General features: G+C 63.0%; 185 protein-coding genes and 6 pseudogenes (2 of these 191 cut by a window edge). 92 read left to right on the top strand and 99 right to left on the bottom strand.

The annotated features are described in order from the left end of the window. The 5 genes and pseudogenes from CXQ80_RS08800 to CXQ80_RS08820 form a co-directional block, all read left to right on the top strand. Positions 1 to 3610 carry the 3' portion of a non-ribosomal peptide synthetase gene (locus tag CXQ80_RS08800; RefSeq protein ID WP_101318506.1) on the top strand. The gene continues 5642 nt to the left of window position 1, outside the view, so 3610 of the gene's 9252 nt are visible here — the last part of the coding sequence; the start codon falls outside the window, past its left edge; it ends in the stop codon at positions 3608 to 3610. Between the two features lie 69 nt (positions 3611 to 3679). After that, positions 3680 to 4738, top strand: a complete 1059-nt coding sequence (locus tag CXQ80_RS08805; RefSeq protein ID WP_101318508.1) for a TauD/TfdA family dioxygenase — start codon at positions 3680 to 3682, stop codon at positions 4736 to 4738. Between the two features lie 10 nt (positions 4739 to 4748). After that, positions 4749 to 7829, top strand: a complete 3081-nt coding sequence (locus tag CXQ80_RS08810) for an amino acid adenylation domain-containing protein (protein WP_101318510.1) — start codon at positions 4749 to 4751, stop codon at positions 7827 to 7829. Beyond that, positions 7826 to 18295, top strand: a complete 10470-nt coding sequence (locus CXQ80_RS08815; protein ID WP_101318512.1) for a non-ribosomal peptide synthetase — start codon at positions 7826 to 7828, stop codon at positions 18293 to 18295. Before CXQ80_RS08810 ends, CXQ80_RS08815 begins: the two co-directional genes overlap by 4 nt. 761 nt (positions 18296 to 19056) lie before the next feature. Next, positions 19057 to 19419, top strand: a pseudogene (locus CXQ80_RS08820) (transposase); the annotation flags it as partial. Positions 19420 to 19925: 506 nt separating this feature from the next. On the opposite strand, the gene CXQ80_RS08825 reads toward CXQ80_RS08820, so the two are convergent. The 7 genes from CXQ80_RS08825 to pvdM form a co-directional block, all read right to left on the bottom strand. Next, positions 19926 to 22439, bottom strand: coding sequence for a TonB-dependent siderophore receptor (locus CXQ80_RS08825; RefSeq protein WP_101318514.1), 2514 nt, complete (start codon positions 22437 to 22439; stop codon positions 19926 to 19928). Between the two features lie 93 nt (positions 22440 to 22532). Next, positions 22533 to 24188, bottom strand: a complete 1656-nt coding sequence (locus CXQ80_RS08830) for a cyclic peptide export ABC transporter (RefSeq protein ID WP_101318516.1) — start codon at positions 24186 to 24188, stop codon at positions 22533 to 22535. Positions 24189 to 24385: 197 nt separating this feature from the next. Continuing rightward, a complete protein-coding gene (locus tag CXQ80_RS08835) occupies positions 24386 to 26134 on the bottom strand; it encodes a BCCT family transporter (RefSeq protein ID WP_101318518.1) in 1749 nt (582 codons plus the stop codon). A 330-nt stretch (positions 26135 to 26464) separates the two neighbouring features. Further along, positions 26465 to 27481 carry a GNAT family N-acetyltransferase gene (locus CXQ80_RS08840; protein ID WP_101318520.1) on the bottom strand — a complete coding sequence of 339 codons (1017 nt, stop codon included), beginning with the start codon at positions 27479 to 27481 and terminating at the stop codon, positions 26465 to 26467. Positions 27482 to 27516: 35 nt separating this feature from the next. Next, positions 27517 to 28326 carry a formylglycine-generating enzyme family protein gene (locus CXQ80_RS08845; protein ID WP_224786383.1) on the bottom strand — a complete coding sequence of 270 codons (810 nt, stop codon included), beginning with the start codon at positions 28324 to 28326 and terminating at the stop codon, positions 27517 to 27519. 96 nt (positions 28327 to 28422) lie between these two features. Next, complete coding sequence (locus CXQ80_RS08850; RefSeq protein WP_101318523.1) at positions 28423 to 29703, bottom strand: aminotransferase class V-fold PLP-dependent enzyme; 1281 nt, start codon at positions 29701 to 29703, stop codon at positions 28423 to 28425. After that, positions 29700 to 31073 (bottom strand): pyoverdine-tailoring dipeptidase-like protein PvdM, encoded by a 1374-nt coding sequence (pvdM, locus tag CXQ80_RS08855; protein WP_101318525.1) that lies wholly within the window; start codon positions 31071 to 31073, stop codon positions 29700 to 29702. The genes CXQ80_RS08850 and pvdM overlap by 4 nt, the downstream gene beginning before the upstream one ends. Before the next feature lie 286 nt (positions 31074 to 31359). Here pvdM and CXQ80_RS08860 point away from each other — a divergent pair, with 286 nt between their 5' ends. The 4 genes and pseudogenes from CXQ80_RS08860 (at position 31360) to CXQ80_RS08875 (ending at position 34045) form a co-directional block, all read left to right on the top strand. Next, positions 31360 to 31923, top strand: a complete 564-nt coding sequence (locus CXQ80_RS08860) for a DUF4174 domain-containing protein (protein ID WP_101318527.1) — start codon at positions 31360 to 31362, stop codon at positions 31921 to 31923. 215 nt (positions 31924 to 32138) lie between these two features. Continuing rightward, positions 32139 to 32393, top strand: a pseudogene (locus CXQ80_RS08865) (hypothetical protein); the annotation flags it as partial. Positions 32394 to 32498: 105 nt separating this feature from the next. Continuing rightward, complete coding sequence (locus CXQ80_RS08870; RefSeq protein WP_101318529.1) at positions 32499 to 33329, top strand: DUF692 domain-containing protein; 831 nt, start codon at positions 32499 to 32501, stop codon at positions 33327 to 33329. Further along, the gene (locus CXQ80_RS08875; RefSeq protein ID WP_101318531.1) at positions 33326 to 34045 is read left to right on the top strand and encodes a DUF2063 domain-containing protein; all 720 of its coding nucleotides are present in this window, start codon (positions 33326 to 33328) and stop codon (positions 34043 to 34045) included. Before CXQ80_RS08870 ends, CXQ80_RS08875 begins: the two co-directional genes overlap by 4 nt. Here CXQ80_RS08875 and CXQ80_RS08880 read toward each other — a convergent pair. Then, the gene (locus CXQ80_RS08880; RefSeq protein WP_101318533.1) at positions 34021 to 34977 is read right to left on the bottom strand and encodes a DMT family transporter; all 957 of its coding nucleotides are present in this window, start codon (positions 34975 to 34977) and stop codon (positions 34021 to 34023) included. The genes CXQ80_RS08875 and CXQ80_RS08880 overlap by 25 nt on opposite strands. A gap of 102 nt (positions 34978 to 35079) precedes the next feature. Between CXQ80_RS08880 and CXQ80_RS08885 the strand changes: the two genes are divergently transcribed. Together CXQ80_RS08885 and CXQ80_RS08890 are read left to right on the top strand one after the other, a co-directional pair. Further along, positions 35080 to 35964 (top strand): LysR substrate-binding domain-containing protein, encoded by an 885-nt coding sequence (locus tag CXQ80_RS08885; protein ID WP_101318535.1) that lies wholly within the window; start codon positions 35080 to 35082, stop codon positions 35962 to 35964. Positions 35965 to 36249: 285 nt separating this feature from the next. Beyond that, positions 36250 to 37419 carry a GGDEF domain-containing protein gene (locus tag CXQ80_RS08890; protein ID WP_101318537.1) on the top strand — a complete coding sequence of 390 codons (1170 nt, stop codon included), beginning with the start codon at positions 36250 to 36252 and terminating at the stop codon, positions 37417 to 37419. A gap of 62 nt (positions 37420 to 37481) precedes the next feature. Here CXQ80_RS08890 and CXQ80_RS08895 read toward each other — a convergent pair whose 3' ends face one another. From CXQ80_RS08895 to CXQ80_RS08915, 5 genes are all read right to left on the bottom strand, one after another. Beyond that, positions 37482 to 38834 (bottom strand): hypothetical protein, encoded by a 1353-nt coding sequence (locus CXQ80_RS08895; RefSeq protein WP_101318539.1) that lies wholly within the window; start codon positions 38832 to 38834, stop codon positions 37482 to 37484. A gap of 138 nt (positions 38835 to 38972) precedes the next feature. Beyond that, complete coding sequence (locus CXQ80_RS08900) at positions 38973 to 39788, bottom strand: protein phosphatase 2C domain-containing protein (RefSeq protein WP_101322985.1); 816 nt, start codon at positions 39786 to 39788, stop codon at positions 38973 to 38975. A 153-nt stretch (positions 39789 to 39941) separates the two neighbouring features. Then, positions 39942 to 42281, bottom strand: a complete 2340-nt coding sequence (locus tag CXQ80_RS08905) for a TonB-dependent siderophore receptor (RefSeq protein ID WP_101322986.1) — start codon at positions 42279 to 42281, stop codon at positions 39942 to 39944. Positions 42282 to 42418: 137 nt separating this feature from the next. Continuing rightward, on the bottom strand, positions 42419 to 43390 hold the full coding sequence (locus tag CXQ80_RS08910) for a FecR domain-containing protein (RefSeq protein ID WP_256585718.1): 972 nt from the start codon (positions 43388 to 43390) through the stop codon (positions 42419 to 42421). Next, complete coding sequence (locus tag CXQ80_RS08915; protein ID WP_101322988.1) at positions 43387 to 43908, bottom strand: sigma-70 family RNA polymerase sigma factor; 522 nt, start codon at positions 43906 to 43908, stop codon at positions 43387 to 43389. Before CXQ80_RS08915 ends, CXQ80_RS08910 begins: the two co-directional genes overlap by 4 nt. A 159-nt stretch (positions 43909 to 44067) precedes the next feature. Between CXQ80_RS08915 and CXQ80_RS08920 the strand changes: the two genes are divergently transcribed. The 4 genes from CXQ80_RS08920 to CXQ80_RS24960 all read left to right on the top strand — a co-directional run bounded on the left by CXQ80_RS08920 (position 44068) and on the right by CXQ80_RS24960 (position 48276). After that, entirely contained in the window at positions 44068 to 44589 is a 522-nt protein-coding gene (locus CXQ80_RS08920; protein WP_101318541.1) for a sigma-70 family RNA polymerase sigma factor, read from the top strand. Next, positions 44586 to 45545 (top strand): FecR domain-containing protein, encoded by a 960-nt coding sequence (locus tag CXQ80_RS08925; protein ID WP_101318543.1) that lies wholly within the window; start codon positions 44586 to 44588, stop codon positions 45543 to 45545. Before CXQ80_RS08920 ends, CXQ80_RS08925 begins: the two co-directional genes overlap by 4 nt. A 92-nt stretch (positions 45546 to 45637) precedes the next feature. Further along, the gene (locus CXQ80_RS08930) at positions 45638 to 48112 is read left to right on the top strand and encodes a TonB-dependent siderophore receptor (protein ID WP_101318545.1); all 2475 of its coding nucleotides are present in this window, start codon (positions 45638 to 45640) and stop codon (positions 48110 to 48112) included. Between the two features lie 17 nt (positions 48113 to 48129). Beyond that, on the top strand, positions 48130 to 48276 hold the full coding sequence (locus CXQ80_RS24960) for a hypothetical protein (protein ID WP_256585719.1): 147 nt from the start codon (positions 48130 to 48132) through the stop codon (positions 48274 to 48276). Positions 48277 to 48507: 231 nt separating this feature from the next. On the opposite strand, the gene CXQ80_RS08940 is transcribed toward CXQ80_RS24960, so the two are convergent. Continuing rightward, entirely contained in the window at positions 48508 to 49716 is a 1209-nt protein-coding gene (locus CXQ80_RS08940; protein WP_101318547.1) for an MFS transporter, read from the bottom strand. A 135-nt stretch (positions 49717 to 49851) separates the two neighbouring features. Here CXQ80_RS08940 and CXQ80_RS08945 point away from each other — a divergent pair, with 135 nt between their 5' ends. From CXQ80_RS08945 to CXQ80_RS08955, 3 genes are all read left to right on the top strand, one after another. Further along, entirely contained in the window at positions 49852 to 50439 is a 588-nt protein-coding gene (locus CXQ80_RS08945) for a TetR/AcrR family transcriptional regulator (RefSeq protein WP_101318549.1), read from the top strand. Between the two features lie 187 nt (positions 50440 to 50626). Then, on the top strand, positions 50627 to 51610 hold the full coding sequence (locus tag CXQ80_RS08950) for a DUF1852 domain-containing protein (RefSeq protein WP_101318551.1): 984 nt from the start codon (positions 50627 to 50629) through the stop codon (positions 51608 to 51610). 27 nt (positions 51611 to 51637) lie between these two features. Continuing rightward, on the top strand, positions 51638 to 52660 hold the full coding sequence (locus CXQ80_RS08955; RefSeq protein WP_101318553.1) for a methionine synthase: 1023 nt from the start codon (positions 51638 to 51640) through the stop codon (positions 52658 to 52660). A gap of 30 nt (positions 52661 to 52690) precedes the next feature. Here CXQ80_RS08955 and CXQ80_RS08960 read toward each other — a convergent pair whose 3' ends face one another. The 4 genes from CXQ80_RS08960 to lysA form a co-directional block, all read right to left on the bottom strand. After that, positions 52691 to 53365 carry an anti-sigma factor domain-containing protein gene (locus tag CXQ80_RS08960; protein WP_101318555.1) on the bottom strand — a complete coding sequence of 225 codons (675 nt, stop codon included), beginning with the start codon at positions 53363 to 53365 and terminating at the stop codon, positions 52691 to 52693. After that, on the bottom strand, positions 53362 to 53928 hold the full coding sequence (locus tag CXQ80_RS08965; RefSeq protein WP_256585766.1) for a sigma-70 family RNA polymerase sigma factor: 567 nt from the start codon (positions 53926 to 53928) through the stop codon (positions 53362 to 53364). Before CXQ80_RS08965 ends, CXQ80_RS08960 begins: the two co-directional genes overlap by 4 nt. 125 nt (positions 53929 to 54053) lie before the next feature. Beyond that, entirely contained in the window at positions 54054 to 54647 is a 594-nt protein-coding gene (locus CXQ80_RS08970; protein ID WP_101318560.1) for a fasciclin domain-containing protein, read from the bottom strand. A gap of 176 nt (positions 54648 to 54823) precedes the next feature. After that, a complete protein-coding gene (lysA, locus tag CXQ80_RS08975; protein ID WP_101318562.1) occupies positions 54824 to 56056 on the bottom strand; it encodes a diaminopimelate decarboxylase in 1233 nt (410 codons plus the stop codon). A gap of 119 nt (positions 56057 to 56175) precedes the next feature. On the opposite strand from lysA, the gene CXQ80_RS08980 reads away from it, so the two are divergent. Beyond that, entirely contained in the window at positions 56176 to 57090 is a 915-nt protein-coding gene (locus CXQ80_RS08980; protein ID WP_101318564.1) for a LysR family transcriptional regulator, read from the top strand. A gap of 2 nt (positions 57091 to 57092) precedes the next feature. Here the strand turns inward: CXQ80_RS08980 and CXQ80_RS08985 are convergent, their stop codons facing one another. The 6 genes from CXQ80_RS08985 to CXQ80_RS09010 form a co-directional block, all read right to left on the bottom strand. Then, positions 57093 to 58607, bottom strand: coding sequence for an MDR family MFS transporter (locus CXQ80_RS08985; RefSeq protein WP_101318566.1), 1515 nt, complete (start codon positions 58605 to 58607; stop codon positions 57093 to 57095). Further along, positions 58597 to 59742: an HlyD family secretion protein gene (locus CXQ80_RS08990; RefSeq protein WP_101318568.1), complete on the bottom strand. Its 1146-nt coding sequence runs from the start codon at positions 59740 to 59742 to the stop codon at positions 58597 to 58599. Before CXQ80_RS08990 ends, CXQ80_RS08985 begins: the two co-directional genes overlap by 11 nt. Further along, positions 59739 to 61178 carry an efflux transporter outer membrane subunit gene (locus CXQ80_RS08995; protein WP_101318570.1) on the bottom strand — a complete coding sequence of 480 codons (1440 nt, stop codon included), beginning with the start codon at positions 61176 to 61178 and terminating at the stop codon, positions 59739 to 59741. The genes CXQ80_RS08990 and CXQ80_RS08995 overlap by 4 nt, the downstream gene beginning before the upstream one ends. A 104-nt stretch (positions 61179 to 61282) precedes the next feature. Beyond that, positions 61283 to 61996, bottom strand: coding sequence for a helix-turn-helix transcriptional regulator (locus tag CXQ80_RS09000; RefSeq protein WP_101318572.1), 714 nt, complete (start codon positions 61994 to 61996; stop codon positions 61283 to 61285). Positions 61997 to 62169: 173 nt separating this feature from the next. Then, positions 62170 to 62967, bottom strand: a complete 798-nt coding sequence (locus CXQ80_RS09005; RefSeq protein ID WP_101318574.1) for a bifunctional 2-polyprenyl-6-hydroxyphenol methylase/3-demethylubiquinol 3-O-methyltransferase UbiG — start codon at positions 62965 to 62967, stop codon at positions 62170 to 62172. A gap of 120 nt (positions 62968 to 63087) precedes the next feature. Further along, positions 63088 to 64314, bottom strand: a complete 1227-nt coding sequence (locus CXQ80_RS09010; RefSeq protein WP_101322989.1) for an MFS transporter — start codon at positions 64312 to 64314, stop codon at positions 63088 to 63090. A 242-nt stretch (positions 64315 to 64556) separates the two neighbouring features. Between CXQ80_RS09010 and CXQ80_RS09015 the strand changes: the two genes are divergently transcribed. Together CXQ80_RS09015 and CXQ80_RS09020 are read left to right on the top strand one after the other, a co-directional pair. Continuing rightward, a complete protein-coding gene (locus CXQ80_RS09015; protein ID WP_101318576.1) occupies positions 64557 to 65123 on the top strand; it encodes a nucleotidyltransferase family protein in 567 nt (188 codons plus the stop codon). A gap of 66 nt (positions 65124 to 65189) precedes the next feature. Further along, the gene (locus tag CXQ80_RS09020) at positions 65190 to 65702 is read left to right on the top strand and encodes an AAA family ATPase (RefSeq protein ID WP_101318579.1); all 513 of its coding nucleotides are present in this window, start codon (positions 65190 to 65192) and stop codon (positions 65700 to 65702) included. A 40-nt stretch (positions 65703 to 65742) separates the two neighbouring features. Here the strand turns inward: CXQ80_RS09020 and CXQ80_RS09025 are convergent, their stop codons facing one another. The 5 genes from CXQ80_RS09025 to CXQ80_RS09045 all read right to left on the bottom strand — a co-directional run bounded on the left by CXQ80_RS09025 (position 65743) and on the right by CXQ80_RS09045 (position 71671). Beyond that, positions 65743 to 66195 carry a GNAT family N-acetyltransferase gene (locus tag CXQ80_RS09025; protein WP_101318582.1) on the bottom strand — a complete coding sequence of 151 codons (453 nt, stop codon included), beginning with the start codon at positions 66193 to 66195 and terminating at the stop codon, positions 65743 to 65745. Further along, the gene (locus CXQ80_RS09030; protein ID WP_101318584.1) at positions 66192 to 66590 is read right to left on the bottom strand and encodes a GFA family protein; all 399 of its coding nucleotides are present in this window, start codon (positions 66588 to 66590) and stop codon (positions 66192 to 66194) included. The genes CXQ80_RS09025 and CXQ80_RS09030 overlap by 4 nt, the downstream gene beginning before the upstream one ends. Positions 66591 to 66799: 209 nt before the next feature. Further along, on the bottom strand, positions 66800 to 69880 hold the full coding sequence (locus tag CXQ80_RS09035) for an efflux RND transporter permease subunit (RefSeq protein WP_101318586.1): 3081 nt from the start codon (positions 69878 to 69880) through the stop codon (positions 66800 to 66802). Beyond that, entirely contained in the window at positions 69877 to 70977 is a 1101-nt protein-coding gene (locus tag CXQ80_RS09040; protein ID WP_101318588.1) for an efflux RND transporter periplasmic adaptor subunit, read from the bottom strand. Before CXQ80_RS09040 ends, CXQ80_RS09035 begins: the two co-directional genes overlap by 4 nt. Before the next feature lie 79 nt (positions 70978 to 71056). Next, entirely contained in the window at positions 71057 to 71671 is a 615-nt protein-coding gene (locus CXQ80_RS09045; RefSeq protein WP_101318590.1) for a TetR/AcrR family transcriptional regulator, read from the bottom strand. 89 nt (positions 71672 to 71760) lie between these two features. Between CXQ80_RS09045 and CXQ80_RS09050 the strand changes: the two genes are divergently transcribed. Beyond that, positions 71761 to 73218: an efflux transporter outer membrane subunit gene (locus CXQ80_RS09050; protein WP_101318592.1), complete on the top strand. Its 1458-nt coding sequence runs from the start codon at positions 71761 to 71763 to the stop codon at positions 73216 to 73218. A gap of 18 nt (positions 73219 to 73236) precedes the next feature. Here the strand turns inward: CXQ80_RS09050 and CXQ80_RS09055 are convergent, their stop codons facing one another. Further along, positions 73237 to 74277 (bottom strand): zinc-dependent alcohol dehydrogenase family protein, encoded by a 1041-nt coding sequence (locus CXQ80_RS09055; RefSeq protein ID WP_101318595.1) that lies wholly within the window; start codon positions 74275 to 74277, stop codon positions 73237 to 73239. A 161-nt stretch (positions 74278 to 74438) separates the two neighbouring features. Between CXQ80_RS09055 and CXQ80_RS09060 the strand changes: the two genes are divergently transcribed. Beyond that, on the top strand, positions 74439 to 74921 hold the full coding sequence (locus CXQ80_RS09060; RefSeq protein WP_101318597.1) for an Lrp/AsnC family transcriptional regulator: 483 nt from the start codon (positions 74439 to 74441) through the stop codon (positions 74919 to 74921). A gap of 55 nt (positions 74922 to 74976) precedes the next feature. On the opposite strand, the gene CXQ80_RS09065 is transcribed toward CXQ80_RS09060, so the two are convergent. From CXQ80_RS09065 to CXQ80_RS09075, 3 genes are read right to left on the bottom strand one after another with little or no spacing between them, the layout of a single operon-like run. Further along, entirely contained in the window at positions 74977 to 76566 is a 1590-nt protein-coding gene (locus CXQ80_RS09065) for an aldehyde dehydrogenase (NADP(+)) (RefSeq protein WP_101318600.1), read from the bottom strand. 20 nt (positions 76567 to 76586) lie between these two features. Next, complete coding sequence (locus CXQ80_RS09070; protein ID WP_101318603.1) at positions 76587 to 77930, bottom strand: MFS transporter; 1344 nt, start codon at positions 77928 to 77930, stop codon at positions 76587 to 76589. Positions 77931 to 77976: 46 nt separating this feature from the next. Continuing rightward, positions 77977 to 79119: an iron-containing alcohol dehydrogenase gene (locus tag CXQ80_RS09075; protein ID WP_101318604.1), complete on the bottom strand. Its 1143-nt coding sequence runs from the start codon at positions 79117 to 79119 to the stop codon at positions 77977 to 77979. 156 nt (positions 79120 to 79275) lie between these two features. Between CXQ80_RS09075 and CXQ80_RS09080 the strand changes: the two genes are divergently transcribed. Then, a complete protein-coding gene (locus tag CXQ80_RS09080) occupies positions 79276 to 80217 on the top strand; it encodes a LysR family transcriptional regulator (RefSeq protein WP_101318606.1) in 942 nt (313 codons plus the stop codon). On the opposite strand, the gene CXQ80_RS09085 is transcribed toward CXQ80_RS09080, so the two are convergent. Beyond that, positions 80214 to 81026: a helix-turn-helix domain-containing protein gene (locus CXQ80_RS09085; RefSeq protein ID WP_101318608.1), complete on the bottom strand. Its 813-nt coding sequence runs from the start codon at positions 81024 to 81026 to the stop codon at positions 80214 to 80216. The two genes, CXQ80_RS09080 and CXQ80_RS09085, sit on opposite strands and share 4 nt — an antisense overlap. Positions 81027 to 81134: 108 nt before the next feature. Between CXQ80_RS09085 and CXQ80_RS09090 the strand changes: the two genes are divergently transcribed. Together CXQ80_RS09090 and CXQ80_RS25285 are read left to right on the top strand one after the other, a co-directional pair. Further along, positions 81135 to 81449 carry a DUF2834 domain-containing protein gene (locus tag CXQ80_RS09090; protein ID WP_101318610.1) on the top strand — a complete coding sequence of 105 codons (315 nt, stop codon included), beginning with the start codon at positions 81135 to 81137 and terminating at the stop codon, positions 81447 to 81449. Then, positions 81446 to 81541: pseudogene (locus CXQ80_RS25285) on the top strand (MAPEG family protein); the annotation flags it as partial. The gene CXQ80_RS09090 and the pseudogene CXQ80_RS25285, both read left to right, overlap by 4 nt. A gap of 78 nt (positions 81542 to 81619) precedes the next feature. Here CXQ80_RS25285 and CXQ80_RS09095 read toward each other — a convergent pair. Further along, a complete protein-coding gene (locus tag CXQ80_RS09095; RefSeq protein WP_101318612.1) occupies positions 81620 to 82927 on the bottom strand; it encodes an MFS transporter in 1308 nt (435 codons plus the stop codon). Between the two features lie 150 nt (positions 82928 to 83077). Between CXQ80_RS09095 and CXQ80_RS09100 the strand changes: the two genes are divergently transcribed. Beyond that, entirely contained in the window at positions 83078 to 83557 is a 480-nt protein-coding gene (locus CXQ80_RS09100; protein WP_371918899.1) for an isochorismatase family protein, read from the top strand. A gap of 21 nt (positions 83558 to 83578) precedes the next feature. On the opposite strand, the gene CXQ80_RS09105 is transcribed toward CXQ80_RS09100, so the two are convergent. Then, positions 83579 to 84403 carry an NAD(P)-dependent oxidoreductase gene (locus CXQ80_RS09105; RefSeq protein ID WP_101318616.1) on the bottom strand — a complete coding sequence of 275 codons (825 nt, stop codon included), beginning with the start codon at positions 84401 to 84403 and terminating at the stop codon, positions 83579 to 83581. An 83-nt stretch (positions 84404 to 84486) separates the two neighbouring features. After that, positions 84487 to 85212, bottom strand: coding sequence for an oligogalacturonate-specific porin KdgM family protein (locus tag CXQ80_RS09110; protein WP_101318618.1), 726 nt, complete (start codon positions 85210 to 85212; stop codon positions 84487 to 84489). Between the two features lie 352 nt (positions 85213 to 85564). Between CXQ80_RS09110 and CXQ80_RS09115 the strand changes: the two genes are divergently transcribed. From CXQ80_RS09115 to CXQ80_RS09150, 8 genes are all read left to right on the top strand, one after another. Then, complete coding sequence (locus tag CXQ80_RS09115; protein WP_101318620.1) at positions 85565 to 86719, top strand: mandelate racemase family protein; 1155 nt, start codon at positions 85565 to 85567, stop codon at positions 86717 to 86719. 69 nt (positions 86720 to 86788) lie between these two features. Continuing rightward, positions 86789 to 88399 carry an ABC transporter substrate-binding protein gene (locus CXQ80_RS09120; RefSeq protein ID WP_101318622.1) on the top strand — a complete coding sequence of 537 codons (1611 nt, stop codon included), beginning with the start codon at positions 86789 to 86791 and terminating at the stop codon, positions 88397 to 88399. A gap of 64 nt (positions 88400 to 88463) precedes the next feature. Continuing rightward, positions 88464 to 89501, top strand: a complete 1038-nt coding sequence (locus CXQ80_RS09125) for an ABC transporter permease (protein ID WP_101318624.1) — start codon at positions 88464 to 88466, stop codon at positions 89499 to 89501. 45 nt (positions 89502 to 89546) lie between these two features. Beyond that, entirely contained in the window at positions 89547 to 91157 is a 1611-nt protein-coding gene (locus tag CXQ80_RS09130) for an ABC transporter substrate-binding protein (protein ID WP_101318626.1), read from the top strand. 61 nt (positions 91158 to 91218) lie between these two features. Then, positions 91219 to 92136, top strand: coding sequence for an ABC transporter permease (locus CXQ80_RS09135; RefSeq protein ID WP_178080826.1), 918 nt, complete (start codon positions 91219 to 91221; stop codon positions 92134 to 92136). 11 nt (positions 92137 to 92147) lie between these two features. Continuing rightward, entirely contained in the window at positions 92148 to 92987 is an 840-nt protein-coding gene (locus CXQ80_RS09140) for an ABC transporter ATP-binding protein (RefSeq protein ID WP_101318628.1), read from the top strand. 11 nt (positions 92988 to 92998) lie between these two features. Beyond that, entirely contained in the window at positions 92999 to 93775 is a 777-nt protein-coding gene (locus tag CXQ80_RS09145; RefSeq protein WP_101318630.1) for an ABC transporter ATP-binding protein, read from the top strand. Positions 93776 to 93921: 146 nt separating this feature from the next. Next, positions 93922 to 95742 carry a glycosyl hydrolase family 28 protein gene (locus tag CXQ80_RS09150; RefSeq protein WP_101318632.1) on the top strand — a complete coding sequence of 607 codons (1821 nt, stop codon included), beginning with the start codon at positions 93922 to 93924 and terminating at the stop codon, positions 95740 to 95742. Positions 95743 to 95754: 12 nt separating this feature from the next. Here CXQ80_RS09150 and CXQ80_RS09155 read toward each other — a convergent pair whose 3' ends face one another. Further along, positions 95755 to 96498 (bottom strand): FadR/GntR family transcriptional regulator, encoded by a 744-nt coding sequence (locus CXQ80_RS09155; protein ID WP_101318634.1) that lies wholly within the window; start codon positions 96496 to 96498, stop codon positions 95755 to 95757. A 98-nt stretch (positions 96499 to 96596) separates the two neighbouring features. On the opposite strand from CXQ80_RS09155, the gene CXQ80_RS09160 reads away from it, so the two are divergent. Then, positions 96597 to 97304, top strand: coding sequence for a FadR/GntR family transcriptional regulator (locus tag CXQ80_RS09160; RefSeq protein WP_101318636.1), 708 nt, complete (start codon positions 96597 to 96599; stop codon positions 97302 to 97304). A gap of 13 nt (positions 97305 to 97317) precedes the next feature. Here the strand turns inward: CXQ80_RS09160 and CXQ80_RS24965 are convergent. Both CXQ80_RS24965 and CXQ80_RS09170 read right to left on the bottom strand, forming a co-directional pair. Continuing rightward, positions 97318 to 97404: pseudogene (locus CXQ80_RS24965) on the bottom strand (glutathione S-transferase); the annotation flags it as partial. Positions 97405 to 97417: 13 nt separating this feature from the next. Beyond that, positions 97418 to 98245 (bottom strand): sugar phosphate isomerase/epimerase, encoded by an 828-nt coding sequence (locus tag CXQ80_RS09170; protein WP_101318638.1) that lies wholly within the window; start codon positions 98243 to 98245, stop codon positions 97418 to 97420. 251 nt (positions 98246 to 98496) lie between these two features. On the opposite strand from CXQ80_RS09170, the gene CXQ80_RS09175 reads away from it, so the two are divergent. From CXQ80_RS09175 to CXQ80_RS09185, 3 genes are all read left to right on the top strand, one after another. Then, the gene (locus CXQ80_RS09175) at positions 98497 to 99351 is read left to right on the top strand and encodes an IclR family transcriptional regulator (protein ID WP_101318639.1); all 855 of its coding nucleotides are present in this window, start codon (positions 98497 to 98499) and stop codon (positions 99349 to 99351) included. Beyond that, entirely contained in the window at positions 99348 to 101048 is a 1701-nt protein-coding gene (locus CXQ80_RS09180) for an FAD-dependent oxidoreductase (RefSeq protein WP_101318641.1), read from the top strand. The genes CXQ80_RS09175 and CXQ80_RS09180 overlap by 4 nt, the downstream gene beginning before the upstream one ends. 128 nt (positions 101049 to 101176) lie before the next feature. After that, positions 101177 to 101563 carry an NUDIX hydrolase gene (locus CXQ80_RS09185; RefSeq protein ID WP_101318643.1) on the top strand — a complete coding sequence of 129 codons (387 nt, stop codon included), beginning with the start codon at positions 101177 to 101179 and terminating at the stop codon, positions 101561 to 101563. 5 nt (positions 101564 to 101568) lie between these two features. On the opposite strand, the gene CXQ80_RS09190 is transcribed toward CXQ80_RS09185, so the two are convergent. From CXQ80_RS09190 to CXQ80_RS09205, 4 genes are all read right to left on the bottom strand, one after another. Continuing rightward, complete coding sequence (locus tag CXQ80_RS09190) at positions 101569 to 101772, bottom strand: hypothetical protein (protein ID WP_101318645.1); 204 nt, start codon at positions 101770 to 101772, stop codon at positions 101569 to 101571. 392 nt (positions 101773 to 102164) lie between these two features. Next, a complete protein-coding gene (locus tag CXQ80_RS09195) occupies positions 102165 to 104486 on the bottom strand; it encodes a TonB-dependent receptor (protein WP_101318647.1) in 2322 nt (773 codons plus the stop codon). 78 nt (positions 104487 to 104564) lie between these two features. Then, positions 104565 to 105683 carry an aryl-sulfate sulfotransferase gene (locus CXQ80_RS09200; RefSeq protein ID WP_101318649.1) on the bottom strand — a complete coding sequence of 373 codons (1119 nt, stop codon included), beginning with the start codon at positions 105681 to 105683 and terminating at the stop codon, positions 104565 to 104567. Positions 105684 to 105744: 61 nt separating this feature from the next. After that, positions 105745 to 106728, bottom strand: coding sequence for an aliphatic sulfonate ABC transporter substrate-binding protein (locus CXQ80_RS09205; RefSeq protein ID WP_101318651.1), 984 nt, complete (start codon positions 106726 to 106728; stop codon positions 105745 to 105747). 85 nt (positions 106729 to 106813) lie between these two features. Between CXQ80_RS09205 and CXQ80_RS09210 the strand changes: the two genes are divergently transcribed. Continuing rightward, on the top strand, positions 106814 to 107899 hold the full coding sequence (locus CXQ80_RS09210) for a GlxA family transcriptional regulator (RefSeq protein ID WP_101318653.1): 1086 nt from the start codon (positions 106814 to 106816) through the stop codon (positions 107897 to 107899). Between the two features lie 7 nt (positions 107900 to 107906). Here the strand turns inward: CXQ80_RS09210 and CXQ80_RS09215 are convergent, their stop codons facing one another. From CXQ80_RS09215 to CXQ80_RS09235, 5 genes are all read right to left on the bottom strand, one after another. Continuing rightward, positions 107907 to 108869: an endonuclease gene (locus tag CXQ80_RS09215; RefSeq protein ID WP_101318655.1), complete on the bottom strand. Its 963-nt coding sequence runs from the start codon at positions 108867 to 108869 to the stop codon at positions 107907 to 107909. 142 nt (positions 108870 to 109011) lie between these two features. Further along, positions 109012 to 110745, bottom strand: coding sequence for an FAD-dependent oxidoreductase (locus tag CXQ80_RS09220; RefSeq protein ID WP_256585723.1), 1734 nt, complete (start codon positions 110743 to 110745; stop codon positions 109012 to 109014). A gap of 72 nt (positions 110746 to 110817) precedes the next feature. Next, the gene (locus CXQ80_RS09225) at positions 110818 to 111138 is read right to left on the bottom strand and encodes an NIPSNAP family protein (protein ID WP_101318657.1); all 321 of its coding nucleotides are present in this window, start codon (positions 111136 to 111138) and stop codon (positions 110818 to 110820) included. Beyond that, positions 111128 to 112870 (bottom strand): FAD-dependent oxidoreductase, encoded by a 1743-nt coding sequence (locus CXQ80_RS09230; protein ID WP_101318659.1) that lies wholly within the window; start codon positions 112868 to 112870, stop codon positions 111128 to 111130. Before CXQ80_RS09230 ends, CXQ80_RS09225 begins: the two co-directional genes overlap by 11 nt. A 26-nt stretch (positions 112871 to 112896) precedes the next feature. Continuing rightward, on the bottom strand, positions 112897 to 113712 hold the full coding sequence (locus CXQ80_RS09235) for a shikimate dehydrogenase (RefSeq protein WP_101318661.1): 816 nt from the start codon (positions 113710 to 113712) through the stop codon (positions 112897 to 112899). 144 nt (positions 113713 to 113856) lie between these two features. Between CXQ80_RS09235 and CXQ80_RS09240 the strand changes: the two genes are divergently transcribed. Then, on the top strand, positions 113857 to 114630 hold the full coding sequence (locus CXQ80_RS09240) for an IclR family transcriptional regulator C-terminal domain-containing protein (RefSeq protein ID WP_101318663.1): 774 nt from the start codon (positions 113857 to 113859) through the stop codon (positions 114628 to 114630). 50 nt (positions 114631 to 114680) lie between these two features. Here the strand turns inward: CXQ80_RS09240 and CXQ80_RS09245 are convergent, their stop codons facing one another. The 5 genes from CXQ80_RS09245 to CXQ80_RS09265 form a co-directional block, all read right to left on the bottom strand. Beyond that, positions 114681 to 115373 (bottom strand): type 1 glutamine amidotransferase domain-containing protein, encoded by a 693-nt coding sequence (locus CXQ80_RS09245; protein ID WP_101318665.1) that lies wholly within the window; start codon positions 115371 to 115373, stop codon positions 114681 to 114683. 121 nt (positions 115374 to 115494) lie between these two features. Beyond that, on the bottom strand, positions 115495 to 118059 hold the full coding sequence (locus CXQ80_RS09250; protein WP_101318667.1) for an EAL domain-containing protein: 2565 nt from the start codon (positions 118057 to 118059) through the stop codon (positions 115495 to 115497). Positions 118060 to 118170: 111 nt separating this feature from the next. After that, positions 118171 to 118941: an SDR family NAD(P)-dependent oxidoreductase gene (locus CXQ80_RS09255; protein ID WP_101318669.1), complete on the bottom strand. Its 771-nt coding sequence runs from the start codon at positions 118939 to 118941 to the stop codon at positions 118171 to 118173. Positions 118942 to 119010: 69 nt separating this feature from the next. Beyond that, positions 119011 to 119190, bottom strand: a complete 180-nt coding sequence (locus CXQ80_RS09260; RefSeq protein ID WP_101318671.1) for a CsbD family protein — start codon at positions 119188 to 119190, stop codon at positions 119011 to 119013. A gap of 133 nt (positions 119191 to 119323) precedes the next feature. Further along, positions 119324 to 120313: a hypothetical protein gene (locus tag CXQ80_RS09265; protein WP_101322992.1), complete on the bottom strand. Its 990-nt coding sequence runs from the start codon at positions 120311 to 120313 to the stop codon at positions 119324 to 119326. 231 nt (positions 120314 to 120544) lie between these two features. Between CXQ80_RS09265 and CXQ80_RS09270 the strand changes: the two genes are divergently transcribed. Genes CXQ80_RS09270 through CXQ80_RS09275 form a run of 3 tightly spaced genes read left to right on the top strand, consistent with a single transcriptional unit; the run spans position 120545 to position 122552 of the window. Further along, positions 120545 to 122026 carry a helix-turn-helix transcriptional regulator gene (locus CXQ80_RS09270; protein ID WP_101318674.1) on the top strand — a complete coding sequence of 494 codons (1482 nt, stop codon included), beginning with the start codon at positions 120545 to 120547 and terminating at the stop codon, positions 122024 to 122026. 59 nt (positions 122027 to 122085) lie between these two features. Then, positions 122086 to 122235, top strand: coding sequence for a hypothetical protein (locus tag CXQ80_RS24800; RefSeq protein ID WP_178080759.1), 150 nt, complete (start codon positions 122086 to 122088; stop codon positions 122233 to 122235). Continuing rightward, a complete protein-coding gene (locus CXQ80_RS09275) occupies positions 122235 to 122552 on the top strand; it encodes a hypothetical protein (protein ID WP_101318676.1) in 318 nt (105 codons plus the stop codon). Before CXQ80_RS24800 ends, CXQ80_RS09275 begins: the two co-directional genes overlap by 1 nt. A 52-nt stretch (positions 122553 to 122604) precedes the next feature. On the opposite strand, the gene CXQ80_RS09280 is transcribed toward CXQ80_RS09275, so the two are convergent. The 6 genes from CXQ80_RS09280 to CXQ80_RS09305 form a co-directional block, all read right to left on the bottom strand. Next, entirely contained in the window at positions 122605 to 123921 is a 1317-nt protein-coding gene (locus CXQ80_RS09280; RefSeq protein WP_101318678.1) for a cytochrome c, read from the bottom strand. Positions 123922 to 123932: 11 nt separating this feature from the next. Then, entirely contained in the window at positions 123933 to 125702 is a 1770-nt protein-coding gene (locus tag CXQ80_RS09285; protein ID WP_101318680.1) for a GMC family oxidoreductase, read from the bottom strand. A 36-nt stretch (positions 125703 to 125738) separates the two neighbouring features. Next, positions 125739 to 126458, bottom strand: coding sequence for a gluconate 2-dehydrogenase subunit 3 family protein (locus CXQ80_RS09290; protein WP_101318682.1), 720 nt, complete (start codon positions 126456 to 126458; stop codon positions 125739 to 125741). A gap of 385 nt (positions 126459 to 126843) precedes the next feature. Beyond that, a complete protein-coding gene (locus tag CXQ80_RS09295; protein WP_101318684.1) occupies positions 126844 to 126999 on the bottom strand; it encodes a DUF2986 domain-containing protein in 156 nt (51 codons plus the stop codon). Between the two features lie 100 nt (positions 127000 to 127099). Then, on the bottom strand, positions 127100 to 128161 hold the full coding sequence (locus CXQ80_RS09300; RefSeq protein ID WP_101318686.1) for an SDR family oxidoreductase: 1062 nt from the start codon (positions 128159 to 128161) through the stop codon (positions 127100 to 127102). Positions 128162 to 128232: 71 nt separating this feature from the next. Next, on the bottom strand, positions 128233 to 129408 hold the full coding sequence (locus CXQ80_RS09305) for an MFS transporter (RefSeq protein WP_256585767.1): 1176 nt from the start codon (positions 129406 to 129408) through the stop codon (positions 128233 to 128235). A gap of 151 nt (positions 129409 to 129559) precedes the next feature. Here CXQ80_RS09305 and CXQ80_RS09310 point away from each other — a divergent pair, with 151 nt between their 5' ends. Beyond that, a complete protein-coding gene (locus CXQ80_RS09310) occupies positions 129560 to 130453 on the top strand; it encodes a LysR family transcriptional regulator (RefSeq protein ID WP_101318688.1) in 894 nt (297 codons plus the stop codon). 1 nt (position 130454) lies between these two features. Here CXQ80_RS09310 and CXQ80_RS09315 read toward each other — a convergent pair whose 3' ends face one another. After that, positions 130455 to 131408, bottom strand: coding sequence for a LysR family transcriptional regulator (locus CXQ80_RS09315; protein ID WP_101318689.1), 954 nt, complete (start codon positions 131406 to 131408; stop codon positions 130455 to 130457). 143 nt (positions 131409 to 131551) lie between these two features. On the opposite strand from CXQ80_RS09315, the gene CXQ80_RS09320 reads away from it, so the two are divergent. The 3 genes from CXQ80_RS09320 (at position 131552) to CXQ80_RS09330 (ending at position 134138) form a co-directional block, all read left to right on the top strand. After that, the gene (locus CXQ80_RS09320; RefSeq protein ID WP_101318691.1) at positions 131552 to 132379 is read left to right on the top strand and encodes an amidohydrolase; all 828 of its coding nucleotides are present in this window, start codon (positions 131552 to 131554) and stop codon (positions 132377 to 132379) included. Positions 132380 to 132423: 44 nt separating this feature from the next. Beyond that, positions 132424 to 133164 (top strand): SDR family NAD(P)-dependent oxidoreductase, encoded by a 741-nt coding sequence (locus CXQ80_RS09325; RefSeq protein ID WP_101318693.1) that lies wholly within the window; start codon positions 132424 to 132426, stop codon positions 133162 to 133164. Positions 133165 to 133313: 149 nt separating this feature from the next. Beyond that, the gene (locus tag CXQ80_RS09330; RefSeq protein WP_101318695.1) at positions 133314 to 134138 is read left to right on the top strand and encodes an ABC transporter substrate-binding protein; all 825 of its coding nucleotides are present in this window, start codon (positions 133314 to 133316) and stop codon (positions 134136 to 134138) included. Positions 134139 to 134143: 5 nt separating this feature from the next. Here the strand turns inward: CXQ80_RS09330 and CXQ80_RS09335 are convergent, their stop codons facing one another. After that, positions 134144 to 134347 carry a hypothetical protein gene (locus CXQ80_RS09335; protein ID WP_101318697.1) on the bottom strand — a complete coding sequence of 68 codons (204 nt, stop codon included), beginning with the start codon at positions 134345 to 134347 and terminating at the stop codon, positions 134144 to 134146. 136 nt (positions 134348 to 134483) lie between these two features. Beyond that, positions 134484 to 136913, bottom strand: coding sequence for a TonB-dependent siderophore receptor (locus CXQ80_RS09340; protein WP_101318699.1), 2430 nt, complete (start codon positions 136911 to 136913; stop codon positions 134484 to 134486). Positions 136914 to 137117: 204 nt separating this feature from the next. Between CXQ80_RS09340 and CXQ80_RS09345 the strand changes: the two genes are divergently transcribed. Further along, positions 137118 to 137582 carry a hemerythrin domain-containing protein gene (locus tag CXQ80_RS09345; protein ID WP_101318702.1) on the top strand — a complete coding sequence of 155 codons (465 nt, stop codon included), beginning with the start codon at positions 137118 to 137120 and terminating at the stop codon, positions 137580 to 137582. Positions 137583 to 137639: 57 nt separating this feature from the next. Here CXQ80_RS09345 and CXQ80_RS09350 read toward each other — a convergent pair whose 3' ends face one another. The 4 genes from CXQ80_RS09350 to CXQ80_RS09365 all read right to left on the bottom strand — a co-directional run bounded on the left by CXQ80_RS09350 (position 137640) and on the right by CXQ80_RS09365 (position 143965). Next, positions 137640 to 139823 (bottom strand): TonB-dependent siderophore receptor, encoded by a 2184-nt coding sequence (locus CXQ80_RS09350; protein WP_101318704.1) that lies wholly within the window; start codon positions 139821 to 139823, stop codon positions 137640 to 137642. Between the two features lie 166 nt (positions 139824 to 139989). Continuing rightward, complete coding sequence (locus CXQ80_RS09355) at positions 139990 to 140832, bottom strand: TIGR03915 family putative DNA repair protein (RefSeq protein WP_101318706.1); 843 nt, start codon at positions 140830 to 140832, stop codon at positions 139990 to 139992. After that, positions 140823 to 142043, bottom strand: coding sequence for a putative DNA modification/repair radical SAM protein (locus tag CXQ80_RS09360; protein ID WP_101318708.1), 1221 nt, complete (start codon positions 142041 to 142043; stop codon positions 140823 to 140825). The genes CXQ80_RS09355 and CXQ80_RS09360 overlap by 10 nt, the downstream gene beginning before the upstream one ends. A gap of 137 nt (positions 142044 to 142180) precedes the next feature. Then, entirely contained in the window at positions 142181 to 143965 is a 1785-nt protein-coding gene (locus CXQ80_RS09365) for a thiamine pyrophosphate-requiring protein (RefSeq protein ID WP_101318710.1), read from the bottom strand. Positions 143966 to 144200: 235 nt separating this feature from the next. Between CXQ80_RS09365 and mqo the strand changes: the two genes are divergently transcribed. Next, the gene (mqo, locus tag CXQ80_RS09370; RefSeq protein ID WP_101318712.1) at positions 144201 to 145853 is read left to right on the top strand and encodes a malate dehydrogenase (quinone); all 1653 of its coding nucleotides are present in this window, start codon (positions 144201 to 144203) and stop codon (positions 145851 to 145853) included. A gap of 57 nt (positions 145854 to 145910) precedes the next feature. Here mqo and CXQ80_RS09375 read toward each other — a convergent pair whose 3' ends face one another. Beyond that, complete coding sequence (locus CXQ80_RS09375; RefSeq protein ID WP_101318714.1) at positions 145911 to 147155, bottom strand: saccharopine dehydrogenase family protein; 1245 nt, start codon at positions 147153 to 147155, stop codon at positions 145911 to 145913. Positions 147156 to 147186: 31 nt separating this feature from the next. Next, positions 147187 to 148284 (bottom strand): carboxynorspermidine decarboxylase, encoded by a 1098-nt coding sequence (locus tag CXQ80_RS09380; RefSeq protein ID WP_101318716.1) that lies wholly within the window; start codon positions 148282 to 148284, stop codon positions 147187 to 147189. Between the two features lie 207 nt (positions 148285 to 148491). Between CXQ80_RS09380 and CXQ80_RS09385 the strand changes: the two genes are divergently transcribed. Together CXQ80_RS09385 and CXQ80_RS09390 are read left to right on the top strand one after the other, a co-directional pair. After that, entirely contained in the window at positions 148492 to 148701 is a 210-nt protein-coding gene (locus CXQ80_RS09385) for a DUF2945 domain-containing protein (protein WP_101318718.1), read from the top strand. A gap of 58 nt (positions 148702 to 148759) precedes the next feature. Beyond that, positions 148760 to 149032 carry a PepSY domain-containing protein gene (locus tag CXQ80_RS09390; protein WP_101318720.1) on the top strand — a complete coding sequence of 91 codons (273 nt, stop codon included), beginning with the start codon at positions 148760 to 148762 and terminating at the stop codon, positions 149030 to 149032. A 78-nt stretch (positions 149033 to 149110) separates the two neighbouring features. Here CXQ80_RS09390 and CXQ80_RS09395 read toward each other — a convergent pair whose 3' ends face one another. The 3 genes from CXQ80_RS09395 to CXQ80_RS09405 form a co-directional block, all read right to left on the bottom strand. Continuing rightward, positions 149111 to 150025: a pyridoxal-phosphate dependent enzyme gene (locus tag CXQ80_RS09395; protein ID WP_101322994.1), complete on the bottom strand. Its 915-nt coding sequence runs from the start codon at positions 150023 to 150025 to the stop codon at positions 149111 to 149113. A gap of 16 nt (positions 150026 to 150041) precedes the next feature. Then, positions 150042 to 150746: a transcriptional regulator gene (locus tag CXQ80_RS09400; protein ID WP_101318723.1), complete on the bottom strand. Its 705-nt coding sequence runs from the start codon at positions 150744 to 150746 to the stop codon at positions 150042 to 150044. A 74-nt stretch (positions 150747 to 150820) separates the two neighbouring features. After that, positions 150821 to 152524, bottom strand: a complete 1704-nt coding sequence (locus CXQ80_RS09405) for an amidase (protein ID WP_101318725.1) — start codon at positions 152522 to 152524, stop codon at positions 150821 to 150823. Positions 152525 to 152755: 231 nt separating this feature from the next. Here CXQ80_RS09405 and CXQ80_RS09410 point away from each other — a divergent pair, with 231 nt between their 5' ends. Continuing rightward, the gene (locus CXQ80_RS09410; RefSeq protein WP_101318727.1) at positions 152756 to 154732 is read left to right on the top strand and encodes a choline BCCT transporter BetT; all 1977 of its coding nucleotides are present in this window, start codon (positions 152756 to 152758) and stop codon (positions 154730 to 154732) included. 243 nt (positions 154733 to 154975) lie between these two features. On the opposite strand, the gene CXQ80_RS09415 is transcribed toward CXQ80_RS09410, so the two are convergent. From CXQ80_RS09415 to mexE, 3 genes are read right to left on the bottom strand one after another with little or no spacing between them, the layout of a single operon-like run. Next, on the bottom strand, positions 154976 to 156391 hold the full coding sequence (locus CXQ80_RS09415) for an efflux transporter outer membrane subunit (protein ID WP_101318729.1): 1416 nt from the start codon (positions 156389 to 156391) through the stop codon (positions 154976 to 154978). Then, complete coding sequence (locus CXQ80_RS09420; protein ID WP_101318731.1) at positions 156388 to 159567, bottom strand: efflux RND transporter permease subunit; 3180 nt, start codon at positions 159565 to 159567, stop codon at positions 156388 to 156390. The genes CXQ80_RS09415 and CXQ80_RS09420 overlap by 4 nt, the downstream gene beginning before the upstream one ends. A gap of 12 nt (positions 159568 to 159579) precedes the next feature. Continuing rightward, on the bottom strand, positions 159580 to 160821 hold the full coding sequence (gene mexE / locus CXQ80_RS09425; protein ID WP_101318733.1) for a multidrug efflux RND transporter periplasmic adaptor subunit MexE: 1242 nt from the start codon (positions 160819 to 160821) through the stop codon (positions 159580 to 159582). A 282-nt stretch (positions 160822 to 161103) separates the two neighbouring features. Here mexE and CXQ80_RS09430 point away from each other — a divergent pair, with 282 nt between their 5' ends. Next, positions 161104 to 162009 carry a LysR family transcriptional regulator gene (locus CXQ80_RS09430; RefSeq protein ID WP_101318735.1) on the top strand — a complete coding sequence of 302 codons (906 nt, stop codon included), beginning with the start codon at positions 161104 to 161106 and terminating at the stop codon, positions 162007 to 162009. A gap of 44 nt (positions 162010 to 162053) precedes the next feature. On the opposite strand, the gene CXQ80_RS09435 is transcribed toward CXQ80_RS09430, so the two are convergent. Both CXQ80_RS09435 and CXQ80_RS09440 read right to left on the bottom strand, forming a co-directional pair. Further along, on the bottom strand, positions 162054 to 162464 hold the full coding sequence (locus tag CXQ80_RS09435) for a RidA family protein (RefSeq protein ID WP_101318737.1): 411 nt from the start codon (positions 162462 to 162464) through the stop codon (positions 162054 to 162056). Further along, positions 162464 to 163777, bottom strand: coding sequence for an NAD(P)/FAD-dependent oxidoreductase (locus CXQ80_RS09440; RefSeq protein ID WP_101318739.1), 1314 nt, complete (start codon positions 163775 to 163777; stop codon positions 162464 to 162466). The genes CXQ80_RS09435 and CXQ80_RS09440 overlap by 1 nt, the downstream gene beginning before the upstream one ends. A 322-nt stretch (positions 163778 to 164099) precedes the next feature. On the opposite strand from CXQ80_RS09440, the gene CXQ80_RS09445 reads away from it, so the two are divergent. The 4 genes from CXQ80_RS09445 (at position 164100) to CXQ80_RS09460 (ending at position 167785) form a co-directional block, all read left to right on the top strand. Then, entirely contained in the window at positions 164100 to 164774 is a 675-nt protein-coding gene (locus tag CXQ80_RS09445) for a DUF1028 domain-containing protein (protein ID WP_101318741.1), read from the top strand. After that, positions 164767 to 165918 (top strand): acetylornithine deacetylase, encoded by a 1152-nt coding sequence (argE, locus tag CXQ80_RS09450; protein ID WP_101318743.1) that lies wholly within the window; start codon positions 164767 to 164769, stop codon positions 165916 to 165918. Before CXQ80_RS09445 ends, argE begins: the two co-directional genes overlap by 8 nt. A gap of 300 nt (positions 165919 to 166218) precedes the next feature. Further along, on the top strand, positions 166219 to 167394 hold the full coding sequence (locus tag CXQ80_RS09455) for a hypothetical protein (RefSeq protein ID WP_371918925.1): 1176 nt from the start codon (positions 166219 to 166221) through the stop codon (positions 167392 to 167394). Continuing rightward, positions 167387 to 167785, top strand: a complete 399-nt coding sequence (locus CXQ80_RS09460; protein WP_101318745.1) for a hypothetical protein — start codon at positions 167387 to 167389, stop codon at positions 167783 to 167785. The genes CXQ80_RS09455 and CXQ80_RS09460 overlap by 8 nt, the downstream gene beginning before the upstream one ends. A gap of 425 nt (positions 167786 to 168210) precedes the next feature. Here CXQ80_RS09460 and CXQ80_RS09465 read toward each other — a convergent pair whose 3' ends face one another. After that, a complete protein-coding gene (locus tag CXQ80_RS09465; protein ID WP_101318747.1) occupies positions 168211 to 169491 on the bottom strand; it encodes a carbohydrate porin in 1281 nt (426 codons plus the stop codon). Positions 169492 to 169606: 115 nt separating this feature from the next. Further along, positions 169607 to 172024, bottom strand: a complete 2418-nt coding sequence (locus CXQ80_RS09470) for a glucose/quinate/shikimate family membrane-bound PQQ-dependent dehydrogenase (RefSeq protein ID WP_101318749.1) — start codon at positions 172022 to 172024, stop codon at positions 169607 to 169609. 331 nt (positions 172025 to 172355) lie between these two features. On the opposite strand from CXQ80_RS09470, the gene CXQ80_RS09475 reads away from it, so the two are divergent. Then, positions 172356 to 173255 (top strand): LysR family transcriptional regulator, encoded by a 900-nt coding sequence (locus CXQ80_RS09475; RefSeq protein WP_101318751.1) that lies wholly within the window; start codon positions 172356 to 172358, stop codon positions 173253 to 173255. 117 nt (positions 173256 to 173372) lie between these two features. Next, positions 173373 to 174572, top strand: coding sequence for an MFS transporter (locus CXQ80_RS09480; RefSeq protein WP_101318753.1), 1200 nt, complete (start codon positions 173373 to 173375; stop codon positions 174570 to 174572). Positions 174573 to 174619: 47 nt separating this feature from the next. On the opposite strand, the gene CXQ80_RS09485 is transcribed toward CXQ80_RS09480, so the two are convergent. Further along, on the bottom strand, positions 174620 to 175480 hold the full coding sequence (locus tag CXQ80_RS09485) for a CAP domain-containing protein (protein WP_101318755.1): 861 nt from the start codon (positions 175478 to 175480) through the stop codon (positions 174620 to 174622). A 393-nt stretch (positions 175481 to 175873) separates the two neighbouring features. Here CXQ80_RS09485 and CXQ80_RS09490 point away from each other — a divergent pair, with 393 nt between their 5' ends. Genes CXQ80_RS09490 through CXQ80_RS09515 form a run of 6 tightly spaced genes read left to right on the top strand, consistent with a single transcriptional unit; the run spans position 175874 to position 183619 of the window. Next, entirely contained in the window at positions 175874 to 177463 is a 1590-nt protein-coding gene (locus CXQ80_RS09490) for an ABC transporter substrate-binding protein (RefSeq protein WP_101322995.1), read from the top strand. Next, positions 177460 to 178449: an ABC transporter permease gene (locus tag CXQ80_RS09495; RefSeq protein ID WP_101318757.1), complete on the top strand. Its 990-nt coding sequence runs from the start codon at positions 177460 to 177462 to the stop codon at positions 178447 to 178449. Before CXQ80_RS09490 ends, CXQ80_RS09495 begins: the two co-directional genes overlap by 4 nt. Then, positions 178446 to 179309, top strand: coding sequence for an ABC transporter permease (locus CXQ80_RS09500; protein WP_101318759.1), 864 nt, complete (start codon positions 178446 to 178448; stop codon positions 179307 to 179309). The genes CXQ80_RS09495 and CXQ80_RS09500 overlap by 4 nt, the downstream gene beginning before the upstream one ends. Next, positions 179306 to 181018: an ABC transporter ATP-binding protein gene (locus tag CXQ80_RS09505; protein WP_101318761.1), complete on the top strand. Its 1713-nt coding sequence runs from the start codon at positions 179306 to 179308 to the stop codon at positions 181016 to 181018. Before CXQ80_RS09500 ends, CXQ80_RS09505 begins: the two co-directional genes overlap by 4 nt. A gap of 10 nt (positions 181019 to 181028) precedes the next feature. Next, positions 181029 to 182240, top strand: a complete 1212-nt coding sequence (locus tag CXQ80_RS09510; protein ID WP_101318763.1) for an acyl-CoA dehydrogenase family protein — start codon at positions 181029 to 181031, stop codon at positions 182238 to 182240. Then, positions 182237 to 183619 carry an MFS transporter gene (locus tag CXQ80_RS09515; RefSeq protein ID WP_101318765.1) on the top strand — a complete coding sequence of 461 codons (1383 nt, stop codon included), beginning with the start codon at positions 182237 to 182239 and terminating at the stop codon, positions 183617 to 183619. The genes CXQ80_RS09510 and CXQ80_RS09515 overlap by 4 nt, the downstream gene beginning before the upstream one ends. Before the next feature lie 38 nt (positions 183620 to 183657). On the opposite strand, the gene CXQ80_RS09520 is transcribed toward CXQ80_RS09515, so the two are convergent. The 5 genes from CXQ80_RS09520 to ribBA all read right to left on the bottom strand — a co-directional run bounded on the left by CXQ80_RS09520 (position 183658) and on the right by ribBA (position 188899). Continuing rightward, positions 183658 to 184806, bottom strand: a complete 1149-nt coding sequence (locus tag CXQ80_RS09520) for an ABC transporter ATP-binding protein (protein WP_101318767.1) — start codon at positions 184804 to 184806, stop codon at positions 183658 to 183660. 19 nt (positions 184807 to 184825) lie between these two features. Further along, positions 184826 to 185635 carry an ABC transporter permease gene (locus tag CXQ80_RS09525; RefSeq protein ID WP_101318769.1) on the bottom strand — a complete coding sequence of 270 codons (810 nt, stop codon included), beginning with the start codon at positions 185633 to 185635 and terminating at the stop codon, positions 184826 to 184828. 6 nt (positions 185636 to 185641) lie between these two features. Beyond that, entirely contained in the window at positions 185642 to 186559 is a 918-nt protein-coding gene (locus tag CXQ80_RS09530) for an ABC transporter permease (protein ID WP_101318771.1), read from the bottom strand. Continuing rightward, positions 186556 to 187581: an ABC transporter substrate-binding protein gene (locus CXQ80_RS09535; RefSeq protein WP_101318773.1), complete on the bottom strand. Its 1026-nt coding sequence runs from the start codon at positions 187579 to 187581 to the stop codon at positions 186556 to 186558. The genes CXQ80_RS09530 and CXQ80_RS09535 overlap by 4 nt, the downstream gene beginning before the upstream one ends. 199 nt (positions 187582 to 187780) lie before the next feature. After that, complete coding sequence (gene ribBA / locus CXQ80_RS09540; protein WP_101318775.1) at positions 187781 to 188899, bottom strand: bifunctional 3,4-dihydroxy-2-butanone-4-phosphate synthase/GTP cyclohydrolase II; 1119 nt, start codon at positions 188897 to 188899, stop codon at positions 187781 to 187783. A gap of 78 nt (positions 188900 to 188977) precedes the next feature. On the opposite strand from ribBA, the gene CXQ80_RS09545 reads away from it, so the two are divergent. After that, positions 188978 to 189271, top strand: a complete 294-nt coding sequence (locus CXQ80_RS09545; protein ID WP_101318777.1) for a DUF1330 domain-containing protein — start codon at positions 188978 to 188980, stop codon at positions 189269 to 189271. Positions 189272 to 189317: 46 nt separating this feature from the next. Here the strand turns inward: CXQ80_RS09545 and CXQ80_RS09550 are convergent, their stop codons facing one another. After that, complete coding sequence (locus CXQ80_RS09550) at positions 189318 to 190040, bottom strand: pirin family protein (RefSeq protein ID WP_101318780.1); 723 nt, start codon at positions 190038 to 190040, stop codon at positions 189318 to 189320. Positions 190041 to 190322: 282 nt separating this feature from the next. On the opposite strand from CXQ80_RS09550, the gene CXQ80_RS09555 reads away from it, so the two are divergent. After that, a complete protein-coding gene (locus CXQ80_RS09555) occupies positions 190323 to 191201 on the top strand; it encodes a LysR family transcriptional regulator (protein ID WP_101318782.1) in 879 nt (292 codons plus the stop codon). Positions 191202 to 191243: 42 nt separating this feature from the next. Here the strand turns inward: CXQ80_RS09555 and CXQ80_RS09560 are convergent, their stop codons facing one another. After that, positions 191244 to 192656 carry a cytosine permease gene (locus CXQ80_RS09560; protein ID WP_101318784.1) on the bottom strand — a complete coding sequence of 471 codons (1413 nt, stop codon included), beginning with the start codon at positions 192654 to 192656 and terminating at the stop codon, positions 191244 to 191246. Positions 192657 to 193218: 562 nt separating this feature from the next. Here CXQ80_RS09560 and CXQ80_RS09565 point away from each other — a divergent pair. Further along, positions 193219 to 195279 (top strand): ATP-binding protein, encoded by a 2061-nt coding sequence (locus CXQ80_RS09565; RefSeq protein ID WP_371918900.1) that lies wholly within the window; start codon positions 193219 to 193221, stop codon positions 195277 to 195279. Here the strand turns inward: CXQ80_RS09565 and CXQ80_RS09570 are convergent. Then, the gene (locus CXQ80_RS09570; protein WP_101318788.1) at positions 195236 to 197020 is read right to left on the bottom strand and encodes a sensor histidine kinase; all 1785 of its coding nucleotides are present in this window, start codon (positions 197018 to 197020) and stop codon (positions 195236 to 195238) included. The two genes, CXQ80_RS09565 and CXQ80_RS09570, sit on opposite strands and share 44 nt — an antisense overlap. 76 nt (positions 197021 to 197096) lie before the next feature. Beyond that, complete coding sequence (locus CXQ80_RS09575) at positions 197097 to 198143, bottom strand: LacI family DNA-binding transcriptional regulator (protein ID WP_101318790.1); 1047 nt, start codon at positions 198141 to 198143, stop codon at positions 197097 to 197099. A gap of 241 nt (positions 198144 to 198384) precedes the next feature. Between CXQ80_RS09575 and CXQ80_RS09580 the strand changes: the two genes are divergently transcribed. The 9 genes from CXQ80_RS09580 to CXQ80_RS09620 all read left to right on the top strand — a co-directional run bounded on the left by CXQ80_RS09580 (position 198385) and on the right by CXQ80_RS09620 (position 209729). Beyond that, complete coding sequence (locus CXQ80_RS09580) at positions 198385 to 200616, top strand: TonB-dependent receptor (protein ID WP_101318792.1); 2232 nt, start codon at positions 198385 to 198387, stop codon at positions 200614 to 200616. Between the two features lie 53 nt (positions 200617 to 200669). Beyond that, a complete protein-coding gene (locus CXQ80_RS09585; protein ID WP_101318794.1) occupies positions 200670 to 202013 on the top strand; it encodes an LLM class flavin-dependent oxidoreductase in 1344 nt (447 codons plus the stop codon). Continuing rightward, positions 202010 to 203053 (top strand): L-glyceraldehyde 3-phosphate reductase, encoded by a 1044-nt coding sequence (gene mgrA / locus CXQ80_RS09590; protein ID WP_101318796.1) that lies wholly within the window; start codon positions 202010 to 202012, stop codon positions 203051 to 203053. The genes CXQ80_RS09585 and mgrA overlap by 4 nt, the downstream gene beginning before the upstream one ends. Positions 203054 to 203056: 3 nt before the next feature. Further along, the gene (locus CXQ80_RS09595) at positions 203057 to 203986 is read left to right on the top strand and encodes an aliphatic sulfonate ABC transporter substrate-binding protein (protein ID WP_101318798.1); all 930 of its coding nucleotides are present in this window, start codon (positions 203057 to 203059) and stop codon (positions 203984 to 203986) included. Between the two features lie 120 nt (positions 203987 to 204106). Further along, positions 204107 to 204727 carry a LysE family translocator gene (locus tag CXQ80_RS09600; RefSeq protein WP_101318800.1) on the top strand — a complete coding sequence of 207 codons (621 nt, stop codon included), beginning with the start codon at positions 204107 to 204109 and terminating at the stop codon, positions 204725 to 204727. A gap of 21 nt (positions 204728 to 204748) precedes the next feature. Continuing rightward, on the top strand, positions 204749 to 205651 hold the full coding sequence (locus CXQ80_RS09605; RefSeq protein ID WP_101318802.1) for an alpha/beta fold hydrolase: 903 nt from the start codon (positions 204749 to 204751) through the stop codon (positions 205649 to 205651). Between the two features lie 98 nt (positions 205652 to 205749). Next, positions 205750 to 206286, top strand: coding sequence for a sigma-70 family RNA polymerase sigma factor (locus CXQ80_RS09610; RefSeq protein WP_101318804.1), 537 nt, complete (start codon positions 205750 to 205752; stop codon positions 206284 to 206286). Beyond that, positions 206283 to 207230: a FecR domain-containing protein gene (locus CXQ80_RS09615; protein ID WP_101318806.1), complete on the top strand. Its 948-nt coding sequence runs from the start codon at positions 206283 to 206285 to the stop codon at positions 207228 to 207230. The genes CXQ80_RS09610 and CXQ80_RS09615 overlap by 4 nt, the downstream gene beginning before the upstream one ends. An 81-nt stretch (positions 207231 to 207311) precedes the next feature. After that, the gene (locus tag CXQ80_RS09620; RefSeq protein ID WP_101318808.1) at positions 207312 to 209729 is read left to right on the top strand and encodes a TonB-dependent siderophore receptor; all 2418 of its coding nucleotides are present in this window, start codon (positions 207312 to 207314) and stop codon (positions 209727 to 209729) included. A gap of 45 nt (positions 209730 to 209774) precedes the next feature. On the opposite strand, the gene CXQ80_RS09625 is transcribed toward CXQ80_RS09620, so the two are convergent. Further along, entirely contained in the window at positions 209775 to 210371 is a 597-nt protein-coding gene (locus tag CXQ80_RS09625) for a DUF4157 domain-containing protein (RefSeq protein ID WP_256585729.1), read from the bottom strand. After that, complete coding sequence (locus CXQ80_RS09630) at positions 210368 to 210922, bottom strand: TetR/AcrR family transcriptional regulator (protein ID WP_101318812.1); 555 nt, start codon at positions 210920 to 210922, stop codon at positions 210368 to 210370. The genes CXQ80_RS09625 and CXQ80_RS09630 overlap by 4 nt, the downstream gene beginning before the upstream one ends. Positions 210923 to 211011: 89 nt before the next feature. Here CXQ80_RS09630 and CXQ80_RS09635 point away from each other — a divergent pair, with 89 nt between their 5' ends. Continuing rightward, on the top strand, positions 211012 to 211743 hold the full coding sequence (locus CXQ80_RS09635) for an SDR family oxidoreductase (protein ID WP_101322996.1): 732 nt from the start codon (positions 211012 to 211014) through the stop codon (positions 211741 to 211743). 24 nt (positions 211744 to 211767) lie between these two features. Continuing rightward, positions 211768 to 212358, top strand: a complete 591-nt coding sequence (locus CXQ80_RS09640) for a 2-hydroxychromene-2-carboxylate isomerase (protein ID WP_101318814.1) — start codon at positions 211768 to 211770, stop codon at positions 212356 to 212358. Here the strand turns inward: CXQ80_RS09640 and CXQ80_RS09645 are convergent. From CXQ80_RS09645 to CXQ80_RS09660, 4 genes are all read right to left on the bottom strand, one after another. Next, positions 212355 to 212651: a hypothetical protein gene (locus CXQ80_RS09645; RefSeq protein WP_178080760.1), complete on the bottom strand. Its 297-nt coding sequence runs from the start codon at positions 212649 to 212651 to the stop codon at positions 212355 to 212357. The two genes, CXQ80_RS09640 and CXQ80_RS09645, sit on opposite strands and share 4 nt — an antisense overlap. Positions 212652 to 212659: 8 nt before the next feature. Further along, entirely contained in the window at positions 212660 to 213205 is a 546-nt protein-coding gene (locus tag CXQ80_RS09650; protein WP_101318818.1) for a cupin domain-containing protein, read from the bottom strand. 138 nt (positions 213206 to 213343) lie between these two features. Beyond that, a complete protein-coding gene (locus CXQ80_RS09655; RefSeq protein WP_101318820.1) occupies positions 213344 to 213877 on the bottom strand; it encodes a cytochrome b in 534 nt (177 codons plus the stop codon). After that, positions 213874 to 214926, bottom strand: a complete 1053-nt coding sequence (locus tag CXQ80_RS09660) for a catalase family peroxidase (protein WP_101322997.1) — start codon at positions 214924 to 214926, stop codon at positions 213874 to 213876. The genes CXQ80_RS09655 and CXQ80_RS09660 overlap by 4 nt, the downstream gene beginning before the upstream one ends. A 125-nt stretch (positions 214927 to 215051) precedes the next feature. On the opposite strand from CXQ80_RS09660, the gene CXQ80_RS09665 reads away from it, so the two are divergent. Both CXQ80_RS09665 and CXQ80_RS09670 read left to right on the top strand, forming a co-directional pair. Further along, on the top strand, positions 215052 to 215573 hold the full coding sequence (locus CXQ80_RS09665; protein ID WP_101318822.1) for a sigma-70 family RNA polymerase sigma factor: 522 nt from the start codon (positions 215052 to 215054) through the stop codon (positions 215571 to 215573). Further along, positions 215570 to 216322, top strand: a complete 753-nt coding sequence (locus CXQ80_RS09670) for an anti-sigma factor (protein ID WP_101318824.1) — start codon at positions 215570 to 215572, stop codon at positions 216320 to 216322. Before CXQ80_RS09665 ends, CXQ80_RS09670 begins: the two co-directional genes overlap by 4 nt. A gap of 9 nt (positions 216323 to 216331) precedes the next feature. On the opposite strand, the gene CXQ80_RS09675 is transcribed toward CXQ80_RS09670, so the two are convergent. Continuing rightward, positions 216332 to 216991: an HAD family phosphatase gene (locus tag CXQ80_RS09675; RefSeq protein ID WP_101318825.1), complete on the bottom strand. Its 660-nt coding sequence runs from the start codon at positions 216989 to 216991 to the stop codon at positions 216332 to 216334. A gap of 91 nt (positions 216992 to 217082) precedes the next feature. On the opposite strand from CXQ80_RS09675, the gene lexA reads away from it, so the two are divergent. From lexA to CXQ80_RS09695, 4 genes are read left to right on the top strand one after another with little or no spacing between them, the layout of a single operon-like run. Then, entirely contained in the window at positions 217083 to 217700 is a 618-nt protein-coding gene (gene lexA, locus CXQ80_RS09680; RefSeq protein ID WP_178080761.1) for a transcriptional repressor LexA, read from the top strand. After that, positions 217700 to 218320: a translesion DNA synthesis-associated protein ImuA gene (imuA, locus tag CXQ80_RS09685; RefSeq protein ID WP_101318827.1), complete on the top strand. Its 621-nt coding sequence runs from the start codon at positions 217700 to 217702 to the stop codon at positions 218318 to 218320. Before lexA ends, imuA begins: the two co-directional genes overlap by 1 nt. 6 nt (positions 218321 to 218326) lie before the next feature. Then, positions 218327 to 219745, top strand: coding sequence for a DNA polymerase Y family protein (locus CXQ80_RS09690; protein ID WP_101318829.1), 1419 nt, complete (start codon positions 218327 to 218329; stop codon positions 219743 to 219745). Then, entirely contained in the window at positions 219742 to 222822 is a 3081-nt protein-coding gene (locus CXQ80_RS09695) for an error-prone DNA polymerase (protein WP_101318831.1), read from the top strand. Before CXQ80_RS09690 ends, CXQ80_RS09695 begins: the two co-directional genes overlap by 4 nt. 7 nt (positions 222823 to 222829) lie before the next feature. Here CXQ80_RS09695 and CXQ80_RS09700 read toward each other — a convergent pair whose 3' ends face one another. Together CXQ80_RS09700 and CXQ80_RS09705 are read right to left on the bottom strand one after the other, a co-directional pair. Beyond that, positions 222830 to 223651, bottom strand: coding sequence for an aldo/keto reductase (locus CXQ80_RS09700; RefSeq protein ID WP_101318833.1), 822 nt, complete (start codon positions 223649 to 223651; stop codon positions 222830 to 222832). Continuing rightward, on the bottom strand, positions 223639 to 224544 hold the full coding sequence (locus tag CXQ80_RS09705; protein ID WP_101318835.1) for a LysR family transcriptional regulator: 906 nt from the start codon (positions 224542 to 224544) through the stop codon (positions 223639 to 223641). The genes CXQ80_RS09700 and CXQ80_RS09705 overlap by 13 nt, the downstream gene beginning before the upstream one ends. Positions 224545 to 224662: 118 nt before the next feature. On the opposite strand from CXQ80_RS09705, the gene CXQ80_RS09710 reads away from it, so the two are divergent. The 4 genes from CXQ80_RS09710 (at position 224663) to CXQ80_RS09725 (ending at position 228030) form a co-directional block, all read left to right on the top strand. After that, complete coding sequence (locus CXQ80_RS09710) at positions 224663 to 225361, top strand: CoA transferase subunit A (RefSeq protein WP_101318837.1); 699 nt, start codon at positions 224663 to 224665, stop codon at positions 225359 to 225361. Positions 225362 to 225395: 34 nt separating this feature from the next. Then, positions 225396 to 226052 (top strand): CoA transferase subunit B, encoded by a 657-nt coding sequence (locus CXQ80_RS09715; protein ID WP_101318839.1) that lies wholly within the window; start codon positions 225396 to 225398, stop codon positions 226050 to 226052. A 142-nt stretch (positions 226053 to 226194) separates the two neighbouring features. Then, positions 226195 to 227613, top strand: a complete 1419-nt coding sequence (locus CXQ80_RS09720) for a short-chain fatty acid transporter (protein WP_101318841.1) — start codon at positions 226195 to 226197, stop codon at positions 227611 to 227613. Between the two features lie 66 nt (positions 227614 to 227679). Further along, positions 227680 to 228030, top strand: a complete 351-nt coding sequence (locus CXQ80_RS09725; protein WP_101318843.1) for a hypothetical protein — start codon at positions 227680 to 227682, stop codon at positions 228028 to 228030. 189 nt (positions 228031 to 228219) lie between these two features. On the opposite strand, the pseudogene CXQ80_RS09730 reads toward CXQ80_RS09725, so the two are convergent. Then, positions 228220 to 228387, bottom strand: a pseudogene (locus CXQ80_RS09730) (aldolase); the annotation flags it as partial. A 156-nt stretch (positions 228388 to 228543) separates the two neighbouring features. Here CXQ80_RS09730 and CXQ80_RS09735 point away from each other — a divergent pair. Both CXQ80_RS09735 and CXQ80_RS09740 read left to right on the top strand, forming a co-directional pair. Next, positions 228544 to 228768: pseudogene (locus tag CXQ80_RS09735) on the top strand (cupin domain-containing protein); the annotation flags it as partial. Between the two features lie 12 nt (positions 228769 to 228780). After that, on the top strand, positions 228781 to 229326 hold the 5' portion of the coding sequence (locus CXQ80_RS09740; RefSeq protein ID WP_101318845.1) for an AraC family transcriptional regulator. The gene runs 267 nt beyond the window's last position; only the first 546 of its 813 coding nucleotides appear in the window; its start codon is at positions 228781 to 228783; its stop codon lies beyond the right edge, outside the window.

Here is a 229326-nt window from a genome sequence, read left to right on the forward strand (position 1 = left end):
CAACGCGCTGTTCGACAGCCTGCTGGTATTCGAAAACTTCCCGGTGGCCGAGGCCTTGAGCCAGGCTGACAGCAGCGGGTTGCGCATGCGCAACCTGAGCAACCACGAGCAGACCAGCTATCCGCTGACCCTCGGCATCGAACTGGGGGCGACCCTGCGCCTGGACTTCAGCTACGATCTGGCGCGGTTCAGCAGCGAGCAAGTAGCCGGGTTGTGCAGCCAATTGCGCCACCTGCTTGAGCAGTTTGTGGCCGCTCCGCAAGGCGTGCTCGGCAACCTGACCCTGCTTGATCACACCGGCCAGCACAACCTGCTGCAACGCCAGGGCGGCAGCTGCATGGCGCTGCGTGATCAAGCGCTGGTGCATCAGCGTATCGCTGCTCAGGCCGCCAGCACGCCTGGAGCATTGGCGGTGTGGACCTCGGCAGCAAGCCTTGACTATGCCAGCCTCAACCAACAGGCCAACCGCCTTGCCCATTGCCTGATCGAATCCGGCGTCGGCCCCGGCCAACGCGTCGGCTTGGCACTGCGGCGTACCCCGCAGTTGATCGTCAGCCTGCTGGCAGTGCTCAAAAGTGGTGCCGCCTATGTGCCGCTCGACCCCAGCTACCCGGACGAGCGCTTGCTGTTCATGGTCGAGGACAGCCGTCTCGACCTGTTGCTCAGTGAGGGTGGGCTGCTTGCTAATCTGGCACTGCCGGCTGGCTTGACGCGGCTGCAACTCGACGCGCTGGGCGATCAGCTGGCCAACGCATCAACGCTGGACCCGGCGAACCGCGCTTGTCCTGAGGACCTCGCTTACGTCATCTACACCTCAGGCTCCACCGGCAAACCCAAGGGCGTGGCGATTGCCCATGCGGCCCTGCGCGAGTTCTGCGAAAGCGCCGCTGACTATTCCCGACTTGCCGCCAGCGACCGCGTCCTGCAGTTCGCCACGTTCAGCTTCGACGGCTTTGTCGAGCAGTGCTACCCACCCTTGAGCGTCGGCGCGGCGCTGATCATGCGCGATGACCAGCCGTGGTCGGTCGAGCAGTTGGCCGAGGTGTTGGTCGAGCAGGGCGTGACCCTGGCCGACTTGCCCGCTGCCTACTGGCATCTGTTGGCCAAGCTGTGTGCCAGCGAAGGCCGCAGCCTGGGGCGGTTGCGCCAGGTGCACGTCGGCGGCGAGGCGATGTCGGTCGAGGGCTTGCGCCTGTGGCATGCGGCCGGGCTGGGCGCGGTGCGCCTGGTCAATACCTACGGCCCGACCGAGGCGACGGTGGTGTCCAGCGTGCATGACTGCCAGTTGGCCGACGCCAGTGCCGTATATGGCGTGCCCATTGGCCAGGCGATTGCCGGGCGCAGTTTGCGCATTCTTGATGCTGGCGCCGAGCTGCTGCCGGCCGGCGCAACCGGAGAGCTGTGGATTGGCGCTGCGGCGAGCCTGGCACAGTGTTATTTCGACCGCCCGGCGCTCACCGCCGAGCGCTTCTTGCCCGACCCGTTTGCCAGCGAGCCCGGCGCGCGGCTGTACCGCAGCGGCGACCTAGTGCGCTACAACCCGTCAGGTGCTATCGAATACGTCGGCCGCATCGACCACCAGGTGAAGATCCGTGGTTTTCGCATCGAGCTTGGCGAAATCGAAGCGCACCTCGCGGCTCAGCCCGCCGTGCGCGAGGCAGTGGTCGTAGCGCTGCCAGCCCGCCATGGCCTGCAACTGGTGGCCTATGTGGTGCCAGTCGATGACCTGGAGGCGCTGGCCGTGCCAGCGCAGGATGACCTGCGCGGCGTTATTCAAGCCGCGTTGAAAGCCGATTTGCCGGACTACATGCAGCCCAACCAGCTGATCCTGCTGGCGCGCCTGCCGCTCAACCCCAACGGCAAGCTCGACCGCAAGGCGCTGCCCGCGCCGCAGGCCGTCAGCCACAGCCAGGCGCTGCCGCAGACCGATCTACAGCGCCGTGTTGCCGCCATCTGGCAGTCGGTGCTGGACGTGGCGCAGGTCGGCCTCGGCGATAACTTCTTTGCCCTCGGCGGCCACTCGCTGCTGGCCACGCAGGTGATCAGCCGGGTGCGTCAGGAGCTGGGCGTACAGCTGGCCCTGCGCAGCCTGTTCGAGGCGGCTACCCTGCAAGACTTTGTCGCCAGCATCGAACACAGCGAGCGCGCCGCGAGCATGCCGGTGCTGCGCCGGGTCGATGAGCGCCAGCCGCAGCTGCAGTCGTTTGCCCAGCAGCGGCTGTGGTTCCTCTGGCAACTCGAGCCGCACAGCTCGATGTACAACATTGCCCGCGCGCTCGAGCTGACCGGCACGCTGGACCCGCGCGCGGTGCGCCAAGCCTTTGACATGCTCGTACAGCGCCATGCAGTGCTGCGCACCACCTATTTCGAAGCCGATGGCGAGCATTGGCAGCAAGTGCATCAGCAGCTGGCGCCGGAATTTGCCTTCACTGATCTGCGTGGCTCAGCCGAAGGGCAGGCTGCGCTCGAGCAGCACCTGCAGAGCGAAGCCCGCCAGCCGTTCGACCTGGTCGACGGCTCGCCGATGCGCGTGCGCCTGCTGCGTCTGAGCGAGCAGCGCCATGTGCTGCTGATCACCCTGCACCATATCGTCGCCGATCATTGGTCGTTTGGTCTGCTGCCGGCGGAGTTCGTCAGCCTGTACCAAGCGGCCCGCAGCGGCAGCCCATCGGCGTTGCCGGAACCACGCCTGCAATACGTCGACTTCGCCGTCTGGCAGCGCGAGTGGCTGGCGGCCGGTGAACTCGAGCGGCAGCTGGCCTACTGGCGCGCCCAGTTGGGCGATGACCACCGCTTGACCAGCCTGCCGGCATCGCCTGCACGCCAGGCAGCCTCGGCCAATGCCGCCTATTGCGAGGTGCACGAGTTCCACTTCAGCCCGGCCCTGAGCGAGGCCCTGCGCGAATTCGCCACGGCGCGGGGGGTGACCTTGTACATGCTCCTGCTGGCCGGCTTCAGCGTGGTAGTGGCCCAGCGCAGCGCCAGCAGACGGGTGCGCCTGGGTACCGATGTGGCCAACCGCAACCACGCCGGGGTTGAAGATCTGGTGGGGTTCTTCGTTAACCAGTTGGTACTGCAATTGACGGTCGAGCCACAGGCCAGCGTCAGCCAGTTGCTGGAGGCGGCGCGCAGCACCGTGATTGGCGCTGCCGACCACCAGGACCTGCCGTTCGAGCGCTTGGTGGAAGCCCTGCGAGTTCCGCGCAGGGCAGGGCGTTCACCGCTGTTTGCGATCAAGTTCATCTATCAGGACAGCAGCGATGTGCCGCTGTCGATCGACGGCCTCGGGATCCAGCCATTGCCGGCCGGTAAAGCCGCCGCCGAGCTGGACCTGATCGCCGAGTTCGTCAACGCGCCCGCCGGCATATACCTGGGGCTCAAGTGCGATGCCGGGCTCTACGCCAGTGCCGACATGGCCTGCCTGTTTGGCCAGTTGCAAGGGGTGTTCGAGCACATGCTTGGCGACCCGCAGGCGGCCTTGGCGCAGTTGCTTGAAGGTGCAGCGCAGGTGCAACAGGCGGCCGAGCAACAGGCCCTGGCCGAGCGCCAGGCGCAATTGCAGCAACAGCCGATCCAGCGTCGTCGCCCAGGCCGGGTGGCGGTCGAGTAACGGCGGCAAGGACAGTCAGGCAGGTGCGCGCCAGGGGGCGCCACCTGATACACGAATGGGAGAGGTGCAATGTCGAATTTCGAGTCGCAAGTGATACCGGCGCTGGGCAAGGGGCGGCGCAAGAGCCTCAGCCTGGACCAGTCCAGCCTGGTCACCTTCAGCCCGATGTTCGCCGACCGCCCGCTGCCGCTGGTGTGCACGCCAAGCATGCCCGGGGTCAACCTGATCGAGTGGGCCGGGCAGAACCGCGCCCTGATCGAAAGCAAGCTCGACCAGCATGCGACCTTGCTGTTTCGTGGCTTCAACGTGCCGGATATCCACGCCTTCAACCAGTGCGTCGATGCGATTTCCGGCGGCGCGCTGGAGTACCTGTTCCGCGCCTCGCCGCGCACCCAGATCACCAAGAAGCTCAACGTCTACAGCTCCACCGACTACCCGTCGGCAGAGAAGATTTTCCCGCACAACGAGCACTCCTATTCGCCGGTGTTTCCGCTGCACCTGTACTTCTATTGCGACCAGCCCTCGGCCACCGGCGGCGAGACGCCGTTCGGTGATACCCGGCTGCTGCTCGAACGCATCGACCCGCAGGTGCGCGATGAATTCATCCGCAAGCGCGTGCTCTACGTGCGCAATTACGGCGACGGCATGGGCCTGCCCTGGCAAACGGTGTTCCAGACCGAAGACCGCGCCGAAGTCGAGGCTTACTGCGCCAGGATTGGTATCACACCTGAGTGGAAGCCCGGCAATCGCTTGCGCACCCGCCAACAAGGCCCCGCGGTGGTGCGCCACCCGCGTACGGGCGAAACGGTGTGGTTCAACCACGCCACCTTCTTCAACGCGCTGACCCTGCCCGAGAGCATTCGCGACAGCCTGCTGGCCGAATTCGAACCGCAGGATCTGCCGCAAAACACCTACTTCGGTGACGGCTCGCCGATCCCCGAAGACTACATCCGCCACCTGCAGCAGCTGTACCGCGAGGTGATGGTCGAGTTCCCGTGGCAGCAGGGCGACGTGGTGGTGCTGGACAACATCTTCACCATCCATGCCCGCAACGGTTACAGCGGCCCGCGCAAAATTCTCACCGCAATGGCAATCCCGCTGAAAAGCACCGACGTGGCCATTGGTTAAGGACATCAGCATGACGTACAGCACTCCAGCAGAAATCTTCCAGACCTCCGCCCAGCAAGCCGCACTGCTGCGCGCCGAACGCAATGCCGGGCGCCCGCTGCTGGCCACCCTGCAGCTGCCTGCCAGCGTTGTCGGTGACGACGCGCAGTGGCACGCCGCGCTGCTGCAACTGGCCCAGCGCCACGAAATCCTGCGCACTCGCTACACCCAGGTGCCTGGCCTGCAGTTGCCCGCCCAGGCGATCAGCGCGCAGGCCGAGGTACGCCTGATGCACGCGGCTGACCTCGAGCAAGCCCGCGAGCTGGCTCGCGCAGCGTTGGCAGAGACGCCGCTGGTGGCAGTGCGTTGGGCTGAGCAAGTGCTGCTCGCCGCCCCGCTGGCCAGCCTTGACCGGACCAGCCTGCGCCTGTTTGCTGATGAACTGGCGGCGCTTGGCCAGGGCCAGACATTGCCTGAATTCGATGCCTTGCAATATGCCGACTACGCCGCTTGGCAGGAGGAGCTTGCCGAGCAGCAACTGGGCCAAGAGGGCCTGGCCCATTGGCGCGGTCTGCTGGCGCAATTTACTCATGCCCCGCAGCTGCCATTCGAGCGTCGGGTTGGCCTGGGCGGCGAGCGGGAGTCGAGCCTTCTGGAGTTGCCATTGGCGACCGTGGCAGGCCTGGCGGCGCAGCTTGGGCTGCCGGCGCAGGCAGCGCTTGGCGGGCTATGGGCAGGTTTTCTGGGCGGCCTGCTGGGCGAGCAACGAGTTTTGCTGAGCCTGCTGGTGGACGGTCGCAACGAACAATTGCTCGCCACCTTGGGCCACTTCGCTCGGCGTCTGCCGGTTGCCGCAGAGGTGCCGGCGCAGCAGTCTGTGCGTGAGCACCTGCAGGGCTTTGCCCAGCAGTTGGCGCAGAGCCGCTCCTGGCTTGAATGCTTCAATGAAGTGGAACTGTTCGAGAGCAATCTGGACCAGCCCGGCCCGTTGCTGCTTGGCGCTGACATCGAGCTGGAGACTGAGCACGATCTGGTGCTGGTGCAAGATCCCGCTCAAGCCGAAAAACTCCACCTGCAGGCGCGCCGCTGCGGTCAGCAACTGATTCTGCAACTACTGGCCCCGATCGGCCTGCTCGCACCGGGCTTGCTGGATGCCTGGCTGGCCCAGTTTGCTGTGTTCATCGCCGCGGCTGCGGCCGCGCCTGAGCACCCCGTCAGCGACATCGCCACGCTCGATGCCGGCCAGTCGCGGCAGGTGCTGGCGTCGCTGGACCACAGTGCCAGCCTGCAGACGGCGCAGGTGCAACTGCTGCACCAACTGTTCGAACGCCGCGCCGCGCTGCATCCGCAGCACATCGCCTTGCAGGTCGAAGGCCGCCAGCTGAGCTACGCCGAACTCGACCGCCAGGCCAACCGCCTGGCGCGGCGCCTGCAAGCCGAAGGTGTCGGCCGTGATGCCCTGGTGGGCGTCTACGGCGGCCGCTCACTGGAAATCGTGGTGACCCTGCTGGCCATTCTCAAAGCTGGCGGCGCCTATCTGCCGCTGGATCCGTCCTATCCGCACGAACGGCTGAGCTTCATGCTTGAAGACGCTGGCGTCCGCTGCCTGGTGCGCTTGCAGGCGCTGCCTGAAGCACTGACGCTGCCCGCTGCAACCGTGCAGCTGGAAGTGACCGCGCAGACGTTGGAGGAGGGCGACGCCAGCCCGCTGCCGGCCAGCAATCACAGCGACGACCTGGCCTATGTGATCTACACCTCCGGCTCCACCGGCCTGCCCAAAGGCGTGATGATCAGCCATGCCAACGCCTGTGCCTCGACCCAGGCGCGCTTGCAGTTCTACCGCGAACCGATCCAACGCTTCCTGATGCTGTCGTCGTTCTCGTTCGACAGCTCGGTGGCCGGCATTTTCTGGACCCTCGCTCAAGGCGGCAGCTTGTGCCTGCCGGCCGAGCAGGCACACAAAGACCCGTTGCAGATCGCGCAGCAGGTTGCCGACCAGCAAATTTCGCACTTCCTCGCGCTGCCATCGTTCTATGCGCAGATCCTCGAAGCACTGCCAACCGACGCCGGCCTGGCCTGCGTGATCGTGGCCGGCGAGGCCTGCCCGGTCGAGCTCAGCGAACGCCACCAGCAACGCTTGCCGCAGACACTCTTGGTCAACGAGTACGGGCCATCCGAGAGCGCCGTCTGGTGCACTGCCCAGGCAGTTGCCGAGCCCGTGCTGGCCGAGCGCGTGGCGATCGGCACGGCGATTGCCGGCACCCGCTTGCAGGTGCTCGACGAGCAGGGCGAACTGGTCGGCTTCGGTCGCCCGGGTGAGCTGTATATCGCCGGCGCCGGCCTGGCCCGCGGCTACCTGGCAAGGCCAAGCCTGACCGCCAGCCGCTTCTTGCCGGACCCGCACGGAGCAGTACCCGGGGCGCGCCTGTACCGCACCGGCGACCGCGTGGCCTGCCGCCCGGACGGCGTGCTCGACTACCTTGGACGCCTCGATTTCCAGCTGAAGATTCGCGGCTTCCGTATTGAGCTGGGCGAGATCGAAGCGCGTCTCGGCGCTGATAGCCGTGTCCGCGAAGCGGCGGTGGTTGCCCGCGATACCGCAGCCGGCAAGCAGTTGGCCGCCTATGTGGTATTGCACGCCGACGCGCCTGCCGATGCCAGTGAAGCGGCGCTGCTGGAGCTGCTGCGCGAGCAATTGCCCGAGCATATGGTGCCAGCCTTCATCAACGCGCTCGAGCGCATGCCGTTGACCCCCAACGGCAAGCTAGACCGCAACGCGCTGAGTGCCCGCGAGCAACGCGGTCAGGCCTACGTCGCACCGCGCAATGAGCTGGAGCAGACGCTGGCGCGCATCTGGCAAGAGGCGCTGGAGCTGCCGCAAGTCGGTATCCACGACAACTTCTTCGCCCTCGGCGGGCATTCGTTGCTGGCCACGCGGATTCGCTCGCGGGTACACAGCGAGCTCAATATCAACCTGCCGCTGCGGGCATTTTTCGAAGGTGAAACCGTCGAGTTGCTGGCCCAGCAGGTCGAGCTGCATCGCGATAACGAAGTCAACGAAGACAAGCTCGATGCCCTCGAAGCCCTGTTCGCCGAGGCTGAGCAGCAATGAGTCAGCTACCCGATCGGATGTTGGCCCTGGCCAAACGCTTTGCCTGCTTCAGCCCAGCGGAACGCAGCGCCCTGCAAGCGAAGATGATCGCCCAGGGGCTGTCGCTGGATATTCTGCCGATTCCGCCGCGCGAGGCGGGCATCAGCGAGTTGCCGGCCTCGTATGCGCAGCAGCGGCTGTGGTTGGTATGGCAACTGGACCCGCAGTCCAGCGCCTATAACCAACCCGCGCAGCTGCGCTTGCGTGGACAGCTGAACAGCACCGCGCTGGAGCAGGCGATCGGGCAGTTGATCGAGCGGCACGAAGTGCTGCGCACCAGCTTCCGCTGGCACGAGCAGCAGGTGTTGCAGGTGATCCACCCGCAGCGTCGGTTTGCCCTGACCCGGCTCGACCTGAGTGCCGCGGGTGAGGGCGCCGAAGCGCTATTGGCCGAACAGATGACGGCGCTGGCCGAGCAGCCCTTCGATCTGGAGCGTGACTTGCTGCTGCGGGCAACGCTGATCAAGCTCGATGCCGAGCAGCATGTGCTGTTGTTCTGCAGCCACCATATTGTCTGCGATGCCTGGTCGTTGCCGATCCTGGTTGGCGAAGTCAGCGAAGGTTATCGCCAGGCCTTGCAGGGCCAGCGCGCTGCGTTGCCGCTTCTGGCCGTACACTACGCCGACTACGCCCACTGGCAGCGGCTGTGGCTGGAGGCCGGTGAGGGCGAGCGGCAGCTGGCCTACTGGCGCGAGCGACTCGGTAGCGAGCACGTGCAGCTGGCTTTGCCACTGGACCGGCCACGCACGGCCAGCCGCAGCAACCGCGGTGCGCGCCATGAAATCGAATTCGATGCAGCCCTTGGCGCGCGCCTGCGCGCTATGTCGGCGGCGACCGGCAGCACGCTGTTCATGCTGCTGCTGGCCAGCTTCCAGGCCGTACTGCACCGTTACAGTGGCGCCGCTCAAGTCCGCGTCGGCACGCCCGTGGCCAACCGTACTCGCGCTGAAGTCGAGGGGTTGATCGGCTTTTTCGTCAACACGCAGGTGTTACAGGCTGATATCACGCCCCAGCAGACTTTTGCCGCGCTGTTGGCCCAGGTCAAGAGCCGGGTCCTCGAGGCCCAGGCGCATCAGGACACGCCGTTCGAACAACTGGTCGATGCCCTGCAACCCGAGCGCAATCTGGACAGTAGCCCGCTGTTTCAAGTGCTCTACAACCATCTGGTCGACGCAGCCGACGCCGGCCGCCTGGAATTGCCGGGCCTGACCGTCGAGGTGCAGGGCAGCGGGCATGAAGCGGTGCGCTTCGACCTGACCCTGAGCACCCGCGAAGCCGATGGCCGCTTGTATGCAGCTTTGGTGTACGCCACTGATCTGTTCGACGCCAGCACCATTGCCCGCCTAGCCGAGCACTGGCGCAATCTGCTCGCTGATGCACTGCGCGATCCGCAGCAGGCGATTGGCGACCTAGCGCTGTACAGCCCTGCAGAACAACAGCAGTTAGCGCAATGGGCCGAAGGCGGCCCGTTGCAGCAGCGCGCCCTTGATGTACCAGCGCGGATCAGTGCCCATGCGCAAACCACACCTGAGGCCATCGCTGTGGTGCAAGGCGCACGGCGCCTCAGCTATGCCCAGCTCGACGCCCAGGCCGAAGCCTTGGCCGGGCGCTTGCGCGAGCAGGGCGTGGGCACCGATGTACTGGTCGGTATCGCTGCCGAGCGTTCGCTGGAGATGGTCGTCGGCCTGCTGGCGGTGCTCAAGGCCGGCGGCGCCTATGTGCCGCTGGCGCCCGAGTACCCGCAGCAACGTCTCAACCAGATGATCGCCGACAGCGCCCTCGAGCACCTGCTGGTGCAGGCGCCGCTGGCTGAGCGCTTTGCCGAGCTGACCGGCGTGCACCAGCAACTGCTGCCCGACCCGACCCAGGCGTTGTCCGGCGCAGGCTGGGCGCTGGCGCCGATCAGCGACCCGCAGCAATTGGCCTATGTCATCTTTACTTCCGGCTCCACCGGTCGCGCCAAGGGCGTCACCGTCAGCCACGGCGCGCTGGCCAACTACGTTGCAGCCATCGGCGAACGCCTGCCGATCACTCAGGCGCGGAGCATGGCGCTGGTCTCGACCATGGCCGCTGACCTTGGTCATACCGTGCTGTTTGGCGCGCTGTGCCACGGCCAGGCCTTGCACCTGATCGACAACGACATGGCGGTCGATGGCAGCGCCCTAGGCGCTTATCTGCACAATGAACAGATCGATGTGCTGAAGATCGTGCCGTCGCACCTGGCGGCGCTGCTTGGCGAAGATAACGCCGCAGTCATCCCCCGGCAGTGCCTGGTGCTGGGCGGCGAAGCCTGCCCGCCAAGCCTGTTGCAACGCATCCAGCAGCTGGCCCCGGCCTGCCGCGTGGTCAACCATTACGGCCCGACCGAGACCACGGTCGGCGCCATCACCCAAAGCCTCGATGGCGACTGGGCGCACGCTACACGCCTGCCGCTGGGGCGGCCGCTGGCCAATCTGCGCGCCTATGTGCTCGACAGTGATGCTGGCGCGTTGCCGGTGAACTGTGCCGGTGAGCTGTACCTGGGCGGTGCCGGCGTCGCCCGTGGCTATCACCTGCGTCCTGGCATGACCGCCGAGCGCTTCGTGCCCAACCCGTTCAACGCCGACGGCACACGGCTGTACCGCACCGGTGACCAGGCGCGCTACCGCGCCGATGGCCTGCTGGAGTTCATTGGCCGGGTCGATCACCAGGTCAAGATTCGCGGCTACCGGGTCGAACCTGGCGAGGTGCAGGCCTGCCTGCAGAGCCACCCACAGGTGCGTGAATGCGCCGTGGTTGCTCAGAACGGCCCGACCGGCAAACAGCTGGTGGCTTATTTGGTCGCCGCCGAGGCCGATCTGCCCGGGATCCGTCAGTGGCTGGGCGAGCAGTTGGCAGCGCATCAGGTGCCGAGCCATCTGCTGCTGTTGCCGACGCTGCCGCTGACCGCCAACGGCAAGCTGGATCACAAGGCACTGCCGCAACCCGACGTCAGCAGCCAGGCCGACTATCGCGCTGCCGCCAACGACGTCCAAGGTCAACTGGTAGAAATCTGGCAAGCGCTGCTCGGTGTCGAGCGGGTGGGCATCAGCGACAACTTCTTCGAACTTGGCGGTGACTCGATCATCGCCATCCAGATGGTCGGCAGGGCGCGTCAGGCGGGCATTCATATCGCCTCCAAAGACGTCTTCCGCTGCCAGACCATCCTTGAGCTGGCAGCCGTTGCCAGCTGTATCCAAGTGCTGCAGATCGACCAGGGCCCAGTGCGCGGCGAGATGCCGCTGACGCCGATCCAGCAGGTGTTTTTCGCCAGCGACATCCCGCAGTTGCAGCACTGGAACCAGTCCGTGCTGTTGACGCCACGCAGCCCGCTGCAAGTGGCACTGCTGGCCCAGGCACTGAGCACCCTGCAACAGCACCATGACGCTTTGCGCCTGCGCTATCAGCAGGTTGCCGGGCAATGGCAGGCCAGCCACGTCGACAGTATCGAGGCTTGCCTGTGGCACGAAGCCGTGGCCGACGAAGCCGCTGTGCGCGATCTGGGCCAGCGTGCACAAGCCAGTCTGGATCTGAGCAACGGCCCGGTGCTGCGCGCGGTGCTGATGGACCTTGCCGATGGCAGCCAGCGGCTATTGCTGGTGATCCACCACCTGGTGGTCGATGGCGTGTCCTGGCGGGTGTTGCTGGAAGACTTGCAGCAGCTGTACCGGGATCTGCAGCAGGGCACGCTGGCGCGTCTGCCGGCCAAGACCAGCGCGTTCCAGAGCTGGGCCCTGCGCCTGCGCGAGCATGCCCGCGGCGCGCTGACCGAGGCTGAACTGGCCTACTGGCAACGCTTGCGTGACGCTGATGCCAGCCTGCCACTGGACCGCCCACACGGCGCCAACCTGGCCTGCCATGGCCGCGCTATCAACACCCGCCTGCCACGCGAGGCTACCACCCGCCTGCTGCAGGACGCTGCACGCGCCTACCGCACGCAGATCAACGACCTGCTGTTGCTGGCCCTGGCCGAAGTGGTCTGCCGCTGGACCGGTCGCCCTGAGGTGCTGGTGCAGTTGGAAGGGCACGGCCGCGAAGAGCTGTTCCCTGAAATCGACCTGTCACGCACGGTTGGCTGGTTCACCAGCCTGTACCCCGTGCGTCTGGCCCCAGCCGACGATATCGCCAGTTCGATCAAGGCAATCAAGGAGCAACTGCGCCAGGTGCCGGGCAATGGTCTGGGCTTCGGTGTGCTGCGTCATCTCGGTGACGATGCCTGCCGCGCCGCGTTGGCGGCAGTGCCGAAACCGGCGATCACCTTCAACTACCTGGGCCAGTTCGACCAGAGCTTCGACGAGCATTCGCTGTTTGCGCCGGCAGCGGAAAACGCCGGGGACGAGCGCGACAGCTGTGCCCCGCTGGGCAATTGGCTGACCCTCAACAGCCAGGTCTACGGCGGCGAGTTGGCGCTGAGCTGGAGCTTCAGCAGCGAGGTGTTCGACGATGCCACGGTGCAGCGGCTGGCCGACGACTATCAGGCTACCCTGCTGGCGCTGATCGAGCACTGCTGCCAGCTGGCAAACGGCGGAGTAACGCCGTCCGACTTCCCGCTGGCGGCGCTCGAGCAAACCCAACTGGACGCCTTACCGGTAGCACCAAGGGCCATCGCCGACCTCTATCCGCTGGCGCCGATGCAGCAGGGCATGCTCTTTCACACCCTCTACCAGCAAGCCTCGGACGACTACGTCAATCAGCTGCAAGTGCCGGTGCAAGGCCTCGACGCCGAGCGTTTCGGCAAGGCGTGGGCGGATGCAATTACAGCCCACGACATCCTGCGCACGTCCTTCCACTGGCAGGGCGAGCTGAGTGAGCCGGTGCAGATTGTCCATCGTCAGGTCGAGCTGCCGTTGCAGGTGCTCGATGGCCAAGGCGTGGATCTGGAGGCATTGGCCGCTGCCGAGCGGCAGGCCTGTTCGCGCTTTGATCAGGCGCCATTGCTGCGTCTGCTCCTGCTGGAGCTGGGCGGCGACAAGCAGCACCTGATCTACACCAACCATCACATCCTGATGGACGGCTGGAGCAGTTCGCAGCTGATGAGCGAAGTGATGCAGCGCTATCACGGCCTGCAGCCGGCTCGTCAGCCTGGTCGTTATCGCGACTACATCGGCTGGCTGCAGCGCCAGGACAGCGCCGCCTGCGAAAGCTTCTGGCGCCAGCGCCTGACGGCCTTGGACGAGCCTACCCGGTTGGCCGGTAGCCTGGCCCGGGGCACGGGTGCGAGTGGTCATGGCGAGTTTCACCATGACTGGGACGAAGCCAACAGCCAGCACCTGCAGGCGTTTGCCCGGCAACAGAAAGTCACCGTCAACACCCTGGTGCAAGCGGCCTGGCTGCTGCTGTTGCAGCGCTATACCGGCCAAGCCAGCGTGGCCTTTGGCGCCACGGTGGCCGGGCGGCCGGCAGAGCTGCCGGGGATCGAGCAACAGGTCGGGCTGTTCATCAACACCTTGCCGGTCATTGCCACCCCGCAGGCAGGCCAGCGCGTCGGCGACTGGCTGCACAGCGTCCAGGCCGAAAACCTCGCCCTGCGTGAGTTCGAGCACACGCCGCTTAACGATATCCAGCGCTGGGCCGGGACTGGCGGCGAGGCACTGTTCGACAGCCTGCTGGTGTTCGACAACTATCCCGTAGCCGAGGCACTGGGCCAACAAGCCGAGAGCAGCGTGCGCTTTGGCGACGTTGCCAGCCGCGAACGGACCAACTATCCGCTGGCCGTGGCAGTTGCAGCCGAACGCCGCCTGAGTATCAGCTACGGCTACGACCGCGTAGCGTTTACCCACGCCGCCATCGAGCGTCTCAATGGCCATCTGTTGCAGCTGTTGGCCGCCTTCATGGTCGACGTCGAGCGCCCCTTGGCCAGCATCGAACTGCTGACCGAAGCGGAGCGCGCTGCGCTGTGCCACGACTGGCCACGCTTCGCCGAACCGCCGGTACACCTGGGTATCGGCGCCATGGCCGGCGCCTGGCCAGAGCGTCAGGCACTGATCTTCAATGGCCAGCGTTTCAGCTATGGCGAGCTCGACCAGCGTGCCAACTGTTTGGCCCATGAGCTGATCGCCCGCGGCGTCGGCCAGGAGCTGCGGGTGGGCGTGGCGCTGCCGCGCAGTGACGGCTTGCTGGTGGCCCTGCTCGCCGTGCTCAAGGCCGGTGGCGCCTACGTGCCGCTGGACCTCAGTTATCCGCGCGAGCGTCTGGCGTACTTGATGGAAGACTCCGCCATCAGCCTGCTGCTGACCGAGGCGCCACAGCGCGCGGAACTGCCGATCCCGCCGGGGCTGGCAGTGCTCGAGCTGAACAGCCTTGACCTGAGCCAGCACGCGAGCAGCGCACCTGCCGTCGAGGTTGCACCCGAAAGCCTGGCCTACATCATCTACACCTCAGGCTCCACCGGTCGCCCCAAAGGCGTCGCTGTCGCCCACGGCCCTCTGGCGATGCACTGTCGCAGCACCGGCGAGGCCTATCGCATGACGCCGGCCGATTGCGAGCTGCACTTCCTCTCGTTCGCCTTCGACGGCGCTCATGAACGCTGGCTGACCGGCTTGCTGCATGGCAGCAGCATACTCTTGCGCGACGACAGTCTGTGGACCCCGGAGCAGACCTGCGAGGCGCTGCGCGAGTACGGCGCGACCATGGCCGGGTTCCCGCCGGCCTATCTGCACCAGCTTGCCGAGCATGTGCAGCGGGTGGGTAATCCACCACCCATGCGCCTGTACAGCTTTGGTGGCGATGCCATGCCGCAGGCCAGCTTCGAGCTGGTGCAGCAGGTGCTCAAGCCGAAGATGATGATCAACGGCTACGGGCCGACCGAAACCGTGGTCACGCCGATGGTCTGGCGCACTGATTTGAATGACGTCTGCAGCGCGGCCTATGCACCGATTGGCAGTTGCGTGGGCGAGCGCAGCGCGTACGTGCTCGACGCCGACCTCAACCTGTTGCCGGTCGGTGTGGCGGGTGAGTTGTACATCGGCGGCACCGGGCTTGCTCGCGGCTACCTCAACCGCCCTGGACAAAGTGCCGAGCGCTTCGTGCCCGATCCTTACGGCGAAGCCGGTGCGCGGTTGTACCGCACCGGCGATGTGGTACGCCAGGACGAGGCGGGGGTATTCGAGTACCTCGGCCGCATCGACAACCAGGTCAAGATTCGCGGTTTCCGTATCGAACTAGGCGAGATCGAAGCGCGCCTGATGGGCTTTGCCGCCATCAGCGAAGCCGTGGTGCTGGCGCAGGAAACTGCACAAGGGCGCAGGCTGGTGGCTTATCTGGTGGCCGCCGCTGGCCAACGCCAGGTGCATACCGATGCAGCCTTGCTCGAGCCGATCAAGGCCGAACTCAAGGCCGCGTTGCCCGATTACATGCTGCCCGCGCATTGGCTGCTGCTCGAGCAACTGCCGCTGACACCCAATGGCAAGCTCGACCGCAAGGCCTTGCCGCTGCCGACGGTTGACCACGCTGCGCGCAGCTACGTGGCACCGCGCAATGACGTCGAAAGCACGCTGGCTGCGTTGTGGCAGGAGGTGCTCAAGGTCGAGCAGGTTGGCGTCACCGACAACTTCTTCGAACTCGGTGGCGACTCGATCATCTCGCTGCAGCTGGTTGGCCGTGCGCGGCAGGCGTCGATTCGCTTTACGCCTAAGGACCTGTTCGAGCAGCAGACCATTCGGGCCCTGGCTGCCGTCGCTGAAGTGGGTGAGGGCGAGCAGATCGACCAAGGCCCGGTAACCGGTGCGCAGGTACTGCTGCCGGTGCAGCAGTGGTTCTTCGAGGAGCCAATCCCGAGCCGGCATCACTGGAACCAGTCGGTACTGCTCAAAGGCCGTGAGCCATTGCAGGCCGCCACGCTGGAGCAGGCGCTGCAGGCCTTGGTCGCACACCACGATGCGTTGCGCCTGGCGTTTGTCGAGCAAGCCGATGGCTGGCAGGCGCACTACCGTGACGTAGACGTTGCTCAGAGCCTGCTGTGGCAGGTCGAGGTGGCCGATACCGCTGAACTGCAAGCACGCTGCGAAGCTGCTCACCGCAGTTTTGATCTGGCTGCCGGGCCGTTGTTGCGGGCAGTGCTGGCGACCTTGGCTGATGGCAGCCAGCGCTTGTTGCTGGTGGTGCATCACCTGGTGGTCGACGGCGTGTCCTGGCGGGTGCTGTTCGAAGACCTGCAACAGGCCTATCAGCAAGCGCTGCAAAACCAGCCAGTGCAACTACCGGCAAAATCCAGCGCCTATCAACGCTGGGCCGAGCGCTTGCAGACTCATGCGCAGCGCGCCGCCGCGCCAGCCGAACTGGATTACTGGTGCAGCCAGCTCAGCGGCGCGGTTACCGGTCTGCCCGGTGTTGCAGCCAACGCGATCGCCAGCGGCCTCGATGCCACCAGCGTGCACGCCCAGCTCGACACCGAACAGACCCGTCGCCTGTTGCAGGCAGCGCCGGCAGCCTATCGGACGCAGGTCAATGACCTGCTGCTCACCGCGCTCGCCCAGGTGGTGGGCCAGTGGACCGGCGCCGGCTCGACCTTGATCCAGCTCGAAGGCCATGGCCGCGAGGCGCTGTTTGACGACATCGACCTCAGCCGCACAGTCGGCTGGTTCACCTCGGTGTTTCCGCTGAAGCTGACACCGGCTCACGATCCTGCAAGCTCTATCAAAGCCATCAAAGAACAACTGCGCGCCATCCCCGACAAAGGTTTGGGCTACGGCGTGCTGCGTTACCTCGGTTCGGCGGACACTCGTCGGCAACTGGCTGCGCTGCCGGTACCGCGCATCACCTTCAACTACCTCGGCCAGTTCGACGGCAGCTTCAGCCAGGATGATGCCTTGTTCAGCCCGGCCAGCGAAGCCCATGGCAGCGATTCCAACGCTGCGGCGCCGCTGGGCAATTGGCTGTCGATCAGTGGCAAGGTGTATGACGGCCGTCTACGCCTGGACTGGAGTTTCAGCCAGGCGATGTTCGACCCTGCGCCGATGCAGGCGTTGGCGGATGCCTATGTGCAGGCGCTGGCCGAGCTGATCGAACATTGCTGCGACGAGCGCCACGCCGGCGTCACCCCATCCGACTTCCCTGTGGCCGGGCTTGCGCAGCCCCAGCTGGACGCACTTGGCGTCGCGCCTGCGGCCATCGAAGACATCTATCCGCTGGCGCCGATGCAACAGTACCTGTTGCAACATGAGCTGCACGACGCGGTGGCGGGCGACTTCGTCAACCAGATGTGCATGGACCTCGATGGCGTCGACCCGGAGCGGCTGCGCCAGGCCTGGCAGGCGGCGATGGATCATCATCCGATCCTGCGTACTCGGTTTGCCTGGGCGGCGCCGTTGACTGCTCCGGTGCAGGTGGTGCATCGCCAGGTGCGGTTGCCGTTGCGGCAGGTGGATGGTTGCGAACTGAGCACTGCTCAGCTTGAACAGTTGGCCAATGATGAGCGCCTGCGTGGGTTTGAACTGGATGCTGAGCCGTTGTTGCGGTTGGTGTTGATTCACCGCGGTGGCTCGCGTTATCGGCTGCTGTGTACCAATCACCATATTCTGCTGGATGGCTGGAGTGGTTTTCAGTTGTTCAACGATGTCCTGGCTGCCTACACCGGGCAGGCGCTGGTGCGCAGTGGTGGTGGCTATCGCGATTACATTGCCTGGCTGCAAAGCCGTGACCGTTCTGCCGATCAGCACTTCTGGCAAGGCCAACTGGCCTCGTTGCACACGCCGACCTTGCTGCAGCGCTGCGCGATCGGTCGCACTGCGGCAGCGGGAGGAGGGCATGGCGAGTTGGCCTACCACTTTGACGCACTGCAGACCGAGCAGGTTGCCAGTTTTGCCCGCCGGCAGAAAATCACCGTCAACACGCTGATGCAGGCCGCCTGGTTGTTGCTGCTGCACCATCACACGGGTGAATCGACAGTCGCCTGCGGCGTGACCTTGTCTGGACGACCGCCGCACTTGCGCGATATCGAGCGGCAGTTGGGCCTGTATATCAACGATGTGCCACTGGTGGCCGAAATAGATCGTCTACAAGGGCTGAGCGACTGGCTGCAGGATTTGCAGGCGCGCAACCTGCAAGTGCGCGAGCATGGCTATAACGCACCGGCTGAGATCGAAGGTTGGGCGGGTCTGGGCGGTGCTCTGGCGGATACCGAGATTGTCTTCGAGAACTATCCGGTCAGCGCCGCACAAGCGAGCGGTGACAGCCGCGGTTTGCGCTTGCAGGCCATGAACAGTGTCGAACAGGTGAATACCCCGCTGACGCTGTATGTGGAGCTCAAAGGCCAATTGCAGCTGCGCTTTGCCTACCGACTCGATGCATTCGCTGAGGATGCGGTGGGTCTGCTGAACGAGCAATTGTTGCAGGTGCTGTGGCAGTTGGTGGATGGGCGAGTTGATCGCAATCTGGGGGAGGTGTTGGGCAAACGACCGTTGGCGGCGTGATGGCTTGTCGTGAAGGGTGGAAAAAGGCGCACCGAAAGGTGCCTCTTTTTTTGCGATGACTATGGGCGGCACCCGTTAGCAGTAGCTCAATTGCGCTGCCTGAAGTCGATGCGACCTAGCCGCTTGGCTTTGCGTAGAGTAGCTGAATGAGGGAGACTCACATGGGTATATGCATTTTGCATGCATCTGCGCTAAGCGGTATCATGCAGGTCAAAATTGCTCAGCTAGATAGGCCGCGAAAGAGGGGGCGCGGCCTTTTTTGAAGCACGTCAGAATAGACCAAAAATGGACAGTCAATATTATCTTCGGCAATGCAAACGTGGGCTGCTCTATAGCGGCGTGTTTTTGATTAACTGGTACTTGCGTGATGCGCATCCCTTAGGTACTAATGTCGTCTATACCTCGCTGGTAGTCGCCAGTTGCTTATTGTTTCCGTATGCTACTAAGTGTTTCGAGCAGCTTGCGCATGTTACGCGTACCTATAGCCTGTGGCATAGATGCTTTGGTGTCGAAACCCTCAGAAATAACGGATTTATTATGCTCTATCACGTTTTTTGTTTGATCGTAGCGCTGCCAGTTGGCGGGCTGTATTTTCTCTGCGCGAGCGCGAGAACAAGCTGACTCCATAAGTCAGCTTGTTCGATTAAGGTCTGAGAGACAAAACAAAATCGTTGAATTTCTTCATTTGGTTGTCATCGATTGCAGCGCTGGGGGTGTCAGAAATTTTGTGTTCGGGCATAACATGAGTAAGAGGTGCATGTATGCCAATCAAAAAGAAATCTGAGCGCCAACCGGTGCGGGAGCTGCCGAAGCTTCCAAAGGAGCTGCTGGATCAACTCCCAGAAACGCTGATGACCGCTGAGGCGATAGAAGAAGCTTCTGCGGCGTTCAAGAAGGCGCTGATCGAGCGGACACTGAACGTAGAGCTGGGCCACCACTTAGGCTATCCGCCGGGCGCGCAGCGCCCAGAGGATGAAACCAACCAGCGCAACGGTAAGAGCGGCAAGACGGTACTCACCGGCGATGGCCCGATCCGCCTGGATATTCCACGCGACCGCAACGGCAGTTTCTCGCCCATTCTGATCCCCAAGCATGAGCGCCGTTACACCGGCTTCGACGACAAGAGTCTCGGCAAACGTTTTTTCACCTCTGCTTCAATGCGGCCGATTTCCTTCCCCAGGCCTCTGTTTACATCCTGAAGTTCATGTCTTGCATGGGCCATCTGCGTAGACGCTTGGGAGCCTCCGACTTGGAAAGACTGTACATTGAACCGATACCATACGGATCATTGCCAGCGGGAGGCTGTGCGCCCACAAAGGTTGCTGGGAGATTGACTGTCGTCATTGAGTATTACTCCTCGCGGTTTTAAAGGCGGAGCATTTTTGCTCCGGATCTGCTGTCAGTGCAGGTGAAGTCACTCTATATGTATCAATGCATGCCTACAGCCATGAATGCATTTATGCATTTGCTCGCCGCTTGGATTGGGTGAGTGTTGCTAGAGGTGGCCCTTAGGCACTTGTTTGCTAGCAGAGGGTGCAAGCAAGTCGCTGCTCTGCTAAAGCGCATGGCAACAAAAAGCCCCCGTCGGATTGCTGACGGAGGCTCTGAGCTCGCGCGATTGAGGGTTAGGTCAGAAGCTGTATTTCACATTGAACATCACGTTGCGCGGCGCACCCCAGTACACAGTGTCGTAGTTACCGATCCCACTGTAGTAATGTTTGTCAAACAAATTATTGACGTTAACAGTGCCCTTGAAGTCCTCGGTGAAGTCATATCCCGCCACCAAGCCGACCAACGTGTAAGGTTTCTGCTCGAACTTGGCAGTAGGGTCGTTGGTGCTGTACCAGTTGCCCGGCTGGAAGTACGTGGAGCTCTGCCAGTAAACATTACCGCCTACTGTGACTTTGTTCCAATCGCCCGGCAGGCGGTAGTTGGTAGCCACCTTGAACATATGCTGCGGCTGGTTGGTCGCTACGCGATCCTTATCACCATCATGGGATTCGACGAAGGTATAGCCGCCCATCACATTCAGGCCCTGCGCAACCTCACCCGAGAGCTCCAACTCTACGCCGCGGGTCTTCACGCCCTGCACCGCGCGATAGGCATCACCACCCGTCAACGGGTTGGTGCCGGCAAGGATGGCGAAGTTATCCTGCTTGAGTTCGAACAACGCCAGGCTGGCGTTCAGGCGATCATTGAAGTAAGCGCCTTTGATACCCACTTCGTAGCTTTGCCCGGTGAGAGGATCAAGTGGCTTGCCCGTTGCATCCAGATTGTAGGGCTGTGGTTTGAATACATCGGTGTAGCTGAAGTAAACGGTATGGTACTGATCGATATCGTAGGTGATGCCGGCATACGGTACGACTTCGCCAGAGATGGTGTCATCGGCCGGAAGTTTGCGTCCGATGGCGTTGATGGTATCGATCTCCCAGGAGTAATCGACCACGCGCGCACCGAGAATGAGCTGCAACTCGTCAGTTGGTTTGAAAATGGTTGCAGCGAAGGCGATTCGCTGACGCGCTTCGATATCGAAGGTCGACCACCATTCAAAATTGGTTGGATAATCGCCGTAACCGTCCCATTGGAACACATCGTCGATAACGGGATTGGTCACACCATCATCACGCTTCGAGGTCGCTTTGGTGCGCGCAATGCTATAGCCCACCACGGCTTCATGGACGCGACCACCCAGGGTGAAGGGTCCTCGCGCAAACAGATCCAGACTTTCTTCCTTGCTGGTGGTGTTGAACTTGGACGCAGTACCGATCGGGTAAATGCTGCCATCGCTACCAATATTGCCACCGATGAAGCCGTGGGAGATGCTGCCATCTGCCTGGATCGGTTCGCTGCTGATACCGGACATCAGCTCACGTGAGCGATATTGCCGACCGCTCAGGACGCTTTTGAAAACCCAGTCGTTATCAAAGGTATGCGACAGCTCCGCGAACGCACGCTGGGTTTCCTGATTTCGCCAGGTCCAGCGGTCTGCAGCGTTCTCGTCGCGGGAAAACTTGACTGTGCGACCGTCCATGAAGAAGGCTGGCAGCGCGCCAGTGGTGCTGCCGTTGTCGTTGTTCTTCTGCACGTCATAGCCGACGGTGACCATGGTGCTGTCATTCAGGTCAGCTTCGAGCACACCGTAGAAGGTGTTTTGCTCACCACTCAGATAATTTACGTAGCTGTGTTGCTTCTGCGTGCCAGCGACCATTCGTCCCCTAACATTGCCGCTGTCACTCAGCGGCCCTGACAAGTCGATATCAGCCGTGTACTTGTCCCACGAGCCGGCCCCAGCGCCGATTTGCCCTTGGAACTTGTCTGTAGGGCGCTTACGCACCAGGTTGACCACACCAGAGGGATATCCAGTGCCGTTAACCAGGCCGGTGGCGCCTTTGAGCACCTCTACACGGTCGTAGATCAGGCTGTTGCCAATACTGTAGTTATCCCGCAACGAGCCACCATCAGATGACAAGCTCGGCACGCCATCGAACTGGTAGTTCTCCAGCTGAAAGCCCCGCGAGTAAAAGCTGTACGCCTCCGAACTCTCCTGGTTTACGGTAATCCCCGGCGTCTGCTTGAGCACATCGGAAACACTTTGCAGGTTCTGATCATCCATCTGCTGGCGAGTGACCACACTGACCGACTGCGGCGTCTTGCGCAGGCTCAGAGGCAAGCGCGTAGCCGCTGCGGTTTCACCGGTGGTGTACGAACCTGTTCCTTCGGTGGTGATCCCCAACGCCGCCCCGGAAATGTTCGTTGCACCCAACTGCATGGCCGAATCATCCGCCGCCCGCGGAGCGCCAAGGGTGACGACGTTGCCCTGCACGCTGTAGCTGACGCCAGTGCCCTGCAGCAGTCGCGCCAGTGCTTGCTCAGGCGACAGGCGACCGGCTACTGCTGCGCTGCGGCGGCCTTGCACGGTGTCCTGGCTGAACAGGATCTGCATGTCGGTCTGCTTGCCGAAGCTGAGCAGCGCGCTACTCAGCGGCTGCGCCGGAATGTCGAAAGCCAGGTCCTGCGCCTGAGCAACCGTTGCGTAGGGCAGGGCCAGGGCCAGGCCAAGAGCGCTCATGCTCAACGATGGGCGCAAGGCATGGCGCAGAAGCAGTGCTTTTCCTAGTGGGGTGAGGCGGTGTGGTGCTGGCATTGTGTCGGCTCTTATATATGGCGTAAGTGTTAATGCGATTGCGTCTCAACTTACAATGGAACGCATGACCCGCTGAAAACCGGAAAAGTTTTTTCAGGCCGGCTCCAGATCGCTGCGCACCTTGCCCGAATCCATCCGTACCAACTGGTCGGCCACATCGAAATAACGGTCGTCGTGGGAGATGACAATGATGGTCTTGCCCAGCCGTTTCAGGTCGGGCAGCAGCTCGGTGTAGAAGATGCGGCGGAAGGTCGGGTCCTGGTCAGCGGCCCATTCGTCGAATACCAGCACCGGCCGCTCTTCGATCCAGGCATTGACCAGCGCCAGGCGCTTGCGCTGGCCGGTGGAGAGGTCGGTGGTGGTGAACGCGCCGTCGCGGATGCTGACCTTGTGGGCGATTTCCAGGCGTTCCAGATAACGGGCAGCGTCTGCCGGCAGGTCGCCGTCGCCCTGGACCAGGTCGTCGAACAGGTAGTAGTCGGCGAAGATGGTGGTGAACAACTGGCGATAGTCATCGCGGTTTTGTGCCGTTACCGCCTGGCCGTTCAGGCGTATTTCGCCTTGCTGCGGCTCATACAGGCCCAGCAGCAGTTTGATCAGGGTGGTCTTGCCGCAGCCGTTTTCGCCAACGATGAAGACAATGTCGCCCTGGCGGATCTTCAGGTTGACCGGCCCGAGGGCAAACGGCGTAGCGCCGTCAACTACCGGGAAGGCATAGCGCACGTCGCGCAGTTCCAGCTCGTGCACCGCTTGCGCGGGCTTGGCCGGGGCGTCGAGCAGCAGATGTGGCTCCGGCGAGGAAAACGTCTCGGACAGCTCGGCAATGCGCCGGAAGGCAATTTGCGCGCGGCTGACGATCGGCAGGTTGGCAATCAACTGCTCGAGCGGGCCTTTCATGTACAGCAGCACCAACACAAAGCCACTCATCACCGCCTTGTTGCTGTCGGGCCAGTAGGCTTGCATGGCCAGCGCCAGGCCGATCACGACGAAGAACAGCATCGAGCCAAAGGTCTTGGCGACGATGAAGATGTTCACCGACTCGATCTGCTTGCGGCAGATCAGCGAAGCGCTTTCACGGATGCGCTGGGTGAACATGCGCTGGCGGCGCGGGCGGTGAATGCGCAGTTCCTTGGCGCCATCGGCAATCGCGCGGTAGTGCTTTTGCAGGTTGTCTTCTTCATCACGTGCTTCGAGAAAGCCTTTCAGGCCTTTGTTCTGGGCGACGAACTGCGCGGTGCAGCCGATGGCAATGGCCACCAGCATCATCAGGAACATCGGCCACGACAGCATGGCCAGATAGCCCAGGCAGCCGAGGGTGACGGTCAGCGAGATGGCCAGCGGGGCAAACACGAAAGCGAAGTCGCTGATGGTGTCGATGTCGTGAGTGAGCACCGGGATCAGCCGGTGACTGCGAAACCGCTCGATCTGCGCAATCGGTGCGCTGAGGACCTTTTCGCCAAGCTCCAGGCGCAGGCGGCGGATGATGTACTGGCCGACGCGGTTGCTGCTCATGTCCGACAGGATTGAGCAGCACAACGCCAGCAGGCACAGGCCGGCGAAGGCGGCGACGACGTTGCCGGTCAAGCCAGCCTCGCTGTTGAGGGCGTTGTTGATGGTGGCCAGCAACACAGTAATCGACAAGCCACCGACCATGCCCAGCACGATGGACACAGTCACGAGGGGCCAGAACGGCTTGAGCAGGCGCAGCAGGTCGGCGAAGGCGCTGCGGCTGCGTGGAGGGCTGATCATGGAAACTCCTGAGTCGAACGGCGAGAAAAAGACAGATAGCCGTGCGCGCAAGGCTGGCGTATCCCTGCAGAGAGGACGAAGCGGGAGGAGGGGGATTTAGCGAGGAGAGAGGGGAGGGTGAGCTGCTCGCGCAAATGGTGGACAGAAATGTCCACCATTCGCAGAGCCGCTCAGGTTGAAGCCAATTCAGATAGCCGTTACGACTCGGTTACGTGCTGTTTTTCACTCGCGTGCTTAGGTGCAGACTTGGTTTCCTGGACGACGATGTAAAACTCCTCGCCGTGCTTCACCGCGCCGTACAGCACTGCCTTTTCGATCAGTTCGCTGGCACGCACGTGACGCAGCATCATCGGATCCCTGCGCAGATCGCGATACAGCGCCACGCACAGCAATACCATCACGATCACAAAGGGCAGGGCCACGACGATAGTCAGGTTCTGCAGACCGGTAAGGGCCGCGCCGGGATTCGCCGGGTCGCCAATTGCGAGCATGATCGCCGCAACGGTGCCGGTCAGGCCACCCCAGAAAATCACCGTGGACCGCGACGGTGTCGTCGTCCCGCGCTCCGACAGCGTGCCCATCACCAGCGAAGCAGCGTCCGCCCCGGACACGAAGAAAATCGCCACCAGCACCATGACCAACACCGACGTCAGGCTTGCCAGCGGGTATCCGTCCAGAAGCTGGTAAAGCGCGGTATTGCTGTTGACCACGCCGTCCACCAGCAGCAGGCTGCCCTCACGCACTGCATCGATGCTTGCACCGCCGAACAAGGTGAACCAGATCAGGCTGACCAGGCTTGGCACCAGCAGCACGCCGCTGACGAACTGGCGGATGGTCCGGCCGCGACTGATGCGGGCGATGAACATGCCGACAAAAGGCGTCCAGGAAATCCACCATGCCCAGTAGAACACGGTCCAGCTGGCCAGCCAGCTGTCCATCTGCGGGCCGCCACTGGCGCTGGTACGCGCCATCATTTCCGGTAGCAACTTGATGTAGACACCGATAGAGGTCGGCAGCAGGTTCAACATCAACAAGGTAGGGCCGACCAGGAATACGAACACGGCCAAGGCAAGGGCCAGGATCATGTTGACGTTGGACAGCCACTTGATCCCTTTGCCAATCCCGGACACCGCAGAGGCAACGAAGGCGATGGTCAGCACGGTCACGATGGCGAGGTAAAAGATTTTGCCAGGGTGTTCGATCCAGCCGTTGTATTCCAGGCCGCCGGCGATCTGCAGCGCCCCAAGCCCCAGTGAAGCGGCAGAGCCAAACAAGGTGGCGAAAATGGCCATCATGTCGATTACCCGCCCCAGCGGCCCGTTGGCATGCTTGCCGATCAGGGGACGAAATGCATTCGAAACCAGCTGCGAGCGGCCACGCCGAAACGTACCGTAAGCAATCGCCAGGCCTACAATCGCATACATCGCCCACGGGTGCAGCGTCCAGTGGAACAGGGTGGTAGCCATCGCCACCTGCATCGCTTCGTTGGACTGGGGAGCCGCTGAGCCGGGAGGTGGCGTCATGTAGTGAGACAGCGGCTCAGCGACGCCGAAAAACATCAGGCCGATGCCCATGCCGGCACTGAACATCATCGCGACCCACGACACTGTGCGAAACTCGGGCACCTCGCCGTCACGCCCGAGTGGGATCCTGCCGTACCGGCTCGCCGCCAGCCAGAGCACGAAAATCACGAACAGCGTAGAGGTCAGCACGAAGAACCAGCCGAAATTGATGATGACCCAGGATTGCGCCGCTGACGCGCTGGCGGCAAGAGTCAACTGGCTGAGGAAGCCCCAGAGGATGAAGGCGATTGCGGTGATGCTGGTAATGCCGAACACGATCCAGTCGATCTTGCCTTCTAGATGCCGATCTTGCCGCGCTTCTTCTGTTTTGGAGGGGTCGGTCACGCCGAGTGCGAGGGTTTCAGCGTTGTTTTCCATTGCCATAAATTAACTACCCACCTTGAAATTTTGCAGGTCTTTGTTCTTGTTTTCTCGGTAACGCTGCAAACAGTCCGACGTCAGTGCGCACTGGAGGCCTGCCGATTATCCATTTCCTGTTCACGCCGCCTGTTCTGAGAGCGTCCATGCGCAATCCTTTTGACGACTTGCGACAACTGCGCAGGGGGAATTTGGTGCAGGGCAACGGCGGGAGAAGGACGGTCAGGCGGGCGCTTGTCCTGAGCAGAGGCGGGGGATTCAACGGGGGAGGTGGCGGGCAGCCGGTTGCTTAGCGGGTTCGGCCTGAAGGCAGGCCAAACCCTTTAACGACGCAGATCAGAGGCTGCGTTCGAAGAAGTATTCGCGCTCAAGACGCAGCAAGGCGGCCTTCTTGTGCACGAACTGGATGTCTTTCAAGTGGCCGAAGCCCTGCGACTTGAGAAATTCGATCTGGCGCGTGTGATCGATGCGCGGCTCGCCAAGAATGCGCTGAGTACGCGGGTCATCCAGGTACATGTAATGCATCAGCGAGTTGAACCAGGCCTTGAGCTTGCCCACCCCCTGGTGCTTGCTCTCACCGACCACCACATGCCAGCCGCGGTCGTAGTCGGCCACGTCATAGAACGGCGCGATGCGGTCTTCCTTGCACCAGTACACCTCGAAGTAGGCGAACGGCTCATCGTCGAAGCAGCCGATCAGCGGATGCACGCGCGGGTCGTCGAGCATCTCGCGCAGGTAGGCGGCGTGCTCTTCGAGGCTGCCGGTCTGCTCCCAGAAGTACGCCACCTGTTCCAGGTTCATCCAGCGGTTGAAGGCTTCGAGGTCGCGGTCGGGGTCGATGGTGCGCAGGCTGAAAGTGCTGTTCAGGCCCGGCAGGTGGCGCCGATAGACTTCGCCGGCAGGGATAGGGGGGCGCTGAGGGTGGCGTTTTTCGCCGCTGAAACAGTAATGCGGGGCCGTGTGCACACTGGCCGGTGCGGTCAGCCATGCCAGCGGGTTCTGCCAGAAGGTGGCGCGTCGGCATTGCAGTTCGAGGCTGCCATCTGCACTGGGCAGCTGCGTGTCGAACACGCCCTGGCGGATTGCCGCAACGGCGAATGCCTGCGGGGCTTTGAGGTTGATGCTGAGCACGGCGGATTTTTTGCGGTAGGCAAAGTGGCTGCCGATCACTGCCAGCAAGGCGGTGGCGGGGTAGTGCGCGGGCAGCGGGCTGTCGATCAGCACGCGCTCGCCGTCGAAACGGTAGCTGAGCGAGGGCAGGTCGCCGACCTGCAGCACGCCCTCGGCGGTGTCGCCGTGAGTGCTGGCGCGGCGGCCATCAGGCAAGGTCAGGCTGAACAGTGGTGCGGGCATGGCAGGGCTCCCTCGGGGCACGGGTGGGGTGGCGGTCACAGTTCGCGGGCAACGCGAAAGCTCAGCCAGTCGCCGCGGTCGGACGGGATGGTGGCGTTGCGGTTACCGGAGCGGGAGAAGATCGGCGGCTCGATCCAGTCGTTGCCGCGCATCGACAGCACCTTGCAGCCAGGCTCGGTCCAGGCGCTGCCGTCGTTGGGTGCGCCTTCATAGCTGTCGCGGTAGCAGTCAGGGGTGAATTCGGAAACGTTGCCGTGCATGTCATAGACGCCAAAGGCGTTGGGCTTGAAACTGCCGGCCGGGGCGATATTGGCAAAGCCGTCTGCTGGGCCGTAGGTGTTGGCATTGAGGGCGATGCTGTATTCCTTGTCCGGGTCCAGCGGGAACGGGAACGGGCCTTTGCTGCCGCCGCGGGCGGCGTATTCACGCAGCGCTTCGCTGGGCATGAAGTACTGCTTGCCGGTCTTTTTCGACAGCCATTGGATGTACGCCTGGGCTTCGTTGAAATCCAGGCACACCGCCGGGTTGCGCGCTTCGTACTTGTAGCGCGGGATGCCGGCGATGCACTGGCGGCCTTCGCGGTCATCACCGCTGGGCATGCGGTAGCCGCTGTCGCGCAGGTACACATCCCACTCGCCTTTGAGTACCTGGAAGCGGCTGATGGCGATAGGGCGCTTGAAGGTCACCTCATGCTGCGGGCCTTCATCGGGCTGGCGGCCGACTTCACCCTCGGGGGTGCCCATGCTGAAGCTGCCTGCGGGCAGTACCACCAGCTCTGGGCAGTCCTTGCAGTCACGGATCACCGTGCCGGGCGCTGCGGCCTGGGCGCCGCTGCTGAGCAGCATGCCGGCGGCGAGCGCCAGGGTCAGTCCGTGCAGGCGGGCGAGGGTAGGGCGCGAGGTGGGTTGGGACATGGCAATTCTCGTTGGCGAATACATGGGTTACACCGTTTTGCGCAGCAGGGCGACAAAGCGCTCGAGCTGGGCTTCGTCGTTGAGCAGGCCCGGCGCGGTGCGGATCACCGGGCCGACATCGCGGTACACCGCATCGACCATGGCTTTGTTTTTCTGCAGGTAGGCGGCGACCTCGTCGCAGTCGCGATCCTTGACCCGGAAGAAGCAGAAACCGGCGGAAAGCGTCGGGCTGCGGGGGGTTACCAGCTCGACCCCTCGCACCGTCGACAGCTGCTGCTTGAGGTAGCTGTTGAGTTGATGGATGCGCGCCTGGATGTCGGCCTTGCCCAATTGCAGGTGCAACTTGAAGGCTTCATCCAGCGCCCAGCGGTGCTCGAATGCGTGGTAGCCACCGGGGGTAAAGGTGGTGGCAAAGTCGGTGTCTTCGGAGAAGGTTGGCACCATTGGCGTCAGGTGTTCGACCTTGGCGCTGCGGGCGCAGACGATGCCGGTGCCACGTGGGCCGAACAACCATTTATGAGTGCCGGCGATGAAGAAGTCGCAGTCCATGCTCGGTACGTCGAGGTCTTCCACGCCAAGGCCATGCACGCCGTCGATCACATACAGGATGCGGTCCTGTTCGGCGCGGTCGCGGTTGGCCTCGCGCACCAGTGCGCCGATACGCGCAACCGGCAGTTTGACACCGCTGCCCGACTGCACCCAGGTCATGCCCAGCACGCGTGTCTGCGGGCGGATGGCCTGGCGGATACTGCCGAGAATTTCGTCTTCGCTGACCAGCGCCGGGTCTTTGAACAGGGTGATGCGGCGCACCTGGGTGCCTTGCTTGCGGGTGCGCAGGTCGAGGCTGGTTTCGGCTGAATAGTGCTCGTGCACGGTGGTCAGGATCTCTTGATCCGGGCGTACCTGGATGCCGCCGTAGACCATCGCCAGGCCTTCGGTGGTGCTGCCGGTGAGGGCGATCTGGGCCGGGCTCACCTTCAGGTATTCAGCGGCGGCGCGGCGGACCTGGCCCTCGCGCTTCCAGGTTTCCTGCAGGTCCCAGTCCATTGCCAGGGCCGGATTGCGGTCGATCTGTGCGCGGTAGCGGGCGATTGCCTCGCGGACTGGGCGCGGCTGCGAGGTGACCAGGAAGTTGGACAGGTGCAGGTAGCTAGGGTCCTGCTCGAACAGCTGCTGCAGGTCACGCCATTTGTCGCCGCTGGCGCTGGTCGCAGGATTTTCAGCAGCCGTGGCGAGCGCGTATTGGCCCAGCGGCAACGTGGCGGCGAGCACCCCGGCCTGCTTGAGAAAGGTCCGCCGCGGGTTCATGGCTGTGCTTCCACGACAGAGCTGGCCGATTGCAGGCTGGCGACCGGTTGCGCCGCTTTTTGCACCTGCGCCCAGACGCGCATGAAGTTGCCACCCCAGAGCTTGGCGATATCGGCCTCGGAGTAACCGCGGGCGATCAGCTCGGCTGTGACGTTGCGGACCTCGCCGACGTTGTCCCAGCCTTGCACACCGCCGCCTTCATTGAAGTCCGAGCTGATGCCGACGTGATCGATGCCGACCTTGGCTACCGTGTAGTCGATGGCCGCGACAAAATCCTGCAACGTGGCCTTGGGCTCGTCTTCGAGAATGCCGTACAGCGCGCCTGCGTACTCGCCGAAGCGTTGCTCCGGCCAGCCGGCAATAATCGGATCGCCAGGCATCAGGGCCATGGCCAGGTCTTGCAGGGGCGGCAGGTCGAAGCGCTGGCGCAGCGCGTTGAGTTTGTCGCGGGTGCCCTGGGTCAGCGGTTTGAGGTATTGCGAGAACGCTACCACCTGGACCACACCGCCACTGTCCTTGATCAGCTGCAGCTCGCGGTCGCTGAGGTTGCGCGGGATGTCCACCAACGCCCGCGGCGCTGAATGCGACGCTACCAGCGGTGCGCGGCTGAGCTGGGCGACCTGCTCCAGCGCTGGAGTCGACATCTGCGACACATCGATGATCACGCCCAGGTCATTGAGCCGTTGCACGGCCTGCTTGCCAATTGCCGACAGGCCGCCGAGGGCATTTGGGGTGTCGTTGAAAAACGGCATCGGCCGCGATGAGTCGGCCCAGGCATTGTTGCCGATATAGCTGAAGCCGAACATGCGCATGCCGCGAGCAGCCCAGGTGTCGAGCAGATCGATATCATTACCCAGTGGGTAGGCATTGAGCATGCTCAGAAAGATCACGAACTTGCCTTCGCCGTGCAGACGGCGGAAGTCGTCGGGGCTGTAGGCGATGGCGACCTGATTGGGAAAGTCGCGGACCAGGCCGGTGATGATCCGGTAGCGCACTTCCTGCTGGTGGCGCGCTTCATCGACAAAGGCGGCGGTTGGCTTGTGCGGCGCATTGTCGCCGTTCCACATCTCTGGCCAGCCAAACAGGTTCAGCGCGGCACCGGACAGCCGACCGCGGTTGAGCTTGACCAGATCGAACTGGCCCGCGCCGTCTTTATCGAACTCGTTGCCGGCGCTGGCGTAGTCCAGCGGCAGGCTGATATGGCTGTCAAAGGTGAGCATGTATTCATGCAGCGCGTCCGCCTGCTGGATCACCTCGGCGGGGTAGCCGCGGTTGCTCCAGTGGTCCCAGGCCAGGTAGCCGCCGCCACCCAGCGCCAGCAGCAGGGGCAGGCCCAGGTACAGCGCCTTGTTGCGCAATCGTATGTTCATTGCCATCTCGGATCAGGGTGGTAACCGGGCGTGGCTCAAGCCACACGCTATGAGGGGAAGGACGTGTGGCCACGGGGAAAAATTAATCGCCTGGCGGCAATCGGCTATGCTCAAACAGGGCGTAGGCATTTTCCGTAGGTGCTGTCGTCCTGATCTGCAAAGGTATTGGAAATCGGTAGTTACGCTTGAGCCAAGCGGGTGTTGGATGACTTGGTTTAGGCTCGCCGACAGGATCTTTCTCCCCGATCTGTAGTCTTTGTTTCATCGAGAGAATAAGGAGATGTGCATGCTTGTCCGGTCATTGACCCTCGCCACGTTGCTAGCCGTAGCTGGCCCTTTGCTTGCCGCCGACAGCGATGCGCCGTTGGCCAAGGAGCTGGGCAAGGCCAGGCCGTTGGTGGTGATTGCCCCCAGCCCAGCTGACCCGACCTTGCGTGGCCTTAACGAGGCACTGAATGAATCGGCGACCAAAAAGGCCTTTGAAGAGCGCCAGCTGGTGCTCTACAGCGTTGCTGGCCTAGCGGGTACGCGCGAAGGGAAAAACCTTGAGCAGCAGACCACCATGGCCCTGATTCGTGAACTGAAACTGGGTGCGAGCAAAGGGACCAAGGTCATTCTGGTGGGCAAGGATGGCGAGTTTCATGTGTTGAAGGATGACGACAGCGGCGACAAGCTTGATCCGCAGGTGATCTTCAAGGCGGTGGACGAGTTGCCTGCCAGCGAGAAGGCTGCTGCGGTTGCGGCACCGGTTGCGGCAGCTGCTCCGGAGCCCAAGGGTAAGGAGGCCAAGAACGTCAAGCCTGCCAAGCCGGCCAAGCCAGCGGCGCCACCCAAGCCGCTGGAGGATTGAGCGCAAATAAAGGGATACACGCGGTACCAAGTTGTCTCACCGGACGCCAACCGGCCGGAAAGGATTGCGTAGCGGTCCACCCGCCCGCGTGTATCACTCTGTATCCACACCTATTCCTGACCCACTCCCATACAAAAGCACCGCAGTGCCGATACATCACCGACACACCACTGCGGCTCAATGGCTCCACTACCAACCGCAAGTGGAGCACCACCATGAAACAGTCGAAAAACACCCTTGGCCTGCTTGGCGCTGCTGTCGTCGGCAGCCTGTTGCTGGGCAATAGCGCCTTTGCCGTCGAACCGATGAGCCAGGGTTATCAACTGGCCGCCGCCAAGACCGACGCGGAAGGCAAATGCGGCGAAGGCAAGTGCGGCGGCAGTGAGAAGGCTGGCAAAGCCGAAGGCAAATGCGGCGGTGAGGCCAAAGCCGGCAAGGCCGAAGGCAAGTGCGGTGAGGGCAAATGCGGTGCCAGCGAGAAACAGGCAGGCAAAGCCAAGTCCTGACCGCCAACGTCCGCAGGCCTCGATCCTCGGTATGGATCAGGCCTGCGGCACTTGCCCGGAGTACCAAGCATGAACAACCCGCATCTGCGCACCGGCCTAGGCCTCCGTCGCGGCCTGTTACCCGAATTGCTGACGATGCCCCAGGGGGCGGTAGACTTTCTCGAGTGCGCCCCGGAAAACTGGATCGGTGTCGGTGGCAGCCATGGCCGCAGCCTGGCCCAGCTGGCTGAACGCTTTGCCATCAGTTGCCATGGGCTATCGCTGTCACTCGGCGGCATCGCACCGCTGGACCGGACCCTGCTGACCAGCACCCGGCAGTTTCTGGATCGCTTTGAGGTCCGGCACTATAGCGAACACCTCAGCTATTGCAGCGATGACGGTCACCTCTACGACCTGTTACCGATACCCTTCACCGATGAAGCCGTGCGCCACGTCGCCGCGCGCATTCGTCAGGCTCAGGACCAGTTGGGCAGGCGAATCGCGGTCGAAAACATCAGCTACTACGCCGCGCCTTACCAGGCCATGAGCGAACTGGCGTTTATCCGCGCGGTACTGGACGAGGCTGACTGCGATCTGCTGCTGGATATCAACAATGTCTACGTCAATGCCTGCAATCATCGCTATGACCCCGTCGACTTTCTTCACGGTTTGCCCCGCGAGCGGGTCACTGCCATGCACGTGGCGGGTCACTATGACGAAGCCCCCGACCTCAAGGTCGACACTCACGGCGCGCCGGTGAAAGAGCACGTCTGGGACCTTTACGCAGTGGCCTGCGAGCGCTTTGGCGTGCAGCCGACGGTTCTTGAACGCGATTTCAAGTACCCGCCATTGGCCGAGCTTCTGGCCGAAACGGCGCGGATTGCAATGGCGCAACAAGCCCGCGGGAGGCGTGCAGCATGAACCTGCATCAGCAGCAATTGCAGATGGCCAACTACGTGCGCGACCCCGTGCGCAACCCGCCCCCGGCCGATATCGAGGCTCGGCGCCTGCGGGTCTATCGCGAGCTGTTCTACAACAGCATCGAAGGGCTGCTGGCAGCCAGTTTCCCGGTGATGCGAGCAACCCTGGGCGAGCTGGTCTGGCACGCGAGAGTGCGTGATTTCTATGCCGCTTACCGTAGCCAGACGCCGCTGTTTACCGAGGTCGGCGGGGCATTCATCGAGTACCTGCACGAGGCTGATCTGGACGCCCCGTGGCAACTGGAACTGGCCCATTACGAATGGATCGAAACGCAGCTTTTCCTGAGCGCTGATGAGGCCTTCACCCAGCTGGATATAGCCGATCTGCTGGAGGGCGAGCCGACACTGTCGTGCCTGGCGCGGATCCTGGCGTACCGCTGGCCGGTCGATCGGATCGGCCCCGGTTATCAGCCTTCAGCGCCACCTGCATCGCCAACCTTGTTGCTGGTTTATCGCGATCAGCACCTGCAGGTGCGTTTCGCCCGACTCACCCCAATGGCCTACCAGTTGCTGGCCGGGCTCAGCGGCAGCGGGCGGCAGCGCTTGCAGGTGCTGGGCGACGAGCAGGTTCAGGCGCAGGGCTTGGCTCTGCTCGAAGACCTGCACGCGCAGCAGCTTGTCATTGCCGCAAATTACCTGGCGGGTGCTTCGGCCTGAGCCTCGGCGGATTTCTTCGCCGGCGGCTTCAACCGGGTGACTCCCAACAGCACCAGTGCCATGCCTGCCACTTGATACAGTGAAATCTGCTCACTGAGAATCGCCCACGACGCCAGCACCGTCAGTACCGGGCCGAGGTTGCCGACAGCCGCCGTCTGGGTAGGCCCCAGGCGCTGAATCGCCAGGGCCAGCCAGTAGATCGGCAGCACCGTGGAGAATACTGCCATCAGTCCGGCATTGGCCCACACCGCAGCCGGCAACTGCGCCAGCTGGCTTGCATCCGCCACCAGCAGGTAGTGGGCCAGCACCATCAAACTTGAAGCCGTGCCGCACAACCCGGCCAGGCGCATAGAGCCCATGCGCTTGAGCAGCATGCCGGTGCCGCAGTAATACATCGCGTAAGTGACCGCGCTGGCAAACACCCACAACGAGCCGACAATGATCTGCTGGCCTGCGCTGGCACTGCTGACATCGTGCACGAATGCGATGCCCAGGCCGAGATAGCAAAGCCCCATCGCCGCCATCGTGCGCAAGGTGGGCCGTTCACGCAGGGCGACGGCCTGGATAAGCAGTACCAAGGTGGGGTAGGTGAACAGGATCAGCCGCTCAAGCCCCGCGCTGATGTACTGCAAGCCATAAAAGTCGAACCAGCTGGCCAGGTAGTACCCAAGCAGCCCCAACACTGCCACCCGCAGCCCATCGGCCACCGTCAACCTTTCGCCACCCTGGCGTTGGCTGAGCCACAGCAACCAGACAAACAGCGGCAGGGCCAACGCCATGCGCATCGCCAGCAGGGTGATTGCATCTACCGCAGCTGCGGCGTAGGCGAGTTTGACGAAGATCGCCTTGAAGCTGAAGCCCAGTGCCGCGAGCACTGCAAACAGGCTGCCGTTGTCGATCTGGCGTTTGAGCATGGCGTGTAAGCGAGACATGGCGAATCCGGAAACAATTGGTAAGGTTTATTCTGCGCATAACGCGGCGCACTGTAGAATCGCTATTTAGCGAACAAGGCTTTCGTTTTTGGAGAAGACCTGATGCACTTCGACCTTGCTGATCTGCGCCTGATCGCGGCGATCGCCAGCAGCGGAAGCCTGAGTAAAGCCGCGGCTACCTTTCCGGTAGCCGTCTCGGCTGCCAGCAACCGCCTGCGTCTGTTCGAGCAACGCAGCGGTTTGACCTTGTTCAACCGCCGCGCCGACGGTATGCAACTGACGCCCTCCGGGCGGCTGGTGCTGGAAGCTGCCCGTGGTGTGCTCGGCGAGGCAAGCAAGCTGCAGGCGACCCTGCACGAACTGGCCGGGCAACGCCGAATCACCCTGCATCTGGCCGCGTCGACGGTGACCAACAGCACCTTGCTGCCGGCGGTGCTGGGGCCGTTCCTGGCGGACTACCCGCAGGTCGATCTGCAGTTGGTCGAGCACAAAAGCATCGATGTACTGCGCGTGGTGCTGGCCGGCGAGTGCGAAATCGGCGTGTATGACGGCAACCTGGTCAATGACGGTGTCGTGTCGCTGCCGTTTCGTACCGAACGGCTTGTGCTGCTGGTGCCCGCCGAGCATGCGCTGGCCGAGCGCGGCCCGTTGCGGCTGGTCGACGCGCTGGATTTTGCTTTTGTCTGCCTGCCGGCCGAACGCGCCATGCAACGCTTTGTCGAGGAGCTGGCGATGAACCTGGCCATGCCATTGAAGGTGCGGGTCAGGGCGCCCAGCTTCGAGGCGATAGCGCAGTTGGTCGCGCAACACGCCGGCATTGCCATCGTGCCGCAGACCGCTGCCGTGCGCGCTGAGCAGGAGTTGGCCGTGCGCTGGCTGCCACTGCAGGAGCGCTGGGCCACGCTGGAGCTCAGGGTGTGCTTTCGCAGCTGGGAAGGACTCAGCTCACATGGACGGCTGTTGGTGAGCTTTCTGACCGGGCAGTGAGGCGCCGCCCAGAGCCCCGGTCGTCAGTTGCGATCACCGAGAACGTCATGCTCAACGACATCGAGGGCGCGTTGCAGACCATGACCGCTCAAGGAGCTGGATGACCAGTGCCATGAAGTACAAGGGTTTTTATTGAGCAGACCACTGGACAATTGCGTTTTGGTGCGGATGATGCATGAACAAATCGCCACGACGGAAATCGTGCGCTAGGCATACCGCGCAGGGTCGCGCAGAGCGGTTTACACCGTGCCATTTCATCACTTCTGCATACAGGCCCGTCAATCCATGGCGCTCGACCCCCCAACGATGTTGACCATCTCGATAGCCCTTGCCGCCGCTGCGGCGCTGTACCTGGCGGTCGAGTGGCGCACCGTGCGTGAATCTTCATTGCTGTATTGGAGCGCAGGCTTCGCCACCATTACCGTCGGCTGCGTACTGTCGTTGATGCGTTTGCAGGGAATGCTGTTGATCGGCATCTGGTTCGCCAATGGCCTGCTGGTTACGGCGCACTTTTTGTTCCTGCTGGGGGTGGCGCGCTTCACCGAAACTCGCCTGTCACGGGGCTGGTACTCGATTTTTGTCATCTGGACGGCACTGTTGCTGCTGCCAGACGGGCCTGAATGGTCAAAGCTGATGCTGCTGGCCAACTCGCTGCTGGTGGCGGTCACAACGCTCAAAGCCAGCTCGCTGCTGCGCCCGCACGGGCTGTCGCTGAGCGTGGGGGCGGTGCAGTTGCGCTTTGTGCTGCTGCTGCACGGGCTGTTCTACCTGGCCAAGATGATCCCGCCATTGATGCCCGGCACGTTGATTGACCTGGCGGCGTTCCGTGGCGAGATCATCCAGATTTCGCTGGTTGAAGGGGCGATGGCGATCATGCTGATCGCATTGTCGATGACCGGCACCGAGCGCTATCGCCGCGAACAGCAGATCGCCCGCCTGGCCGCGCGCGACCCGCTGACCGCAATGTACAACCGGCGTGCTCTGGAGGTGCGTGCGCCGCGCCTGCTGGGTCAGGTCAGCGCCGCGCGCCCGGGGGCGCTGTTGATCATCGATATCGACAACTTCAAGATGGTCAACGACCTGTTCGGCCACGCTGCCGGCGATCGCCTGCTGGTGGCGCTGAGCGAGATGATTCGCGGGTTGGTGCCTGCCCATGCGCTGGCTGCCCGGTTGGGCGGCGACGAGTTCATCATCTTGCTTGGCAACACCAGTCGTGAACGGGTCAACCAGCTGGGCGACAGCCTGCGCGAGCAGTTCCAGCTACTGACCTCAGGCTCTTATGCAACACCTGCGGCGGTAACCTTGAGCATTGGTGCCAGCTTGTTCGATCAGCCGCCCAGTAGTCTCACAGCGTTGATCGAGCAGGGTGACAAAGCGCTTTATGAAAGCAAGCGGGCAGGGCGCAACAGCATTAGTCTGGTTGACTTGACCCTGGGCACGCCGGTGATCGATTGAGCACAGCTGCCAACTAATTGACTGCGATGGAGCGGGTTATGGGCGGTCTCGAAGAAAAGCTGTCACTGCGCGTTGATGATTACCGTACGAGCCATGCAGTCTTTGCAGTTGACTACAGTTTCAATCTGGTTGGCTTGCGCATGCACAGCCGCTGAACCGCAGCTTACGCAGTGCAGCCTGGTGCCGGACGCGGCCGCTGCGCCGCCAGGCGTGGGCAATTGGCTGATGTAGGCAAACAAGGTCTGTTCCAGGCCATGGTCATCCAGTTTCAGTACCACGCCATGCAGGACTTGGCTGAAGCCTGACCGCGGTGCCTTCACCTCGTAGCCGGGCCAACGAAACGGCCAGCGCTCGTCGACCGCACGCTGGCCAAGCGCGAGCATCCGCCCGGGGATGGTATTGGAGGCGATGTGTTTGTTTACCTGACACTGCGCGGCAAACGCCAGCGCGCCGCGAATGGCCGTATTGGTCAGCGACCAGATACTGCGTATGGGCAGTTGTAACAGGAGCTGCGCGGCCACCTCACGGGATTTTTTCCACGCATCGAACGGCAGGCCGTGATCGGCCGCTCGGCTGAGGATGTAGGCATACACCTCTTCCACAGCCAAGCGGTGGAGTACTTCGACGATCTCGCCATGCCAGGCCGCCAGCGGCCCCTGTGACAAGTCATCGAGCAGCGCCTGCTGCAGTTGCGTCAGGCTCGCCCGCTCCGGGCCGGTCAGGTAGACATTGACGATCCAGCACACTTTGTCCAGCCGCGGTACCAGTGCCGAGCCGGTGCTGAAGGCATCCACGGCTGAACCTGGATCGATCACCAGCACTTTGCGCTCGCGCAGCGTCTGCAACAACGCGCTGTCCATGTCCTGCGTGGGTGTGAGGCGGGCATCGCCGCGCAACTCGGCCAAGGGCGCCAGGCGCTGGTTGGCCTGGTCTGCATGGGTCATGAGCAAGGCCAGCAGTTGCACTTTGCTGGTGAAGTCCAGCGAGGCGAGCGGCACGCCGGGGATATCATCCAGCGACCACTGTGTTCGAATCCGCTGACGACGCTCCAGGGTTTGTTGCTTTTGCTGGGCCATCCGTGATGCCTTGCAGGGCGCGCAGGTGCAATAACGCAGCAGGCGGGTCCGGCCAGGCGGGTAGTGACGATGATCGCAGCCCTTGCAGAAGGCTGGATCAAGATTCCAGCTGGTCGCCGTCTTGCCCTTGCGTCGCTCATACATCGGCACGGCACAGTAAGGGCAGGTCACGTCCGGCGACGCGATCGGCGGAAAGCTCTTGATCAGACAGTTGGGTGCAAGGTCGAGGTTATAGCGCTGAATCAGAGCGGCGTTTTTGGCGCCACCGAGGTATTCCTGGTAGAGCTTTTCGACCTGTTCAGCGCTCAAGTGGCGCAGCTTGTTTTGATAGTCCGACAAACCTGATTCCTCCCTCGGAAACATCGCCTTGGTGTGAGGGAGGATCATGCGGCGCATCGATTTGGCCTGGGAAGAGCTCGGAGGGCTGAACCTTCCTAAGCGTTTGTAGGGCGTTTCCCAAGCATTGCCGTTGGGGCTTCAGCTTACCCGGAGCCAGATGGCCGAGGCATCGTCACTGGCTTTGAATCGGGGGTAACGCAGGCAGGCGGCATCCTCCTTTTCGATCCGACGTAGCTGCAGTGCCAGATCCGCCAGGCCGTGGTGCAGCAGATGGGCGATGAAGTCAGCGGGAGTGAAGGCCGCGTAGCTGTCCAGCAACGCGCTGAAACCGTCGCTCATCAGGACCAGGTCGTCGCCCGCTGCCACTGGCGTGCGGGTGTAGCGCAGGGCAGCGCGGGCGGCCTGGGCATCTACGCTGAGGACTGCCTTGGGCCGCTCCCGCGCCAGCCTGCGGTCAGCGATGATGGCCGGTGTGCGTACGCCATGGGCGCCAGTGCCTGGGCCCAGGGCTGCGGCTTCGGCGCTTTCAGCCTGGCGGTCTGGCACGGGGGTGAGGAAGGCAATGCCTTGCGCACTGCGGTGCAGCACTGCGCAGTCGCCGAGAAAGCTGCAGCTCAACTGATCGCCTTCGAGCGCTACCGCCGCGAACGAGGCGCGGGGCAGTTCCCAGGTCGCGAGCGGAAGGCGCTGACGCTGGCGTTCGTAGTCACGGGCAACGTGCTCGAAAACCGATTCACACACCTGCTCCAGGTTACCTTCAGCACCCGCAAAAGCCCGCTGCGCGGCCGCCGCCAGCCATGCTGCGCCACCGCGTTGGCCGAGCAGGCCAGGCGGGCCGAGGTCGGTGGCGCCATCGATCACCCACGCGTGCAGGTCTGCGCTGCCAATGCGGTCGTCGTTGGCGACGTCTGGCTTGCCGGCCAGGCTCAGGCTCTGGATAAGGTCGAGGTGCATGGTCGATCGGTCTTCTTGGCGGGTGGCTGGGAGGGGTTGGACCGGGTATTGGCCCGCGGGTTCGTTCAGCTCGCGGGCGCGTTCCAGCATACCTGATGACCCTGGTCGCATTCGAGTAGGGCAGTAGGTGGGGGTTGAGTCCCCAGGCCAACCTCAGAAGCTGTACTTGAAACTGGTCATCAGATTGCGCGGCGCGCCGTACACGCTATACAACCCGGACTGGCTGTAATACTCGCGATCGAACACGTTATTGATGTTCAGCGCAGCACTGAGGTTGCGGCTGATGTCGTAGCGAGCCATCAGGTTGGTAACCGCATAGCTGCTCTGGCTGAAGGTGTGCAAGTCAGCGCCAACCTTGCTCTGCCAGTTCACCCCGCCGCCAATCGTCAGTTTGTTCAGCGGCCCGTGCAGCCGGTAGCTGGTGAAGGTCTTCACGCTGTTGCGCGGCAGGTTGGTATTGATGCGCTGGTCATCGGCATCGGTGGTCACCGAATAGGCATAGCCGGCGGACGCCTGCCAGCCTTCGGCCAGTTCGCCGTTCAGTTCCAGCTCGATGCCTTTGGAGGTGGTGTCCTGCTCGGCACTGTAGACGTTGTCGTGCTGCCAGATGGCAAGGTTGTCCTGCTCCAGCTTGAACAGCGCAAGGCTTGAGTTGAGCTTGCCGTCGAGGTGCGAGCCTTTGATGCCGATCTCGTAGCCGACGCCTTCCATCGGGTCGAGCGGGTTGTTGCCTTCGTCGGTCACCCACGACGCTTGCGGGTTGAAGATCTTGGTGTAGCTGGCATACAGCGACCAGGTCTGATCAAGGTCGTAGACCACCCCGGCATACGGGATGAACACGCCGCTCTCTTTGCGCTTGACCTCGGTCTCGGCGCCGCCGTAAGGGCGCTCGGAGGTGTCGCGCTGCCAGTCGATCAGGCGGCTGCCGAGGATCAGGCTGAGGTCTTCGCTGACGCTGAAGCGCGAGGTCAGGTAGGCCGCGTACTGGTCTTCATCGATCGACGACTTGCCGCTTTCAGTGAAGTTGGGCTTGGCCGAGTTGCCGTCCCAGTCGAACAGGTTGTCGATCGCGCCGGCAGGCGAGCCGGCATAGTCATAGCCCCAACCGCCCCAGCCGGGCACGCTTTCCTTGTACTGGGACAAGGTCATACCGGTGATCAGCTCGTGCTCGCGGCCGAACAGGCTGAAGGGCCCGGTGGCGTAGACATCGAGGTTGTCCTGGCGTGGCGTACCGGAGAAGCGCACGGGCAGTTGCGACAGGCCGCTGCCGTCGGTATTCAAGTCGCCCATGGCGAAGTTGAACACTTCATCGAACTTGTTTTCAGCGTGGGTCAGCTCGATCTTGCCGCTCCAGCCGTTGCCCATTTGCTGTTCGATCGAGGTGAAGAAGCTGGTTTGCTCGTGGTCGTTGTAGGACCAGTCCGGGGCGGCGTTGAGCGAGCGCTTGAGGCTGGTGCGCTGGCCGGTGCTGAAGCGCGACGGCAGGCCCGAGCGCAGCGGCGAGTCGACGTCGCTGCGCAGGTAACTGAAGCCCAGGGTCAGCAGGGTGTCTTCAGTCAGGTCGAACTCGGTGATGCCGTAGATCAGCTGCGACTGCGAAGAGTAGCGGTCGATCCAGGCCTTCTCGGTCTTGTAGTCGGCGACGAAGCGGCCGCGGATGTTGCCCGCGTCGGTCAGCGGGCCCGAGACGTCGAAGCCTGTGCCGTAGCGGTCCCAGGTGCCGGCCTCGCCGGTGATGCTGGCCTGCGCATCGGCTGTCGGGCGCTTGCGGATCAGGTTGATGGTCGCCGACGGGTTGCCCATGCCGCTGATCAAACCGGTGGCGCCGCGGACGATTTCGACGCGGTCGTACATCGCCATGCTCTGCGAGTAGTTGTCCAGACGAGTGTTGGTGGGCACGCCGTCGACCTCGTAGTTCTGGATGGCAAAGCCGCGTGACCAGTACGAGTCGCTCTCGGCGCCGAGGCCGTCGCGCACGACGATGATGCCGGGGGTGGCCTCGAGGGCATCGGTGAGGTTGGTCAGGCGCTGGTCATCGAGGCGCTGGCGGGTCATCACGGTGAGCGACTGCGGGGTTTCCTGCGGGGTCAGGTTGAGGCGGGTCGAGCTGCTTGACGAATAGGTGGTGTAGAGGCCGGTGCCTTCGGTGGTCGAGCCGGGGGCTTTGCCGGAGATGGATACCGCGCTCAGCTCCATCGCGCCGCTGCTGCTGGCTTGCAGGGTGTAGTTGCCGTTGGCACTGCGGCTGGCCTCCAGGCCACTGCCGGCAAGCAGCATGGCCAGGCCCTGGTCAACGTCGAAGTTGCCGTGCAGGCCGGCGGTGCTGCGCCCGTCGGTGAGGGTGCTGGGGTAGCTCAGCAGAATATGGGCGGCCTGGCCAAAGCGGCTCAGGGCTGGCGCGAGCGGGCCGGCCGGGATGTCGAAGTCGGCCTGGGCCTGCTCGGCGGCGCTGGCCCAGGTGGGCAGCATCAGCAGCGGTGCGGTGGCGGTCATGCAGGTGATGGCCTGGACCACGGCGCCGGCCAGTTTATGCTTGAGATTCACGCGTTGTTCCCCGATTGAATGGATTGTCTGGGGGTTAAGTCTCGCGAGAATCAAAAAGGGACCACCCTTGCGCAGATTTTTTTGCGTCAGGCGATGCGTGGCTTCAATGTCACCCAGTATCGGGTGAAATGCTCGACCTCAAGCTGCAGGGTGTTGGCCACGGCGAGGATGACCTTGTCGGTGTCGGCCAGCGGGAAGGTGCCGGATACACGTAGCCTGGCCAAAGCGGGATCACAGGCCAGATGGCCGCGGCGGTAACGGCTCAGTTCAGCGATGAATTCTGCCAGTGGCTGGTTTTGAGCGACCAGCATGCCCTGGCTCCAGGCAGGGGCGGCGAGCGGTTCAGGTTGCCGGCTGACTACGCCGGTTTCGGCAAAGCTGGCCCGCTCGCCGGCTTGCAGAGTGATCGGCGGCTGCGCCAGCAGGGCAGGGCTGAGCACCAGCGTGCCGCGGTAGACGCTGATCTGAGTAACGCCTGCGCGTTGCCTGACGCTGAACTGCCCCAGTTGCGCTTCAAGCCGGCCCTGAGCAGTGTGTACCGACAGCATGCGCCGGGCGCCGGCGTTGCTACGGGTGATCAGCAGCTCGCCGCGCAGCAGTTGTATCCGCCGCTGGTTCTGTTCGGTGGCGACGTTGACCGCCGTGTCAGTGTTCAATTGCAGCTCAGTGTCATCGGCCAGGCTGATGCGCCGTTGTTCGCCGACCCGGCTGTGATAATCGGCGCTGAAGTCTTGCACCAGCGCTGTGTCCTTCATGTACCAGGCACTGGCGCCGGCGGCCATCAACACGCTCAGTTGCTTGAGCACACTGCGTCGCGACGAGCCTGGGCGCAGCGCCGCCTGGGCCAGACGGCGCTGGCCCGGATTACGCAGGTCGCCCATGCGCTGGGCGAATGCTTCGGCGCGTTGCCAGGCATGTTCATGCATCGGCTGCGCCTGCCTCCAGGCCATCCACGCGGCGAGGGTGGCCGGGCTGACCTCAGGTTCCTGCAACTCGAAATGCCAGTGCATGGCCTGCTCGGCTATTTCCGCGGTAATCGGCGACGTGCTGCTGGTCACGGCAGGTCCAGGCTGTCATCGAGGACGATGCACCGCGCGCTGGCTTTGATGATGTAGCGCTTGATGGTAGTTACCGATAGCTTGAGCCGGTCGGCAATCTCGGCGTGGCCGAGGCCATCGACCTGCGACAGCAGAAACGCCTGGCGCACCGGCCGCTCGAGGCTTTCGAGCATGGCATCGAGGGCGATCAAGGTTTCGAGCAGGATTGCCTGGGTTTCCAGGCTTGGCGCAACCAGCTCGGGCATTGCCGCCAGCGCTTCGAGATAGGCGCGTTCGATTTTCTGCCGGCGGTAATGGTTGCACAGCACGCTCTGCGCCACCTTGGCGAGAAAGGTCCGCGGTGCGTGCAGCGCTGGCAGCTGCTCTTTGGCCAGCAGGCGCATGAAGGTGTCCTGGGCGAGATCCGCTGCGCTGTGCGAGCAACTCAGGCGTTGCCGCAGCCAGCCCGTCAACCAGCTGTGTTGCTGACGGTAGAGCACAGCCACGTTGCACAGGGCAGGTTGGGAGGATGGGAGCATGATCTGCAGGCGCCGATGGGAAGTGTCGCAAACGATAATGCTTATCATATATACGGCTCGGGGCGATGCGCAACAGGTGCGAATCGGTTGGCTATTGCAAAGCTACTGGCCACCGCACGACAATAAGAGTCATTACCACTCGCGAAACGTTCTATTGCCATGTCCGCCAATGATGCGTCCCTGCACACCGCCGTCAATGACCTGTACTGCGAGCATCACGGCTGGCTCAATCGCTGGTTGCGCCAGCGCCTGGGCAATGCTTTCGATGCCGCCGATCTGACCCAGGACACCTTCGTGCGCGTGCTCAAGGCGCGCAGCGCCCTGGAGATCCGCGAGCCGCGGCCGTACTTGTCGAGGATCGCCAACGGTTTGCTGATCGACCTGTTTCGGCGCCGTTCGCTCGAACAGTCCTACCTGCAGGCACTGGCCGCCATGCCTGAAGCGCTGCAGCCGTCTGCGGAAGAGCAGGCGATCATGCTGCAGGCGTTGGTCGAGATCGACCGCTTGCTGCAAGGCCTGGGGCCCAAGGTCAAACAGGTGCTGATCCTGTCGCAGTTCGACGGCCTGAGTTACCCGCAGATCGCCGCGCAGTTGGGTATCAGCCTGCGCAGCGTCAACAAGCATATGGCCAAGGCCATGGAGCACTGCTGCTTGATGCAGATCCAGATGCAGCTGGCATGAGCCTGACCCTCGCTGAACGGCAAGCGATCAGCGCCGCAGCGCGCTGGTACGCAGCGCTGCAATCAGGGGTCGCTACCGACGCCGAGCGGGCGGCCTGGAACGCCTGGCTGCTGGCCGATCCTGTTCACCTGCAGGCCTGGCAGCGTATGACTGCCGTTGCCGAGCAGATGGCCAGCGTGCCAGGTGCGGTGGCGGCACCGGCATTGCGTGGCCTCGAGCGCTCGCGCCGACAGGTGCTGCGCAGCGTAATGATCCTGGTGCCTGCTGCGTCACTGGGTTGGCTGAGCTGGCGCAGTGATACGCCGCAGCAGCTGTTTGCCGATTTTCGGACCACGGTTGGTGAGCGTCGCCAGTTTCAGTTGGCGGATGGCAGCAGCCTGTGGCTTAACACCGATTCGGCAGTCAACGTGAGGTACGACGGCAGCCAGCGTCTGCTTGATTTGCTGCAGGGCGAGATTTTGATCAGCACGGCCCCTGACGCTGCGCAGCGGCCGTTCAAAATCCACACCCGTCACGGCGAGGTACTGGCGCTGGGGACGCGCTTCATCGTTCGCACTCACGAGCAGAACGCCGAGGTCGCCGTAATCGAGAAGGCGGTAGAGGTCCGCACGGCCAGCGCTGGCGCAGCCATTCGGGTCGAAGCGGGGCAGCGGCTGGACTTCAATAAACGCTCGTCGGGGGCTGTGCAGCGCAGTGATGCCTCCGTGGGCGCCTGGCAGCAGGGCAGCATCATTGCCGTGGAGCGGCCGTTGGCTGAGCTGTTGGCGGATCTGTCGCGTTATCGCCGCGGCGTGCTGCGTTGCGATCCGCAGATTGCCCGGATGAAGGTCTCCGGAGCGTTCCCGGTCGATGACACCGACCTTGCCCTTACCGCACTGGAAAGTGGCCTGTCGCTGCGGGTCACGCGCTTCAGCCGCTACTGGGTGCATGTCTCGGCAGCGGCCGTGGCCCGTTGAAAAAAATTCGCAGGCATGTGCACTTTTTACCGACGCCGTTCGGCTCATCCCCCAATACGTTTTATTGAGCAATGTTCAGGGGGAGGGTAGGCATGTCTGCAATGCACAAACGGGGTCGTCTGGCGACCGCAGTCAGGGCTGGTTTGTTGGCCGCAAGCATGGCCAGTGTATGGTCGACGGCAACAGTCGCCGCTCCGGCGCAGGAGCAAGGCGCGGCGCGGGCGTTCGCGATTGGCCCGGGCAGCCTGACCGAGGTACTCGGCCGCTTCGCCAGCGCAGCGGGTGCTGCGATCTCTTTTGATGGCCGCCAGACAGCCGGGCTGCAGTCGCCAGGGCTCAATGGGCAGTTCAGCATTGGCGAAGGTTTTGCGCGGATTCTTGCCGGCAGCGGCCTGCAGGCCGAAGCGCAGGCTGACGGCACCTATGTGCTGCGTGCTGCGCCCGCTACTGGTTCGGCAATGGAGCTGGGCGCCACCACCATCAACGGCCAGGTGCTTGGCGCCACTACCGAGAACAGCGGCTCGTATACTACCGGCGCGGTCACCATCGGCAAGGGTGAGCACTCGCTCAAGGAAACACCGCAGTCGGTCACGGTGATGACCCGCAAGCTGCTCGATGACCAGAATCTCAACACCATCGACCAAGTCATGGAAAAGACTCCGGGCATCACCGTGTATGACTCGACCATGGGTGGAAAATACTTCTACTCTCGCGGTTTTCGCATGTCGGGCCAGTACCAGTACGACGGCGTGCCGCTGGACATGGGCAACCTGTACGTGCAGGCCGACAGCTTTAGCAGTGACATGGCCTATTACGACCGGGTCGAAGTCCTGCGCGGCGCCGCCGGCATGATGAAAGGCGCGGGCGGCACCGCCGGTGGCGTCAACTTTGTGCGCAAGCGTGGCCTGGCCGCTGCCCACACCGATGTCACCCTGTCGGGCGGCAGTTGGGACAATTACCGTGGACAGGTCGACACGGGCGGCCCGCTGAATGCGTCCGGCACGCTTCGCGGCAGGGCGGTGATCGCGCAGCAGAGCCGGCACTACTTCACCGATGACGCCAGCCGCAAGGATCAGGTCTATTACGGCGCACTCGATTTCGATCTCGGCCCTGACACTACCCTGGGCCTCGGTGTCGCCTATGAAGACGTCGACGCCAATCCATGCTGGGGTGGCTTGCCGCGCTATCGCGATCGCAGTGACCTAAAGCTGAGCCGCTCGACCTGCCTGGACCCTTCGTGGAATACCTGGCGCAGCCAACGCACTACCGTGTTCAGTGACCTCAAGCACCAGTTCAATGATGATTGGCAGCTCAAGGTCGCCAGCGTCCATTCAACAAACACCCAGGATATCAAATACGCTTTCGCCTCCGGCGCTGTTACCCCCGGCGTCGACACCACCGGTATGCTCGGCAGCATGTATGACTACGACCAGGTCGACTATGGTCTGGATGCCTATGTCGATGGCAAGTTCGCAGCGTTTGGCCGGCAGCACGAGTTGGTGTTCGGCGCCAATGCGAGCCGCGCCGACAAGGACGACTTCTATTCGGTCGCGTTTCTGCCGCAACGACAGAATGTATTCAACCCTGACAAGAATATCCCTGAGCCGGATGACAGCTACTTCATCGACAATGCGTCGCGCGGTGGCCCGGTCAAATCGGTTACCAAACAGAAAGGCGTGTACTCGACGCTGCGCCTGAAACTGGCCGATCCGCTGACGCTGGTGGTCGGTGGACGGGTCAGTTGGTACAGCTCAGAGACCGATTCGGAGTTCCTCAACGGCGTTGCCCCACAGCATTCGCGCAGCCGCGAGACCGGCCAGGTGACCCCGTTTGCCGGCGTACTGCTGGACCTCAATGACAACCTGACGGCCTACGCCAGCTACTCGGATATCTTCACCCCGCAAGGCAATTACCGCGATGAAGCCGGATCGGCGCTCAAACCGTTGGTAGGCCAGAGTTACGAGTTGGGGATCAAGGGCGCCTGGTTCGACGGTCGCCTCAACAGCGCGTTCAACCTGTTCCGCACCCTCCAAAAGGACCAGGCGCAGACGGATTACTTTTCGTCATGCCCGTCTTCCGACGGCTATTGCTATGTCAACGCCGGTAAGGTTCGTGCGCAGGGTTTCGAGGCTGAAATCAGCGGCGAAGTCATCGAGCGCCTGCAACTGATGGCGGGCTATACCTACACCCAGACCAAGACCCTCGACGACATCGACGCCAGCCTCAACGGCGCAGCGTTCAACAGCTATGTGCCGCGGCATGTACTGCGGATGTGGGGTGAATATGCCTTGGGCGGGGCGCTCGAGCGCTTCACGGTTGGGGCAGGGGTGAATGCACAAAGTGACAATTTCCGCCTGTCGCCTGCCAGCGGCGAGAAAATCACCCAGGCAGGTTACGTGGTCTGGAATGGACGGATCGGTTACCGCATCGATGACACCTGGTCGCTGGCACTGAACGCCAATAACCTGTTCGACAAGCGTTACTATGCAACCATCGGCACCGAGGCGTTCGGCAACTACTACGGTGAGCCGCGCAACTTCATGGCGTCGGTGAAGGCGAGCTTTTGATCAAGGAGACTGCGTTGATGGATCGGGCCTATTGGCTAACGCTAGGTGGTCGCGCGGCGCAGGATATTTATGCCTGGTCGGCGTTCGTCGCGGCCACGGAGTTTCTCTGGCAGGACGCTGCGCTGGTCAAGGACAGGCGATGCCTGGCAGGCGCTGTGGTTTGAACTTGAGATCGTCAATGCGCTGGCATTGGCCGAGTGGGATGAGCAGGGGCGACCTGGAGACTGGTCGGTGCGTTGGGGTAAGGATTATCAGCAGGATGCGGCTGAGCTGGCGGGGCGGTTGCTAGCGCTGTTGGAGTGATCCGGATTTCGACATGGGGGCTGCGCGGCAGCCCCCAACCAACCATTCAACGGTCTGTTATCAAGGCGCGCCAGTTAAGTGGCGCGAACCGTTCACTCAGTCATCAGCGCAGCCCTTTGCTGGCTGTGCAGCTTTCTCGATGCCTGCAGTGCCACCAGCAGCACTGCACAGGCGGCCCCCAAGGCCAGGGCGAATCCAGCGTGGACACCCGCGCCGTCAACGATTCGCCCGGCACCCGCAGCGCCCATAGCCACGCCAACATTCAGCCCAGCCAGCAGCCAGGTCATGCCCTCGGTCACTTGCTGTTCAGGGACCAACCGCTCGATCAGGGTCATCGCCACAATCATGGTGGGTGCGAAGCACAGGCCCGCCACCAGTACTGCGGCCGCCAGGGCAGGGATGCTGCCCGCAAGCATCAGCGGCAGGGTGGTTACGGCTGTAGCGGCTGCACCGATGAGCAGCTGTCGATGCAGCGCAACGTTCGTCTGCAAAACGCCAAACAGCAAGCCGGACGCGCAGGAGCCGAGCGCATATGCGGCCAGTACAACGCTCGCAGCTGCCGGGCGCTGAAGCTGCTCGGCGAATGCCACGCTGGCGATATCGACGGTGCCGACAATGATGCCCATGCACACCATCAACAGCGTCAGCAGACGCACGCTGCCCAGGCGGATGACCGAGCATGCTGGTGTAGCCAAATTATCGGCAGCAGCAACGCCTGGCTCGGTAGCACGTTGAAGCAGCAGCGCAGTCACGCCAAGCGCCAATACGCTTGCGCTCAGCAACAGCGCAGCTTCTGGAAACACCGCCACAGACAAGCCGACCGCAAGCGGTGGGCCGAGGATGAACGTCACTTCGTCAAAGACCGTTTCCAGCGAATACGCCGTTTGCAGGCTGGGCTGGCCGCGATACAGGGCGGTCCAGCGGGCCCGCACCATTGCCGACATGCTTGGCATGAACCCGGCGAGCAGTGCTGCGATGAACAAACACCAGACTGGCGCCTGCCACCTGGCGCTGGCGGCCAGCATCAACAGGCCGACCACGCTGATCGCGGTCGCGACCGGCAACACGCGGCGTTGCCCATGCAGATCAACCAGCCGCGACAGCTGCGGCGAGAGCAGGGCGTAGGTCAGCACAAAGGTCGCCGAGACCAGCCCTGCCAGGGCATAACTGCCGTAGAGCTGGGATAACAGGGTGATGATGCCGATACCGGTCATTGGCAGAGGTAGCCGCGCCAGCAGGCCTGCGGCGGTAAAAGCAGTGCTGCCAGGTGCGGTGAACAGTGCTCGATAGGTGGGGGCCATGGGGATCTCCTGAAATGCCGACTTGCATGTGCATTGCCCATGCAGGGAAAATACATACGCTGTGTATGAAAGCGATCGTATATTCATACGCTGCGTATGTAAATCATCATTCAGGCCGTAGCCAGGAGAACGCAGATGGTTCGTCGCACCCGTGTCGAGATGGAAGAAACCCGCGCAGCCTTGCTCGCCACCGCGCGCAAGGTGTTCACCGAGCGTGGCTATGCCGACACTTCAATGGATGACCTGACCGCCCAGGCTGGCTTTACCCGCGGCGCGCTATATCACCACTTTGGTGACAAGAAAGGGCTGCTGGCGGCGGTAGTCGAGCAGGTCGACAGCGAGGTAGACGCACGGTTGCAGGCCATTTCTGATTCCGCTGAGAACCCCTGGGAAGGCTTCAGCGGTCGCTGCCAGGCCTATCTGCAGATGGCCCTCGAGCCGGAAATCCAGCGCCTGTTGCTGCGTGATGCCCGAGCGGTGCTGGGCCCTGCCTCGGCCGAGGCGCAGCGCCACTGTGTCGAGTCGATGACGGGGTTGATCGATGAACTGATGGCGCAAGGCGTAGTAGCCGAGGCGGACTCGGAAGCTTTGGCATCCTTGATCTATGGCAGTCTGTCGGAAGCGGCGTTCTGGATCGCGGAGGGCGACCAAGCCTCCCGTCGGCTGGAGCGGGCCAGCGCGGCATTGGAGTTGCTGCTGCGCGGTTTGCTGCTTAGAGCATGATCCAAGGACCTCTGGATACCTGCATGAATATGCCTAATGATGCTGTGAAATCGTTTCATTAGTTTGCACACAGCCAGCAACCTAGACTACGTCCTACTTAGTTACGCGATAAAACTGAAGCTCGAGTTGCCCACTGCTGGAAATGTGCGTTCGGGTTTCATTTCGCTCAACAGGATGTCAGGTTGCGATGAATAACCAGTTTGCCTTTACCCTGAAAAGTCTTCGTTTCGACGAAAACTATCAACCCTGCGAAAAGACCCGCATTACCACCAACTTCGCCAATCTGGCGCGCGGCAGCAACCGCCGGGAGAACTTGCGCAATACCCTGCAGATGATCGACAACCGCTTCAATGCCTTGGCCCATTGGGACAACCCGACAGCGGATCGCTACAGCGTCGAACTGGACATCATCTCGGTTGAAATGGACCTCGGTGCACCTGACAGCGCGCGCGGCCTGCCGTTGATCGAGATATTGAAAGCGACCGTAGTCGATCGCGTCACCGGCGAGCGTACCCAGGGTATGGTGGGCAACAACTTCTCCTCCTACGTGCGCGATTACGACTTCAGTGTGCTGTTGTTGCAGCACAACAAAGGCGCGTCCAAGTTTGCCGTTCCGGAAAACTTCGGCGAGCTGCACGGCAAGCTGTTCCAGCACTTCGTCACGTCCAGCGCCTACCGCGAGCACTTCGCCAAGCCCCCGGTTATCTGCCTGAGCGTTTCCACCAGCAGGACGTATCAGCGCACCGACAATCACCACCCGGTGCTGGGTATCGAGTATCGCCAGGATGATTACTCGCTGACCGATGAATACTTCAAACAGATGGGCTTGAAGGTGCGTTACTTTATGCCGCCCAACAGCGTTGCGCCGCTGGCGTTTTATTTCTCGGGTGATCTGCTGGCCGATTACACAACGCTTGAGCTGGTCAGCACCATCAGCACGATGGACACCTTCCAGAAGATCTATCGTCCCGAGATCTACAACGCCAATTCCGCGGCGGGCAAGTCGTACCGGCCAAGCCTGCAACATGAAGATTATTCATTGACGCGCATCGTCTATGACCGCGAAGAGCGCAGCCGGCTGGCGCAAGAGCAGGGCCAGTTCGTCGCCGAACACTTCATCAAACCTCACCGCGCTGTTCTCGAACAGTGGGCCGCCAACTACGCGGTTTGAGCCGTTAACAAAGCAAGGTTATCTACCGTGAAAAAACTGCTACCCACCTCGACTGCCGGCAGCCTGCCGAAACCCTCCTGGCTGGCCCAGCCCGAAACACTCTGGTCGCCCTGGAAACTGCAAGGCGATGAACTGACTGAGGGTAAACAGGATGCTCTGCGTCTGTCGTTGCAAGCGCAGCAACAGGCGGGCATCGATATCGTCAGTGACGGTGAGCAAACCCGTCAGCACTTCGTCACCACGTTCATCGAGCATTTGAGCGGGGTTGATTTCGAAAAGCGCGAAACTGTCAGGATCCGTGACCGTTACGATGCCAGCGTGCCAACCGTCGTAGGCGCTGTTGCGCGGACAAGACCGGTGTTTGTCGAAGACGCCAGGTACCTGCGCCAGCTGACCGATCAGCCGATCAAGTGGGCACTGCCGGGCCCCATGACCATGATCGATACGCTCTACGACAGCCATTACAAAAGCCGTGAAAAGCTGGCGTGGGAATTTGCCAAGATCCTCAATCAGGAAGCCAGGGAACTGGAAGCGGCCGGCGTCGACATCATTCAGTTCGACGAACCGGCCTTCAACGTGTTCTTCGACGAAGTCAACGACTGGGGCGTTGCTGCCCTGGAGCGGGCAGTCGAAGGCCTGAAGTGCGAAACCGCGGTGCATATCTGCTACGGCTACGGCATCAAGGCCAACACCGACTGGAAGAAGACCCTCGGCTCGGAATGGCGTCAGTACGAAGAGGCGTTTCCGAAACTGCAGAAGTCCAGCATCGACATCATCTCGCTCGAATGCCACAACTCCCATGTGCCAATGGACCTGATCGAGCTGATCCGTGGCAAGAAGGTAATGGTCGGCGCGATCGATGTGGCGAACCACACCATCGAAACGCCCGAAGAGGTGGCCAACACCTTGCGCAAAGCGCTGCAGTTCGTCGATGCCGACAAGCTGTACCCGTGCACCAACTGTGGCATGGCGCCGTTGCCCCGGCAGGTTGCCCAGGGCAAGCTGAGCGCGCTGAGTGCGGGTGCAGAGATCGTTCGCCGAGAGCTCTGAAGCCCCTGCCGGGCCAGTGGCGGGTCTGGTCTACAGATCCGCCAGCGCACCTTTGTAGAGTACCGGCCCGGTCGGTTGACCGGTCGGCGAGCCGCCTTTCGGTTCAAGGCTGATCGCCAACACCACGGCCTTGCCGAGCAATCGGCTCTGGGCCTGATCAAGCTTGAGCGTGCTGCGGCCAGTCGCGGCGATCACCCCGAGCGAGACCGGCTTGCTGCCCGCGGCGATCGCCCAGAGTTGCAGGCTGTGCGCCGGGGTAATTGCAGTCAGTGCCAACGCTTCGATGTGCAACTGGTCTGCACCAGCGTCAATCCGGAACACAGCCTGCGCAGTGTCACTGCGCAGGGTGGCGCGGTAGCGGCTGTCGTCGAGGTTGTGGATCACGCCAAACACCACGGCCACCGCCAGCGCACAAGCCACCACGCCGATACGCAGCCCGTTCCACCACCCGCGTTTATCCGGTTCAGTGACCGGCTGCGGTTCGATGCGTGCCCTGATCCGCTGCCAGACATGCTCCGCAACGGGCGACTCTGGGATAGTCTCGGTCATGCTGGCCAGGCAGGTTTGCCACTGGGCAAGCTCTGCACGCAGCGCCTTGTCTTCAAGCAACAGCCGTTCAAAGCGCCGCTGCGCCAGCGCCGGCATCAAACAGACGGCGTAGTCGCCAGCCAAGGCACGGCGCAGGGCAGGGGTTTGGTAGTTCATGATTCAAGGCACCTGCGCAGGCGCTCCATACCGCGGCGGATCCACGACTTGACCGAGCCCAATGGAGCCTTGAGGTGGACGGCGAGTTCGGCACAGGACAAACCCTGGAAATACGCGACGGCGATCGACTGGCGTTGCATGCCTTCAAGCGTGTCCAGGCAGCGGTTCAGCGCGCTAGCCTCGCGGGCAGTGCTCAATTGCTCATGCGCGGAAGGACCTTGATCCTCCAGCAGCTGCGCTTCGACATCGCTCAGCGAGCGTTCACGTTGCTTGCGCAGGTGATCCACGGCCTGATTGCGAGTGATGTTGATCATCCAGGTCATTGGCGCGGAAACGTGCACCTGGTAGCGGGAGGCGTTATGCCAGATGCGCACGAAACTCTCCTGCAGCACATCTTCAGCCAGATCGCCGCGCCCCATGAAACGCAGGGCAATCCCGTGCAAGCGTGGGCTTACACTGCGATAGAGCGTTTCGAAGGCGCGTCGGTCGCCCAGCGCAGTGGATGCCAGGAGCTGCGCCAACTGGTCACTTTCGGCGATTGAGATAGCTGTTCTCCAGGCAATCGGGTTGAGTGATGCGAGGCTTCGATTGCAGTCAGAGAATAGTGTAGGAAATGGGGACGGGCCATTGACTGAGCGGCGCCTGGCCAATACCGCCGCACCCCGTCCGATGGGCGCGGCGGCAGGGCTCAGCCTTTAGGCATCAGGACCTTGTCGATTACCTGGATCACGCCGTTGGACTGGTACACGTCGTAGGTGGTGATGTCGGCCACGCCACCCTTTTCATCCTTGAGGGTGATGTTGTGCGGCCCGTTCATCATCGCCCACAACTTGCCGCCCGCCACGGTGGTCAGTTCGGCTTTGCCGCCGCCCGCCTTGATCTTGGCGGCAAGGGCAGCCATGTCGAGCTTGCCGGCAACGACGTGATAGGTGAGCAGTTTGCTCAAGCTGGTCTTGTTTTCCGGTTTCAGCAGCGTGTCGACAGTGCCCGCGGGCAATGCCGCGAAGGCTGAGTTGACCGGCGCGAATACGGTGAACGGGCCTTTGCCTTTGAGGGTGTCGACCAGCCCGGCCGCTTTCACTGCGGCGACCAACGTAGTGTGATCTGCAGAGTTCACCGCGTTGTCGATGATGTCCTTGCTCGGCAACATGCTCTGGCCGCCCACCATGACGCTGTCCTGGTTCATGCTCGCCGCTTGCGCGGTACTGATGGTGAAATTACCGGCGAAGGCGAGCGTCAGCAGGCTGGCGACCAGCTGCGTTTTCAATGCAGTGCGTTTCATGGTGGTGATCCTTGCAGGAAGTATCGGCCAGGAAGGTCTGTCCGTGCTTGATATACGCGGTGGGTGGCGGGTTGGATGCAGTGGGGCAAGTTTTATTTTCAGGGCGGGACAAGCGTGTCGCTTGGCGCTGGTGAAATGCCGCTGATCGGCTCGGACCGAGTCGATCAGCGTGGTTCTTACAGTTCCAGGTCCAATAGCGCCTGAATGGTTTGTCGGCGTCTTATCAGACGAATATCGCCATCCTCGATCAGCACTTCCGGCAACAACGGCCGACTGTTGTAGTTCGACGACATGGAGGCGCCGTAGGCCCCTGTGTCGTGGATCACCAGCAGGTCGCCGACACAGGCCTGGGGCAACAACTGCGCCGCCAGCCCGTGCTCGTCCTGGGTGAAAACATCGCCCGACTCGCACAGCGGGCCAGCCACCTGAGTCAGTTGCAATGGCCGCTCGACTGGATTGCCGTTGGCGTCAATCACTGTCATCCGGTGATAACTGCCATACAGCGCCGGGCGCAGCAAATCGTTGAAGCCTGCGTCGACCATGATGAAGCGGTTGCCGCCCATCTGCTTGACCGCACGCACCTCGGTCACCAGGTAGCCCGACTCGGCAAGCAAGAACCGCCCCGGCTCGATCTCCATGCGCACGCCATGGCCAAGCATTGTTTCGATCTGGCTTTTCGCCGCTGCCCAGGTCCGGGCATAGCGCTGGATGTCGACCGGAGTGTCGCCGTCCCGGTACGGTACCGATAACCCGCCGCCGATGGAGAACGCCTCGATATCCATGTCCAGCCGGCCGACCAACTCGACCATCGCCTGGGCGACCTGCTCCAGGTGCGCATAATCCGCACCTGAGCCGATGTGCATGTGCACGCCCACCAGGTGCAGGCCGTGAGCGCGGATGCAGTCGAGGGCCTCGCCAAGTTGCTCGTGCCAGATGCCATGCTTGCTGTTTTCGCCGCCGGTGTTGGTCTTGCGGCTGTGGCCGTGGCCGAAGCCCGGGTTGATCCGCAGCCACACCCGGTGCCCGGGGGAGCATTCGCCCAGCTGTCGGAGCATGTCGATCGAGCCCGCATTGACCTCGATGCCCGCTTCGACCACCCGCGCCAGCGTCGCGCGATCCAGCACATCGCTGGTCAGCACCAGCTCTGCTGGCTGCCGATCGAGCGTGGCGCCTGCAGCCAGGGCCCGTTCGATTTCGCCCAGTGATACCGCATCCAGGGCCAGGCCTCGCGCGCGCATCAGGCGCAGGATATGCAGATTCGGGTTGGCTTTCTGCGCATAGCGAACCAGATCGAAGCCTTGCAACTGGTCGATCCTGGCGTTGATGGTGTTTGCGTCGTAGGCCCACAACGGCGAGCCATGGCGGCGAACTGCGCTGGCCAGCAAGTGGAAGGGGGTGGATTCAGGCATGGGGTAATCCTTGTACGGGAGGGGCCCAAGGTTGCGGTAAGCGACGTATTTATAAAAATAGCTTTTTATGTGTCAGCAATTCATATCTGATATGGCAATTCTGCTGCGTCGGTGCCGCTGTGAAGCTTACATTTCGTCATATCGAGATCTTTCGGGCCATCATGTCCGCCGGCAGCGTGACCGGGGCTGCACGCCTGCTGTTCACCTCGCAACCTACCGTCAGCCGTGAACTGGCGAGGTTCGAACAACTGGTGGGATTGAGCCTGTTTGACCGCGAAGCAGGACGCTTGAAGCCGACGGCGCAGGCGTTGCTGCTGCTGGAGGAAGTGGAGCGGTCGTACATCGCTCTGGAGCGTATCGATCGCTGCGCCCAGGCCATTCGCAACTTTGAGCAGGGCAGGTTGGCGATCACTTGCCTGCCACTGTTTTCGCAGACGTTACTGCCAGAGGTGTGCCAAAGCTTTCATCAACACTACCCCGGCGTGAGCGTGCGGATCGAAGCGCAAGAGTCGCCACTGCTGGAAGAGTCTCTGATTGCACAACAGCATGACCTTGGGCTCACCGAGGTCGAGCAAACGCCACACGGGACCGTCGCTGAGTTGTTGTTCAGCGCAAGCATGGTCTGCCTATTGCCGGATCAGCACCCGTTGCTCGACAAGCGCCAGCTTGAGCTCAGTGACTTTCACCAGGTTGATTTCATCAACCTCTCCAGCCTGGATACCTATCGCCAGCAGCTGGATCAGCATTTCAGCGCGGCAGGCGTCAACCGGCGCACCGTCATCGAGACGACCAATGCCGCCTCGGTATGCGCGATGGTCAGGCAAGGGCTGGGCGTGGCAGTCATCAATCCGCTAAGTGGCCTGGACGCTGCGCGCAGTGGCCTGTCGATACGCAGGCTGAGTGTCTGCGTACCCTACAAAGTGATGTTGGTTCGCCCAGACCACCGCCCCGGCTCGGCGGCGGTCGATCGTTTCTGCCAAGCGCTGCGGGCGCAAGCGCGCAAGCTGAGTGATGCCTTGGCTACGGGGCTGTAAATTCACTTTGCCCGTTCCGAGCGCAGCAGCAGGGCCGCGACTGCGCAGGCGGTAAGCGCCAGGCACGACACATAGAATGCATCGCTGTAGGCCATCAGGTAGGCCTCGCGGCGGATCGTCCCGGCCAGCCCTTCGAGCAGCTGTTGCTGCTGCAGCAGCCAGCTCTGCATCGGTTGGCCGATACGCTCCTGCAGGGCGGGCGAGAACAGCGTGACGTGCTCATGCAAGCGCTCGCTATGCAGCCGTTCGCGGCTGGCAACGATCTGCGTCAACCCCGCCGTACCGATGGCCCCGCCGAGGTTGCGCAGCATGGAAAACACCGCCGAGGCTGAGCCGGCCTGGCGCTTGTCCAGGCCGGCGACGGCCAGCACCGACAACGCCACCATGATGAACGGCTGACCAATGCCGCGCACCACGGTCGAGGGAATGATCACGTTGTTGCCGGCATCGGCGCTCAGCCACGCGCCCAACCAGCAGCCCAGTGCCATGATCAAAAAGCCGCTGGCGACCATGAACTTGGCACTGGTCCAGCCCATCAGGCGGGGCATCAGTGGCGCCAGCAGCAGTTGCACCACGCCGTAGGCAATCAGCGCCACGCCGACCTGATGGGCGCTGAAACCCTGCAGCTGCGACAGATAGTTGGGCACCAGAAAGACCAGGCCAAAGGTAGCCGCGCCAAAGATGAACATCGCCGCGCTGGCCACGCCGAAGTTGTAGTGGCCGAGCAGGCGCAGATTGATGAAGGCACGTGAGCCAAACAGCTGGGTCGCCACGAACAGCACCAGCGCAACGGCGGCAATCAGGCTAAGGCCGGCAATCAACGGCGAGCTGAACCAGTCGAGGCGGCCGCCTTCTTCCAGCACGATCTGCAGCCCGCCCAGGCCGATGACCATGGCGGCGACGCCCAGCCAGTCGCCTTGGCGCAGGCGCGCCAGCTGCATCGGTTTGGCTTCGATCGACCAGGCGATGGCGAGCAGCAAGGCAATACCCGGCACCAGTTGCAGGTAGAAGATCCAGCGCCACGAAAAGGCGTCGGTGAGCCAGCCGCCCAGCGACGGGCCGGCGGCTTGGGCGACGCTGTTGGCCAGGCTGAACAGGGCCATGCCCATGGCCATCTTGCGCGCCGGTAGCTCGGTGATGATCAGCTGGAACGACAGCGGAATCAGCACCGCGCCAGCCGCGCCCTGAATGACCCGGATGAAAATCATCGTCTCCAGATTGGGTGCCGCCGAGCAGGCTACCGAGGCGAGCAGAAAGATAAACGAACCGGTCCACATCACTCGGCGCAGGGAGAACACTTCGACCAGCCAGGCGGTCAGCGGGATCATCACGATTTCTGCGACCAGATAGGCCGTGGATATCCAGGAGCCTTCTTCAAAGCTGGCCCCCAGTGAACCCCGGATCTCGGGCAGCGCCGCGCTGGTGACGTGTACGTTCATGCCGGCCATGAAGCAGCCGAACAGCCCCGCCAGCACTGCCACCCAGGCACGCAACGATACCGGTTGCTCAGTGCTCATCGGTGCTTGCCCCCGGGCGCGTGTCGACCCGTGTCACAACCGACATGCCGGGCAGGATCGGCAGATCCGGCAACGGTTGATCGAGCAGGATGCGTACCGGGAAGCGCTGCACGATCTTGGTGAAGTTGCCGGTAGCGTTATCGGACGGGAGCAGCGCGAAGACATTGCCGGAGGCCGGCGACAAGCTCGCTACATGCCCTTGCAGGTCGTGGTCGGAAAAGCTGTCGACCGCGATGCGTACCGGCTGGCCGGGGCGCATGTGCTCCAGCTGGGTTTCCTTGTAGTTGGCCACGACGTAGGCCTGCTGCAACGGCACCACTGCCAGCAGCGGCTGGCCTGGCACCACATATTGCCCGGCGCGAACTCGGCGTTGGCCGACCACCCCGGCGATCGGGGCGCGAATCACGGTGTCTTGTTGATCCTGCTCGGCCAGCAGTTGTTGGGCTTGCGCGCGGGAAAGGGTCGCTTGGCACTGCTGGAGTTCGGCATCGACCTGCGCGGCGCGCAGTTTGGCCATGTTCAGTTGCGCTTGCTGTTGCTGCAGTGCGGCCTGGGCGACTTGCTCGCCCGCTTGCGCCTGGCTGGCCTGGCTGGTGGCGGTTTCCAGCCGTTGCGCGGTGGCGGCGTGGTCACGCACCAGTTCGCGATAACGCTGGACATCGAGCTGGCTGCGGCGTGCTTCGGCCTTGGCGCTGCGTAGGGCGGCCTGCGCCTGGAGGATGGCCTGGCGTTGCAGGGTGATCCGCTCGGCCGCCAGTTGCTGGCTGGCAGCGGCTGCGAGCAGTGCCGCCTGCGCCTGGGCAACACCGGCTTTTGCCTGATCAAGGCGGGCGCTGTAGTCGCGATCGTGCAGGCGCACCAGCACGTCTCCGGCCTTGACCGGTTGGTCGTCTTCGACTTCAACGGCCGCCACATTGCCCGCCACGCGCGAACTCAGCGCCACCCAGTCAGCCTTGATGTAGGCGTCATCGGTGCTCTGCAGATAGCGGCCCGTGGCCCACCAATAACTGGCCAGCGCCACCAGCGCGACCACGGTCACGGCGAGCGCTAGCGTCAGCGCCAGGCGCCGCCGGGTTGTGGTTTTACTGCGCTGCTCGGCAGCGTTGGGCACGGTGGGTTGTACGGCACTGTTCATGGTTGGGTTCCGGTTTTACTGATGGGTGCCTGCCAGCGGCCGCCGAGGGCGCGGAACAGGTTGATCTGGGCCTGGGCGAGACGACCTTGGGCGTCGACCTGGCGAGCGCGCAGGCGTATCAGCTCGCGTTCGCTGTCGAGCAACGCCAGGCCGTCGAGGGCGCCGGCGCGGTAATTGAAGTCGGCCAGTGCATGCGCACGTTGACCGTGCTCCAGCGCAGCGGTGACGGCCAGCAGGCTTCGCCGCTCACCGTCGAAGCGAGCGAGGGCCTGGCGCACATCCTTCAATGCGGCCAGCGCGACGCCTCGGTAATGAGCCCGTTGGGCCTGCTGCAAGGCTTCGGCCTTGCGCACTCGGGCGCGGTTGGCGCGCACGTTGGGGAACTGCCAGGTGATCAGCGGGCCGATGCCGAACATCACCGCGCGGCTGTCGCCGAGGTGACCGAGGTGTTGGTCGGCGGCCGTCAGCGAAGCGCCAAAGCTGACCTTGGGGTAGAGGTCGGCGGTGACGATCTCGACGTCCAGCCCGGCGGCGCGCAGCTCACGCTCGGCCTGGCGCACATCCGGGCGGCGCTCGAGCAACTGCCAGCCATCGCCGAGCGGCAGCGCAGCCGCCAGCGTGGGCGGGCTGTCGCAGGTTATGGCCTCTGCCGACGCAGCCTGGCCGCTGAGCATGTTCAGCTCGTACAGGGCCATCTGCCGGTGCGCTTCGAGCAACGGTAATTCGGCGCGCAGCTGCTCTCGCAGTGCGAGTAGGCGCTCGCGGTCCAGCTCGGTGGCGATGCCCGCTTGCTGCTGGCGTTGGCTGAGTTGCACGCTGCGCTCAAGGCTGCGCAGGGATTGCCTGGCCTGCTTCAGACGGGCGCTGTAGGTGCAGTGCTGGACGTAGGCACGGCTGGTTTGAGTGACGACATTCAAGCGCACCAGGTCCAGTGCTGCGGCGCTGGCGTCGGCCTGCACCGCGGCGCGCTCGATGGCAGCGCGTACCTGCCCCCAGATATCGACCTGATAGGCCAGTTCGATTCTCGGATTGAGTTGCCACTGCGCCGATGCGTGGCTGTCGGTGGCTTTGGCCAGGGTCTGATCATCGGCAGTTTTACCGTAAGTGGCTGCCAGGCCAAGTGCAGTGGCGGGCCAGCGTTGGGCGTCGAACTCGGCAATGCCCGCCAGCATCGCCTGTACGTTGGCCTCGGCCTGGGCCAGGTCCTGATTGCGCGCCAGGGCGCGCTGTACCCAGCGGTCAAGCTGCGGATCATTGAACAGCCGCCACCAGTCCTCGGGCAGGGCCTGCCTGCTGGTACCGATGGGCACGCTGGCCAGGGCATCAATCTGCAAGGGGGGCGGCGCGGGCGCAGGTTGCCGGGCGCAGGCAGTCAGCGCACAGAGCATGGCCAAGGCAAGCCGGGTAGGGCGGGGGGAGGATTGGCGTAAAGGCATCACAAATGTCGCATCAGGGGCTGTGATGCGAGGTTACTCAGCGCGCCCGCCGCGCCGCTGCCGCAAGCGCGCCAACCATGCGTGCAAACGGGACAACCTGCTGGCTAGTCGCTGCTGCCCAGCAGGCGCAACTGCCAATCGCTCGGTGCCTGACCGAGCGTGCGCTTGAACATGGCCGCAAAGGCGCTGGCGCTTTCGTAACCGTGCTCCAGCGCCACCGTCAGGATCGGCTTGCCCTCGGCGAGCTTCTGCTGGCTGAGCATGACCCGCGCGCGAGTCCGCCATTCGCCATAGGACATGCCCACTTCCCGCTGAAACAACCGCGCCACGCTGCGGGCACTGAGGTTGAGCTGAGTGCCGCATTGCTCCAGGGTGAGGTCTTGGGCCGGGTTGTCGAGAAAGCGCTCGCACCACGCTCGCAGCCGCGCATGCTGCGGCATCGCTACGAAGGCATCGAGGTGGGCCGCGTTGGCCAGTTCGTGTTTGATCAGGGCGCGGATGTGTTCGCCGTCCTGCCGGTCGGGCAGGCGTGACGCGGCCAGAATCAATTCGCGCAGCAAGCCGGAAACGACGATCACCTGACAGCGGTCGATGTGCGCTTCAAGCAGCAGCGTGCGCATGCGCACCTGGCCTTGCATGGCGATCGCGTGGTCGACCCCGGCCGGTACCCACAGGGCATGCCCGCCGGGGATGACGTAGTTACCGCCGTCACTGCTGACACGCATGATGCCGCTGGCGGCGTAGATCAGCTGGTCTTCGCCGTGGCAGTGATGGGCAACGTGCTCGCCGTGTTGATAATCCCTTCCCAGCGTTTGCATGGATCGCTCCGTTTGACCGGATCTGATTATACCGTTGGCTGGTGGTGGTTTATTGCAACATGTTTCTTTCGGGGGATTTATTCTGCCTGAATTTTGCTTTTCTAGAGCGTTTATCGGTTGCCTATTGCTTTTTATCGCAATCAGCGTGCGCTTGTTCCTGCTTGCGGTTGCAGCTATTTCACAGCCAGCAAGGTGTAACACATCGGCACCTGCAGCTCGTTGCTCTCATAAACGTCATAGAGCTCTTCGCGGTTCGAGTGCGGGTATTCGGTGAACGCCTGCAGTTGCAGCCCCGCTTGCAGCACAGCGGTGACGATGTCGCTCATGCGGTGGATGTGCCAATACGACGTCACCCCATTCGCCTCACCCTGGCCCTCATAAACAATGGCCTTATCCTCAACCACAGGCTCGGTCTGGAAGTAGCTGCCGCTGATGCGCCAGGGGTCGTTGGACTCAGGTTCGAGCATTTCCAGGAACGGGTGAGTTTCGTAAATTGCCAGCGTCCCGCCCGGCTTCAGCGTGCTGGCGGCGTGGCGGAAGAACGCGGATAGATCGGGCATCCAGTTGAGCACGCCGATGGTGATCAGCACCACATCGAAGCGCCCGTTCATCGAGGCTGGTAGCTGGTGGATGTCGGCCTCGATGAACTCGACAGCGTGGGGCGACCTTGCGGCGAGTTCATGGGCTTGCTGCAGGAATGCGGCGGACTGATCGACGCCGACCACATGCTCGGCGCCTAGCGCATACAGCGAGAGCGCTTCGCGGCCATTGTTGCAGCCCAACTGCAGTACCTGTTTGCCGCGAAGGTCTACTTGCTTGAGCAGCGCCGTGAGTGTCGGGTCCAGGCAGGAGAACTGCGCATGGGCAACCTCCGTCAACAAGCTCTGCCAGGTGGCCCCGTTGCGATGCGCATCGGCAGAGGCGTTCCAAGCATCGCGGTTGCTTTCGATCATTTGCTCGAACGAAGGCATATTCGGTTTCACTCCATGAGAGTGCCGGTGATCAGGCCGGCTGGTTGCTCAGTGAGCACGGTAGTGAGGCGTAACGCAAGTTACAAACCCACCGAGCAGCGAGTACTTCGGCTTTCAAATCTAGCAGGGCTGTGCCGCCAGGTGGTTGCTGACCTTGCGGCCCAGCACCAGCACCGTCATGAAGCCGCAGGCGACCAAAGCAGTTGCCAGGCTGAGCAACGCTGCCGTACCCAGCTGATCGACGATCTGCCCACCAAAGAACGAGCCTAGCGCAATGATCACCTGGAACATCGCCACGAACAGCGGCATGCCGCGCTCGACGTCCTTGGGTGCAACGATGAACATCCAGATACTGGCGCAGGCCGGGAACGCACCGAAGGCGAAGCCCCACAGTGCAATCAAGGTGGCCGCGCCGGTCATGCCGGTGGCGAAGTGGGGGAACAGTGCAGTGCTGATACCGATCATTACAGCCACCAGCATCAAGGTATGACGCACGCTGCGGTTGGCGGCAAAGCCGGCGAAGATATTGCCCAGCACACCAGCCACGCCGTACAGCAACAGCAGCGAGCCAATGGTCGGCCCGTCGAAGCCGGCATTCTGTTTGAAGAACGGCGCCACGTAGGTGTATGCCGCAAAGTGCGCCAAGCCAATCAGCAACACGGCAATCAGGCCAATCCGCGCCTGCGGATTGATGAACAACGCCGGCAGGTCACTGACGCGGATGGCCTTTTCCGGATTGAGCCGCGGTAGCAAAAGCACCTGCGCCAGCAGCACCGGAATGCCCACCAGTGCGGTCACCAGGAAGGTCATGCGCCAGCCCATCAGTCCGCTCAGCCAGGTACCGACCGGCACGCCGAGCACGGTGGCCAGGGTTACGCCGACCATGATGATCGAGGTCGCCTGTGCCACGCCGACACCCTTGGGCGCGAGGCGGCCACTCAGGGCAATCGCGGTGGCCCAAAAGCCACCGATACTGATGCCCAGCAGCACGCGGCCGAACAGCAGCAGGCTGAAGTCGCTGGCGTAAGCCACCACTGCGTTGGCGATGATCATGATCAGGGTCAGGCCGATCAGCAGGTAACGGCGGTCCATAGTGCCGATGCCGACAGACAGCAGCGGGGCAGCGAGGGCCGCCATGATGCCCGGCACGGTGACCATCAGCCCGGCGTGGCCGGCGCTGATGCCCAAGTCGCGGGCGACGTCGTTGAGCACGCCCACTGGCAGAAACTCGCTGGTAACCAGGGCAAATGCGCCCACAGCGACCGAGAGGATCGCCAGCCACTGCTGTGCGACGCTTTGTTGATTGTGTTCAGGGAGGCCGCTAGGGGCCCGGCTGGCGCTTGGCATGAGGCTAGTTTCCAAGGATGAGGTCGCCTTGAGCAGGCGGGAGAGGGCGGATTGGCGGGCATTATAGAAGTCGCCTGCGGCAAGCGGGCAGGCGTGCGGTTCGATAGTAATCATCAGTGGTATCGATGAAAGGTGCTGAACAGAGCGGCTGCCGGCGTCGGGTATTCACGCTTGCCGTGGCGTGCTCTGGGAGCGGTAGAATTGAGCGAGCGCATCGACTTACGCCAACATGGACGGCGACTATGAATCAAGTGACAAACCAGCACCTGTTGACGATCATCCAGACCAATGCGATCAACCAGCAACTGTTGACGCTGCTGCCGACGTTGCAGCTCCCGGACTGCATGCTGGTGGCTGGGTGTTTGTTCCAGACCTTCTGGAATCACCAGGCAGGTCAGAACGCCGAATGGGGCATCAAGGACTACGACATTGCCTACTTCGATAGCGATCTTTCCTGGGAAGCAGAGGATCGCGTGATTCAGCGTGTGCACGAGGCCTGCGCGCACCTTGGTGTCAACGTCGAAGTGCGCAATCAAGCCCGTATTCACCTTTGGTACAAAACCAGATTCGGTGCTGACTACCCGCAGCTTCGCAAGGCTACCGACGGCATAGACCGCTACCTGGTCGCCTCGACCTGCGTCGGCGTTGATGTGTATACCGGCGAGCTGTACAGCACCTACGGGCTGGATGATTTGCAGCACAACGTCCTCAGGCTCAACCCACTCAACCCGCTGGCTGGTTTGTTCAACGATAAGGCAGCAAGTTATCGCCAGCGTTGGCCTTGGCTGAAACTGGCAGATCAGCATTGACAGTGCCGGTCACCCCCTTACAATCGCGCCCCCTCGATTCAGCACGCACAGCGAAAAGGAGCTTCGATGCAACGGGTGATGATTGTTGGGCAGCCGGGTTCGGGCAAAAGCACCCTGGCGCGGCAGCTTGGTGAGCGCACTGGTTTGCCGGTGGTGCACATCGACACCATTCACTGGCAGCCCGGCTGGGTTGAACGCAGCCGGGATGAGAAGACCCGACTGTGCGGCGAGGTCGAGGCGGGTGAGCGGTGGATCTTCGAAGGAGGGCATTCGGCGACCTGGGAAAATCGGCTGGCGCGCGCCGACCTGTTGATCTGGATTGACCGATCGACTCCGCTGCGGTTCTGGCGGGTGTTGCTAAGGACGTTGCTCAATCGTGGTCGAACCCGGCCTGACTTGCCGGCAGACTGCCCAGAGTTGCTGGGCAATCTGCCTGAGTTTTTCCGCTTCATGTGGCAAACCAGGCAGTCGGCGCGGCGCAAGATGCAGCAGTTGGTGGCGGATGCACCGCGGGGTTGCCGGGTGGTTTGCTTGCGTTCTGATCAAGAGACTCAGGCGTTTTTGGCGAGTTTCGACTAAGGATTCACGGTGCGCTCGTGGAGTTGGGCCGCTTCTGCCTCTATCGCAATGTCTTTTGCATGATGATCGTGCGCTCGGCACCGTGAAATTCGTCGCGAACCTCGCTGAAGCCCAAGCGCCGATAAAATGCCTGAGCAGTAATCGACGAGGGCACGCTCAACACGCCGAGGCCTCTGGCTTGCGCCACTGCCTCAAGTTTGCGCATCAATTGCTGCCCAACCCCGCGGCGCTGATAATCAGGACTCACAAATACACTGCGCACCACACCGCCATCCAGGCTCGCCGTAGCTACTACCTGATCTTGCAGAGTTGCGACATACACATCACGCAAGGCAATCAGTTGCTCGACCGCTGCGGGTGAAAAACTGCGTTGCACCTGTTCAATGATGTCTGCTGAGTAGTCCCTGGCGTTGGACACACGCAATGCGCCAATCACGACCGCGCTGATTGCTGCTGCGTCCGCCACGGTTGCCGGTCGAATCACAGAAGTCATCCTATGCCCCGGCTTGGGTTGGGGGTGTACCAAGGTGCTGCTGACTCGAGATGAACGTGTTTCTGTTTGGCTGGCAGCAACGGTGTGTCGAGCGTGCCCAGTGCAATCGAAACCCAGTCAGCGAACTCACCCGTTGAGCGCGACCAGAACAGCGTTGATCCGCACTCGCTGCAGAACTCACGTTTTACTGTGGCTGATGATGCATAGGCCCTGATGCTCGACTCGCCACTGAGGATGCGTAGCGCGTCGCGTGGCACGCTGGCGTACGACGCGAATGCGGCGCCGTGGCCTTTGCGGCATTGACTGCAATGACAGTGGCTGACGGCTTTTGGCGGCGTGAGTAGCTGGTAGCTGACGGCGCCGCAGAGGCAACTGCCGCGATGGGTATCGGTCATGTGCTTCTCCAAGGGAGCGAAGCAGCAGCGTAGCCAGTTGTGCTAGGTGGGTCTAGTCGCGGGTAATGGGGCCGCTGCGCGACCCTATCGCGACACAAGGCCGCTCCTACAGGGGGACCGCGCAATACCTGCTGACGCGGTCCCCTGTAGGAGCGGCCTTGTGTCGCGAAAGGGCTGCAAAGCAGCCCCAAATTCCCACGCTCACATCGTCAGGTCGTTATCTCCACACTGCGTGGCTGCACCCCAATCCTGAACCAGATCGAATACATCGCCGGGAGAAACACCAACGTCATGATGGTGCCGACCAGCGTGCCGCCGATCAGGGTATACGCCAGCGTGCCCCAGAACACTGAATGAGTTAGCGGGATAAACGCCAGGATCGCCGCCAGTGCCGTCAGCAGCACTGGCCGGGCGCGCTGCACCGTGGCCTCGACCACTGCATCGAACGGATCCAGCCCGGCGCTCTGGTTCTGATGAATCTGCCCGATCAGGATCAAGGTGTTGCGCATGAGTATTCCCGAAAGCGCAATCAGCCCGACCAGCGCGTTGATGCCAAACGGCTGCTGAAACAGCAACAGCACCGGCACCACGCCGATCAAACCCAGCGGTGAGGTGAGAAACACCATGACCATCGCCGAGATCGAGCGCACCTGCAGGATGATGATCAGCAGGGTCAGGGCAATCATGATCGGCAGCAACGGCACGATCGCCTGGCTGGCCTTGGCCGACTCTTCGATCGAACCTGCCATCTCGACCCGGTAGCCCGCCGGCAGCGTCGTGACGATCGGTTGCAGCGCCTGCCAGATCTGCGCGGACACATCCGGCGGCTGCAGGCCTTCGGCGGTATCACCGCGCACGGTGATGGTCGGGCTGCGGTCACGCCGGCGCAGCAGTGGGTCTTCCATGCGCACACTGACTTCGCCAACCTGGCCAAGGGAAATGTGCTGCCCGGCGGCGCCAACCAGGCTGAAGTTTTCGATCCTGGCCGGATCCAGCCGGGTGTCGCCAGCCGCGCGCGCCTCGACCTGCACCAGGCGGATGTCCTCGCGTACCGCCGTGACCGGCACGCCGCTGAGCAAAAACTGCAGTTGCTGGGCGACCGCTGCAGAGCTCAGGCCAACCGCCTGCAAACGGTTCTGATCCAGGGAGAAATGCAGCGTCGGCACCCGCGTGCCCCAGTCAGTGTTTACCGTCTTCAACAGCGGGCTGGCCTGCATCACGCTTTGCACGCGCGCGGCGATTTTACCCAGTTGCGCGGTATCCGGGCCGGTGACCCGGAACGCCACGGGGAACGGTGAGTATGGGCCGAACACCAGTTGCGTCACCCGCACGCGGGCTTCGGGGGCCAGGCCTTCGGCGGCCGCCTGGCGCAGACGGTGCTTGAGCGCCTCGCGCGCTTCCTGGCTGTCAGTGAGCACAACGATCTTGGCAAACGAAGGGTCAGGCAGCTCGGGCGCCATCGCCAGAAAGAACCGCGGCGGACCCTGGCCGATGTACGAGGTGACGATCTTGGCCTCTTCCTGCTTACGTAGCCACGTCTCAACCTTGATGGCTGCGGCGTTGGTCTGCTCGATCGAGGTACCGTACGGCAGCTGCAGCTCAACCAGCACTTCTGGCCGATCGGAGGTGGGGAAGAACTGCTTCTTGACCAGGCCCATACCCAGCACCGCAGCCACGAAGGCTGCGATGACCGCGCCCGCTACCAGCCACTTGTGCGCAATCACCCGCGCCAGCAGCGAGCGAAAGCGGTTGTAGTGGCGGGTGTTGTAGATCGCGGCGTGGCCGCCTGGCACCGTCTTGATGTGCGGCAGCAGTTTGACCCCAAGGTAGGGCGTGAAGGCTACCGCCACGATCCACGAGGCAATCAGCGCGATACCAACGATCCAGAACATGTTGCTGGTGTATTCACCGGCGGTGGACTGGGCGAATCCATTGGGCATGAAGCCGATGGCCGTCACCAGCGTGCCGGCCAGCATGGGCGCCGCGGTGTGGCTCCAGGCGTAGGCCGAGGCCTGGAAGCGGTCGTAGCCTTCCTCCATCTTCACCACCATCATCTCAATGGCGATGATGGCGTCATCGACCAGCAGTCCCAGCGCCAGAATCAACGACCCCAGGGTGATCCGGTCAAAGCTCTTGCCGGTCGCCGCCATCACCACAAAGACCATGGCCAGGGTCAGCGGCACGGCGGCCGCGACCACGATACCCACCCGCCAGCCCATGCTGATGAAGCACACCAGCATCACCACCAGCAGGGCGACCACGAACTTGACCATGAACTCGTCGACCGAGGCGCTGATATTGACCGCCTGATCGGTGACCTTGCTCAGCGTCATGCCCAGCGGCATGGCCTGGTTGATGCTCGTTGTTTCTGCTTGCAGCGCCTTGCCCAGCTCCAGGCCGTTCCAGCCTTCGCGCATCACCACGCCCAACAGCAGGGCCGGCTCACCGCCGTTACGCACGAGGAAGGTCGCAGGGTCCTGATAGCCGCGCTCCACCTTGGCCACATCGGCCAGGGTCAATGTGCGCCCCTGGGCTGCAACCGGCGTCTGCCGGATTTTCGCCAGTTGATCGAAGGCGCCATCGACCCGCACCACCACCTGCGGGCCCTGGGTTTCGACCGAGCCGGCCGGGGTCAGCACGTTCTGCTCGTTGAGCGCGGCAAAGATCGCTTGCGGTGTGACGCCCAGGGTCGCCAGGCGATCATGGGAGAATGATACAAAAATCCGCTCGGCCTGTTCGCCGATGATATTGACCTTCTTCACCCCCGGCACATGCAGCAGGCGCTGGCGCAGCCCCTCGGCGTCGCGCACCAGCTGGCGCTGTGGCTCGCCTTTGGCCTTGAGCGCATACAGGGCAAAGGTCACGTCGGAGAATTCGTCGTTGATCATCGGCCCGATCACGCCGGCCGGCAGCGCCTTGGCTTCATCGCCAAGCTTCTTGCGCGCCTGGTAGAACTCCTCCTGCACCTGGGAGGGTGGGGTGCGGTCCAGCAGCGAGACCATGGTGAAGGCCAGCCCGGCGCGGGTGTAGGTTTCGCTGCGGTCGTACCAGCGCAACTCCTGCATGCGCTTTTCCAGCGGTTCGGCGACGAGGTCCTGCATCTGCTGCGCTGTCGCACCGGGCCAGGCGCTGACGATGGTCATCTGCTTGACGGTGAAGGGTGGGTCCTCAGCGCGGCCGAGTTTGAAGAACGCCAGCGCGCCTGCGAAGGCGATCAGCACAATCAGAAACAGGGTGATGGCGCGCTCGCGCACCGCCAGCGCCGACAGATTGAAACGCGATGCGCTCATGGCTGGCTCCCGGCAACGTTAACTGCGGGGGCGACCAGCACCGGCTGATCATTGCGTAGCAGGTGCGCGCCGAGGGCGATGACCTGTTCGCCGGCAGCCAGATCGCCGGCTACCCGCGCCGCATCGTCGCTGATTCCGAGCACCTGAACCGGGCGCCATGCGACCTTGGCCGGTTGCCCGGCAACGACCCAGACGCCACTGCCGCTGCCAGGGTCGTACAGGGCACCAATCGGCACCTGGCGGGCATTCTCTTCGGTGATCTGGGGGGCAAGCACGAGAGTAATGGTCGCGCCCAGCGGCGCGTTTGCCAGCGGCCCAGCCAGCACATACCTGGCTTCGAAGGTGCGGGTGGTGCTGTCGGCGGCTTCGGACAGCAGGCGCAATCTGGCCGGAACGCTCTGAGCTTGATTGCCATACAGCGTGGCCTGCGCGACCGAACCAGCGGCTGGGCGCAGAGTTTCAGGGAGGTGGACCACGGCCTCGCGCTGGCCGGCTCGGGCCAGCCTGACCACCGCTTGGCCAGCGCTGACGACTTGCCCAGGCTCAGCCAGGGTATCCATCACCACGCCGTCGGCATCGGCCAGCAGTACCGCGTAGCTGGTGGCGTTGCTGGCCATGTCCGCCTGCGCCTGGGCGGCTTTGAGCTGAGCCGTGGCCGAGTCTGCAGCCGCCTTGAGCTGGTCGTAGGCCGAGGCGGACACGGCGCCTTCAGCCACCAACCCGCGATAGCGTGCTTCGTCGTCGCTGGCCTGCTTGGCCCGTGCCCGGGCAGCTGCAACCGCCTCTTGCTGCGCACGTGCCTGCAGCTTCAGGTCAACCGGGTCGAGGCGCATGAGTGGCTGCCCGCGCTGCACCGTTTGCCCGGTGTCGACCAGCCGTTCAAGGATCTTGCCCGGCACGCGAAAGCCCAGGTCGCTCTGCGTGCGGGCGACCACTACGCCGGTGAAGGCGCGGGCTGCGGCAGAGGCGTTTGCCACTGGCGCCGTTCTGACCAGCGGTGGCTGGTCGCGGGGGTCTTTACTGACAGACGAATCGCCGCACGCCACCAGGACGATGGGCAGCAGGCAACTGGCAAATGCGGCAGGGTGCAGGCGCATGGGATCCATTACTCAAAGGCATCAGGGAATCCCATTTTTGTTATAGTGACTAAATCTGTCAATGGTCACAACTTGAGTTTCAAGGCGCCAGGCTCCTCAGAATCAGCGCCGGCAGCTGCACCACGGCCGTTTCAACCGAGTCCAGGTTGTACTGCAGTTGCGCTGCGTTGACGTAGGGCTTGAGCACCAGATAGATCGCTTCGGTCGTTTCATCCAGCGGTGTCTTGCGCTCGAATTCGCCTGCCTCACGACCCTCTATCAAGACCTGTTGAATGACCTGGCGAAGGTGCGCCCCATGTGCCTGGACTGACGGCCACTGGTCGCGCGAGGCCACTGCGGCGATGTCGTACAGCTTGCGTTCGTGGAAGAACAAGTCGCTGCCTGCCTCAGCAATGGCGCGGAATAGCCGCCTGATCTGCTCTGAGGCAGTAGGCGCATCGGCGATGGCGGTGGTCACCAGTTGCCTGATCATCGTCAGCCGGTTGGCGCAGATCACTTCACCAATGGCCTGCTTGGAATCAAAGAATTTATAGATGTATGCCTTGGAAAAACCAATGGCCTTGGCCAGGTCCGAGACCGTGGTCTTTTCATAGCCGTAATGGGCGAAATGCAGCATGGCCGCCTGGATGACCTGATCGCGGACATCATGGTCGGCTGGGCCGCGAGTGGGCGCTGGGGAGGTATTTGTCGTCATGCTCAAAGCGTACTCTGCTGAGGGCCGGATTGACAGTCAGTGACCAATCTATAATATGGTCACAACCTGTAACGGTCATGGGAATCATCATGCAGCTTTATCGAAGCATCGCCCTCATCCTGAGCGCCAGCCTGCCTGCAGGGTGCATGGTGGGGCCTGATTATAAACAGCCGCAGGCACCGCTTGCCGATCACTATCAGGGCCGGGCGGGGACGCAGCCACAATCGGCAGGTGCCGTAGCCAACCTCGATCAGTGGTGGACAGGCTTTGCTGATCCGGCCCTCAGCGGGTTTGTCCGCCAGGCGCTGGCGCAGAACCTCGACCTGGCCCAGGCTCAGGCGCGGCTTGCTCAGGCTCGGGCCGCGTTGGGTTCAGCCAACGCAGCGCTTTCACCGTCTGCCGGAGTGGATGGCCAGGCGGCCCGTGCCTATCAGTCGATTCAGACACCCTTGGGTCAGGTGCTTGATTCAACGCCTGGCTATGACCGTTACGGCAACAGCTATGAGCTCAACCTGGTTGCGGGCTGGGAAATCGACATGTTCGGCGGACTGCGCCGCGACCGCCAAGCCGCACTGGCCGAGTACCAGGCTTCTGAAGCCGGGGCAGTGGCGACGCGGCTTGCCGTGGCTGCGCAGACCGCTGACCTGTATGCCAGCGTGCGCGGGCTGCAGGCGCGCTTGGCTATCGTCGAACAGCAGGTGCAGACGCAGCGTGAGCTGTTGGCCAAAGTGCAGGTGCTCAACCGCAAAGGCGTTGCCGCAGATGCCGAGCTGCGCCAGACCGAGGGTGAGCTGGCGCAGGTCGAGGCCCGTGCGCCGCTGTTGCGTACGGCGCTGGACGCGGCGCTCAACGCGTTTGATGTAACGCTCGGCAGCCCGCCGGGGACCCATCGTGCAGCGCTTGTGGCTGGGGTGGCGATTCCCCAGGCACCCCAACTCACCGACATCGGCGCACCCGCTGATCTGTTGCGGCGCCGGCCCGATCTGATCGCCGCCGAGCGCAGACTGGCCGCTGCCAATGCCTCAATTGGCAGCGCGATCAGCGAGTATTATCCGAAGTTTTCCCTGGGTGCGTTGCTGGGCAGTGCGACGACCTCGGGTGGCCAGTTGTTCAGTGGTGGGGCGAGCCAGTCAGCTGTGTTGCTGGGGCTGCGCTGGCGGCTGTTCGACTTTGGCCGGATCAACGCTGAGATTGATCGAGCCAAGGGGCGTGAGGCTGAGGCTTTGGCGATGTATCGGCAGTCGGTGCTGAGGGCGTCGGCAGATGTCGAGAATGCCTTGTCAGCGTTGCTCAACCGCCAGGCGCAAGCCGCTACGCTTGCGGCTGGCGAGTCATCGCTGCAGCAGGCACGGCGGTCGTCCTTTGCGGCCTATCAAAAGGGCGCCGCCAGCCTGATCAACGTGCTCAATGCTGATCAGCAACTGCTGCGTGCTTCGGATGCCAGGGCGGTGGCACAAACGGAAGCCGCTCGTGCGGCAATTGCGGCGTACCGAGCGTTAGGTGGGGGCTGGTCGCCCGCTGAGGCAGTTACGCAGCGGCCTCAGTAGGCAAGGTTCACCACCACCTCAAAACTGCGTGACCACCGTCACGCCTGCCGTCTCGAACCGGTCCATGTTCACCAGTGCATCAATCGACTGCTCAAGGCTGATGGTCTTGCCCACCAGCTTATCCGGGGCCAGCTTGCCGCTGTGAATCATCTCGAGCATGGCATCGTAGCGGTGTGCCTGCATGCCATGGCTGCCGCAGATTTCCAGTTCATGCGCAATCACCTTGCCCATCGGCACGGCCGGGCTGGCGTGGTCGGCGAGCATCAGGCCCACCTGTACGTGCCTGCCGCGACGGCGCAGGTTATTGATCGAGTTGAAGCAGGTAGTCGGATGGCCCAGCGCGTCCAGCGATACATGCGCACCGCCTTTGGTAATCTCCATCACCGCTTCGGCAACGTCCGCCACCTGAGTGGCGTTAATCGTGGCAACGGCGCCCAGCGTGCGTGCCAGCGCCAGTTTGTCATCGGCGATATCGACTGCCACCACATTCGCGCCCAGGGCGTGAGCGATCATCACCGCGGACAGGCCAACCCCACCGCAGCCGTGCACGGCGACCCATTGGCCCGCGCTGACCTTGCCTTGATCGACTACCGCGCGAAATGAGGTGACGAAGCGACAGCCCAGGCTAGCAGCAGTGGCATAGTCCATCGATTCGGGTAGCGTGACCAGGTTCAGATCCGCGTGGTGGATGCCTACGTATTCGGCGAACGAGCCCCAGTGGGTGAAGCCAGGTTGGAACTGGCTGTGGCAGACCTGCTGATTGCCGCTGTTGCATTCCGGGCATGCCCCGCAACCCCCCACGAACGGTACGGTAACGCGGTCACCGACTTTCCACCGGCTGACGTGGCTGCCGACCTCGGCAATGACTCCGGCTAGTTCATGCCCTGGCACGTGTGGCAACTGAATGTCGGGATCATGGCCTTTCCAGCCATGCCAGTCGCTGCGGCATACGCCGGTGCCCTTGACCTCGATGACCACGCCGTGACGCTCCGGGGTTGGGTCGGCGACGCTCATCAGGCGCGGTGGCTGGTTAAAGGCTTCGTACACTACAGCTTTCATGGCAACGACCTCCGTGTGCATGGCAGCACAATCTGGTTCAGCGCTTGGGGTGCGGCCAATTATCCGCAATCAAGCTGAAATTGCCTTTCAGAGTGCAATTGACTTTGAGGGTTGGCTGAAATTAACGTCGCTTAAAGTCATTTCTTTTGAAGAGTCCTTTCATGACCGAACGCCTGGATAAGGTAGATGTTGCGATATCAGACAGACTGCAACGCGACGGCAGGCTGTCCAACGTCAAGCTTGCCGAGCAGTTGTCCTTGAGCGAAGCCTCCTGTTGGCGAAAGCAAAAGCGCCTGGAGCAGTGTGGGGTCATCGAAGGCTACCAGGCAGTGCTCAATAGGAAGAAGCTGGGCCTTGGGGTGATGGCTTTCGTGCAGATTTCCTGCACGGACCACAGTGAGGAAGCGACTGCAAAATTCGAACGGATCATCGAATCGGCGCCGCAGGTGCTGAGCTGTCACAACACCACGGGGGAGGCCGACTTTTTGTTGCAGGTAGTGGCTAGAGATCTCGACAGCTACAGCCGGTTTGTCGAAAAAGTGCTGAGGACCCTGCCGGGCGTTTCCAGTATCAGGTCCAATATTTCCCTGCGTGAGCTGAAGACTTCCAATCGACTGCCGGTGACCGAGCTGGTGAGTATTTGACAGGCGGATGCCAGTAACCAGGGCACCGTACGCGCTGGCTACTGGCGAAGCTCATTCAGCCAAGCGGCGCTGTGGTTACCCCGTCAAGCTGGCGCCAGATCTGCAGTGGGTTGTCTTGCTTGAGCGCGTCAGGCAGCAAGGCATCCGGCAGGTTCTGATAGCACACCGGTCGCAGGAAGCGCTCGATGGCGGTCGAGCCGACCGACGTGCTGCGGCTGTCGGAGGTGGCCGGGAAGGGGCCGCCATGGACCATCGCATCGCAGACTTCGACGCCGGTAGGAAAGCCGTTGACCAGCAGCCGGCCGGCTTTCTTCTCCAGCGTCTGAACCAGGCTGCGCGCAACCTCCAGGTCCTGCTCCGTCAACTGCAGGGTTGCCGTCAGCTGACCTTCAAGCGACCTGGCGAAGGCCAGCATCTGGTCCACGCTCTGGCAGCTGATGACGATTGCCGCAGGGCCGAACACTTCTTCCAGCAGCTGCGGGTTGGCCGCGACATTGGCGAAGGTCGTGCGGTACAGATGACCCTGCGCTTGCGTCGCACCAGAAGGCGGCTGGCCAGCGGCGACCAGTGCTGTGTCGGGCTGCGCAGCGATCCGTTGCAGGCCGGTCAGGTATGCCTGGTGAATGCCCGTTGTGAGCATCGTCTGGCTGGCCTTGTCAGCCAGGCAGGCACCGGCACGGGCAACGAACGTTTCCAGCTCGGGCCCTGCAACGGCCAGCAGGATGCCTGGGTTGGTGCAGAACTGGCCGGCGCCGAGTGCCAGCGCGTCGGCAAAGCCTGCGGCTATTGTCTCGGCTCGCGCTGCCAGTGCGCCTGGCAGCAGGAACACCGGGTTGACGCTGCTCATCTCGGCGTACACCGGGATCGGCTCGGCACGCGCTGCGGCTGCCCGTAGCAAGGCCAGGCCACCGCTGCGCGAGCCGGTGAAGCCAACGGCTTTGACGGCCGGGTGGGCGACCAGTTGTTGGCCAACGTCATTGCCGTCACCCACCACCAGCGAGAAAGTGCCTTCGGGCAGCTCCAGCCGCTGTACAGCCTGTTGGATCACGCGCCCGACCAGCTCACTGGTGCCCAGGTGTGCTCGGTGCGCCTTGACGATCACCGGGCAGCCTGCGGCCAGTGCCGAGGCCGTGTCGCCGCCCGCGACCGAGAACGCCAGCGGGAAGTTGCTGGCGCCGAACACCACCACAGGTCCCAGCGCCACCTTGCACATACGCAGATCCGGGCGCGGCAGTGGCGCTCGGTCGGGCAGGGCAGAGTCGAAGGTCGCCTGCTGCCAGCGGCCTTGGCGCAGCACCGAGGCAAACAGCCGCAGTTGGCCCACGGTACGCCCGCGCTCACCTTCCAGGCGGGCCAGAGGCAGCCCGGTTTCGCTGTGGGCGCGCTCGAGCAGCGTTGCGCCCAGGCCGACGATACCGTCGGCAATCGCTTCGAGAAACTGCGCGCGCCGTTCCGGGCTGGTCGAACGCAAGCTGTCAAACGCCTGGTCGGCAAGCTCGCACGCCTGTTTGACCAAGTTGGCGCTGGCGCAGTTGAACACAGGGGCGGGGATGGCCTCTTCAGTCGCGGGGTTGATCGCCAGCAGTTCACGGCCTTGGCCACGAATCAGTTGATGCCCGATTATTTGTTCGCCGGTAAGTGGCATTGCTCTACTCCGTAAACCAGTTACTTGTCAGAAGAAATCGGCTGCTTCAACAGCAACAGGTAAGCCATGGCGGCAACCGCTGCGACGACGGCGCTGATGAGGAATGCCGAGGCGAACGAGCCCGATTGCTGAATGCTGAAGCCGGTGACGATCGGTGCCACCGATCCTGCCAGGTAGCCGCCGAAGTTCTGAATGGAGCCGAATGACGCGACCTGGCGGCTGTCGACGATGGTGTTGGCGATCATCCAGGCGGTGGAGCTGGCCATGTTGATGCTGAACAAGGCGCAGCAGAGCAGGGCCAGGCTGAGCACAATGCCGCTGCCAAAGGCCAGGGGCACGGTGAACGCCGCTGCTGCCAGCAACGCGCTGATCACCACCCGTTTGCGACTGCCCAGCACCGTGCCGCCTTTTTTCACCAGGCGGTCGCAGAGCCGGCCGGCGACGATGGTGCCCAAGGCGCCGAACACGTAAGCCAGTGACACCACCCAGGCGGTCTGATACAGGCCCAGACCGTGCTCACGCTCGAAGTAGCCGGGCAGCCAGGTCAGGTGCAGCCAAAGCATGTAGATCACGCCCATGAAGCCCAGCACTGCGCCCCAGGTGCTCTTGTGGCGGAACAGTTCAGCCCAGGCGCTGAGCTGGGATTTCAAACTTGGCTTTGGTGCCACGTTGGCCTGTTGCTGAGTCTGCGACGCCAGCAGGCGCTCGCGTTCTTCGGCAGGCAATTCAGCCAGGTAACGCTCCTTGCTCTTGTAGAAGGCGAACCAGCACAGCGCGATGACGATGCCGAACACGCCGGTAGCGATGAACATCCCGCGCCAGCCCCAGTTGATCATCAGCAGGGTCAGCAGCGGCGGGGCGATGCACGGGCCGATGCAGGTCGAGGACAGCACGATGCCGGTGGGCGTCCCGCGTTTTTCTGCCTCGAACCATTCCGCCAGGGCCTTGGCCGCCGAGGGGAACATCGGCGCTTCGCCGATGCCCAGCGCGATGCGCAGGCCGATGAATGCCGAGAAGCTGTTGATCAGGCCCGAGGCAGTCTGCGCCACCGACCAGCCCAACAAGGCGGCGCCGAGCGAGAGTTTGCTGCCCAGGCGATCGATGATCACCCCCAGCGGCAGTTGCGAGAAGGCATAAGCCAGGGAAAACGCCGACAGCAGAATGCCCATTTGCGAAGGCGTGATGGCCATGTCGCGCTGGATCGAGGTGTTGGCTATCGACAGAGCGCTGCGGTCGACATAGTTGATGATGCCGATCACCAGCAGCAGGCTGACAGTGATGAACTGGTATTTCTTGAACGGGTTTCGGCTGGCTACCGTATCCGCAGTGCGGTCAAGCTCGGCTTGCGCATATTTACTGGTCATGGCTGTTCACTTTTATTGTTATTGGGGATTAGCTGTTGGCTTGGACTTACATGGACGCCTCGAGCATCCAGCGGTAGTCCTCGGCACTGGCTTCACGGGGATTGGTGCGGTGGCTATGGTCGGCCAGGGCACCCTGGATGATGCCTGGGAACATCGCTTCGCTGACGCCCAGTTCACGCAGGCCTGTCGGCAAGCCCAGAGCACGGGTCATGTCACGCAGGGCCGATTCGATCTGGCTGTCGTCAGCCAGGCCCATGGCCTGGGCAATGCGCAGCGTCTTCTGTTCAGCGGTCATCGTCGCCGCCTGACGATTGAAGGCAATCACCGCCGGCAAGAAGATCGCGTTGAGCGTGCCGTGGTGCAGGCGCGGATTGATGCCGCCCAGCGCGTGGCTCAGGCTATGCACACAGCCCAGGCCTTTCTGGAATGCCAGGGCGCCCTGCAGTGACGCGCTCATCATGTTGGTCCGCGCTTCGAGGTTGTGCGGGTCGGCGGTGGCAGCGGTGATGAAGCGCCAGGCGCGCCATAGCCCGTCCAGGGCAATGCCGTCGGCCGGCGGGTTGAACGCAGGCGCCATGAACGTCTCGAGGCAGTGCGCAATAGCGTCCATGCCGGTGGCAGCGGTCATTGCGGCGGGCAAACCTACGGTCAGCGCAGGGTCGCAGATGGCTGACTTAGGGACTACATGCGGTGAGATCACGCCGACTTTGCGACCGTCATCGAGGATCAGGATGGCGCCGCGACCGACTTCGCTGCCCGTGCCGGCAGTGGTCGGTACCGCAATCACTGGCGCAGTGGCGGCGGTGATGTGGGCAAGGCCGCCTTCGATCACGGCAAAGCGCTTCAGTGGGCCCTCATGGCGGGCGCAGACGGCCACGCCTTTGGCCAGGTCGATGGCCGACCCGCCACCAATGGCGATGATGCCGTCGCAATTACATTCGCGGAACATGGCGACTGCTTCGCGGACTGCGCTCTCGTTTGGGTTGGGTGGCGTGGCGTCGTAGATCGGCAGGGCCATGTCAGCGCCTTCGAAGGCGTCAAGCGCGCGGTCGACCAGCCCGGCGGCGCGTACGCCGCGGTCGGTCACGATCAAAGGTCGGGTTATACCAATGCGCTGGCATTCGGCGGGCAGCAGCGTAATCGCGCCGACCTCGAACTGGATTTGAGTGATGTAGTTGATCAGGGACATGCGCTCTCCTGGAGCCTTTTGGCTTCTTTGTTTTTGGCCAATCTCAGGGCCTTGCTGGCGCACCGGGTGCGTCATCGTGCGGGGCCAGTATAGAAATCCCCTGCGGGCTGTGGTACTGAGAACAATCCATACAGCTATAACCAGGACTCATAGCCAATGACGCCATCGCTGAACTCGATCATGTCCCGGCTGCACGCCAGGCATTTGCGCCTGTTGATCGAGCTGGATGCGCACCGCTCGCTGCTCGGTGCGGCCGACAGCGTCGGGCTCACTCAACCCGGTGCGAGCAAGGCGTTGCAGGAGATCGAGACGACCTTTGGTACGCTGCTGTTCAGACGCACCAACCGTGGCCTGGAGCCGACCGCTGCCGGCCACTGTGCGATCAGATCCGCTCGGGTGATCCAGGCCGACCTGTCCAACCTGCGGCATGATCTCGATGCGATTTTGCGTGGAGTCGGCGGCAGGCTTGCGGTGGGTGCGATCATGGGCGCCGTGCCGCTGCTGATGAAGGCGGTATCAGAGCTCACGGCGATCCAGCCGGAAATGTCCTTCGAGATCGTCGAGGGCACCAGCCAGTTTCTGCTCAGCCAGATTGAGAGTGGTCGCCTGGACATGGCTGTGTGCCGAACCTCTGTCAGCAGCTCACCGCATTTGTTCGCCAGTGAGTTCGTCCAGCACGAGACACTCGCAGTGATCGCCAGCGTCGATCATCCGCTCAAGGACGCCGCGACCTTGAGCCTTGAGCAACTGGCCGAGAACCGCTGGATTGTCTACCGGGCGAACATGCCCATGCGCGTACAACTGGAACGTGAATTCCACGATGCCGGCCTGCGCTTCCCGCTGCACCTGGTGGAAACCACGTCGATTCTGGCGACCTTGTCGCTGTTGCAGAACCAGCCTGAATTCGTCGCGCTGGTGTCTATCGATGTGGCCCAGCAGTGTCTGCAGCATCACCGCATCTGCATTCTGCCGCTGGCGATCCAATCGGTGAGTGACCCGTATGAGTTGGTTACACGCCAGGCCAGTCAGGAAACGCCGGCCATGCAGCAGCTTCGCGGCTTGCTGCTCAGCGCTGCTGCTGGCGGCTCGACGCGTTAACCAGCGAGCCAGTGCTCATACGCCGCCGTCATCCGCTGCCGGGTCGGCGCATCTGCCGGAATCAGATGCTCGATCCGCATCGACTCCACGGTGATGTCCAGCGGCATGCCAAAGGTGGTGAAGGTTGACAGAAACCTCAGCTCACCCTCCGCTGTATTCACCCGCGTCAGCAACACCGGCATGGCTGCGGGCGCGTGCAGTTGAGCAGCGGGAGCCGGCAGCTCGCGTAGTAACTGCGCGAGCTCGGGACTAGCCACGGCCTCCCGCGACGCACGCTGCCAGGCGACCGCGCGAATCTCGTCGGCATTGGCTAGCCGATCACCCAACCCGCCGGGGCGCAGCAGTGTGTCGAGCAAATTCAGCCGCGCAGTCGCCTCGGGCGCGATGCCGGCCATGGCAAACAGCAAGCCGGCACTGGCATTGGCCGCGGTGACATCCCAGTTGCTGGCGATGACGATGGCCGGCGCCGGGTTGTTCGCGTGCAGAATATGTTCGATAGCTTCGTGGACCATCTTTAGCCCCGGCGCATCCAGCGGCGATGTGGCGTAGCGCGGGGCGTAGCCGGCGGCGACGAACACCTGGTTGCACTGCTCCAGCGGTGCGGCCAGCGCCGAGAGCAGGGCATGCAGAGTGCTCGGGCTGGCTTTGGCACGGCCAGTTTCGACGCAGCTTAAGTGACGCTGCGAAACCCCGGCCAGCAGCGCCAGTTCGAGCTGGCTGAGGCGCGCCTGCTGACGCAACTGGCGGACCTGCTGACCGGCCGAGGCGCTCGGGGCCGGTTGCTGGCGATGGAAAATTGGCTGGTTCATACGTCGACTCTGACCGTCCTTGGTGCCCTGTGTCCATGACCTGTCAGGTCATTGAGAGGGCGCAACACTATCACTACTCTGCCGGCGAACCCTACCTAGGAGTGGCTGATGACCCTGCGTTTGCTTGCCCTGACCTTGCTGGTGCCTTTTGCGGCGTATACCGGCTGGACTCTGCTGAATGCCGAGCAGTCGCTCGTCGCGTTTGGCCTGGAACTGATGGCGCGCCCTGATACAGCTCAGGTCGTCATCGACCTGTATCTGATGGCAGGGCTGGGCTGCTGCTGGATGGTCAGCGATAACTGTCGCCGTCGTGGAACATGGATTTCTCTGCTGCCTTACTTGCTGCTGACCGCGGTGTTCGTCTCGCTGGGGCCGCTGCTGTATTTGGCCATCCGAGGCGTTAGCAGTGAGCGTCCAGCATGAATGACGCCCTGCAGGTGTATGCGCTGTGTGTTGTGCTGCTGTTTCTCAAGATGCTTGCGATCTCTTGCTATCGATCTGCTATGCGGTTGCGCTGATATGCCTGCTAGGCTTTTGCGCGGCCATTGCCACCCAACTGACGATGGGATGACGCCGCGCCGCTACGGCGGCTATCAACGGTTGACCAGCCTGGCCGGCAGAGCGATCACCAGCAGGCAACTGAGCAGCAGGCAGACGGCAAATGCCCACAGCGCGGCATGGGCGTTGCCGGTCAGGTCGGTCATCACTCCCATCAGCGAGTTGCTGACCAGCCCGGCAATGTTCGCCAGCGAGCAGGCGAGGGCGAAGGCAGTGGCCGCCGCAGTGCCCTTGAGAAAGGTCGCCGGCAGGCTGAAGAACACCGGCACTGCACCGATGATCGCTGCTGAAGCGATGGCAAACAGCAGTACCGTCATCAGCAGGTCATGGCTGAACAAGGTGCTGCTGGCCATGGCAATCGCGCCGACAATGAAGGGCACGATGATGTGCCAGCGGCGTTCGCGATAGCGGTCGGAACTGGCGCCGATCAGCAGCATGCCGATCAGCGCTGCCAGGCTCGGAATGGCCGTGAGCAGGCCAATGTGGAAGGTATCGCTGACCCCCGCGTCGCGGATGAAGGTCGGCATCCAGAAGCCCATGGCATAGGCGCTGAGCAAAATCGAAAAGTCGATGCCGCCGAGCATCCACACCTTGAGGTTGAAGAAGCCATCGCGAAAACGCTGCTTGCTGCCTGTGTCTTCGGCATCGTCTGCCGCGAGTTCGGCAGCCAGTTGCGCCTTGTCGTCATCAGACAACCAGCGTGCCTGCTGGAAGCTGTTGGGCAGAATCCACAGGGTCGCAACGCCCAGCAGCACACTGGGGATCGCCTCCAGCAAGAACAGCCACTGCCAGCCGCGCAGGCCGTGCAACTGGTCGAAGCTGCTCATGATCCAGCCAGACAACGGCCCGCCGATCACGCTCGACAGCGGTAGGCCAATCATGAACAGGGCAATGATCCGCCCGCGCCGGTAGCTTGGGTACCACTGGGTCAGGTAGAACAGCACGCCCGGCAGAAAGCCCGCTTCGGCCACGCCGAGCAGAAACCTCACCAGGTAGAACTGAGTGGTGGTGGTTACCAGCAGCGTGCAGGCCGACAGCAGGCCCCAGGTGATCATGATGCGGGCGATCCACAGCTTGGCGCCGACCCGTTGCAGGATCAGGTTGCTGGGTACCTCGAAGAGGATATAGCCGACGAAGAACAAGCCCGCGCCCAGGCCATACGCGGCGCTGCTGAACTGCAGGTCAGTCAGCATCTGCAACTTGGCGAAGCCGACGTTGATGCGGTCCAGGTAGGCCGCCAGGTAGCACAGGCACAGAAACGGGATAAGCCGCCAGGTAACCCTGCGATAGAGCGCGTGCGGGCCCTGCGCGACTGCGCCGTGGGCGGTTATGGGGTGGTGCATTCGGGTCTCCTGACGCGCGGGCGAGCAGCGCATGCTGCAGCGCTTTGTCGGGCGCCGCAGCTAAAGAACAGAGGCAATCCCGGCGGGAAACACCCGGCATGCCGATCCGTCGATATAATGCCCGGCTTCTGCAGGTATTCGGAACAACCTATGCGTCAGGTTTTGCTTGTTGTCGATGTTCAGGCCACGTTCAGCCCGCCGGAATGGCTGGTTGATGGTGTGCGGGCGTTTTCTGCGCGCATCCCCACCATTGCCTCGGTCGAGTTGCATGACGAGCAGGTGACGCCCTTCGAGCGCCAGCTTGGCTGGCACCCTGCGGCTCAGGATGAGTGCCTGGTGGAGGTCGATCAGGTGTTTATCAAGCACGGCTACGGGCCCACTGCAGCGATGCTCGACTATCTCAAGCAGATGGACGTCGAGCGTGTGCTGGTGTGTGGTCTGCAAACTGAAACCTGCGTGCTCGCCGCAGGCTTTGCCCTGTTCGATGCCGGCCTGTCGCCGACGCTGGTCACCGACCTCACCATCGGCTCGTCGCTGGACCGTTCCGGCAAACTCGGCATCGAGCTGTGGCAGCACCACTTTCGCCAAGTCACCACGCGGGCCGAGGTACTTGCCGGGTTGCATGGCTGATCCGCTGCGACCTGACCGGCCTCAATCGAATGGGCCAGCGCTGGTAAAGGCGCCGCCTTGCAGCAGGGCACTGCGCTCGTCCGCCGCGGCTTGGGGCAGTTGCTCCAGCTTGCCCCTAAACTGCTCGGAGCTGTCCTGCGGCGCAAAGCCCAGGTGCGCGGCGTAGCGGTTGTTCCACCACAGGTCACGGTTGGCAGACACGCCATACACCACGGTGTGGCCGACGTCCTCTGCGAGCAGCGCGCGTTCGACCAGGTGGGCCAGGTCGGCGTAGCTCAGCCAGGTCGAGAGCATGCGCAGGTTACGCGGTTCCGGGAATGACGAGCCTATGCGCAAACTCACGGTCTGAATGCCGTAGCGGTGGAAATAAAACGTCGCCAGGTCTTCGCCGTAGGCTTTCGACAGCCCGTAGTAGCAGTCCGGTCGGCGCGGCGAATGAGCATCGAGCTGGACATCCTGCGGGTAAAACCCGGTGACGTGATTGGAGCTGGCGAACACCACCCGTTTGATACCGTGCAGGCGCGCCGCTTCATAGATATGAAAGGTGCCGCGAATGTTCGCGTCGAGAATATCTTCGAACCTGCGCTCTGTGGATATACCGCCCAGGTGGACGATGGCATCCACCTGATCGGCCAGCGCATGCACGCCGGCTTTGTCGGCCAGATTGCAGCTGACCACTTCTTCATGGTCGCCGGCAGCGGGCGCCATCGCACTGATATCGGATACTCGCACGACATTCGCGTGCGCCTGCAAGGCATCGCGCAGGATCTGCCCGAGGCCGCCGGCAGCGCCGGTCAGCAGTAGGCGGTTGAAGGGTTTGGTCGAGGTGGAGGAGGGTGCAGTCATGGCGGGTGCCTGTAGTTGTAGGTGCAGGTTCGGCGGTGCTCGGTAGCAGCGGGCAGGCCTTGTGGCCGCCCGCCAGCGAGGCCTTACATGAAGTTGTACTGGATGCCCAGGCGCCAGCGCGCCTGGCGGTCATCGGTGTAGGAATTGACCTTGATGTCGCCGATCTCCATGAATGGCGCCCACTGTTTGTTGAGCTTGTACTTGATGATCAGGTTCTGCTCGTAGTCGCTCTTCTTGTTGTCGTAGCGGATGTAATCGGTACTGAAGTGGATGTACTGGTACTCGAACGCCCACGGCCCTTTGGGGGTGTAGCCGAGCCAGCCTTCCAGGCGCGTGGTGTTCTGGTTGTCCTTGGCGCGGTGCTCTTTGCTGTGATCGATCTGATCACGGTCGAGGCTGCGCGCGTCGTGGCGTACGCGGCTGGCGACGTACCAGGTGTCGCTGATCTTGTAGCTGTACTTGAGGCCGAACTTGTAGGTGGTGGCGTCTTTCGAGCTGTCCATCTGGAAGGCCGGGGTCAGCGTCGATTTGGCACTGAGCTTGTGGTTGTAGTCGACGGTGAATTCATGGCCGTTGTTGACCATGTTGTCGTAGGCGACGTCTTCGCGGTCGCCGGCAGTCTTGTATTTGATCTCGGCGCCAAAACCCAGGCCACTGTCCATCCGGTAGTTCAGCTTGATCCGGTCGGAGTGAATGCTGTCGTCTTCGGTAAAGCCGTGCCGGTAGTTGATGCTGGCCGAATCTGCGTGGGCGTAGAGCGACAGGCCAAGCGTGCTGACAGCGATAAGCGTGCGGAGTGTGGTGTTCATGCGATCTTCTTTTTTTGTTTTTGTTGAGGTCGTTATGAGGTCGGGCAGTGAGGATGAGTGCGGGGTGGGGGATGCCCTCCGTGGCAAATTTTTCAAATAAGTTATCGTACAACTTTATGGTTGTCTATTTTTTATTGAAATGTTGTCTGATGACATGGATTAGGCCGTCTATATCAAGGTTTGTAGAGGTTAGTGGCGGGGTGCCAGGTTGCTAATGGCGTATAGGGAAGGGAGGTTTTGCGCGGTTTATAAAGTTTCGAAGGGGTACTTTTCAATTGTTGTATGATGACGTAGGATCATCCCCAGAGCGTGACCTTTCCGCCACAATTCCAATAAGAAGGCTCAGACGTCCATGATCATCACTGCAGTAAACGTCCAGGTATTTTCCTACCCCACCCGACGCGCCGTAGACAGCGCCGGCCATGCCCATCCGGGCGATGTCACCCAGGCTAAAATGGCCTTGCTGCGGATCAAGACCGAATGCGGCAACGAGGGTTTTGCACTGGGTGCGCCCGAACTGATTCGCCCGTACGTGCTGGATGGCTTCGTGCGCAAAGTGCTGGTCGGCGCCAACGCCTTCGACCGCGAAAAGATCTGGCACGACCTGGCACACTGGCAGCGCGGCAGTGCCAGCCAGTTGACCGACCGCGCGCTGGCGCTGGTTGAACAGGCGCTGTGGGACTGGGCCGGGCGCAAGCTGAACCTGCCGGTGCACAAGCTGATCGGTGGCTTTCGCGACAAGGTTCCGGCGTACGGTTCAACCATGTGTGGCGATGAGCTCGAAGGTGGGCTGTCGACCCCGGAAGAGTACGGCCGCTTCGCCGAAACCCTGGTCAAGCGTGGCTACAAGGCAATCAAGCTGCACACCTGGATGCCGCCGGTGTCGTTCGCGCCGAGCGTGAGCATGGATATCAAGGCCTGCGCGGCGGTGCGTGAGGCGGTTGGCCCGGACATCGCGTTGATGATCGATGGCTACCACTGGTACAGCCGGACCGAAGCGCTGACCGTTGGCCGCGCGCTGGAGAAGCTCGACTTCGCCTGGTTCGAAGAGCCAATGATGGAAGACTCGGCCGAGTCCTATGCCTGGCTGGCGGGGCAGCTGGACATCCCTATCCTTGGCCCGGAAAGCCTGGGCGGCAAGCACCTGAGCCGCGCCAGCTGGGTCAAGAACGATGTCTGTGACATTCTCCGCGCCGGGGTTGCCGGTGTCGGCGGGATCGCCCCGTGCCTGAAGGTTGCGCACATGGCCGAAGCGTTTGGCATGGACTGCGAGATCCACGGCAACGGCGCGGCCAACTTGGCGGTGGTCGGCGCCATCAAGAACTGCAGCTGGTACGAGCGCGGCCTGCTGCACCCGTTCCTCGAGTACGACGACGTCCCGGCCTACCTCAAGCGCCTGGTCGACCCGATGGACCAGGACGGCTTCGTGCACTTGTCCGACCTGCCGGGCCTGGGCGAGGAGATCGACTTCGACTACGTCGAGACCAATACGCTGCACAGCTTCTGATTCGTGCATGGCGGCACGCGCCATCGCGTGCCGCCCGAGAGTCCAATAACTATAAAAAGGCTATCTCACATGAACGTACTCCCCACATTCTGGGCAGGGCTGTTTGCCGCGTCGCTGGCACTCACCTCAGTCCCTGCAGCATTCGCCAAGACCCCGGCCGATCAGTTGATCGTCGGCATGAGCATGATCAACCTGCTCTCGCTCGACCCCGCTGCGGCGACCGGGCTGGATGTTTCCGAGGTCAATGCCAACCTGTACGACATGCTGCTGGTGCAGGATGTCAAACAACCCGACCAGCTGCTGCCGGCCCTGGCCGAAAGCTGGCAGGTCAGCGCAGACCGCAAGACCCTTACCTTCAACCTGCGCAAGGACGTCAAATTCCAGTCCGGCAACGCCCTCAGCGCCGAAGACGTAGCCTGGTCGCTGCAGCGCGTGCTCAAGCTCAACCTGGCCCTGGCGTCGACCTGGAAGGCCTATGGTTTCAATGCCGGCAACGCCGAGCAGTACCTGCGCGCCAGCGACGAGCATACCTTCGTCCTCGAACTGCCACGCCCGACCGACCCGATGCTGGTGCTCAACACCCTGGCCACTTCGCCCAGCGCCTTCATCCTCGACCGCAAAGTGGTCCAGCAGCACCAGAAAGGCAATGACATGGGCGGCGCCTGGCTGACCACTCATGCGGCCGGCAGCGGCCCGTTCATTCTCAATGACTGGCGCGCCAACGATGTGATCCTGATGACCCGCTTCGACGGTTACTGGGGTGGCCCGGCCAAGCTCAAGCGCATCGTCATGCGCAACATGACCGAATCGCAGTCGCTGCGCCTGATGGTCGAGCGCGGTGATCTGGACCTGGCCAAGGGCATGTCAGCACCGGATATCGAAGCACTGGAAAAGTCCGACAAGGTTCGCACCCAGACCGTCCAGCGCGGCACCCTTTACTACGTGGCACTGAGCGTCAAGAACAAACCCTACGACGATGCCCGTGTACGCAAGGCGGTGCGCTCGCTGATCGACTATCAGGGCATCAACCAGACGGTCATGCCGCACTACGGCCAGCTCAACCAGCGCCCGCTGCCGCTCGGCTTGCCGGCGCGGCTGGATGATCCGGGCTACACCTTGAACGTCGCCGAGGCGAAACAGCTGTTGGCTGACGCCGGTTACCCGAACGGCTTCAAGACCACCATTCGTGTCCTCACCGAGCCGCCGTTCATCAACATTGCCTCCAGCCTGCAAGCGACCCTGGCCCAGGCCGGCATCCAGGCAACCATCGTCACCGGCACCGGTAACCAGATCTACGGCGCCATGCGTGAGCGCAGCTTCGACATCCTGGTCGGGCGTGGCGGCGGCGGGGCCGAGCGCCATCCGCATTCAAGCCTGCGCACCCTGGTGTACAACCCGGACAACCGCGACGAAGCCAAACTGAGCAATTTCCAGGGCTGGCGTACGTCGTTCTACAGCCCTGAGTTGAACAGCCTGATCGAGCAAGCCGAAGTCGAACCCGACAAAGCCCGGCAACAGGCCCAGTACCAGCAGATCCAGGCCACCCTCGACGAGCAGGTGGGGGCGATCCTGCCCGTGTCGCAAATGACCGACACCGTGGTGCTTTACCACGATGTTCAGGATTACCAGGGCCATACCGCGGCCACCACCCGTTACAAGGACGTCTACAAGTCGCGTTGAGTCGAGCCGGGGCGCACTGCCCAGGCCGGCCGGTGATTGGTAAACGCTTTTTCAGGAGCCTGTTATGTTTGTTTCGACTGCCTCTGTGCTGGGCGCGCGCGCGTCCGGTACTGCCCGCCGGGCGAGTACGGTGCTGGTGACCCTGCTCGGTTTGCTGGCGCTGACCTTCTTCATTGGTCGGGTAATGCCGCTGGACCCGGTGCTGGCCGTGGTCGGTCCAGACGCCGACAGCTCCACCTATGACCAGGTCTATCGGGCGATGGGTCTGGATCAGCCGATCTGGACCCAGTTCGGCATGTACCTCAACGACCTCCTGCACGGTGATTTCGGCAACGCCCTGCTGACCGGTCACCCGGTGCTGGAAGACATCAAACGGGTATTCCCGGCGACCATCGAGTTGGCCACCCTGGCGATCCTGTTCGGCATCCTCATCGGCCTGCCGCTGGGCGTTGTCGCTGCCAGCAATCAGGGGCGTATGGGCGATCACCTGGCGCGGGTAATCACTCTGTTCGGTTACTCCACGCCGATCTTCTGGGTCGGCATGATGGGCCTGCTGGTGTTCTACGCCTGGCTCGGCTGGGCTGGCGGAGCAGGGCGGATCGATCTTGCCTACGACGGCATGGTGCCGGACGTCACCGGCCTGCTGCTGATCGACACCGCCCTGGCCCGCGACTGGGAAGCCTTCACCAGCGCGCTGCGGCATATCGTCCTGCCGGCGCTGATCCTGGGCCTCAACTCGGTGGCCTACATCAGCCGCATGACTCGCAGCTTCATGCTCGAGCAGCTGTCTCAGGAGTACATCATCACCGCCCGGGTCAAGGGCCTGTCGCGCCGTCAGGTGGTCTGGGGCCATGCCTTTCGCAACATCCTCGTGCAGTTGCTGACCGTGGTCGCACTGGCCTACGGCTCATTGCTCGAAGGCGCGGTGCTGATCGAGACGGTGTTCGCCTGGCCGGGCTTCGGCCAGTACCTGACCAGCAGCCTGATGCTCGGCGACATGAATGCGGTGATGGGCTGTGTGCTGGTGATCGGCTTGATCTTCGTTGCCCTCAACCTGATCAGCGACGCGCTGTACAAGGTGTTCGATCCAAGGACCCGCTAAGCCTGCGCGGCAAGCGCGAACCCATAACTATAAAAAGGATGCCCCATGAATATTGTATTTCCGACCCTGCGCAACAGCCTGTTCGGCGCGATCCTGGCGCTGAGCCCGATGCTGGCAGCCCAGGCGAAAACCCCCGCCGACCAGTTGATCGTCGGCATGAGCATGGTCAACCTGTTCTCCATCGACCCGGCCAACGCGCCTGGCCTGGACGCTTCCGGGATCAACGCCAACCTCTACGACACCTTGGTCAAGCGCGACAACGGCAACCCCGAGCGGCACGTGCCGCAACTGGCTGAAAGCTGGACGGTGAGTGAAGACGGCAAGCAGATCACCTTCAAGCTGCGCAGCGACGTCAAGTTCCACTCCGGTAACCCGCTGACCGCTGAAGACGTGGCCTGGTCGCTGTATCGGGTGATGAAGCTCAACTTCGGCCTGGCCACCACCTGGAAGGCCTACGGCTACAACCTCGACAACATTCAGGCGTCTATCCGTGCCACCGACGCGCACACGCTGGTGATCGATCTGCCGCAGCCGACCGATCCTTTGCTGGTGATCGACTCGCTGGCGATTTCGCCCAGCGCGGTCGTCGTAGACCGCAAGCAGGCCCTGCGACACGAGAAAAACGGCGACCTCGGTGCTGCCTGGCTGGTCACCAACGAAGCTGGCAGCGGCCCGTTCACATTGAGCAAATGGAGCGCCAATGACAGCCTGGTGATGACCCGCTTCGACGGTTACTGGGCCGGGCCGGCGAAGATGAAGCGCGTGCTGGTGCGGCACATGACCGAATCGCAGTCGCTGCGCCTGATGCTCGAGCGCGGTGACCTCGACCTGGCCTACGGCATGGCTGCGCCGGATATCAAGGCAATCGAGCGCTCGGATGCGTTGCAGGTCCAGGCGCTGCAGCGCGGCACCATGTACTACGTGGCGATGAGCATGAAACAGCCCGAGTTCGCCAAACAGCAAGTGCGCGAAGCGGTGCGCAACCTGATCGACTATCAGGGCATCGACCAGCAGGTCATGCCGCACTACGGCACCCTCAACCAGCAACCGATGCAGCTGGGCCTGGCTGCCCGCCTGCCTGACCCTGGCTACACCATGAACGTCGCCAAGGCCAAGGCGCTGCTCGCCGAAGCGGGCTACCCGAACGGCTTCAATACGACCATTCGGACCTTGTCCGAGCCGCCGTTCATCGACATTGCCGCACGTATGCAGGCGACCCTGGCCGAGGGCGGGATCAAGGCCACCATCGTCACCGGCACCGGCAACCAGGTGTACGGCGCCATGCGCGCGCGCAACTTCGAGATGATCGTCGCACGCGGTGCCGAGCGTTACCCGCACCCGTACTTCAGCCTGCGCACCTTCGTCTACAACCCCGACAACAGTGACGCCGCCGGCCTGCCTAACTTCCAGGGCTGGCGCGCATCGTTCTTCAACCAGCAGCTCAACGAGCTGATCGATCGAGCCGGGGTCGAGCGCGACGCCGACCAGCGCCTCAAGCTCTACCACCAGGCGCAGACCCTGTACGACAAGCAGGTCGGGCCGATCATGATGATCTCGCAGATGACCGACACCGCGGTCAGTGCGGCCGACGTCAAGGGCTTCACCGGCGACGACGCCGAGGCGACCCGTTACCTGGGCGTCTACAAGCAACGCTGAACCCCGCCGGGACGCCTGCGAGTGTCCTGCCGGGCCATGATTGCACCGAGAGAGCATGCCGATGATAGCCAACATCTCTACCACTGAAACCGCTGCCAAACGGCAGGCCGACAACACCCCGGCGTCCAGCCTTGACGCCTTCTACAAAAGCAGCCTGCGCGTGCTGCGCCACCTGCTGCGCAACCCGATGACCCTGGCTGGTCTGCTGGTCGCGCTGCTGCTGGTCGTAGTGGCTGCGTTCGCACCGTGGATCGCCACCCACGACCCGGTCGTGCAAAACCTTGCCAATGCCTTGCAGGCACCGGGTGCGGCGCACTGGTTCGGCACTGACGAGTACGGCCGCGACATCTTCAGCCGGCTGGTCTATGGCGCCCGGATCACCCTCTACATCATTGCCCTGGTGACCATCATCGTCGGCCCGATCGGGTTGTTCATCGGCACCGTCTCCGGTTACTTCGGCGGCATCGTCGATACGGTGTTCATGCGCATCACCGACATCTTCATCTCGTTCCCCAGCCTGGTTCTGGCGCTGGCGTTCATTGCGGCCCTCGGCCCTGGCCTGGAGCATGCGGTGGTGGCGATCGCCCTGACGTCGTGGCCGCCAATCGCGCGTCTGGCGCGGGCTGAAACCCTGTCGCTGCGCAAGGCTGACTTTGTTGTTGCCGTCGAGCTGCAGGGCGCGTCATCGACGCGGATCATCCTCCGGCACATCGTGCCGATGTGCATGTCGTCGGTGATCATCCGCCTGACCATGAACATGGCCGGGATCATCCTCACCGCCGCAGCGCTGGGCTTTCTCGGCCTCGGCGCGCAGGCGCCGCTGCCGGAGTGGGGCGCGATGATTTCGACCGGGCGCCGCTACATGCTCGAGTGCTGGTGGCTGGTAGCCGTACCGGGCGCCGCGATCATGCTGGTGAGCCTGGCGTTCAACCTTTTGGGCGATGGCCTGCGGGACATTCTCGACCCGCGTAGCGAGTAACTGGAGGCTTTATGTCGACGCTCAAACTCAATGTCGATTCGCTCAATGTGCGCTTCGTCAATGGCAAGAAAGAAATGCACGCGGTGCGCGATGTGTCGTTCACCCTGGGCCGCGAGAAGCTGGCGATTGTTGGTGAGTCCGGCTCGGGCAAGTCCACGGTTGGCCGCAGCCTGCTCAAGCTGCACCCAGGCAGCACCCAGATCACCGCCAAGGCCCTGCAGTTCGGCGATGTCGACCTGCTCAGCGCCAGTGAAAAGGCCATGCAGAAGATCCGTGGTCAGCGCATTTCGATGATCATGCAAGACCCCAAATACTCGCTCAATCCGGTGGTCAAGGTCGGCGAGCAGATCGCCGAAGCCTACCTGGCGCACCACAAGGCCAGCCGCAGCGAGGCCCGTGAGCGGGTCATGCTGATGCTCGAAAAAGTCCATATCCGTGACCCCAAGCGCGTCTACAACCTGTACCCGCACGAAGTCAGCGGCGGCATGGGCCAGCGCATCATGATCGCCATGATGGTGATCACCAACCCGGAAGTGATCATCGCCGACGAGCCGACCTCGGCGCTGGACGTCTCGGTACGCCAACAGGTGCTCAGCGTGCTTGAAGAGCTGGTGGTCGAGCAGCAGATGGGCCTGATTTTCGTCAGCCACGACCTCAACCTGGTGCGCAACTACTGCGATCGGGTGCTGGTGATGTACGCCGGGCGGGTGGTCGAGTCACTTGCCGCGTGTGACCTGCAGTACGCCGAACACCCTTATACCCGTGGCCTGCTGGCAGCCTTGCCGAGCATGGACAACCGTCGCCCGCGCTTGCCGGTCCTGCAACGCGACCCGCTCTGGCTCACCTGCTGAGGTAACTGCCCATGTCCATGATCCAAGCACACGCATTGAACCTCAGCTTTGGCGTCGGCGCTGCCGTCAACCAGGTGCTGCATGACGTCAACCTGACCGTCGAGGACGGCCAGTCGTTCGGCCTGGTCGGCGAGTCCGGCTCCGGCAAGACCACCGTGCTGCGCTGCCTGGCCGGGCAGTATCGGCACTGGAGCGGGGCGCTGAGCATTGCCGGTGTGCCCTTGCAGCAGAAGATCCCCAAGGATCACTTTCGCAAGGTCCAGATGGTGTTCCAGGATCCGTACGGTTCGCTGCACCCGCGCCACACCATCGATACCGCGCTGCGCGAACCGCTGACCATTCATGGCATCGGCGAGCGTGATGATCGCATCAACGACATCCTGCTCAAGGTCGGCCTCAACGACAGCTTTCGCTATCGCTACCCGCATCAGTTATCGGGTGGCCAGCGCCAGCGCGTGGCGATTGCCCGCGCGCTGATTCTGCAGCCGCGGGTACTGTTGCTGGATGAGCCGACCTCGGCGCTGGACGTCTCGGTACAGGCCGAGATTCTCAACTTGCTGGCCGACCTGCGCCAGCGCGAGAAACTCACCTACCTGATGGTCACCCACGACCTCGGTGTGGTCAGCCACCTGTGCGACAAGGTCGCGGTGATGCAACAAGGGCGCATCGTCGAGCGCCTCGACAGCCAGGCCCTGAGCCAGGACCTCGCCAGCCATGAGTACACCCGCATGCTGGTGCAGGCCAGCCGCGATTTCAGTGCTGAGTCAGCTCGCCCTGCAGTTGCCTGAAATCTCTGGGGCCGCCTTGCGGCCCTTCGCGGGTGAACCCGCTCCCACAAGGACTGCGGTGAACCCTGTAGGAGCGGGTTCACCCGCGAAGGGCTGCGAAGCAGCCCCAAAAATCTTGAATACGAAAAAACAAGGAAGATAAAAACATGCCGTACGTACGCATTGCCGTTGTCCGCAAACAGCCCTTGGCGCAAGCGGTCCTCGCCGCACTGAGCCTGGGCTGCAGCCTGCCGCTATGGGCGCTGGAAGCGCCGAGCAAGGTCCAGGTGCCGACTCTGGCCTACGACGACCAGCAGATCATTCTGGTCTGGGAAAAACCCGCCGGTCATGCCGACATCAGCGACTACCACGTCTACGCCAATGGTCAGTTGCTCGGCAGCAGCAACGCCAACAACGACCAGGTGTCGCCCGCCAAGCCCTACATCGACCGCTTCTACCAGCAGGACACGCGCAACTTCCACCACCGCATCGCCATCCACAGCTTTACCGCCAACGGTCTCAAACCCGATACCGAATACCGCTTCAGCGTGCGATCAGTGGGGCGCGACGGCAAGGAGTCAGGCGACAGCCCGGTGGTTGTGCAACGTACCACCGCCGTGCCGGCGTTGTTCGATGTGAAGAAACACGGTGCCAAAGGCGATGGCAGCAGCCTTGATACCGCCGCTATCCAGCGCGCCATCGATGCTTGCACGGTCGGCTGCAAGGTGCTGCTGCCCAAGGGCACCTACAAGAGCGGCGCCCTGTACCTGAAGAGCAACATGACCCTGGAGATCGCCGAAGGCGCGACCTTGCTCGGCTCCGAGCGCGCCGAAGACTACCCGCGTGAGGGTTACATCCAGTACCCGTATTCGACCACGGTGCGCCCGGCCTCGTTGATCAATGCCTTGCCACGTGATCCGCGCCAGCACCAGGCCTTTGAAAACATCCGTATCGTCGGCAAGGGCACCATCGACGGCAACGGCTGGAAGCGCAAGGCCGACGCCATCGATGAGCGCGGCCAGCCGTTACCGGTGTATCTGGCCAGCGACAATACCCGCTATATGCTCGACGGGCTGCTGGCCAAGGCTCAGGTCGAGCGCGCCGTGGCCGAAGGCATGAACGTCAAGGACGCCTACGGCCAGATGCGCTCGTCGCTGATCACCCTGCGTGATGTGAAAAACGTCTTTTATGGCGGCTTCACCGTGCTCAACCCGGCTTACCACGGCATCATGAACCTGGAAACCGAGAACGTGGTGCTGGCCAACACCACGCACAAGACCTACGACGCCAACAACGGCGACGGCATCGAGTTCGCCAACAGCCGTGGGGCGATGGTGTTCAACAACTTCTTCGATACCGGCGATGACTGCGTCAACTTCGCGGCCGGCACGGGTGCCGAAGCAGTCAAGCAGAAGGCCCAGCAGGATGCCTGGATCTTCAACAACTTCTTCCGCCAGGGCCATGGCATGGTCGTCGCCGGCAGTCACACCGGCGCCTGGATCGAGAACATCCTCGCCGAGGACAATGTCTCCGATGGCACCGACGCCGGGCTGCGCATGAAGAGCACCAACTTCATGGGCGGCGGCGCGCGCAATGTCACCTTCCGCGATTCGGCGATACGCAACACGGTCAAGCAGGCGTTCATTTTCACCCTTGATTACCACGACCCAAACGCCAAACTCGACTACCAGCGCTCGACCATCGCCGGGCAGTTCCGGGATGTGCGGGTCAGTGATGTCAGTGTCGAAAACGCGCAACTGGCGGCAATCGAGGTCAAGGGCGACAGCCAGCATGGTGCCTATCACCAGAGCTTGAGCTTCGAACGGGTCCGCTTCAGTGGTCCCGCGCTGGCCAGAATCGATGGTTTGAAGGACTCACGTTTTGACACCATCCGCTTTAGTGAAACCGGCGGCACCAACCCGTGGCAGGTCAAAGACAGCGACGGGCTGGCGTTTCAGGATGTCGAGCCCGCGCCGGCGCAGCCCTGAGCCGATATCTGCTTACTCGCTGTAGAACGCCTGAACCTGCTGCGCCTCGCGCAGGCGCATGCGGCTGTTGCTCAGGTGCAGGAACATCGCCGCGCGCGCGGCATCCACCTGGCGGCTGGCAATCGCGTCGAAGATCTGCTGATGTTCGGCGTTGATCCCGGCCAGGTAGGTGCTGCGGTTGCTCTGCCCGGTGTAAGCGGAGTTCATCCGGGTGCGCGGGATCATCTTGGTGCCCAGGTGTTTCATGATGTCGATCAGGTAATGGTTGCCTGCCGCCTTGGCGATTTTCAGGTGGAACTGAAAATCGGCATTGGTGGTGCTGCCTGACTTCTCCGGGCCCTGCAGCAACGCCTGCAACGCCTGCTGCAACTCCTCCAGCGCTTGCGCCGACGCGCGTTCGGCAGCCATGCCGGCGGCTTGCACTTCAAGGCTCAGGCGGAACTCGAGCAGATCGAGCACATCGGTCAACAAGACGATGGTGGCGGGCCCGACGTTGAAACCTTCGGGCGCCGGCATGTCGAGGACAAAAGTGCCGACACCGTGCTGGGTATCGACCAGACCGGCCGCCTGCATCCGCGACAAGGCTTCGCGCACCACCGAACGGCTGACGCCTTCGCTGGCCATGATGGAGGCTTCGGTGGGCAATTTGTCGCCACGTTTGAGGGTGCCGTCGCGCATGCGCTGAGCGAAGCGTTCGACCAGCGACTCGGCTAGGCGGCGTGGCTTTTGCGGGGCGGTTGAAGTTTGATCCGGCATTGTTCTGCTCGTGTGTGAACAATCGCCATTATAAAGGGTTTCCACGGCAAAGCAGCGGGTATAATGCTGCCATCGTCTGATTTCAATGGATCCAAGCAATGGCCCCTGCTGCCCCTGACCGACGCGTGAGCCTGGCCCAGCAACTGGTACTTGACCTTTCCCGGCAGATCCTCGCCGGCGAGCTGCCGCCGGGTAGCAAACTGCCCACCGAACAGGCGTTCACCGAACAGCGTAAAGTCAGCCGCACGGTGGTCCGCGAAGCGATGTCGCGGTTGCAGGCCGAGGGCCTGGTAGAAACTCGCCGCGGCATCGGCACTTTTGTCGTCGACAGTATGCGACCTGCCCAGTTTCACGAGAGCAAGCCACAGCAGGGCAGTGCTTACGATGTCGTAGCGATCATCGAACTGCGCTTGAGCCTTGAAGTGGAGGCTGCTGCGATCGCCGCCCAGTGCGCGAGTCCTCGTCAGTTGGCGACGATTCGCGCCGCCCTGGACGAAGCCAATGACCTGCAGCAGCTAGGTGCGCAGAGCACCCGTATCGACTTTGAATTCGACTTGCAGATCGCCCTGTGCACCGGCAACAGCTTCTTCATCGATGCCATGAACCATGTCGGCAGCACCTTGATGAGTGCTGCGCCGCCAGCGCGGGCGGTAGAGAGCGAGTTGCGCACGCTGCAAGTGCGCGAACGTGAGCAGATCTACGCTGCGATTGCCCGCAAGGACGCCGACGTAGCGCGTGCAGCCATGCGCCTGCACCTGACCAACCTGCTGCACCACGCGCGGGCTGCGGTACCATCCGCGCAGTGAGTGCAGGGCAGGATCACGGTGTGCCGTTACGCCCATGCGAGCGAAAACCTTCCCGCGTGCTCAACCGCTCGTAGTAAGCGTTGACCGCCGGCAGCCCAGGCTTGGCGTCAATTTCAGCGCAGGCTGGCGAGAACCTCGCGTGCCTTGTCCAATGCCCGTCTGGCGCGGTCATAGGGACTGACGCCTTGCTCCATCAGTTGCCGGGTGGGGATCTCCAGGCTCAGCGGGATACCGCTCGGCAGTGCCCTGAGCAAACCGTGCAGGTCACAATCGCCATCCCCTGGGAAGCGTCGTTCCTGGCGAGCTTGGCGCAGGATCTCGGCCATCTCCGCAGGCCGTGGGCCCACCACGTCGCACAGCTGGGCGTAGCGCAGGCGCTGCGGCGCAGTTGCGCTGGCGGCAGCGAGTGCTTGCAGCGACGAGCCTGAGCGATCGAAGTGGAAGGCATCGACCAACACCGCGCCGTTGCTGCGTCCAGCCTGCTCGACGATGTGCCAGGCCTCGGCCAGGTTGCGCACATCGGTCCAGGGCATGAACTCCAGATTGACATGGATACCGAAGGGTAGGGCCAGCTCGCAAAGCACGGCGAAATTGTCGGCCGTGCGCACTGGGTCCGGATCGTTGCCGGCAATCAGCAGGTCGCTTGCTTCAAATTCGGCGCCGGCCTCCAGCACGGGCAGAAACGCCTGCACCTGGGTGTCTGGCTTGAGCCGCAGGATCTCGATATCCAGCACCTTGGTCCCGGTGTCGCGCAGGCGCTGAAGGGTCTGGCGCCGTAACTGCGCATCGGCTACCAGCGGGAAGTGGCGCTCTTCAGGGGTTGCAGGCTCCAGGCGCAGGCCCACATGGCTATAGCCGGCGCGCGCTGCAACCTCGACCATATCGGGCGGGGACAGCTCAAGTACGGTCAGGGCAGCAAGGGAGAATATCTGGTCGCTCATGCTTGGCTCTCTAATTGTGTAGCGGCGCTGGTCTGGTGTGCGCCGGTTAGAATCGAGTTCCAGTTGTAATCAAATTCTTCCCTGAGGACTACCTGAAAAGCGCGCCCAGGCGGCGCTTTCGTTCGATAATCGCCCTCATTAATCCGCTTAACGCTGCCCTTTGATTGACCCTCCTGCATTGCTGGAATAGTTTTCCAGTCATAGAAAATCCATTTGGGCTGACTTATATAGCCCGGGACCAGGAGACCTTGATGAGCAACGTCGCAAGCACCGCAGAATCACCCTACGCAGGCCTCTTCGATCGCGGACTTGCGGTGCTGGAACTGCTCGCCAGCAGCGCCGAAGGCAGCTCGCTGACGGACATTTCCGAGCAACTGCAGATCCCCCGCAGCGCCACCCACAGGCTGCTGAGCACTTTGTGCGACACCGGCTATGCCCGGCAGGAGCACGAGCGCGGCACTTATGTGCTGACCTCCAAACTGCAGGCGCTGGCGTTTACTCACCTGGCCGCCGACGGCACGATCGATGCTGTGCAACCGGTGCTCAACCGGCTTGCGGCCGAGGTCGGCGAGCTGGTGCGGCTGTCGGTGGTGGACGAGCAGCGCCTGACCTGGGTTGCCCGTGCGCAAGGCGCACGTTCCGGGCTGCGCTATGACCCGGATATGGGCATGGAGGCCAGGCTGTCCTGTTCAGCCAGTGGCTATGCGTGGTTGGCGAGCATGACCGACAAGCAGGCCCTGGCCCTGATTCTCAGGCAGGGCCTGGGGCAAGTGCAGAATTATGGTCCGAACGCACCACAGACGGTGGAAGCGCTGCTGACCAATATTCAGGCCGCGCGCGAGCAAGGATACGCGCTGGCTGTACAGACCTTTGCCGACTGGATGTCGGCCATCGCAGTGGCATTGCATCATCCGGTCACCCACGAGGTGATCGGCGTGGTCAGCGTTGCCGGGCCGGTCTTTCGCCTTGGCGAGGCACGGCTGCACCAGATCGCGCCGGCGCTGATCGCCGCGGTGGCAGAGATCCGGCAGTTGATACCAGGCTCGCCAGCCTTGATGAGCCCAGGCCTGACCGCTCTAAGCCTCACTCCGGGGGGCCAGGCATGAGCATGCGACGTCTGGACTGCGACCTGCTGGTGATTGGTTCGGGAGCCTCCGGGCTGGCAGCGGCAGTCACTGCTGCGGCGCAGGGGCTGAAGGTCATTGTTGTAGAGAAACACTCATCCTTTGGCGGCGCTACGGCGTGGTCCGGTGGCTGGTTGTGGGTGCCAGGCAATCCGCTGGCCAAACGCGCCGGTATCCATGAGGACCCGCAACAACCACGCACTTACCTCAAACACCAGCTCGGCGACCGCTACAACGCCGAGCGGGTTGATGCGTTTCTCGACAATGCGCCGAAGATGGTCGCGTTTTTTGAAGAGAACACTGCGCTGCAATGGGCCGATGGCAATGGCATCCCGGATATTCACGGGCACTTGCCGGGCGCGGCGACGCAGGGACATCAGGTGATCGCCGCCCCGTATGACGCGCGCGCTATGGGTCCGCTGATCAAGCGCATGCGCACGACCATGCGCGAGACCTCGTTCATGGGCATGCCGATCATGGCCGGTGCTGACCTGTCGGCATTCCTCAGCATGACCCGCTCGTTCAAGTCACTGCTGCACGTCAGCAAGCGTATGCTCCGGCACCTGCGCGACCTGGCCGTGCATGGCCGGGCCATGCACTTGGTCAATGGCGTGGCACTGGTAGGCCGGCTGGCCAAGTCAGCTGAAGACCTGGGCGTGACGCTGATCGAGTCGGCGCCGGCGCAGCGCTTGCTGCAGGAGCAGGGCAGAGTGATCGGCGCGCTGGTCGAGACGCCTGCTGGGCCCACCGAGATTCATGCGCGGTGCGGGGTGGTGCTGGCTGCCGGTGGCTTCCCCAACGATCTGCAGCGCCGGCAAGCGCTGTTCCCGCGCACATCGGTCCCTGAAGATCACCTGGCCCTGCCGCCGGTTCAGTGCAGCGGCGATGGTATTTCGCTGGGCGAGGCGGTTGGTGGCGTGCTCGAACTCGACGTTGCTTCAGCGGCAGCCTGGGCGCCGGTGTCGCTGGTGCGCCATGCGGACGGCAGCAGCGGCCACTTCCCGCATATCATCGACCGGGCCAAGCCCGGATTGATCGGCGTGCTGTCCAACGGCAAGCGCTTCGTCAACGAGGCTGACGGTTACTACGACTACACCGCAGCCATGGTGGCTGCCGCGCCAGCAGGTGAGGAGGTTGCGTCCTGGCTGATTTGCGATCATCGCTTCCAGCGCCGCTTCGGCCTTGGCCATTCGCGGCCGTTCCCACTGCCGGTTGGGCCGTCGGTGCGCAGCGGCTATCTGCAACGCTGCGCCACCCTCGAGGGGCTGGCGAAAGCCTGCGGGATCGACCCGGCAGGCTTGCTCGAAACCGTGCGCAGCTTCAATGAACATGCCCGCAAGGGTGAGGACCCGGAGTTTGGCCGTGGGCTTAGTGCCTATAACCGCAAGCAGGGTGACCCGCTGGTGACAAAGGGCAACCCGTGCGTGGCACCGATCGAGCATGGCCCGTTCTATGCGGTCAAGGTCCGCCCTGGCAGCTTCGGCACCTTTGCCGGGTTGAAAACCAACGGCAACGCGCAGGTGCTGAACAGCGCAGGCGTGGCTATTGCAGGTCTGTATGCAGTGGGCAGCGATATGGCCAGCATCATGGGCGGCATGTATCCGTCAGGCGGGATCAACCTCGGGCCGGCCATGACCTTCGGTTATGTCGCAGGTCTGCATGCTGCGCAGAGCAGATGATGGTGCTGAGTCATACGAGGCGAACCAATTGAGCTACAACTGACTCAATAGGCCATCTACATGATGGGTTTTTGCCATGATTGATTCAGCCGCTTCATTCACCGATTTGCTCCAAGCTGGAGGGGCCTGTGCCAGGCTCCGCTAAGCTTCGCGCCCGCGCCACGGTCATTTGCCTGCGTGAAGGCAATGTGCTGTTGGTGCGCAAGTCGGGAGGCAAATGGAATTTTCCTGGCGGCGCGATCGAGCAGGGCGAGCTACCGGTTCAGGCGGCTGCAAGGGAGATGAGCGAGGAGACTGGGCTCGACTGCGAAGCACTGCTGGAGTTATGCACCCTGGAAGAGGGCAGCGTGCTCCATCATATCTTCACCACGCAACTGTTCGAGGGTGCCAAACCCGCACCCGGCAACGAGATTGTCGCCTGCAAATGGGTCAAGCGCGTTGCGCTTAAAAAGACCCAACTCAACCCCAGCGCTTCAGCCTTGATGGCTCGTGCGCTGCCTGCCCTGATGGCCTGAATGGCTCAAGCGCAGGCGGTTTCGTTGCGCCTGGCGCATTCCGCCTGGGCGTCTGCGCGCTTGGCGTAGGTGGGGGTCAAACGCAACTTGGCGACAGTGTCATACAAGTCAAAGCCGTTGCACGACGGCGCGGTACAAAATCCTACCGCTCTGCGGTAGTGATATTCCTTGATCGGTAAAGCCGAAACCACGACGAAACGTGCGCGCATGCTGGTGCCTCCGATGGCAATACCAAACTATTAGTCATATTGGGGGTACTAAGCAAGCAGACTAATACTAGGCCGACCGGTGGCAGCCGCGCTGACGCGCACGTGTAGGAGCGGCCTTGTGTCGCGAAAGGCTCGCGCAGCGGGCCCATGATTTGTGCAGCACCGTAGAATGTCGGGCCCGCTGGCGAGCCTTTCGCGACACTAGGCCGCTCCTACAGGGACCGCTACGCATCAAGATAGGCGCTGTTGGCGTCGTACCCGGTGGGTATGGTCTATTGTGATGCGATGCATCACACCAGCGTGAAATGCTCGATCACCATCGAGGTCGAGTCGACTGTGGGCAAAGGCACCACCTTCAACGTGCGTATCCCGCTGCAGGTGGCGACGGTTGCTCAGAAGTCGTAGCGGCCAGTGACGCCAAGTGTGCGGGGTGTTCCCAACACCCCGGTGTAGGCACCGTTCGGTGAGTTCCACAAGGTGCTGTAGTAGGTCTTGTTGCCGGCATTGCGCAGCCACAGTGACAGGTCCCACTGGCCGTCGCCGAGGTCGCCGCGCACGCCCGCCGAAAGATTGACCACCGCATAACTGGGCAACTGCGCAAAGCGCGAGTCATCCACCGTGCCGACCGCGTGCGAGCGGAATGCATAGCTGGCATTGACGTAAGGCCGCAACATCCCGGCCTGCCATTCATAGGCGCCGTTGGCATTGAAGATCCACTTCGAGGCGCCGACCACCGCGTGCCCGCTCAGATCACAGGAGGCCGGTGCGCCCGGTTGCAAGGCGACCTCAGCCGGGCAGGGCGCGTCGACGTAGTCGCGATAGCGCACGTCGTTCCACGAGCCGTTGAGGTTCAAGGTCAGACCGCGGGTCGGCAGCAACGTCGACTCAAGCTCCAGCCCGCGGCTGCGCACCGCTCCGGCGTTGGTCAGGTAGCTGGTGAGGTTGGCACCATCGTAGGCGTTGGTCTGGTAGCCATGCACCTCAGTCCAGAACAGGTTGGCATTGAGCAGCAGGCGCTGATCGAACAGGCTGCTCTTGAGACCAAGCTCGGCATCGTTGGCGCGTTCGCTGCCAATCAACAGCGAGTCGGCGCCGGCCACCGGCGCGCTGGCGACGCTGAGGTTGACCCCGCCGGACTTCTCGCCGTGGGACAACGACGCGTATCCCATCACCTGATCATTGAAGTGGTAGGCGAGGCTGACCAGCGCCGAGGGGCTGAAACTGTACAGGCCAAGGTCGCCCGAGTCGTAAGCACCCAGCCGCGCCGCGCGCACGTTGGCAGCAGCACCCGTCACCGATGCGCCGCCGCTGGGCGCAAAACGGCTGACCCGCGCCTGCTTGACCTCATAAGTGCCGCGCAGACCGGCGCTCAGGTCCAGGCGCGGCGTCAGGTGCCAGGTGCCCTGGGCGAACAAGGCAAAGCTGTCGGTATCGATGCGTCCCTTACCCAGGCTGGAGACATCGTTCAAGGCGCCTTGAGGCGTGCCGTTCCAGGTGTCGGCGAGCGGGCCGTAGTCGGTGAACACTTCATTGCGCATTTCCTGGCGCATGTAGTAAGCCCCGGCTACATAGTCGAACAACTCCCCGCGCGGCGAGGCCAGGCGCAGCTCCTGCGAATACTGGCGGTCGCGCGCCGACTGGCCGACATTGCGCATCACCGGTACGTTCAGCTCGTCATCGTTGCGCGGGGTGAAATCCCACCAGCGCCAGGCGGTGATCGAGGTCAGGGTGTAATCACCCGGCAGGGTCCAGTTGGCTTCCAGCGAGCTGCCGCCCTGAAATACGCGCACGTTCTGTTCGGCATCCAGATTGACCCGACGGCCCTCGGCCAACGTTGCGCCCACGGCTGCTGCGCGCTGCTGATAGCGGTTGACGCCGTTGATGGTCGGCCCGGTGCTGAACAACGAGCGCGTGCCTGCGCTGGAGTCTTCTTCGTTGTAGTCGGCGATCCAGCGCAGGTTGAAGCTGTCGTTGGGTTCTAACAGCAATTGCCCACGGAGGCCCTGGCGGGTGCCGCCACCCAGGGTTTCACCATTGAACTGGTTATCGACGTAGCCATTTTCTTCGCTGCGGTAGGCCGAAAGGCGCCCTGCCAAGGTGCTGCTCAATGGCCCGCCGAGGCTGGCGTGTGTCTGCTGATAGCCGCCTTCGCCGATCGATGTGGCGACGCTGCCCTCGGGGCTGAAGGTCGGCCGCCGAGTGCTGATATTGAGCACTCCGGCGGTGGTGTTCTTGCCAAACAAAGTGCCTTGCGGGCCGCGCAGCAGCTCCAGCTGCTCGATGTCGAGCAGGTCGAACACGGCCATGCCTGGTCGGCCGAGATAAACGTTGTCGAGGTAGATGCCGGCGCTGCCCTCGAGGCCGTCGCTCGCCGGATTGTTGCCCAGGCCGCGAATCGACAGGCTCGACTGACGGGCATGCATGAACGCGACGTTGACGCTGGGCATGGCTTGTTGCAGGTCTTGCAGCCGGTACAACCGTTGGTTCTGCAGGGTCTGCGCTGACAACACCGACATCGCTGAGGGCACGCTTTGCGCATCTTCCTCGCGGCGCCGGGCATTGACGGTAACGGTTTGCAGGCTCGTGTCGTCGGCGTGCGCCGAGGCTGCGAGCGGCTCTGCGGCATGGCTTGGGCTGCACGCCAGCGCGAACAGGCCGGGGATAACCCGGGGCCAGAGGCACGCGCGGCGCTGATGAGAAAAACGCAGGTTCATCGGTAACTCCAGTGATGAGGCACCTCTCGCTGCGCGTGGTTTGCGTAAGCGTGATCGCAAGGGTTGGGGGGTATTGGCTCAGTCGCACAGCCAGGGAATATCAGCGGCCTGATAGCGATGGGCGCGGAAGATCGCGTTGTTTTCACCGGGCAGGTACGCACGCGAGGCTGCGTCCGGGTACGCGGCAAAGTGCGGATTGATGTATTCCCATACCACTTCGCCGGCGCGGGTTACCTCGAACAGCCGGCCGAAGTTGGCTTCGGTGATCAAGGTGTTGCCGTTATGCAGGCGTTGGGCACCGCCCATGAACGGGGTGAAGAAGGCATAGCCTGGGCTGTCGGCGTATTGCCATTCAATGCGCTGGGTATGCGGGTCGACTTCGATGACCCGCGAATGCGGCATCGACACGTGTGGCCGCGAGATGCCGTTGTCGAAGATCAGGATGCGCCCGTCCTCAAGTTCACTTGGGCAGTGCTGCTGGGCTACCAGATCGTGACCCAGGCGCCAGAGCACGCGGTCGCTGGCCTTGTCCACGGCAATCACCGCCGACACGCTGCGCAGGCTGAGAATGACCTTGCCGTCGCGGCCCGGAGTAACTGCGTTGGTCATCGGCCAGTGATAGCGCTCAAAGCAGGCGTGCAGCGGGTAGTCTTCCGGCGCCAGGTGCTCCCAACTGCGCCATTGCCAGACCAGCGTGCCGCTGCGGTCGACCTCCTTGACCACATCGCCATAGATCACCCCGCCTGCGGCCTCGCTGCCGGGGATACCGCCTTGGATGCGCTGCGCAAACGCTGCCGGCAGTGGCTCGACGGTGGTGTAGAGCAGGTTGCCGTTGGCCAGCCATTGGGCATCGTGGTGGTGCGCCAGGTCGGTGTACTCCCAGACCACCTCGCCGTCCGGCGTAACCTCGCTGAAGGCACCGCCATGCCAGACCGACCAGCCGCCGAACAGCTCTGCCGAGTCTGGGTGGTTGCCGTTGTAGCCCAGGTTGCCATTGGTCAGGATCACCGCATCGCGGCCGGGCCGCTGCGGCAGTTTCCAGTGGTGTACCTGCTCACCGCGCAGGTTGATCAGGTACACGTTGCCGTCGGCGGTCTGCGGCGCAAACAGGGTGTAGCCGCCAGCCGAACGTTCGGCGTCGATGCCGATCAGGCCGGTGGCATGGCGACGCAAGGTAGTGCGGTCGAGTGCGGGCATGGCTTTTCTCCAGATGAGCGCGGCCCTGCCGACGAGTGCGGCATGCTGCGCGGGGTTCAGGTCAGGGGCGGTGGGGCAACAGCGGGTTGTAGCGGTCGTCGAAGGCCTCGGCGACCTTGATCGGGCGGGGCAGCAAGCGCGCCTCGGTGAAGCGGTCAGCCAGACGTTGCTGCAGGTCGGTCACCCGTGGGTCCAGCGCCACGTAGTGCAGCTGCTGGCTGGCGAGCATCTCCTGCAGCAAGGGCAACGGCAGGCGGGTGACTGTGGCTAGTTGCGCGGCCCAGGCGTCGGGATGCGCGGTGGCCCAGTCCTGCGCGCGCGCCAGGCGCTGGATGAAGTCGCCAAGCAGCTCGGCCTTGACCGGGTCTTGCAGCGCCGCGAGGCTGGCGACGGTGAAGTTGAGGCCGGTTTCTGGCCATTGGCTGCCGTCGAGCAGCTTGCGCGCACCGCGTGAGGTGGCCTGGCCGACAAATGGATACCACACCGCCCAGGCATCCAGCTTGCCGCTGGCGAAGGCGTTTTGCGCATCGACCGGGCTGGCGTAGATCAGCTCGACGTCGCTGCTGCGCAACCCGGCCTGGGCAAGCGCTGCCAGCAGCAGATAGTGACCGCTGGTGCCCTTGGCCACGGCAATCCGTTTGCCCTTGAGCTCGGCTACCTGGCTAATCGACGAGTTGCCCTGAACCAGCAGGGCGTTGTTGTTCTGCGCGCCTTCGGCAGCGGCTACCACCCGCACATCGAAGCCGCCGGCCTGGGCGAAGACGGGCGGAGCATTGCCGACTACGCCGACATCGACTGCCGCAGCGTTCAGGGCTTCCAGCAATGCAGTGCCGGCCGCAAAAGGATGCCAGTCGAGGCGATAAGGCAGCCCTTGATCCTCACCCGCAGCCGCCAGCAGAGCCTGGGTCAAGCCGCTCTGGTCACCCACCTCCAGTTCGGCCACCGACGCTGCCTGAGCGGGCAGGGCGGCGAACAGCAGGCTGGTCAACAACAGCTGTGCCAAGGGACGCGCAAGGTACTTGGCAGGCAACGATTTTGTCGGCATCGTCTGGGCTCTTGAATTGGAAAGTGCCCTCAGTATGTCCACGCGGCCTCGTCCCCACCATGTCAAACACCCCTCGTTTTCTGCCATGACGGCGCCGCGAACGGTACTGGTGCTGGCCTTCCCCGGCGCACTGCTGCTCAACGCCGCCGGGCCGTTGGAGGTGTTCGCCGCCGCGCCACGGGTACTTGCTGGCGAGTTGGCAAGTAACCCGCCGTATCGGGTGGTGTTGGCCTCGCCCGCAGGGGGCGAGGTCGAGACGATCTCCGGTATTGGGGTCATGACCCGCTCTTTGCAGGAGGTCGAGGCCGAGGCAGTGCTGGACACGCTGATCGTGATTGGCGGGCCGGGGGTGGCCGCGCTGGAGCGTGACGCCGAGGTGATTGCGTGGTTGCAACGGCGTGCGCCGAGTGCGCGGCGCGTCTGCTCGATTGGCAGCGGCGCGTTTGCCTTGGCCGCTGCCGGCCTGCTCGACGGGCGGCGGGTGGTCACCCACTGGCAGTTTGCCGAGCGCCTGCAGCGCAGTTACCCGGCATTGACCGTCGAGCACGACGGGCTTTACCTGCACGACGGCGCGCTGTGGACCTGTGGTGGCGCCAGTGCCGGGATCGATCTAGGGCTGGCGTTGGTCGAGGAGGACCTCGGCCCCCATGCTGCGCTGGCCCTGGCCCGCTACTTCACGCTGTTTCTGCGCCGCTCGGCCGAGCAGGCCCAGCTCAGCGCACCGCTCAAGGCGCAGAGCGATGCCCTGCGTAGCGACCGTGATCAGCGCCTGGTGCGCCTGCATGGCTGGATTGCCGAGAACCTCGACAGTGATCTGCGCGTCGAGCGCCTGGCCGAGAAGTTCGGTATGAGCCCGCGCCATTTTGCCCGCGCCTACACCGCAGCCACCGGCGGCACCCCGGCACAGACGGTCGAGACCTTGCGCCTCGAGGCTGCCTGCCGCTTGCTCGAGACCAGCCAGGAGCCGATCAAGCGGATTGCCGAAACCAGCGGCTTCGGCAATGAAGAGCGCATGCGCCGTAGCTTCCAGCGCCAGCTCGGCGTGAGCCCGTTGGCCTATCGCTCACACTCGCGGCTCACCTCAGCGACGCAGGACGCGCCAGCGGCAGGGCAGACCGGGTATCGCCATGACCCCCGGCTGGAGATTGCCATGGAGCACCTGGCGCAGTAGCCAGCGGCTATTTGCAGTTGCCTGCCTTGCGGTACCCGGCAGCCTGCGCCTGGGCTTCGGAGTCGAACGTCACCTGGTTCTTGCTGGCGACCTGGCTGTAGCTCGGGCAGCCGCTGGGCAGGTGATAGACGTGGCTGTTGCGGTTACCGATGATTGTGCCGGTGTTGGCACTGGCCAGTGACGGTTGTGGAGCAGGGCGCGCTGCTTTCGTCGGAACACTGCTGACCACGCCATCGGCCACCGGCTTGTAGCCCGGCGTCCAGCTGCGGGCGCCGGTCACGAACGGGTTGGAATGGCCCATGACGGCGCTGATGCGCCGGTCGCGTTCCTTCTCCCAGGCCGTCACCGGGTGCTGTTTGTCCCAGGCCATCAGCAGCTGTTGCTGTTGCCGCGACATGTTCAGGTTGTAGCGATCGAACATGTAGAAGGTGGTGCGTGCCACCAGGCCTTTGACCTCGTCACGCGGCTCGGCGGCGCGCTGGTTGAAGTCGACGCGGGTCTGGCACTGGCCATATTGCGGGCCGACGCTTGCGGCCATGCCGTAATTGAAGTTGCTGCGGTCGCCATTCACTTCACCCACGGCCGGGTAGAGGTTGAACAGGTCGGCTTCCATCGCCTTGAACACCGGATCGTCGTTGGCGCAGTTTTCGCGGCCGCCGTTCTTCCAGCACTGGCGCTGGTGGCCGAAGGTCCAGGCCGGGACAATGTGCTCCCATTCGGTACGCTCGGCGCGGCTTTGTTGCTTGCGGGTCTGGTAGCCGCACGACGCCGGGTCGATGCGGCCGCCGGACTTGCCGACCCAGGTCCATTTGCAGCCACAGTACAGCTCGCCCATGGCGCTGCTGGCCTGGTCCAGATAGATCTTCTGTTTGGCGACGACTTTGGCTTCGGTGAAGGTGGCAGGTGGTGTGGCGAAGGCGGGGTAAATGACCGCGAGGCTCAGCCCGAGGACATACAGCAGTTTTTTCATGGTCAGGCTTATCAGTCAGGCTTATCAGATTGGGGCGCGCATTATACGCACGAAACCTGTCTATCTTGCCTACATCAGGGCAGGCTTATGCCTACAGCCAAACACCCTTTGGCCATGCAGGGGTGCTGGCTTGCAGCCATGTTTATCCAAGGTTCTGGCCCGCCAGCATCCGCGCTGCCAGGTAGCCAAAGGTCATACCGGGGCCGAGGGTGATGCCGCCGCTGGGGTAATAGCCGCGCATGATGCTGTTCATGTCATTGCCCACCGCGAACAGCCCAGGGATCGGCGTTTGCTGTTGGTCGAGCACGCGGGCCTGGGCATCGGTGACCAGCCCGGTGAATGTGCCAAGGCTGCCCGGCACCAGCTTGACCGCGTAGAACGGGCCCTGCCGGACACTGCCCAATGACGGGTTGGGGCCGTGCAAGGGTTCACCCTGGGCTCGGTTGTAGGCTGATTCGCCACGTTGAAACAGCGGGTCGCGGCCCTGTTCTGCATGCTGGTTGAAGCGGGCCACGGTCGCTTGCAATTGCTCGCCATCGATCCCGCACTGGCCGGCCAGTGCCGCCAATGTGGGCGCCTTGTGCAGGTAGCCTTGGCGCACGTAGGGGGTGGTCGGAAACGGCCATGGCTTTGACCAGCCGAGGCCATAGCGGCGCTGCGCGCGGTGGTCGCAGATCAGCCAGGCCACCGGACTTTCATTCGACGCGGTGGCGGCAAACAGCGCGCACATGAAATCGTGGTAGGAGTCGGCCTCATTGACGAAGCGTTGGCCATTTTGCCGCACCGCGATAAAGCCCGGCTTGGCCCGTTCCATAAGGTGGGCGAAGCCGCTGAAGCCGCCATCGGCACGCGGCACCCGCGACACCGGTGCCCAGGCAGCGCCATGGGCCATGTCGGCGCTCACCTGCGCACCGACGCCTTCACCCAGGCGCAGGCCATCACCGCTGTTGCCCTTTGGCGCGGCGCTCAAGTGCTCGCTGCCGTCGGCACAGTGAGCGAGCAACTGGGCGCTGCGGTGGCGATCGTGGGGGAAGCCGCCGCATGCCAGCACTACTCCGCGCCTGGCGTGTACCTGGACACGTCGCCCGCCTTGCTCAACCGTCGCTCCGAGCACGCGCTGGCCGTCGCTGAGCAATGCGCGGACAGGGGTTTCGGCAAGTAGCTGCACATCGCGTTGGAGGGCGCTCTTCAGCAGGCGTGCGACCAGCGCATTGCCGTTGACCAGGTGCATGCCGCGGCCATGCCAAAGCATGTCTCGGGCATGGCGCAATACGCGCATGCCGGCGTAGCGCAGTGAGCGCCAGCGGTGTCTGGCATTGAGCAGATGATTCAGGTCAGCGCCGCCGGCAATGCCCATGCCGGCCGGACTGATCAGGTCGAGTGGGCGCCGCAGCTTGTTGATCCACGGCCCCAGCTCGCGGCCGTCATAGGGCTCGGCGCAGACCGAGCGGCCGCCTTTGGCATGGCCCGCGCTGGCGTGAAAATCAGGCATCGTGCTGCCGCAGAAAAATTTCACTTCGGTGTGCTGCTGGAAGAAACCGACCATCTCCGGGCCGTGGCGCAAGTACGCCTCCAGGCGCGTATCGAGCTGATCACAATGCAATTCGTTGCACAGGTAGAGCCGCGCCTGCTCGATATCGGCGGCCCCGCCATCAGCGCCCGCCAACGGATTGCCAGGGACCCACAACCAGCCCCCGGACCAGGCGCTGGTGCCGCCGAAAACCGGCGCCTTCTCGACCACGATGACCTCCAGCCCGAGCTCGGCAGCGGTGACGGCTGCAGCCAGGCCCGCGGCGCCGGAGCCGACCACCAGCACATCGCATTGCAGGGTTTGACTGGCCGACAGGGCAGCAGTGTTCGACGGCAAAGCGCTCAAGGCAGCCTCCGTTGTAATGGCTTGAACAAGCGGCTGCGCCCGAGCGGGCGCGAGCCTTAGGGACCTGCGCGGTTATTGCAGCGGCGAGAAATCGGTCGGGCGCAGCAGGCGCGACTCCAGCGTGACTACCGCATCGAGCGCTTTGTTCTGGCGGGCGAACTCCAGCCAGCGCGGGTCGGCCGCCATTGCTGCGCGGCGGGCGGTGCGCTCATCCAGGCTGGTGTAGGCCCACAGGTGTACCACCTGGTTGACCTCGCCAATTTCGGTGGTGAAAAAGCCGACCAGATGGCCCAGGTGCTCTTGCTGTACTTCCAGCGCAGCGCTTTTGTACAACGCCAGCCAGTCAGCCAGCTTGGTCGGTTTCAGGGTGTAGGTGCGTAGTTCATAGAACATGCTGCTCTCCAGAGGGCTGTGTTGAGTGGGTTGAGGTGGTTGCGGTGGCGCCATTCAGGCGCCCGGCGATGTCTTTGGCAGCCAGATAGGCAAAGGTCAGGGCAGGGCCGAGGGTGATGCCCGGCCCTGGATAGGTGCCGGCCATGATCGAGTTCATTTCGTTGCCGGCGGCATACAGCCCGGCGATCGGTTCGCCCTGTGCGTTGAGCACATTGGCCTGGCCGTTGGTGATCAGCCCGCGTGCCGAACCGAGGTCGCCGGTGTGCAGGCGAATGGCGTAGTAGGGCGGCTTGTTCAGCGGCCTCAGGCAGGGGTTGGGCGTGTGCAACGGATCGCCCATATAGCGGTTGTAGGCATTGCTGCCCTTGCCGAACTGGCGGTCGACGCCTGCCGCTGCGTCGTTGTTGAAGCGCTGTACGGTCTGCGCCAATTTGCTGGGGTCGATCGCCAGCCGCGCGGCCAACTCGGCCAGGCTATCGGCCCGCAGCAAGTAGCCGGCTGCGATCAATGCGCTGTTGTCGACCGGCCGCGGTCGCGCCAGGCCCAGGCCGTAGGTGTTCAGCGCCTCGCCGTCACAGACCAGCCAGCAGGGCGCGTTGGCTCCGCCGTTGGCAAACATCGCCTCGACAAAACTGTGATAGGAGTTGGCTTCGTTGACGAAGCGCTGGCCGTCCTGATTGACCGCAATCACCCCCGGCTTGGCGCGGTCGGTGACCAGGTGGGGAAAGCGCTCCTCGCTGCCGTCGGCCTTGCGCAGGCGCGAGACCGGCGCCCAGAAGAAGTTGGCTGCCAGTTGCTCGCCCAGCGCTGCCTGCACCGATGCCGCCAGGCGCTGGCCATCGCCGACATTGGCTGGCGGCGACATGCTCAAGTGCGGCGCAGCACTGGCCGGGCGCCACTGCCCGGCGTGTTCGCCAGCAGCAAAGCCGCCCATGGCCAGCAGCACCCCGCCCCTGGCGCGCACGGCGTGTTCCTCGCCGCGCCAGTGGATGCGCACGCCGCTGACCACACCGTCCTCGACGATCAACGCCTGCGCCGAAGCCTCGAGCCAGAGCTCGACACAATTGGCAAATGCCGTGGTGGCCAGCCGCGCGATCAGCGCATTACCGACCGTCAGGCGGGTGCCGCGCGGGTGACTGAGACGATCCAGGCCATAACGCGCAAGCAGTTTCAGGCAATGGCCGAGCGAACGCAGCGAGCGCTTGCAGCTGAGAAAATGCTGGATGTCGACCCGATTGACCATCATCCCGCCAAACAGCAGCATGCCATCCGGTGGTTGTTTCAGGTGCCTGAACTGCGCGCCCAGGCGGCGCCCGTCGTACTCGTCGATCTCCAGCGCGCGCCCGCTCTGGGTCGCGCCGGGCAGGTACGGGTAATAATCCGGCGACAACGGCCGCAGGCTGTATTTGAGTTCGCTGTTCTGTTGCAGAAAACGCAGCGCCTCACGGCCATGTTCGATAAAGGCGTCGACCAGTTCGGGCTGATAGTTGGCGCCGATGACCTGCTGCAGATACAGGCGCATTTGCTCGGCCGGCAACTGCAGCCCGGCGGCGCGCGCCTGGTCGGTGTCATGCAGCCAGACCGCACCGCCGGAAATCGCCGATGTACCGCCAAAACGGTCGGCTTTTTCCACCAGCAGCACGTTCAAGCCAAGGCTGCTGGCACTTACCGCAGCGGCGAAACCGGCAGCGCCGCTGCCGAGCACGATCAGGTCATAATTTTTGTTGTTCATGTCTGTCACCTGATTGACCCTGCGGGTCAGATATCCAGCGGAGTCACGCCCATGAAATGGCCGAGATTGCCCAACTGCGCCAGGGCCATCTCCGGGCCGGTCTGGATGGCGCAGCCCATGCCCCGGGCAAACGACAGGAACGGCGTGAGCGCCGGCGCCGTGACTACGTCGGCGACCAGGGTGCTGTCGCGCAGGGTCTGCATCAGCGCGACCGGCAGTGGCATCGGCCCGTCGCCAGTAGCGCCCATGCCCACCGGCGAGGCGTTGACCACCAGATCGAATTCGGCCAGCGAGGCGGGGCTGGCGCTGATGGCGATATGCGGGAAGGAGGTGCGCAGCAGCTCAGCCAGCGTTTCGACACGCCGGCCGTCGAGGTCGCTGATGGCCAACCGGATCAGTCCGGCCTGGCACAGCGAATAGGCGATGGCGCTGCCAACGCCACCAGTGCCGATCACCAGTGCGTTTTTATCGCGCGGATCGAAGCCCTGCTTGCGCGCGGCATTGAGAAAGCCCTCGCCATCGACGATGTCGCCGAGTAAACGGCCATCGGCTTCACGGCGAATCACATTGACCGTGCCCAGCGCCTGGGAGCGTTCGCTGAGGCCGTCCAGGCGGCTGGCCAGCTGCTGCTTGTAGGGCACGGTGACCACGCATCCGCGCAGGTTGTGCCAGCCGCGCAGCATCGTCACAAAGCCATCAAGGGCCGTGTGCTGCAGGTCGATGGCGAGCATGGCGGTGTCCTGACCTTGCTCGGCGAACCAGCGATTGAAGTTTTCCGGTGACTTCACCTGGGCAATAGGTGAGCCGACGATGGCGACCAGTTGGGTCGATCCCTTGATCATATGCAGCACTCGCTGGTTGGCTTTGTTGTGAGCCGATAGTGCGAGCTGCGGTTTGCAGCAACAATCAAGGTGAACGCCAGATCGGTTGATAATCGCGCTGTCGATGCGATAATCGCACTCATCCTTTTAATGAGTGCAGGCGCCATGAAGCAGCCCACTATCCACTCGCGCGATCTGATCGTCGGGCTGCAAAAAGGCCTGGCACTGATGCAGTTGTTTTCCCAGGACCACCCGCGCCTGAGCGTGCCCGAGGCGGCGCGGCTCGCCGACATGACCCATAGCGCCGCCCGGCGCTTCCTGCTGACCCTGGTGCATGACGACTATGCGCAAACTGATGGCCGCTATTACTGGCTGACTGCCAAAGCCCTGCGCATCGGCCAGGCTTACGTCGATTCGGCGGTTTTGCCGCGCATGCTGCGGCCGATCGTCGAGCAGGTCGCGCGAACCACTCAGGAGCATGTTTCGGTCGGGGTGCGTGATGGCGACGACATCGTGCATATCGTACGCAGCCGCTACAGCCACATCGCGTCGCTGTCGATCCGTCCCGGCTCGCGGGTGCCGATGTACTGCACCGGCAGCGGTCGGCTATGGCTGGCGAGCCTCGATGAAGAAGCGCTGGCGGGCTATTTTGCGCGTAACCCGCTGCGGGCGATTACCCCGTATACCTTGATCGACGAGACAGAGGTGCGCGCCCAGATCAACCTGGCCCGCGAGCGCGGGTATGTGTTGCTGGATCAGGAATACGAGGTGGGGATGCGTGTGCTGAGCGTGCCGCTGATCGATCGGGAAGGGCGGTTGCAGGCGGTCCTGACCATCACCACCCATGCCTCGCGAATGACCACCGAGCAGATGCGCGAACGCTATTTGTCGGCGTTGTACGAGGGCCAGGCGTTGTTGCGGCCGATCATGACCTTGTAGCTGAGGGTAGTTCGCCGCCAGCGCCTGAGCGATAGCGGCGAACGTTTGGCTCAGTCAGCCTGTTCCTGGCGCAGTCGCGCCAGCAGCGCCTCTGCCGTCGCTTCCGACGATGCCGGGTTCTGGCCAGTGATCAGGTTGCCGTCCTCGACCACGTAACTGGCCCAGTCAGCGGCTTTGGAGTAGTTGCCGCCTTTGCCCTTGAGCATGTCTTCGACCAGAAACGGCACCACCTTGGTCAGGCCGACGGCTTCTTCCTCGGAGTTGGTGAAGCCGGTTACGCGCTTGCCCTGGACGACCGGGCTGCCATCAGCTGCGTTGACGTTTTTCAGCACGCCTGGGGCATGGCACACGGCGGCTACCGGTTTGTTCGAGGCGTAGAAGGCCTCGATCAGGGTTTTCGAGTCGAGGTCTTCGGCCAGGTCCCACAGTGGGCCGTGGCCGCCTGGGTAGAACACTGCATCGAAGTCGTACGGGTCGATCTCGCCCAGCGGCAGGGTGTCGGCGAGTAGCGCTTGCGCTTTGCTGTCAGCGGCGAAGCGGCGGGTGGCTTCGGTTTGTGCGTCGGCTTCATCGCTTTTCGGGTCCAGTGGCGGCTGGCCGCCTTTGGGCGAGGCGAGGGTGACCTCGGCCTGGGCGTCGATGAAGGTGTAATAAGGGGCGGCGAACTCTTCCAGCCAGAAGCCGGTTTTCTTGCCGGTGTCGCCGAGTTGGTCGTGGGATGTCAGGACCATCAGAATCTTCATGTGAGGCTGTCCTCCAGAGCTGGATGTGTAGGTGCGTTTATTTCAGAGGCTTGGCTGGCGCAGACGTTCAACGATTCCGGCCATGAGCCCAGAAACAGCTGGGAGGCGCTGCGAGCCAACCTCAAGCATCCACCCCACCGGCAATCGCAGACAAAGCCCTGAACGCATCACTGCCCAACGGCCGACTCAAGTAATACCCTTGACCTTCATCACACGCCACCGCCTGCAGCAGTTTCAGGTGATCCGTAGTTTCCACGCCTTCAGCGGTAACCGTGAGAGACAACGCCCGGCCCAAGCCAACGATGGCCTGAATGATCGCCTGATCACTTTCGTTGTTGTCGCTCTGGTCCAACCGACTAAGAAAGCTTCGGTCGATCTTCAAGCCATCGAACGGAAACGCGCGCAGGTAGCTCAACGACGAATAACCCGTTCCAAAATCATCAAGGGCGATGCGCACGCCCAAGCGTTTAAGCGTGCGCATGATCTCTAGCGCACCCGCAGCATCGTCGAGCATGACCCCTTCGGTGATTTCCAGCTCAAGCCGAGCAGGGGCGATGTTGCTGGCGCTCAGCACATGCTGGATCCGCTCGATCAGGTTGCCGCGTTTGAATTCGGATGGCGACAGGTTTACCGATACAAACAGCTGCGCGGGCCAGTTGGCGGCATTGCGGCAAGCCTGTTCGAGCACCCAGTTGCTCAACGCCAGGATCAACCCGGACTCTTCGGCAATCGGCACGAACACATCCGGTGCGATCTGTCCGCGCAGCGGATGCTGCCAGCGCACCAGGGCTTCGGCGCCGACCATCTGGCCGTCGGCGATGCGGTAGCGGGGCTGGAAGTGCAGCTCCAGCTCGCCGTTCTTGATCGCCTGGCGCAGGTCGCTTTCCAGGCGTCTGCGCTCGATGATCCGCGCGTTCATGTCGCCGGCATAGAAGCGCCAGGTGTTGCGCCCGCCGCTCTTGGCTTCATACAGGGCGATGTCGGCATAGCGCAGCAGTGCGGTCGCCTCGCAGGCATCGTGCGGGGCCATGGCAATGCCGATGCTAGCACTGATGAACACCTCCTGGTCTTCGATCGCGATCGGCATTTCGATGGAGGCGATCAGCCGTCGGCACAGGGTTTCGACCTCTTCCTGAGAACTGACATCGGTCACGATCAGGACGAATTCGTCGCCGCCCACCCGCGCTACCAGGTCGGCATGCCGTACGCAATCGGCCAGGCGGCTGGACACTTCATTGAGTACCCGATCACCGGCGGCATGGCCGAGCAGGTCGTTCACCGGTTTGAAGCGGTCCAGGTCCAGGCAGAGCATCACCAGCGGCTGCTCGACAGTGGGCTGGGCCTTCAGTTTGCCGTCGAGGAAGGCCTGCAGGCGGGTGCGGTTGGGCAGGCCAGTCAGGGCATCGTGCTGAGACAGGAACTCGATGCGCCGGCGCGCTTCGACTTCTTCGGTGACATCGGTAGCGGTGCCGCGCACGCCGCCGTCGGGCAAGGTGCGTGCTGACAGGCGGGTGATCCGTGCTTGCCCGCGGGCATCCAGGTAGCGGCATTGCACACTGATCTCGGGGCGGCGGTTGGGAATGCTCAGCCACTGCGATAGCAGACCCATTTCGGTGGTCAGCAGATCGTCGATGTGGGCGCCCAGCCAAGTGTCGCTGGACAGTCCAGTCACGCACTGAAAGCGCTCCGACAGGTAAGTGAAGCGCAGGGCCGCGTCGACCTCCCAGATCCAGTCGGAGCTGGCTTCGGCAACATCGCGAAAGCGCGCTTCGCTGGTGGCCAAGGCAGCCTGGCTGTGTTGCAACGAGGCAAAGCTGGCGTCCAGCGCCTGGGCGGCGGCGGTGGTGCGGCGCAGGATCACCCAGGTCATCAGCGCCACCAGCAAAGCGGCTAGGCCGATCAGCGGCAGGCCACCGGCCAACAGGCGCCAACCCGGCTGAGCTGGGGTCCATTGCAGGGTGCCGCCGTCATCGGCCAGCGTTACTACGCTATCAACGGAATGCTGACCATGGCTTGCTACACGCAGCTGAGCTACACCGAAGTCGGTGCCCAGGGCAGCCAGTTTTTTTGGGTCCAACACATCGACAAAGATCAGCACCGAGTGTGCTCGGTTGTCTGGCGTGACGGTGGGATCGGTGCCTGGGGTGATGGCCGCTGCGGCAATCACTGCGGGCGCACCGCCAATATTGATATAGCGGGTAACGGAGGTTTGCGCCTCGGCACCGGCCCGGGCCGCGTCGGCGATGCCGGCAATGGGCTGACGCAGCCAGTCGCTGGCCTCTTCACTGCGCTGTTTGCCATCGATTACCGAATACACGGTGCGGTTCTGGTCATCGACCACGAACAGCCCCTGAAAGCCGAAGTCGTCGTACAGCGTCGGGCCGATATTCTGATTGATGTAGGCCCAGTCGGTGTCGACCTCGGCGTGTAAATGGCGGTACGCATCGCCCCAGAAGGCATAATCCTGAACCGTTACGGCCAAGGATTTTTCCAGCGACTGCACCGCCTTGCGCACGTAGAAGGCATTATTTTCCTGCTCAGTGCGGTCGAGATCCTGCGCCAGATAGACCAGCGAAATGGCGGCGAGCAAGAACACGCCAGCGAGTAGCGCTACGAATTTGAAAAGTGGCGCACTGGCCAACCGTACGCTGGAAGGGCTGACAGCATTGGAAGACCTGTTGGACATGGATTGCGCTGCTCGAAAGGGCTCATGGAGGTTATCGGCTGCGTGAACTCGAGGATGAGGAATGGCGGGCAGTTCCCGATGAACTGTCTATCGGTTGGCGCCGTTCATGACTTACCAACTGATCGGCTTGCCATCCCAGGCCCAGAAACTACCGCTCTGCTCGGGCCCATGCTGGGATGCCAGCTCGAGGATGCACTTGGCGGCAAACGCAATGGTGAATAGCTGCTCGGCGGGTACATTGGCCTGAAACGGCCGGGACAGCTGTGTGTCAGTGGTGCCAGGGTGCACCAGCAATACGGTGGATGCGGGGTTGACTCGGCGCAGTTCGATGCTGGCGGTGCGCAGCAATTGATTAAGGGCGGCTTTGCTGGCGCGGTAGCTGTACCAGCCGCCAAGCTGGTTGTCGTCGATCGAACCGACCCGTGCCGACAGCGCAACGAAGGTTGTCGGTTGCCTGCGCAGCAGTGGCAGCAAGTGCTTGAGCAGCAGCACTGGAGCAAAGGCATTGGTCGCGAAGGTGGCTTGCAGGCCGCTGAGGTCGAGTTGCGCCAGGCTCTTTTCGGCGCGGGCGCCGTCCTGCTGAAGAATACCCAGAGTGCTGATCACCAGGTGCAAGTGTTGGCAGCTCGCGCCAACTTCGCGCGCCAACTGCGCCAGCGCTTGCTCATCGCGGGCATCGCAGTCAAACCGCAGCAGGCGTTGGCCATGCTCCTGGGCCAATGCTTCCAGCTCAGCGCTGGTACTGGCGTGCCGCGCTACTGCGTATACCCGCTCGACGTCAGGGTGGGCGAGCAGGCTTTGACACAGAGCCAGGCCAATGCCTTGGCTGGCGCCGCAGATCAGTGCATTGGCAGGGGCAGCGAGCGCGGGAATCAGTTTCATCGACTACCTCGGAAACGCAAAAAAACGGCCGTCCGAGGACGACCGTTCTGGGTTACGTTGGCGACACTATCAGTGTTTGTCCACTGTGTTCTTCACATCGCCTACCACTTGCTGAGCTTCACCTTTCTTCTCCTGAACCTTGCCTTTGACTTCCAGTTCAGTGTTGTCGGTGGCCTTGCCAACGGCTTGTTTTACTTTACCAACAGCTTCGTTGGCCATGCCTTTGATTTTGTCAGAAGTACCGCTCATGGACGTTCTCCTAGCTCAATAGTATGTGTGTGTCGTCGACATCTTTAATGACCGCTTGCCACTTTCAACAGTTGCACCTCCTGGCGAAAATAAATTCGGTTTCATTTTCTTCGCTTTCATTGCCATCAACTAATCAGCGCAGCGTTGCGATCTGGCGGTTACGGCTGCTCAGCGCAAAGCGACCGATAGCAAAGCTCAGTGCGCCGCTGATAAGCAGGGTGATCAAGGTGCCCCAGGCTGCTTTGGACAGGTTCTTGGCGGCTACGTCAGCTGCTTCGCGGGCTTGCTGCTCAGCCTGTTGCTTGAGGGCTTCGACTTTCTCTGCAGCCTGCTGGTAAGCACGGGCGTAGTTGTCGACGACCTGCTGGGCTTCTTCGCGGCTCTTGCCGGTCCGAGCAGCCACGATGTTGACCAGTGCATCCTTGTCAGCGGCGCTCAGCGCTGGGTCGCCAGCCTGCTTGATGCGGTCGAACCACTGCTGCAGTTGCTCCATGGCTTGAGTCGGGTCATTGGCGACGGTGGTCGCAGCCTGTTCGGTCTCGGCGCTCACCTGGGCAGCGCTTTGGTCAACATTATTCGGCGCCAGGCCTGCTTTGCCGGACTGTTGCAGGGTTTTGTCCAGCTCAGCCTTGAGGCTGTCCCAGTCCAGGCTGATACCGTTCTTGTCGAGCTGCTGCTTGATGCTCTGGCCAACCCCCGGCGCTGCTGCGGCTACGCCATCAGCGGCCAGCGACAAGCCTTTGCCCGCGATATTGCCGGCGGTGCCGACCACACCGGTGGCCAGCGAGGCCAGCAGCCAGGTGGTGAGCAGGGTGGTGATGGTCCAGCTCAACAGGCCATGCAGGCCACCGCGAGTGGGGGCAGTGCGGCCTGCCACCCACGCACCAGCAGCTACTGCAAGCAGGGTGCTGGCGAACAACCAGATACCGGCACCGGTGCCGAATCCGCGCAGCGGGTTGCCGGCTTCGAGCGGATCAACCGCGCCAGCACCGATCGCGGTACCGAGCACGCTCAACAGCAGATAAGTCACCAGGGCAATTGCACCACCGGCGAACACCGAGCTCCACGATACCCGCAATGGCTGGGCAGGCACTGCGGTAGTGGTTGCGTACGCGTCAGTCATGTCAGTCATCTATGCATCCTCAGCAAGGCAGATTCCAGTTCAGTCACCCGTGGGTGGACCGTGATTTGAGTTTGCCCAGGCGTCCAGGGCCTGTAATGACGCATCTGCACCCCCCGATCTGGTGCATTCGCACTAATCTGCACGGGCAGGCGATGCACTAAGCTGGGCGGGCACCTTTTGCCACGGCGTGCTTCTAACCCGGGTGCGCCTTGACCCACTGGAGATCGACCCATGAGCGACGCTGTGCTTGCCCGAGAAACCAACCGCCGCCAGTTGCAGCAGATCATCTCCGGGTTGTCCGATGGGGTGATCCTGGTCGAGGTCGATCAGACCATCCTCTGGGCCAACGAAGCTGCCCTGCAGATGCACGGTGTCAGCGAGATCAGCGAGCTGGGCGCCAACGCAGAGGAGTACCGCGAGCGGTTTGCCTTGCGCTATCGCAACAACCACCCGCTGGAGCCCGAGCAATACCCGATCAGCCGGGTCGCGGCCGGTGACGTGTTCAGTGATGTGCTGGTCGAGGTGCTGCGGATAGGCGATGAAGAAGAGCGCATGCGCGTGCAGCGCATCCGCAGCATGGTCCTGGAGGACAGCAAGGGCGCCCCGGAGTCACTGGTGCTGATCATCGCCGATGCCACCCAGTGGGCGAGTGCCGAGCAACGCTTTGAAAAGACCTTCAACGCCAACCCGGCACCGGCGGTGATCTGCCGCTTGAGCGACCTGCGTTTCATCAAGGTCAACCAGGGCTTTCTGGAGATGACCGGGCACACCCGGGAGAACGTCATCGGCCGCTCGGTGTACGAGGTCGATGTGCTGGAAAACGCCGAGCGCAAGGACCTTGCCATCGAACGCTTGACCAGCGGCGGTACCATCCCGCAGATGCAGGCCGAATTGCGCCTGCCTGAAGGCGGCAGCAAGCTGGTGATCGTTGCCGGCCAGCCACTGGACATGCATGAAGAAGACTGCATGCTGTTTTCCTTTACCGACCTTGAGCCACGGCGCAAGGCCGAAACCGCGTTGCGCCAGAGTGAAGAGCGCTTCGCCAAGGCGTTTCGCCTGAACCCGGTGCCGACCCTGGTGTGCAGTGCTGACCGCCAGCAGGTGGTGGACGCCAACGAGGCGTTCCTGGCGACCCTGGGCTACACCGCGCAGGAGCTGATCGGCCGTACCGTTGATGAGCTGGATGTGGTCGAAGGCCGCGAGGTGAGCACTCAGCTGTTCGACCTGCTGGAAAAGTCCGGACGCATCGAGGGCCTGGACTTGAAGTTGCGCAAGAAGGGCGGCGAGATCATCGACTGCGTGCTCGCCGCCGACACCGTCAGCCTGCAGGACTCGCCGTGCTACCTGCTGGTGGTGATGGACATCACCGAGCGCAAACGCTCCGAGCTTGAGCTGGTGGAAGCCATTGAGGCGGTGATGCACGATGCGTCCTGGTTCAGCCAGACCCTGATCGAAAAACTGGCCAACGCCAAGAACCTCAACACCCGCCAGTTCCCGCCGGCGTCAGTGACCGACCTGACCGCGCGCGAGCGCGAAGTGCTGGGCCTGATCTGCGAAGGCCTGGCCGACAAGGAAATCGCCGCGCGGCTCAAGCTGGCGCCCAACACCGTGCGTAACCACGTGGCGACGGTGTACTCCAAGCTCGATGTGCACAGCCGCAGCGAGGCCATTGTCTGGGCTCGCGACCGGCGCCTGTTCGTGCGCCAGGGTTGAACGTTGGCCGGCGCGCGGGTCTCTAACGGTACGCATTGATCACTGGAGAGGTACTGACGATGAACCCAGCAACGGAAGGTTTGGAAGAACAGGGGCCCAGCGGCGTGCCGTTCGTCAACGACCCGCAAAAGCCTGCCAACCATGGCCACACCGAGGTGGTTGAGGAAGAGGAAGATATCGATCCGGTCGAGCCAGAAGAGGCCGACTGATGGCCGCGCCAACCACACCTGATGGTCGTTATTTCGTCATCGATGGGGTGCTCTGGCGCTGCTCCAATCCCAGCCTGGCCGAGCCAGAGCGGCAACGCTTGGTGAATGAGCTGATGACTGCTCGACGGGCTGTGAAAGCGGCCAAGGGCCGTGTGGATGCAGAGGCGTTGCGCGAGGCTAGAGCAGGCGTGCAGGCGGCCAAGGTAGCCTTGGGCGAACGCGGCCCGGTGTGGTGGGACGACGGCAGTGCCGACTTCAATCGGCACAAGGTCCGGAATACACCCTATGCGCAGTGGTATGAGGGTTTGCAGACCTGAGCAAGCGGCTATCGCGGGCCAGGACGGCCCGCGACAATTGCGCTATGGCACCTCAGTGATGCTGGAGCGCGGCACGCACTTCACGGACCTGTGCCGCAGTCACCTTCGAGGCCTGGTTCGACCAGCCATGGCGCAGGAAGCTCGCCAGCGCGGCCACTTCAGCATCGTCCATGCGCTCGGCAAAGCCGGGCATCGGCAGCACCGAAGGGGCACGTTCGGTGGACGGCGTCATGGCACCCGCGAGGATTACCTGGATCAGCGCCGACGGGTTCTCGGCATTGACCACCGAAGCACCGTCAAGCCGCGGGAATACCTGCTCGGCGCCCTGGCCGGTGACAAAGTGACACGCGCCACAGTTGTCCAGGTACAGTCGCTGACCCAGATCCAGGTCCTTGGCCGCCGTCAGTTTGGCGATGGTGGCCTGGCTGCGCTGCGGGGCGTGCTGATACTCACCTTTACCGGTGGCCTCCAGCGATTTGAGGTAGGCGGCCATCGCCAGCAGGTCTTCGTCGCTCATGTGCGAGGTACTGTTGGCGACCACATCCTTCATCTCGCCCGCCACAGCGGCGATGCTGTTGCGCCCGGTGCCCAGGTAGTCAACGATCTGCTGCTCGCTCCAGTGCGGCATGCCGCGCAGCGCCGGTACCGCCCAGCCATTGAGCTCAGCGCCGCTGAGATAGCTGCCAGTGCGCTCGTCCAGTCCTTGCTCCTGCATGGTCAGCGCCCGTGGCGTGTGGCATGAGCCACAGTGGCCAAGGCCTTGAACCAGGTAGGCGCCGCGCTGTAGTTGGGCATCGTCGATGCTCACGGCGTCGGCCGCAGCAGCTTCGGGCGTAGGCGAGAACAGCGCGCGCCAGTACGCCAGCGGCCAACGGATCGACAGCGGCCAGGCAATGCCATTGGCTTTGTTGGCCTGTTCCACCGGCGCTACACCCTTCATGAAGTAGGCATACAGCGCCTGCAGGTCGGCATCGCTGACCTTGGCATAGGACGGGTAGGGCATCGCCGGATACAGCGCGCTGCCGTCATGGCCGATACCGCGGCGCATGGCCCGTTCGAACTCACCGTAGCTCCAGGCGCCGATACCGGTCTTGTGGTCGGGGGTGATGTTGGTGGAGTAGATGGTGCCGATTGGCGAGGCAATGCCCAGGCCCCCGGCGAACGCCTTGCCGCCATCGTGGCTGGTGTGGCAGGCCACGCAGTCGCCCACCCGGGCCAGGTAGGCGCCCTTGTCGATCAACTGTTCGGTGATCGGCTGTGGCATCTGCGCGCTGGCGTCGCCGGAGCGGTTCAGCCACAGGCTCACGGCCCAGGCCAGCAAAGCCAGCAGGGCCGCGAGCAGGAGCAGACGGATCAGGGTCGATTTCATCGAAGCGCTCCTCATGCCTGCACCAGCGGGCCAGGGTTTTTCAGGTACTGGTCCTTGATCGCCTGGGCGGCGAACAGGGTCAGCGCGCCGATCAGCGCGGTCGGGTTGGCCTGGAAGTTCTGCGGGAAGGCGTTGCCGCCGGGGACGAATACGTTGTGCACGTCCCAGCTCTGCAGGTAGCGGTTGAGCGCGCTGGTCTCGGGCGAGTCGCCCATGATCGCGCCGCCGACGTTGTGGGTGGAGACGTACTTGGTGATGTCCCAGTGCGAGTCCATGTCCAGGTAGCTTTCGCTGACGCTGTCGGGGTTGAGCTCCTTGGTGATGTCGCCAACGATGCCACGCAGGTGCTGCTGCAGTTTCAGCTCGTTGGGCTTCCAGTCGAAGGTGATCCGCAACAGCGGCTGGCCCCACGGGTCCTTGTAGGTCGGGTCGAGGTCCAGGTAGTGCTCGCGATAGGACATGCAGCCGGTAGAGATACTGACCTTCATCGAATGGCCGTACCAGTCCTGCATGCCTTCTTTCCAGCCCTGGCCCCACTCAGGGGTGCCGGCGGGCAGGGCGGTGCCGATCGGCGTGCCGGTGGCCTGCGAGCTGTGGATCTTGGCGCCGCCGATCACGCCCAGTGCCGGGCCGTCGAAGTTGCCTGGCGAGATGTCGTTGAACATCTGCCCGGTGGCGCCGGCAGTGGCGAACGGGTTGAAGGTCTTGTCCTTGAAGAACAGGGTGCTGCCGCCAACGCTGAGGAAGGCATAGTTGCGGCCGATGGTGCCCTTGCCGGTCAGCGGGCTGTACGGCTGGCCGATGCCCGACAGCAGCATCAGGCGCACGTTGACGAACTGGAAGCCCGCCAGCACGACGATCTTGGCCGGCTGGAACACTTCGTTGCCCTGGCCATCGGCATAGGTAACGCCCTTGGCAGTCTTGCCGTCGGCGTGCAGCTCAACCCGCAGGACGTTGGCGTTGGTGCGGTAATCGAAGTTGTCCATGCGCTTGAGAGCGTCCATCACCGCGGTTTGCGGCGAGGCCTTGGAGTAGTTCAGGCACGGGTACTTGCTGCAATAACCGCAGTAGTTGCACGGCGCGATCTGGTTGCCGTAGGGGTTTTTCCAGGCGCGCGAAACGTTGGCCGAAGGGTTGGGGAACGGGTGATAACCCAGCTTGCGCGCGGCTTCGGCGAACATCGTGTTGTTCAGCGTGTCTTCCAGCGCCGGCAGCGGGAAGGGGCTCGAGCGTGGCCCTTCGAACGGGTCGCCGCCTTCGACGATGCGCCCCTGCAGGTTGCCGGTATTGCCCGACAGGCCGCAGATCTTGTCGAATTTATCCAGGTACGGCTCGATTTCTTCCCAAGTGAACGGGTAGTCCTGGATCTGCATACCTTCACCCAGCACGCCGGGTTTGTAGGCCTGGTCGGCGTAGGTCTTGAGCTTGATGTCGGTCGGCGTTGGCCGGATCAGCACGCCGGTCCAGTGCAGGCCCGAGCCGCCGACGCCGGTGCCGGGCACGAATGCGCCCCACTGGCGAGTCGGCAGAGCGGTGCTCTGCATGTTGTGGCGCACGGTGAGGGCGCCGTCCTTGGGCGTGACCATGATCTTGTTGCGCACGCCGTAAGCGTACTGGTCGGCGGGCTTGGGGTAGGTGAAGTCGGCATTGCTGCGGTCTTCGCCACGTTCCAGGGCGCGCACCTTGAGGCCGGCCTGGGCGAGCTCGATGCTCATCAGCGAGCCGGCCCAACCGAGGCCGACCACGACTACATCGACTTCGTCATTGGTAATGTTTGGCATAGGTAACCTTGAATGCTCTGTCGCTTGGCGAAGGGTTCAACCGCGCTGGCCGGTCAGGCTGACCGGGCCGAGCGGGTAGGGGACGTTGTGCTGGGCTACCCATTCCAGGTAGCTGGCACGCGCGCCGGGGAAGCCGATCGCAATCCACGCCTTCATGCCTTTGTTGCCGCCGTAGATCGGGTCGGCAAGCCAGCCCTGGCGGGTGATGTTGAGCAGTTCGCTGAACAGCAGCTTGGCCTTGAGCACAGGCTCGCCGTGGGCGGCAAAGTCGACCTGGCCGTTCTGCATCTGCTTGAGCACCTGCTCGCGATCGCTCAGGGACAGCAGGGCGAAGTGCTGGCCGTATTTGGCCTGGCACCAGCCTTCGAGCGCGGCGATGCCCTGGCGGTAGATCTGCTGCGGAGTGAACGGCAGCTGGTAGCCGAGGGTGGCCGGCGCGTTGACGTCGAACGGGCCCTCAAGGTACACCTCGCTACCCAGGTCGCCGGCCAGTTGCTGGTCGATGAAGATCGGCACGTTGGTCTCCAGCGCACCGGGGCCGCGGCCATCAGCAGGGATCAAGCGGTCGCAGGCAGCCAGGATGAAGGTCCATTCGGCTGCAGTGAAAAAGATCGGCGTGTAGCTGTCCAGGCTCGGCGCGGCGAGCTCGGCGGCGGCAGCGGCGCTCAGGCCGTTGAGGGCGATGCCCATGGCGGGCAAGGCGATCAGCGAGGACAGCAGAAACTTTCTTCGCGATGTTTGCGTGGCAATCAGCATGCGGGTTCACCTATGACTATTCACGAGGAACCCGAGATGTATCCGGTAATCCGTTACCTGTAGGAGCCGCGATAGTCTCAGATGAGATAGCGCTATCTTCCAGTGTGCCTGGTCAGGCGCTACAGCAAAAACGGCTCTACGAAGTGTGGGGAGACTGAATTGGGCGCTGCTCTTGTATGAAGCCTGGCAGTCGCGTGGCTTGAATGAACGACCCTCTCGAGGGCGTCATTAGGCCTGATTTGGACATCACGGGTAGCGAGAAGCATAGCAAGCTACCGAGTCTGTTACAAAACATTTCTCGACGGATGTCAATGTCGTTATCGTCGCAGGCCTTCAATGCACCAGCTGAGTGATGCATGCCGGTCGCGAGAGCTGTCTGCCCGCTTTATTCAGGGCTGGATACGGCGGCCTCAGCTGCTTCGGCAGCGGCTTTCAGACGGTCAGCCTTGCAGATGTACTTGGGTTTTTTCGGGGCGAGTTTGGCGTTGGCTTTTTGCGCCTTGGCCTTGAACAGCTGTTGCAGTTTTTTCTGGCGGTTCATGTGCTTTCTACCTGCGAGTGGACGCCGGCATGATATCGCGATTTCGGCTCGCGCGTGTGCGCCGGCTGGCCGGCGCACACGCGCGATTGAAGCGTAAACCTCAGGGAATCAAACGTGCCTCTCGCAATTGATCAAACACCTCGAAAAACGCCCGATCACTTGCTTGATAGGCACTGAAGCCCAGCAGCCGACTCTTGGTCATGTCGGTCACGACTTCGATCGGCCGGCCGAGGTCGGCATCGGTGTGCCAAGGCGAGACCAGGCGGCTGATGTCGGCTTCCTTGAGGCCATGCTCGGCGACGATCTGGCTCCACAGCGCCTGGTCATCGGCCATCTGCGCCTCCAGCGGCGTCGGCGACTCGGGGAAGGGCGCGGGTGTGAGGCCGAAGTAATTGGCGATCCGGCCCCACATCCACTGCCAGCGGAACACATCGCCATTGGTGATGTTGAACGCCTGATTGGCGGCTTCAGGGGTAGTCGCCGCCCATAGTTGCTGCTGCGCGAGCTGGCGGGCGTCAGTCATGTCGGTCAGGCTCTGCCACTGCACGCGCGAGCCGGGGAACACGAACGGGCGGCCGCTTTGCTTGCAGATGCTGGCGTATACGGCGAGGGTGGTTGCCATGTTCATCGCATTGCCGACGGCCACGCCGGTGACGGTGTGTGGGCGGTGGACGCTCCAGGTGAAACCATCGCGCTCGGCAGCGGCAAACAGTTCGTCTTCCTGGGCGTAGTAGAAGTTCTCGACATCCAGCCGGCCTTGTTCCTCACGAAACGGCGTCTGCGGCAGGCTGCCCTTGCCATAGGCCTCGAAGGGGCCAAGGTAGTGTTTCAAGCCGGTGACCAGAGCGACGTGTTTGACGCTGCCTGCCGGGCGCAGCGCTGCGAGCACATTGCGCACCATGGCGCCATTGACGCGGATGTTTTCCGCTTCGCTGGCCTGGCGCGACCAGGTGGTGATGAATACGTGGGTAGGCTTGAGGTCGGCCAGCGCCGCCTGCAGCGAGGCAGGGTCTTGCAGGTCTGCGGCCACCGGGATGATCCCCGGCGCCGCCGTTGGCGTACGCGAGAGCGCTGCCACCTGCCAGTGATTGTCGAGCAAAAGCTGGGTGATGGCGCTGCCGACGATGCCGCTGGCGCCGACTACCAATGCTGTCTGGGTCATGATGTTCTCCTCAAGTAATGGTTTTCTGAGCAGGCCAGCACGCCAGAGGTTCAAGCCGATCTGTGTTCGATTCAGCCGCTGGCCCGAGCGGCGCGCAGGGTCAGCAGCGCTGACAGGACCAGCAGTGCGGCGCTGGCAAAGAATGTCAGCCGATAGCCACTGCTGTCGAAGAGTACCCCGCCTGCGGTCGAGCCAAGTGCGATGGACAACTGGATTACCGCCACCATCAGCCCGCCGCCGGCTTCTGCATCATTGGGCAGCGACTCGGCCAGCCAAGCCCACCAGCCCACCGGTGCAGCAGTGGCAAACAGGCCCCACAGGGCGAGCAGGGCGAACACGGCGGGTACCGAAGTGCCGAAAATGACCAGGCCTACGCCGATGACGGCCATCAACAACTGGATGACGATCAATGGCCGGTACAGGTTGCGCTTGAGGAAGGCGCCGATCAGCACTGTGCCGATAAAGCCCGAGACGCCCAGGCCAAGCAGGATCATCGACAAGGTGGTCACATTTACCCGGCTGACGCTTTCCAGAAAGGGCCGCACGTAGGTGAACAGCATGAATTGGCCTATGAAGAACACGCCGACAGCGAGCATGCCCAGTATCACGATGGGCCTTTTCAATAGCGCCAGGACGCTGCCCGACGGGCCAGCTCGCTCATGCGTCGGCATCGACGGCAGGCTGAACCATTGCCAGACCAGCGCGAGCAATGCCACCGGCACCAGGCAATAGAATGCGCCGCGCCAGCCGATGACACCACCAAGATAGCTGCCTAATGGCGCGGCAATGACAGTGGCCAGCGCATTGCCGCTATTGAAGATGACCAGCGCCCTGGGCACGCTGGCCTTGGGCACCAGGCGCATGGCAACCGCCGCAGACATCGACCAGAAGCCACCGATGACCACGCCGATCAGGGCACGGCCGAGCATATAGACGCTGTAATTGCTGGCCGAGCCGACAATCAGCCCAGATACGCACATCAGTGCGGTCAATAACAGCAGCAGGGTCTTGCGGTCGAGCGAGCCGGCCAGCCTGGCGATGGTCAGGCTGGTCAGCACGGCGAATGCGCCGGAGATGGCAATGCCGTAGCCGGCCAGCCCTTCGCTGACGCTCAGGTCGCGAGCGATTGGCGTAAGCAGGCTTACCGGCATGAACTCGGAGGCAATCAGCGCGAACACGCACAGGGTCATGGCAAAGATGCCGCTCCAGTAAGCGGGCGCACTGCCCTGGCCCTCGTTGCGGTGCATACCCGGCGAGGCCTCGATGGTTGGGCTGGACATAATGGATTCCGTTTTTGAAGGACAATGCAGCTGACGTGTCGTGGTTTAAATCTTGACTGATAGAGCGTCTGCTGATTAGTAGAGGGAATCTGAATGTGGTTGTGAGAAAATCTCAGCAATGAAGCACGCCAAGATCAACGACCTGCAAGCGTTCATCGCTGTCGCCCAGGAACAGAGTTTTACCAAGGCAGCGGCCCAGCTGGGCGTCACGCCGTCGGCGTTGAGCCATGCGATACGTGCGTTGGAGCAGCGCCTGGGCGTACGGTTGCTGGCCAGGACTACCCGCAATGTCGCGCCCACCGAGGCCGGGCAGCGCTTGCTGCAGTCGCTGGCGCCGCTGTTCGAGCAGATTGCCGAGCAGGTCGAGGCGCTCGGCGAGCTGCGCGACAAGCCTGCCGGGACCCTGCGCATCACCTGCACCGATGACGCCATCGATCTCTACATCCGGCCCAAGCTGAAGGCCTTTCTGCAGACCTACCCGGATATCACCCTGGAGCTGATGGTGGACTACGGCTTCACCAACGTGGTCGAGCAGCGTTTCGACGCCGGGATCAGAATGGGCGAGTCGATCAGCAAGGACATGATCGCCGTGCGCATCAGCCCGGACTGGCGCCTTGCGGTGGTTGCTTCACCCGAGTATTTCGCCGCTCACGGCATACCGCAGACGCCACACCGGCTGACTGAGCACCGCTGCCTGAATATCCGCCACCGCCCTGCTGGATCGATCTATGCGTGGGAATTCGAGAAGGATGGCCAGGCCTTTACCGTGAAGGGCGAGGGCCAGTTGGTGGTCAACAGCATCATGCACGTGCTCAACAGCGCGGTTGACGGTATCGGCCTTGGCTACGTGCCGTACGCCCTGGCGGCGCCACTGATCGCTGAGGGGCGCTTGCAGGAAGTGCTGGCGGACTGGTGCCCGTACTTTCAGGGCTTTCACCTTTATTACCCGAATCGGCGCCAGCCCTCGCCAGCATTTACCGCCTTTGTCGAGGCGATGCGCTATCGCCCGTAGCTCAGGTGAGCGCCGGTTCGACTGGTTCGATCGCCCGGCCCAGCTGCATTGCCTGCGCCTGCAAGATACGCATCAACTGCAGCGTGGCCTGGGCTGGTGGTTCGAAGCGCGAGTAGACAAAGCTGATATCGAAGCTGATCTCATCACTTAGCGGCACAGTTTTGAGGCCGCTGTCCTGGGCGACGAACTCATCGATGATGGTCATGCCCATGCCTTGCTTGACCAGTGCCACGGCCTCCACTGCATTGGTGAACGACAACAGCGAATCAAGCTGCACGCCGCAGCGGCTGAAGGCCTCGCCGAGCAATTGACCGAATGCCATGTCCGGGCGGAACAGCAGCAGGGGATAGCCCTGCAGTTGTCGCAATGACAGGGATGGGTGATGCGCCAACGGGTGGTCGAACGGCATCAGCGCAACCATACGCCCGCGCATGTAGGGCACCGAGTGCAGGTGGTCGTGCGGCAGCGGCAGGGCGGCGATGGCCAGGTCGACCTTTTTTGACAGGATCTGATTGGCCATCTCGACCATGAGCGTGGTCTGCCATTCGATATTCAGCGCCGGCACCTCGCGCTTGAGCTGGGCCAGCGCTGCCGGGATGACCACGGTCGACAGCGAGGCACTGCAGCACAGGCGCAAGGTGCGCTGGGCACCGCTGGCCAGTGCCAGCGCACAGTCGTTGACTACCAACGCCGCTTGGTACACCCGCTCGACTTCACGATAGAGGACCTGCGCCTCGCCGGTCGGTACCAGGCGATTGTTGATCCGTTCGAACAAGCGGTAGCCCAGGCGCCCTTCGATGTAGCCCATGAGCTTGCTCACCGCTGGTTGCGAGACATAGAGCAGCTTGGCCGCGGCGCTGATCGAGCCGGTCAGCATCACCGCGCGGAATACTTCCATGTGCCGCAGCTTGAACAGCATGTGATCTGCGCTCGGTCGGTCTGAGGGCATAATCATTACCTTTGGTTATGGTCTTGCTCATCCAGGTATGAGCGCTGGTGGCGACTGCGCAGTATCGTTAGCTCCTGCCTGGCGCCATGTCGGTGGCGACAATACCAAGATTTGCCGGCCCGCGCTGCGGCGTCTGGAGAGAGAAACGCATGAGTATTTTCGACGAGCCAAAGATCGACTGCCATAACCATTTGTTTGATCCAGTAGCTTACCCCTATCACCCCGATGCGCCGTATGCGCCCTCCGGCCAGGAAGTGGCCACGCTGACGCAGTGGGAGGAGGTCATGGCTGCCTACGGCGTATGCAATGCCTTACTGGTCGGCCCCAACAGTGGCTACCACACCGACAACCGTTGTCTGCTGGCGGCATTGGCAGCTGGTCAGGGCCGTTTCAAGGGCATTGCGGTGGTCGACAACGCTATCAGCCTCGACGCCTTGGCTGCGCTGCAGGCCCAGGGCGTAGTTGGGGTTGCCTTCAACCCGGCGCTGTACGGCCTGCAAACCATGGATGGTGCCGAAGCACGTCTGGCCAAGCTGGCCGAGTTGGGCATGTTTGCCCAGATTCAGGTGTGTGATGACCAGTTGCTGGAGCTGCACGGGCTGCTCGAACGTAGCCCGGTGCGCCTGCTGATTGATCACTGTGGCCGGCCGAACGCGGCGGCCGGGGTAGGGCAACCGGGCTTTCAGGCGTTGCTCAAGCTGGCGCGTTCCGGGCGCGCCAGCGTCAAGCTGTCGGGTATGCAGAAGTTTGCCGCAGCCGATGCCTTGCACGCCCAGAGCCATGCCTATGTGCAGGCCTTGATCGAGGCATTCGGCCCAAACGCCTGCGTGTGGGGCTCGGACTGGCCGTTCATTCGTCAGCACTCGCGGATCGACTACGGCCCGCTGCTCAAGCTTGCCGAGCGGCTGATGCCAGACCCGCAACTGCGCCGCGAGATCATGTGGGACACCCCACGCCGGCTGTTCGGCTTTGCCTGAGCCGCGGCCATCACCGCCTGTAATCTCAACCAAGGAGCAACACCGTGAGCCTGCACCTCGAAGGACAAACCGCGATTGTGACCGGTGGCATGCGCGGCATCGGCCTGGCCATTGCCCGCCGGCTGCATGCCGAAGGCGCCCGTATCGTCATCTGGGATCTGGCGGTGGATAGCTGGGACAGCACTGCCGCTGGCTTCGAGCCAACAATGTGCCAGGCCGTCGATGTCGCCTCGCTGGCCTCGGTCGAGGCGGCCTTTGCCGAACTGATCGAGAACCTGGGCCGGGTCGATATTCTGGTCAACAACGCCGGCATCAACGGGCCGGTGCTGCCGTCCTGGGAGTATCCGGTAGAAGCCTGGGACAAGGTCATCGCGATTGACTTGAACGGCGTGTTTTATTGCTGCCGCACGGTCATCCCGCATATGCGCGAACGCGGCTACGGCCGCATCGTCAATATCGCCTCGATGGCCGGCAAGGACGGCGTGCAGTACATTTCCGGCTATTCGGCGGCCAAGGCTGGTGTGATCGCCTTCACCAAGGCTGCAGCCAAGGAGCTGGCGCAGGACGGGGTGCTGCTCAACTGTGTGGCACCTGCCATGGTCGAGACGCCACTGATGGCCGAGATGACCCAAGAGCACATCGACGCGAGCAAGGCCAAGATCCCCATGGGGCGGTTCCTCAAGGCCGAAGAAATCGCCAACATGGTCACCTGGATCGCCGGCCCAGAGTGCAGCTTCACCACCGGCTTCGTGTTCGACCTCAGTGGCGGCCGAGCCACCTATTGACGGGATTGTTGCCAACGATTGACCTGCGGCATGCAAACCCGCCACGCGCGCATTGGCGCCCGGGCAATTCTGGGCCAGACTGACGGGGCGTCGTCAGTCTGCCGGGATTGCTTGGGCAGACGCACCGTCATCCTTGCCGAGGGTCGCCAATGCTCGAACGCTGTCGCTGGCGATGTTGCCTGTTGTCGCTGATTCTGCTGCTGCCGATGGCTGCGATGGCAGCGGACGACTGTCGGCACCTGACCGCTACCGGTAATCCGGAATATCCACCGTACCTGTGGCGCGACCCGGACAACCCGGCACTGCTGATCGGCGCCAATGTCGACTTGCTCCAGCATGTGGCCAGGCAACTGGGCATCGACATCGCCGTGGTCTACAGCGGGCCGTGGTCGCGGGCGCAAGAGCAGGTACGCAACGGCCGTATCGACCTGCTTGCCGGTCTGTTCATCACGCAAACGCGCGAACAGACCATGGACTTCATCAAGCCGGCCTTTCTGACCACCGCCAGTATGGTCTGGGTCCGTCGTGATGACGGCTTTGCCTACCTCAAATGGGACGACCTGAAAGGACGCAGTGGCGGCACCCTGGTCAACAACAGCCACGGCCAGGCGTTCGATGACTTCGCCAGCGCCAATCTCAACCTGGAAGCCGTGCCCAGCGCCCACCAGGCGTTCGAGAAGCTGCTGCACAAACGCAACGACTACGTCCTGTTCGAACGCTATCCCGGCATGGCACTGGCGCGCACGCTGGGTGTGGAGCACAAGCTGCAGATGCTTGAGCCGCCGGTATCTGCCGAGGGTTTGTACCTGGCCGTGTCGCACAATGCGCCATGCAACGTGGCCGAGCTGCGCCAGCGGCTGGCGGCGAGCATGCAAGAGGTGGCCGCCGGGCCGTTGCCCGCGCAGTGGGTCATGCAGAACCTGCAGCGTTGGCGCAGTCAGAACGAGCCCGGAACGTTGCCTGGCAAGCCCTGAACGTTTCAGCCAGGCGCACTCACGTTAAGCCGCGAGCACTCCGCTTCAGCCTCAGCTCGCTGATTGAAGGTCAGTTGCAATCGCAGCTTTTCGACGTTGTCGTACAGGTTGAAGCCGCTGCAGACAGCCCCCGTGTAGAACCCAATACCGCGCTGAGGGCACGGTTTTTCTTTTGGCACAGCTGGAATCACCACAAAACGCGGCTGCATGTTGAGCGCCTCCCCAGGCAGATGCTTTAACTATTAGTCTGCATCATGCAAGGGTGCAAGCAGGCTCATGCTTGGACGACCGACGGCAGCCTGCTGCAAGGGCGCCCGTTGCGGGCGCCGCGTGCTCATGTCGCGCTCAGAAGTCCCAGCGGGTGGTCAGCATGTAGTTGCGCGGCTCGCCATAGGCGCCCGCTTTGTAGAAGCCAAGGTTGGTGTAGTAAGTCTTGTCGAACAGGTTGTTGGCGTTGACGGTCGCCGACAGCTGCTTGGTGAACTGGTAGCGGGCCATGGCATCGACCAGCCAGTAGGCCTTTTGCGAAAACTCCTCGTAGCGCGCCTGCGGCGTGTTGTAGATGTCCTGCCAGGCCACGCTCTGCCAGCGCGCGCCGCCGCCGATAGTCAGCTTGTCGAGTGCACCGGTCAGCTTGTAGCTGGTGTACAGGGTGACCTGGTCTTCAGGTTCGAAGGTGGAGATCTTCAGGTTGTTGTCATCACGCACGATCTTGTGGGTGTAGCCGGCCTGGACCTGCCAACCCGGCGCAAGCTCGCCGGACGCTTCGATCTCGTAGCCTTTGGTGACTGCCTGAGTGCCCTTGAAAGCATAGTTGTCTGGCGTGGGCACGCGATCGTTGTATTCGTCATCGGAAATCGAGCGGTTGTCCTCATGCACCTCGAAGTAAGCGGCGCTGGCGTTCAGGCGGCCATCGAGAAACTCGGCTTTCAGACCAATCTCGTAGTTCTGGCCTTCGTCCGGCTCGAGCATCTTGTTGTCGCGATCACGATTGAAGGCTTCCTGCGGCATGAAGATATCGGTGTAGCTGGCGTACACCGAGTAGGTGTCGTTGAGGTCGTAGATGGCGCCGACGTAGGGCACGAAGCGGCCGCTTTCCTTGTAGGTCGGGTCGAGGCCACTGATGGTGTAGTTGACCACCCGACCGCCGAGCAGCACTTTCAGGTCGTCAGTGATGTTGAGCCGGGTGGTGAAGTAGGCGCCGGTCTGGCGCACGGTATCGTCGGTACGCTGCGAAGGCCTGCCCCAGTCCGGTTCGGCAATGTTGCCGTGCCAGTTGTTGAAGTCGACTACGTTGGGCTCGCGCAGGGTGTAGTTCCAGTAGCCTTTGCCATCCCAGTTGGAGTGGGCGATGGAGCCGCCGACCACCAGTTCGTGTTCACGCCCAAACAGGCTGAACGGGCCGGAGGCATACAGGTCGGCCGAGTCGCTGACAGTCTCGCCGGTGAACTTGCCGGGGACGATCGCCGAGGTGCCGTCGGCATTCGGTGTGGTGCCCTGAATGGTGCCCATCACCGCGTGGTAACCATTGATCTTGTGATCGACCTGTAGTTTGCTCACCCAGCCGTTGTCGAAGTTGTGCTCGAGCATGGCGAACACGGTGCGGGTGTACTGCTCCCAACTGCTCCAGTCAGCCGCATTGTTGAACGAGCGCGAGATGTTGTTGTGCTGGCCTTGGGCGTTGAGCAGGGGGAAACTGCCTGACCACGACGAGGCCTTGGGCAGGCTGTCCTGATAGTCGCCGCCGACGGTGAGCAGGGTGTCTGGCGACAGGTCGAACTCAAGGATGCCGTAGTACACCGGGGTCTTGCGCGAGTAGCGGTCCATGAACGAGTGCTTGTCCTGATAGGCCGCTACCGCTCGCCCACGCACGTTGCCGCTGTCGTTGAGCGGGCCGCTGACGTCCAGCTCGCTGCGGTAGTTGTCCCACGAGCCTGCGCCCAGCGTCGCGTGGCCCTGGAAGTCGGCCGTAGGCTTTTTGCGTACCAGGTTGATGGTCGCACCCAGCGAGCCGGCGCCGGTGAGCAAACCAGTCGCGCCCTTGAGCACCTCGACGCGGTCGTAGATGGCCATGTCACTGAGGGTGTTGCCGGCTGAATAGCCGACGTTGCGCGCGGTCGAGGGGATGCCGTCGTACTGGAAGTTGTTGATCGAAAAGCCGCGCGCGTAGTAGTTGCTGCGCTCGCTGTCGAAGGCTGAAACGGTAATGCCCGGGGTGTGACGCATGACGTCGTCGACGCTGTTGAGGCCGAAGTCATCCATGTGCTGACGGGTGACCACGGTGATCGACTGTGGCGTCTGGCGCGGGGTCAGTACCAGCCGGGTGGCGGTGGCGATCGAGCCTGGGGTGTACGAGCCGGTGCCCTCGCTGACGGTACCCAACTGATTGGAAATCACTTCGGTGGCGCCCAGCTCCAGGGCCGCGCCGTCCTGTGCGATCGGTTGCAGCGAGTAACGACCGTCGCCCTCGCGCACCGCTTGCAGGCCGGAATTGAGCAACAGTCGTTGCAGGCCTTGATCGGCAGCAAAGCTGCCATCCAGGCCAGCCGTAGCCTGACCCCGCGTCAGCGCTGGGTCGAACGACAGCACCACGCCGCTTTCAGCAGCGAAACGGGTCAGCGCAGTGCCGAGGTCGCCGGCCTGGATGTGGTAATCGCGCTCGCTACTGTCGGCAGCCTTGGCGGGCATGGCCAGGCTCAGCCCAAGCAGGGTGGAGAGGAGCAGGGCGCTGCGAAGGCTGGCGCTGAGGCGGCCAACCGGGAAAGGGGCGGTCATGGCGTGAAATCTCGTTGTGGGTGGCAGGCGGGCTTATCTGCCCTTCGCTGAGTAAGTCGAATGGGAATGAGAAAACCTATCATCCATGCCGAAAAAATATTCAGCACCGCCTGCCGCTGGGGAAACGCATTGAACCTGGAAGATTGCCGGCCACTCAATCCTACGCAACGCCGTGATTCCAACCAGGTACTGATGAGGTGCTGAATGAACGCTATCGAACTGCTGGAACAAGACCACAAGACGGTGAAAAAGCTGCTCGAAGAGCTGTCCAACACCACTGAACGGGCGTTGAAAAAGCGCACCGAGCTGCTGGCGCGGATCGAGCTGGAGCTGCAGGCCCATACCACCATCGAAGAAGAGATCTTCTACCCTGCGCTGACCCAGGCCGGCGACAAGGACGACGTCAAGATGTACCACGAGGCCAAGGAGGAGCACCGCACGGTGGATGCGCTGGTATTGCCTGACTTGCTCAAGACGCCACCCGATACCCTGGAGTTTTCCGGGCGGATGAAGGTGCTCAAGGAACTGCTCGAGCATCACATCGAAGAGGAGGAGTCGGATATGTTCCCGCGCGCCAAGGAGCTGCTCGACAAGGCAACCCTTGAGCAACTGGGCGACGCCATGCAGGCGCAGAAAAAACTGATCAAAGACGAACACCGCGTCGCCTGATGCAGCAGGGGCCACGCGCCAGCTTGAATCTGGCGTGTGGCCCTTGCACGTCTTCGCTTAGAAGCTGTACTTGGCGGTCAGCATCATGTTGCGCGGCGCGCCATAGACATCGCCGCCGTATTGCCAGGATTGCGAGATCGCCGAGTAGTACTTGCGATCAAAGATGTTGTTGGCATTGAGCTGCAGGTCGAGGTTGCGGTTGACCTGATAGCCGGCCATCACGTCGGTGACTGCATAGGCACCTTGTTCAAGACGGTAGTTGCCACCGTCGACCAATGCGATGTCGTTGTACATCCGGCTCTGCCAGTTGACGCTGCCGCCGACGCGCAGTTTTTCCAGAGGGCCCTGGAAACGGTAGGTCGTGCTGATCTTGAACTGATGCTCAGGGGTGTCCGTGTCGAACTGCTTGTTGACCAGCGCCGGCTGCGCGGCATTCTTGGTGGTATGGGTGCGAGCATAGGTGTAACCGCCGCCGATCTGCCAGTTGTCGGTGAGTGCGCCTTGCAGCTCCATGTCGATACCTTGGCTGCGAATCTCGCCAGAGGCTTCGTAGCAGGTAAGCTGAGTCGACGAACAGACAGTACGGTCGAGCACTTCCACCGCACGGTTTTCCTGGTCGACGCGGAATACCGCCAGACTGGCGTTCAGGGCACCGTTGAAGTACTCGCCCTTGATGCCTACCTCGTAGTTCTTGCCTTCAATCGGACGCACCGGCGAATTGCTTGAGCCGCGCTCGGTCTGTGGCTGGAAGATATCGCTGTAGCTGACATACACCGAGTGATTGTCATTGAGCTCGTAGATTAGGCCGGCATAGCGGGTCACGTTGCGGGTGACCTTGTAATCGCCCTGGCCATCCTTGTCATCGTAGTCATACCAGTCCAGCCGGCCGCCGAGGATCAGCTTGAGCGGGTCGGCAAGGCTCAGGCGGGTGGTCAGGTACACGCCGTCCTGGGTAGTGACAGCACGGTCATCGGCTGTATGCAGGAAATTCGGTTTACCCGCATCGATTGGCCAGACCATAGAGTACGGGTCGTAATTGTGGTTGGTCATGTCGTAGATGCGGCGGCTGGTGCCGACCACCAGTTCATGGCTGCGCCCCAGCGCCTGGAACGGGCCGCTGGCGAACACATCCACGCCTGCCTGGTTTTCATCGTGCTTGGACTGGTAAACCGTTCGACCCAGCGTAGTGCCGGTCCAACGCGACTGGTACGAGCCCGAGAACAGCGCATTCTGCTCGGCATAATTGGCATTGACCTGCAGCTTCCAGTCATTGGCCAGGCGCTGGCGCAGTTCGGCAAACACCGTGTTGATTTCCTGGTCCTTGTTCTCCCAGTCGGTGCTCGGGTTGTACGAGCGCGGCAGGTCGAGGTGGTGGCCATCGAGGCCAACCATCGAAGAACCCCAGAAGTAGTTGGTCTTGTCCTTCTGGTGCGACAGGCCTACGGTCAGTGTGGTGTCTTCGCTGAGGTCCGCTTCGGTCACCGCGTAGAACAGGCCGTGGCTTTCTTCGGCATCGTCGACAAAGCTGTTGGCGTCGCGGTAGGAGGTGACCACTCGGCCGCGCAGAGTGCCGCTGTCGTTCAGCGGGCTGGAGGCATCGACCTCGCCGCGGTAGTCGTCCCAGCTGCCGGCAGCGCCGGTCAGGGTGACTTTCTGTTCGGCCAAGGGCCGCTTGCGTACCATGTTGATCGCCGCCGACGGATTGCCCGCGCCGGTCACCAAACCTGTAGCGCCGCGTACTACTTCAACCCGGTCGAACATCGCCAGGTTTGGCTGCACCCCTGCCGTCCAGCCCGAGTAACCGCTGGGGATACCGTCGTACATGATGTTGTCGATGTCGAAGCCACGCGCGGTATAGGTCTGTCGGCCAGGGCCACTGGAGAAGTTGAGGAACAGCCCCGGCGTGGCCTTGACCACGTCATTGATGCTGGTCATCGCCTGGTCGTCCATGCGCTGGCGGGTAATCACGGTGACTGCCTGTGGCGTCTCGCGCATGGTCAGCGGCAGTTTGGTCGCCGTGGCCATGGCGCCTGTGGTGTAGGAGCGGGAGCCCTCGGTGGTGCTGCCCAGCCGGTCCGAGCTGACTTCGGTTGCGCCTAATTCCATGACAGTCGATTGCGCCCTATCCTTGGGCTTGACGGCTTCTTCGGCTACGGCATGGGCCATGCTGGCCATGCAGATGGCGGAAGCCAAGAGGGTACGCGACGGGCTGAAACGACGTTGCGGGATAAGGCGCGACATGAGTTACGGTTCCTGACGGTCTTTTTAGTAAATGTCTATGCTTATGAGAAACATTACCAATTAGTTTGTCAGGATTTTCCGCGCAGCAACAGCCAAGGGCTGCAAAAAATCCAATGAATTTTTCACATTTGGCTGATTAGTAGATGCAGTGGGTGCTGCGACCGCTTCAGTCTTTGCCTTTGCCGATACGTTTGCCGGCCTGCTGAGCAACTTCCAGCGCCTGGCCATCGCGCTGCTTGCCCTGTCGGGCCTGGCCCATCAGTTGCGGGATCAGCATGCCTTCGGGCAAGTGCCGCCAGAACCTGCCCGGCATGTGCATGCGCATTGCATCGGGGTTGAGCCGGGCCGGATTGAAGATGTGCCGGTAGTAGGTGCGCCACAGATCCGCACCGGGGTCGTCGGCGTGCTGCGCCCATTGCCGCCAGGGCTCGGGGCAGTGGCGCCGGTAGTCAAGTGAATGGCCGTCGAAGCGAATGCCGTCGCGGTCGGTGGCGATCAACCAGCGCTGGCGGCCGAGGCGCTCGGCAAAGTGGCCGCTGGCGCTTTCAAGAATGTCGTGGGCCGGCTGATGATAGGCGACCAGGTCCAGTTGCAGTTGCGCAGCCAGTGCTGCCGGCAGCGGCACGAAGCGCACAAACGCGTGCAAGTGATGGGCTTCGCGGCTGACCTGCTTGATCCGCCGGTGCAGCTCGCTGCCGAGGCGGTCGCCGGGGAGCATGGCGGTACGATCGCCATGGGCGACCCGCCAGAGCACTTCATACAACAGGTTCCAGCGCTGCTCGCCGCAATAGCGCGAAGCCTGTTCCAGCTGAGCCAGCAACGCCGCTGGCACCTTTGCCCGAAACGGCCCCGGGCTCTCTGGCAGGGGCGCCGGCACTGCCAGCAAATCGTCCATCGGCCCTTGCGCCCAGGTGACGTCGGCGGGATCGATGCCATGCCCGAGCAGCGCGCGCGCCTGCTCGCGCCAGAGGCTGAATTGCTGGTCGCAGTCGAGCGCGATCATCCCCACAGGCCCATCTGCACTGGCGCTTGCGGTTCGCGCAGGCGCGCTCGCAGCAGGCCGCTGCGCAAATCGGCCTGCGCCGGGCGATAGTCGCTGGTGACAATGAAAGGCCGCGCCTTGTCGAGTACGCAGCGCAGCTGGATCAGGTCGTCATAACGTATGCGCCGCTCCCGGCGTAGCGCTACCAAGCGTTCGACGCTGCGCAGGCCAATGCCGGGAATCCGCGCGAGCAAGGCGGGCTCGGCGCGGTTGAGGTCCAGCGGGAACACCTCGCGATTGGACAGCGCCCAAGCTAGCTTGGGGTCGATATCCAGGTCCAGGTTGCCAGCCTGGCTGAGCAGCTCGCCAGCCTTGTAGCCGTAACCGCGCATGAGGAAGTCAGCCTGGTACAGACGGTGCTCGCGCAGCAATGGCGGGGCGGCTAGAGGCACGCTGCCAGGGCTGTCGGGGATCGGGCTGAAGGCCGAGTAATACACGCGCTTGAGGCCAAACCCCTGATACAACGATTCGGAATTGCCAAGCAGGGTCCGGTCATCGGTGTCATCAGCGCCAACAATGACCTGAGTACTTTGCCCTGCGGGGGCAAAACGCGGCGCCCGCGGCTCGCCAGCTACGGCCTGTTGACCGCGCTGGATAGTGCCCATGGCCTGGCGGATGGTGTGGCCCTGTTTTTCCGGGGCCAGGCGCTTGAGGCTTTCATCGGTGGGCAGTTCGACATTCACGCTCAGCCGATCCGCCAGGCGACCGGCTTGCTCGATCAGCAGCGGGTCAGCGTCAGGGATGGTCTTGAGGTGGATGTAGCCGCGAAACTCGTGCTCTTCACGCAGCAGCCGGGCAACTTCGATCAACTGCTCCATGGTGTAGTCGGCCGAGCGAATGATGCCGGAACTGAGAAACAGCCCGCTGATGCAGTTGCGCCGGTAGAAATCCAGGGTCAGCCGCACCACCTCTTCAGGGGTGAAGCGCGCCCGCGGCACGTTGCTGGTACGGCGGTTGACGCAGTATTGGCAGTCGTACAGGCAGAAGTTGGTCAGCAGCACCTTGAGCAGCGAGACGCAGCGGCCATCCGGCGTGTAGCTGTGACAGATGCCCATGCCATTGGTCGCACCAAGCCCGTCGCGGCCGCGCGAGCTGCGCTTGGGCGCGCCGCTGCTGGCGCACGAGGCGTCGTACTTGGCGGCGTCGGCAAGGATGCCGAGCTTGGCGATGAGCTCCATTAGTCGATCTCGATGTACTGAATATTCATACAGTATTTGTAGATCGGTCTGGTTGCAAGTGTTGGCCGTCGGCAATTGCCAAATGGCCCTGAAACCATTGCGGCAAATGCGCCGCAGCGGCTTCAGGGCCATAGCCATCAATCGCGTTTAGGCAGTACGCCGCTGAGCAATTGCTTGGCAGTCTGCTTGATGATCCCGGCCTGATTGGGATCGCCCTGGAGCAATGCCGAGGCAAATTTCTTCGCCTGCTCAAGGGTCATATGAGGTGGCAGCGGTGGCACATCCGGGTCGGTGCGGAAATCGATCACCACCGGCACTTCACTGGCCAGCGCTTCTTCCCAGGCGGGCGCGACGTCTTCTTCGCGGCCTACATAAATGCCCTTCAAGCCGATCGAAATGGCGAACAGGTGATAGGGCACATCAGGGATGTCCTGGCTGGCGGCGAACTTCGGGTCGCCCTCCATCACCCGTTGCTCCCAGGTCACCTGGTTGAGGTCCTGGTTGTTGAACACCGCGCAGATCCAGCGGCCATTGCCCCACTGCTGCCAATACTTGGCCACGGTGATCAGCTCGGCCATGTTGCTCATCTGCATCGCGCCGTCACCTACCAGCGCGACAACACTGCGCTCCGGATGGGCGAACTTGGCGGCAATCGCATAGGGCACCGCTGCGCCCATGGACGCCAGCCCGCCGGAGAGCGAGCACTGCATGCCCCTACGGATCTGCAGGTCGCGGGCAAACCAGTTGGCGCACGAGCCGGAATCGCTGGTGATGATGGCGTTGTCGGGGAGGCGTGGCGACAATTCGTGCACCACTCGCTGCGGGTTGATCGGGTCGGCAGAGGTCAGCGCTCGCTTGGCCAGCTTCTTGTCCCAATCCTTGCGCCAGCCTTCGACCTTGTGCTGCCAACTGCGCTGGGTTTTTTCTTCCAGCAGTGGCAGCAGGGCTGCGAGGGTGTCGGCGGCATCACCGACCAGATTCACTTCCATCGGGTAGCGCAGGCTGAGCATGTCTGGGGCAAGGTCGATCTGCACGCCCCGAGCCTGGCCCTCCTTGGGCAGGAACTCGGCGTAGGGGAAGCCCGAGCCGATCATCAGCAAAGTGTCGCATTCCTCCATCAGCTTGAAGCTTGGTTCGGTGCCGAGCAGGCCGATGCAGCCAGTGACCCAGGGCAGGTCGTCAGGCAGGACCGCTTTACCGAGCAGGGCTTTGGCAACACCTGCACCGAGTTTTTCGGCAACTGCCTGCACCTGCTCACCCGCCTGCAAGGCGCCGGCACCGACCAGAATCGCAACTTTCTTGCCAGCATTCAGCGCATCGGCTGCGCGCTGCAGATCGGCATCGTACGGAACTACTTTGGGCTTGCTGAAGCCGATACCCGAATGCAGCGTGCCATGGGCCCGGGCTGGTTCTTCATACGCCAGCTCCTGCAAGTCGTTGGGCAGGATCAATGCAGTGACCTTGCGCTCGCCGATGGCGGTGCGCACGGCGCGGTCGACCAGGTGGCGCACCTGCGACGGCGCGGCGGCTTGCTGAACAAAGGCGCCGGCGACGTCCTTGAACATCGACACCAGGTCCAACTCCTGCTGGTAGTGCCCGCCCAACGCCGTGCGCGCCTGTTGGCCGACAATGGCCAGGACCGGCATATGATCCATGCGTGCGTCATACAGACCGGTCAGCAGGTGCGAGGCGCCGGGCCCGGAGGTGGCGATGCACACTCCCAGCTCGCCGGTGAACTTGGCATGTGCGCTGGCCATGAACGCGGCCATTTCTTCGTGGCGGCACTGCACGAATTCGATCGAGCCGGCCCGACGCAGGGCGCCGAACACGCCGTTGATGCCGTCGCCGGGGTAGCCAAAGATGCGCGTGACACCCCACTGGCGCAAACGCTCGACGAGAAAGTCACTTACGGTGATGGCCATCGGTTTCTCCTTCATTGATGCGTGGATGAAGGTTGGGACTGGCTCTGTCCCGGCGCGTTCAGATTAAACCGGCCAGAGGCGACCCCGGACACTCGGTTGAACTGATCCCGCCTGGCTCGCCTCGAAACCAGACACCCCTGAGTGGAGGTAGCACCCAACCTGGGCTAACACTGATAAGGCTGGGTCATTCATTCACCTACAGACAGAGGCGCGTCTGGCCTCGCTGGAGAACCACATGACGATCACGAACACCTCGAAACTGCTGCTCGCAGGTTTCACCCTCAGTTGTGGGCTGGCCAACGCCCAGGCTGCCGAAACCAAGCGGGTGGACGTCTTGCTGGTTGGCGGCGGGATCATGAGTTCGACCCTGGCGATCTGGCTCAACGAACTGGAGCCGAGCTGGTCGATGGAGATGGTCGAGCGCCTGGACAAGGTCGCCGAAGAAAGCTCCAACGGCTGGAACAACGCCGGCACTGGGCACTCTGCGCTGGCCGAACTCAATTACACCCCCGAGAAAGACGGCAAGATCGACATCACCAAGGCGGTGGAGATCAACGAGTCGTTCCAGATCACTCGCCAGTTCCTCGCCTGGCAGGTCAAGAACGGCGTGTTGAAAAACCCACGCTCGTTCATCAATTCAACGCCGCACATGAGTTTCGTCTGGGGCGATGACAACATTCGCTTCCTGAAAAAACGCTACGACGCGCTCCAGGCCAGCCCGCTATTCAGAGGGATGCAGTATTCCGAAGACCCTGCCCAGATCAAACAATGGGTGCCGTTGATGATGGAAGGGCGCGACCCCAATCAGAAGCTTGCGGCGACCTGGACGCCGCTCGGCACCGACGTCAACTTTGGTGAAATTACCCGCCAGTACGTAGGATATTTGCAATCACGCGAAAACTTCAGCCTCAAGCTCTCCAGCGAAGTGCAGGACATCAGCCGCAACGACGATGGCTCCTGGCACGTCGAGTACAAGAACCTCAAGGATGGCAGCAAGTCGGCCACCGATGCCAAGTTCCTGTTCATCGGTGCTGGCGGCGCAGCGCTGCCGCTGCTGCAGAAGTCCGGCATCGAAGAGGCCAAGGATTACGCAGGCTTCCCCGTGGGTGGCTCGTTCCTGGTGACCGACAATCCAGCTATCGCCGAGCGCCACATGGCCAAGGCCTACGGCATCGCGGCAACCGGTGCGCCGCCCATGTCGGTGCCGCATCTTGATACCCGTGTGCTGGATGGCAAGCGGATGATCCTGTTCGGCCCGTTCGCGACCTTCTCGACCAAGTTCCTCAAGCAGGGCTCGCTGTTCGATCTTATGGCCAGCATGAGCCTGCACAACACCTGGCCGATGGTGCGTGTTGGCGTGCGTGAATTCGACCTGGTGCAGTACCTGGTTGGCCAGGTACTGCAGTCCGATGACGACCGCTTCGAAGCGTTACAGACTTACTTCCCCGAGGCGAAGAAAGAAGACTGGCGCCTGTGGCAGGCCGGTCAGCGCGTGCAGATCATCAAGAAAGACGAAAACCAGGGCGGGGTGCTCAAGCTCGGCACTGAAGTGGTCGCGTCCAAGGATGGCAGTATCGCCGGGCTGCTCGGTGCATCGCCGGGCGCTTCGACTGCGCCGCCGATCATGCTCGATCTGCTCAACAAGGTGTTCAAGGACAAACTCGCGAGCGCGCCGTGGCAGGACAAGATCAAGCAGATCATCCCATCGTACGGCACGCATCTGAACGACAGTCCCGAGCGGGTCGAGGAGGAGTGGGCATACACCAGCGAGATTCTCCAGCTAACCACGCCACCGGCCATCGACAAGCGCCAGGACCCGGCCAACCCGGATGATATCGACCCGGTCAGCCAGGACCATCAGACCACTGACCCTGACCTCAAGCCCTGATCAGCACAACCCGCAATGCAGAAGGGGCGCCATCATGGCGCCCCTTCGTGTTACTGCTTAGGCTTCAGCGTCCCAGGGACGATCGCCGTGTTCATCCTTGATACGGGTCGGCAGGCCCATCACGTCCAGCGCCTTGAGGAACGGCTCGGCTGGCAGCTCCTCGACGTTGGCCATGCGCTTGACGTCCCATTCGCCGCGAGCAACCAGCAACGCCGCCGCCACTGGCGGCACGCCTGCGGTGTAGGAGATGCCCTGGCTGTCGGTCTCGGCGTAGGCTTCTTCGTGATCAGCCACGTTGTAGATGAACACTTCGCGCGGCTGGCCGTTCTTGCTGCCCTTGACCAGGTCACCGATGCAGGTCTTGCCGGTGTAGCCAGGCGCCAGCGAGGACGGGTCAGGCAGCACTGCCTTGACCACTTTCAACGGCACCACTTCAAGGCCTTCAGCGGTCTTGACCGGTTGCTCGGAGAGCAGGCCAAGGTTTTTCAGCACGGTGAAGACGTTGATGTAGTGCTCGCCGAAGCTCATCCAGAAGCGCACGTTGGGCACGCCGAGGTTTTTCGACAGCGAGTGCACTTCGTCGTGACCGGTCAGGTACAGGTTCTGCGAACCGACCACCGGCAGGTCGTCGGTGCGCTTGACCTCGAACATGGTATTGCTGGTCCACTGGCTGTTCTGCCAGCTCCACACTTGCCCGGTGAACTCGCGGAAGTTGATTTCCGGGTCGAAGTTGGTGGCGAAGTACTTGCCATGCGAGCCAGCGTTGACGTCGAGAATGTCGATCGAGTCAATCTGGTCGAAGTATTGCTGCTGTGCCAGTGCGGCATAGCTGTTGACCACACCCGGGTCGAAACCGACGCCGAGAATGGCTGTGATGTTCTTGTCCTGGCATTCTTCGAGGTGTTTCCACTCGTAGTTGCCGTACCACGGCGGGGTCTCGCAGATCTTGCCCGGCTCTTCGTGGATGGCGGTGTCCAGATAGGCAACGCCGGTATCGATGCAGGCACGCAGCACCGACATGTTGAGGAATGCAGAGCCGACGTTGATCACGATCTGCGATTCGGTCTCGCGGATCAGTGCCTTGGTCGCCTCGATATCGAGTGCATTGAGCGAGAAGGCCTGGATATCGGCGGGAACCTTGAGGCTGCCCTTGGCCTTGACGCTGTCGATGATGGCCTGGCATTTGGAGATGTTCCGCGACGCAATGGCAATACGACCGAGTTCGTCGTTATGCTGCGCGCACTTGTGGGCCACCACCTTGGCGACACCTCCTGCACCAATGATAAGAACGTTCTTCTTCAATTTATCCCTTGCTCCTTACTGAAGGCCTGACTTACGACAGGCTGGAAACGTAGTCTTCAAAACCGAACTCGCGGACCACTTCGACGCTGCCGTCGAGTTGCTTGACCACAATGGACGGCATTTTCAAACCGTTGAACCAGTTTTTCTTGACCATGGTGTAACCGGCCGCGTCGATGAACGACAGGCGATCACCAATGGCCAGCGGACGATCGAATTGGTACTCGCCGAAAATGTCACCGGCCAGGCACGACTTGCCGCACACCATGTAGCTGTGCGCGCCATCGTTGGGGGCCATCTTGGCGTCGAGGCGGTAGATCAGCAGGTCGAGCATGTGCGCTTCGATCGAGCTGTCGACCACGGCCAGGTTCTTGCCGTTGTACAGGGTGTCGAGCACGGTCACTTCCAGCGAGGCGCTCTGGGTGATGGCGGCTTCGCCCGGCTCCAGGTACACCTGCACGCCGTACTTCTCGGAGAAGCCCTTGAGGCGCGCGCAGAACTCGTCCAGCGCATAGTCGGCACCGGTGAAGTGGATACCGCCACCGAGGCTGACCCACTCGACCTTGTGCAGCAGATGGCCAAAGCGCTCTTCGATGTGCGCAAGCATCTTGTCGAACAGGCTGAAGTCGCCGTTCTCGCAGTTGTTGTGGAACATGAACCCAGAGATCTGGCCGATGACCTGCTCGATCTTCTCCGGGTCCCACTCGCCGAGGCGGCTGAATGGGCGCGCCGGGTCGGCCAGCAGGTAATCGGAGCTGCTCACCTGCGGGTTGACGCGCAGGCCGCGGACCTTGCCTTCGGACTGTTCGGCAAAGCGCTGCAGCTGGCCGATCGAGTTGAAGATGATCTTGTCGCAGTTGGCGAGCATGTCTTCGATTTCGTCATCGGCCCAGGCCACGCTGTAGGCGTGGGTTTCGCCGACGAACTTCTCTCGGCCCAGTTTGAGCTCGTAGAGCGAGGACGAAGTGGTGCCGTCCATGTATTGCTGCATCAGGTCGAATACCGACCAGGTGGCGAAGCACTTGAGTGCCAGCAGCGCCTTGGCGCCGGAGTGTTCGCGCACGTAGGCAATCTTCTCGAGGTTGCCCAGCAGCTTCTGTTTGTCGATGAGGTAGTACGGCGTCTTGATCATTTAAGGCCCCCGGCCAGGCCGGCCAAAAAAAGGACACGCATTGTGCCTTCACTGGCCGCATATCGAAAGGGTCGTAGACGCATTTCGTCAGAGTTGTGTGTCGCCCTGCGCCTGTTGTCGCCATTGGGCGAACGGCGAGGAATTATTTCCCGCAGCTGAGGCCTAGTAAAACAGACAGATATGACGGTCGTGAGGAGGCATCAACCGATGAGCACAAAATACAAAGTGGGCGATACGGTGCGCTGGAATTCCGAGGCCGGGGTCATTCATGGCACGGTGATCAAGGTGCATCTGCACGATGTCGAGTTCATGGGCAGGCAGCGCCATTGCTCGAAGGATGAGCCGCAATACGAGGTCAAAAGTGCCAAGACCGGGCACCTGGCAATGCACCGTGAAGACGCCTTGCACAAGGAGTGAACCTTCGCCGTATTCGACCGGTCGCAGCAAATACCTTCATGCAAAAAGGACGTTAACGATGAAATCGATGACTCGACTGTTCACAGGTCTCGCTCTGGTAGGTGCATTGGGCGCAAGCGCAGCCTGGGCTGACCAGCCTGGCGCCGACTGGAAAGTTACCAAGGATCAGGCCGAAGCCAGCCTCAAGGCCGCCGGCTACACCCAGATCACCAAGATCGAGGCCGACGACGGCCATTGGGAAGGCGAGGGCGTCAAGGCTGATGGCATGAAGTACGACTTCCATGTCGACCCGTACAGCGGCAAGGTCACCAAGGACGAGATGGATCATTGATGGGCAGTAACTGACGTTTTCTGCGGTGGTGCTCTTGGCCCGTGCTCGTCACGGGCTTTTTTACGCGCCTGGAATGAGCTATTGCGCAGCCAACCACAGCTGAATCTGCTCAAGCGTGGCCGTAGCCCCGCCGCACACCACCACCAGCACCTTGCGGTAGTTACCCAGCGCTTCTGCTTTATAGGCCAGCGCCAAGGCCGCGCCGCAGGCCGGCTCGACCAGCAGACGGTGATCGGCTAGGAAGCGCTCACAAGCCTGCAGCGCCTCGCGGTCGGTGACCAAATGGCTTTCAACCGGATGGCTGCGCGCGCATTCCAGCGCTTGCTCCGCGACCCGCTTTGCGCCCAAGGAGGTGGCGATGGAGCTAAGTGCCGGCAGCTCGACCGTGTGACCAGCCTCGACTGCAGCGTGAAATGACGCCGCGCCTGTAGTTTCCACCGCCAGCACCGGCACATCGTCCCAGCCATTGCGCTTGAGGCCTTCGACTACACCGCTGAGCAAGCCGCCGCCACCGATCGACAAGATCAGCGCATCGGGCTTGCAGTCGGCAGCGGCGACTTCGTCGATCAGGCTGGCGTGGCCCGTCCACAGTAGCGGGTCATCGAATGGATGAATGAAGGCATCATTGGCGCCGACCAGGGTTTGCGCCAGCTGGTTGGCTTCCTGCCAGGAGCCGCCGTGGACGATGACCTTGGCGTCCTCCAGGCGCAGCAGCTCCCTGGCCCGCTCGCTGGTGGTCTCGGGGACGACCACGGTCACCGGCACGCCCAGGCTGCGCCCGGCATAGGCCACCGCCAGCCCGGCGTTGCCGCCCGACGAAGATACAAAGTGACGCGCACCGCGAGCATGGTGCTGCTCACAGGCGTGGCCAACCCCGCGCAGCTTGAACGAGCCGCACGGCTGCAGGGCGTCGAGCTTGAGCCAGATCGAACGGCCAGCGGCGAGCGACATCGGCCGCGATTCGATCAAGGGGGTGTGGATGTGCAAAGGCATGCTGATCTCCGCTGGATTATGGCTGGCGGGGCGCTGCAGTGGGCTCGCCACGCAGCTGCTCCAGATAGTTGTAAACGGTGTAGCGGGTCACGCCGAGCGCGGCTGCGGCCTTCTCGACCCCACCCTTGACGATGAACAGGCCGCGCTCCTGCATCAGGCGCACGGCCTCGACCTTGGCCTGCTTGGTGAGCCGGCCCTGACCAGATGAAGCCAGGGCGCTGTCGATGATCTGGGTCATCAGCAGCGCCATGTCGGCCGCGTCCTCAACCACCGCCACTGCAGGTGGCGCGGCAGTCAGTGGCTGCAGCTGGGTGAGAAAGGCGAGCGCGGCATCCAGCCCACTGTTGTCGACGTTGATGCACAGGCTGGCGAACGGCTGCCCTTCGCTGTCGCGCAGGATCGCCGTGGCGCTGCGCAGGGTGCGGCCTTTGATCACGGTGGGGTAGTCGGGCAGGATCACCGGCTCGCAGCCAGGCTGGTTGGCCGCCTGCATCAGGGCCTTGAAGCCCTGGTCCTGCTCCGGCGCGGCAAGGATCGGGCTGCCGACCACGCGCCCAGACAGCTGGCCATTGGCGATGGCGACCACCGATTGCTCGGGCTGGTCGAGGTCGTGCAGGAGGATTTCCATATTGCGCCCGGCCACGCTGCCGATTGCCGCGATGGCGGCTTTCAGCGTGGAGAGGACGATCTGGCGTTCACGAAGAATGTGTGCAGCGGGCATGGATAATTCAACAAAATGTAAATTTTTAACATTCTGTTGAATTATCGCGAGGGCGTCAATCGGCAGCGCGTGGTTCAGCCCAGTGCCGGAGTGCGCGGCGGCACGATGCGGCGCGAGCCGGTCGACTCGAAGGCGCAGGCGAAGCTCAGCAGGGCCGAGTCATCGTAGGCACGGCCGGCAAAGGTCAGCCCGACCGGCATACCGATATCGGCCATCACACCCATCGGCACGGTTACGGTCGGCACGCCCAGGTGGCGGATCGCGAGGTTACCGTTGGCAACCCAGACGCCGTTGCTCCAGGCAATGTCGGCCGAGGCTGGATTGACGTCGGCATCGGCGGGGCCAACATCGGCCACCGTCGGGAACAGCACGGCGTGCAAGCCAAGCTGGTCCATCCAGTCTTCCAGGTCGAGCTTGCGCGTCTGCTCCAGGCCGCGCAGGCCATCGGCAACGGTGTCGATCTGATCCCAGCTCTTGAGGCCGCGCTTGGCCATGTTGACGTATTCGTCCATGCCGGCCGCGAGGTCGTCTTCACGGTTAGGCAGGGTGCCCGGGTCGTGCGGGAAGATCTGCGGCCCGTCGACATCGGCCAGGCAGTTGAGCTTGGGGTCGTTGTTGGCGCGCAGGAAGTCGTCAAAGGCCCAGCCGGACAACTCCCACAGCTCGTCGTGGAGAAACTCCTTGCTGACGATGCCACGGTTGTAGACGGTCGGCGCACCCGGGCGATCGCCTTCGCAGTTGGACACCAGCGGGAAGTCCACCTCGATCACTTCGGCGCCGGCGGCTTCCAGCGCCTGGCGCGCCTGCTGCCACAGCGCGATGACGCTTGGGCGAGTGTGGATACGCTGGCCGGTCGGGCCACCGATGCCGGGTTTTTCCGAGGTGCCGGCGAGTTCGTCGGCATTGATGTACATGCGTGGCACGCCGAAGCGCTTGCCCTGCAGCGAGTTGGCATCCAGCGCAAGATCAAGATAGGACGCCGGGCGTACCGCCGATGCCTTGGGAATTGGCACCCACGGCTGCAGGCGCCACAGATCGCCACGGGTGTCGGCATCGTCGGCCACCACCACGTCGAGGATTTCCAGCAGGTCGTGCATGGTCCGCGCAAACGGCACCACCACATCCATGGTAGGTGTCAGCGGCCAGTTGCCGCGCACCGAGATCACCCCGCGCGATGGCGTGTAGGCGCACAGGCCGTTGTTCGAGGCCGGGCCGCGGCCACTGGACCAGGTTTCCTCAGCCAGGCCAAATGCGCAGAAGCTCGCGGCGGTGGCGGTGCCGGCACCGTTGGACGAGCCGGAGGCAAACGGTGCGGTCAGGTAGGCGGCGTTATACGGGCTCTCGGCGCGGCCATACACACCGCGCTGCATGCCACCGTTGGCCATCGGCGGCATGTTGGTCTTGCCCAGGCAGACCGCACCGGCGGCGCGCAGTCGCTCGATGGTGAAGGCGTCCCGTTGCGCCACCAGCTTGGCAAATGCCGGGCTGCCGGAGGCGGCGGTCATGCCTTTGACCAGGTAGCTGTCCTTGGCGGTGTAGGGGATGCCTTCCAGCGGGCCGCGGCTTTCACCACGAGCACGGCGAGCATCGGACGCCTGGGCTTCGGCGATCGCCTCTGGGTTGCGCACTACGACCGCATTCAGCGCGCTGGCGCTGTCGGCCGTGTCATAGGCATCGATGCGTGCCAGGTAGGCCTTGACCAGTTCGACCGCTGTGGTGCGGCCAGCTTCGAGCGCGGCGCGCAGCTCGGCAATGGAAACCTCGGTTACCTCGATCATGCTGTCACCAAACGTATACAGGTGGGGGCTAGTGGCGCGAGTGTACAAGAAGGATTGGGGGGAAGCAGGCTTGCAGCGGGGAAAAGCATTGTTGCAGGGTGGCATTTATTGGCCCTATTTGCCCTGAGCATTGATCGTTTCCCGACAGACATTGTCGGACGAAACATGCACGGTCTACGCTTGACCTGAGAAAAAGTGCGCACGATGAGCCACGCTGGAGCCAACTGTCTGATGTCTACACCGCCTGACAAAACACCAAAAGCTACCATCAATCCCCCTGTATTCTGGATTTCTTCTGTTCTGCTGTTGCTGATCGTGCTCTACGCGAGCGTGTTCCAGGCCCATGCGCAAAGCCTGTTTGCGCACATCCAGGGTTGGATCATCGGCAACGTCAGCTGGTTCTACATCCTGGCCGTGGCAATCATCCTCGGCACCGTGGTGTTCCTCGGCATCAGCCGCTATGGCGACATCAAACTCGGGCCTGACCACAGCACCCCCGACTACAGCAGCACCACCTGGTTTGCCATGCTGTTCTCGGCCGGCATGGGCATCGGCCTGATGTTCTTCGGCGTGGCCGAGCCGGTCATGCACTTTCTCAAGCCGCCCATTGGTGATGGCGGCACGGTCCAGGCGGCGGGGGAGGCGATGCGCATCACCTTCTTCCATTGGGGCCTGCACGCCTGGGCAATCTATGCCATCGTCGCGCTGATCCTGGCCTATTTCAGCTATCGCCAGGGCTTGCCGTTGACCTTGCGCTCGGCGCTGTACCCGCTGATCGGTGAACGCATTTACGGCCCGCTGGGGCATGCCGTGGACATCTTCGCCATCATCGGTACGGTGTTCGGCGTTGCCACTTCGCTGGGCTTTGGCGTGGCGCAGATCAATACCGGGCTCAATGCGCTGTTCGGTGTGCCGGTGTCGACCGGGGTGCAGATCGCCTTGATCATCGGCACCACCTTCCTCGCCACCTTGTCGGTGATGTCTGGCCTGGACAAAGGCATCCGCCGCCTGTCCGAGCTGAACCTGGGTTTGGCGGTGCTGCTGTTGCTGATGGTCATGCTGCTGGGGCCGACCGTGTTGATCCTGCAGACCTTCGTGCAAAACACTGGCGGTTACTTGAGCGAGATCGTCAGCCGCACACTCAACCTGTACGCCTACCAGCCAACCGACTGGATCGGCGGCTGGACCTTGTTCTACTGGGGCTGGTGGCTGGCCTGGTCGCCCTTTGTCGGCCTGTTCATTGCGCGGATTTCCCGTGGCCGGACCATTCGTGAGTTCGTCACCGGCGTGCTGCTGGTACCGACCGCGTTCACCCTGCTGTGGATGACCGTGTTCGGCAACACCGCAATCCACATGATCCTCGACGAGGGCCTGACTGACCTGGCCATGGCGGTCGACAAGGACACCTCGCTGGCACTGTTTGCCTTCCTTGAGCACTTCCCGTTCGCCAGCGTGATCAGCACCCTGGCGGTGATCATGGTGGTGGTGTTCTTCGTCACCTCGGCGGATACCGGGGCGATGGTAGTGGACATGCTGGCGTCTGGTGGGCAGGAGAACACCCCGTTGCGCCAGCGCGTGTTCTGGGCGGCGAGCATGGGCCTGGTGGCGATTGCGCTGTTGCTGGCCGACGGCCTCAAGGCGTTGCAGACGGCAACCATCGCCAGTGCATTGCCGTTCACCCTGGCGCTGCTGTTCAGTACCCGCGGGCTGCTCAAGGCGCTCAAGCTGGACGCTACCAAACGTGATCTGCGCTATCAGGCACTGGCGATTTCGCCAACAGCCTCGCGTGCTGCCGGTAACTGGCAACGGCGCCTGCGCACCCTGGCGATGTTCCCGCGGCGTGCCCACGTCGCGCGGTTTATCGCCGACGTTGGCTTGCCAGCATGTGAGGCGGTGGCTGATGAGTGGCGCAGGCAGGGTTATGACTGCAGCGTCGAGCAAGGCAGCGAGGGCAGTGTGATGCTCAAGGTCGGCCCGAGCGAGGGCACCTTCGTCTACGAGATCAGGCCGCAGGCGTATGCCACGCCAAGCTTTGTCACCGCCAGCGATGCGCCGCCGGGCGAGGAGCGCAAGTACTTCCGCGCCGAGGTGCACCTGCGTGAAGGCGGCCAGGACCATGACGTGATGGGCTGGTCCAAGGATGAGGTGATCGGCGACATTCTCGATCACTTCGAGCGGCATATGCATTATCTGCACTTGGTTGGCTGAGACAAACGTCCAGCTCAGCCCTGTGTAGGAGCGGCCTTGTGTCGCGAAAGGCCCGCGTAGCGGGCCCGGCGATCTATGGTGGCTGCACGATTTCTGGGGCCGCTGCGCAGCCCTTTCGCGACACAAGGCCGCTCCTACAGGTGGCGTATCACGTGATAAAAAAAGCCCCGCAGGCCAGGCCTGCGGGGCAAACGGTTGGGGGAGGAGCCAACCAAAGGAGCTGTTGCAAAAGCGTTGTGGCACTTAGCGCAGGCTGGCTACCGCTTCAGGCTGCCAGCCGCCACCCAAAGCCTTGTAGATCGCGACGATGCCGCGATACAACTCGACTTCGCCCTGGGCCTGGGCATCTTCCGCGCTGAGCCGCTCGCGCTCGGCATCCAGCAGTACCAGATAATCCACGGTGCCTTCGCGATAGCGGATCGAAGCCAGATCGGCGGCCTTGCGGCTGGCATCGCTCTGGCGCATCAAGGCCTGCAAACGCTGTTGGGTCTTGCCGTAATCACTGAATGCATTGGCTGACTCTTCCAGCGCCAGCAGCACCTGCTGTTCGTAGGTAGCCAGTGCGCCTTCGGCGTCAGCCTTGGCGCCACGGATGCGCGCACGTACGCTGCCCAGGTCGAACGCTGCCCAGGTGATACTTGGGCCAAGCCCCCAGGCATTGGCGGCGGACGAGCCGATCTGCGAGCCACGCGCGGCGGTGAAGCCAAGGAAGCCACTCAGGCTTACCCGCGGGAACAGGTCGGCGGTCGCTACCCCAACGTTGGCGGTCGCCGCTGCCAACTGGCGCTCGGCGCTGCGAACATCCGGGCGCCGACGCAGCAGTTCAGCAGGGTCGCCGATCGGCAGTGCTTTGGCGATTGCCGGCAGCTGTTTAGGCGACAGATCAACGCTGAGCTGATCCGGGCGCTGGCCGAGCAGAGTGGCGATGCGGTTTTGTGCGCGCACCTGCTGTGCCTGCAGTTGCGGCACGGTGGCCTCGACTGCCGCCAGGCGGGCATCGGCGCGAACCACGTCGAGCTCGTTGCCGACGCCGGCATCGCGCAGGGTCTCGGTAATGCTGCGCGAGTCCTGCTGGGTCTTGAGGTTGGCCAGGGCGATTTTTTCGCGCAACTGCGCGCCACGCAGCTGGCCATAGGCATCGACCAGCTCGGCGATCATGCTCACCTGCAACTGCTGCAGGTCGGCCGCGGCGGCGGCCTCTTGCGCTTCGCTGGCTTCCAGTTGGCGCTGAATGCGGCCGAACAGGTCCAGCTCCCAGGCCATGTCCAGGCCCAGGTCATAGCGTTCGCTGTTGACCCGGCGCTCGGTCTGGCCCGGGATCTGGCCTTTGCCCAGCTCACTGCTGGCACGGCTGCTCACCACCGGCAGGTTGTCGTTATCGACATCCTCCCGGATCGAGCGCGCCGCCTTGAGCCGGGCGAAGGCCACGCGCAGGTCGCGGTTGCCTTGCAGCGAAGCCTGCACCAGCTGGTTCAGGGTCGGGTCGTCGAACTGCTGCCACCACACGCTTTCAAAGCGGCTACGGTCGAAGGCCTTGACCTGCAACTGGTTGCCCAGCTGCGCCGGCTCGGTGTTCGGCGTCTGGTAGTCCGGGCCCACCGCGCAGGCCGCCAGGGCCAGCGTCAACAGGCTCGGGGTCAGTGGTTTGAGGAGGTTCATGCGTGGTTCTCCAGCGGCTTGGCTTGCGCGGCCTTGCGGGCTTCGCGACGCTCGACATAACGGCGGATCAGGACGAAGAACACCGGGGTCAGGAACAGGCCGAACACGGTCACCCCGATCATCCCCGAGAACACTGCCACACCCATCGCATGGCGCATCTCGGCACCGGCGCCGGACGAGAACACCAGCGGCACCACGCCCATGATGAAGGCAATCGAAGTCATCAGGATCGGCCGCAGACGCAGGCGGCAGGCTTCCAATACCGCGGCCAGGGGATTGAGCCCTTCGGCTTGCTTGTCCTTGGCGAACTCGACGATGAGGATGGCGTTCTTGCACGCCAGGCCCACCAGCACGATCAGGCCGATCTGGGTGAAGATGTTGTTGTCACCGCCCGACATGATCACCCCGGTAATCGCCGACAGCAGCGTCATCGGTACGATCAGGATCACCGCCAGCGGCAGGCTCCAGCTTTCGTACTGCGCCGCCAGCACCAGGAACGCCAGCAGTACGCAGAGCGGGAACACCAGCAGCGCGGTGTTGCCAGACAGGATCTGCTGGTAGGTGAGGTCGGTCCACTCGTAAGTCATGCCGTTGGGCAACTCGGCCTTGAGCAGTCTTTCCATAGCCGCCTCGGCCTGGCCGGAGCTGTAGCCTGGGGCGGCGCCACCGTTGATTTCTGCGGTAATGTAGCCGTTGTAGTGCATCACCCGGTCTGGCCCCGAGGTGTCGCTGACCTTGAGGAAGGTCGCCAGCGGGATCATCTCGCCCAGATTGTTACGCACTTTCAGCTGACCGATCTGCTCGGCGTCGAGGCGGAACTGCTGTTCAGCCTGAACGTTGACCTGATAGGTGCGGCCAAAGCGGTTGAAGTCGTTGGTGTACAGCGAGCCCAGGTAGACCTGCAGGGTGTCGAAGATATCGTTGATCGCCACGCCGTGGGTCTTGGCCTTTTCCCGGTCGATGTCGGCATCGACCTGCGGCACGTTGACCTGATAGCTGGTGAACAGCCCTGCCAGCTCGGGTACGTTGTGGCTCTTGGCAATGATGTTCTGGGTTTCTTCGTACAGCGCTTCGTAGCCGAGGTTGCCGCGGTCTTCGATCTGCAGGCGGAAGCCGCCAATGGTGCCCAGGCCCTGTACCGGCGGCGGTGGGAAGATCGCGATGTAGGCATCCTGAATATCAGCAAACTGCGCGTTCAACGCAGCCGCGATGGCCGCCGCCGACTGGCTCGGGTCGGTACGCTCTTCAAACGGCTTGAGCGGAGTGAAGACAATGCCGCTGTTGGGGCTGTTGGTGAAACCGTTGATCGACAGGCCTGGGAAGGCTACCGAGTCGGCCACACCGGGCTGCTTCAGGGCAATCTCGCTCATGCGCTTGATGACGGCTTCGGTGCGGTCGAGGCTGGCCGCGTCGGGCAGTTGGGCGAAGGCGACCAGATACTGTTTGTCCTGCGCCGGGACGAAGCCGGTCGGGGTCGAGGCAAAGCCCAGGTAGGTCAGCGCCATCAGCCCGGCATAGACGAACAGGGCGATGCCGCTGGAGCGGATGACCCGGCCCACGCCGGCCACGTAACGCAGGCTGGCACGCTCGAAGAAGCGGTTGAACGGGTTGAACAACCAGCGCCCGAAAATCCGGTCCAGGGCACGCGAGAAGCGATCCTTGGGCGCGCCGTGTTCTTGCAGCAATACCGCCGCCAGTGCTGGCGACAGGGTCAGCGAGTTGAAGGCCGAGATCACTGTCGAAATAGCGATGGTCAAGGCGAACTGCTTGTAGAACTGCCCGGTCAGCCCGGAGATGAACGCTGCCGGGATAAACACCGCGCACAGCACCAGCGCCGTAGCGATGATCGGCCCGGTCACTTCACTCATGGCCTTTTGCGTGGCTTCGAGTGGTTTCAGGCCCAGGCCGATATTGCGTTCGACGTTTTCCACCACCACGATGGCATCGTCGACCACGATGCCGATCGCCAGCACCAGGCCGAACAGCGACAGGGCGTTGAGCGAGAAGCCGAACAGATGCATCACGGCAAAGGTGCCGATCAGCGAGACCGGCACGGCCAGCAGCGGAATGATCGAGGCGCGCCAGGTCTGCAGGAACAGAATCACCACCAGCACGACCAGAATCAAAGCTTCGAACAGCGTGTGCACGACGGCTTCGATCGAGCCACGGACGAACACGGTCGGGTCATAGACGATGCTGAAGTCCATCCCTTCGGGGAAGTCCTTTTTCAGCTCGGTCATCTTCGCCCGGACTTCGTCGGAGATTTCGATGGCGTTGGAGCCAGGGCGCTGGAAGATCGGGATCGCCACCGCTGGCTGGTTGTTCAGCAGCGAGCGCAGGGCGTATTGGCTGGAGCCGAGTTCGACCCGGGCAATGTCCTTGAGGCGGGTGATTTCACCATCGGCACCGGCGCGGACGATGATGTTCTCGAACTCTTCCTCACTGACCAGGCGGCCCTGGGTGTTGACCGACAGCTGGAAGCTGGTCGAACCTGGCGCAGGTGGCGCACCGAGCTGGCCGGCAGCGACCTGACGGTTCTGCTCGCGAATCGCCGTGACCACATCGGTGGCGGTCAGGTTGCGCGAGGCGGTCTTGTTCGGATCGAGCCAGACCCGCAGCGAGTAGTCGCCCATGCCGAACAGCTGCACGTCACCGACGCCGCCCAGGCGGGCCAGCTCATCCTTGATGTTGAGGATGGCGTAGTTGGACAGGTAGAGCATGTCGTAGCGCTGATCCGGCGAGGTCAAGTGCACGACCATGGTCAGGTCGGGCGAAGCCTTGTCGACGGTGATACCAATGCGCGTGACTTCTTCGGGCAGCTTGGGCTGGGTCCGGGTGACGCGGTTCTGCACCTGTACCTGGGCGTTGTCCAGGTCAGTGCCCAGGGCGAAGGTGATGGTCAGGGTCAGCTTGCCGTCGGCGGTCGACTGCGAGGACATGTAGAGCATGTTCTCGACACCGGTAATGGCCTGTTCCAGTGGCGCGGCAACGGTGTCGCCGATGACCTTGGGGTTGGCCCCGGGGAAGTTGGCGCGTACCACGACCGTAGGCGGAACCACTTCGGGGTATTCGCTGATCGGCAGTTGGAACAGCGCAATCGAGCCCGCGATCAGCAGGATCAGCGACAGCACGGCGGCGAAGATCGGCCGGGTAATAAAGAATTTGGAGAAGTTCATCGGTGTCGTCCCTTAACCGCGCGGTGCCTGGGCACTGGCGACTTTCACACTGGGGCCGGCCACGCGCGGCGCCGGGTTGCTGGCTTCCAGCGCCTGACGCTGCTGGGCGAGGTTGGTCAGGGTCTGCTCACTGGCCATGGCGCTCTCTTCTGGAGTCACCTGGGAGCCTGGGCGCACCCGCTGCAGGCCCTTGACGACGATGCGCTCGTCCTTGTTCAAGCCGCTGCGGACGATGCGCAGGCCTTCAAGCTTGGGGCCCAGTTCAACGGCGCGGTAGGCAGCCTTGTTGTCCTGGTCCATGACCAGCACGAACTTCTTGCCAAGGTCGGTGCCGACCGCTTCGTCGTTGATCAGCACTGCGTCGTACTTGGCGCTGCCGACCAGCTTCAGGCGGGCGTACAGGCCCGGGGTGAACTGGCCGTCAGTGTTGTCGAACACGGCGCGGCCGCGGATGGTGCCGGTGCGCGGATTGACCTGGTTGTCGACGAAGTTCATCTGGCCCAAGTGCGGGTTGCCGGTTTCATTGGTCAGGCCCAGGTACACCGGAGTGCTCTGGCCACGTTGGCCTTCACGCGCCAGCTGGGTGTACTTGAGGTACACGCGCTCGTCGGCGTCGAAATAGGCATAAACCTTGTCGGTGGACACCACCGAGGTCAGCGGGGTGACATCGGCGCTGACGATGTTGCCGGCGGTGAACTCGGCGCGGCTGACCCGGCCGCTGATCGGCGCGGTGACCCGGGTAAAGCTCAGGTTGAGGCGCGCCAGGTCCAGTTGTGCCTGGATCGCGGCAACCCCGGCGCGGGCTTCGGCGGCGGCGCTGCTGCGCGACTCGGCCAGCTCGGCGGAGATGGCGTTGCTGTCACGCAGACGCTCGCCGCGGCGGGCTTCGTTTTCGCTGCGCTGGGCGCTGGCGCGGGCTTGTTGCAGTTGTGCTTCGAGGCGGCGGACTTCGGCCTGGAACGGGCGCGGGTCGATCTGGAACAACAGGTCGCCCTTTTTCACCTGGGCGCCTTCGGTGAAGGCCACCTGATCGATCTGGCCCGATACCCGTGGGCGGACTTCGACGGTTTCTGGCGCTTCGAGGCGCCCGGTGAACTCGTCCCACTCGTTGATCGGTTGCTCGATCACCTTGGCCACGGTGACCTTCGGCGCGGTCGGAGCCTGCACGGCGTCTGGGGTACGGCCGCAGGCGCTGATCACCAGCACTGCCAGGGCAGCGAGGGGATAACGCAAGGGTTTGAGTGATTGTTCCATGGAGAAATCCGCCAATGTATATGGATAGTGGGGCGGATTCTGCGCGGCGCGCGGGTCGGGAACGAATCGAATGGGCCGAAGGTTATTATCATCCAGAATGATAAACCCACTGCCGCCATCGATACTGCGCATGACCAGCATGCCGCGCTGAGGCGCGGATAGGCAAAATAACGTCAGGCCTTAGGCAAATGCTTGCCCGGCCAGCGGCGCTGCAGCAAGGGGCTGAGGTAAGGTAGCAGGGATAAATCAGAGCGCGCCGCCGACGGCGCCCCAGAGGTGCCTGTGGCTTCCTATACCTTGCGTCAGTTGAAGTATTTCGTCACCACGGTGGAGGCCGGCAGCGTTGCCGAGGCTTCGCGCCAGTTGTATATCGCCCAGCCGTCGATCTCTACCGCGATCAAGAACCTGGAAGAGAGTTTTGGTGTGCAGCTGTTTATCCGCCATCACGCCCAGGGCGTGTCGCTGACGCCCAGCGGCAAGCGTTTCTACGCCAAGACCAAGTCGCTGCTGCAGATGGCCCACGAGTTCGAGCAGAACGCACTGGCCGACAACGACACGGTGGCTGGGCAGATCGACATCGGTTGTTTTGAAACGGTGGCACCGCTGTATCTGCCGCGTTTGATCGCTGGGTTTCGCGAGCGTTATCCGGGGGTCGACATTCGCCTGCGCGACGGTGAACAGCAGGAGCTGATCCAGGGGCTGACTGCTGGCACCTTTGACCTGGCGTTTCTCTACGACCATGACCTGGATGGCACCATCGAGGCCGAGCCGTTGATGGCACCCCAGAAACCATACGTGTTGTTGCCGGAGAAGCACCGCTTTGCGGGTCAGGCGCAGGTGTCGTTACGCGATTTGTGCCCAGAACCTATGATCCTGCTCGACGTCGCGCCGAGCAGGACCTACTTCGTTAGCCTGTTCAATGAGTTGGGGCTGACGCCGAATATCGTATTCAGCTCGCCGTCGATCGAGATGGTGCGGGGGATGGTCGGGCAGGGGTTTGGTTTTTCGCTGCTGGTGACTCGGCCGCATTCCGAGTGCACCTACGATGGCCAGCGGCTGGTCACGGTCGACATTGCCGAGCCAGTCGAGCTGTCCGGGTTGGCCGCAGCGCACTTGAAACGGGTGCAGTTGACCAAGCCGGCGCAGTTGTTTGTCGAGTTTTGCCGTGAGCAGTTGGCCAGCCTTTAGGGTGTGGGGCTGCAACGCAGCCCCAGCAATTTCAGCTATGCCGCTCAGTCCGGCACCACCGCAATCACATCGATCTCCATCAGCCACTCAGCCTGCGCCAACCCGGCGACCACCAGCCCGGTGGAAATCGGGAACACGCCCTTGAGCCATTTGCCGACCTCCTGATACACCGGCTCGCGGAAGCGCGGATCGGTGATGTAGGTGGTGGTCTTGACGATGTGCGACATGTCCGAGCCGGCTTCTTCAAGCAGCTGCTTGACGTTCTTCATGGCCTGCTCGGCCTGGGCACGCGGGTCGCCCAGCCCGACCAGGCGGCCTTCGAAGTCGGTACCGACCTGGCCGCGCACATACACGGTGTTGCCGGCGCGCACCGCCTGGCACAGGTCATTGTCGAGCGACTGGTTAGGGTAGGTGACCTTGGTGTTGAACATCCGTACGCGGGTATGAGTAGGCATCAGTGGGCTCCGAGGGTGCTGACGTTGTGAGGTTGGGCGGCGGCATCGGCGTCGCGCTGATGACGGTCGCGGTAGGCCAGGTAAGTGCGTTGCGTGGCGATATGACCGGCGACGTGCTTGGCGTCGTGCCACACCCCCCAGATGAACGACGAGCCGCGCCGCGACAGCCACGGCAGGCCGAGGAAGTACACCCCAGGCTCCTGCGACACGCCGCGTTGATGTACTGGCTTGCCGTTGCTGTCGAATGCATTGACCTGCAGCCAGCTGAAGTCGACGCCGTAGCCGGTGGCCCAGATGACGCTGGTGACGCCGGCCGCGATCAGGTCCAGCTGCAGGATCGGTTCGCTGATGCAGGGCGGGTCGGGCAGGCGTTTGCGGGCTTCGGGTTCTTCCGGCAGGTCCAGGCCGTTGCGCTCGATGTAGGCATCGGCGGCGTCGAGCAGGGCCAGGTAGTTTTCGTCGCCGCGGCGAATGTTGTCGGCCAGGTTGTTCTGGAAGGTGGCGACACCGTTGTCGAATGAATCGGTCAGGCCGACCAGGGTCATGCCTTGGTGGGCGAGGGCGCGGAAGTCCACCGTGTGGCCGCCACGGGCGCCGCTGACGGCGATGGTCACGTGCTCACGGCCAGGTTTGGCGATTTCTGCATCCCATTCGCCCAGTACCCCCAGCCACCAGCAGAAGTCGCGGTTGCGGTAGGCGCGCGGCGGGCGATCGTGGGCGCCGACCGAGAGGTACACCTTGCGCCCGGCACGCATCAGCTCTTCGGCGATCTGTACGCCGGAAGAGCCCGCGCCTACTACCAGTACCGCGCCTTCAGGGAGCTGCTCAGGGTTGAAGTAGGCGGCAGAGTGGATCTGCTGCAGGCGTGGGTCCTGCGGGGCAATGGCGGGGATGACCGGGCGCTGGAACGGGCCGGTGGCAGCCACTACGCGGTTGGCGCGGATGGTGCCCTGGTTGGTCTCGATGACAAAGCCTGGGCGGTCGGCATTGCGTACGACCTTCTTCACTTCAACGCCAGTGCGTACCGGCAGATTGAATTTACGTACATAGCGCTCGAAGTAATCGGCCACCTGCTCCTTGCCGGCGAAAGCGTCGGCGTCCAGGTCGAATTCCAGGCCGGGGAAACGGTCGTGCCAGACCGGGCCGTTGGCTACCAGCGAGTCCCAGCGACCGCTGCGCCAGGCCTCGGCGATGCGGTTGCGCTCCAGCACCAGATGCGGCACGCCGAGTTTGCTCAGGTGTTCGCTCATGGCGACCCCGGCCTGGCCGGCGCCGACGATCAGCGTGTCGATTTCGATGTTGTTCAATGTCATGTTCGAGCCCTTCTTGGAAGGCGATTTGATCAGGTCGGTGGGAGACCGCCTTTGCCTGGGGCCAGACTAGGGACTGCTCAATAGCGGCGAAAATACTATTTAGCTGGGGCTTGCCGATAAATTGGCGAAGGCCAGGTGCAGCAAGGGCTGCAGCGCGGTTTGGCAGTGCTGTCAGGGTGATTTTGTTGGCCGTGAGTTTTTTCCTGTGCAGGGGCAACAAAAAAGGTCGTTTCGTGGGCTGGGCGGGCTGTCCAGAATGCTCGGTATTGAGTGGCGGGCAGTTGTCTTCCGCCTGGTTTTCGCCTGATACAGGAGCTGCACCATGACCTTTTCCATCATTGGCCGCTGCGCCGAAACCGGCCAGCTTGGTATCGCCATCAGTTCTTCCAGCATCGCGGTAGGCGCCCGCTGCCCATGGGTGCGCGCTGGGGTCGGTGCAGTTGCCAGCCAGAACATCACCCTGCCTGCCCTTGGCCCGCAGATTCTTGATGCGCTGGAGCGAGGCCAGCTCCCCCCCGCCGCACTGGACCAGGTGTTGACGGCCAACGGCTGGAGTGAATACCGCCAGGTCACGGTGATCGACAGTCATGGCCAGGTCGCGCTGTTCTCTGGCAAGCAGGCCTTGGGCGTACACAATGCCGTGGCCGGTGAGCAGTGCGCGGCGGCGGGCAATCTGCTCGCTTCGCAGCAGGTGACCCAGGCCATGGTCGACGCCTTCGAGCAGGCTGGTGGGCACCTGGCGGATCGCTTGCTGGCCGCCATGCACGCGGCTGTCGCGGCAGGTGGCGAGGCCGGGCCGATCCATTCGGCGGCGTTGAAGATTGCCGGTGAGCTGACCTGGCCGCTGGTTGATCTGCGTGTGGACTGGGCCGAGCACGACCCGATTGGCCAGCTCGATGGTCTCTGGCAAGCCTACCGGCCGCAGATGAACGACTACGTGACCCGCGCACTCGATCCGACCCGTGCACCGAGTTACGGAGTGGCGGGCGATGAATGAGCTGAGCAGCCAGCAGCTGTTGGGGCGGCTGATCGGCTTTGCCACGGTCAGCCGTGATTCGAACCTGCAACTGATCGGCTTCATTCGTGATTACCTGGCTGAGCTGGGGGTAGCGAGTGAGCTGTTTTTCAACGCCGAGGGCACCAAGGCCAATCTGTTCGCCAGCATCGGCCCGACCGATCGCGGCGGTGTGGTGCTGTCGGGGCATACCGACGTGGTGCCGGTCGATGGCCAGGCGTGGAGCGTCGACCCGTTTGTCATGACCGAACGCGATGGCCGCTTGTATGGCCGCGGCACGGCGGACATGAAGGGGTTTATCGCCTCGGTACTGGCGGCGGTCCCGGCGTTTCTCGCGCAGCCGCTGCACACGCCGGTGCATCTGGCGTTTTCCTATGACGAGGAAGTCGGCTGCCTGGGCGTGCGCTCGATGCTCGACGCCTTGGCCCAGCGGCCGCACAAACCGCGTTTGTGCCTGATTGGTGAGCCGACCGAGCTGAAACCGGTGCTTGGCCATAAGGGCAAGCTGGCGATGCGTTGCCAGGTGCATGGCGCGGCCTGTCATTCGGCCTATGCACCTTACGGGGTGAATGCCATCGAGTATGCGGCACGGATGATCGGCAAGTTGGGCGAGATTGGGCAGGCGTTGGCCGAGGATCAGGATGCGCGTTTCGATCCGCCGTTTTCGACGGTGCAGACGGGGGTCATCAAAGGTGGCCGGGCATTGAATATCGTGCCTGAGGAATGTGAGTTCGACTTTGAAGTGCGGGCGTTGCCGGGGTTTGCTGCAGAGGCTGTGGCGGATCAGTTGCAGGCCTACGCCGAGGCCGAGTTGCTGCCGCGGATGCGGGCGGTGAGTGCCGCGAGTGATATTCGGCTGTGGCCTTTGAGTGCGTATCCTGGGTTGGCTACGGCGGCTGATAGCGAGGCTGCGCGGTTGGTGGCGTTGCTCAGTGGGTCGAGTGAGTTTGGCACGGTGGCGTTTGGGACTGAGGGAGGGTTGTTTGATCAGGCGGGGATAGCGACGGTGGTATGTGGGCCAGGGAGCATGGAGCAGGGGCATCGGCCGGATGAGTTTGTCAGTGTGGCGCAGTTGCTGGGGTGTGATGCGATGTTGTTGCGGTTGGTGGATTATTTGCGGGGTTGATGATTGCGCTGCTTTGAGTGGCGCCAGCTTGCCTTGGCATATCCGTCTGGTGATGGGCCGTGCTGTGCGCTTCTGCTGTACCGGTGGCTCACTGTTTGACGGCCCGAGGCCATGTGTCAGCTCTGTAAACCGTTAGATAGTGCGTTCAAACGTAAGGCACTTCTCTCGCTGCTGTAGGACGCATCCTGTTCGCTTTTGGCGGGGAAAAATACCGGTGAGAAGCTGCTAGTTTCCCTGGCTCAACAAGCACAGGGCGTTTGCAGATGCGCGTGATAATTGACGGCAAAGGTCAAGCTGTCGATGGCGATGATACGGCAACGGGTACAGTGCGCTTGCCCGCCCGGTACCAACCGAGTTGTAGCGCCACCTGATTTTGTCCCACCCTGGCGGGAGACAAGGTCTTCGCGCGTAGTCGGCCCAGGCGCGCAGAGCTTTGGTCAGCCTGTGCACTTCGTTGATAGCCGGCCGTATATCAATGAGCCAGGCTTCCATATTGTCCAGCGCAACATGTCCTTCCCGCAGGTGCTGCTGCAGTTAGCCGACCAGGACAGCACCTTGCCGATCTCGCGCCTGCAGATGCTCAACCCGACGTTCCAGCAAGGCTTCAAGGCCGGAGAGATTTTCGTCATTGGTGACCCCGACAACGGCGACGCTTGCACCCGCGAAGAAGCTCAACTGATGGCCGTCGCACAGCAGGCCCGCGACTCGCTGGCGCTGCTCGACTACGACGAAGCCGAATTCATGATGGAGCATCAGGCTGAAATTGCAGGATTGCTGACAGGCGCGAGTCAGTCCATGGGTGTTGGCAAGGACATGCTCGAGCAAGGCCTGAGGCAGGTCCGGGCGACCTTGCTCGAAGTCGACCAGTTACACAAACAGCAGTTCGCCAAGTTCGGCCACCTGAACAGCCCGGAGTTTTTTGCTAATCGACAGAAGTTGCTCAGGCAACTGGATGGACAGTTGAAGGCGGCGTTTTTGAACAAGCGATTGAACCTTGGCCCTTACGAGCGTCTTCGTCGTGATTTGAAGATTTCTACCAAGAGTCTGGTTCATCACTGGTCAAAGGCCGGCGGGCCGGGGCAGATTCCGGGGTATGCCACGCATTTGGATGAGGTGGCGGGTGCATCAAAGTATCTAAACCGCGGCGGCACTGTGGCTATTGGTTTGGGGGCGGTATCTTCTTATTTAAAGGTTCAGGAGGTGTGCCGAGCTGGCGAGGCAGCCGAGTGTAAAAAAATTCGACTGACCGAAGCAGGCAGCTTCTCGGGAGGAATAGCAGGAGGGGGAGCCGGAGCTCAGTTGGGTGGAGCAGTTGCTACAGGATTTTGTGGCGTGTTCTCTGTTGTATCTGCTGGCTTAGGCGCCCCTGTATGTGGCTTGGTGCTCGTAGGTGCTGGCTCATTGGCCGGCGGCATGCTAGGTGAAATGGTTGGAGAAGTAGTAGCCGAGTCACTTTATGAGCAATATTATGATTGAGTTCAGCAGTTGGTCGCCGATGTTTCGCATAGTTATATTGGTGTGCCCTACAATGATTGTTCTATCAGGCTTGGCGTTAAGCTTTTATATTGCATGCAGTCGAGACTTCTTCATCGCGCTGTCTGCTATCAAAAGTAGTCCGTGGCTTGAGCAGCAAAAGAATTACATGGGCGTTTCAAGTGTACGCTCGCGCTGGATGCTTGTTTGCAATATGTGCGGTTTGTTGCTTCTGCCAGGTCCGCACATTCGAAGAGGGTTACTAAGCATTGAGGAGCTGCGTGCGTTTCCGGTCGGATTGAAAAAAAGGATGCTGACGTCTTTGTGGCTGACTATTGTTGGATGCGTCTGGATACTGATCGTCGTTGCAATAATCAAGATAGAGCAGTATTGAATGTTCCGCCTTGCTCCGGTATTGCCTCTGAATCGCTGGAGGATCAAGATCAAGATCAAAAGCACGCCTCGCTGCGCTGGCGCACATCAACAGCGGGGCTGCCTTGCAGCCCTTCGCGCGCAAGCCCGCTCCCACAGGGTCCGCGTTGCCTGAGAGTAGCTTGGTCAGTATTGATAGAGGTTGCCGGGGCGACGGACTTAAGGGATTAATGCTGACCTGAAAGTATCGCGAACTCTGTGGGAGCGGGCTTGCCCGCGAAGGGCCGCGCAGCGGGCCCAGCAATCTCAAAACAGAGAAAAATTCAGAAAAATGCAGAGACCTAGAAAGGGATGGCCCGTAAAGGCGAAAGGGGCAGCATTGGCCAACACCAGGAAAGGATAAGCCAACAACTGCAAACCCCACACAGCCCACCAAGCCAGCCCCAATCAGAAGCTGGCCTTGACCTGCAATCCCACCACCAGCGCATTGTCGATATCAGTCCCGGAAAACGCTCCAGGCTCGATGATGTACTGCACGTCCGGCCGCAGATTCAGCCAGGGCGTGGCCTGATATCCATAGCTCAGCTCGATCAACTGCTCAGCACTGTCGATATTCGGGAACTCCCGATCACTGCCAGCAGCGGCATCCTCCAGCACATCCCGACTACGTGGATTCGGCACTGCTCGGCCATAGCCCAACGACAAGGTGTCCCGCGGGCGGCCTGCAAACGGCTGGTACAGCACCACGCCCGTGCCATACCACTTGGTAAACGGCGATGCCGCCTTGCTCGACGCCGAGTATTGACCAAACGCATGCAGGCTACGGCCGGCCAGGGCGGGGTCATTCCATACCGCCTGATCAATCAACAGGTAGTGCCCACCTCGGCCAGCCACTTCGTCATTACTGCCAATGCGTTTGACGTTGGAGCTGTCGTAGTAGTAACCCAGCTTGTACTCACCCGGCAGTTCGCCTCGCAGTTTGTACACCAGCTCTACCGGCACCACCGTGCCTGTGGTGTGCTTGGGGCCCAGCTTCCAGGCACGGCTGGAATTGCCGTTGCTTTCGGGATCAACGTTGAACGCCGCCACGCGCACTTGCCAGGCTGGCGAAAGGTCATATTTGACCCGCGCACCGAGCCGCGCATTGGGGTAGTTGGTCCAGCCACTGCCGCCGGACATGTTCAGCGGATGGCCGCAGAAGCCGGCGTTCATGAAGTTGCACAGGATGCCGCTGTCGAGGCCGCCGAGGTCGTTGCCCATGGCCATGTAGCCGAGCTTGATGTTCAGCGCCGGAGTGAAGTTGCGTTCGTAGCTGAGCTCGGTCAGGCGTGTGTACAGGCCGCCGAAGTTTTCCTGGATCGGCAGGCGGTTGCCTACCAGTTCCTCCGAGGCGCTGTGGCCGCGGCGGTCGTTGATGCTCAGTTGGACCTTGCCGGCGTTATCCACCCCATACAAGCGGGACAAGTCGAACTGCACGCCCAGCTTGATGTTCTGCGAATAGCGCGCCGAGCGGTGCAGGCCGCCATCAGCGTTGTAGGCGGTCTCGCCGCTGTAGTCGGCGCTGAACTTGACGCCATCGTCTTCAAGTTGATGGCGCAAACCGCCCCAGTCACCACTGAGGGTGCTGCGCTGGAGCAGATCGGCTTCGGCCATGGCGCCGTTGCTGGCCAGTACCAGCAGCAGGCTGGCGGTGATGCGGGTAGGGGTAAAACGGAACACGGAGGACATTGCGCAGCTTTCCTGGGAATCGCGAGGTGGTGATAAATAACGCCGCTGAAAGCATGAGGCCGCTCCTGCAAAGGATATGCAGGAGCGGCCTCATGCCGCACGGGAGTGACGCGCGTTATGGCAAGGCGTAGGCCATTACATAATCGCCACGGTCGGTCGACTGGCGGGCACCGCCAGCGGTGACGACCACGTATTGCTTGCCGGTCTTGGGCGAGACGTAGGTCATCGGGCCACCCTGGCTGCCGACGGGCAGGCGGGCTTTCCAGACCTCCTCACCGTTGCCGCTGTTGAAAGCGCGCAGGTAGAAGTCCTGGGTGCCGGCGATGAACACCAGGCCGCCTTGGGTCGACAAGGTGCCACCCAGCGTCGGCAGGCCAACCTTGATCGGCAGGTGCATGCGGATGCCGAGCGGGCCGGTGTCTTCAACGGTGCCGACCGGCACTTGCCAGGCGACCTGGCGGGTCTTCATGTCGATCGCGGTCAGGGTGCCGAATGGTGGCGCCTGGCACGGGATGCCGGCAATCGACAGGAAGCGGTTCTTGTTCACCGCGTACGGCGTGCCTTTCAGCGGTACCGCGCCCATGCCGGTGTTCAGCGCTTCGCCACCACCGGCGGCTTTGCCCTGGTTCTGCGACGGGATCATCTGGACCCACAGCCCCAGGCGCATGTCGTTGACGAAGATGAAGCCATGCACCGGATCGGTGGAGATGCTGCCCCAGTTCATGCCGCCCAGCGAGCCTGGGAAGCTCAGCGACAGGTCGGTGCCTGGCGCGGTATAGAGGCCGTCGTAGCGCATCTTCTTGAAGTCGATGCGGCACAGCAGTTGGTCATACGGGGTTGCGCCCCACATGTCCGATTCGGTCAGGGTCTGCGCGCCGATCTGCGGCATGCCGACTGACTTCGGTTGGGTCGGCGAGTACGGTTCGTTGGGGATGTTGCCTGGCTTGACCGGCACTTCGTCGACCTGGGTCAGCGGTTTGCCAGTGGCACGGTCGAGCACGTAGATCTGCCCGGCCTTGGTGCCGATCACCACCGCAGGGACGGTCTGGCCGTCGTCCTTGGTGAAGTCGATCAGGCTCGGCTGCATCGGCAGGTCGAAGTCCCACAGGTCGTTGTGAACGGTCTGGTAGACCCACTTCTCGTTACCGGTGGTAGCGTCCAGCGCCAGTACCGATGCGCCGTAGGTGTGGTCGAGCTTGCTGCGTTCTACACCATAGATGTCGGTGGACGACGAACCCATCGGCAGGAACACGGTGTTCATTGCCGGGTCGTAGGACATTGGCGCCCAGCTGTTCGGCGTGCTGCGCACGTAGGTGCTGCCGTCAGTCGGGGCGTTACGGTCTTCAGGGTTGCCTGGGTCGAAGGCCCAGCGCATTTGCCCGGTGATCACGTCAAAACCACGGATCACGCCACCTGGCATGTCGGTCTGGACGTTGTCGGCAACACGCCCGCCAACCACCACGGTGGTGCCGGCCATCAGCGGTGCCGAGGACAGCTGATAGTACGAATCCGGGACATCACCCAGGCCCGCCATCAGGTTGACCTGGCCGTTGTTGCCAAAGCCTTGGCAGAACTCGCCGGTGTCAGCGTCAACTGCAATCAAGCGACCGTCGATGGTGTTGGTCAGCAGGCGGCGCTGGCAGTTGGCGCCAGGGGCAACCGTGGCTGCAACGACCGGCGAGCTGTTCGGCTGGGAGGGCTGGGCCAGCGGCGCGCTAGCGTCGAAGTAGGCCATGCCACGGCAACGCTGCCAGACTTTCGACTGGGCGTTGATGGTGTTTTTCCACAGCTCCTTGCCGGTGTCGGCGTCGAGTGCGATCAGGTTGTTGTGCGGGGTGCAGATGAACACCTTGTTGCCGACCTGCAATGGGGTCAGTTGGTCTTCGGCACCGTTGCCGTCGCTGAGGGCGACATCACCGGTGTGGTAGGTCCAGGCGACCTGCAGCTTGTCGACGTTGCCACGGTTGATCTGGTCGAGGGCGGCGAAGCGGCTGCCACCTTCGGTATTGCCGTAGTGAGCCCAGTCTTTCTGCGCTTGCGCAGGTTCGACGGCGGTCAACCCCGGGCCTTTGCCAGTTGGGGCAACGCTTGGGTGGGCGACGAACATGTTGCCGGCCGCGACCACGACTGCTACCGCCATGACGCCAGCGACGGCGTAGGCGCCGCGGCCAGTGGCGGTGCCGTTGGCGCGGGCCAGCAGCGGGTACACCAGCGCGACTACGGTGCCGATCACGGCAAACATGAACAGGCGCGAGAACAGCGGCCAGAACACCAGGCCGGTGTCGAGCACTGCCCACAGCGCGGTGCCGAGCAGGAACGCGGCATACAGCCAGGCGCCGGCTACCTTGCGGCGGGCGATGAGGATACCGGCGATGGCCATGGCCAGGCCGCCGATCAGGAAGTACCAGGAGCCGCCCAGACCGGCCAGCTTGATGCCGCCGGCAGCCAGCAGCAGGCCGAGCAGGGCGATGATCACGCCCAGGCCAACCAGAATGATTTTCGAGGCGCCTGAGGCGCGCGGTGAGTCGTTCATGCCAAGGATCTCGCAGGTGGAATACGCGGAGTTTAAGCCCTTAGCAAGCTAATTAACAAGTTGGTACATTTGCCCTTGAGGCCTATTGTCGCAGGGCTGAGCTTGCCAAGATGCCTCGAAAAGCTTAGATCAAGTCGCCAACTTCAGCTTAAAAACGGCCAAATCAATAATGTGAAAATTTCGCGAAAAAGCTTGATCTGGCTTTGGCGAGGTAGATTATTGCGTTTGCCCGCTGCGGTTAAGCTGGCGGACTGGTCAGGTAAGGCTGGCCGTGATTGCACCCAGCCTCCGTTTGGAGCAAGGTTGGCCGATTTGGCGGACATCAACTGCGATGGACAAGCTGCTGGCAATCAAGGCCTTCATGGCAACCGTCGACGCGCGCGGCTTTTCGGCTGCAGCGCGTAACCTTGGGGTCGCCACCTCTTCAGTGACGCGCCTGGTCGATGCCCTGGAAGCTGAACTGGGCGCCGCCTTGCTCAACCGCTCCACCCGGCAAGTCAGCCTGACCGAGGCGGGCGCCAGTTATTACCAGCGCTGCCGCGAGGTGCTCGAGGCATTGGCCGAGGCCGATGCCAATGTCGGCGACCGTGGCGAGGAGCCCGTCGGGGTGCTGCGTTTGTGCCTGCCCGTCGAGTTCGGCCGGCGGGTGATAGCGCCGCATCTGGGGCGCTTTCTCGCCGCGCATCCGGGGCTTGAGCTGGACATCGACCTGAGTGATCGCTTCGATGACCTGCTCGAGGGCCGCTACGATGTGAGTATTCGCCTGGGCGAGGCCGCGCCCAACGACGAACTGATCTGCCGTCCGCTCGGACGCTTTCAGCGCTGGCTGGTGGCAAGCCCCGCGTACCTCGCCGGGCCCGCGCCGCTGGAGCATCCACGAGGACTCAATGAACAGGCCTGCCTGCGTTTTCGCTATGGGCAGTCCGCACGGCCGTGGCGACTGTCACGTGACGAGCAGACGCTGGAGCTGGATATCAGCGGGCCGCTGCGCAGCAGTAACGCCGATGTGCTGCGCGAAGCTGCACTGAGTGGCGCCGGCATTGCCTTGCTGGCCGACTGGCTGGTGCGCGAAGACGTCGCCGCCGGGCGTTTGCTGCGGCTGTTGCCTGATTGGCAGATCAGCCCCGGCTCCGCCAGCAACGCGATCAATGCCCTGTACCTGCCCAACCACCGCGGCTCACGCCGGGTACAGGCGTTTGTCGGCTTTTGCGAGGCACTGCTGGGCGAGTGAGGGCAGGGCGTTGCGCTACGCGCAAAGACCCCTTGCGCAGCCGCTGGATTCTCTTGCCCTGCACCGCTGGGTAACGTGCACAGCATCTTCCCTGATCATCCACCGAGGCACCTGCACATGAGCCCATCCATCGCTGCCAGCCAGCCCTCCACCGCAGGCCTGAGTCGGGCCCTGGTAACCCTGTTGGCGTTTTGCTGTGGCGCGATCGTCGCCAATATCTACTACGCCCAGCCGATTGTCGGCCTGATTGCGCCAGACCTTGGCCTGTCAGCCGAGCACGCCAGCCTGATCGTGTCGCTGACCCAGCTCGGCTACGCGCTCGGTCTGCTGTTACTGGTGCCTCTGGCAGACCTGGTGGAAAACCGCCGGCTGATGGTTGCTACCGCAGTGCTGGCTTGCATCAGCCTCGTCCTGGCGGGCACCAGCAGCAATGGCCAGGGTGGCTTGTTTCTTGGCTATGCCTTGTTGATCGGCTTCAGCTCGGTGTCGGTGCAGATGCTCATTCCTCTGGCAGCGCACCTTGCCCCTGAGCAACAGCGCGGGCGCGTGGTCGGCAATATCATGGGTGGCCTGTTGCTGGGGATACTGCTGGCACGGCCACTGGCGAGCGTGGTTGCTGACCACTTCGGCTGGCGCACAGTGTTTGTCGGCGCCGCCGGGATCATGCTGGCGATCATCCTGTTGCTGGCGCTGACCTTGCCGCGGCGGGTGCCTGAGCACAAAGCCAGCTATGCGCAACTGATGGCCTCTTTGGCAGGGCTGTTGCGCCGCTACCCGGTACTGCGTCAGCGCTCGCTGTATCAGGCGTTGATGTTCGCCGCGTTCAGCCTGTACTGGACGGCGGTGCCAATGGCATTGAGCGGGGAGCATGGCCTGTCGCAGAGCCAGATCGCGTTGTTTGCCCTGGTCGGAGCAGTCGGCGCGATCGCTGCGCCATTGGCCGGGCGGCTGGCCGATGCCGGGTATGCCCGCCGCGGCTCTCTGCTGGCGCTGGTTCTGGCGCCGCTGGCGCTGTTGCTGGGCCTGAGCGCCCCAGGGTTCACCGTGATCGGCCTGGCGCTGAGCGGGGTACTGCTGGACTTCGCCGTGCAGATGAACATGGTGATCGGCCAGCGTGAGGTGTATGCGCTGGACCCGGCCAGCCGCGGCCGATTGAATGCGCTGTACATGACCAGCATCTTCGTCGGCGGCGCAGCGGGCTCGGCACTGGCCAGCCCACTGTATGAGCAGCTCGGCTGGCATGGCGTAGCGCTGGTGGGCGCCACATTGCCACTGCTGGCGCTGGGCATATTCGTGCTGCGTAGCCGGCGCGGTTGAAGGCGCCGCTTCAATGACTGCAGAGCGAGCGGACTCAGCTCAGGCGATCATTGCGGCGCACCAAACAAGCCGGTCCAGTAGATCCCGGCATCGCTCTTGGGGTCCACGGCGTAGGCCGCGCCCAGTTCGCTGAAATCCGGGTTCATCAGGGTTGCGCAATGGCCTGGGCTGGCCAGCCAGCCATCGATGACCTTGCGCGGAGTGTCCAGCCCGGCCGCGATGTTTTCGCCGACCAGCCGATAGGAGTAGCCGGCCAGTTCGGCGCGGTCACCCGGAGTGCGGCCATCACGGTCGATATGATCGAAGAAGTTCTGATTGGCCATCGCCCGGGTATGGTCGGCAGCAACGCCGGCCAAGGTGGCGTTCCAGCTGAGCGGCGCGGCGGCGGCGAACGGCTGGCCACCGCATTGGCGGGGCAGCTGGCGCGCTGCATTGATCTCCTGCAGCAGCTTCTGGCCCTCGGCCTGCCAGTCACCGAGGCGACCACTGAGCAGCGGCCGAGCCAGCACGATGCGCCAGTCGCGGCCTTCCTGGCTGACGCCTATATCGACGAACTGCGGGTCGAGCACCACCTGGCAGAAGCTTTCGGCGATGGCCTTCATCGCCGCCGGCGCATCGCGCGGCCCGGACAGGCTGATCGCCTGCACGTTGACCATCGGGTAAGCCGCGCGGGACATTGCCTGCTGCAGGTCGCGGGTGCCTTCCGGCGACAGCGCCAGGCGGGTATCGCTGCTCAACGGCGGCAGCTCCAGCGAACCTTCGCCGGCGCAGCTCTGCGGCTGGCTGCGGTAGGCGTTGATCGACGCGATCAGTTGCCCTTCCTCGCTGGTGAACGCCTGGGCGCCACAAGACACACCCAGGCCCAGCGTCAGCACGGTAAGACAGGCAACGGATGACAGGACGCGCATGTGTATCTCCCTATCTGGCAGCGCGAGACTCGGCGCTGCTCATCCTACACAAGCATCTGGCTTTTGGCCCTGCGTCGTGCGGTGCAATTGAACGGCCGATTGTCGAACATTATCGGCAAAAGAGGGAGTAGACCGTTCTTGCTGAAGAAAGTGCGGTACTTGCTGGGAATTATTTGCATTCTCAGCAGACCGCTGGCCGTTACTGTCCGCAGGCCAACAGCAGTGCAACAGTTTGCCCGTCGCCATTCACTGCCAATAAGGTCAAACCCAGCAAAATCAGGGCGTTGAAACCAGGCACAAGTCCTGCAATAGCCCTTGCACACCCCTTGGGCCCGTGCAGGAGCATCCTTGAATAACTCCATCCTCCCCCTGACCTTGCTCAGTGCAGCATTGATGCTGGTCGGCTGCGAACGCACCGAGCAGGTCAACGCCCACGGCGATCAGCCGGTCCACGGCGGCACACTGGTGTACGCCACCGACCGCGAACCAACCTGCCTTGACCCGCACGTCGCCGGGGACATGCCGCAGGTATTCGTTGCTCAGCAATACCTCGACTCGCTGGTGTCGATGGACAGCCAAGGGCGCATCGGCCCGTGGCTGGCCACGCACTGGCAGGTCGCCGCGGATGGCCTCAGCTACACCTTCCAGCTACGCCGCGATGTGCGCTTTACCGATGGCACGCCGTTCAATGCCGAGGCGGTCAAGGCCAACCTCGATCACATGGCCAACCCCAAGACCCAGTCGAGTACCGCCGGTGGCTATATCCGCCAGTATCGTGGCACCGATGTGATCGACGACTACACCGCTGTGGTCCACCTGGCAACGCCCTATGCAGCGTTTCTCGAAGTGCTGGCGCAGGGCTTTCTCGGTATTCAGTCGCCTACCGCGCTCAAGCGCAGCCGTGACGTCAACTGCGAAAGCCCGGTCGGCAGCGGGCCGTTCAAGGTGGTGCGCTGGGACCGGCAGAACCAGGTTGAGCTGGTGCGCAACCCGGACTACAACTGGGCGCCGCCAACCGCCCAGCACCAGGGCCCGGCTTACCTGGAACGGATCGTGTGGAAGTTCATCCAGGAGCCGTCGGTACGCTTTGCCTCGCTGCAGGCAGGCGAAGTCGATGTGATCGAAACCCTGCCGCCCGAATCCCACGAGGCCGCACGGCGCAACCCGGATGTCGAGCTGATCGTCGCCCAACGCCCGGGTAACCCCACCAACGGCACTTTCAACCTGCGTCGCGCCCCGTTCGATGACATCCGCGTGCGCGAAGCCTTTGTGCGCAGCGCCGATATCGAGGGCGCGCTGAAGAGCGTTTATTTCGGTGAATTCCCCCGCGCCGGAGGCCCGCTGAGCATGGCCACGCCGTTTTACAGTGCGGATTTCGAGCACAGCCAGGACTACCAGCCGGCCCGCGCCGCCAAGCTGCTCGATGACGCCGGCTGGACCAGCCGCGATGCCGAGGGCTACCGCAGCAAAGACGGCAAGCGCCTGCGCGCAACGGTGTTGATCGGGGCACGCACACCGCCGTCGGAGCTGACCTTGTGGGAGCAGGTCCAGGCCACCACCCGCGAGGCCGGGATAGAGCTGGTGCTGGAGCAGATGAGCGATGTGCAGGTCACGGCCCGGCAGGCCGCCTGGGACTACGACATCCGCATTGGTTACTGGAACACCAACACCCCGGACGTGCTGCGGATCATCTTCAGCTCGGCTTTCGTCCAGCCGGCCGGGGTCGGTGGCTACCACCAGAATTCCTCAGGCTACGCCGATCCCGGCTTCGACAGCCTGCTTGATCAGGCCCTGGCCACGCAGCAGCCGGAGCAGCGCCGCGCGCTGTATCAGCAGGCCCAGGCGCAAGCCGCCGGGCAATACCTGCAGCTCACCACCTATCCGCAAAGCACCCGCCTGGGCATCTACAAGACCGCCCGAGGCGTGCGCCTGGAGCCGTCGTTGGCGGTCACTTACCTGTATGACGCCTGGGTGATCAAATGAGCAGTGCAACTGAACTGGCAATAGCCGACCCGCGCCGCGAGCGCCTGGCCGCACTCGGCCGCCGCGCCGTAATCCGCCTCGGTGGCGGGTTGCTGGTGCTGTGGGCCGTGGCGACGCTTACGTTTTTTGCCTTGCGTCTGATGCCGGGCGATCCGGTGCTGGCGATTCTCGGTGGTCCCAGCGGCAATCCCAGTCCGGAAACCATCGAAGCCACGCGCATCGAGTTCGGACTGGATAAACCGCTGGCCGTGCAATACCTGCTGTACCTGGGCCGCCTGCTGCAAGGCGACCTTGGCCTGTCCTACTCGCAGCACCTGCCGGTGACGCGGGTGCTGGCCGAGCAGGGCGGTGCGACGCTTGAGCTGACCATCGCCGCGTTGTTGCTGGCCTGGGTGCTGGTGTTGTTGCTGACGGTGATCACCGCCGGGCGCGGTCGTCTGATCGGCGGGTTGGCCTCGCTGGCGGAAACCCTCAGCGCCGCCTTGCCGCACTTCTGGCTTGGCGTGGTGCTGCTGGCGGTATTCGCCTTTGGCCTGCGCTGGTTCCCGCCGGCGGGCAGCGACAGCCTGGCCAGTTTGGTATTGCCGGCATTTTCTCTGGCCATTCCGCTGGCGGGTTTCATTGCCCAGGTGACCCGCGAGTCGCTCGAACTGACCCTGGAACAACCGTTCATTCTCACCGCCCGCAGCCGTGGCTTGAGTGACCTGGCCGTGCGCTTCCGGCATGCCTTGCGCCACGCCTTGTTGCCCGGGGTTTCGCTGTCGGGTTGGGCCATTGGCGCGCTGATCAGCGGCGCGGTGGTGTGCGAAGTGATCTTTTCCCGCAAGGGCGTCGGCCGCCAGCTGTATCAGGCGGTGCAGGCCCAGGACATGCCGCTGGTGATCGGCATCAGCCTGGTGGTTGCCGCGGGCTATGTGCTGGCCAACATTCTGGTGGACCTGCTCTACCAGTGGATCGACCCCCGCCAACAGGAGGCCACGCCATGAGCGACCTGATACTTGACCGTGTGCAGGCGCCGCTGCGCCGTCAGCGCCGGATCAACCTGCCGCCGGTCGGCGCAAGCCTGGCCCTGCTGTTTCTGGCCGCGTTACTGCTGGCTGCGCTGTTTCCCCAGCTATTTACCCACGTCGACCCACTGGCAATCGTGCCGCGCGACGCGTTCCAGGCGCCGAGCTGGGCGCACTGGCTGGGCACTGATCAATCCGGACGCGACATCTTTGCGCGGATCATTCACGGCACCCGCCAGAGCCTGCTGATCGGCGTCGCCGCCACGGCGTTGTCGATGACCATCGCAATCAGCCTGGGCTTGCTTGGCGGCCTCGGTGGTGCGCGGGTCGACCGCGCTGTCGGCTGGCTGCTGGAGGTGCTGTTTGCCTTCCCCAGCTTGATCCTGGCGTTGCTGTTCGTGGCGGTGTTCGGCAGCGGCGTCGGCACGCTGATCGTTGCCACCGGCCTTGGGGGGGCACCCGGTTACGCGCGCATGGTGCGCGGCCAGGTGCTGGCGGTGCGCAACGCCGGCTACATCGAAGCGGCGCGCGCGCTCGGCCATCCCACCTCGCGGATTGTGCTGCGCCAACTGCTGCCCAACGCCATGCGCCCACTGGTGGTGACCATGACCATGGGCGTCGGCCAGGCCATTGTCTGGGCCTCGGCGCTGAGTTTTCTAGGCCTAGGCGCCCGGCCGCCGGCACCGGAGTGGGGGACCATGCTGTCGATGGGCCGCGACTTCATCGCCAGCGCCTGGTGGCTGACGTTCTTCCCTGGGCTGTTCATCGTTCTTACCACCCTGGCCACGACGGTCACGGGGCGCTTCATTCAACAACGCCTGGAGGGCCGCCAAGCATGAGTGACAAGACCTTGATCGTCGACGGCCTGACGGTGTCGTTCGCCGGCCAGAGTGTGGTCCGCGACCTGAGCTTTACCCTGGCGCCCGGGCGTTGCGTGGCCTTGGTCGGCGAGTCCGGCTCGGGCAAGAGCGTCAGCGCCCGGAGCCTGGTCGGCCTGACCGGCACGGGCGCCGTGGTGTCGGCGCGTCAGTTGCGCTTTGCCGACCACGACCTGCTTGATCTCAGCGAGCGTCAGTGGCGGCAGGTGCGCGGCAAAGACATCGGCTTTGTCTTACAGGATGCGCTGGTCTCGCTCGACCCGTTGCGACCGGTCGGCAAAGAGATCCTTGAAGTGTTGCAGACCCATGGCTACGGCGACCGCCAGCAGCGTGCGGCGCGGGTGCATGAACTGCTTGAGCTGGTCGGCGTGCCGGACCCTGCACTACGCGCCCGCCAGCGCCCCGGACAGCTGTCGGGAGGCTTGCGTCAGCGCGCCCTGATCGCCAGCGCGCTGGCCATGCAGCCGGCGCTGGTGATCGCCGACGAGCCAACCACCGCGCTGGATGCGACGGTGCAGGCGCAGATTCTGCAGGTGTTTCAGCAGATCAAGGCGCGCGGTGCGTCGCTGCTGATCATCAGCCACGACCTGGCCGTGGTTGCCCAGTTGGCTGACGAGGTGCTGGTGCTGCGCCATGGCGAAGTGGTCGAGCAGGGGCCGATGCAGCGGGTGCTGCGCGAGCCTCGACATGCCTACACCAAGGCGTTGCTGGCGGCGGTGCCAGCCGAGCATCCGCGGGGCACCCGGCTGTCGCCGCAACGCGTGGCCAGCACGCCCAGGCTGGTCAACCGTGGCCTGGGCGAGGTCCTGCTCGAAGGCCGTGACCTGGGCAAGCGCTACACCGGCCCGGACGGGCTGGCGCGGCAAGTGGTGCAGGGCGTCAGCTTCACCCTGCATGCCGGCCGCACGCTAGGCATCGTTGGTGAGTCCGGCTCGGGCAAAACCACCGTGGCGCGCCTGGCGCTGGGCCTGCTGACGCCAGACCAGGGCCAGGTGCTCTATCGCGGCAAACCCTGGAACCTGCCCGACGATGCCATCGCCGAGGCCAGCCGGCGGCCGCTGCGCCGCGAAATCAGTGTGATCTATCAAGACCCGCTCGGTTCGTTCGACCCGCGCTGGACGGTTGCGCAGATTTTGGATGATGCCTTGCAGGTCGCCGGCGTCGAGGCGCCAGCACGGCCGGCGCGGATTGCCGTGCTGCTCAATCAGGTGCGCCTTGCCGCGGACCTGGCCCAGCGCCGGCCGTTGCAGCTGTCGGGCGGCCAGCGTCAGCGCGTGGCGATCGCCCGCGCCATCGCAAGCGAGCCGAGGTTGATCATCTGCGACGAGCCGGTGTCGGCGCTGGACGTTTCGGTGCAGGCGCAGGTGCTGGATCTGCTCGCTGATCTGCAGGACGAACTGGGCCTGGCCTACCTGTTTATCTCCCACGACCTGGGGGTGATCCGCCATGTCAGCGACGACGTGCTGGTGATGCGTCACGGCCAGGTCGTCGAGCATGCACCGGTCGAGCAGCTGTTCCGGCAGCCCGCCCATAAATACACCCAGCGTCTGCTTGGCTCAGTACCGCGCCTGCCCGGCGCGGGCACTGAATTGGTCGTACCGCCGCTCGACCTCGAGCATGAGGCCTTCGACCTGTTCGACGAAGCAAGACTGTGGAAAATTGCCATCTAAGGACTGCCCCATGACTACCTTTCAACGTTTGCCTGCCCAAGCCCCAGCCAATACCGTCGCCGCGCTGAAGGCCCGTGTCAGCGCCTTGCTGCCGGCGATTGCCGCCGGCGCTGCCGAGCGTGAGCGCGAACGCCGGCTACCCTATGCGGCCATCGCCGAGCTGGCCGCAGCCGGCCTGTACACCGTGCGTATCCCGCAGCAGTACGGCGGCCCTGGTGGCAGCGTCAGTGATGTGATCGAGTTGCTGCTGCAGGTGGCCGCCGCCGACTCCAACGTCGCCCAGGCGTTGCGCCCGGGCTTCGCCTTTGTCGAAGGCCTGCTCGCGGCCAGCGCCGAGGGTGCCGAACAGGAGCGCGTGCGCTGGTTTGCCGTGTACCTGCAAGGTGCGGTGATCGGCAATGCCGGCTGGGAGCTGGGCGGTGCCAATGGCGCCATTGCCGCGCGTTTGGTGCGCGAGGGCGATCACTTCCGCGCCAACGGCAGCAAGTTCTATAGCACCGGGGCGCTGTTTGCCGACTACGTCAGCGCGGTGGCGCTGGACGAGGACGAGCAGCCGGTGTCGTTCATCCTGCCGCGTGACCGCGAAGGACTGGAGCTGGTCGACGACTTCGATGCCATGGGCCAGCGCCTGACCGCCAGCGGCACCACCCACCTGCACAACGTGCGAGTCGAGGCCAGCGACATCCGCACGCGCACCGTGGAGGAGGGCAAACGCACCATCGTCACGCCGTTCCTGCAGCTGTTTCTCGGCACCGTGCTGGCTGGTATCGCCCGCAATGCCCTGAACGACGCGGGCCAGTTTGCCCGTGAGCATGCACGGCCGATCAAGCACAGCAGCGCCAGCCAGTCGGTCGATGACCCGTACGTGCAATTGTCGGTGGGCGATATTGCTGCCAGGGCTTTCGGTGCCGAGGCACTGGTGCTCAAGGCCGCCGCCAGTATCGATCGCGCCTGGGCCGCGCAGCTGGATGAAAGTGCCGTCGAGCAGGCTGCACTGGAAGTCGCCCAAGCGCAGTACCTGGCAGCCGAATTGGCGCTGAAAGCCGGCGAAACCCTGTTCGATGTCGGCGGTGCCTCGACCACTGGCCGTCAGCACAACCTCGACCGGCACTGGCGCAATGCGCGCACGGTGGCCAACCACAACCCGCGCCACTGGAAGGCGGCGGTAGTCGGCGCCTGGCAGCTCAAGGGCACCCGGCCACCCGTCTCGGGGCTGTTTTGACGGCTCAGCCGGCGGCTTTGGTCGGCCATCTGCAAAGCCCCAAGGTGCCGGTGATCATCGGCGCTGCGCTGTTCATGGAACTGCTCGACAGCACGGCGGTGATGACCGCGCTGCCGAGCATGGCCGCCGATTTTGGCGAGCCGGGGCTGCGCATGAACCTGGTGGTCTCGCTGTACATGCTGGCCCTGGCGCTGTGCGTGCCGATCAGCGGCTGGGCGGCCGAGCGTTTTCGCCCACGGCAGGTAATGCTGCTGGCGATGGGCTTGTTTACCGGCGCCTCGCTTACCTGTGCGCTGGCTGACACGCTCTGGCAACTGTGCCTCGGGCGCATGCTGCAAGGTGCTGCCGCAGCGCTGATGACGCCGGTGGGGCAGGTGATCATCCTGCGCTGGTCGAGCCGCGATCAGTTGCTGCAGTCGATGTCGTGGCTGGCGTTGCCTGCCTTGGTCGGGCCGTTGCTGGGGCCGCTGCTGGGCGGTTTGTTGGTGACGGTGCTGTCGTGGCACTGGATCTTTCTGGTCAACCTGCCGATCTGCCTGCTTGGCTGCTGGTTGATTCTCAAACATGTGCCGGACTTTCCGGCGCGCAGTGTACCGCCACTGGACTATCGCGGCCTGCTGCTCAGCGGCGGCGCGTTGGCGCTGCTGGTGGCTGGCCTGGAGTCGCTAGGCCTTGGCCAGCTGCCGCGGCCATGGGCCCTCGCGCTGATCGCCGCCGGCGGGCTGTTTGCCCTCGGCTATTGGCTGCATGCCCGCCGCCATGCCAGCCCACTGGTCGACTTGAGCCTGTTGCGCCTGCGCAGCTTCGGTGTTGCCCAGGCGGGCGGGGGGCTGTTCCGGCTGGGCTCGGCGGCACAGCCGTTTCTGCTGGTGCTGTTGCTGCAAAACAGCCTGGGCATGAGCCCACTGGCGGCGGGGTGGTTGATGGTCAGCGGCGGCGTCGGGGCGTTGTTGATGAAGTTGCTGGCAGTGCCGCTGGTACGCCGTTACGGCTACCGCCGGGTACTCAGCTGCAACGCACTGCTCAGCGGCGTGGGCATCGCCTTGTGCGCAGCGTTCGACCGCGATACGGCAGTGTGGTTGATGGCGGTGGTGCTGTTTGCCGCAGGCCTGGTGCGCTCGTTGCAGTTTTCCACCCTGGGTGCAGCGAGCTATCAGGATGTGCCAGGCGAACGCTCGGCGGCGGCCAGCTCGCTGTCGGCGATGTCGGTGCAGTTGACCATGGCCATGTCGGTAAGTCTGGCTGGGGTGATGCTGGGGATCCTGGCCGCGGCTGATGGCCGGGTCGAGACGTCTGTCGAAGATATCGCTGCAGTGATGCTGCTGTCGGCGCTGCTGTGTGTTCTCTCGGGTCTGGTGTTCCGGCGTTTAGCCAACTGATTGAACGGGGCCGCACACCAGCCCCGTTCATTGGTCGATCAGTGCGCGCCGGCGGCCTTGCTCAGGTCGCTCTCGGCCCACTCGGTGTAGATGCAGGCATCGGCCACCGCCCAGCGCACCTTGACCGTGTCGCCCGGCTGCATCGGCATACCGGCTGCCGACAAGGCCTTGACTGTCATCTCGGTGCCGCCTGCGCTGACCACATGGCAGGTCTGGCTTTCACCAAGGAACAACACTTCGCTGACCTTGGCACTGACTTCGTTCCAGCCTGCCGGCAAGGGCTCCCGCGCTGCCTGTTCGGCGCTCAGGGCGAGGGCTTTTTCCGGGCGCACCATGATCAGCGCGTCCTGCCCGGCGACCAGCCCTGGGGTCAGGCGAATCGCCAATGGCTGCCCTTCGAAACTGCCGGCGCCGTTGCTGCTGGCCTTGATCCGGAAGAAGTTCGAGTTGCCCAGGAACGACGCCACAAAGGCATTCGGCGGGTTCTGGTAGAGGTCATAACCGCTGCCCAGGCCGACGATCTTGCCGTGGCTGAAGATGGCGATGCGCTGCGACAGGCGCATGGCTTCTTCCTGATCGTGGGTCACGTAGACGATGGTGATACCGAGGCGACGGTGCAGCTGGCGCAGTTCGTCCTGCAGGTCTTCGCGCAGCTTTTTGTCCAGTGCGCCGAGCGGCTCGTCCATCAGCAGGATGCGGGGCTCGTAGACCAGCGCGCGAGCAATCGCCACGCGCTGCTGCTGGCCGCCGGAGAGCTGCGCCGGGCGGCGGTGGGCGAACTGCTCGAGCTGCACCAGCTTGAGCATGGCGTCGACGCGCTTGCTGATCTCGCTGGCGCTGAGCTTGCGGATCGCCAGCGGGAAGGCAATGTTGTCGCGCACCGACAGGTGCGGGAACAGCGAGTAGCGCTGGAACACCATGCCGATGTCGCGCTTGTGCGGCGGCACATTGACCAGCGATTGCTCGTCGACCAGGATCTCGCCGCTGCTCGGTGTCTCGAACCCGGCCAGCATCGACAAGGTGGTCGACTTGCCCGAACCGCTGGAGCCGAGGAAGGTCAGGAATTCGCCGTTCTGGATATCCAGGTTGATGTTGTCGACGGCGGCGAAATCGCCGTAATGCTTGTTCAGATTACGCAGGCTGACAAGGGTCTTGTTCGGCGCGTTGTCTTTCATCACTGCACTCATTGTTATTGTCTCCGGGCACTCAGGCGCTGACTGGATTGCGCCGGCGCAGGGCGGCGGCGATGAGCATGATCAGGAGCGACAGGCCGATCAGCAACGTCGAAGCGACGGCGATCACCGGGGTCAGGTCCTGGCGCAGGGTGGTCCACATTTTGACCGGCAGGGTCTGCAGGTTGGGGCTGGCCATCATCACACTGAGCACCACCTCGTCCCATGACACCAGAAACGCGAACAGGCCGCCGGCGATCATCCCCGGGCGAATCGCCGGGAAGGTCACCTTGAAGATCGCCTGCAAGCGCGAGGCGCCGCAGATCACCGCAGCGTCTTCGATCGACTGGTCGAACAGCTTCAGCGAGTTGATGATCGAGATGATGGTGAAGGGCAGGGCGACGATCACATGGCTGACGACAAAGGCGAACAGCGTCCCGGTGTAGCCAAGCTTGAGAAACAGCGCGTAGACCGCCACGGCGATGATCACCAGCGGCACGATCATCGGCAGGGTAAACAGGCCGTAGAGCATTTCCCGCCCGGGGAAGCGCCCGCGCACCAGGGCGAAGGCGGTCGGCAAGCCCAGTGCTACCGCGCACACGGTGGTGAGCACGGCAACCTTGAGGCTGGCCAGAGCGGCGTCCATCCACTCCGGGTTGGAGAAGAACTGGCCGTACCACTTCAGGGTCCAGCCTGGCGGTGGGAATACCAGCCATTGCGAAGAGCCGAATGACAGCAGCACGATGAACAGGATCGGCAGCAGCAGAAACGCGGCAATCACACCGGTGGTGGCATACAGGCCAAACCGCAGCGGGCGGCCCATGGCATTTGGAGTCAGGAGCATCGCGGCTTACCTCGCATTGCCGACCGGGGATTCCGGCTGCAGCTTCAGGTACAGGTAGAAAAGCACCAGGGTGATCAACACCAACAGTGCGGCGGCAGCGCTGGCCAGGCCCCAATTGAGGAACGACTGCACCTGCTGGACGATGAACTCGGGCAGCATCATGTTCTGCGCACCACCGAGCAGGGCCGGGGTAACGTAGTAACCGAGCGACATGACGAACACCATCAAGGCCCCGGAGAACAACCCTGAGCGGCACAGCGGCAGGAACACCTTCCAGAAATTGGTCCACGGGCTGGCGCCACAGATGGAGCCTGCCTGCAGCACCATCGGGTCGATGGCGTGCATGGTTGCCTGCAACGGCAGCACGATGAACGGGATCATGATGTAGCTCATGCCGATCACCACGCCGGTCAGGTTGTGCACCATTTCCAGCGGCGCATCGATGATGCCCATCGCCATCAACGCCTTGTTGATCACTCCGGAGGCCTGCAGCAGCACCAGCCACGAGTAAGTCCGTGCCAGCAGGCTGGTCCACATCGACAGCAGCACGATGTTCAGCAGCCAACGGCCCCAGCCCTTCGGTACCAAGGTGATCGCCCAGGCCAGCGGAAAGCCCAGCAGCACGCTGATCAAGGTCACCAGACCGGCCACCGAGAAGGTGTTGAACAGCACCCGTGCATAGGCCGAGTTGGCGAACAGCTGCTCGTAGTTGCCCAGCCCCGGCACCGGTTCGAGCACGCCGCGCAGGAGCAGGCCGATCAGTGGCGCAAAGAAGAACAGGCCTAGGAACACCAGCGCGGGCAGCAGGTTACGGCTACCGCGCCAGCGTTGACCCATCCCGCTGCGGCGGGTGGCCGTGCCGGGGGCGCCGGTGCCGCTGGGGGCACCTTGCGCGTTGTGCAGGGCGTTGATGGCGACTTTCATTTGACCAACCACTCATTCCAGCGCGCAGCGATGGCCTGGCCGTTTTTCGCCCAGTAGGCGAAGTCCAGCGTGACCTGATCCTGGGCGTAGGCGGTGGGCAGGTTCGGCGCCAGTTCAGGTTTGAGCTGGCTGACGCTGTCGAGGTTGACCGGGGCGTAGGCGGTGAGATTGGCGAACTCGGCCTGGCCCTTGGCGCTGCTGGCGTTGGCCAGGAACTTCATCGCCGCGTCCTTGTTCTTGGCGCCTTTGGGAATGACCAGAAAATCAGCCATGACCAGGTTCTGCTTCCAGCTCACACCAACTGGTGCGCCGTCTTGTTGCAAGGCATACACGCGGCCGTTCCAGAACTGCCCCAGCGACACTTCACCAGACGCCAGCAGTTGCTGCGACTGGGCGCCGCCGCCCCACCAGACGATGTCTTTCTTGATGGTGTCGAGTTTCTTGAAGGCGCGGTCCAGGTCCAGCGGGTACAGTTTGTCGGCGGCTACACCATCGGCCAGCAGGGCCAGTTCCAGCACGCCGGGGCTTGGCCACTTGTACAGGGCGCGCTTGCCGGGGAAGGTTTTGGTGTCGAACAGCGCCGACCACTCGGCCGGCTTGTTGCTACCAAGCTTGCCTTCGTTGTAACCGAGCACAAACGAGAAGAAGAACGAGCCGACGCCGTGGTCGGAGACGAACCGCGGGTCGATCCGGTCGCGTTTGACGGTGTTGAAATCCAGCGGCTCGAGCAGGCCTTCTGCTGCGGCGCGAAGGGCAAAGTCGGCTTCGACGTCCACCACATCCCACTGCACGTTGCCACTCTCGACCATGGCCTTGAGCTTGCCGTAGTCGGTCGGGCCGTCCTGCACCACCTTGATGTTGCTCTCTTTGGAGAACGGCTCGGCCCACGCCTGCTTCTGCGCGTCCTGGGTCGTACCGCCCCAGCTGACGAAGTTGAGGCTGTCGGCGGCCTGGGTGGCTTGACAGGCCAGGGTCAGCAGGCTGGCGGACAGCACTGCGCTTACACGTTTGCTCAACAGCATGGTTACGCCCTCGTTACTTTTGTTATTCGAGGCGGGTTCTGTCACCCGCCAATATGTTCGGGAGCAGCAATTTCAACGATGTGGTGCGGCCGGTTTTGAGTGTAGGAGCCGGCCAGGATTTTAAGGTCTACGGGATATCATATTATGGTATTCCAAACTTTTCGCAAGAGGCATGCGTGTACCGGCGGTCAGCGATTGCTCAAAGCACAGCGGGCTCGAACGGGATGCTTTGCACCACTTCAAGCTCATACCCTGCCAAACCCGCGTACTTGAGCGGCGGCCCCAGATGGCGCAGTTTGCCGACGCCCAGGTCCTGCAGAATCTGCGCGCCGGTGCCGACCTCCGAATAGACCTTGGACTGGCCTCGCTGATAGGGCCGCACGGGCTGGGTCAGGTGTGGCACACGCTCCAGCAGCGCTTGCGAAGACTCGTGATTGGCCAGCACAACCACTACCCCGGAGCCTTCTTCAGCGACCCGTTGCAGGGCGGCCCACAAGGTCCAGTTGGCGGGACCGGCGTACTCGGCGCCGACCAGGTCGCGCAGTGGGTCGATTACGTGCACACGTACCAGGGTGGGTTGTTCGCGGCGGATATCGCCCATGACCATGGCCATGTGCACGCCACCTTCGATCCGGTCTTCATAGGTCACCAGACGGAAGGTGCCGTGCACGGTGGGCAGTTCGCGCTCACCGATGCGCTTGATGGTCTGCTCGGTGCTCAGGCGATAGTGGATGAGGTCGGCGATGGTGCCGATCTTGACGCCATGCTCGGCGGCGAACACTTCCAGGTCGGGGCGGCGGGCCATGGTGCCGTCGTCATTGAGCACTTCGACGATGACCGAGGCCGGGCTGAACCCGGCCAGGCGTGCCAGGTCGCAGCCGGCTTCGGTATGCCCGGCCCTGGTCAGCACGCCGCCTTCGCGGGCGCGCAGGGGGAAGATATGCCCCGGCTGGACCAGGTCCTCGGGGCGAGCATCGGCCGCCATCGCAGCCGCTACCGTGCGCGCGCGATCAGCGGCGGAGATACCGGTGGTGACGCCGCTGGCGGCTTCGATGGAAACGGTGAAAGCGGTGCTGAACACGCTGCCGTTGCTCGGCACCATCTGCTCCAAGCCCAGCCGCTGGCAGTGCTCGTCGGTGAGCGTCAGGCAAATCAGCCCGCGTGCCTGGCGCGCCATGAAGTTGATCGCCTGGGCGTCGCAGCGTTCAGCCGCGATCAGCAGATCGCCTTCGTTTTCACGGTCTTCGTCGTCCACCAGCAGGACCATCTTGCCTTGCCGATAGTCCTCGAGAAGTTCTTCGATGCTGTTGAAAGCCATGCTGCACGCTCGCTGTAGTTTGTCGATTATTGTGGTATACCATCATACACAACAATCTGAAAAACTGGAGAGCAGCGGATGAAGGCTTACTGGATCGCCCACGTCGATATCAGCGACCTCGAGCAGTACCAACAGTACACCCAGCGCGCGCCGGCAGCGTTCAAGGCGTACGGCGGCAAGTTCCTCGCCCGAGGCGGGCGCAGTGAAGCGTTGGAAGGCAGGTCGACACCGCAGCGCAGTGTGGTGATCGAGTTCGATTCTTATGAGCAGGCACTGGCCTGCTATCGCTCGGCGGAATATCAAGACGCCTGTAGCCATCGACAAGGGGCGGCCAAGGCTGAGGTAATCATTGTTGAGGGGGTCGAGGGTTGAGCACTGCGTGAAGCAGGTGAGGGGCCAGCACTGATGGCCCCTCTGCTCATGACATTCCAGGCAGCTCGTTCGGGCGCAGGTCGAATACCAGCACTTCGGCGTCGTGGCCGTTGGCCAGGCTCAGCACCTGCTCCTGGCGTAGCCGCACGCCGTCACCTTCGCTGAGCAGCTGGCCGTTCAGCTCGATGCTGCCGCGGGCAACATGCACATAAGCATGACGGTTGTCCGGCAGCTTCAAGGTGGCACGCTCATCACCGTCGAACAGCCCGGCATAGACCTTGGCATCCTGGCGCACCTGCAGCGAGCCCTGTGCACCATTCGGCGAGATGATCAGGCGCAAGCGGCCACGTTTGTCAGCAGCGCTGAAGTGCTGCTGCTGATAGCGCGGCTCGGCGCCTTTGACCTGCGGCACGATCCAGATCTGCAGAAAATGCACCGACTCGTCATGGCTGTGGTTGAACTCGCTATGGGCAACACCGTGGCCGGCACTCATCAGCTGCACGTCACCGGGGCGGATCACCGAGCCGGTGCCGAGCGTGTCCTTATGCTCCAGCGCGCCTTCCAGCACGTAGGAAAAAATCTCCATGTCCCGGTGCGGATGCTGACCGAAGCCCTGGCCGGGCGAGACACGGTCGTCGTTGATCACCAGCAGGTCGGAGAAGCCTTGCTCTTCAGGGTCGCGATAGCTGCCGAAGGAGAAGGTGTGAAACGATTTCAGCCAGCCATGAAAGCCCAGGCCGCGGTCTTGTGCTTTGCGAAGTGTGAGCATGGTGATTCTCCTGTGAGCCTGCGCCGGGAAGGCTTTGGGCTGTTGATGGATGAATCTTACTGTCACTCAGTATCATGAAAAACTAGCTTCTCAGAGATTAACTGTCAGTTTCAGGCTGACAATACTGCGCTAATACAGCGAGGTGGGCTTTATCTGGATCTATCATCAACCGACTGATTCAGTTCAATGATCTCGAGGCTTTTCGATCAACCAATAAACCAATAGATGCCCAGGCAGACAAAAGCCGCTATAAAGCGCTCGACCGTCACCAAGAGCAACCCGATGAACCCATACGAAGACATGCGCATTTTCACCCAGGTGATGCAGGCCGGTAGTTTCACCGCGGCAGCCGACCTGCTGGGCATGTCCAAGCAGTCGGTCAGCCGGCGCCTGATGCAGCTTGAAGAACGCCTCGGCGTGCGCTTGCTCAACCGTTCGACCCGGCGCCTCGACGCCACCCCACTGGGCCAGCAGTACTTCGATTCTGCCGTGCGCCTGCTCGGCGAGATGCAGCAGGCCGAGCAGGACATCAGCGGCCAGACCCAGGCTCTGCGCGGGACCCTGCGCTTGAGCGCGCCGCTGTCGTTTGCCATCAGCCATCTGGGCAGTTTGCTCACCGAGTTTCTGCAACTGCATGCGCAGTTGATCGTCGAGATCGACCTGAGCGACCGCGCTGTGGACCTGATCGGTGAGGGCTACGACCTGGCGCTGCGGATTGGCACGTTAGAGGACTCAAGCCTGGTTGCGCGGCGTATTGCAAGTATCGAGCGGGTGTATTGTGCCAGCCCGGCCTATCTAGCCGCGCGCGGCACACCGCTCGAACCCGAAGCGCTGCGCGAGCATGATTGCCTGCCCTATGGTCATTCACGCCAGGTGCAGTGGCAGTTCAAGGGGCAGGGCAAGACACTGCAGGCGATCGCCGTCAGTGGGCGCATGCGGGCCAACAATGGCGAGCTATTGAGAGATGCGGCGATTGCCGGGATGGGGGTGACCTACTTGCCGGCTTTCATCGTCGAGCAGGCGCTGGCCGACGGGCGTCTGGTCAAGCTGCTCGAGGCCTGGACACCGCCGCCGCTACAACTGTCGGCGGTGTATCCGCAGCACCGCCAAATCGCTCGGCCGGTGCAGGCCTTTGTCGAGTTTCTGCGCAAGCGGCTGTAGCCAAACCGGGCCGGCGCGAGGCCAGCCCGTGATGGCCTTGGCTCAGGCAGCTGCGGCCAGTTTGGCGCTGGTCTGGCGCCGACGGTAAGCGCTATCGCGGCTGGCCAGCCACCAGTACAGCGGCGAGGTGATCAGCAGTCCCACCAGCCACGACAGGTCGGCGCCGTTGATGTGCTCGGACACCGGGCCGACGTACAGCGGGGTGTTCATGAACGGGATCTGCACGATGATGCCTACGGCATAGGCCAGCAGCGCCTGCGGGTTGTAGCGGCCGTAGATACCGCCATCGACCTTGAAGATCGACTCGATGTCGTAGTCGCCCTTGTGGATCACATAGAAGTCGATCAGGTTGATCGCGGTCCACGGCACCAGTACCACCAACAGCACCAGCACCATGTCGACGAAGTGGCCGATAAAGTCCGCCGAAGCAAACACTGCCACCACGCAGCAGGCCGCAAGCACGATCAGCGACAGCACCGCACGGCTCTTGGCGGTGGGGATCCAGCGCCAGGCGAAGGTCTGGATCAGGGTGATGATCGACAGCACCGCGCCGTACAGGTTGAGCGCGTTATGGCTGATCACACTGAGCAGGAACAGCACCAGCATCAGCGGGCCGATGGCGCCGGTGGCCATCTTCACCGCGTCCATGGTGTCCATCCCGGCCGGGATCGCCAGCACGGCCACGGCGCCGAACACGAACGACAGGCTGGAGCCGAGCGCCGAACCGAGGTAGGTGGTCCAGAACGTCGAGGAGACTTTGACGTCGGCGGGCAGGTAGCGCGAATAGTCGGACACATACGGCGCAAAGGCGATCTGCCACAGCGCGGCGAGCGAGACCGTGGCCAGCCAGCCGGCCAGGTTGAAGCCGCCGCGGGTGAGGAAGTCGTCGCTTTGCACATGGCTGAAGATATAGCCAAAGCCGACCACGATACCGATGCCCAATACCCAGGTGCCGATACGGTTGAGCACATGGATGAAGCGGTAACCGATGATGCCGATGATGCCCGATCCCAGCGCCCCGATCACGATGCCGACCGATACCGGAATCGACTCCGCGACACCGTGCAGTGACTTGCCGGCAAGAACGATATTGGATGCGAAGAAGCCGATGTACATGACCCCGGCAATCACCACCACCAGCAGGGCGCCGAGCGAGCCGAACTGGGCGCGGCTCTGAATCATCTGCGGGATGCCCATCTGTGGCCCCTGCGCCGAGTGCAGCGCCATCAGCACGCCGCCGAGCAAGTGGCCAACCAGAATGGCGACGATGCCCCACACCAGGTTCAGGTGAAACAGCTGCACGCCAAGCGCGCCGGTGACGATCGGCAGCGGCGCGATATTGCCACCGAACCAGAGGGTGAACAGATCCCTGACCTTTCCGTGGCGATCCTGCGGCGGTACGTAGCCGATTGTATGTTTTTCTATCAGAGGGGCCGAATTGGCTGCACTGGTCATGACTGACTCCAAGGCAAGGAGGGGCGTCGGGAGATCCCCGGGTACGCGCCGGCAATGGGCGACGTGTTCTTGTTGGAGTGGATGATGGCGGCTGGCTGGCCTACGAGAAATTAGTAAATATGTACTCATGAACGTTAAAAAACCTAAGGCTGAACTCGGCCTGAAAGGTCTTGGCAAGCAAGCTTCGTGCCGGCCTGGCAAATGCCCGCAGGCACGCGAGTAAAGGGCCATGCGTGGAGAGTCTGTGCAAGGCAATGGGGCGCGCTGTCACGCCCTGCACCAGCCTGGTGATCGCTCCTGACGGCCGTTTGTCCGACCTGGTACAAAATGCCACGGAACGTCTGCGCCGGTTTGATCTCCTATTCAGCAGATAGAGGACAACACGTATTGGGCAATTGACGGTCAGCACAAGATGAAGTCAGGTCAGAATAATCACCCAGACCAGGCAAAACTGCCTTTTCTGCTGGGGGGTGGCAGCATTGGCAGCCAGATCCAGACCATGGACTGGTCAGGCTCTCCGCTGGGTGCGCCGCAACAGTGGTCGCTCAGTCTGAAGACGCTGATGGCAACCATTTTGCCGGCTCAAGCGCAGATCGTGCTGTTCTGGGGTCCTGAATACGTGGCGCTGTATAACGATGCTTACTCGACCACAATTGGCAACAAGCACCCGCGCGCGCTAGGGCGACCTGCACAGGAAAACTGGACCGAGCTGTGGGATGACCTAGAACCGCTGCTGAGCGGCGTGCGCAACACTGGGCAAACTTTTTCAGCCAAGGACCGACCGTTTTACCTGGAGCGTAGCGCCCACGGCGAGACGGCTTATTTCGACGTGTCCTACTCTGCCGTTCGCGAAATCGACGGCAGCGTTGGCGGTGTATTGTGCGTCGTCTCTGAAACCACGCAAAAGGTGCAGTTCGAACGGCGGCAGAGCTTTCTCCTCGAACTGGGTCAGGCGCTTCCGGAATTGACCGAGCCGGAACAGATCGAAGCCTATGCCATCGAACGCGTAGGCCAGCAACTGGGCGCCGTGCGGGTTTTTCTAGCCGAATCGCAAGGAGATGATCAGCAGATGCGCATCGCCCGCGATTGGGTAAATGGTGCGATTTCCAGGGTTGGTGATCTGACCTGCGGCGAGAGTCCAGTGCGACTGACCGAACAGCTCGGTCGCGGGTTCGCCGTGCAGGGTGCAGATGCCGCCAGCGTGTATGTGCCGGTACTGCGCGGCAGCAGCATTGATGCCATCCTCGGCGTCGAGTTTGCCGCGCCGCATTTTGTCGACGAGGACCAGTGCCTGCTGCTTGAAGACACCGCCAAGCGGGTCTGGCAGGCAATCACCCACGCCCGCTCCGAGCGGGCGTTGCGCGCCAGCAGTGCGCACCTTGAGGCAACTTTTGCCGAGCTGCTGGCGCTTAATGAGTCCCTCGAAGAGCGTGTGTCGGCAATGCTGGCCGAACGCGAGGAAGCCAATCGGCAGCTGCATGAAACTGGCAAGATGGAGATGATTGGCCAGCTCACCGGCGGTATCGCCCACGATTTCAACAACATGCTCACCCCGATCATTGCCTCCCTGGAGCTGATCCGTCGACGGCCAGAGGATACTCAGCGTTCAGTGCGCTTGATCGATGGTGCGCTGCAGGCCGCTGAACGTGCGCGAATTCTGGTCGGGCGCCTGCTCAGCTTTGCTCGCCGGCAGACACTCAAGCCGCAAGCCGTGTGCCTGGCAACACTGGTCAATGACATGCACGAGTTGATGGCGCGCTCACTGGGGCCGACCATTGAGGTCGTGGTGCAGATCGATCCACAGTTGCCCAATGTGCTGGTCGATCCCCATCAGCTTGAGCTTGCCTTGCTCAACCTGGTGGTCAACGCACGCGACGCCATGGCCAATGGCGGGCGTGTGTATCTGGCCGCCGGGGTTGGTGAAGATGACCCGGATTGGCCGGAAAGCGTGCACGGCCGCCAGGTCTGGCTGCAGGTGCGTGACAGCGGCTGCGGCATGAGTGAAGAAGTGCTGGAGCGTTGCTTTGAGCCGTTCTATTCAACCAAACAGGTCGGCAAAGGCTCCGGCCTTGGCTTGCCCATGGTGCAGGGCCTGGCAGCTCAGTCAGGCGGTGGCTTTGCCATCGATTCGCAGCCGGGGCAGGGCACTCGGGCGACATTGTGGCTGCCAGTCAGTCGCGGCCAGGTCTGTGAGCCGCTTGCCGAAGTTGGCGACGCCATCATGGCACCCGGGCAAATGCAGGTCTTGCTGGTTGACGATGAGGACATCGTGCGCAACGCAACGGCCCTGCAATTGCGTGACCTTGGCTATCGGGTAACCGAAGCCGCCAGCCCCGCGCAGGCGCGGCGAATGCTGGCAGAGGGGCTGGCGATGGATGTGCTGGTGACTGACCAGATCATGGTCGATGAGACCGGCGCCAGGTTCGCTCAGCAACTGCGCCAGCAGCAACCGCAATTGCCGGTGCTGATCATCACCGGTTATGCCAACCTGACCCCGCGTGAACTCAATGGTTTTGCTGTTCTGCGCAAGCCGTTTCGCCGGGCCGAACTGGCTGAGAGCCTGGCCCAGTTGCTCGCGCTCAACAGCCCACTGTCGGAGCCTCCTGAGGCAAGTACAGGGTAAACGTGGTGCCCTGGCCAGGCTGGCTGATTACCTGCACATCGCCGCCTGACTGCTTGGCGAAGCCAAATACCTGCGATAAGCCCAGGCCGGTGCCTTCACCGGCCGGCTTGGTGGTGAAGAAGGGGTCAAAAATCCGCTCCAGCAGCTCTGGCGCAATACCCGTGCCATTGTCGATCACCGAAATCGCGGCAAACGCCCCTGCCTGCAGATGATCACCCGGTTGCGCGGGCATGCGCTGGTTGGCAACCAGTTGCAGTACCAGCGTGCCTACTCCATTCAACGCGTCGCGGCCATTGATCATCAGGTTAAGCACTGCGGTTTCCAGCTGGCCTGGGTCCGCATGGACAAAACACGGCGTCTGCGGCAGTTCCAGTACCACCTTGACCCGCGCACCAGTGGCGGTATCGAGCATGTCGGCCATGGCTTGCAGGCGTTGGCCAACCTCGAATATCTGCGGGCTGAGCGCTTGGCGCCGGGCAAAGGCGAGCAGCTGGCCGGTCAGTTTCGAGCCACGCTCAACCGTCTCGATCATGGTTTGCAGATAGCGCTGGCGGCGGCTGTCTTCCAGGTCGGGACGTTGCAGGAAGTGCAGCGACGAGCGAATGATGGTCAGTAGATTATTGAAATCGTGCGCCACGCCTCCGGTCAGCTGGCCGATCGCTTCGAGCTTTTGCGACTGGCGCAGGACTGCTTCGGTTTGCAGCAATTGCTCGGTGCGCTCTTCGACACGCTGTTCCAGGCTGGCATTGAGTGCTTCGAGGGCGGCGGCGCTGGCGCGCACCTCGGCAACGGCCTGGACCCGCTGGATATGCGCCCAGCAGCGCTCGGTGACTTCGCTGATGAGCCCCAGCTCGTAAGCAGTCCAGTGGCGCGGTTGGCGGTCATGGATAGCCATCAGTGCGGTCAGCCGACCGTCCTTGATCAGCGGCATGCAGATGGTCGCAGTGATGCCAATGGCCTGGAACGTCGCGGCCTCATGTGGCAGCAGTTGGCTGAGGTTGTCGTCGATCACCAGCGCCCGACCGGCGCGCAGCTGGCTGACCGCCAGGCTGCCGAAATCGGCCAGCCGATAGTGGCCCACCAACCGTGGTGAGCCGGTCGCGACGGCATCGCCGCAAATGGTGAAACCGTCCTGATCTGCGTCCATGACGGCATAGGCACAGCTGGACAGGCCGAGATGTCCGACCAGTAGACGGGTGGTGGTGGCCATGATCAGGTCAGGCTCGGTGGCGTCGGCCAGGGTACGGCTCAGACTGTCTAGAAAATTCAGGCGCTGATTGGCGACCACCGTCGCGGTGGTCTCAGTGACTGTATCGAGCATGCCGACCAATTCGCCATTGTGGTCGCGGATCGGGCTGTAGCAGAACGTGAAGTAAGCGCGTTCGGTACCGCGCTGGCGATCAATCAGCAGTGGAAAGTTCTCGATGAACACCGCTTCGCCGGCAAGGGCGCGCTCGGCAAGTACTCCGATGTCGCTCCACGCCTCCTGCCAGACTTCGCTGAAAGGAATGCCCAAGGCCAGTGGCTTGCCGCCCAGGATATCGCTGAAGGCATCGTTGTGCAGAGTGAGCATCTGCTCGCCCCATAGCACGGCCTGAGCGAACCGTGAGTTAAGGCACAGCGACAGGGTGGTCTTGAGCACGTCGGGCCAGCTTTCCATAGGCCCGAGCGCAGTTTGCGCCCAATCGTGGGCGCGGATGCGTTCGGCCATCAATCCGCCGCCTTCCAGCCATTTAGCCATTGCTAGGTCGATCCGTTTGCAGGGAGCACAAGGTTGCCCGTTGGCAGGGCTGATTGCGAGCGCTTTATGCGGGATGTCAGGCACTTTCGCGCGCGATCAGCTCGCAGTGCAACAGGTTCAGCCGCGGCACATCGCCATCCACGGCGATTGCTCCCAGGTGCTGCAGGACGCGCAGCGCGGCGATCTCGCCAATCTCCCGCGAGGGCGGGCGCAGGGTGGTCAGGCTTGGCAGCAGCATGTCAGCGAAGGCGTAGTCACCAAAGCCCATGATGGCCATCTCTTCGGGCAGCTTCAGGCCGGCGCGCTGGCCGGCGAGCACGGCGCCGGCGGCCAAGTTGTCGTTGGCAAAGATGATCGCATCCGGGCGCGGCTCGCGGCGGATCAAGGCCTGCATCGCCTGCTTGCCCGCCTCGAACGGAGCGCTGTCCGCCGTCGGCACGAAGAACCACGGCTGCAGCCCGGCATCGCGCAAGGTTTGCGCATAACCATCGCGCCGTTGCAGCGCACTGAAGTCGCCGGCCGCGCTGTTCTGCACGAAGGCGATGCGCCGGTGGCCCTTGTCGAGCAGATAGCGGCAGGCCTGCACGCCGACCTCGAAGTGCAGAAAACCTACCTGCAATGGCTCCCGCTCGGGGCAGTAGTCCCAGATTTCCACGACCGGTACATCGGCCTCTGCCAGCATCTTCTCGGTGGCCGGGCTGTGAAACTGGCTGGTGACCACCAGTGCCGCCGGCGACCAACCGAGAAACGCGCGTACTGCGCTTTCTTCCTGTTCTTCGCTGAAATAGCTCGACGCCAGCAGCAACTGATAACCGTGCTTGCTCAGGGTGTCGCTGAAGGCCTGGATGGTCTGGGCAAAGATTGGCCCGGAGATGTTTGGGATGACCATACCGACGATACGCCCGCGTGCCGAAGCCAGCCCGCCGGCCACCAGATTGGGCACATAGCCCAAGGCTTCGACCACGACTTTGATGCGCTCACGCAGGGGCGGCGAAACCTGCTCGGGTTGATTGAAGTAGCGAGACACGCTGATCGATGACACGCCGGCCTCGCGCGCCACTTGGGCGAGGGTGACGCGGCCCGCGCCGCGGCGCTTACGAGGGGTGTCCTTGAGCTGGCTCACAGGGGCATCTCGAATGAATGAGCGCCGATGTTAGCGCTAACCCAGGCATGCTACGCAAATAGCTTTATGGAATAACAAAAGTTTTTTTAAGTATTTGACCTGCTAAGCGGCGGGCTTGGATACTCGGTCCATGTTAGCGCTAACACAGCGCTGCTGTTGGCCACCGACTGCCACTCGCACGAGCGAGACCAGACATCGACAGCACTTCAATTCAGTCTGGTCTTTCAGGGCAGTAAGCATCATGCACACACATCAGATCCGAGGCGCCGTTGCGCGCGCCAGCCGTTTCCCCGTACGTTCGCCTCTCGCCACAGCCGTGTTGCTGGCGGCCATCGGTCAGTCGGCACAGGCTGCTGATAACGACCAGCAGAACCCGCAGGCCACTGCGCTGAGCGCCGTCACCGTGACCGCTACACGTCGCGAGGCGAGCCTGCAAGAAGTGCCGGTTGCGGTCTCGGTGGTGCAGGGCGAGCAGCTCGAACGCGATAACCGCAACAGCGTCGCCAGCATCGTCCAGCAGGTGCCGACCCTCAACTACCGTGCGGGTGCGTCGAACAAGGACACCTCGCTGTTCATTCGTGGCGTCGGCACTATCTCGACCTCACCAGGCGTCGAGCCGACCGTAGCTACTGTGGTCGACGGCGTGGTGTTTGGCCGACCAGGCCAATCCACCCTCGATCTGCTTGATCTGGAACGCATCGAAGTGCTGCGCGGCCCGCAGGGCACGCTGTTCGGCAAAAACGCCTCCGCCGGCGTGCTCAACGTGGTCAGCAAAGCTATCCCCGAGCAGACCCAAGGCTATGTCGACTATTCGCACTTTGGCGGTGGCGACGAAAACCGCCTGCGCTTTGGCCTCGGTGGCCGCTTGAACGAGCAGCTCAAAGGTTCGTTGAGCACGCTGTGGGGCGACTATGACGGCAACGTGGAGAACCTCGCCAACGGCCATGATGTAAATGGCTATGAGCGCAAAGGCCTGCGCGGCAAGCTTGAATTCGAACCCAGCGATGAGCTGCGCCTGACCCTGATCGGCGACTACATGAAGGGTGAGGACACCTTGCCCAGTGGCGTCGTCACCCAGGCCAGCACGGCCTTTCGCAACCAGCTGGGCGCGGTACGGCCGAGCGCGCACAACCGCGACATCAGCAGTGATTTCAAGACCCACGTCGAGGACGAAAACCAGGGCTTCTCGGCCCAGCTTGACTGGCAACTGGGGGATTACACCCTGACCTCGATCAGCGCCTGGCGCGGTTGGGACAACACCCAGTATCAGGACGGTGACCGCCGTGCGCTGTTGCCGCTGACCGCCTCCCATGACAAAGGCACTGTCGACTACGACCAGTACAGCCAGGAGTTTCGCCTGACCTCGCCCAAGGGCCAGTTCAACGAGTACGTGCTGGGCGCGTTCTACATGCACGGCACATCGCAGGAAACCTACCAGCGGCTTTCGGTCAACGGCGGCGTAGCCAACAGTGGCCGCGCCGACTATTCGACGACCAATGACAGCGTTGCCCTGTTCGGTGAAAACACCTTCAACTTCACCGATGATTTGCGGGCCATCTTCGGCCTGCGCTGGACCCACGATGACCTCGAATACGATCACCGCCGAGTGTCCACCTCGCCGACCTCGGTGACCGGCATCCAGCCCTCGACTGCCAGTCAGGGCTCGGTCGATGAAGACGGCTGGAGCGGCCGCACTGGCCTGCAATATGACTTCAACGACAACCTGACCGGCTACGTGACCTATTCACGTGGTTACAAGGGGCCGGCCTACAACGTGTTCTTCAACATGCAGCCGCGCGATACCGGTGCACTCAAGCCAGAAACCTCCGACGCTTACGAGATCGGCCTCAAGAGCACTGCGCTGGACAACCGCCTGGTGGCCAACCTGGCGCTGTTCCATACCGACTACGACGACTACCAGGCCAACTTCTTCGACACCGTGGCCAACCAGGTGGTCACCCGCCTGGTCAACGCCGGCAAGGTCAAGACCCAGGGCGTCGAGCTGGATGCCAGCTTGCAGGTCACCTCGCAGCTGAAACTGTCTGCCGCAGCGGCCTACACCAAAGCTCGCGTCGACCACTTCAACTGCCCAGCGGGCGCGGCTGCCAGCTGCGACATCGACGGCGGCCGCCTGCCGTTCACCCCGGACTGGAAGACCTACCTGCGCGCCGACTATGTGATCCCGCTGGACAACGGCCTGGATATCGAGTTGGCCAGTGACTACAGCTGGCAGGACTCGGTGCAGTTCAGCCTCGACCAGAACCCCGACACCGTACAGGGTGCCTACGGCATCTGGAACGCCAGTGTTGCCCTGGCCGATTACAACGAGGGCTGGCGGGTCGCACTGCTGGGCAAGAACCTTGGCGACAAGTCTTACGCACAGATGCTCTCCAGCGGCGGCGACTACATCTATCGCTCGGTGCCGCGCGATGATGGCCGCTACTTCGGCGTGCAACTGCGCAAGGACTTCTAACCGAGCGGCCCGTCCTGTGGCCGCCTCTTTGCACCGATCAGCGAGTAACTCCGATGAGTACAGCACCCCGTCAACTCAGCCTCGGCGCCTTCATCATGGCCACCGGGCACCACGTCGCCGCCTGGCGTCATCCAGACGTGCCGGCTGATCCGCTGGACTTCGCCACCTACCGGCGCGTAGCTCAGGCTGCCGAGGCGGCCTGCTTCGACGCACTGTTCGTCGCCGACAGCGTGGCCGCGCCGAGTGATGCCCTAGCCAGCCACAGCGCACGCTCGGTGTACTTCGAGCCACTGACATTGCTGTCAGCACTCAGCGCAGTGACCGAGCGCATCGGCCTGATCGCCACGGCCACCACCAGCTACAACGAGCCGTACCATGTGGCACGCAAGTTTGCCTCGCTCGATCACTTGTCCGCCGGCCGCGCAGGCTGGAACCTGGTGACCTCGGATGCCGCCGCCGAGGCTGGCAATTTTGGCCGCAGCGCGCATATCCCGCATGGCGAACGCTATGCCCGCGCTCGCGAGTTTCAGCAGGTCGTGCAGGGGCTGTGGGACAGCTGGGCGGATGATGCGTTTGTCCGCGACAAGGCCAGTGGCGTGTTCCATCACGCCGATGGCGTGCGTGCCCTTGAACATGTTGGCGAGCACTTTCGCGTCAAAGGCCCGCTCAATGTCGCTCGCACGCCGCAGGGCAGGCCGGTGCTGGTGCAGGCCGGCTCGTCCGAGGCCGGACGCGAGCTGGCGGCCGAAACTGCCGAAGTGGTGTTTACCGCGCAGCCTTCAATGGCCCGGGCGCAAGCATTTTATGCCGACCTCAAGGGCCGTTTGCCGCGCTACGGGCGCGAACCGGATGCGCTGAAGATCATGCCCGGCGTGTTCATCGTGGTGGGGCAGAGCCAGGCCGAGGCGCAGGACAAGGCCGAGCAGTTTCAGGCGCTGGTCGACCCCCGGGTAGGCGTGGCCTTGCTCGGGCGCATGCTCGGTAACTTCGACCTGTCCGGCTACCCGCTGGACGGCCCGTTGCCGGAGCTGCCACCGACTGAGGACGGCCAGCGCAGCCGCCAGCAGTTGCTCACCGAGCTGGCCGGCAGCGAACAGCTGAACCTGGCCCAGCTTGGCCAGCGCATCGCCGGTGGCCGCGGCCACTACAGCCTGATCGGCACGCCGACGCAGATCGCCGACGAGCTGCAGGCCTGGTTCGAAGGCGCCGCCGCCGACGGTTTCAACGTGCTGGTGCCGCACTTGCCGCAGGGCCTGGAAGACGTCGCCCGCTGGGTCGTGCCCGAGCTGCAGCGCCGTGGGCTGTTCCGCCGTGAATACCAGGGCCGCACCCTGCGTGAGCATCTGGGCCTGCAAGTGCCGGCCAATCCCTTCTTTGCCAAACGAGGTCAACCATGAGCTACACCGCCCACCCCGAGCGCTATGCGCGCATGCCGTACCGCCGCGTCGGCCGCAGTGGCCTGGTCCTGCCGGCGTTGTCACTGGGCCTGTGGCACAACTTTGGCGATGCCACGCCGATCGACACCCAGCGCGCGCTGCTGCGCACGGCGTTCGATGCTGGCATCAATCACTTCGACCTGGCCAACAACTACGGCCCGCCGTACGGCAGCGCCGAAAGCAACTTTGGCCGCTTGCTGCGCGAAGACCTGCGCGCCCATCGCGATGAGCTGATCATCTCCAGCAAGGCTGGCTGGGACATGTGGCCTGGGCCCTACGGGCAGGGCGGCAGCTCGCGTAAGTACCTGATCTCCAGCCTCGATCAGAGCCTGACGCGGCTGGGCTTGGACTACGTCGATATCTTCTATTCGCACCGTTTCGACGCCGACACGCCGCTGGAAGAAACTGCGATTGCCCTGGCCGATATCGTCCGCCAGGGCAAGGCGCTGTACATCGGTATCTCGTCCTATTCGGCGGGCAAAACGCGAGAGATCGCAGCATTGCTGCAAGCGCTGAACGTGCCGCTGTTGATCCATCAGCCCTCGTACAATCTGTTCAACCGCTGGATCGAACAGGACCTGCTCGACACCACCGCAGAGGTCGGCGCCGGGGTCATCGTGTTCACTGCGCTGGCCCAGGGGCTGCTCACCGACAAGTATCTGCAGGGCGTGCCGGCTGATGCGCGGGTCAACCGTGCCGGCGGCAGCTCGCTGCGCGCCGAGCATTTGTCCGAAGCCAATATCGCTCGCGCCCAGGCGCTCAACGAGATCGCCCACCGGCGTGGCCAGAGCCTGGCGCAACTGGCACTGGCCTGGACCCTGCGCGATCCACGCGTGAGTTCGGCCCTGATCGGCGCCAGCCGGCCCGAGCAGATCATCGAGAACGTCGCCGCTCTGGACAACCTCGCGTTCAGCGCCGAGGAGCTGGCCGAGATCGACCAGTTCGCCGTGGAAGGCGGGATCAACCTCTGGGAAAAACCCTCGACCGACTGGAAGGAGTAAGCCATGACTATTGTTCGCCTGGCCGCAGCACTGCTGTTGGCCCTCGCGGGGACTGTGCAAGCGGCAGATCCGGCCAGTTTGCGCATCGGCTACCAGAAGGGCTCGATCAGCCTGGTGCTGGCCAAACAGCACGGTTTGCTCGAGCAGCGCTTTGCCAATACCAAGGTGCAATGGATCGAGTTTCCGGCCGGGCCGCAGATGCTCGAGGCGCTCAACATCGGCAGCCTGGATATCGGCTCGACCGGCGATATCCCACCGATCTTCGCCCAGGCGGCCGGTGCCGATCTGCTCTACATCGGCGCCGAGCCGGCCAAACCGCGAGCAGAAGTGATTCTGGTGCCCAACGCCAGCACGCTGGCCAGCGTTGCCGAGCTCAAGGGCAAGCGCATCGCCCTGCAGAAAGGCTCCAGCGCGCACAACCTGCTGTTGCGCAGCCTGGCCAAGGCCGGCTTGAGCATCCGCGACGTGCAACCGGTGTACCTGGCCCCGGCCGATGCCCGCGCGGCGTTCGAGCGCGGCAGTGTCGATGCCTGGGCGATCTGGGACCCGTTCTATTCGGCCATCGACGTCGAAGGCAAGGCGCGGGTACTGGCGGACGGGCAGGGTTTGGGCCTGATCGGCCCGTTCATGCTCGGCGCGCGGGGCTATGTCGAAGCCAACCCCGAATTCGTCGGCCAGTTGCTTGAGCAGATAAGCCAGGCCGAGGCGCTGACCCGCAGTGACGAGGCCGGCAGTATCCGCACATTGGCGGACTTCATGGGCATGCCCGAAGAGGTCGTGCGGCGCAGTTTCAGCCATCGTCCGGCGTCGCCAGTGCTTGCCGTCAGTGACGAAATCATCGCCGCGCAGCAGCGCACGGCACAGTTGTTTTTCGACAACCGCTTGCTGCCCAGGCAGGTGCAAATTGCGCCGGCAGTGTGGCGGCGACCGTGATCTGGCCCGCAGCAGTACAAAATGTGTATCTGCTTATTTGAGGCTAACTGTATAGGTGGGCGGGCGAGGGCGCTGGGCTACTGTGGGTGCACAACATCTACCCGCTCGGGACACTTGCTCATGTTTGCCTCCTTCGACCTGCTGATGGCGTTCGTACTGTTCGCCTTCGTATCCTCCATCACCCCGGGGCCCAACAACACCATGTTGCTGGCCTCAGGGGTCAACTTCGGCGCGCTGCGGACCATTCCCCACGCGCTGGGGGTCAGTGTCGGCTTCATGCTGATGGTGCTGGGAGTGGGCTTTGGTCTGGGTGAAGTGTTCAAGGCCTGGCCTGTGCTGTACACGGTATTGCGCTATGTCGGCGCTGCCTATCTGCTGTACCTGGCGTACAAGATCGCTACCTCCGGGCCGATCTCCGCCAACGGCAAAAGCACGGCCAAACCGATGACCTTTCTCGGTGCTGCGGCGTTTCAGTGGGTCAACCCGAAAGCCTGGGTCATGGCTGTTGGCGCCATTACCACCTACACCCCAGCGCAAGGCTACGTGGTCAACGTGATCGTGATTGCCGCCGTATTCGCCCTGGTCAACCTGCCTAGCGTTGGGATCTGGGTAATGTTCGGCAGTGCCTTGCGCAACCTGCTGCAGAATCCGCGCTGGCTAATGCTGTTCAATGTCCTGATGGCCGTGCTCCTGGTGATATCGCTTTACCCGCTGCTGTTTGTACAATCGGCGTTTTCCTGAACCGGCGAGTACAGCCAAGCGATGCAATTGATCCCCTGGTCTCACGACTGCTCCGAAGGCTTTACCCTGCGCGGCTGGCGCACGCCGGCCAGCGGCAAGCCGTTGTTACACTTTCTGCATGGCAATGGCTTTTGCAGCCTGACCTATCAACCCCTGCTGATGCGCCTGGGTGATCACTTCGACCTGTGGCTGAGCGATGTGCAGGGCCACGGCGACAGTGACCACGGTGGGATGTTTCGCGGCTGGAACCGCTCGGCTGAGTTGGCGGTGGAAGCATTCGAGGCCGGCCGAGGCGAGTACGGCGCGGTGCCGCGCTATGCGCTGGGGCACAGCTTTGGTGGCGTGCTGACTGGGCTGATCGTGGCTGATCATCCGCAGTTGTTCGAGCGCGCCGTGCTGCTCGACCCGGTTATCTTCAGCCAGCGCATGCTCGTCACCATGGGCGCTGCCCGGCTGTTTGGCCTGCACCGCAGTCATGGACTGGCGCGCAAGGCGGCCACCCGGCGCAGCCACTGGGCTGACCGCGACGCGGCTTTCGCTGCGTTGCAGGGCAGGGGGATTTTCAAAGGCTGGCACGACTCTGCGCTGCGGGCCTATGTCGAGCATGCGATCGGTGATTGCGGCGAGGGGGTGGTGCTCAAATGCCGGCCTGCGCGTGAGGTCGATATTTTCAGTTCGTCGCCGCAGCGGTTGTGGTCGAATCTGGCCAGGATCAGCACGCCTACGTGCATTCTCTATGGTGAGCAGACGTACCCGTTTGTAGTGGCGTCGGTGCAGCGGCTGGCTGCGCTCAATCCGCAGGTGAGCAGCCAGGCGGTGGCGGGAGGGCATTGTTTCATGCAGGAGGATCCGGCAGCGGCCGCACCGCGGATCGCGAGTTTTCTTGATCATCAAAAGGTTTCAGACTCTGTAGCGATGCAGTAACCCTGGGTGATAGCAGGGTAATTGCCCTGTCAAGGCCGTCCCGGTATAGTGCGATCAATTCTCAAATGCGATTGCATCGCTCACAGGACTCCAGCGTTATGGGCTCGGCTTCTTCCCGCGACTTATCCGCCCATGGCGACATCCACGGCCTGTATGTCGAGCACCACGCCTGGCTCAAGCGCTGGCTGTGGCAGCGGATGGGCTGTCGCAGCGATGCCGCCGACCTTACTCAGGACACCTTCCTGCGGTTGTTTCGCCCCGCAGTTGCGCCCCGCGCATCCGACCTGCGCCAGCCGCGTGCTTACCTGGCCACTGTTGCGCGCCGTTTGATGCTCAACCTGTATCGTCGCCGCTCGGTTGAGCAAGCCTGGTTGCATACCCTGCAACAGATGCCTGAGCAGTGGGCTGCGTCGGCCGAAGAGCAGTATCTGATCCAGGAAGCCCTGCAACTGATAGATTCGCTGCTGCACGGCCTGCCTTCGGTGGTGCGCCGGGCGTTTCTGCTGTCGCAGCTCGAAGGCCACAGCCATGCGCAAATTGCCATGGCACTGGGGGTAACGGTGCGCAGCGTGCGGCGTTATCTGACCCAGGCGATGGAGCATTGCATGCTGCTCGCCATGGCCGATGAGCGGTGAGCGAACGGCCGCTGGAGCGACACATCGTTCGCGAGGCCGCGCGCTGGTACATACGCTTGAACGGCGCCGAGCATAGTCCTGCACTACAACTCCGATTCGAGCGCTGGCGCGATCAGCACCCGGACCACGCGCGCGCCTGGCAGTTGGCGCAGCGGGTAAGTGAGCAGTGGCAAGGCGTTCCCGAGGGCGTCGCGTTACCCACTCTGGAACGAGCCGATGGGCTCAGCCGTCGTGCTGGCCTCAAGGCGCTGATGGTGCTGATGACCGCCGCTCCTGCTGCGCTGGTGGCCTGGCGGCAGACCGATTGGCTGGCCGATGAACGTACTGCGATTGGCGAGCAACGCGAGCTGACCCTGATCGACGGTACGCGCCTGGCCCTCAATACCCAAACTGGCGTGGACATCGTTTTCGATGCCAGCCAGCGGCTGCTGCGCTTGCGTGGCGGGGAGATCCTCGTTATCACCCACCCGGACAGCCTGAGCCGACCGCTATCGGTGCAGACCGAGCAAGGCATCATCCGTGCACTGGGCACGCGCTTCAGCGTGCGTCAGGAGGGCAACGACAGCCAGGTCAGCGTGTTCGCCGGCGCCGTCGCCATTCAGCCTGTGCAGGGCGGCAGCGACTTACACCTGAGCGCTGGGCAGAGCGCCCATTTCGACCGCCGTCAGGTGTCGAGCCCAGCGCCATTGCTTACCGGCGCTGGCGAGTGGGCCAGCGGTGTGCTGCGCGTCGAGCGGATGCCCCTCAACCTTTTCGTCGAAGAACTGAACCGCTACCGACCCGGCTGGGTGCGATGCGATGCACAGGTCGGGCAATTGCTGATCAGCGGCGCGTTCCTGTTGCGCGACACCGACCTGATCCTCAGCGCAGTGTCCCGGGCGCTGCCAGTGCAGGTGGTGTATCGCACGCGGTATTGGGTGAGTTTGCAGGCGCGAACCGTCTGAAAAAAAGTCTGCAGCGCCTGTCCGCTTTGCCAGCGCTCGCGTGTCCTCCAGGCACACAGATCTTTTCGATTCGGAGTCTGCATGCCTTTGTCATTTCGTTGCTCACCAATTGCCTGCGCCGTGCAGGTCACAGCTCTGGCTGTGAGCCTTAGCGCCAGTCCCTCGTTATTTGCCGCCAGCAACCTGCACTACACCATCTCGCCAGGGCCGCTGGGCCAGGTGCTGTCGAGCTTTGCCGCACGTTCGGGCATCAATCTCGCCATCGAACCGGCGCTGGTAGACGGACGCCAGAGTGCCGGCCTGCAAGGTGAATTTGCGCTGCAGGCGGGCTTTTTACGCGTACTGGCCGGTAGCGGTTTGCGGGCGGTTGATCACGGCAACGGCGTGTACGTACTGGCGCCGATCCTCCAAACGGACGCAGCGCTGGAACTCGACGCCACGCAGGTCGTCGACACCCGCTTCAGCAGCACCATTGGCGACGGACCAGTGCCGGGTTATTTGGCCAAACGCACCACGGTCGGCACCAAGACCGACACGCCAATCAATGAAATCCCGCAAAGCATTTCGGTGATTACCCGCGATGAAATGGACCAGCGTGGTGTACAGGATTTCAATGCCGCTGTGGCCTATACCCCCGGGATTCGCGCGTTGGACTACGCAGGCGGGCAAGGCGCCCCGGATATCTTCCTGCGCGGTTTTCGTGCCTTCAACCTGTTCGGTCTGTATCAGGATGGCCTGCGCACCGGCTTCAACCAGTACGACACCAACTTTGAAACCTTTGGCCTGGAGCGAGTCGATGTGGTCAAAGGTCCCGCTTCGGTGCTGTTCGGGCAGATGGCGCCGGGTGGGGTGGTCAACATGACCAGTAAACGCCCGCAGGAAACGCCGATTCGTCATCTCGAAGTGCAGTACGGCAGCTTCGACCGGAGCCAGCTGGGTCTTGATGTCGGTGATCAGCTCGATAACGACGGCACCCTGTTCGGTCGGCTGGTCCTGCTACAGCGCGAGAGCGACACCCAGGTCAGACACGCCCCAGATGACCGCACTTATGTAGCGCCGTCCCTCACTTGGAAACCCGACGATGCCAATTCGCTGACGCTGCTTGGCAGTTACAGCAAGAGCCGTACGGGTGGCTCGGAGCAGAGTTTTCCGTTGATTGGTACCGTGCGCAAAAGCCCCTATGGCCATATTGATTCAGACACCGACCTGGGCTGGAAGGGCAGCTATTACCACAGCGAAAACACGGTCATCGGCGTGCAGTACGAGCATCAGTTCGACAATGGCTGGAAGCTGCAGCAAAACCTGCGCTACATGCATTCCAATGTTGGTTACCTGTCCAGTGGTCCTGATGTGGTACTCAACGCCGACGGCCGTACCCAGGACATCGGTTTGCAACTGCGGCCCAAAAACAGCGATACCTTCCTCATCGACAATCATCTGCAGGGGCTGGTCGACACGGGTCCGTTGCAGCACATCTTGCTGGCCGGTCTGGATTATTCGCACTACAAGGCCCGCGAAACGCGCCGTAACGGCGACCCCGATCCTGAGGTCGAGATGATCGATCTGTATCGCCCGGTCTACGGTGGTGCGGCCATCTGGTACGACCCTTTGCAGCGCTCTACCGACACCCGTTTGCAACAGGTCGGGCTGTACCTGCAGGATCAGATCAAGCTCGACCGCTGGGCGCTGACCCTGGGTGGCCGTCAGGATTGGTCAACCGCCTGGGAGGAGGGCTTGTACTTCGGTACAGAGCAGGTCGATACCGTGCAGCGTGACCGCAAATTCACCGGCCGCGTGGGCCTTGCCTACCTGTTCGACAATGGCATCGCACCCTATGCCAGCTACAGCACTTCGTTTCAGCCCAACCCGGAAGCCTACCGTGACGGCACGCTGTTCGAGCCGACTGAAGGCCGCCAGTACGAGATTGGCGTTAAGTACCAGCCGCCCGGTTATGACGCTTTCATCACCGTTTCGGCGTTTGATCTGGTGCAGACGAATGTCTCCACCACCGATCCGGTCAATCCCGGTTTCTCGGTGCAGAGCGGCGAAGTGCGTTCACGTGGCATCGAGCTGGAAGGCAAGGCCAGCCTCAGCCATGAGCTGAACGTGCTGGCGTCCTACGCTTACCTGGATGCCGAGATCACCCAGGACAACAGGTTCGAGGGCAACGCGCCGCGGGCGACTGCGCGCAATACCGCCAGCCTCTGGCTCGACTACACGATCGCAGACGGTGCGCTCAAAGGCGTAGGTATGGGGCTTGGACAGCGCTATGTTGGCTCGTCATATAACGTGCAGCACACCGTGAAGACGCCCCATTACCTGCTGACCGACGTCACCTTGCGTTACGACCTGGCGGGTATCGGGCTGGACGGTATGAGGGTGTCGGTTACGGCCAGCAACCTGTTCGACAAGCACTACTTCCAGCCAGGCTTTTACGAAGACTCGGTGCTTTACGGCAACCGGCGCAACGTGATTGCCAGCCTGAGCTACGACTGGTAGCGACGCTGGCCCGGAGCCCTTTCAGGCGGTAAGGGGCTGACGCAATCAGTGCGCCTGCCCAGACTGTTTTTTACGCAACGCAGCCGCCACCTCGGCCTCGATCGCGTAGGCCGGGGCTTCCAGCTCGTTGTAGTTGCGCGTGTAGCGCCGGGCGAACTCGCTGACGCCCAGCTCTTGATACTGCTGTACATGCTTGAGCTCATGGGCCCATAGCGCGACGTTGTTCTCGGCATCGCTGGCATGGCGAAAGATCACCGTGTCGATCAAGGTCACCGCGTTCACATCGGGGTTTTGCAGCAGGGCATTGGCGGCGCTGACCTGCTGTTGGTCACCGACCCGGTAGCGCACGGCGTCGAGCACGGCAAAGTCGTACCAGGCGTCTAACTGAACGCGGATATGCAGCGGGATCGGCTCGGTGCCGAGTGCAGTGGCGTCGGCCTGAGCTTGTTGCAGGGCGAAGACCAGGCCGCTTGAGGCCATGTGTTCGACATCCTGCAGGATCTGCCCAGCCTGGCCGGGGTCGAAGGGGGTGCAGAAGCAACCCATCAAGCACACTTGATACTGGCCCGCCGGGCAGGTGTCTGCTGCAGCTGCAGGTCGGGCCAGGGCCAGGCTGAGCCACAGCAGCAGGGCAGGCCTCAAGCGAGCACCTTGGCGACCAGGCTGCGGCTGGCCTGCAGCAGTTCGCTTTGCACGGTTTCGCTGGCCAGCATGCGCCCGACCACCACCGCGCCGACACATTGGCTGATCAATGCCCAGGCCAGTTCAGGATCATCCAGGGTCTCGCTCCAGGCTGCATGCAGTACGACCAACCAGTGCTCTGCCTCCTGGCGTACGGTTTGGTCGGCGCGGGCGATCTCCACCGCCAGTGGCGGCAGCGGGCAGCCTTGTTCGGCGTTATGCAGATGGGCCAGGCTCAGGTACTGCTCCAGGCAGCGGGCCAGACGCTGGCGTTCGGCGCTGCGCGCGGCCAGGCGGGCGAGGGGGCTGTTGCTCAGCTCACGGCGAACGATCTCGCTGAACAGGTCGTCCTTGCACGGGAAGTGGTTGTAGAACGCGCCGCCGGTGAGGCCAATAGCTTTCATCAAATCAGCCACGCCGGTGCTGGCGAAGCCGCCGCGCTTGGCCAGTGCGCCGCTGCTGGCGATGAGTTTTTCGCGGGTCTGCAGTTTGTGTTCAGTGGAGTAGCGCATCCAGATGATCTCCGCGCCCGGGCTTGACGTTGGTCGGATCATAACATAGCGTTCGTTTACTAAATGATCGTTCACCAATGGAGGTGGCCGTGGCGGAACAAGACAAGGTGGTGCTGGTGATTGGTGCCGGCGATGCGACCGGCGGAGCCATTGCCAAGCGCTTTGCCCGCGAGGGTTATATCGCCTGTGTGACCCGTCGCGACGCGGCCAAGCTGCAGCCGTTGCTGGACGAGATCAATGCCGAGGGTGGCCGGGCGCATGGCTTTGGCTCCGATGCGCGCAGCGAGGAGGAGGTCGCCAGCCTGATCGAAACCATCGAGCGCGATATCGGCGCGATCGAAGCTTTCGTGTTCAATATCGGCGCCAATGTGCCGTGCAGCATCCTCGATGAAACCCCGCGCAAGTTCTACAAGATTTGGGAGATGGCTTGCTTTGCTGGTTTTCTGACCGCTCAGGCAGTAGCCAGGCGCATGGTCACTCGCGAGCGCGGCAGCATCATCTTTACCGGCGCCACCGCCGGCACCCGTGGCGCGGCGGGGTTTGCCGCGTTCGCCACCGCCAAGCATGGCCTGCGGGCGCTGGCGCAGAGCATGGCGCGGGAGCTGGGGCCGCGTAATATCCATGTTGCCCATGTAGTGGTCGATGGGGCCATTGATACCGCGTTCATTCGCGACAACTTCCCTGAACGGTATGCGCAAAAAGACCAGGACGGCATCCTCGACCCTGCGCACATTGCCGACAGTTACTGGTTTTTACACGCCCAGCCCCGCGATGCCTGGACCTTCGAGCTGGACCTGCGGCCGTGGATCGAACGCTGGTAAAACTGCCCTTCAAAGGATCGGGCGATGAGTAAATCCGTGGAGTTTTTCTTCGACCTCGGCAGCCCAGCCAGTTATCTGGCCTGGACGCAACTGCCCGAGCTATGTGCGCGCCATGCTGTGCAGCTGGTCTATCGGCCGATGCTGTTGGGGGGCGTGTTCCAGGCGACCGGCAACGCATCGCCAGTCATGGTCCCGGCCAAGGGCCGCTACATGATGCTCGACCTGCAGCGGTTCGCGCAGCGCTATGGCGTGACATTCGGGCTGCCAGCTGGTTTTCCGCTCAATACCCTGGGGTTGATGCGCGGGCTGACGGGCATGCAATTGCACGCACCTGAGCGCTTTGAGGCCTTGCTTGCGTTGCTGTTCAACGCACTTTGGGCAGAGCAACGCGCACTGGGCGATGCGCAGGTGTTGGAGCAGACGTTGGCTGCTGGCGGTTTCGATCCACAGCAGTTCGCCGAGCTGGCAGCGCAAGTCGAGGTCAAACAGGCATTGAAAGCGGCAACCGAGGAGGCAGTCACGCGCGGCGTATTTGGCGCGCCGACCTGTTTTGTCGAGGGGCAGATGTTCTTTGGTCAGGACCGGTTGGACTTTGTCGAACAGGCCTTGCGCTAGCTATCCAGGCCTAGCAGTAGCTCGATCTGTCGGCGCTCCCAGATGCTTAGCAGCTCGACCGGGTTGGTGCCGTAGCGCTGCCAGCTGTCACCGTTGCTGCTGACACCTTGCGGGTTGCAGCAGCTGGCGCAGTGGGCGAGGCCTTCGGGATCGATGATCAAACTCAGTTGCCAGCCGGCGCTGCTGACTTCGATCAGGTCTGGGCGCGGGCGCGCACAGACCTGCAACGGCTCCACCCCCATCGCAACATCACGCAGGCATTGGTAGACCTCACGGCTGCTGGGCGCGCGCATGCTGTCGATCAGAAGTTGGCTGGGGTGTTGGCGCTGATGATCTCAGCCTCGTCCTGGCCGATGTTCTTGAAGCTGTGGGCCAGGGTAGTGGGAATGTAGTAACCATCGCCGGCATTGAGCACGCTGACCTGGCCGTCTACCCACAGCTCAATGGTGCCGCGGGTAACCAGGCCGCATTCTTCGCCTTCGGCATGCACGATCGGCTCGCCGGAATCGGCGCCAGGCGCATACAACTCACGCAGCATACGCATCTGCCGGCCTTCGACGCTGGCACCGACCAGCAGCATGCGCAGGCCGTTGCGGCCCAGGTCGGGCTGGTCGCCGCCGCGGAAGACAAAGCGCTCTTCGCGCACCGGGGTATCGAAACTGAAGAACTCCGCCAGGGACATGGGGATGCCTTCAAGCAGCTTTTTCAAGGAACTGACAGAGGGGCTGACGCGGTTTTGCTCGATCTGCGAGATGGTCGAATTGGTCAGGCCGCTGCGGCGAGCCAGTTCTCGTTGCGAGAGGCCGTTGCGTTCACGCACCAGTTTGAGTCGTGTCCCCGTGTCCATTAGCCGCCTTGTCTGTACTGAAGAGTGGTGTAAAAAATAATAAGCGACGCATTAAAACACACTCTTGTCAGCAACGCGCTGCGCATCTAAACGGCGCTGGTCGTGGCGGCTTGAGTCACGGCCAGCGCCTGCTGCAGCTTATTTGCCGTCGCGCAGCGGCCCCGGCCACATGCTTTTGAACACAGCATCGCGGCGGACCCAGGCGTGCATCAATGCCGCACCCAGATGCACCAGCACCGTGGCAAACAGCAGATAGCCAGCCCAGCTGTGTGCGCCTCGCAGCAGCGCATACAGCTGCAGGTCGTGCGGGGCAATGGCCGGCAACTGCAAGGGGCGTGGATAACCACCGGCCGAGAGCATCGCCCAGCCCAGCAGCGGCATGCTCAGCATCAGGCCATACAGGGCAATGTGCGAGGCCTTGGCGGCTAGCCGCTGCAGCGCGGGCAGGTCTGCCGGCAGCGGTGGATGGGGAACTGTCAGGCGTACAGCGATGCGCACCAGCACCAGCAGCAACAGCAACAGGCCGGTTGCCTTGTGCAGTTCCACCAGCAACGGATGGCGGGTCGACAGGTCGCTGACCATGCCCACGCCGATAAACAGCATGGCCAGGATCAGCACCGCCATCAGCCAGTGCAGCAACCGCGCGAAGGGGTGAAAGGCAGCAGGTTTCATGGCCGTACTCCAGTGTTGAGAGACTCGCGGCTACGCCGATTGAAGGACTCCGAGTAGGCCGCCGAGCGTGCTGCCAGGATCGGATCGGCAGTGGCCTGAATGCCGCTCGGCAGAATCAGCGGGTCGAAGTTGAGGTCACGGCAGGCGCCTTGCTCGGGGGCATCGACGGCATTGATCACCAGCGTGCCGGCATCAATGCTGCGCCGTTGCGCCGGCCACGGTTTGGACGGATCTTCCAGCGGGTCGCCCGGCTCGGCCAGCACCAGGCGCAAGGTCCAGCGCAGTGGGCCCTGGCTCAGCCGTTGGGCGAGGTCGTGCTGCAAGAACAGCGTGTCGCTGACCTGTGCGGGGAGGGCGCTATAGGGTGTTTGCGGCTCGACCTGCCAGCGAACCGGCTGCTCTTTGCCCTGGCGGTCGATCAGGCGGAAAGCGTTGATGCTGTGGTATTGGGTGCTGGCAAAGCTGTCGCTGGGCTTGTATGAGGCCGCCCATTGGCGAAACGCCGCACTTTCCGGGTGCTCGGCAAAAAACGCCTGCATACGCGCCGGATCCGGCTTGCCGGTGGCAGGATCCGGGGTCATGGCCAGCACCTGTTGGTAGAACGCCTCTGGCGTGCCGATTGCCAGTACCGGCGGGTTGTTCATGCCGGTGCGCCAGAGCTGGCCGTCGTCGGTGGCAAATTGCAACGCCATGCTTCGCACGGGCACACCGGTGTCAGGCGTGGCCGGGTTGGCGCCGCCAATGGCGAAGCGGCCGATCACTGGCACCCGCGCCTGCTCGAAGACCCGCGCGCTGGACAACGGCGCGGCCAGCCCGCTGCTCTCGAAGTAGCCGGTGACGCAAAGGCCTTTGGCGTGGTTCTTGCGATACCCGGGGTGGTGCCCGGCCTGGGCTTCGAAGGTGTCGATGATGCGTTGCGGGCTGAGTTTGGGGCCGCCGATCCAGCCAGCGGTGTAGGCAAACGCGCAGCCGGCGACGAGCAGGCCGGCGGCAATGGCCGTCAACCGCCAAAGCTTGGCGGGGCCGTGCACGGGAGTGTTCATAGGCAGCATCCGGGTCATTGAAGATGCGAGTACGACGGGGCGCGGTGCAACTTATTCCAGCCGCCCGGGAATAAATTTCGTGGCGCTGCGTCTGCCCCTTACACTGACTGCCCATGGGCCGGAATCACAGCATGCACGATCTCGACGACTCGCAATGGCGCGAACTGCTGCAGCGCCTGCGCCGCTTTGCCGTGTGGCTGACGCGCGAGCCGGGCAGTGCCGACGACCTGGTCCAGGCCACCATCGAACGCGCCTTGAGCCGTAGTGGCCAGCAGCGCGAGGCCGACGCGCTGCGGGCGTGGCTGTTCAGCATCCTCTATCGGCTGTTTCTCGACAGCAAGCGCCGCGACCGGCTGCACCGGCGCTGGCTGGCCTGGTTCAGCGGCGGCCAGGAGATCAGCGAGCCGATCGGCGACAATACCGAAGACATCATCTTCGCCCAGGCCGACTTGCAGGCATTTGCCCAGTTGTCGGCCGAGCAGCGTGCGCTGCTGTTGCTGGTCAGCGTCGAGGGCTTGAGTTACAAGGAGGCCGCCGAGGCCTTGGCTATCCCTATCGGCACGGTCATGTCGCGTTTGTCGCGGGCCCGTGCAGCATTGCGCCAACTGACCGAGGGCAGCCCAGCGTCCCCGGCCCTGCGGAGATTGAAATGACACGCCTGACCCCCACCGAGCACGAGTTGCACGCCTATATCGACGAGCGCCTCGACCCTGTGCGCCGCGCTGAAGTCCACGCGTGGCTGGCCGCCAATCCGCAGGAGGCTGCGCGTATCGAGGCCTGGCGCAACGACGCCCGGCGCCTGCGTGCGGCTCTGGCCGGCTTTGGCGAACTGGCCCCTGGCCCGCAGCTGGAGCTTGGCCAGTTGCAACGGCGTCTGCGTCAACGGCGTGTGCGCCGGCTGGCGACGGCGGCGGCGTTGTTGTTGAGCCTGGGTGTCGGCGGCGTGGGCGGCTGGCAGGCGCGGCAAATGAGCATGGCATCAACCGAATTGCCCATGGCCGATGCGCTGCAGGCCCATCGGTTGTTTGTCGGCAGCAGCGCTTTGGATATTCAGGCCAGCGACCCTGGCCAGCTGCGCGCCTGGCTGGGCAGCCATTTCAATCGGGTCGGCCAATTGCCCGATCTGGCCGGCTTGGGCTTTCAGCCAGTGGGTGCGCGCCTGCTGAGCAACGAGCAAGGACCGGCGGCGCTGGTGGTGTTCGAAGACAAGCAGGGCGAGCGGGTCAGCCTGTTCATGCGCCTGCCCGGCGAGCACTTTGCCAAGATGCCGACCGGTCAACGCACCGATGGCCAACTGGAGGCGCGCTACTGGTCGCATGGCGCCTACAACTTCGCGTTGGTCAGCGACGTTGACGATCAGCGCAGCGAGTCGCTGCGTGAAGTCCTTGGCGTCAGCCTGTAGCGGTTGCTGTCAGCCGCGCATCTGTTCGATCAGGTGCCACAAGCGCGGGTCGTTGAAATCATCGATAACCAGTTGCGCGCCGGCTTGCTGCAAGCGTTCGGCCGTCTGGGTGGTGGCTATGGCCACGGTGAAGATCCCGGCAGCGCTGGCAGCGGTTACGCCGGGCAGTGAGTCTTCAAACGCCAGCGCATGCTCGGCATTCGCCTGCAGCCGCTCCAGGCCGGTCAGGTAGGGCAGCGGATCGGGCTTGGCCCGCGCCAGTTCGTCGGCTACCAGCACCTGCGTGAAACGCTGGGTCAGGCCCATTGCGCCAAGCATGTGTTCGGCATTCAAGCGGGGCGCATTGGTCACCACACACATGCCGATGGCCTCTGCCTGGGCGTAATCGAGCAAACGCAGTAACCCAGGCAACGGTTGCAGTTTAGGGGCGAGCTCGCGAAACAGCGCTTCCTTGCGCTCCGCCAGCGCCTGGCGCTGCGCCGGGCTCTGATCTGGGAACAGCCTGGCGAATAGCTCACCGTTGGCCTGACCGCTGATCTGTTCATCGAACTGGGCCTGGGTCAGCTCGCGGCCGTCCTGCTCGTGCAGCAGTTGGCGGAAGGCTTGCAGGTGCAGCGTGTCGGTATCGGTCAGGGTGCCATCGAGGTCAAACAGCAGGGCGGTCAGCATCGGTTATCCATAAGCTTGTACATCGAGCAGGGGATCATAACCAATGCGCACGACGAAGGGGGCTGTTCAGTTTTAGCAGAAAAGAGTACAAATGTGCTCCATGGACAATATGACCCCCAAACGCCGCGCGATTCTGGCTTTTATCCGCGAGCGCATTACCGATCACAGCCAGCCTCCGAGCCTCGCCGATATCGCCGAGCGCTTTGGTTTTGCCTCGCGTAGCGTTGCCCGCAAGCACATCAGTGCGCTGTGCCAGGGCGGCTACATTGACGTCACGCCCAATCAGGCCCGCGGTATCCGCCTGGCCGAGCCTTTGCGCCGGCCAGAAATCCTTGAACTACCGGTACTCGGCCAAGTCGCTGCTGGTGCGCCGATCGGGCCTGACCTGGATATCCACGAGCAGTTGCTGCTCGACCCAAGCCTGTTCCGGCGCACGCCCGACTACCTGCTCAAGGTGCGCGGCGAGTCGATGATCGACGACGGCATATTTGACGGTGACCTGGTCGGCATCCGCCAGCAAGGCGAAGCCGACGACGGCCAGATCGTGGTCGCCCGGCTGGATGGCGAGGTCACTATCAAGCGTCTGCAGCGCATCCCCGGCGGCTTTCGTTTGCTGCCGCGCAACCCGGCCTATGCGCCGATCGAGGTTGGCCCTGAGCGCGACTTCTGTATCGAAGGGGTCTTCTGCGGCCTGCTGAGGCGCGACTGATGGGCGCCGTGGTCGATCTGGACGGCCTGCTCGACCAGCGCCGAATTTGGCGTGGCCGGCAAACCCAGGCGCGCCCGCTCGGCGTGCAGCCAACCGGCCATGCCCAGCTCGATGAGCGCCTGCCTGACGGCGGTTGGCCTGCCGCTGCGCTGAGTGAGCTGCTGTTGGCCAGTCCAGGCTGTGGTGAATTGCAATTGTTATGGCCGAGTCTGGCTCGGCTCACCGCAGAGTCCGGGCGGGTGGTGCTGATTGCACCGCCGTTTATCCCTTTTGCGCCGGCGTGGCAGGCAGCCGGGGTTGATCTGCGCTGGCTGACCCAGGTCGAGGCTGCGCCTACCGATGCCTTGTGGGCTGCCGAGCAGTGCTTGCGCTCGGGCAGTTGTGCAGCGGTGCTGTGCTGGCCTGAACGGGCCGATGATCGCGCCTTGCGCCGCTTGCAGGTGGCTGCCGAAACCGGCCAGGCGCTGGCGTTTGCCTGCCGCCCGCAGCACGCGGCGCACAACCCGTCACCGGCGGCGCTGCGTATTGCTGTTGATACCCGGCCCGCACAATGGCGGGTGCTAAAGTGCCGCGGCGGCATGCCGCCTGCTGTGCCCATTGCCAGTCGCGGGCAGGGTTGATGCAGCATGTTGTGGGCCTGCATTTTATTGCCGCAGCTGACGCTGGACAGCGTCCTGCGTGAACGCGATGACCCGGATACGCCGCTGGTATTGATCGGCGGGCCGACTCAGCGCCGGGTGCTGCAAGCGGTCAACCCGGCTGCTGCCAGGCTCGGCTTGCGCGCTGGGCAGACGCTGACGGCCGCCCGCGCATTGGCCGATGGTTTCACCTGCGTTGAAGCCGACCCGGCCCAGGTCGAGCAGGTTCAGCAGTTGCTGGCTGCCTGGGCCTACCGCTACAGCGCGCAGGTCAGCCTGCATTATCCGCGGGCCTTGCTGCTCGAGGTCGGTTCCAGCCTGCAGTTGTTCGGGCCATGGCCTGTGCTCCAGGCGCGCCTGCGCGAAGAGCTGGATGCTCTGGGGCTGCGCCAACGCATTGTGCTGGCGAGCAACCCGGTGGCTGCTCGCATGCTTGCCAACTGTCATGACGGCCTTGCCCTGAGCGATGCCGACGACACCCGCGCGGCCCTGGCCAAGCTGCCGATCAACAAGGTCGGGCTGCCCACCGAGGCCAGCGAGGCCTTTATGCGGATGGGCCTGCGTCAGCTCGGTGAGGTGCTTGGCCTGCCGCGTGATGCGCTGGCCCGGCGCTTTGCCGCCGGGGTGCAGCTGCATCTGGATCAACTGCTGGGGCTGCGCAGTCTGGGTCTTGAGTTCTACCTGCCGCCGGACCGCTTCGAGACGCGTCTAGAGCTCAACTTCGACGTTGAATCGCATCAGGCCTTGCTGTTCCCGTTGCGGCGGATGATCAACGACCTGGCGGCGTTTCTGGCCGGGCGCGACTGTGGCGTGCAGCGCTTCGAGCTGCACCTTGAGCATGTTGAGGGCCCGGACACCGTGCTCAAGGTCGGGTTGTTGGCCGCCGAACGTGATGCGACCCTGCTGTTCGAGCTGGCCCGCGGGCGCCTCGAGCCGCTGCGCATCACTGCGCCGGTGCGCAACCTGCGTTTGCTGGCTGCAGACCTGCCGGCCTTTGTGCCGCAGCATCAAGCGCTGTTCGACCCGCGCGCGCAACAGGCGCAGCCGTGGGAGCAACTGCGCGAACGGCTGCGCGCGCGGCTGGGTGATGAAGCGGTGCAGGGCCTGCGTGCCGAGGCCGATCATCGCCCCGAGTGCGCTTGGCAACTTGCCAGCCAAGGTGCGTCCGGGCCGCTGCAGGCTGCTGTAGATAGCCGCCCGGGTTGGTTGTTGGCGGCGCCTTTGCGCTTGAGCGAGGCCGATGTGCAGCTGTTGGGGCGAGCCGAACGGATCGAATCGGGCTGGTGGGATGGCGGCGATGTGCGCCGTGACTACTACCGCATCGAAACCCGTGAAGGCTTGCGCGGCTGGGCCTATCAAGACCTCGCCGAGCCTGGTCCGCTGTGGTTGCAGGGGTGGTTCGCATGAGCGCCGGCGGCTATGCCGAGCTGCATTGCCTGTCGAACTTCAGCTTCCAGCGTGGCGCTTCCAGTGCCGACGAGTTGTTCAAACGTGCCCGCGAGCAAGGCTATACGGCGCTGGCGATCACCGATGAGTGCACCCTGGCCGGTATCGTACGCGGCTGGCAAGCCGCCAAAGCGCACCAACTGCGGCTGATCGTCGGCAGCGAAGTACGCTTGCAGGACGGGTCGAAACTGGTTTTGCTGGTCGAGAATCTGCGCGGCTATCAGAGCCTGTGTGGCTTGATCACCCGCGCCCGGCGGCGGGCGGGCAAAGGCGAGTATCAGTTGTTTGCTGGGGACCTTGAGGCCAATTGCGAGGGCTTGCTGGCGCTATGGATACCGGATGAGGCTGACGACGCGAACGCCGCTCAGTGGCTGCGTGAGCTGTTTGGCGAACGGCTGTACCTGGCCGTGCACCTGCACCGTGGCGCTGACGACACTACGCGCCTGGCTCGTTTGCGCACGCTGGCTGCCCAGTTAGACATTCGCGCTGTGGCCTGTGGTGATGTGCACATGCACAGCCGTGGACGGCGCGCCCTGCAGGATTGCATGACCGCCGTGCGCCATCACTGCACGATTACCAGCGCCGGGCGTTACCTGTTCGCCAACGGCGAACGCCACCTGCGCAGCCTGGCTCAGCTCAACGAGCTGTACCCTGCAGACTTGCTCAAACAAAGCCAGTTGATCGCCGAGCGCTGTCACTTCGACCTGAGTGAACTGAAATACCAGTATCCACGCGAAGTAGTGCCATCAGGGCAAACCCCGGCCAGTTGGCTGCGCCACCTGTGTGAACAGGGCCTGCCCCGGCGTTGGCCGGACGGCGCCAGTGCCGAGGTGCGCCAGGTCCTCGACAAGGAGCTGGCGCTGATCGAAGAGCTGCACTACGAGAGCTACTTTCTCACCGTGCACGACATCGTCGATTTCGCCCGCAAGCAAGGCATTCTCTGTCAGGGCCGCGGTTCGGCGGCCAACTCGGTGGTGTGTTTTGTGCTCGGCATCACCGAGCTTGATCCGATGCAGCATCATCTGCTGTTCGAACGGTTTCTCTCACGCGAGCGCAACGAGCCACCCGACATTGATGTGGACTTCGAGCACAACCGCCGCGAAGAGGTCATTCAGTACGTGTTCCGCCGCTATGGTCGCCACCGTGCGGCACTGACCGCCGTGGTCAGTACCTATCACGCGGCTGGCGCGGTGCGCGATGTGGCGCGGGTGCTCGGGCTGCCGGCCGATCAGGTCGATGCGCTGGCCAAGTGCTGCGGCCGCTGGACGGATCGCATCCCCGATGCGCAGCGCCTGGCCGAGGCGGGCTTCGAGGCGCAAAGCCCGTCGTTGCGGCGGATTCTGGTGCTGGCCGGCGACCTGATCGGTTTCCCCCGGCACCTGTCGCAGCACCCTGGCGGCTTTGTCATTTCCGAGCAACCGCTGGACCAGCTGGTGCCGGTGGAAAACGCGGCGATGGCCGAGCGCACGGTGATCCAGTGGGACAAGGACGACCTCGATATGGTCGGCCTGCTCAAGGTCGACGTGCTGGCGCTGGGGATGCTCAGCGCGCTTCGCCGTTGTTTCGATCTGCTCGCGCAGCACCGTGGGCGCCATTTGACCCTGGCTACCATTCCCAGCGAAGACCCTGCGACCTACGCCATGATCAGCCGCGCCGAGACCATCGGTGTGTTTCAGATCGAATCACGCGCGCAGATGGCCATGCTGCCGCGGCTCAAACCCAAGACGTTTTATGACCTGGTAATCGAAGTGGCGATCGTCCGCCCGGGCCCGATTCAGGGCGACATGGTCCACCCGTATCTGCGCCGGCGGCTAAAGCAGGAAGAGGTGACGTATCCGTCGCCAGCGCTCGAGGCCGTGTTCAAACGCACGCTGGGTGTGCCGTTGTTCCAGGAACAGGTCATGGAGTTGGCGATGGTTGCCGCCGACTACAGCCCTGGCGAAGCCGATCAGTTGCGCCGCAGCATGGCCGCCTGGAAGCGGCACGGCGGCCTTGAACCGCATCGCGTGCGCTTGCTCGAGGGCATGCTGCGTAACGGCTACGAGCTGGCCTTTGCCGAGCGCATCTTCGAGCAGATCAAGGGCTTTGGCAGTTATGGCTTTCCTGAGTCGCACGCTGCCAGCTTTGCCTTGTTGTGTTACGCCAGCAGCTGGCTCAAGTGCCACGAGCCGGCGATCTTCACCTGTGCCTTGGTCAACAGCTGGCCAATGGGCTTCTACAGCCCTGACCAGTTGCTCCAGGACGCCAGGCGCCAAGGGATCGAAGTGCGCCCGGTGGACGTCTTTTACAGCGAGTGGGACTGCACCCTTGAGCCGTTGGCCGGCGGCGCCTTGGCGATCCGCCTGGGCTTGCGCCAGATCCGCGGGTTTACCCAAGCCGATGCCTTGCGCCTGGCACAGGCCAGGCAGCAACGACCTTGGCGCGATGTCGAAGACCTGTGCCTGCGCGCCGAACTCGACAGCCGTGCCCGCGCGCGCCTGGCAGATGCCGGGGCGTTGCGCGGGTTGGCCAGCGATCGTCATCAGGCCCGCTGGCAGGTGGCTGCCGTGCAGGCGCAACTGCCCTTGTTCGCCGATATCGGCAGCGCAGGCGAGCAGGCCGTGGCGTTGCCAAGGCCAACCGTGGCGCAGGACCTGGTAGCCGATTACGCCACCCTTGGCACCACCCTTGGGCCGCACCCGTTGAGTCTGTTGCGCCCGCGTCTGCGCGCGCTGGGTTGTCGCAGTTCGGCGGAGCTGGACAGCGTCGAGCATGGCGATGCAATTGCTGTGACCGGTCTGGTGGTTGGCCGGCAGCGTCCTGGCACGGCCAGCGGGGTGACGTTTGTCACCCTGGAAGACGAGGCGGGCATGGTCAACGTGGTGGTCTGGCGCGACCTGGCCGAGCGTCAGCGGCGGGCGCTGGTTGGCGCCCAGTTGCTCAAGGTCAGTGGCCGACTGGAACACGAGAAGGGCGTCAGGCACTTGATTGCCCGGCGCCTGGAAGACGTCAGCCCGCTATTGCAAGGGCTGGACGTGCGCAGCCGCGACTTTCACTGAGGCCCGCCTAGACCATCGCCAGGTGCTGCTTGCGCGTAGGCGGGGCAAAGGCCTGATCAATCGCTTGCAGGTCGGCAGCGCTCAAGCACAGCTCGCCTGCCGCGGCATTGAGCTGCACATGCCTTGGGTCGACGGCCTTGGGGATGGCAATCACTCCCGCATGGCGGGTAACCCAGGCCAGGCTGACCTGCGCTGGGGTGGCGTTATGGCGCTCGGCGATTTCGGCTATCAGCGGATGCTGCAGTAGCTGACCTGCCTGGGCCAGCGGGCAGTAGGCCATGATCGGCATCTGCTGCGCCTGGCTCCAGGGCAACAGGTCGAACTCGATGCCGCGTTGGGCCGGGTTGTACAGCACCTGGTTGGCTGCACAGGCCGCGTTATCAAGCTCGATCATGTCGTCCAGATCGAAGTTGGAAACACCCCAGCGGCGAATCTTGCCTTGTTCGCGCAAACGCTCGAAGGCTTCGACGGTTTCTTCCAGCGGATACTGGCCACGCCAGTGCAGCAGGTACAGGTCAATGCAATCGGTGCCCAGCCGGCGCAGGCTGCGCTCGCAGGCTTGCGGCACGCCGCGCTGGCTGGCGTTGTGCGGGTAGACCTTGCTGACCAGAAACACCTGGTCACGGCGACCAGCCATGGCGGCGCCGACCACTTCCTCGGCGCCACCTTCGGCATACATCTCGGCGGTGTCGATCAGGCTCATGCCAAGCTCGATGCCTTGCTGCAAGGCCGCCACCTCGGCGGCCTTGCGCGCCGGGTCTTCGCCCATGTACCAAGTGCCTTGGCCTATGGCGGCAACGCGGCGGTCTGCAAGTTCTACTGTGCGCATGTCAACTCCTGTGGCGGGGTGTGGGCAATGACTACATCCAGCAGCGCCTCGGCTGCGGTTGAAAGCTTGTGTTCACTCAGCGAAATAACGCCAATACGCCGCTCGACGCTGGGTTCAACCAAGGCGACGCAGCGGGCGCCAAGCTCTTGCATCTGCTTGATGCACAGGGCCGGCACAGCGCTGACGCCAAGGCCATTGGCGACCATGCGGCCGATGGTGGTCAACTGATGGCTCTCGAACGCCACGGTCAACTTGCCGTGGCCGGCGGCGACGTTTTGTTCCAGCAGCAGGCGCACCGCAGACGGTCGTTGCAGGGCGATGAAATCTTCGGCCAGCAATGCCTGCCAGCTCACCTCATGCTGCAGCGCCAGCGGTGAGTCTGCTGGCACCACCGCCACGAAGCGGTCCATGTACAGCGGCACAAAGCGCAGGCCGTCGAGGTTGTCCGGCTCGAAACCAATGCCTAGTTCGACGCGGCGATGGCGCACCAGTTCCTGCACCTGTTCATTGATCACGTCATGCACGGTGACGTTGACCCGCGGATAACGCTGGCGAAACACCTTCAATGCCTGCGGTAGCAGGTTGCCGGCAAAGGCCGGCATCGCCGCCACCGAGACCCGCCCCAGTTGCAAGGTAAAGCGCTGGCGCAGCATCTCTTCGGTGTCGTCCCAGTCGGCCAGCAGCCGCCGCGCCAACGGCAGCAGCACCTCGCCTTCGGGGGTCAGGCTGACGCTGCGGGTGGTGCGGGCGAGCAGGGCGCCGCCGAGGTTGTCCTCCAACGCCTTGATGGTCAGGCTCAAGGCCGGCTGCGACACATGCAGATGCTCGCCCGCCTGGGCAAAGCTCAGGTACTTGGCTACGGTGACAAAGGCACGCAACTGCTTGACGTTCATGCGGGGTGGGCCTTTTGTTTTAGAAAAATTATCAATCGATGACTAAAACAAAATTAACAAATCAGTCGGCAGCGGTGAAGATGGCTGCACGCACAAACAACTATAAAGGCGAATCAGCATGGCCGGACTGGACAAGCGCGTTGCAACCTACGAAGAGGCCCTGGCAGGCCTGACCGACAACATGACCGTACTGGCCGGCGGCTTCGGCCTCTGCGGCATCCCGGAAAACCTCATCGCCCAGATCAAGCGCAGCGGGGTCAAGGGCCTGACCGTGGTCTCGAACAACTGCGGCGTCGATGGTTTCGGCCTGGGCATCCTCCTCGAAGAACGGCAGATCGCCAAGATGATCGCGTCCTATGTCGGCGAAAACGCCGAGTTCGAGCGTCAGTTGCTCAGCGGCGAACTTGAAGTGGTACTGACCCCCCAAGGCACTCTGGCAGAAAAAATGCGCGCGGGCGGCGCTGGCATACCGGCGTTCTTCACCGCCACCGGCTACGGCACCCCGGTTGCCGAAGGCAAGGAAGTGCGTGAGTTCAATGGCCGCAAGTACATCCTCGAAGAAGCCATCACCGGCGATTTCGCCATCGTCAAAGGCTGGAAGGCCGACCACTACGGCAACGTGGTGTATCGCAACACGGCGCAGAACTTCAACCCGCTGGCCGCAACCGCCGGCAAGATCACCGTGGTCGAGGTCGAGGAGATCGTCGAACCCGGCGTGTTGCTGCCAAGCGAGATCCATACCCCAGGGATCTTCGTCGATCGTGTGATCGTCGGTACCTTCGAGAAGCGCATCGAAAAGCGCACCGTCAAGGCCTGAACGCCACCCATAGAACAACAAAGAGATCCAGACCATGGCACTGACCCGCGAACAGATGGCCCAACGCGTCGCCCGTGAACTGCAGGACGGCTTCTATGTCAACCTCGGCATCGGTATCCCGACCCTGGTGGCCAACTATGTCCCCGCCGACATGGACGTGATGCTGCAATCGGAAAACGGTCTGCTCGGCATGGGCGAGTTTCCCACCGAGAGCACTATCGATGCCGACATGATCAACGCCGGCAAACAAACCGTCACCGCCCGCCGCGGCGCTTCGATTTTCGATTCGGCACAATCGTTCGCGATGATCCGCGGCGGCCATGTCGACCTGACCGTACTCGGCGCCTTTGAAGTGGATGTGGAAGGCAACATTGCCTCGTGGATGATCCCCGGCAAGCTGGTCAAAGGCATGGGCGGCGCCATGGACCTGGTCGCAGGCGCCGACAACATCATCGTCACCATGACCCATGCATCCAAGGACGGCGAGTCCAAGCTGCTGTCGCGCTGCAGCCTGCCGTTGACCGGTGCTGGCTGCATTCGCAAGGTGCTGACCGACCTGGCCTATCTGGAAATCGAAAACGGGGCGTTCATCCTGCGCGAAACCGCGCCGGGCGTGACTGTCGAAGAAGTGATCGCCAAAACCGCCGGCAAGCTGATCGTTGCCGATGATGTGCAAGAAATGACCTTCTGATCGCCACTGGTTTACCCCAGCCCCCCTGTAGTGGTGGGCTTGCTCTGCAAAGGCTGACCCCTTTGCCGAGCAGGCCCGTTGCTGCAGGTTTTTTGCGTGTGCCTTGAAATCCCCTGACAAGACCAATAAAAGGAAAACTACCGTGGCCGCTGAAATTCAGGATAGCCGCTCCGCCCGGTTCGCTCTGCGCTGCTCCAACTGGGCCGAGCGCTGGTTCCCCGACTCGTGGGTATTTGCCGCCTTGGCGGTGGTGCTGGTGTGCGTGGCCGCAATGGCCATGGGCGCCAAGCCGACCGACACTGCCAAGGCCTTTGGCGATGGTTTCTGGAGCCTGATCCCGTTCACCATGCAGATGGCCTTTGTGGTCATCGGCGGTTATGTGGTCGCCAGCTCACCGCCGGCGGCACGGCTGATCGATCGGCTGGCACGGATCCCGAAAAACGGCCGTTCTGCAGTCTGCTGGGTGGCGCTGATCTCGATGGTGGCTTCGTTGCTCAACTGGGGCCTGTCGCTGGTGTTCGGCGGCTTACTGGTAAGGGCATTGGCCCGCCGCACCGACCTGAAAATGGACTATCGCGCTGCAGGCGCAGCGGCCTACCTTGGCTTGGGCGCGGTATGGGCGCTGGGCTTGTCGTCGTCGGCGGCGCAGCTGCAGGCCAACCCGGCCAGCCTGCCACCGTCGATCCTGTCGATTACCGGCGTGATTCCCTTCACCGAGACCATCTTCCTCTGGCAGTCCGGCGTCCTGCTGGCGGCGCTGGTGATCGTCTCGCTGATCGTGGCCTATGCCACAGCACCCGGCGCCAGCAGCGCGCGTACTGCCGAGCAATGCGGTATCGACCCCAGCTTCACCGCGCCGCCGCCGGCGCAGCGTACCCGTCCCGGCGAATGGCTGGAACACAGCCCGGTGCTGACCTTGTTGCTGGTGGCATTGGCTGCAGGCTGGCTGTACCAGGAGTTCGCCAGCAAACCGGCGATTACCGCGATTTCCGGGCTCAACACCTACAACTTCCTGTTCATCATGCTCGGCGCTCTGCTGCACTGGCGGCCGCGCAGCTTTCTCGATGCCGTGACCCGCGCAGTGCCGACCACCACCGGGGTGCTGATCCAGTTTCCCCTGTATGGCTCGATCGCCGCGGTGCTGACTCAGGTCAAGGGCATCGATGAGCAGACTCTGGCTCACCATATCTCGACCTTCTTCGTGCAGATCGCCACGCACGACACCTATGCCTTGCTGATGGGCGTGTACTCGGCGGTGCTGGGCTTCTTCATCCCCTCGGGTGGCGGCAAGTGGATCATCGAAGCGCCGTACGTGATGCTGGTGGCCAACGACCTGCAGTATCACCTCGGCTGGGCGGTACAGATCTACAACGCGGCCGAAGCCTTGCCCAACCTGATCAACCCGTTCTACATGCTGCCGCTGCTTGGGGTGCTTGGGCTCAAGGCGCGGGACCTGATCGGCTTCTCGTTCGTGCAGCTGCTGGTGCATGCGCCGTTGGTGCTAGTGCTGCTGTGGGCACTCGGCTCGACCTTGCAGTACACGCCACCGGTGATGCCGTGAGCGGGTGCGGGCACTTAAACGGTTAAACGCGGTCACAGCCGGGCACATATTTACTCAGGAGCTGTAATGAAGAAGATTTCTCTGTGTCTCGGCGCCGCACTGTTGGCCGGGCTGGCGGGCTGCGCCGGCAATGACCACCTCGACACCAGCCGACTGACCAAGGTCGATGAGAACCACGCCAACCTTGAAGCGAACGGCGCGCGTTATATCCTCGACAGCTACATCATCCCGTTCAACCAGCCATACTTCATCAGCGTCCAGCGCGATGACGGCAAACCGCTGACCATCGCCGAGGCGGCAGCTGTCGCACAGCCGTACATCGAAACACGTGGCTGCACCCAGCCCGTGGCGCGTCGTCCGGATCTGGACAAGAGCAACGCTGCGAAAACTCAGTGGATCGTCGGCATCGAGTGCTGATGACTGGCTGTTTGCTGGTGCGCTGAATCGACAACGCCTGGCTGACCTCTGTTGAGGTTCAGGCAGGCGCGTGTGCAGGGTGTGGCTACCCGCTCAAACCGCTCAGCGCAGTTGCGCCAACAGTTCCTGCAGTTTCTGGGCAAAAACGGGCACGGCGGATCACCCCGGTAGTGGTCAGGTCAGAGACAGACTGATTTGCCCAGCCAGGCCGGAGTCATGGCCGTGGTCGAACAGAATTCGGCAGGTCAGTGCCAGCTTTTCGCGCACGGTCCACGTATTATCGGCGAGCGAACTTTGCATCTGGGTCAGCGCCTGGCGCACCAGTTGCTGTTTGCTGTGTGACAGGGTTGTGGCCATGGGCGATTATCCTCTGCGGCGAATGATGAAGGTCAGCGTTCTGTGCTCGGCTGTGTGGTGTGGTCCGAGCTCGACGACGCAATCTATGACACTAGATAGCCTATGTGACACAAAGTGTCATAAGCAGCAGCGTTTCTTGGGAATACCGAAATTCATGTCTATCCGATTGAAATTGAGTTCAGCGATCCGACCTTCAAGGAGCACCAGGGCGAGGAGTTTCTGTTCGTCCATAGTGGCCAGGTTGAGGTCGATTTCATGACCGAGCGGGTGCTCCTGGGGCAGGGCGATGCCTTGCATTTCAACGCCCAGACTCCCCACCGGCTGCGCTCGATTGGCCCGCAGCAGGCGCAGTTGCTGGTGGTCGTGCAGGGCGGCGAGTAAGGGGGCAGGGCGATGATCGAGGTCTCACGGTTCTGGCGCGATCCGGCATTGCCTTTTGTTGAAGCGCGCCGCGTGGGTGACGGCCGCCAGGTGTGTTACGCGGCACACTCCCATGAGAGCTTCTCGCTTGGAGTGATTACGGGTGGGCGCAGCAGCTACATGACCGGAGCGGTCAGTCATGAGGTGACTGCGGGCAATACGGTGCTGATCAAACCGGGCGTGGTGCACAGTTGCAACCCGGTCGCTGGCGAGGCGTGGTCGTACCTGATGCTGTTTGTCGATATGCCGTGGCTGAGTGCGCAAGGCGTGCAGTTGCCAGAGGTAACCTTGAGCCATTCTCCGGCACTGTACAGCCGTGTGCTGGAGTTATTCGCTGACTTGTTCGATAAAGCGACGGCCGAGCGCGAAGGCTTGCTGGCTGCATTTTTTCGGGACTTGCCCGGCTATCTGCAACCTGAGGCCGCGACGCGCAGTGATGAACATGCGCAATTGGAAGCTGGCGCAGCGTTCATCCGCTCGCACCGGCAGGACCCGTTGACCCTCGCCGAGATCTGCGCC

It is taken from the genome of Pseudomonas sp. 02C 26 (assembly GCF_002843585.1).
Taxonomy (GTDB): Bacteria; Pseudomonadota; Gammaproteobacteria; order Pseudomonadales; family Pseudomonadaceae; genus Aquipseudomonas; species Aquipseudomonas shirazensis.

Excerpts from the sequence above, each read along its gene's own strand:
- CXQ80_RS08805 (WP_101318508.1), top strand. The coding sequence starts at position 3,680 with ATGTCGAATTTCGAGTCGCAAGTGATACCGGCGCTGGGCAAGGGGCGG.
- CXQ80_RS08810 (WP_101318510.1), top strand. The coding sequence starts at position 4,749 with ATGACGTACAGCACTCCAGCAGAAATCTTCCAGACCTCCGCCCAGCAA.
- CXQ80_RS08815 (WP_101318512.1), top strand. The coding sequence starts at position 7,826 with ATGAGTCAGCTACCCGATCGGATGTTGGCCCTGGCCAAACGCTTTGCC.
- CXQ80_RS08825 (WP_101318514.1), bottom strand. The coding sequence starts at position 22,439 with ATGCCAGCACCACACCGCCTCACCCCACTAGGAAAAGCACTGCTTCTG.
- CXQ80_RS08830 (WP_101318516.1), bottom strand. The coding sequence starts at position 24,188 with ATGATCAGCCCTCCACGCAGCCGCAGCGCCTTCGCCGACCTGCTGCGC.
- CXQ80_RS08835 (WP_101318518.1), bottom strand. The coding sequence starts at position 26,134 with ATGGCAATGGAAAACAACGCTGAAACCCTCGCACTCGGCGTGACCGAC.
- CXQ80_RS08840 (WP_101318520.1), bottom strand. The coding sequence starts at position 27,481 with ATGCCCGCACCACTGTTCAGCCTGACCTTGCCTGATGGCCGCCGCGCC.
- CXQ80_RS08845 (WP_224786383.1), bottom strand. The coding sequence starts at position 28,326 with ATGCTGCTCAGCAGCGGCGCCCAGGCCGCAGCGCCCGGCACGGTGATC.
- CXQ80_RS08850 (WP_101318523.1), bottom strand. The coding sequence starts at position 29,703 with ATGAACCCGCGGCGGACCTTTCTCAAGCAGGCCGGGGTGCTCGCCGCC.
- pvdM (WP_101318525.1), bottom strand. The coding sequence starts at position 31,073 with ATGAACATACGATTGCGCAACAAGGCGCTGTACCTGGGCCTGCCCCTG.
- CXQ80_RS08860 (WP_101318527.1), top strand. The coding sequence starts at position 31,360 with ATGCTTGTCCGGTCATTGACCCTCGCCACGTTGCTAGCCGTAGCTGGC.
- CXQ80_RS08870 (WP_101318529.1), top strand. The coding sequence starts at position 32,499 with ATGAACAACCCGCATCTGCGCACCGGCCTAGGCCTCCGTCGCGGCCTG.
- CXQ80_RS08875 (WP_101318531.1), top strand. The coding sequence starts at position 33,326 with ATGAACCTGCATCAGCAGCAATTGCAGATGGCCAACTACGTGCGCGAC.
- CXQ80_RS08880 (WP_101318533.1), bottom strand. The coding sequence starts at position 34,977 with ATGTCTCGCTTACACGCCATGCTCAAACGCCAGATCGACAACGGCAGC.
- CXQ80_RS08885 (WP_101318535.1), top strand. The coding sequence starts at position 35,080 with ATGCACTTCGACCTTGCTGATCTGCGCCTGATCGCGGCGATCGCCAGC.
- CXQ80_RS08890 (WP_101318537.1), top strand. The coding sequence starts at position 36,250 with ATGGCGCTCGACCCCCCAACGATGTTGACCATCTCGATAGCCCTTGCC.
- CXQ80_RS08900 (WP_101322985.1), bottom strand. The coding sequence starts at position 39,788 with ATGCACCTCGACCTTATCCAGAGCCTGAGCCTGGCCGGCAAGCCAGAC.
- CXQ80_RS08905 (WP_101322986.1), bottom strand. The coding sequence starts at position 42,281 with ATGACCGCCACCGCACCGCTGCTGATGCTGCCCACCTGGGCCAGCGCC.
- CXQ80_RS08915 (WP_101322988.1), bottom strand. The coding sequence starts at position 43,908 with ATGCTCCCATCCTCCCAACCTGCCCTGTGCAACGTGGCTGTGCTCTAC.
- CXQ80_RS08920 (WP_101318541.1), top strand. The coding sequence starts at position 44,068 with ATGTCCGCCAATGATGCGTCCCTGCACACCGCCGTCAATGACCTGTAC.
- CXQ80_RS08925 (WP_101318543.1), top strand. The coding sequence starts at position 44,586 with ATGAGCCTGACCCTCGCTGAACGGCAAGCGATCAGCGCCGCAGCGCGC.
- CXQ80_RS08930 (WP_101318545.1), top strand. The coding sequence starts at position 45,638 with ATGTCTGCAATGCACAAACGGGGTCGTCTGGCGACCGCAGTCAGGGCT.
- CXQ80_RS24960 (WP_256585719.1), top strand. The coding sequence starts at position 48,130 with ATGGATCGGGCCTATTGGCTAACGCTAGGTGGTCGCGCGGCGCAGGAT.
- CXQ80_RS08940 (WP_101318547.1), bottom strand. The coding sequence starts at position 49,716 with ATGGCCCCCACCTATCGAGCACTGTTCACCGCACCTGGCAGCACTGCT.
- CXQ80_RS08945 (WP_101318549.1), top strand. The coding sequence starts at position 49,852 with ATGGTTCGTCGCACCCGTGTCGAGATGGAAGAAACCCGCGCAGCCTTG.
- CXQ80_RS08950 (WP_101318551.1), top strand. The coding sequence starts at position 50,627 with ATGAATAACCAGTTTGCCTTTACCCTGAAAAGTCTTCGTTTCGACGAA.
- CXQ80_RS08960 (WP_101318555.1), bottom strand. The coding sequence starts at position 53,365 with ATGAACTACCAAACCCCTGCCCTGCGCCGTGCCTTGGCTGGCGACTAC.
- CXQ80_RS08970 (WP_101318560.1), bottom strand. The coding sequence starts at position 54,647 with ATGAAACGCACTGCATTGAAAACGCAGCTGGTCGCCAGCCTGCTGACG.
- lysA (WP_101318562.1), bottom strand. The coding sequence starts at position 56,056 with ATGCCTGAATCCACCCCCTTCCACTTGCTGGCCAGCGCAGTTCGCCGC.
- CXQ80_RS08985 (WP_101318566.1), bottom strand. The coding sequence starts at position 58,607 with ATGAGCACTGAGCAACCGGTATCGTTGCGTGCCTGGGTGGCAGTGCTG.
- CXQ80_RS08990 (WP_101318568.1), bottom strand. The coding sequence starts at position 59,742 with ATGAACAGTGCCGTACAACCCACCGTGCCCAACGCTGCCGAGCAGCGC.
- CXQ80_RS08995 (WP_101318570.1), bottom strand. The coding sequence starts at position 61,178 with ATGCCTTTACGCCAATCCTCCCCCCGCCCTACCCGGCTTGCCTTGGCC.
- CXQ80_RS09000 (WP_101318572.1), bottom strand. The coding sequence starts at position 61,996 with ATGCAAACGCTGGGAAGGGATTATCAACACGGCGAGCACGTTGCCCAT.
- CXQ80_RS09005 (WP_101318574.1), bottom strand. The coding sequence starts at position 62,967 with ATGCCTTCGTTCGAGCAAATGATCGAAAGCAACCGCGATGCTTGGAAC.
- CXQ80_RS09010 (WP_101322989.1), bottom strand. The coding sequence starts at position 64,314 with ATGCCAAGCGCCAGCCGGGCCCCTAGCGGCCTCCCTGAACACAATCAA.
- CXQ80_RS09015 (WP_101318576.1), top strand. The coding sequence starts at position 64,557 with ATGAATCAAGTGACAAACCAGCACCTGTTGACGATCATCCAGACCAAT.
- CXQ80_RS09020 (WP_101318579.1), top strand. The coding sequence starts at position 65,190 with ATGCAACGGGTGATGATTGTTGGGCAGCCGGGTTCGGGCAAAAGCACC.
- CXQ80_RS09025 (WP_101318582.1), bottom strand. The coding sequence starts at position 66,195 with ATGACTTCTGTGATTCGACCGGCAACCGTGGCGGACGCAGCAGCAATC.
- CXQ80_RS09030 (WP_101318584.1), bottom strand. The coding sequence starts at position 66,590 with ATGACCGATACCCATCGCGGCAGTTGCCTCTGCGGCGCCGTCAGCTAC.
- CXQ80_RS09035 (WP_101318586.1), bottom strand. The coding sequence starts at position 69,880 with ATGAGCGCATCGCGTTTCAATCTGTCGGCGCTGGCGGTGCGCGAGCGC.
- CXQ80_RS09040 (WP_101318588.1), bottom strand. The coding sequence starts at position 70,977 with ATGCGCCTGCACCCTGCCGCATTTGCCAGTTGCCTGCTGCCCATCGTC.
- CXQ80_RS09045 (WP_101318590.1), bottom strand. The coding sequence starts at position 71,671 with ATGACGACAAATACCTCCCCAGCGCCCACTCGCGGCCCAGCCGACCAT.
- CXQ80_RS09050 (WP_101318592.1), top strand. The coding sequence starts at position 71,761 with ATGCAGCTTTATCGAAGCATCGCCCTCATCCTGAGCGCCAGCCTGCCT.
- CXQ80_RS09055 (WP_101318595.1), bottom strand. The coding sequence starts at position 74,277 with ATGAAAGCTGTAGTGTACGAAGCCTTTAACCAGCCACCGCGCCTGATG.
- CXQ80_RS09060 (WP_101318597.1), top strand. The coding sequence starts at position 74,439 with ATGACCGAACGCCTGGATAAGGTAGATGTTGCGATATCAGACAGACTG.
- CXQ80_RS09065 (WP_101318600.1), bottom strand. The coding sequence starts at position 76,566 with ATGCCACTTACCGGCGAACAAATAATCGGGCATCAACTGATTCGTGGC.
- CXQ80_RS09070 (WP_101318603.1), bottom strand. The coding sequence starts at position 77,930 with ATGACCAGTAAATATGCGCAAGCCGAGCTTGACCGCACTGCGGATACG.
- CXQ80_RS09075 (WP_101318604.1), bottom strand. The coding sequence starts at position 79,119 with ATGTCCCTGATCAACTACATCACTCAAATCCAGTTCGAGGTCGGCGCG.
- CXQ80_RS09080 (WP_101318606.1), top strand. The coding sequence starts at position 79,276 with ATGACGCCATCGCTGAACTCGATCATGTCCCGGCTGCACGCCAGGCAT.
- CXQ80_RS09085 (WP_101318608.1), bottom strand. The coding sequence starts at position 81,026 with ATGAACCAGCCAATTTTCCATCGCCAGCAACCGGCCCCGAGCGCCTCG.
- CXQ80_RS09090 (WP_101318610.1), top strand. The coding sequence starts at position 81,135 with ATGACCCTGCGTTTGCTTGCCCTGACCTTGCTGGTGCCTTTTGCGGCG.
- CXQ80_RS09095 (WP_101318612.1), bottom strand. The coding sequence starts at position 82,927 with ATGCACCACCCCATAACCGCCCACGGCGCAGTCGCGCAGGGCCCGCAC.
- CXQ80_RS09100 (WP_371918899.1), top strand. The coding sequence starts at position 83,078 with ATGCGTCAGGTTTTGCTTGTTGTCGATGTTCAGGCCACGTTCAGCCCG.
- CXQ80_RS09105 (WP_101318616.1), bottom strand. The coding sequence starts at position 84,403 with ATGACTGCACCCTCCTCCACCTCGACCAAACCCTTCAACCGCCTACTG.
- CXQ80_RS09110 (WP_101318618.1), bottom strand. The coding sequence starts at position 85,212 with ATGAACACCACACTCCGCACGCTTATCGCTGTCAGCACGCTTGGCCTG.
- CXQ80_RS09115 (WP_101318620.1), top strand. The coding sequence starts at position 85,565 with ATGATCATCACTGCAGTAAACGTCCAGGTATTTTCCTACCCCACCCGA.
- CXQ80_RS09120 (WP_101318622.1), top strand. The coding sequence starts at position 86,789 with ATGAACGTACTCCCCACATTCTGGGCAGGGCTGTTTGCCGCGTCGCTG.
- CXQ80_RS09125 (WP_101318624.1), top strand. The coding sequence starts at position 88,464 with ATGTTTGTTTCGACTGCCTCTGTGCTGGGCGCGCGCGCGTCCGGTACT.
- CXQ80_RS09130 (WP_101318626.1), top strand. The coding sequence starts at position 89,547 with ATGAATATTGTATTTCCGACCCTGCGCAACAGCCTGTTCGGCGCGATC.
- CXQ80_RS09135 (WP_178080826.1), top strand. The coding sequence starts at position 91,219 with ATGATAGCCAACATCTCTACCACTGAAACCGCTGCCAAACGGCAGGCC.
- CXQ80_RS09140 (WP_101318628.1), top strand. The coding sequence starts at position 92,148 with ATGTCGACGCTCAAACTCAATGTCGATTCGCTCAATGTGCGCTTCGTC.
- CXQ80_RS09145 (WP_101318630.1), top strand. The coding sequence starts at position 92,999 with ATGTCCATGATCCAAGCACACGCATTGAACCTCAGCTTTGGCGTCGGC.
- CXQ80_RS09150 (WP_101318632.1), top strand. The coding sequence starts at position 93,922 with ATGCCGTACGTACGCATTGCCGTTGTCCGCAAACAGCCCTTGGCGCAA.
- CXQ80_RS09155 (WP_101318634.1), bottom strand. The coding sequence starts at position 96,498 with ATGCCGGATCAAACTTCAACCGCCCCGCAAAAGCCACGCCGCCTAGCC.
- CXQ80_RS09160 (WP_101318636.1), top strand. The coding sequence starts at position 96,597 with ATGGCCCCTGCTGCCCCTGACCGACGCGTGAGCCTGGCCCAGCAACTG.
- CXQ80_RS09170 (WP_101318638.1), bottom strand. The coding sequence starts at position 98,245 with ATGAGCGACCAGATATTCTCCCTTGCTGCCCTGACCGTACTTGAGCTG.
- CXQ80_RS09175 (WP_101318639.1), top strand. The coding sequence starts at position 98,497 with ATGAGCAACGTCGCAAGCACCGCAGAATCACCCTACGCAGGCCTCTTC.
- CXQ80_RS09180 (WP_101318641.1), top strand. The coding sequence starts at position 99,348 with ATGAGCATGCGACGTCTGGACTGCGACCTGCTGGTGATTGGTTCGGGA.
- CXQ80_RS09190 (WP_101318645.1), bottom strand. The coding sequence starts at position 101,772 with ATGCGCGCACGTTTCGTCGTGGTTTCGGCTTTACCGATCAAGGAATAT.
- CXQ80_RS09195 (WP_101318647.1), bottom strand. The coding sequence starts at position 104,486 with ATGAACCTGCGTTTTTCTCATCAGCGCCGCGCGTGCCTCTGGCCCCGG.
- CXQ80_RS09200 (WP_101318649.1), bottom strand. The coding sequence starts at position 105,683 with ATGCCCGCACTCGACCGCACTACCTTGCGTCGCCATGCCACCGGCCTG.
- CXQ80_RS09205 (WP_101318651.1), bottom strand. The coding sequence starts at position 106,728 with ATGCCGACAAAATCGTTGCCTGCCAAGTACCTTGCGCGTCCCTTGGCA.
- CXQ80_RS09210 (WP_101318653.1), top strand. The coding sequence starts at position 106,814 with ATGACGGCGCCGCGAACGGTACTGGTGCTGGCCTTCCCCGGCGCACTG.
- CXQ80_RS09215 (WP_101318655.1), bottom strand. The coding sequence starts at position 108,869 with ATGAAAAAACTGCTGTATGTCCTCGGGCTGAGCCTCGCGGTCATTTAC.
- CXQ80_RS09225 (WP_101318657.1), bottom strand. The coding sequence starts at position 111,138 with ATGTTCTATGAACTACGCACCTACACCCTGAAACCGACCAAGCTGGCT.
- CXQ80_RS09230 (WP_101318659.1), bottom strand. The coding sequence starts at position 112,870 with ATGAACAACAAAAATTATGACCTGATCGTGCTCGGCAGCGGCGCTGCC.
- CXQ80_RS09235 (WP_101318661.1), bottom strand. The coding sequence starts at position 113,712 with ATGATCAAGGGATCGACCCAACTGGTCGCCATCGTCGGCTCACCTATT.
- CXQ80_RS09240 (WP_101318663.1), top strand. The coding sequence starts at position 113,857 with ATGAAGCAGCCCACTATCCACTCGCGCGATCTGATCGTCGGGCTGCAA.
- CXQ80_RS09245 (WP_101318665.1), bottom strand. The coding sequence starts at position 115,373 with ATGAAGATTCTGATGGTCCTGACATCCCACGACCAACTCGGCGACACC.
- CXQ80_RS09250 (WP_101318667.1), bottom strand. The coding sequence starts at position 118,059 with ATGTCCAACAGGTCTTCCAATGCTGTCAGCCCTTCCAGCGTACGGTTG.
- CXQ80_RS09255 (WP_101318669.1), bottom strand. The coding sequence starts at position 118,941 with ATGAAACTGATTCCCGCGCTCGCTGCCCCTGCCAATGCACTGATCTGC.
- CXQ80_RS09260 (WP_101318671.1), bottom strand. The coding sequence starts at position 119,190 with ATGAGCGGTACTTCTGACAAAATCAAAGGCATGGCCAACGAAGCTGTT.
- CXQ80_RS09265 (WP_101322992.1), bottom strand. The coding sequence starts at position 120,313 with ATGACTGACGCGTACGCAACCACTACCGCAGTGCCTGCCCAGCCATTG.
- CXQ80_RS09270 (WP_101318674.1), top strand. The coding sequence starts at position 120,545 with ATGAGCGACGCTGTGCTTGCCCGAGAAACCAACCGCCGCCAGTTGCAG.
- CXQ80_RS24800 (WP_178080759.1), top strand. The coding sequence starts at position 122,086 with ATGAACCCAGCAACGGAAGGTTTGGAAGAACAGGGGCCCAGCGGCGTG.
- CXQ80_RS09275 (WP_101318676.1), top strand. The coding sequence starts at position 122,235 with ATGGCCGCGCCAACCACACCTGATGGTCGTTATTTCGTCATCGATGGG.
- CXQ80_RS09280 (WP_101318678.1), bottom strand. The coding sequence starts at position 123,921 with ATGAAATCGACCCTGATCCGTCTGCTCCTGCTCGCGGCCCTGCTGGCT.
- CXQ80_RS09285 (WP_101318680.1), bottom strand. The coding sequence starts at position 125,702 with ATGCCAAACATTACCAATGACGAAGTCGATGTAGTCGTGGTCGGCCTC.
- CXQ80_RS09290 (WP_101318682.1), bottom strand. The coding sequence starts at position 126,458 with ATGCTGATTGCCACGCAAACATCGCGAAGAAAGTTTCTGCTGTCCTCG.
- CXQ80_RS09295 (WP_101318684.1), bottom strand. The coding sequence starts at position 126,999 with ATGAACCGCCAGAAAAAACTGCAACAGCTGTTCAAGGCCAAGGCGCAA.
- CXQ80_RS09300 (WP_101318686.1), bottom strand. The coding sequence starts at position 128,161 with ATGACCCAGACAGCATTGGTAGTCGGCGCCAGCGGCATCGTCGGCAGC.
- CXQ80_RS09305 (WP_256585767.1), bottom strand. The coding sequence starts at position 129,408 with ATGCACCGCAACGAGGGCCAGGGCAGTGCGCCCGCTTACTGGAGCGGC.
- CXQ80_RS09310 (WP_101318688.1), top strand. The coding sequence starts at position 129,560 with ATGAAGCACGCCAAGATCAACGACCTGCAAGCGTTCATCGCTGTCGCC.
- CXQ80_RS09315 (WP_101318689.1), bottom strand. The coding sequence starts at position 131,408 with ATGATTATGCCCTCAGACCGACCGAGCGCAGATCACATGCTGTTCAAG.
- CXQ80_RS09320 (WP_101318691.1), top strand. The coding sequence starts at position 131,552 with ATGAGTATTTTCGACGAGCCAAAGATCGACTGCCATAACCATTTGTTT.
- CXQ80_RS09330 (WP_101318695.1), top strand. The coding sequence starts at position 133,314 with ATGCTCGAACGCTGTCGCTGGCGATGTTGCCTGTTGTCGCTGATTCTG.
- CXQ80_RS09335 (WP_101318697.1), bottom strand. The coding sequence starts at position 134,347 with ATGCAGCCGCGTTTTGTGGTGATTCCAGCTGTGCCAAAAGAAAAACCG.
- CXQ80_RS09340 (WP_101318699.1), bottom strand. The coding sequence starts at position 136,913 with ATGACCGCCCCTTTCCCGGTTGGCCGCCTCAGCGCCAGCCTTCGCAGC.
- CXQ80_RS09345 (WP_101318702.1), top strand. The coding sequence starts at position 137,118 with ATGAACGCTATCGAACTGCTGGAACAAGACCACAAGACGGTGAAAAAG.
- CXQ80_RS09350 (WP_101318704.1), bottom strand. The coding sequence starts at position 139,823 with ATGTCGCGCCTTATCCCGCAACGTCGTTTCAGCCCGTCGCGTACCCTC.
- CXQ80_RS09360 (WP_101318708.1), bottom strand. The coding sequence starts at position 142,043 with ATGGAGCTCATCGCCAAGCTCGGCATCCTTGCCGACGCCGCCAAGTAC.
- CXQ80_RS09365 (WP_101318710.1), bottom strand. The coding sequence starts at position 143,965 with ATGGCCATCACCGTAAGTGACTTTCTCGTCGAGCGTTTGCGCCAGTGG.
- mqo (WP_101318712.1), top strand. The coding sequence starts at position 144,201 with ATGACGATCACGAACACCTCGAAACTGCTGCTCGCAGGTTTCACCCTC.
- CXQ80_RS09380 (WP_101318716.1), bottom strand. The coding sequence starts at position 148,284 with ATGATCAAGACGCCGTACTACCTCATCGACAAACAGAAGCTGCTGGGC.
- CXQ80_RS09385 (WP_101318718.1), top strand. The coding sequence starts at position 148,492 with ATGAGCACAAAATACAAAGTGGGCGATACGGTGCGCTGGAATTCCGAG.
- CXQ80_RS09390 (WP_101318720.1), top strand. The coding sequence starts at position 148,760 with ATGAAATCGATGACTCGACTGTTCACAGGTCTCGCTCTGGTAGGTGCA.
- CXQ80_RS09395 (WP_101322994.1), bottom strand. The coding sequence starts at position 150,025 with ATGCCTTTGCACATCCACACCCCCTTGATCGAATCGCGGCCGATGTCG.
- CXQ80_RS09400 (WP_101318723.1), bottom strand. The coding sequence starts at position 150,746 with ATGCCCGCTGCACACATTCTTCGTGAACGCCAGATCGTCCTCTCCACG.
- CXQ80_RS09405 (WP_101318725.1), bottom strand. The coding sequence starts at position 152,524 with ATGATCGAGGTAACCGAGGTTTCCATTGCCGAGCTGCGCGCCGCGCTC.
- CXQ80_RS09410 (WP_101318727.1), top strand. The coding sequence starts at position 152,756 with ATGTCTACACCGCCTGACAAAACACCAAAAGCTACCATCAATCCCCCT.
- CXQ80_RS09415 (WP_101318729.1), bottom strand. The coding sequence starts at position 156,391 with ATGAACCTCCTCAAACCACTGACCCCGAGCCTGTTGACGCTGGCCCTG.
- CXQ80_RS09420 (WP_101318731.1), bottom strand. The coding sequence starts at position 159,567 with ATGAACTTCTCCAAATTCTTTATTACCCGGCCGATCTTCGCCGCCGTG.
- mexE (WP_101318733.1), bottom strand. The coding sequence starts at position 160,821 with ATGGAACAATCACTCAAACCCTTGCGTTATCCCCTCGCTGCCCTGGCA.
- CXQ80_RS09435 (WP_101318737.1), bottom strand. The coding sequence starts at position 162,464 with ATGCCTACTCATACCCGCGTACGGATGTTCAACACCAAGGTCACCTAC.
- CXQ80_RS09440 (WP_101318739.1), bottom strand. The coding sequence starts at position 163,777 with ATGACATTGAACAACATCGAAATCGACACGCTGATCGTCGGCGCCGGC.
- CXQ80_RS09445 (WP_101318741.1), top strand. The coding sequence starts at position 164,100 with ATGACCTTTTCCATCATTGGCCGCTGCGCCGAAACCGGCCAGCTTGGT.
- argE (WP_101318743.1), top strand. The coding sequence starts at position 164,767 with ATGAATGAGCTGAGCAGCCAGCAGCTGTTGGGGCGGCTGATCGGCTTT.
- CXQ80_RS09455 (WP_371918925.1), top strand. The coding sequence starts at position 166,219 with ATGGCGATGATACGGCAACGGGTACAGTGCGCTTGCCCGCCCGGTACC.
- CXQ80_RS09460 (WP_101318745.1), top strand. The coding sequence starts at position 167,387 with ATGATTGAGTTCAGCAGTTGGTCGCCGATGTTTCGCATAGTTATATTG.
- CXQ80_RS09465 (WP_101318747.1), bottom strand. The coding sequence starts at position 169,491 with ATGTCCTCCGTGTTCCGTTTTACCCCTACCCGCATCACCGCCAGCCTG.
- CXQ80_RS09470 (WP_101318749.1), bottom strand. The coding sequence starts at position 172,024 with ATGAACGACTCACCGCGCGCCTCAGGCGCCTCGAAAATCATTCTGGTT.
- CXQ80_RS09475 (WP_101318751.1), top strand. The coding sequence starts at position 172,356 with ATGGACAAGCTGCTGGCAATCAAGGCCTTCATGGCAACCGTCGACGCG.
- CXQ80_RS09480 (WP_101318753.1), top strand. The coding sequence starts at position 173,373 with ATGAGCCCATCCATCGCTGCCAGCCAGCCCTCCACCGCAGGCCTGAGT.
- CXQ80_RS09485 (WP_101318755.1), bottom strand. The coding sequence starts at position 175,480 with ATGCGCGTCCTGTCATCCGTTGCCTGTCTTACCGTGCTGACGCTGGGC.
- CXQ80_RS09490 (WP_101322995.1), top strand. The coding sequence starts at position 175,874 with ATGCTGGTCGGCTGCGAACGCACCGAGCAGGTCAACGCCCACGGCGAT.
- CXQ80_RS09495 (WP_101318757.1), top strand. The coding sequence starts at position 177,460 with ATGAGCAGTGCAACTGAACTGGCAATAGCCGACCCGCGCCGCGAGCGC.
- CXQ80_RS09500 (WP_101318759.1), top strand. The coding sequence starts at position 178,446 with ATGAGCGACCTGATACTTGACCGTGTGCAGGCGCCGCTGCGCCGTCAG.
- CXQ80_RS09505 (WP_101318761.1), top strand. The coding sequence starts at position 179,306 with ATGAGTGACAAGACCTTGATCGTCGACGGCCTGACGGTGTCGTTCGCC.
- CXQ80_RS09510 (WP_101318763.1), top strand. The coding sequence starts at position 181,029 with ATGACTACCTTTCAACGTTTGCCTGCCCAAGCCCCAGCCAATACCGTC.
- CXQ80_RS09520 (WP_101318767.1), bottom strand. The coding sequence starts at position 184,806 with ATGAGTGCAGTGATGAAAGACAACGCGCCGAACAAGACCCTTGTCAGC.
- CXQ80_RS09525 (WP_101318769.1), bottom strand. The coding sequence starts at position 185,635 with ATGCTCCTGACTCCAAATGCCATGGGCCGCCCGCTGCGGTTTGGCCTG.
- CXQ80_RS09530 (WP_101318771.1), bottom strand. The coding sequence starts at position 186,559 with ATGAAAGTCGCCATCAACGCCCTGCACAACGCGCAAGGTGCCCCCAGC.
- CXQ80_RS09535 (WP_101318773.1), bottom strand. The coding sequence starts at position 187,581 with ATGCTGTTGAGCAAACGTGTAAGCGCAGTGCTGTCCGCCAGCCTGCTG.
- ribBA (WP_101318775.1), bottom strand. The coding sequence starts at position 188,899 with ATGGCTTTCAACAGCATCGAAGAACTTCTCGAGGACTATCGGCAAGGC.
- CXQ80_RS09545 (WP_101318777.1), top strand. The coding sequence starts at position 188,978 with ATGAAGGCTTACTGGATCGCCCACGTCGATATCAGCGACCTCGAGCAG.
- CXQ80_RS09550 (WP_101318780.1), bottom strand. The coding sequence starts at position 190,040 with ATGCTCACACTTCGCAAAGCACAAGACCGCGGCCTGGGCTTTCATGGC.
- CXQ80_RS09555 (WP_101318782.1), top strand. The coding sequence starts at position 190,323 with ATGAACCCATACGAAGACATGCGCATTTTCACCCAGGTGATGCAGGCC.
- CXQ80_RS09560 (WP_101318784.1), bottom strand. The coding sequence starts at position 192,656 with ATGACCAGTGCAGCCAATTCGGCCCCTCTGATAGAAAAACATACAATC.
- CXQ80_RS09565 (WP_371918900.1), top strand. The coding sequence starts at position 193,219 with ATGGCAACCATTTTGCCGGCTCAAGCGCAGATCGTGCTGTTCTGGGGT.
- CXQ80_RS09570 (WP_101318788.1), bottom strand. The coding sequence starts at position 197,020 with ATGGCTAAATGGCTGGAAGGCGGCGGATTGATGGCCGAACGCATCCGC.
- CXQ80_RS09580 (WP_101318792.1), top strand. The coding sequence starts at position 198,385 with ATGCACACACATCAGATCCGAGGCGCCGTTGCGCGCGCCAGCCGTTTC.
- CXQ80_RS09585 (WP_101318794.1), top strand. The coding sequence starts at position 200,670 with ATGAGTACAGCACCCCGTCAACTCAGCCTCGGCGCCTTCATCATGGCC.
- mgrA (WP_101318796.1), top strand. The coding sequence starts at position 202,010 with ATGAGCTACACCGCCCACCCCGAGCGCTATGCGCGCATGCCGTACCGC.
- CXQ80_RS09595 (WP_101318798.1), top strand. The coding sequence starts at position 203,057 with ATGACTATTGTTCGCCTGGCCGCAGCACTGCTGTTGGCCCTCGCGGGG.
- CXQ80_RS09600 (WP_101318800.1), top strand. The coding sequence starts at position 204,107 with ATGTTTGCCTCCTTCGACCTGCTGATGGCGTTCGTACTGTTCGCCTTC.
- CXQ80_RS09605 (WP_101318802.1), top strand. The coding sequence starts at position 204,749 with ATGCAATTGATCCCCTGGTCTCACGACTGCTCCGAAGGCTTTACCCTG.
- CXQ80_RS09610 (WP_101318804.1), top strand. The coding sequence starts at position 205,750 with ATGGGCTCGGCTTCTTCCCGCGACTTATCCGCCCATGGCGACATCCAC.
- CXQ80_RS09620 (WP_101318808.1), top strand. The coding sequence starts at position 207,312 with ATGCCTTTGTCATTTCGTTGCTCACCAATTGCCTGCGCCGTGCAGGTC.
- CXQ80_RS09630 (WP_101318812.1), bottom strand. The coding sequence starts at position 210,922 with ATGCGCTACTCCACTGAACACAAACTGCAGACCCGCGAAAAACTCATC.
- CXQ80_RS09640 (WP_101318814.1), top strand. The coding sequence starts at position 211,768 with ATGAGTAAATCCGTGGAGTTTTTCTTCGACCTCGGCAGCCCAGCCAGT.
- CXQ80_RS09645 (WP_178080760.1), bottom strand. The coding sequence starts at position 212,651 with ATGCGCGCGCCCAGCAGCCGTGAGGTCTACCAATGCCTGCGTGATGTT.
- CXQ80_RS09650 (WP_101318818.1), bottom strand. The coding sequence starts at position 213,205 with ATGGACACGGGGACACGACTCAAACTGGTGCGTGAACGCAACGGCCTC.
- CXQ80_RS09655 (WP_101318820.1), bottom strand. The coding sequence starts at position 213,877 with ATGAAACCTGCTGCCTTTCACCCCTTCGCGCGGTTGCTGCACTGGCTG.
- CXQ80_RS09665 (WP_101318822.1), top strand. The coding sequence starts at position 215,052 with ATGCACGATCTCGACGACTCGCAATGGCGCGAACTGCTGCAGCGCCTG.
- CXQ80_RS09670 (WP_101318824.1), top strand. The coding sequence starts at position 215,570 with ATGACACGCCTGACCCCCACCGAGCACGAGTTGCACGCCTATATCGAC.
- CXQ80_RS09675 (WP_101318825.1), bottom strand. The coding sequence starts at position 216,991 with ATGCTGACCGCCCTGCTGTTTGACCTCGATGGCACCCTGACCGATACC.
- lexA (WP_178080761.1), top strand. The coding sequence starts at position 217,083 with ATGTGCTCCATGGACAATATGACCCCCAAACGCCGCGCGATTCTGGCT.
- imuA (WP_101318827.1), top strand. The coding sequence starts at position 217,700 with ATGGGCGCCGTGGTCGATCTGGACGGCCTGCTCGACCAGCGCCGAATT.
- CXQ80_RS09690 (WP_101318829.1), top strand. The coding sequence starts at position 218,327 with ATGTTGTGGGCCTGCATTTTATTGCCGCAGCTGACGCTGGACAGCGTC.
- CXQ80_RS09695 (WP_101318831.1), top strand. The coding sequence starts at position 219,742 with ATGAGCGCCGGCGGCTATGCCGAGCTGCATTGCCTGTCGAACTTCAGC.
- CXQ80_RS09700 (WP_101318833.1), bottom strand. The coding sequence starts at position 223,651 with ATGCGCACAGTAGAACTTGCAGACCGCCGCGTTGCCGCCATAGGCCAA.
- CXQ80_RS09705 (WP_101318835.1), bottom strand. The coding sequence starts at position 224,544 with ATGAACGTCAAGCAGTTGCGTGCCTTTGTCACCGTAGCCAAGTACCTG.
- CXQ80_RS09710 (WP_101318837.1), top strand. The coding sequence starts at position 224,663 with ATGGCCGGACTGGACAAGCGCGTTGCAACCTACGAAGAGGCCCTGGCA.
- CXQ80_RS09715 (WP_101318839.1), top strand. The coding sequence starts at position 225,396 with ATGGCACTGACCCGCGAACAGATGGCCCAACGCGTCGCCCGTGAACTG.
- CXQ80_RS09725 (WP_101318843.1), top strand. The coding sequence starts at position 227,680 with ATGAAGAAGATTTCTCTGTGTCTCGGCGCCGCACTGTTGGCCGGGCTG.